Genomic DNA, 230,686 nt, shown 5'->3' with positions numbered 1-230,686 from the left:
TCCTTGACCGCCGCACCGATCAGCGGACGGTGTGTCTCCAGCTCGTCCAGGTAGTCACGCGCCTTGAAGAGGAACATGCCGCTGTTCCAGTAGTAACCGCCCTGCTGCAGGAAGCCCGTGGCCGTGGCCAGGTCCGGCTTCTCGACGAATCGCTCGACCAGGAAGTTGCCGCTTCCGGTGCTATCGGCAGCACCGCGCAGGATATAGCCGTAGCCGGTCTCGGGCTGGTTCGGCTCGATACCGAAAGTGGCCAGCGCACCTTTTTCCACAGAGGCCAGCGCACGACGCACCGCTGCATGGAAAGACAACACATCGGTGATGACGTGATCGGCAGGCAACACCAGCATCACCGCTTCCGGATCCAGTCGTTGCAGGTGCAAGGCAGCAGCGGCCACGGCGGGCGCGGTATTGCGCCCTTGGGGTTCGAGCATGATGCCCAGCGGGCGCACACCGATCTCGCGCATCTGCTCGGCGATCATGAAGCGGTGCTCATTGCCGCACACCACCAGCGGTGCCTGCACTTCCGGCCAAGTGCTCACCCGCGCAACGGTTTCCTGCAGCATGGTCTGCTCGCTGACCAGCGGCAGAAACTGCTTCGGATAGGCCGCACGCGAAAGCGGCCACAAGCGGGTACCCGAACCACCGGAGAGGATGACGGGATAGATTTTGGGACTAGACATTAAGCACTCCTGGTTTACTGAATCGCACTGCGCGGTTTGAGACGGCGATCCCGTGCATCGTTCCATTGCTCGTCCGGCTGATCGGACGTATGTTTCATTTCACCCTCATGGGTGACGCTGTAGGCGCCATAGACAACACTGTTTTCAAAGGTCGTCCCACCGGCCACGCGAGTATATTCGAATAGTACGCTGCGAATCACCTTTGCACCGCTGCAGATATGGCTGCCATGGCCAATCCAGGCCGGGCCAACGATGGTGGAGCCTGCTGCCACGTGGGAGCCGGCGCCGATATAGACCGGACCTTCGATGGTGGTACCTTCCCATTCGATGCGGGTATTCAGGCCCACCCATACGCCCTCCTGGATCTGGGTGCCCGGCACGTACATCTGTGCCACTTCGCCCTTGAGCACGCTTTGCAGTACCGACCAGAAATCGGTGACATTGCCGATGTCGATCCAGTTGAAGAAGCGCTTCTGGGCATAGAACGGCAATTGTTTTTCCACCAGCAACGGGAACAGGTCGGCACCGATGTCGAAGAATTTGTCCTTGGGAATCAGCTCCAGTGCCGCCGGCTCCATGATGTAGATGCCGGTACTGGCGAGGTTGGAGAGTGCTTCTTCCTGCTTGGGTTTTTCCTGGAAGGACTTCACCTTGCCATCCTTCTCGGCGACCACGATGCCGTAGCTGGAGACCTGCTCCATCGGCACTTCCTTGGTGATCACGCTCACCAGCGCGCCCTTGCGACGATGTTCGAACAAGGCCGAATGAATGTCCAGATCAATCAGGGCATCACCGCAGATGACCAGCGTGGTCTCATCGAAGAAGCCGCCGAATTCCTGGATCTTCTTCATGCCGCCGGCCGAGCCGATCGGGTCGGGGAAGACCTGTCCATCATCATCCACGTAGCCTTCGAAGGAATAACCGATGCGCGCGCCGAAGCGCTGACCTTCGCCGAAGTAATTCTCGATGCGATCGTGCAGATAGCTGACGTTGACCATGATGTCCTGAATGCCGAACTTGACCAGGTGTTCGATCAGGTACTCCATCACCGGCTTGCCCAGGATGGGAATCATCGGCTTGGGCAGCGCATAAGTCAGGGGCCGTACGCGGGTCCCCTTGCCCGCTGCCAGAATCATTGCTTTCATGAGTACCTCTTCTATCGTCGATGTTTGAACGGAAATTGCTTCCCCTGAAGATCAGGTCACTGCCGCATTCAAGCCAGGGGGTCAAGCAAATATTGTGCGCAGTGCAGCTCGAACTGCCGGCGCAGCGCAGCCGAGACACCCAGCATCGCCCACGGGCGACCGGCGGCGTGACATGCGCCGTACAACAGCATCAGGGATGCCAGAGCCGCGCTGTCGATATGAACCAATCCGGAGCAGTCCACCAACAATGAATGTGGCGAACTGGCCGCCGCCGGCAGGCGCGTACGCAGAAGCCCGATATTGGGCAATCCAATGGCCCCGGTGAGAGTCAGGATGCAGTCACCCTCCTGCTCCCGGACATCCATGATCGCCTTGTCGAACTCGATTGCAGCAGGTCCGGCCCGCCGCTGCGCCAGCACAAGTGGCATGACCCGATGGAGCAGCAAATCCAGCAGGCCGATACCGTCCTGCCAATAGCGCCGCCAAAGCTTGGGCTCCTCCTTGATGCGCCACAGCCATTCCATACCAGTCTTCTGGGCCCACACGGGCGCACGCGACACGGTTCCCGCCACGAAATTGACGACGGCGCCAAGGTGGCTGACCAACGGCACACGCAGGCGTGGCAGGTTATGCTGGATCCATGCCTGGCCCTTCTTGGCGCCCAGCGCCACCACCAGGAAGTCGGCGCCACTGGCATTGATGCGTTCCAGGGTGGACTCCTCGCTCATTTCTTCGATGCTGCCAAAGCCCGGGCTATCGAAACCCACTGCACACATGCCCGATGGCGAAGCATTGAGCTGTTCGCTGGCGCGTTGTGCCACACCCGGAGGACCACCAAAAAAATACACGCGCAAAGGCTTGCTGTGAGTCGGCTGGACAGCCTGGCGCAAGGCCTGGAAGAGGCTGGAGCCGGCCACACGCTCGTTGACTGGCAGGCCCGTCGCCCGCGCAACCCAAATCAGCGGCATACCATCGGCAATGGAAAGGTCACTCTGGATCACCGACAAGCGGAACTGCGGGTCGTCAAGGCAGGCGATGGCAAAGTTCAGGTTGGGCGTGGAAAGAAAGCAGCGTTGACCCTGAGCGGCGGCGTGCCGTGTACGTTGGACAGCCTCGGCCAGGCTGACCCGGTCGAACGGCAAACCGAGAATGCAGAATACCTCGCGGCTGAAGTCGGGAAGCATGGATACCGTTGGCTCCTGCGCGACGGCAAGGGCTGCCGAAGAGAGTTGGTGAGCGTTATTCTGAATCACGTTTTGACCTTACCCACGCCACTTGGCGATTGAACAGGAATTTGAAATACAGCGGCAGCTTGCGTGCAACATAGCCGAAGGCGCCCATCAGCTCACCCAATGTGATGACCTCGCGACCATATCCGCTCCATGCCAGCAACACCGCGCCTGCGATACACGCCACCAGCACGCTGGCGACCAGCACTGGCAGCACCGTGCCCAGCCCTACCCAGAACAGGGCCGTGAGCAACCATGCCGAGGCCACCAACATCACCAGCAATGCCAGCGGGGGTACGCTCAGGTCCAGTGCCAATCCGGCCAGCGCCGCACTGCCACGGCGGAGGGCGCCACCAAGCAAACGCGGCACGTAAGACTGGATGACACTCAAATGGCCATGCTCCCAACGCGTTCTCTGTGTCTCGATTCCGCTATCGCTGGAAGGAAAGTAACTGTAGACCATCGCTTGCGGACAAAACAGCGCGGGCTCCCCTGCTTCGGCAAGATCCACACCCAGCTTCATGTCTTCGACGATGTGCCCGGTGGCCAGATCGGCACGGCCGATCTGCTGCCAGGTAAAGGCCATGCCGGTACCCATCAACTGACAGGGCAAACCGAGTTGATGAAATCCCAGCGGTCGTACCCAGTTCTTCACCAGCCAGGCGAACTCGGCGATCTTGCGCATCGGACCGGCACCCTCAGGCGTGTGCATCAGATAGAGCGCCTGTACCGGACGGCCGGTCCGGACACACCGCCGCGCCAAGGTGTCGAGTGCCTGTTCACCGAGATAGCAATCGGCATCTACAATGATGACCACTTCCGGCGCATCGGCGGCCAGATGGGCTACTCCGTGGTCGAGTGCATAGCCTTTGCCACGCAATTCATCATGAAAGCGTTCTGTGACCTCTGCACCGGCAGCCCGTGCGATCTGGGCCGTCTCGTCTGAACAATTGTCTGCCACCACCAACACCCGGTCGGCACTGCCCAACTGCCGGACAATGCCTTGAACGACTTCGCTGATGCCGCCCGCTTCGTTATGAGCCGGCACTAGCACCGCGATTCTGGGCCGTTGCGGGCTCAGGTCAATCACGCTGGAAACACGCCGACGTGCCGAAACCACCTGCACCAGAAGCACCAGCACCGGTACCGCCAGCAGCGCCAGACCCAGCAGCAATACCACTTGCACAACCGAGATGATCATCGCCATATTCATTTCCTTTTGACTGCCACCGCAGCCAGACTCCACTCCACTACTCGCATTTAATAATGCCCTGTCGCAAGATTTCTGTCCGGCACTCGCGCCACCAAGGCTAACGCTGCCGCCTCCTTTGATGAGTATGCGGGAGCGCAGCATACATACCGCTTGCCGTGCACTACGCCCTGCCATCCTCCATTATGCGACAGTCCCAATGCCAGATGCTGCGTCGCATCAACAATATTTCTCACCCCACAGCTCGCCTCTATGAACAAGCTTGACGGAGACGAGCGTCCCTATTTGATCCATGAGACCCGTACCAGCGCACAATGATCGATATACTTTCCGCAAGCTCAAAAAAATTACTTACATTCTCGGTGATGCGTAGAACTTAATCCGTCTGCCCCGATCATCGCTAATCCACACCAACAGGAGTTGCTCATGCTACGGCCCCCCACCACACTACGACGCTTTCAACTGACCCTGGGATTGACCGCACTGCTTTCTGCGGCGCCCGGCTGGGCCCAGGAATGGGGTACGTATCTCAAGCCCTTTGCTGCCGATTCGCTCTGGAACAGTCGCCCGGTCAATCCGGTGTTTGATTCCTTCGTCATCCCTACCGACAGCTATTTCCCGACGGTGACCAACAACACCTATTCAACCGGTATCTTCCTGGCCTCGCCAGATGATCCGCCGGTGACCATCACCGGACTGACTGGGAGCAAGGGCCTGTTCCACACCGATGACGAGAATTACCACGACATCACCATCCCTCACTGGCCCGCAGCAGCACACGCAGCGCCCGGTACGGACGGCCACGCCGACATCGTCGATCCGACCACCGGCATCGTTCACTCGCTCTTCAAGCTCAAGCAGGAAGGCACGAAGTGGACCGCCGCCATGTATGCCTGGACCAAGATCGATGGCCGCGGCTGGCCAGACCCGGGCCACTACTATCAGGGCGCACGCGCTACCGGCGTACCGGCGGCAGCGGGCATCATCCGAATCCATGAGGCTGCACAGAAGCCCCAGTACTATCCGCACGCGCTGGCGATGTCACTGACCTATTCCGGCTTGAGTCCCAACCCGGCCTACGTGTTCCCCGCTACCTCTGCAGATACCGAAGCCGCCATTCGCAACAAGGGCCGCATTCCCGAAGGAAGCCTGGTGATGCTGCCTCCGGACTTCGATACCAGCAAGATCACCAATGCAGAGGTTCGCCGCATTGCCGAGACACTCAAGCGCTATGGCGCATATATCGTCGATGCCAATATCGGCACGCCCTTCGTCATCTATGCCGAGATCGGTGCAGATGCCAACCCTTCACCCGGCGGATGGAACAATACGGTCGCCAACGAAATGCAGTCGATCCGCGCAGCACTGCGCCGGGTTGTCAGCGCGCAAAGCTGGATTGACGGCAATGGCAAGACCTTTACGCCCAACCAGAACCTGAACCTGCTCTCCATGCGGGGCAACTGGACCCAGCAATCCGGCAGCGTGCTGGGCCAGTTCAGCTCGTGGGACCAGGCCGTCGTGTTCCCCGCGACCAGCTCGACTTCCGAAGTGGTCAATTACAGCAACCGCGGCATGAACGCGGTGACCTGGGCCAAGCCGGTCAACGGTGCCACCTACAAACTGACCGCCCGCACCACCAACGGCGGCAAACTACGCATGAGCATCTACGACCAGTTGGTCGGCAAGGTAGTGTTCGACAGCGGCTACCTGGGCAATGGCGAAAGCAAGACTTTTACCTGGAGCGCCAGTTCGCCTCGCCTTGTGCTCTACGCCCAAAGTGGCGTGGGCAGCAAGTCTGCAGTTGGCGGAGAATTGCTCAAGGCTGACTGACACCGTCGGGCCGCGAACAAGCCGCAGTCTCGGACTGCGGCTTTTTTATTGCCCCGGACGGAACGGCAGCAATCCGTCTCGCTGCATCGACTGCAAGAGGTATTTCGAAGCCGCCAGGCTAATGTGCTGATCGTCGTTGTACAGATATGCACCGTCGATCTTGGCCTGGCACTGAGTTGCCGAACAAAACAGCTCAACCGGATCAAATACCGTCGCCTTCGGATGCAGCTGACGCAGTTCATTCACGGCGGCATCATAGGCTTTACGAATCTCATCATGCTCTGCCCGACTGAAGGCACACTCTCGCATCGGACCTGCGCCGAAGCGATTGACACAGGCATGCGGATCCAGCTTCAAGAACGGTACATCGGCGACGAACACCACCTGCTTGCCTTGTGCAAGAAAACTCTCGATCAGGGCCCCATAGCCCGACAAGAATGCCTCGCGCTGACTCAAGGCATGGTCGTTGACCTTGTACTGGGAAGGCAGATCGAGATTGCCCCGTGGATACGCACCGCTAATCACTACGGTACGGATAGACGGGAACTGCTGGCCGACAGCAATCGCCTGTTGGGCAATCGCGGTACAGTTGTTCGACCAGCGCCGCACATTGGCCGGCTTGTAGGGTAGATTGGGATAGACACGGCAGGCATGACCAGCCACCATGATGGAAGGCAGTGCCAGCTGCCGGCTGAAGATTGCCGAATGCAGCGCCATCACATGGCTATCGCCCACGAACAGAATCTGCGGTGTCGCCGAATTGGAAAGGCAGACCTCTTCGTTGACCGGATCGAGATGGTTGAGACGAGTGCAGCTGCCATCGGAATTGCGTGAGCCATTGAATACATCAGAACGGGCCAGGTAATCCAGCTTCTCGTTGATGGGACGTTGCGGGAATCCTCCGTTGTGATAGATGACACCACCGGCCAGTCCCACGACGACATTGACCACCAGCAGCGTCCACACGATGCGTACGCCACGGGCGTGACGCAGGGGGCGCTCGATGAACAGAAAGGTGCCCCACGCCAGCAACACTGCCACCACGACCGCCAGCAGACGCCATTGCTGGGGTGCAGTCTGCCCGGCAATGATGGTCGCAAATGACAGTAGCGGCCAGTGCCAAAGATACAGCGGATAGCTGATCAGCCCGATGCCGACCATGGGCTTGCTGGCCAGCACCTTGCGATTGAACCAGGCACCCGGCCCTGCAGACAACAGCAGAAATGTCCCGACACACGGCAGCAGTGCCCACCATCCGGGGAAACTGCGGTCGCCGTTGAGCAGTACGAACCCGGTCACCAGCAAGGCCAAGCCCATCCAGGACTGCAACTGCTTGCCGCGCGCATTGAGATCAGGACGGTGCAGATTGATGTAGGCCAGCGTCCCGCCCACCATCAGCTCCCAGAATCGTGCGAAAGGGGAATAGAAAGCAGCGGTCTGGTCGTGGTCGACCAAGTGCAGATTGATGACGAAGGACACCAGCGCAATCATGCCGACAATGCGCAGGAAGCCCCACTTGCGCTTCCACACGAAGGCCAGCAGCAGCGGCCAAAAAAGATAGAACTGCTCTTCGATGGCCAGGCTCCAGAGATGCAGCAAGGGCTTGGTCTCGGCGGAGTTATCGAAGTAACCGCTTTCACGCCAGAACAGGATATTGGAAATGAACGTAGAACCACCCAGCAAATGCTTGCCCAGCTGCCCATACTCATCGGCAAAGAGAATGACGCCACCAGCCACGGCGCATACGATCATCACCGTCATCAGGGCAGGGAAAATACGCTTGACCCGGCGAACATAGAAATCGAGGATACTGAACCGCTCATGCTCGAGGTTGTTGAAAATGATCAGCGAAATCAGAAACCCAGAGATGACAAAAAAGATGTCGACGCCGATGAAGCCGCCTTTGAACCACTCCGGGAAGGCATGAAAAATCACCACCGAACCGACTGCGATCGAGCGCAGGCCATCAATATCGGGACGATATTTTGGATGCAGCTGGGGAACGTCCGGGCCGGCCGCAGGTGCAAGCGGCGAAACACCAGGTGCGCCGTTCGGAGGGAGGATATGTTTCTGGATTGGGGCCATTTTCAGAATTTCTCGAGCAAGCGCCTTACTAGCGGAGTCGCGCCCTGACCACCCGCAACGGCGTATCAATGAGTCGATCCACCAACACGGCAAAGCACCAGGAAACGACCAGTGCCATCAGGATATTGAGCGGCGCATACGGGGTTAGCCCATCCACATTGTTCAGCATCACGTAGTGGGCGAGATAAATGGAATAGGAATAAATGCCGATGCGCCTGATCCAGGCTACATTGAGCCAACGAAATGGCCAGAGTTCCGGATTGGTCACGGAGTAATAGAACAGCGGCATGAGTGCGACGCCTTGCAGCGAATAACGCACGGTCTCGCGGAATATCTCGCCGCGCACGACCAGGGTACTCAACAACAGCAGCCCGCCTGCCAAGATCGCGATAATACGCAAGCTTGGGCTTTGCAGCTTCCGATGCCATTGCGACGTCTGCGGCAAGGTCGCCAGAATACATCCATAGAGCATGGAATCGATGCGTGTATCAGTGGCATAGTAAGTACGCTCTGTGCCCACGCCGACGCTCAGCACCAGATAACAGCGCCATGCCAGAAACACCAGGCATGCCAGGCCCAGGTACAACGGCAAGCGCTGCCGCTGCGCCTTGCGCAGTGACAGCAGCAGCAAGGCCGGGAAGAAGAAGTAGAAATGCTCCTCTACCGCCAGCGACCAAAATACACCAGTCCCCTGCGGCACCGTGTGGGCGGCGTCGAAGAACAGTCCATAGTAATTGGCAAAATAAAATAGCTGCGCGAGGAAACCTGTCCAAGTGGCATAGCCTTTGAAGATGCCGAGATGGGTCAACCCATAGGTGGCAACCAACACAAGCAACAACGGCGGCGTCAAGCGCAGCAGGCGACGCAGATAGAAGTGCCTGATGTTGATGGTGGAGGTACTGGCATATTCGCGCAGCAGCAAGGTGGTGATGAGATAGCCGCTCAGGAAGAAAAAGATGGTCACGCCCAGGCCACCCGGCACGAGCTTGCCCATCCCCGCGTGGCTGGCTGCTACGATCAGGATCGCGACTGCCCGCCAGCCATCCAGGGAGGCGATGTCCTGGTGCTTGGTATGCACCATGCTCATACTGCGGTCTCCGATGCGGGGCAATGCGCGCTCGTCGGAACTGAGAATAGTTGAGCCAGCTTGGTCGCCTCGGTATCAATGGAGTGTCTTGCTACCGCTCGCACATGTGCGTTCTCTCCCATACGCTGCAGTTGTTCAGGCGTGGCGCTCAGGCAGGCTTGCATTGACTCCACCAGACGCCCGATGTCGCCGGCGGGAAAGAGCCAGCCATTCTGCCCATCCAGAACCAGTTCAGGGATGCCGGCGATGAAGGTGGTCAATACCGGACGGCGCAGCGCCATGGCCTCCATCACAACCACCGGCAGACCTTCTGCAAAGCTGGGCAAGACCATGGCACGTGCCGCCAGCAATTCCTCCCGGACCTGGCGACTGCTGATCCAACCTGTGATGCGGATCTTGCCCTGCAAACCGTAATGCGCAATACGCTCTTCGATCTGCGCGCGCATCTCACCGTCGCCGGCCAGCACCAGTTCAAATTCGATACCCTTGCGTGACAACTCGGCTGCTGCCTCTACCAGCAGCAGCTGTCCTTTCTGCTCGCAGAGGCGGCCCACGCAGACCAGACGCGCTGCCGACTGTGGCTGCAGCGGCGCATCCGCATAGAAGCCGCGATCCAGGCCGCAATGCACGATCGCCACCTTGGACCAGGCGCTCTGTTCCACCCAGCGATACAACTGGCTTTGACAGAAGGAGGTAATGGCAACCGTAAATGCGGAACGGCGGATCTTTTCATCCAGCCCCAAGGCCAACGGCTTGTCAAACTCCTCGGGACCGTGCACCGTAAAACTGTAGGGAGCCCCCCCCAGGCAGTGGGCCAGCATGACGATCTCGGTGGAATTGGTTCCGAAGTGCGCGTGAATATGGGTAGCGCCAAATGCACGTGTCCATTCCACCACCTGTGCGGCCTCCATGAGGTAGACCAGGTGATAGATCAGGCCGCGTTCACCGCGCCGAGCCATCTTGAAGGCCAACCCCAAGGCGGAGAGAAAGCCCTTGGGATTGATCACCATCTGGCGGATCAGGGGTGCCAGCAAGCCGCCAACGCCCTTCTTGAGGATGTAGCGGGTGCGGTCGCGTTCGCTGCGGTCGTCGTCATCGACAATCTCGGCATCCCATCCGCGCAGCGCGATGCGATCAATGTCAAAGCCTTGCGCTTCGACCGCCGCGATTTCGCGGCGGATGAAGCTATGACTGACTTTCGGATACTGATTGATGAAGTAGGCGATTTTTTTTGTCATGGCTGCGTTGGGTGAGCAATATCCTTCCCGCCTTGTCTGCGGGAAGAAGACGATGGAGCTATCCTCGATACGGCCGTTTCAGGCTGACGTCGAGCGGGAAAGTGACGACGATTCCCGACGCTGATTCTTTTTCACGATAGATTCCTGTCGACCCTCTTCACTATTGAGATAGAGCGACCAGCCCATCCCCATCACCAGCCAGAAATACCAGTTGAAGGCCAGATAGGACAGCATGTTGTCAGAGGCTGAAACGACGAGATATTCGATCAGGGTACAGATGAGAATGACGCCGCCCAGAGAGTCATGTTTCTGATAGCGGATCAATACCCGCAACACCTGGTAGAAGATGGCAAGGTAGGCCACCATGCCTACCACCCCGGTATCAAAGAACCACTGAACGAACACGCTGTGTGCGCCCCAATTGACCCCGCCAGCCAGCGGGAAGAATAACGGCGAATAGAAAGGAAATGCTTCAACACCGTAGCCGAACAGATAGCGTGAGGGGCTCATCCAGTTCAGCCCGGAACTCCAGAGATAGGTCCGCCATGCAAAGGAATTGAGCTTGGCATAAGTGGTTACGGTATTACCGCTGTCGAGCTGCAGGATACGCTCCTGCACGCTGGGGACCAACATCGCGAGCGTCGCCAGTACCAGCATGTAGACCAGATAGCGCCGTTCATACTTGATCCCATACAGCAGGAAGATCAGGAAACAGGCCACCCAAGCACTACGCGTCTGGGTCAGCAGGAGCAATACAAATAAAACGCCAAGATAACCCGCCAGCGTAAAGCGCTGGAATTGGTCCAACTTAAATTGAGCACTCTTGATGATATAGAGTCCAAGCGCGATGACCAGCGTCAGATAGAACGCGAAGATGTTTGGATGACCAAATGTACTTTGCAGTCGGAAACCGCTGAGGCCACCGCGCGCATTCAAGACTGTGCTTATGATTCCGTAGGTGGCAGGAATGAGTGACGATGCAACCACCAGCAGAATCATGGAGCGGAATTGCTCTGGTGTGCGTACCACATAGAAAGCACACACAAAGACTGCGAAATACGAGCACAGGCCCAGGACGATCTTCAGTGCCGCGCCTCTGTCAGGTGAGACCACCATTCCAATTGTTGCGATGCCCAGCAATATCAGCCAAGGCATCCACGCCTTGCGAGGAAGAAGTTTGGGCTTTTCAACCACGAAGAGAAAGGCGATCAGTATGATCAAGGCGTTGATCGCACCGCCCAGGCCCAGGGAAAATCCACCGCCAGATCCTACCCGTGTGGACTCGAGAACAATATCACCAGAGGCGCGCAACAACAGTACGCACAGCAGCAACAAGCGTTTGTTGAACAGGAACAGTCCTCCCAGCAGCAGCAATACCGGCAACGCCGCCAACTTGGCAAAGCTGCCATCGAGCGCAGCTGCCAGTACCGGGAGCACCAAACCGAATACCACCGCGATTGCGCAGGCGACGAGCAAAAGCACGATCTGTGAAGATTGCAGGTTGATTCTTCTCATCATTTTTCCTCGGTCAGTATGACCGCAATTTTCACCTTTCAAACAGCCGCAATATCCCTGCTCGGTGAGCACGGCGTAGCTTGGGCGATCAAGACAGACGGTGTTTCGCCCCTGTCCATTCGATACAAGCCCATCCCGCACCACCGCGAATCATCGATATACGCTGGCTTGGGCTTACGTGGGAGTCAGTAATCCCGGATGCGTGTCGTGCATGACGCGGTCCAGATCCTTCAAGAATTGTTCTTGCAACGCAAAGGCATGCGCCTGGTCGTCCGGATCCTGCAAGAGGCTTGATGCACGGACCAGAATGCCATCCGATACGCGTCCACTCATGCCGTCCTTGAATATCTTCCACCGTGCGGCCAGTCCACCGCTGGGAAAACCATCACCAATGCGCACCCAGTAACTGACCGCCTCTTGCCGCCCCTTGTTGCTGGCAACAAAACGTGAACCGACGATCTGCGGCCCGTCAGCGCGTGTCTGCATGGTCATCGGACGCCCATCTGTCAGGGTGAAACCCTGGGCCACGTAGCACACCTCCGGCAGGTGGATTTTGACGTCCTGACTCTGCTCGGCGGCATAGGCCAGTGCCAGCATGACCATTTCGCCTTGCCGGTTGACGTAGGTCCGACCAAGCACATCATCGTAGGGCTGATCCGCATTGCGTCCAGTTCCATCGTCCAACCCGACATTGACCTGCAAGAACGGGGACGGCACCTCGCGCCACTGGCCGAACTGCGTAGGCACGATCGACGAGAACTTGGCAGTCTTCACTGCCGGCGTCATATGCGGAACCAGCATCCCTGCCACCACCACAGACAAAGCCATGACAATTGCTACCGGAATGGACAGCCGGATATTCATGGTGAATTTTTCGCGGCCGCTGTTGTGCGTGGCCGAGCGGGCTCGCTGTACCGCAACCGGGACTGCATGCCCTCGGAAGTTGGCATAACGTACCGCGATCCAGCGGAGCAATCCATCCAGCGCGATGATCAGGCCCAGCGCTACCAGAAACAGCAGCATGCCGGCAAAACCGTGGAGGAATCCCTGTCCGGCGGCATCGCCCATGTAGAAGGTAATGAGCGCGAGCACCATCACTCGCACCGTGTTGGCGGTAAAGGAAATGGGAACGATCAGCACTGCCAGCAGCACATTGCGCAGCAGTGATTGATGGCGCACCAGATTCATGTAAAGCAGGCCCAGCGCCTCCAGGGTGAATAGTGAATTCAGCCCAGCACAAGCATCGGCAACCAGCAGCTGATACGGCCCGATGTAGAGAATGACGCCACTGCGGGCGACCGGGTATCCCAGCAGGCGCAACACATGCTCCGACACGTAGGACACGCCAATCTTGAGTGGCTGCGTGAGCAGGTCCACGACCGATGCCGGCAGAGGCACCATGAAGAGCATGAAGAAGAATGCAAACCACAGACGACGGCAGGTACGGACCCCGAACTGCAGCAGCACGATCCCCATCAGGATCGGAATGAGCGAACCGGCCTCCATGAACAGCACGGTCTGAGAGCGACCCAGCACAAAGCACAGCAGGCCCAGCGCCAAGAAGAAAATCCCGGGCACCGGCGCCGGTCGGCGCTCGATGAGCCCCTCCTCCAGCAATTGCCTGACGCGCACGAACATGTAGCAGCAGGCCACGGCCAGGACAATAGGACCGTGCGCGTTACGTTCGGTCCCCCACGCACCATGAAAAAGGTCGATGAAACTGGGGATGTACATCGCCGCCAGGCCCGCCGCCATGACGATCCAGGGTATGCCGGAGAAACGTTGCTCAGGCATCGGACGGAAGGTATCGGCGGTCATCGGACTCTTTCTGGCGGTTCACGAAGGCTCAGAACTCGTTGACGACACTGCCGACAACTGCGACATGCGCACTGGTCATATGTTCGGCCAGGGTACGTACTGCCGAAATATGGGTGACGTGAGTACGCACTACCATCAGGCTGGCGCCAGCGCGTGCCGAAATCATGTTGCCGTCGGCGTATTGGGTGCCGGACGGGGTATCTATCAGGATGACATCGAAATCCTGAGCGAAGTCCGTGAGCATCTGCGTAAAATTGGGGCGCCCCAGCAGTTCTTGTGGGTTGGGCGGCGTCGGGCCAGCGGGCAAGACCGTCAGGTCGAGCAGGTCCGGCACACGCTGCAAGGCATCGGCCACGGTGCAACGACCGGCAATTACGCCGGACAATCCGTTGCGATTATCCAGACCGAACAGCTCATGCTGGCAAGGCTTGCGCATATCGGCATCGATCAGCAGGGTACGCTCACCGAGCTGCGAGAACACTACCGCCAGGTTGGAAGCGATGAAGCTGCGCCCTTCCCCGCTCTCCGGGCTGACGATAGCCAATGCCTTGTGCTTGGCATCGACATCGAACCAGCGCACCATCAACTGGCTGCGCAGCGCACGCAGTGCCTCAACCTGCTTGCTGAAGGGATTGTAGGCAGCGACCACCTTCTCACTGACCTTGCTTTCCCCCTTGAGCAGGTAGGGATAGTCGAATTGGCGTGACAGTGCCTGGTCAATATCGGACTGGCTCAGCAAGCCCAACTGGATTGCAGCATCTCCGAAGCGCAGACCACGCTCGCGCTGCAAGCGCAGAATGCGCTCGGCGTTCTCGGGGGAGAGCTTGCCGCTATCCACCAGAATCGCACCGATGGAACGGTTCGGCAGGGATGCACCTTCATTGAAGGTCAACGTTGCAGTAGTCATGTTATTCCCGGGAAATCATATTTTTATTGACGGTAGAAGCTGAGTGGCATCAGGCCGGCTTGGAGCGTCCGAAACCGAAGCGTCGACGACTGCTTGCTGTGGCAGGCCCGGAAATGGCACCCAGTACCGGCAGTCCCAGCTCCTCCACCAGATCATGTTCGGAACGCACGCGACGATTGGTCAGCTCCAGACCCAGTGCCGCCATCACACCCAGAATGGTGCCGACGAAGATCGCCAAAACCAGATTGACCAGGATGCGCGGGCTGGAGGGATATGGCGGCGGCACGGCAGCCGACAGCAGTGAAATGTCCGACTGGTTCGACTGTCCTTCCAGGTTGGTCTGGGCGAAACGCTGGCTAGTGAGCTCGTAGGCGCGCTGGGCACTCTCCAGCTCACGGCTCAGCACCGCGAGTTCATCGCGCGTACGATTCATCTCCAGCACTTTGCGCTTTTGCGCTTCAAATTCAGCACGGATCTCTGCTTCGCGTTTTGCCAGAATCGTTGCATTGCTGCCCACTGACGCCGAAATGGAACTGGTCGCAGCGGCCAGTTGCGCACGCAAGCCATCTCGCTCGGCCTTGGCTGCCTGATAATCCGGGTGGTTCACGCCCAAACGCTTGGCGGCTTGTTCGAAGCGAGCTTCAGAGGCTGCCAGATTGGACTTGAGCGTCTGAATGAGCGCATTGGCATTGACATCGGGCGACTCGCCCGCTCCGCCACCAGCGGCCTGACGGCGACGAGATTCGGCTTCAGACAGCGCCGCTTGGGCCATCACCAGTTGCGTCGACAGATCGTTGAGGCGATTGGTCTCCACATCGGTACGATTATCGATGTTGGTGATGCCATGCTCTTCCTGATACTTCGACAGCTTGACCTGTGCCTGCTCATAGGCGTCGCGCAAGACCTTTACCTGATCATTGAAGTAGGAAGATGCCTTGCGCGTGGGATCGAGCTTGAGCTGCATGCTCACCTTCTGGTAAGCCGCTGCAAAGGCGTTGGCAACCAGTGCGGCAAATTGCGGATCTTCGGCCTTGAAGGTGATATCGATGACACTGCTTTCCTTGGATGCAACGGCATCGAGCTTGTGCAGCAAAATTCCGGCGAGCCAGTTGCGAATATCGAGGTCGCCATGATTATCGGCATTGTAGGCATCCTTGACTTCTTGCTGGTCAGCCAGTTTGAGGCTGTCGACGACGGCCAGAGCCACCGACGGGCTATTGATGATGGCTACCTGCGTCGGCATGAATCCGGGCAATGCCTGCGGTGAAACGACCAGGCCGGTGACCGGATCCGATGCCTTGTAGTTGAGCACGACGGAGGACGTTGCCCGGTATTGCTTGGGCAACACCAGACTGACCACGAGCGCCACTGCCACCGTAATCGAGAGAATGAGCAAGATGATCTTGCGATGCGCCTGAAGGATCAGAATAAATTGAGATAGATTCATGGGGTCACGCCTCCTGGTTGGCGTTGTACGCTAGCTAAAATAAAAATCACGGGGCCGCCGTTACCGCGGCCGACAATGTCAGAACCAGCTTTCCTTGACGTAGACGATGTCATCGGCCTGCAGCAGATCATCTTTCTTGACCGGGATTTCCTGCAGGTTGCCATCCGCATCGCGGCGCTTGACCGTGAGGCCGCGCTCGGTACCACGCTGCGTCAGACCACCGCCCACCGACAATGCCTGCAGAACGGTCGTACCGCGTTCCAGCTTGTAGACACCGGGACGCTGCACTTCGCCGTAAATGTAAAAACGCAGGGCGCGCTCAACATAGACAACGTCGTTGGCGACGACTTCGGGCAGGGTCGTGGTATCGCCGTTGTGCGTGATGGCATAGATGTCGACCAGTTGCTTGGTCACGCCACCCTTGCCATCGTTGTGCACGATGGTGACGGCGTCACCACCATCGGGGGTGACGCCTCCCGCCAGGGCAATGACATCGGCGACATTGCGCCGTCCGTCCAGCGAATAGCGTCCAGGCTTGGTCACCTGCCCCAGCACCGAGACCATCTGACTTTGCGGAACAGTAACCAGAATGTTGACCTGCGGATTGTTCAGGTAACCGCCATTCTTGAGCAGACCTGCGATCTTGCTCTCCGCCTGGGCAGTAGAGAGCCCGCCGATCTTGACCTCGCCCACCAGCGGATAACTGATCACACCCGCCTCACTGATACGGGTTTCCAGAGTCAAGTCATCGCTGCCATACACCTTGACGCGAATCACGTCACCGGCGCCCAGCAGGATGTCATCGGCCTTGGCATACAAACTCCAGCTGGCAAGCATCAGGCCAATCAACAGGAACACAATTTTTCTCGTCATTGTCATTACTCCGCATCACATCAGGTTCTTGGTTCAGGCGTGAAGACGCCCGTTGTTCGTTCAGACTTGTTTATTTGAATCCAGCTACACCACGCGAGATCACGTCCTTGTTCACACTCTCGGGATCCTTGGCCTGGTCTTTCCCAGTAGAGGCCTCTGCGCCATTGGTCGGTGCAGAAAGATCCGCGAAGGACTTGGCCTGCTCCGAGTATTCGATCTTGGCCTCACCCTTGAGACGCTCCACCAGCTGCTCAGATGCCTGATTCTGCTTCTGGGTCACCAGGTACTGGATGATCTGGGGCGTTGCCACCGCCAGAGACAAGGGAGCATTCTTCACATCCTGCAGGGACGTCAGGATCGCCGTCTGACCTTCCAGCACGACGAACAGGGCACCACGGTCCATCGTCTTGAGACTGGTATTCATCTGCGGCGGCAGATCGGCCGAAGTCTTGACCACCTGTTGCCGCGCGTACTGGATGCGATGCGAATCCAGCCACGCTGCGACCTCATCCATGCGCTTGCCTGGTTGATTCATCAGCGCATTGAGCTCGGGCGTCAGATTGTTGCGCGCGATGACAAGTTGACCAAATTCATATTGCTTGCGCTGCGCAAACCAGTCCGGGTTCTTGCGGTAGAGATCCTCGATCTCCTGATCCAGCGGCCGAGTGGGCGCCTTCACCTTGCTCGCCACATAGCTCTGCGCCAGTACCAAGTTACGTGCTCGCTCCATATCGGCCAGCACTGCCGGATCGGTATCCAGCTTGTCCTTCTTTGCAGCATTGACCAGCAATTGTCGTGCCACCAGGCCCTCGAGCAACTGCTTGGTGACCTGGCTGCCACCTGTCTTCGCCAGTTCGTTGTTGACCTGGTGAATGGTAATTTCCTGCCCGTCCACATTGGCCACCACCTGGCTGGAGGAGGCCGACTTCTTCTCGCCACACGCCACCAGCGTCAGCAGCAGCATGGCCGATACGAGCGCCTTTGTTGCCATTGGATGATGCCGCCGAACTGCTTCCTTCCCGATTTTCATTTGTGCAAGCTTTCTTTTTCTGTGTCCCTTGTTGCCAGCGGCAATGGCTGGTTCGCGTGGCCTTTACCCTGGTGCAGGGCAGAACCGTCAGTAAGCGTTGTCGCGCTTGATCACCATGCGCACGGTCTGGAAGATGATCCACAGATCAAAGACCAGCGACCAGCGGCGCAGATATTCCAGGTCGAATTCGATACGGGCTTTCATCTTGTCGAGCGTCTCGGTCTCGCCACGCAGACCATTGACCTGCGCCCAACCAGTAATGCCCGGCTTGACCTTGTGACGCAGCATGTAACCCTTGATCTGCTTGCGATAGAGCTCGTTGTGAGCCACCGCGTGCGGACGCGGGCCGACGATGCTCATGCGTCCCTGCAGCACATTGAAGAACTGTGGCAATTCATCCAGGGAACTGGATCGCAGGAAACCACCGATCTTGGTCAGCCGCATATCGCCCTTGGTAGCCTGAGTGACCTTGCCACCGTCTTCCATGACAGTCATCGAGCGGAATTTGTAGACCACGATCTCTTCGCCATCCAGACCGTAGCGGCGCTGCTTGAAGATGATCGGACCAGGAGAGGTCAGCTTGACGCAGATGGCAATGACCATCATCACCGGCAGCAACATCAGGAGGATGCAGGACGCCAGAATCAGGTCACTGACGCGCTTGACGACATTGTTGGTCCCGGTAAAGGGGGTCTCGCAGATGGCCATCACGGCCATACCGCCAACGTAATCAAAGCGGGCCTGGATCAGATTGAAGATGTAGATGTCCGGGATGAAGTAGATCGAGGCAGTGGTGTCCTGCAACTCGTCGATCATCTGCAGCACGCGAGGCTGCGCGGAGATCGGCATGCTGATGTAGACCATGTTGATGTTGTTCTCACGCACGTAGGCCGCCACTTCCGACATCTTGCCGTGCAAGGGCGTGTAGGTGCCAGGCGGTTGACGATTGAGCTCGCGGTCATCGAAGAACCCCATCAGCTTGATCATCAGGGAGGGATACTTCTCCATGCGATCGGCCAGTTTCAATGCGGCCGGGTTGACACCGATGATGATGGCCTTGCGCACTTCACCCTTGGTATGCAGGTCACGCATCACGCGCGACTGCACATGCTGGGAAATGATCAGGCCAACAGGCGTGGTGACGACCCAGAAAAAAATCGCACGCAGGGAAAAGTGCTGGTAGAACTCGCAGATGTAGGCCACCACCACCAGCACCGCGGCCACGGCAATCCAGTCCAGTACCGGCGCGAAAGCCGATACGCCTTTCGGATTGCGGCGCAGACGACGCTCGTGGAATTCCGTAAAGAAATAGGAAGACAGGAAAAAGGCCATGATGGCCAGCACCCAGTAGTCTCCACTGAAGAAATGACCACTCAACCGGACCAGCACCCATAAATAAGCCACGATCAACGCCGGCTCGACAAAGCGCTTGAATACCATGGTCATGGCATTGGGCTTGACGTTGGCCAATGGCAAGCCATCATGCAGGTCGCTCATTTTCGGTGCCTCAGAATTCATAGCGCGATGTCAGAGAAATGCCGTTGGACAAATAACTAAAGCTGTTCAGATTGGACTGCAGATTCTCGCGATAGACCGCCAGCATCAGAGACAAGGAGGTCGTAGGCGAATAGGTCAAGCTCAGGCTGGCCTTTTCGTAGGTATCGCGACGATTGGAAGGCGTCACGCCAGTGATGATCGCTGCACCGTTGTAGTTGCGACGCTCGTAGTCCACCAGCCCGTCTACGCGTAGCTTCGCCGTCGGCAAATAAGTGGCGGCCAGACTGGCGCCAGTGGTCAACGCAAAATTGGCATCGACATCATTGACGCCACCGATTTCACGCCAAAGGTTCGCTTTGAAACCAGTCTTGGCGGTTGCCGCCCAGTCACCGATGAGGCGAGCATTGAACCCGCGATAACCAGACCCGCTCGCCGCCGAATTGCGTTCACGCTGGGTGACACCACCGAGAAATTGCAACTTGGTCTTGGCGCTGTACAACCAGACTATCTTGGCCTTGTAGTCCTCCTGGGTGAAGGAGTTGTTGATCGTACTGGTGCCGATCACGGAATCAAACGGATAGTTGCCCGTCGTCCTGCGCACCTGTACGCCAGCAATACTGCCGCTGCGGGGGGTGTAATCGAGACCAAGCTCCGCGATGTTCTGCGTGAAGTTATTGGACTGCTGCGTCTGCAAGTCATACCCGAGCCCGAATCTCGATGCCTGTGCGCGCACCGTCCAGTCAGGATGCAGTTGCCAGGCCAGGTTGAAATACTTGGTACTCATCGTTCGGATGTTGGGCTCAAGCGACCGGAAATTCTGGAAGGGCGTCAGCGATCTCGAATAGACATAACCGAGATTGCCGGAGAGGCGCTCTCCAAGCACCCAGCCCCAATCGGCTTTCAGATCACGCGAGTCATTGTTGAACTGACTGAAATGATCAAAGGTATTCTTGGTCGCGCTTGCATCCAACTGGATATGCTGCTGACTGAGCATTTTGTCGATACGAATTCCGCCCTGCCGACTCTGCACGTTGTCCGACAGCTGGGGCGATCCCAACGCCGTGCGCGCAGCATCCGGACCACTCAAGCGCAACAAATTATCGTCATGCAAATACGAATACTGCACATACGGAACAACCACCTGACCGGGGTCTGCCGCGTATGCAAGAGGGCAAGCTGCCGACACCATCAGAGCGCACATTCGCACCCGGGCCTTGCGCTTGCTGCTATTGCGAAACTGCCGTGGCATCACGAATCAGAGCCCTTTCTTTTTTAGTTTTACTTTTGAAACAATGGCAATGTTTGGCGTCTGTATTGCTGCACCGCAACACACGAAAATTTACTAGTAATCATGCAGCATTTTTGAAATTTAGGCAAAAAAATATGTACAACATTGCCACCCAGAAAAGAATGCGACAAGGATACGCGCCCCTGAATTCGCGGCAATCAGACAAGCGAGCATGGCCTTGTAGGACAAACGGCAAATTTGTAATTTGACAACAAAATCGCAAAATCACATATACTATTTATATCGCATCGCAACAAAAACTGAACGTTTATCTTGCGACAAGAGTCACAGCGCTTTCTCCCCGCCTCCCGAGCCGCTAATATGGCCTGCCGGGATCTCTTGCGCCCCTCTCTCCTCTTTCATCTGATTCAATGAACTGGCACACCCTCACCTTCCTCGGCGACAGTACCATGACCATTCCGGGTGCCTGCATCCTGACACTCTGGCTGGGGGTCAACCGCATGTGGCGTCAGATGTTCGCCTGGCTGCTCGCTTTCGTCACCGCGATGATGATCGTGGTCATCAGCAAGCTGCTTTTCATGGGCTGGGATATCAGCTTGCCGATGCTCAACTTCACCGGCTTGAGCGGCCATACCGCCTCTTCCAGCGCTCTTTATCTGTCGATTGCCCTGCTGCTCACCCAGGACACCACTGGCCTGCGTCGCGCCCTGGTACTGACACTGACCGCGCTCCTGGTCACCTCGGTGGGACTGTCACGTCTGATGATCAAGGTCCACTCCGAATCCGAAGTCCTGCTTGGCCTGCTGGTCGGCGCCGGCGCAGCCTGGGCCTTTGGCCTGTCACTACGGCAGTCGGCGCCACCCTTGCGTCATCTGCTGTTGCCCTTGGGCCTGGCGGCGGCCCTGATGATGACCGGCTTCAACAAGCCGGCGCCGACCCAGAGCTTCCTGCAGGAACTGGCCAAGCAGCTCTCCGGCCGCGCCGAGGTCTACATGCGCCATGAGGCGCTCTGATTCCCTTTCCCGCTTCCATGAAAAATGCCGTTCAGCGGCGCTGAACGGCATTCTCGGTCACGCCCGCGCGAGCGCTCCCTGGCTCAAGCGGCCAGCATTGCCGGCGCAGCAAGGCGACGACGGCGCAACGCGGCTACTCCCACCACCACGATCAGGCCGGCCACCATCAATAGATACTCTTCTGGCTCGGGCACGGGAGCCACGGCAGAGAGGTTGCCGGTGAAGGACTGCAGGTGCAGTTCGCCATTCTGGGTGAGGCTATTGACGAAGACGCCGCCTTCGATGTTCTGGTTGTTGGTCAGGCTGGCGTGGGTCGCGAGAATGGAGCCGCCAAACTGGTTGTTGATGGTCAGGCTGGTCGCGTTGTAGAAGTTCCAGAGGATGGAGCTGCCCAGCGACTGTGCCTGTCCGCCCAGGAAGTTGGCACCGATGACCGCAGAACTGACGCTGGAATTGATGATGATGGTGCTGGCACCGTTGGCGGCAAAAGAAAACTCGCCCGCCGAAAACACCGAGGCGCTGGTGGTGTTATCCAGATTGAATACCGCTACCCCGCTGCTGTTGGCCACAGCCGTGAAGGTGGCCTTGTTGCCGGTGATCGACACCGTGCTGTTGGCGACGGCACTCTTGAGCGTATTGGACAAGGTACCGAGCGTGCTGCCGAAATTGGTCGACGTCGCGGCATCCGCATTGGTCTGCATCAGCGTGCTGGGCGTGGAGGGGCGGCCACCGTTGAAGTTGGTCCCGCTGGTGCTGCCCGTCACATAGGCCGATCCATTGAGATTGCTGTTGCTCACCGCACCGACGATATAGCTCGATCCGCTGTTGACGGTCGAATTAGTGAAGGAGCCACCGATATAGGAACCCAGTCCGTTCACATGCACGTTGCTCGCACTGCCCATCACGGTCAGGCCGGCATAGCTCGAGGCCGGCGTACTGCCGACATGCTGCACGTAATCCCCGCCCGTGAGCGATCCTCCGATCCAGGCCCGACCATCCACGTGGGAGTTGGAGCTGGCGTCGCCCAGCACCACCAGATTGAACTGCTGCAGCGCCTCGGCACCGGTGAGCGACACCGTCGCCGCCTGAGCGGCAGCGCTGACACCGAGCGACAGGAAAGGCAGGACCGCAAAACCAGCCAGGACCGACTTCGAAAGACGTGACATGGAATGTTACCCCTATAACGGATGCCGCCTGTACGTCGGGTCAGGGGGCAGCAGTGAATTGATGGCGCCAACAGACGCAAATCGACACAAATTGTTGTAAAGTTTTTATTAATTTTATGCTAACAGTTGTCGATTGATCAAGTAAAAATCTCGTCAATTCACGAACGTCATTTTTTTGCCACATTGATAATAATCAAGCTTCTGTCCACGCGCGTTGCGATCACGGCAGTCGCCTGGACATGTAGCGTGCATCCCCGCCATAGCTCGCCAGGCTGTCCTGCCCGTGCAGCAGCGCCTGGGTGTCCTCGACAAATCCGGCCGACTGCCAATAGGTGCTGGAGGCATGCACCGCGACCAGGGTAGCCCTGGGCAATCCTGCCCGTCTGCACAGTTGCAGCAATTGTTCCACCAGCGTACGCCCCAAGCCCGAGCCGCGCGCAGAGGGCAGCAGCGCAACGTCGTGCAGATGCAGACAATCAGCGGCCGGATCCAGGGCTTGCAACAGGGTGTTGAGCGCGGGAGGAACGCCATGACGGCCAGGGTGCATGAAGGTATAGCCGATGACTTCCTCGCCCTCGCCCGCCAGGGCGCTACGCACGGCAATCAGACAGCCGGGCGCAAACAGGGCCAGCCGTTCCGCAAAAACTTCTTCTGCTTCGAAGTAGCCGACGTGAACATCGGCGGCAATCGCCATCACGCGAGGCAGATCAGTCGCGCGCATGGGGCGCCATTGGTAATGACTCATGGAGTTCTCCTTGCCGATGGGACTCTGAAATGAAAACGCCACACGGCGACCCATGAGGGCCAGCGTGTGGCGCGTAGATAATGAAACAGCGGGATCGATGCCAGACTGGCAGCCTTGGTGAGCCCGGTGAGATCCAGCGACCCGGTCCCGGCAACTATCCGTGCATGTCGATCAGGCGGTCGCCCCCGGCTTCAGGGTTTCCAGTACCGCCTGCAACTCCGCACGCAGTGCATCGATGGCCGCCTCATCCAGGCTGATGAGGGGACGCTGCGGCTCCTGCGGTTGTTCAGCTTCATGCGTGCCATCGAGCTTGTTGCGGGCACCGCTGATGGTGAAACCCTGCTCATACAGCAGCTCGCGGATGCGGCGGATCAGCAGGACTTCGTGGTGCTGATAATAGCGCCGGTTACCGCGTCGCTTGACCGGTTTGAGCTGGGTGAATTCCTGCTCCCAGTAGCGCAGCACATGCGGCTTCACGCCACACAGTTCACTGACCTCACCGATGGTGAAATAACGCTTGGCCGGGATGGGCGGCAAGACGATGGCCGCCGGTTTGTTGACACGATCGTTCATAAATTAGACGGACATTTCAACGGGGCTGCCGCTGGAGAGTTCCACCATTTCCTTCAATTTCTGGCTGGCATGGAAGGTCACGACGCGCCGCGCGGTGATCGGGATCTCCTCGCCAGTCTTGGGATTGCGACCAGGCCGTTGCGGCTTGTCGCGCAGCTGGAAGTTACCGAAGCCGGACAGCTTGACGGCCTCGCCACGTTCGAGCGCGTTGCGAATCTCGTCGAAGAAGGTTTCTACCATGTCCTTGGCTTCGCGCTTGTTCAGACCGACCTGCTCGAACAAAAGTTCGGCCAGCTCGGCCTTGGTCAGCGTCGGCAGGTTCTTGTCGGCCTGCGAACGTGCCTGGGATTCCAGTACGGCACGATGCAGGTCGGCGTCCAGCACGGATTGAAATTCGTTCGAATTCACGTTGTTCATGGCGATGAATGACTGGGCCTCAACCGATTCCGGTCTGTAATTATTTTCGCTCTCGGACATCACATCAGGCACGCAGTCTGGCGCCGAGCTTGGCGCTCGCAGCGGCCACCAGTGCATTCACCGCAAGGTCAACCTTGTCATCCTGAAGGGTGTTTTGAGTATCTTGCAAGGTGCAGCGGAACGCAAGGCTTTTTTCGTCCGCTTCCAATCCCTTGCCTTGATATTCATCAAATAAAACAAGGGCTTGCAAGATGGTGCAGTCCGGATTGGCCTGCTTTTCAGCCGCGAAAACGTCCAGCAATTGCTGGGCGCCGACCGACTGCTTCACCACCAGCGCGATATCACGGCTGACTGCCGGGAACTTGGAGATTTCCATGTAGGACGGCAGGTCACGCTGCTGCAATGCCTCGGCGTCCACCTCGAAGACCACGGGAGCCAGCGGCAGGTCGTACTTCTGCTGCCACTTGGGATGCAGTTCACCAATCACGCCGACGATCTTCTCGCCCAGCAGTACGTGCGCAGTGCGTCCCGGATGCAGGGCCGGATGTTCGGCCTTGACAAAACGCAGCGCCCGCGGGGCGAACAGGGCTTCCAGATCGGCCTTGACGTCGAAGTAATCGACATTGCGGGTGGTCTGGCCCCACTGTTCTTCGGCCACCGGGCCGTAGGCCAGCGCGGCGATGCGCTTGGGTTGTTCGAAACCGGCCACGGCCAGCGGGCCATCGGCGATGGCAGCGTTCTTGCTGAACACGGCACCCACCTCGAAGACGCGAATGCGCGCCGCCTTGCGGTTGACGTTGTAGCGGGCATTGGCCACCAGGCCGGCGATCAGCGAGGAGCGCATCACGCTCATCTGGCTGGCGATGGGGTTCAACAGCTTGATGGGATCGGCATTGCCAGCGAAGTCGGCTTCCCAGGCGCTCTCCACGAAGCTGAAGTTGACCACTTCCTGGTAGTCCTGATCAGCCAGCAGGCGGCGGATGGCGAACAGCGAACGAGTATTCTCGGGCGCGATGCGCATCGCATTGGCGGCCACCGGGGGCAGCGCCGGGATGTTTTCGAAACCGTAGACGCGCGCAACTTCCTCGATCAGGTCTTCCTCGATCTCGATGTCGAAGCGATAAGACGGAGGGGTCACCGAGAACAGGCCAGGCTGATAGTCGAAGGACAGGCCGAGACGCTTGAAGATGTCCGACACCATCTCGTCGGTGATCTCCACACCAATCACCTTGGCTGCACGGGCTGTGCGCAGCGAGACCGGTTCGCGCTTGGGCAGGTTGACGATCTGGTCGTCCACGGGACCGACACGGGTCTCGGGCGTGCCGCAGATTTCCAGCAGCAGCGCGGTGATGCGTTCGATGTGATCGACCACGGTGGCGAAGTCCACACCACGTTCGAAACGATGCGCGGCATCGGTCGAGAAGTTGTAGCGGCGCGCACGTCCCTGGATCGCCTGCGGGAACCAGAAAGCGGCTTCCAGGTAGATGTTGGTGGTCTCCAGCGAGACCGCAGTCGCGTCACCGCCCATGATGCCGGCCAGGGATTCGATTTCCTTGTCGTCGGAGATCACGCCGACCCATTCATCGACTTCCACGGTGTTGCCGTTGAGGAGCTTCAGCGATTCACCCTTGCGGCCCCAGCGCACGTCGAGGCCACCATGGATCTTGTCGAGGTCGAACACGTGCGAGGGACGGCCCAGCTCCAGCATCACGTAATTGGAGATGTCCACCAAGGCCGAGATCGAGCGCTGGCCGCTGCGCTCCAGGCGCTGCTTCATCCATTGCGGGGTGGCGGCCTTGGCGTTGAGGCCACGGATGACGCGGCCGGCAAAACGGCCGCACAGCTCGGGCGCGGAAATGCGTACCGGCAGTTTCTCGTCCAGATTGACGACAGCAGCCTGATAGGCCGGCGCCTTCAGGGGTGTACCGGTCAGTGCCGAGACTTCACGCGCCACGCCCAGCACCGACAGGCAATCCGCCTTGTTGGGGGTGAGCTTGATGGTGAACTTCAGGTCATTCAATTGCAGGTAGTCGCGGAAATTCTGGCCTACCGGTGCATCATCGGGCAGTTCCAGCAGGCCGCCGTGATCTTCCGACAGCTTCAGTTCGCGTGCCGAGCACAGCATGCCCTGCGATTCCACACCACGCAGCTTGCCGACCTTGATCTCGAAAGGCTTGCCATCGGCCCCCGGCGGCAGCACCGCACCGACCATGGCGCAAGGCACCTTCAGGCCCGCGCGCACATTGGGCGCGCCGCAGACGATGTTGAGAATGGTGCCGGTATGAACATTCACGCGGCAGACGTTCAGGCGGTCCGCATCCGGATGCTTGGTCACTTCCAGCACCTCACCCACGACCACGTTGGTGAAGGGAGGCGCGACCGGTTCGACTTCCTCGACTTCCAGGCCGGACATGGTCAGCAGGTGCGACAGTTCATCCGAGGTCATGGTCGGATTGACCATGGTACGCAGCCAGTTTTCAGAGAATTGCATGATTCAGACTTTCAGCTATCGGCGATGAGCCAGAGGCGCGCCGCGACGGCGCGGCGCCCCGCGTGATCGAATTAATTGAATTGCTTCAGGAAGCGCAGGTCGCCTTCGTAGAACAGGCGCAGGTCATTGATGCCATAGCGCAGCATGGTCAGGCGCTCCAGGCCCGAGCCGAAGGCGAAACCGATGTACTGCTCGGGGTCCAGGCCCATGTTGCGCACCACGGTCGGATGCACCTGGCCGGCGCCGGAGACTTCCAGCCAGCGGCCCTTGAGCGGACCGCTACCGAAGGCGATGTCGATCTCGGCCGAAGGTTCGGTGAAGGGGAAATACGAGGGACGGAAGCGCACCTGCAGATCGTCGGTCTCGAAGAAGGCCTTGACGAAGTTGAGGTACACGCCCTTCAGGTCGGCGAAGCTGATGTCCTCGGCGATCCACAGGCCTTCGACCTGATGGAACATCGGCGAGTGGGTGGCATCGCTGTCGACGCGATAGGTGCGGCCCGGGGCGATGACCTTGATGGGCGGCTTGTTCATGCGGGCGTAGCGCACCTGCATCGGACTGGTGTGGGTACGCAGCAGCAGGGGCTTGCCCTGGGTGTCGTTGCCTTCGATGTAGAAGGTGTCCTGCATGGAGCGCGCCGGGTGGTTCTCGGGGCTGTTCAATGCAGTGAAATTGGTCCAGTCGGTCTCGATCTCGGGACCGTCGGCGACATCAAAGCCGATGGAGCGGAAGATTTCCTCGACGCGCTGCCACGAGCGCATCACGGGATGGATGCCGCCCACGCCACGGCCACGGCCCGGCAAGGTGACATCGATGGCTTCCGCATTCAGGCGCGCCTGCATCTGGGCGTGGGCCAAAGCATCGCGACGGGCGGTCAGCGCGGTTTCGATCTGTTCCTTGGCGACGTTGATGATCGCCCCTTGTACCTTGCGCTCTTCCGGCGCCAGCTTGCCCAGTCCCTTCATCTGCTCGGTGATCTGACCGGTCTTGCCGAGGTACTTGGCCTTGGCGTTTTCCAGTGCGGCGGCGTCGGGCGCGGCGGCGAAATCAGCCTGCGCCTGCGTGACCAGTTGGCCCAGGAGTTGGTCTAGGGGATTCATGCGGTAAGTCTCGCTCCAATCGAAAATCCGACGACGAAGTCGAAAAGAAGGGATTCACGGAAGGTGAACCAAAAAAATCCACGAAACCGTGGATCAAAAACATACGGGGCATCGGTGTATCACCTCTGCCCCGCAGGATTTTGCAGCGCCGGCTGCTCGTCTGACTTGCGTCGGATGTTGCGGCCGGCTACCGCAAACACGCTGTCGATTTAGGCGGCAGCGATGTTGGCCTTCACCTGGTTGACGATGGCAGCGAAAGCAGCCTTGTCGGTGACAGCCATATCGGCCAGGACCTTACGATCCAGTTCGATCGCAGCCTTCTTCAGGCCGTTCATGAACACGCTGTAGGTCACGCCGTGCGAACGCGCAGCGGCGTTGATACGGGCGATCCACAGTGCGCGGAACACGCGCTTCTTGTTACGACGGTCACGGTACGCGTACTGACCAGCGCGCATGACTGCTTGCTTGGCAATACGGTAGACGTTTTTACGACGGCCGCGGTAACCCTTGGCGAGTGCGAGGACTTTCTTGTGGCGGGCACGTGCTGTTACCCCACGTTTGACTCTAGGCATAGTAGCTCCTTAGTGTATTGGTGAGGTTAAGCGAACGGCAGCATCGCGCGAACGGAATTCAGGTTCGTCTCATGGACGCCCTCGGTACCGCGCAGTTGACGCTTGTTCTTGGTGGTCTTCTTGGTCAGGATGTGACGCTTGAAGGCTTGACCGCGCTTGACGGTACCGCCCGGGCGGACGCGAAAACGCTTCTTCGCGCTGCTCTTCGATTTCATCTTAGGCATAGCAACTCTGTCCTTTCGGACAGCTCCATTTTTTGATGATTGCAGGTGGCAGCACGCTCGCTGCTCTTGGATGCCTGCTCTCACTTATTTGACAGCGGGTGAACCCGCTGCTTTTGCCTGGCACAGTCGCCTGCACCCTGCAAATCCTTTGTCGGCCCTACGCTGCCGCAATCACTGCGGCATGGACGACACCGGGGAGATGTCGTCCCGATACGGCTAACTGCTTGAAACCAGGAAAACCGAAAAAGATATAAACGATTTATTTCTTTTTCTTGGGCGCCAGCACCATGATCATCTGGCGACCTTCCATCTTGGGAAACTGCTCGACCTGGCCATACGGTTCCAGATCAGCCTTCAGGCGCTCCAGCACGCGCATGCCGATTTCCTGGTGAGCCATTTCACGACCGCGGAAACGCAACGTGATCTTGGTCTTGTCACCCTCTTCCAGGAACTTCGTCAGGTTACGCAGCTTGATGTTGTAATCGCCATCATCGGTACCCGGGCGGAACTTGACTTCCTTGACCTGGATGACCTTCTGCTTGAGCTTGGCCTCGTGCGCCTTCTTCTGCTCCTGGTACTTGAACTTGCCGTAATCCATCAGACGGCAGACAGGAGGTTGCGCGGTGGGCGCAATCTCGACCAGATCGACTTCAGCCTCTTCAGAAAGACGTAAGGCTTCAGCCAGGCTGACGATGCCCAGAGGCTCGTTTTCAACACCCGAAAGGCGCACTTCCGGCGCAGTGATCTCGCGGTTGAGGCGATGCGACTTGTCAGTAGCTATTGCAGTTTCCTTTTAAAATCCAATGAATTAAGCCGTGCTCTTGCGCTGGGAGGAAGCCCCAGGCTTCCCCATCTCAGGCTTTGGCAGCCACCTCATCCTTGAGGCGTTCCACCAAGGTGTCGATGGACATGACGCCCAGATCGACATTGCCCCGCGCACGCACGGCCACAGTGTTGGCATCCCGTTCTTTATCGCCGACAACCAGGATATAGGGCGGCTTCTGAATGGAATGCTGCCGTATTTTATAGGTAATCTTCTCGTTGCGCAAATCGGTCTCGACCCTAAACCCTTGTTTTTTCAGCGTTTGTGCAACGTTCTGCACATAATCCGCCTGTGCGTCGGAAATATTCAGGATGACAACTTGCGTTGGCGCCAACCAAAGCGGCATCGCGCCGGCGTGGTTTTCGATCAGGATGGCGATGAAGCGCTCCAGCGAGCCGACGATGGCCCGGTGCAACATCACGGGCACCTTGCGGTTGTTGTCTTCCGTGACATATTCCGCGCCCAGGCGCGCCGGCATGGAGAAGTCCACCTGCATGGTGCCGCACTGCCAGGAACGGCCGATGGAATCCTTCAGGTGGTATTCGATCTTCGGGCCATAGAAGGCGCCCTCGCCCGGCAGCTCTTCCCATTCCGAACCGGAGGCGCGGATGGCTTCGCGCAGGGCATTCTCGGCCTTGTCCCAGACTTCCTCGGCGCCGATGCGTTTTTCCGGACGCAGGGCCAGCTTCACGGCCACGTCCTTGAAGCCGAAGCAGTCATAGACTTCACGCACCACTCGGTTGAAGGCGGCGACTTCTTCCTGGATCTGGTCTTCGGTACAGAAGATGTGGCCATCATCCTGGGTAAAGCCGCGTACGCGCATCATTCCGTGCAGCGCACCGGAGGGCTCGTTGCGGTGGCACTGGCCGAATTCGCCGTAGCGCAGCGGCAGGTCGCGGTAGCTGTGCAGGCCGGAATTGAAGATCTGGATGTGGCCGGGGCAGTTCATGGGCTTCAACGCATAGGCGCGGCTTTCCGACTCGGTCGTGAACATGTTTTCACGATAGTTTTCCCAGTGGCCGGTCTTTTCCCACAGCGAGCGATCCAGGATCTGCGGCGCCTTCACTTCCTGATAACCGTTGTCCTGATAGACGCGGCGCATGTACTGCTCCACTTGCTGCCAGATGGTCCAGCCCTTGGGATGCCAGAAGATCAGACCCGGCGCCTCGTCCTGGAAGTGGAACAAGTCCAGCGCGCGACCCAGCTTGCGGTGGTCACGCTTTTCGGCCTCTTCCAGCATGTGCAGGTAGGCTTCCTGGTCTTCCTTCCTGGCCCAGGCAGTGCCGTAGACACGCTGCAGCATCTCGTTGTTGGAATCGCCACGCCAGTAGGCGCCAGCCAGCTTCATCAGCTTGAACACCTTCAGCTTGCCGGTCGAGGGCACGTGCGGGCCACGGCAGAGGTCGGTGAAGTTTCCTTCAGTGTAGAGCGAGACGTCCTCGTTCTGCGGAATGGAGGCGATGATCTCGGCCTTGTAGTCTTCGCCGATGGACTTGAAGTACGCCACGGCTTCGTCACGCGGCAGTACCTTGCGGGTGACCGGCTCATCCTTCTTGGCCAGCTCGGCCATCTTCTTCTCGATGGCTTGCAGGTCTTCGGGGGTGAAGGGGCGCTTGTACGAGAAGTCGTAATAAAAACCGTTGTCGATGACCGGACCGATGGTGACCTGGGCTTCGGGGAACAGCTCTTTGACCGCGTAGGCCAGCAAGTGGGCGGTGGAGTGACGGATCACCTCCAGACCATCCGCATCCTTGTCGGTGATGATGGCCAGTTCCGCATCCTTGTCGATCAGGTAGGAAGTATCGACCAGCTTGCCATCGACGCGGCCAGCCAGTGCAGCCTTGGCCAGGCCGGTGCCGATGTTGGCGGCAACCTGCGCCACGGTGACCGGGTTGTCGAACTGGCGTTGCGAACCATCGGGAAGACGAACTGAAACCATTGTGCACTCCATGTCGGCAGCCTTGCTGCCTTGCCTGTTGAGGGTAATGTCGAAAAGACGGACGAAAAAAAACGCGGACCAGCCGCGCTTTTTCAAAGGACGAAAAAGAACCCGACTAGCGTCGCGTGAAAACCTCGGTGGTAGTTCGCGGTGTCATAACCGGTTTGCCTTTCTCGCTCTTACAGATGAGGGGTATGCAGTCTCGGGATCGCTGCCAGCAAGGACAGACCAGACCGAAGGCCCGCATTATAGCAAACTTTGCCCGAACATCGGCAGGCGTCCCGTACAGCATCATCCTGCATCCCGGACTACGCGGCGCTGTCAGGCCAACGTGCCAGGCGCAAACAGCGATGATCAGCAAGCTTTTTCACTTCGAGCAACATCGAGATGAAGTCCAACGCCAAAAACCGAAACGGCATCCGGGCATGCCGCAGCCAAGCTCAAGCAAGCGGACTCGCCCGCTCCTCAGGCATTTGCCATCGAGGCACGCCGTGCCAGGATCTTCTCGATCTTTTCCTTCAGGGTAGCGGCCGTAAAGGGCTTGACGATATAGCCATCAGCACCCGACTGTGCGGCCACGACGATGTTTTCCTTCTTGGCCTCGGCCGTGATCATCAACACCGGCAGATGCGCCAGCGAGGGCGTGGCGCGGATCTTCTTGAGCAGGGTCAAGCCATCCATGCCCGGCATGTTCCAGTCGGTCAGCACGAAGGTCACCGGCAAGGCGCCCGCCTCCAGGATTTTCAGTGCCGAAGAGCCATCATCGGCTTCCACCATCTTGGTGTATTCAAGCTCCTTCAGCAGGCCACTGACAATGCGACGCATCGTCGAAAAGTCGTCAACCACGAGGAAATACTGATCATCTGCTGCCATAGGAAAATTCGCTGAACCGTAAAAATGAGGATTGGAGATGTTGCTGCCGAAAAAATTCGACGCAAGTGTAAAGCATTTTAAGATGCTTCCGCGAAACATCTGCCCCATTGCTTCAGTCAGGGCGCATTTTTGCGGCGGCATTTGACCCGCAGCAACGCCATGGGGCGGCGGCAAGAGCGACGGAAGGAACGGGAAGAAATGAAACAATGAAAAAGCCGGCGCAGAAAAACAAAAAGGAAGCCGCCAATGCGCTTCCTTTTGTGAATTTCTGCGGTTTGCTTCACCCAACCCTCTTGCTCCATCAGGAAGCAAACGAATTGGTAGGCACGATTGGACTCGAACCAACGACCCCTACCATGTCAAGGTAGTGCTCTAACCAGCTGAGCTACGCGCCTATCGAAGATTACAGAACTTGATAAAACAAAAAAGGAAGCCGAGAACGCGCCTCCTTTTCTTTGCTTCGCCCAACCCCACCATCCCGAACGGAACCGGAAGAATTGGTAGGCACGATTGGACTCGAACCAACGACCCCTACCATGTCAAGGTAGTGCTCTAACCAGCTGAGCTACGCGCCTAACGAAGAAGCGAGAGTATAGGAGGCTTTTCAAAATTTGCCAAGGGGTAAATGATGAAAATGATAAAAAATTAAAAATAGTCCGCCTGTTTCACCAAGCATCCGGCCACCCTCCCCGCCATCCTCTCGCCATTCCTGCTGCCCGGCGAACTACTGCCGCTTGGCCTCGATCACGCCCTTGACCTCGCGAATGACCGTCAAGGCCTTCTGCAACTGCTCGGTCGACCCGATCTCGGCGGTGAAGGCCATGCGTGCATGGCCCTTCACGCTTTGCGTGCTGACCCCGATCACATTGATCTTGTCGCGCAGGAAGATATCCGAGATATCCCGCAGCAGACCCTGGCGATCACTGGCCAGCACGAAGATATCGACCGGATACACCGTATCGCGCGCCGGTGCCCCCCAGGTGGTCTGGATGACGCGCTCGGGCGCATGCAGGCTCATCTCGGCGAAATTCTTGCAATTGACCCGATGGATGGAAACGCCCTTGCCACGTGTGACGAAACCAGCGATCACATCCGGCGGGGCCGGCTTGCAGCAGCGTGCCAGCTGGGTCAGCAGACCATCGGTTCCCACCACCAGCACCCCCGACTTGGCGCCCTGGACGATGCTGGAGGCGCGGCTCTTGCGGGTGATCAGGGCTTCGTCGTCGATCTCCGGCTTCTTTTCCTCGCCTTCGTGCAGCGCCTGCTCGACGTGGCGCAGGCTGAATTCTTCCTTGGCCAACGCCAGACAGAGATCATCGACCTTGTCGAAACCCAGCTTCTGCGCCAGCTCTTCGAGATTGACGGCGGTCTTGCCTTCGCGCTGCAAGGTCTTTTCCAGCAGGCCACGGCCTACCGACAAGGTTTCCTGCTGCTCGATGGCATTGAACCAGGCGCGGATCTTGGAGCGCGTACGCGAACTGGCGGCATAGCCGGCACCCAGCCAGTCGCGCGAAGGACCCACGCCAGCGCCACTCTTGGCGGTGATGATTTCCACCGTCTGGCCGTTCTTGAGGGGGGTGTTCAGCGGCACCATCACACCATCCACCCGCGCGCCACGGCAGCGGTGGCCGACGTCGCTGTGCAGGTGGTAGGCAAAGTCGATGGGCGTGGCGCCGCTGGGCAGTTCGATCACCCGCGCCTGCGGCGTGAGCACGTAGATGCGCTCGTCCAGCGTGGCCGACTTGAGCTTCTGCACCCAGTCGCGACGGACTTCTTCCTGATCCACCACGGCATCGGTGACTTCATTCTTCCAGGCCAGCAGCTGACGCAGCCAGGCGATTTTCTCGTCATATTTCTGCGCCGAGAAATTCGAGCCACCGCTTTCCTTGTAGCGCCAGTGCGCCGCCACGCCGTATTCGGCGAAGTGGTGCATCTCGTGCGTACGGATCTGCACTTCCAGCGCCCGACCATCCTCGGCCATGACTACCGTGTGCAGCGACTGGTAGCCGTTCTGCTTGGGACGCGAGATGTAGTCATCGAACTCTTCCGGAATCGGCGTCCAGATGTTGTGCACGATGCCCAGCACCGAATAGCAAGTCTTCACATCGTCGACGATGACACGGAAGGCGCGCACATCGTAGAGCTCGGAAAAATCGATGGACTTGCCGCGCATCTTGTTCCAGATGCTGTAGATGTGCTTGGGTCGCCCGCTGACTTCGGCGCGAATGTCCTGCGCCGCCATCTCGGCGCGCAGGCGCTCAATCGCGTTGGCGACGAAGGCTTCGCGCTCCAGGCGCTTTTCTTCCAGCATCCTGGCGATGCGCTTGTAGGTCGCCGGCTCCAGGAAGCGGAATGACAGGTCTTCCAGCTCCCACTTCAACTGCCAGATGCCCAGCCGGTTGGCCAGCGGCGCGTAGAGGTCAAAGGTCTGGCGTGCGTACTGCGCGCTGGCTTCATTCTCTTGCTTGGTCTCGGCAAAGTAGCGCAAGGTCGCCACGCGCGAGGCCAGGCGCACCAGCACCGCGCGCATGTCGGTGGCCATGGCCAGCAGCATCTTGCGCAAGGTTTCGACCTGGGCGGCGGCCTGCTGGGCGGCGTTCTTGCCGCGCAGGACTTCCTGGTGCTGGGGCTGGAAGCTCAGGCTGTGAAAGCGCATCAACTGGCGCACATTGCCCACCAGCTCGGCAATTTCCTTGCCGAAGCGTTCTTCCAGCTTTTCGTCCAGCTCGGGATGCAGCATCTGCGCCTCGAAAGCCAGGCCGGCGATGCGGGTGGCGGCATCGACGTTGAGCGCAGTGAGCACGGTGGCTACCGAGACGGCGAACTGCAGCGCATTCTGCCCGGACAGGATCTGCCTGTCGGCATAGAGCGGCTCGAGTTCGGCCAGTGCCTGCTCGACCCGCGCGACATCGTCAGGGCCGAGACCGGCGGTAATGGCTGCCAGGCCCTCGCCCTGGGTACTTGCTACCGAAACCATACCTGCTTACTTCTGGGCCGCGACGATGATGATTTCCACCAGCAGTTCGGGACGGGCCAGCTTGGCTTCAACAGTGGCGCGCGGCGGCGCGTTGCCGGGCGCGACCCACTCATCCCAGACCGCGTTCATGCCGGCAAAATCCTTCACATCGGACAGGAAGATCTGGCACGACAGGATCTTGGTCTTGTCGCTGCCGGCCTCGGCCAGCAGACGATCGATATGGCCCAGCACTTCGCGGGTCTGGCCTTCGATGTTCTGGGTGGCGTCTTCGGCGATCTGGCCGGCCAGGTAGACGGTACCGTTGTGGATGGCGACTTCGGAGAGACGCTTGCCGACGTGCAGACGTTGTACGGACATGAAATTTCCTTCGTAGTAAAACCCGGCGCCCGACGGCGCCGGCAATGACAAAAATGGATGCGATGCGTGCGGGGCGACGGCTCAGCCCAGCAGGAACTGCCGCGCCACCTCGATCTGCGGGGCGTGCATGAAGGTCGGTGCGTGGCCCACATCGGGCAACTCCACCAGCTTGGCCTTGGGGCCGCGACGCGTCATCTCCTGCGCCACTTCCGGCAGCAGCAGGTCGGACTGGGCGCCCCGTACCAGCAGGGTCGGACAGGCGATGGCGTCATAGGCCGCCCACAGCATCTGCTCGGCCGCCGTGGCGGCTTGCGGCGTGGTCAGCTTGAAGGGGACCGCCAGACCCAGGTCGTAGTGGCGCACCCACTTGCCCTCTTCATTCTGGCGCAGCACGTCCTTGGCCAGCTTGTGCCATTCTTCATCACTGTGCTGACCGAAGCTGGCCGAAATGGTCCGAATATACTGGGCGGCTTCCTCGAAGGTATCGAAGCGCACGTCCTGGCCGATGTAGTCGCCGATACGCGCCAGCGCGGCACCGTTGATGGACGGACCGATGTCGTTGAGCACCAGGCGGCGGATGGGGTTGCCCGGCAGCGAGGCCAGGCCCATGCCGATCAGACCGCCCATGGAGGTGCCGAACCAGTCGACGATCTCGGCGTCGGCGCGCGCCAGCAGGGTCACCATGTCGCTCACGTACTGCGGCACGGTATAGAACTGCGGATTGGCCAGCCGCCCGGAACGACCGCGTCCGACCACATCGGGGCAGATCACCCGGTAGGTATCGCACAGCTCGCGCGCCATGCGGTCGAAATCGTCGGAGACCCGGGTGACGCCATGCACGCACACCAGTACATTGGGATTGCGCGCATCGCCCCACTCCTTGTAGGCCATGGTGTGCAGGCCGGCGGGAGAAATGCACTGCACTGTCTTGACTACGGCTTCAGTCATGGTGAGGGCTTTCCAGATGAACGAAGCCGTCATTCTACCCTTTCAGGACAGCTTGTCGGCTGGAAATGGCAAGCCGGAACAGGAGGGAATGCTGTCTGGCCAGTGCAAACAGGCGATCGGACATCGCTGTTGCCGCTTCAAGAAAAATTCAGAATTTTCCGCAGGAAAAAACAAATGATGCAGCACAAGTCGCTGCTATAATGCGTCCCTTTTCCGGCGGCCCTCGCCGGCATCCCTCATGCCTGAGTGGTGAAATTGGTAGACACAGCGGACTTAAAATCCGCCGCTTACCCGGAAGGGGGCGTGCCGGTTCGACCCCGGCCTCAGGCACCAGACACCGCCAATCATTCTTCTTCAGGCTCAGACCACCGCAGGCGGGTTTCCTGGACGAGCCGAGTGACTCAGCGCTTGAGCAACTCCAAGGCATCCTCGGCCACACTGCGCAGATTGGTAATGGTGGCGTTGAGCGCGGCCAGTTCGGCCGGTGTGGGCGGCTGGTCCATGCCGTTCTTGACCAGCGAAGCCTTGATGATGGTCGCGGCCATCTGCCACGCAGCCTTATTGTGTGCGTCCACCAACTCTCGCTGGATGCGCTCCAATTCCGCTTTCTGATTTTTATCCATGTTCCTTGACGAGGCCGGTTGCGAATTTGCCAGGCATCCCCGGCAGATTCATGATCGTCCCGATGGAAGACCACTCCCTTTGTTGGCCTAACATTACTTTCAGTCAGGCAATTCGACAAGTGATTTTACCTTCCTGATGATGACCTGCGCGTGTCTTCGTTTGCTGTTCTCATCAGGTGATAGGTCATCTGTTACCGATCTTTACCATCCGTCCAAACCCTGCGCTTCGTGAATCCTTTACAATTGACGCCACCCTTCACCGTTGCTGGAGATCCGCCGCATGCCGCGCCTGCGCTTTTCTATCCCGTTTCTCGTCATCACCACCGCCACTCTGGGCCTGACCGCCTGCACCACTGGCAAGACCGCCTTCTATCATCAGGAGGAATTCAGCGATACCAGCGCCTTCTCGCGCAGCTTCCCCGGCAGCGAGAAAGCGGTCTGCGAAGCGGCCCGGCGCGCACTGCTGGGCCAGGGCTATGTGATCAGCAAGTCTTCCGACAACACTCTGGATGGCAACAAGAGCTTCCAACCGGCCAGCGACAAGCACATGGAAATCGCCTTCCACGTGGTCTGCGCCTCCAATGGCAACGGCAAGAGCTCGACCATGTTCGCCAGCGCCACCCAGGATGGCTACGGTATCAAGAAGAGCAACAGCTCGGCCAGCCTGGGTGTGAGCGTACTGGGCTCGGTCTCGATGCCCTTTGCCGCCAGCGATGATTCGATGGTGCGCGTCTCCAGCGAAACCATCCGCTCGCCGGATTTCTATGACCGCTTCTTTGGGGCGGCCGAACGCTATCTGCTGGTGGACGTCGATGACGACACCGCGCCCGCCAAGAAATAAGGCATCAGCCGCTCCGGCACGCCATCGGCGCCGGGATGAACGCAAAAATGGCGGCCGAAGCCGCCATTTTTCTTGCCTGCTGCCCGGGAATCAACGCCCCCAGTAGCCGTAGCCCGGGGGCGGCGGCGGACGGTGCCAGTGGCGGTGATGGCCACGAGGATAGCCACGCTCCACATACACCGGCGCCGGTGCGTAATAAACCGGTGCCGGACGCACGTAGACCGGTGCCGGGCGCACATACACCGGCGGTGGCGCATACACGGGCGCCGGCTGCACGTACACAGGCTGCGGAGCCACGTAAGCGGGCACGCCGATATTGACGCCGATGGACACATGTCCGGCCATGGCCGGTGCTGCGGACAGACCGGCAACCGCAGCAAACACAGCCATGCCGGCCATCAGGGAAATCGACTTTTTCACGATAGCTCCTCGTTGTTCTGAATGACGTAGCGTGACTATATCCGCCGATTCCTGACAACTCTAGGCGAAAGCCGTAAGGGTTGTAAGCAAATGCTTCACAAACGTTAAGCGCAATGTGAAGAATGCTTAGATCCCCTGCCCTACCGAGTCCAGCATGCCTCGCGCGATCTCGCGCTCGCCCATGATGACGTGCTGGGCGCCATGCTTTTCCAGGTGTTCGATCTCGGCATCGGAGTGGGCGCGCGCGACCACCTTCAGTGCGGCATTGAGTTCCAGTGCATTCTCGATCACCTGGCCGGCTTCGAAGACTTCGGGAATCGCCACCAGCAGCCAGCGCGCCCGCTCCACGGCGGCGGCCTGCAACAGTTCGCTCTGGGCGGCATTGCCGTACAGCGCCGGCACGCCATCCTGGCGCAGTGCATCGAGATGCTCACGCTGCGCCTCGATCACCACGAAGGGCTTGCCCTGCGCACGCAACTGCTCACCGATCCCCCGACCGACGCGGCCATAACCGACCAGCACCACGTGATCTTGCAGATCGACCGTAGGCGGCACGTCCTGCACGTCGGCGGGCTCGGCCTGGCGCGCCTCGTAGCGGTCCAGCAGCGAGAACAGCAGCGGATTGATCAGGATCGACAGGATGGCGCCCCCGAGGATCAGATCGCGCGCCATCGGCGAGAGCAGGTCCAGCGACAGGCCGAGTGTGGCCAGGATGAAAGAAAATTCACCAATCTGCGCCAGGCTGGCCGAAATGGTCAGCGCCGTCGAATTCGGGTGACCGAATGCGCGCACGATCAGCCAGGCGGCGGCCGACTTGCCGACCACGATGATGAGCACCGTCGCCAGCACCAGCAGGGGCTCGCGCACCAGGATCGAGGGATCGAACAGCATGCCCACGGAGACGAAAAACAGCACCGAGAAGGCATCACGCAGGGGCAGCGATTCTTCGGCGGCGCGGTGGCTCAGTTCGGATTCGGAGAGGATCATGCCGGCAAAGAAGGCGCCCAGTGCAAAGGACACGCCAAACACGTAAGCCGATCCCAGCGCAAAGCCCAGTGCAATGGCCAGCACGGCCAGGCGGAACAGTTCACGCGAGCCGGTATCGGCGATGCGTTCCAGAATCCACGGAATGACGCGACGTCCGACGATGAGCATCACCGCCACGAAGGCCACCACCTTGCCCAGCGTCAGCCCCAGGGTCAGCAGCACGGCGTTGCCGGAAAGCGCCTCGCCCTTGCCCCCCAGGATGCCGGAGAGCGCAGGAATGAGCACCAGCGCCAGCACCATGGCGATATCCTCGACGATCAGCCAGCCCACGGCAATGCGGCCGCGCTGGGTTTCGACCAGGCGACGTTCCTGCAGCGCCTTCAACAGCACCACGGTACTGGCCACCGACAGCGCCAGGCCAAATAGGAAGCCCTCACCGAACGGCCAGCCCAGCAGCCAGCCCAGGCCCATGCCGAGCAAGGTGGCGATGGCGATCTGCGCCACTGCACCTGGAATGGCGATGTTCTTGACCGACAGCAGGTCCTTCAGGGAAAAGTGCAGACCGACGCCGAACATCAGCAGGATCACCCCGATCTCGGCCAGTTCCTGGGCCAGGTCGGCGTCGCCCACGAAGCCTGGCGTGAAGGGGCCGATGGCGATACCGGCTACCAGATAGCCGATCAGGGGCGGCATCTTCAGACGATGGGCCAGGGTCCCGAAGATGAAGGCCAGGACCAGGCCGGCGACAATGGTGGCGATCAGGGGAGTGTGATGGGGCATCAGTCAGGATTCCTTTCTAAGGTGGATGAATTTGTTGGAGATGACTGTGTCACTGGCTGCGGGACGGCTTCCTGCCTGCGCGCAAACTCAGGCAGGAAGCTTCACAAAGACTAACACGCGCATGAATACGCGGGCATGACAGCCACGCTGGCGCCGCCGCTGGCGGGCCGCACTTGGCGCGGTGCGGTCCGCCAGCATGGCATCAACGTGCAGCCTGCAGGGCGGCGATGCGCGACTCCAGCGGCGGGTGGCTGGAGAACAGGCCCAGCCACGACTCACGGCCGGAAATGCCGGAGGCCTGCAAGTTCTGCGGCAGGCCATCGGACTGCAGGCCACCCAGGCGGCGCAGCGCGTTCATCATCGGCACCTTGCTGCCCATCAGGGCTGCGGCACCGGCGTCGGCGCGGTATTCGCGCTGGCGCGAGAAGTACATGACGATGATGCTGGCCAGGATGCCGAAGACAATTTCACAGACGAACACGGTCACCATGTAGCCGATGCCGGGGCCGCTGTTCTCTTCGTTGTTGCGGCGCAAAAAAGAGTCGACGAAGTAGCCGACGATGCGCGCGAAGAACATCACGAAGGTATTGACCACGCCCTGGATCAGGGTCAGCGTGACCATGTCGCCGTTGGCGATATGGGCCACTTCATGGGCCAGCACGGCTTCCACTTCTTCCTTGGTCATGCCTTGCAGCAGGCCGGTGGACACCGCCACCAGCGAATTGCTCTTGCTGGCGCCGGTGGCAAAGGCATTGGGCGGGCCGTCATAGACCGCCACTTCCGGCATGGGCAGCTGGGCGCGGGTGGCCAGGGTCTGGACGGTCTGCAGCAGCCACAGCTCGGTGGAATTCTGCGGCTGCTCGATCACGCGCGCGCCGGTGGACCACTTGGCGATGGTCTTGGACATGAACAGCGAAATGAAGGAACCGCCAAACCCCATCAGGCCGCAAAACACCAGCAGCATGCCGAAGTTGAGACCGTTGGCTGTGAGGTAGCGGTTCACGCCGAGCAGACTGGCGGTGAAGCTCAAGACCAGCATCACGGCCAGGTTGGTGACGAGGAACAGAACAATGCGTTTCATGGTTTTTCCTGGTGAACGAAAAGGTGCCGTGCACGTCCGGCGGCACGGCGGGTCAGACAATGGGAAGCAATGATGGGAATGGCGCGATGGCGTACAAGGGTGCCGCCGCGTCTGCGTCCTGCCCTGCGGCAGTGGCGCACCAGGGAAGGCTCAGGCCAATGGAGGAGGACGCAACTGGTCGTGCAGGTAGGACGACCAGTTCAGGCTTGCCGCAAAGGCGTGGGGAAACGGAAACCAGTGCAGTCCGGGCGTGGCGATGGGCGCCGGCAAGGCCGGATCTTCCAGCTCGCCCTGAGCGGTGGGCTGGTCATCGTCGTCGGTACCGGACGGAAGTTCATCGGCCGGTGCGATAGCGGTACCAAGGAGATCTGCCGCAGCGTGCCAGGAACTGGCAGCCGCCGCCGGACAGACCTGTTCGCCGACATGTCCGCCCCCCTGCGATGCTGCGGAAAGCGATACCTGCAACTGCTCGCGCAACTGTTCACGCAGCTGTGGCTCTCCCGTGGCTGCCAGCAATTGCAGCGGGATCAGCAGAGTCAGCAGCAGGAGCAGCAGTCGGCGCATCAAACCCATCGTGAAGGAAAAAGTAAAAACAAGGTGCATCGCCCGGCAGCATCCGCCCCCCCGTTCGCCAGGCTCTTGTCAGCATGAACGGATGCGCATTATACGCAAAATCGCCGCCCCGCCCTGCCAGCCGGTTCCCCCCGGAAACCAAGCCATACGGCAAGTTATCCACAAAAGCTGTGAACAAGCCTGTTGATAAGCACGCCGACTGTTTCTGACATGCTTGCTCAGCAAGGGTTTCCTATAAATTGCTCTTGTTTTACACAAAAGTGAAGAAATTTCCTCAGTACCTGCCCGCCGGCGGGCTCAATCGGTGGCCACTACCTTGTTGCGGCCACCCAGCTTGGCGCGGTAGAGCGCCGCATCGGCGGCCGCCATGAGCAGGCGTCCATCCGCGTCGCTTTGTACCAGACGGGTGCACACCCCGATGCTGATGGTTACACGGTGCGCCACCAGAGACTTGGCATGCGGCTCGGCCAGCGCATGCACGGTCTGGCGCAGCGATTCGCCCACCTCGGCCGCCTGGCCGGGCGACAGGCCTTCCATGAGCAGGATGAATTCTTCCCCTCCGTAACGCGCCAGCAGATCGCCCGGGCGCTGCAACTGCCCCTGCAAGGCGGCCGCCACGCGCTTGAGCACCTGGTCGCCAGGTCCATGACCGTAATGATCGTTGTACTGTTTGAAGAAATCGACATCCACCATGAACAGCGACAAGGTCCCGCCCGCCTGCCCCATGCGCTGCAAGGTCCGGGCGTAGTGTTCATCAAAATGGCGGCGGTTGTGAATGCCCGTCAGACCGTCGGTGCCAACTTGGCGCTTGAGCACGTCGGAGTGCGACTGCAGCATCTTCTCGCGGCGCACGGAGTTGCTGGCGTCGCTGATCTGGACCAGGCACAGGCGTTCTCCTCGTGCGTTATCCAGCGCAGTGAGCACCACTGATTGCACCATGCGCGCCGGTGTGGCGGTGGTGACATGATCCGGGTACAGCGGCAGCGGTGCCCGATGCAGGGCGCTGGAGAGCACCGCCGGCAAGCCATAGCCCAGGGTGCTGTCGACGGCCCGCAGCAGCGCTGGCGAGATGCGCTCCTCGAACACCTGGTCCAGACGCGCACCCAGTGCCTGTTGCGTCGGTACGCGGCTATGGCGCGCCACCCAGGCGTTCCAGAGCAGGATGTGCAGTCCGGCATCGAGCATGATCAAGCCGCCGTGGAGCTGATCGAGCACCTCCTCGGCGCTGAAGCGCGGTACCACGGCAGTGCTCATGCCAGACCGATCTTGCCCAGGTAGCGCTGCACGTGCCCCACCAATGCGTGCAGCGAGGTGGAACTGAGCAGGAAGATGAGGTGACCATCGGTCTGGTGCTTCTCGATCACCAGATCGATGTGCAGCACCAGCACGAAGCTGTCCTCGCCCTGCGCGCTGGCCAGACGCATCGAGATATCCTCGGAGGACGACACCAGGTATTGCGGCAAGGCGCTGTTGAGCGTGATCTCCAGCATGTCGGCCATGGCCGAGAGGCAGGCATTGAGGATGATGTTGCCCAGCTCGCACATGGCTTCGCGCTCGAACTCGGCCAGATCCTCCAGGCTCATCTGCGAGCCCATCATGTCGCGCACGATGGACAGCGCACGATCCTCGGTAAAGAGCAGTACCGCCTCCGCATCGAAGGGGCCATCGAAGTTCTGGCTCACCGTGGCAAAGCGTCCGCGCGAGCGCGGCAGCACCCGTTCGTCGATGGCTCCGGTACGCAGCACTTCCACCGAGGGGACCGACAGCCGCACCTCGTCGCCGACGATTTCGGACAGGCTCTGTGCCGCCCGCCCGGCACCGACGTTGAAGATCTCGGTGAGAGCGTCGCGCTCGATTTCGTTGAGAATGCTCACGACTGGCCCCGGAAATGCTGCAGCGCCTGGCCGATCGATTTTTCCGTGACCGGCTTGGCCACGAACAGGGCGCCCAGCTGCTGGGCGCGGGTCTGCACCGCTTCCTGGATATTGGCCGAGAAGATCGCGATGCGCACCGCCGGATGCGCTTGCAGGATATGGGCAGCCGCATCGGTGCCGAGCATGCCGGGCATGTTGATGTCCATCGTGCAGTAGTCGGGTACCCGTTGCTGCACCAGGGCGATGGCCTCCTCGCCCGTTCCCGCTTCCATCACCTGCCAGTCAGGATGCACGGCCAGGACATTGGCCTTGATCACCATGCGCGACACCTTGCTGTCATCGACGATGAGGAGGGTCTTGCCGCTGTCATTGCTTGCCATCTTGATTCACCTTGAACATCAAAAATCTGAAAAATGCTGACATGTTGTCATTTGTTAAAAATGATAAATCAAAAGCAACATGCTTCGTATGAGGGAATTCCTGATACGAAGCAATCTGCATCATGGAAAGCATGAAAAAAAGACCTGGAGGCCTCTGCCTCGTGGACCCTAGCGGGTGGAGGTGGAGGTGGCGCAGGCGTCCAGCGCAAGCAGGCGGGCATGGGCAATCTCGCCGCGATGGGCTGCGGCGTGCAGGGCGATGTCCCGGAAAGCGTCTGCATCGGGCCGGGCAGCCGCACCCTGCTCTGCACGCCATGCGACACAGGCGTGCAGCATGCGGACGGTGCCGGCGTGACAGACCACAACGGCGCCGTCGGCCGATGTCGCCAGCAGGTCATTGAAGGCTGCCCACATGCGCTGCGCAACGTCGGTCAGGGTCTCGCCACCGCCGGGCGGGTAGCCGGCAAGGTCGGCATTCCATGCCTCCACTTCAGCCCAGGGAATATCGTCCCAGAGGCGCAGCTCCCACTGGCCGAAATCCATTTCCTGCAGGCGCGAATCCAGCCTCGGGGCAGGCTGCCCGACTGCCGTAGCCAGGGCCTGTGCCAGGCGCGCACAGCGCTGCAGCGGGCTGCTGACCCAAGGCCAGTCGCGCGGCAGGGCCCGCACCTGAGGCAGCAGTTGTGCCACACTTTGCGCCAGCGCGTCGGGAGCGACGGCGATGTCGCTGCGCCCATAGCAGGTGCGCTTGTCCAGCTGAGGCTGAGGGTGGCGAATCAAATGCAGCTGCATGGATCAGGCACGCCACCAGGACGGCAGCGTGGCCAGCGCGCCCAGATAAAAGGCCGTTTCACTCAATTGCTGGACCGCGCCCAGGCCGTCTCCGGTATAGCCCCCCAGGCGCCGCTGGAACCGCCAGGCCAGCCAGGCTGCCGCCACCGCCGCCAGCAGCACACCGGCAACGATGCGTTGCCAGGACATCATGCCCAGCACGATCACGCCCATCACCGGCAGCACCGCAAACACGGTCGCCAGCAGAAATTCGCCATGACGCATCTGCTGCGCCAGTGGCTTGACCTTGCCCTCTTCCCGCACGTAATCCATACGCCAGATCAGGCAGGTGGCCAACCAGCGTGACAGCGGATGCGCCATGCCCAATGCCGCCACCACCTGCAACGGGAGCAGCGCCTGCAAGGCCGCCAGCTTGGTCAGCAACAGCGCGATGATGCCGATCACGCCATAACTGCCCAGGCGCGAATCACGCATGATCTCCAGCGCACGCTCACGGCTGACCGCACCGCCGAGGCCATCGCAGACATCGGCGAAGCCGTCCTCATGGAACGCCCCGGTGAGCCAGATACCGGCGACGGTGGACAGCAGCACTGCCACCGGCTGCGGCCAGAGCTGCGCCGCCAGCAGATACACCAGGGCGCAGGCCCAGGCCACGATCCAGCCGACCAGCGGGAAGTAGCGCGTGGCATGCTGCAGCCAGTGCGGCTCAAAGCCCACCCAGCGCGGGATAGGGAGCCGTGTGAAGAATTGCAGCGCCGTGAAGAACAGACGCAACTGGTACAGCAGCCCTGTGCTGTGCGGTGGTGGCGATGAGGTGAACTCTTTTTCAGACATGCTTTTCGCTGACGCTGGCCGAGGAAAAGGTCGCCATGCGTTCCAGGAAATTGACCGCAGCACGCAGCAGCGGCAAGGCCAGGGCGGCACCGGTGCCCTCGCCCAGGCGCAGGTCCAGCTGCATGAGCGGCGTGGCGCCCAGGTGCTGCAGCATGCGGCGGTGGCCGGCTTCGTCGGAGCAATGCGAGAACACGCAGTACTCCAACACCGCCGGCTGCAAGGCGGCCGCCACCAGCAGCGCCGAGCTCACGATGAAGCCGTCGATGAGCAACACCTTGCGCCGCCGTGCAGCAGCGAGCATGGCGCCGGTCATGAAGGCGATCTCGAAACCGCCCAGTGCCGCCAGACGTTCCAGCGGTGCGCTCGCCCGGCCATGCAGGTGCAGCGCACGGGTGACGGCATCGGCCTTGCGGGCGATACCCCGGGCATCCAGGCCGGTACCGGCCCCTACGCATTCTTGCACCGGCACACCGGTAAAGGCAGCCATCAGCGCGGCCGCCGCGGTGGTATTGCCGATCCCCATTTCCCCGAAGCCCAGCACATCCGTTTGCAGCGTCTCGGCAAACTGCATCCCGGCCTGCAGCGCAGAGGCGCATTGCTGCGCCGTCATGGCGGGGGCCTGGCAGAAGTTGGCGGTACCGGGCGCGATCTTGCGATCAAGCAGGCCGTCGCGCACGCCGAAATCGTGATTGACGCCGGTATCGACGATGTAGAGCGCGCATTCGTTCTGACGTGCAAAGACATTGATCGCCGCGCCACCGGCAAGGAAGTTCTCGACCATCTGCCAGGTCACGCTTTGCGGATAGGCCGAGATACCCTCCGCAGTCACGCCGTGGTCGCCGGCGCACACCACGATGGCGCTCTGGCGCAGCACGGGATGATCGCTACCCTGGATCAGGCCGATCTGGCGCGCCAGGCGTTCCAGCGTACCGAGGCTGCCCAGGGGCTTGGTCTTGTCATTGATGCGCGCCTCCAGACGGCACGCCAGGGTGGCATCGAAGGGAGAGGCAATGGCGGGAATCTGCATGTAAGGACGCTCGGCGCGCGGGGCGCGGCAGGATCAAGGGAGCGTCAGTATACGAGATCGCCGCTGCCTGCGGCACGGCGGCCACAAGAAAGGGAGCCCGCAGGCTCCCTTGGCTCCCTTTCTTGCCGGTGATCGCAGCCGCCCCGCTTCAGGCCCTGGCAGCAGCCTTGTCGAGTACGCCGAAGATGGTCGAGGCCAGTTCGTTGGCTTCGAACTTGGCGACATAGGCATCGCCCCCCACGCTCTTGACGTGGTCCTCGTTGGCCGAACCGGAGAGCGAGGAGTGGATGATGACGGGGATGTTCTTCAGGAAATCCTCGCGCTTGATGTTGCGCGTGAGCGTGAAACCATCCATTTCCGGCATTTCCAGGTCGGTCAGTACGAAGGAGATCTTGTCGGCAATCGGCTTGCCCTCGGCGCGTGCTTCCCTGGCCAGCTTTTGTATCTTTTCCCAGGCGTCCTTGCCGGTGACGTGCATCTCGAACGGGATTTCCATGGCCCGCAGGCCCTGCTCGATGAGCGAACGCGCCACCTTGGAGTCATCGGCAGCGATGGCCACAGCACCGGGGCGCAGGCCGTGGCCGGTGCTCTTTGCCAACTGCTCCATCTTCATGTCGCGGTCGCTTGGCATGATCTCATGCAGGATCTGCTCCACATCCAGCACCTGGGCCAGGCGACTGGTGTCCTTGTCCTGATCCAGGCGCGCGATGCTGGTGACGAAGGCACCACCGCTACTGGTTTCGGCTGACAGGACCTGACTCCATTCCAGGCGCACGATCTCGTCCACCGATTCGACTGCAAAGGCCTGGGTACTGCGCGCATATTCGGTGACCAGCAGGATGTTCAGTCCGGTCTTGGGCACACAGCCCACCACCGCCGGCAGGTCGATCACCGAAATGATCTGGCCGCGGATGTTGACCATGCCCAGCATCGGCGATTGCGTGCCCGCCGCCTTGGTCACCGGCGGCATGGGAACGATTTCACGGATCTTGAAAACGTTGATGCCGAACAGCTCGGAACGCTCGCCGTGAGGATCCGCCCCCAGACGGAACAACAACAGCTCGAATTTGTTGGATGCGGTGAGATTGGTTCTTTCATCAATCTCTTTTTGAAAATTGTCCATGCCCCTTCCCCCCCGGATACAAATAATTTAGACAGGCAAACCCTGCCTCAGCAATGTAGTGGGGAAAGATGGCCGTGGCAATCAGGCAATCACTGATAGCCGACATTTTTGACCTTGGGCAATGGAGCACATGCCGAAATACCACGCTTGCCCGCCGCAGGGAAGACGCTGCGTTCCGCCTGATCGAGGCAGTGCCCGGATGGTGCGCTCAAGGCTGTGCAAGAGTACGGGGCAATGACAGGGGTACAGCACAATGAAATGGGGTGCCGAAATGAAAAGAGGAAGCCCGAAGGCTTCCTCTTTCAATTTGGAGCGGGAGAAGAGTCTCGAACTCTCGACCTATACCTTGGCAAGGTATCGCTCTACCAACTGAGCTACTCCCGCATGGGACTTTTACATCTACTGCAACAGACTGCCGAAACGGTCTGGTTTGAAACTGGAGCGGGAGAAGAGTCTCGAACTCTCGACCTATACCTTGGCAAGGTATCGCTCTACCAACTGAGCTACTCCCGCATGGGAACTTACACTTTACTGCTGCAGGAAGCCGAAGCTGCCTGCCTTGAATCTGGAGCGGGAGAAGAGTCTCGAACTCTCGACCTATACCTTGGCAAGGTATCGCTCTACCAACTGAGCTACTCCCGCATGGAGCGTTTTGGAGGCGGGGGTCGGGATCGAACCGGCGTAGACGGCTTTGCAGGCCGCTGCATAACCACTTTGCTACCCCGCCTTGGGGACACGCATACTACCTAAAACACGTGTTGTTTGCAAACATCTTTTTTGACTTTTATCGACTTGCGTCGCCGCCAAATTTTCAATGCTCGCTCACCTATCACAATAAAAAAAGGAAGCTTTGTTAGGCTTCCTTTTTTCCAAGTAACCTGGAGCGGGAGAAGAGTCTCGAACTCTCGACCTATACCTTGGCAAGGTATCGCTCTACCAACTGAGCTACTCCCGCATCGAAAACAGAACGCTATTATAAGGCGGCGTTGGTATTTGTCAACTATCGATCTTAATTATTTAATTATTTTTTTCCTGTGGCTGGCATCGGCTTCCTTGATCATGGGCATGGCGCGACGCAGGTAGTACAGCATCGACCACACCGTCAGCACCGCCGCCACCAGCAGCAGCAGGCCACCCCACAGACGGGTATCGATGAAGCCGAACAGGCTGTCGTAGTACAGCAGCATGGGGATGGCGATCATTTGCGCAGTGGTCTTGATCTTGCCCAGCGAACTGACCGCCACCGACTTGGAGGCGCCGATCTGCGCCATCCATTCGCGCAGTGCCGAGATGGCAATCTCGCGACCGATGATGATGAAGGCGATCACCGGATGCACGCGGTCCAGATGGACCAGCACCAGCAAGGCGCCAGTGACCATGAGCTTGTCGGCCACCGGATCGAGGAAGGCGCCGAAGGCGGAGGTCTGGTTCCAGCGGCGCGCCAGGAAACCATCGAACCAGTCGGTCGCGGCGGCCACCACGAAGATGGCCGTGGCGGCAATGCCCTGTTCGTAGCGGTTCAGGCCGATCTCGGGCAGGTAGTAGACCCCGACGACCAGAGGAATGAGTGCCACCCGCAACCAGGTCAGCAGAATCGGAATATTGAAAGGCATACGTCTAGGAGGGTTGGAGCGGCGTACACGAAAAAAAATTTACCGAATAGTAGCAGAGTCATCCCCTGCTGCGCCCGCCTTTACGTCAGCGCGCGCATCGACGCAGTGACGGATGCACGTCATTCAATGCAGTTGCCGGTAGATTTCCTCGGCCAGCTGGCGCGAGATACCTTCTACCGAAGCCAGGTCATCCACGCTGGCATCGACCACCCCGCGCAGACCGCCAAAGCGCACCAGCAGGCGCTGGCGGCGCTTGGCACCGATGCCCTCGATCTCTTCCAGACGCGACGTCTGGCGCGCCTTGGCGCGCTTGGCACGCATGCCGGTGATGGCAAAGCGGTGCGCCTCGTCGCGGATCTGTGCGATCAGCATCAGCGCGGCAGATTCCTTGCCCAGCTCCTTGGGAGCGCGACCATCGGCGAAGACCAGGGTTTCCAGTCCCACCTTGCGCCCCTCCCCCTTGGCCACGCCGACGATGAGGCTGATGTCCAGGCCCAGCTCGGTCAGCACCTGGCGCGCCATCTCCACCTGCCCTTTGCCACCGTCGATGAGCACGATGTCCGGCATCACGCCCTCCCCATTGGCGACCTTTTCATAGCGCCGCGTGAGCACCTGACGCATGGCAGCGTAGTCATCGCCGGGCGTGATGTCGTTGATGTTGTAGCGACGGTATTCGCCGTTCTGCATCGCATGGTGATGGAACACCACGCACGAGGCTTGCGTGGCTTCACCTTGGGTGTGGCTGATGTCGAAGCATTCGGCGCGCAGTTCGTCCAGGTCTTCGCGTTCCAGCTCCAGCACCTCGGCCAGTGCGCGGGTGCGTGCCTGTTGCGAGCCCTGTTCGGAGAGCAGCCGCGCCAGTGCGATCCCGGCGCCTTTGGTGGCCATCTCCAGCCACTGGCGACGCTGGCCCTGTGGCTGGAAGGTCAGCGTGATGCGATGGCCGCACTGCTCCATCAGGGCCATCATCAGCGCCGGATCATCGAATTCGGTGCCGACGATGAGCGAGCCGGGAATGAACTTGTCGATGTAGTGCTGGGCCAGGAAGGCTTTCAGGACTTCGACCTCGATGCTGTCCTCGGCGGTGTCCATCGCATCGTCCACATGCGTGGGGAAATAGGCGCGGTCGCCCAGATGTCGGCCGCCGCGTACCATCGCCAGGTTCACACAGGCACGCCCCCCCTGCACCACCACGGCGATGATGTCGATGTCGGCGTCGCTCACCGTCTCCATGCTCTGCTGGTGCAGCACGCTGGAGAGCGAGCCGATCTGGTCGCGCACGGCGGCGGCCTGCTCGAACTTGAGGTCGGCGGCGAAGGCGTGCATCTTCTGCTCCAGCGCTTCCATGACTTCGCTCTGGCGGCCACGCAGGAACTTGGAGGCGTTCTCCACATCGAGCGCGTAATCCTCGCGGCTGACCAGGTTCACGCAAGGGCCGCTGCAGCGATGGATCTGGTGCAGCAGGCAGGGCCGCGTACGATTGGTGAAGACAGTGTCTTCGCAGGTGCGCAGCAGGAATACCTTCTGCAGGATCTGGATCGATTCCTTCACCGCCCCGGCATTGGGGAAAGGACCGAAGTACTGGTTGCGCTTGTCCACCGCACCACGATAGTAGGCCATGCGCGGGAAGGCATGGCCGGTGATCTTCAGGTAGGGGTAGGACTTGTCGTCGCGAAAGAGGATGTTGAAGCGCGGACGCAGCGTCTTGATGAGATTGTTTTCCAGCAGCAGCGCTTCGGCTTCGCTGCGGGTGACCGTGGTTTCCAGCCGGGCGATGCGCTCGACCATCATGGCGATGCGCGGGCTGGTCAGGGTCTTCTGGAAATAGCTGGAAACACGCTTCTTGAGGTCGCGCGCCTTGCCCACGTAGAGCACGTTGTCTTCGGCGTCGAAATAGCGATACACGCCCGGCAGGTGTGGCAGCCGGGCGACCGTCTCCAGCACGACCTCGCGCGGATCGGGGAGCGGGGAAGCAGGAATGTCGGACATGAACGAATGCGAAAGACTTACAGCGACTGTACTAGCGCGCGCGCCGCCAGATAGCGCGGCTCAGCCTGCAGCGCCTCCCACGTCAGCGCCTCGCCGCAGGGCAGCAAGGTAGCGCGACGCGCAGCAGACGCCGCATCCGTGCCGCCCTTGAGGCCGGCCAGAATGGCATCGGCCTTCTCGGGTGAATTGCAGATCAGGGCCACGTCGCAGCCAGCATCCAGTGCTGCTTGCGCCGCCTCCAGCGGACCACCGGCGACACTGGCGCCGTGCATGCTGAGGTCGTCGCTGAAAATCACGCCCTGGAAGGCGAAGCGCTCGCGCAGCATGGACAGCCACACCTTGGAGAAACCGGCCGGCTGGGCATCCACCTTGGGATAGATGACGTGGGCCGGCATCACGGCCGCCAGACTCATGCCCAGCCAGTCATACGGGGTGGCATCGTCACCCAGGATATCGTCCAGCGGACGTTCATCCACCGGAATGGCCACGTGCGAATCTGCCGTGACGAAACCATGGCCGGGGAAATGCTTGCCGCAATTGGCCATGCCCGCCAGCGCCAGACCGTGATTGAGGCTCTTGGCCATGAGCGTGACCACGCGCGGATCGCGATGGAAGGAACGGTCGCCGATCACGGTCGAGACCCCATAATCCAGATCGAGCACCGGCGTGAACGACAGGTCAATGCCACAGGCGCGCAGTTCAGCGGCCAGCACGAAGCCGGTGGCCGTGGCCACCTTGGTGGCTTGCAGCACGTCGCGATCCCACAACTGGCCGAGCTGGCCCATGGCCGGCAGACGCGTAAAACCGTCGGTGCGGAAGCGCTGCACGCGGCCGCCTTCGTGGTCGACCGCGATCAGAATGCCGGGGCGAGCCTGGCGGATCGCGCTGGTCAACGCGACCAGTTGCGCACGGTTTTCGTAATTGCGGGCAAACAGGATCACCCCGCCGGTCAGCGGGTGCTGGATACGTGCGATGTCGGCCGCATCCAGCCGGGTGCCGACCACATCCAGCATCACCGGACCGAGCGGCTTGACGGTTTGATTCATGACTTCTCCACGATGACAAAGGCGACGGCGTATTCCACCTCGTCGGTGACGGAGACCTGGGCGCTCAGGCCCTGCTCTTCCATCCATTGTTGCAAGGCGCCGCTGCACACCACCACCGGTTTGCCGCTGGGCGCATTGAGAACCTGCATGGCGCGCCAGGTCATGGGCATGCGCATGCCCATGCCGATGGCCTTGGAAAAAGCTTCCTTGGCGGCGAAACGGGTGGCCAGGAAGCGGATGCCACGGGCCTCCACCTTGGCCTTGCGGCGCAGGTATTTTTCCATTTCCTGCGGGCCCAGGATCCTGGCGGCGAAGCGGTCGCCGTGGCGTTGCAGGGTTGCCTGCAGGCGGGAAATCTGAAGGATGTCGGTACCGATGCCGTAGATCATGCAGCGCGCCTCAGCCCCTGGCCTTGAGCGCGTCCAGGCGCGCCTTGACCATGATGGCCTTCATCTCGGAGACCGCATTGCGCCAGCCGGCGAAGACCGCATGGGCGACCACGGCATGGCCAATGTTGAGTTCGGCAATCTCGGGGATGGCGGCGATGGCCTGGACGTTGGTGTAGTGCAGACCGTGACCGGCATTGACCTTCAGGCCCAGCTTCACGCCCGCCTGCACGGCGATGCGGATGCGTTCCAGCTCTTCCTGCTGCTCGCGCTCGCTGGTGGCGTCCGCATAACGGCCTGTATGAAGTTCGATGACAGGTGCGCCCGATTCTGCGGCGGCCTGGATCTGCTCGACATCCGGATCGATGAACAAAGAGACCCGAATGCGCTCCTGCTGCAACTGGACGATCGCCGCCTGCACATCGGCAAAATGGCCGCGCACGTCGAGGCCGCCTTCGGTGGTGACTTCGGTGCGCTTTTCCGGCACCAGGCAGACATCCTGCGGCTGGATGCCACAGGCGAAATCGATCATCTCTTTCGTGACAGCGGCTTCCAGGTTCATGCGCGTCTGCAGCAGCGGGCGGATGGCCTTGACGTCTTCATCGCGGATGTGGCGGCGGTCTTCACGCAGGTGCAGGGTGATGGCATCGGCCCCGGCTTCCTCGGCTTCCAGCGCCGCGCGGATGGGGTCGGGATAACGCGTGCCGCGGGCATTGCGCAGGGTGGCGACGTGATCGATGTTGATGCCCAGGTCGATGGCCGGGCCGGCAGGCTGCAGGAAACTCATGGTGTCAGAAGCTTCGGTTCAATGATGTTTGGATGGGCCAGGGACTGCACGTCGAATCGGGGACGGTGCAGCAAGATCTGGATTGTAGCGGCTCAGGATCGAACGCGGGAGCAGATGGCAGCACCGACGGCCAGCAGACCGCCGCGCCCTTAAAGCTGCATGAGGTCGATCAGGATCTGGCGCGTGTTCAGCTGCGCGCCGCCCAGGTGGTGCGACAGCAGGTAGCGCATCAGGAACTTGCTCTGCAATTGCGTGGTGGGGTCGCTGTAGTCCTCGCGCTCCATGTCCAGCAAGGTCTTGCCGGAGACCTTGGGCGCGCGGTCGGAAATGCGCTCCGGACGGGTACCCTGCTCGGGATCGACGACGTAGATGCCGTCAGGCTGGACGGCCTTGCCGCTGACCACGCAATGGCTCCAGTTGCCGGCCACCCCGGTCTGCTTCAGGAGGAGGCGTTCGAACTGACGCAGCACGATGGGGGCATTCTCGCCGTGGGCCAGCTTGTTGAGGGTGGCCACGTAATGGTCGAACAGGGCCGGATGCGCATCTTCGCGCGCCAGCAGCTTGACCAGCAGTTCATTGAGATAGAAGCCGCACAGCAGTGCCGATTTCTCCAGTGGCAGCAGGCCCCCGACCCATTCGGCATCGGTCAGCGTACGCACCTCGGACTTGCCGCTCCACGACAGCGAGAGCGGCTGGAAGGTCTGCAAGGCCCCGCGCAGCTTGGAGTGCGGACGCTTGGCCCCCTTGGCCACCAGCGCCACGCGACCATGGTCGCGCGAGAAGACGTCGATGATGAGACTGGTTTCCTTGTAGGGATAGCTGTGCAGCACGAAGCCCGGCTGCGCCAGCACCTTGTGCTCCTTCTCCGGCACGGCGCGGCTGCGCGCACGCGGTGCCGCCGGTTTGCGTGCCGGTGCCCTGGCAGGCGCCTGCGGCACTGCCGGATCAACAACCTGGCTGGCCAGCGGGGATTCGTTGAGCATGGTGGTCATGGATATCCGTCCTGAAAGCGTGAAGCCACGTCGTTGAGGCGCGGCGTAATGCCATGATGATGCAGGAATTCAGCGCAGCCTGCAGAGGGCCGCACGCCGGCTCATTCGTAGCCGTAGGCGCGCAGGCCGGCTTCGTTGTCAGCCCAGCCCGATTTGACCTTGACCCAGATCTCCAGATAGACCGGGCCGCCGAAGAGGCGCTCCATGTCCAGCCGCGACTGGGTGGAGATTTCCTTGAGACGCGCGCCCTTCTGGCCGATCACCATGGCCTTGTGGGTGTCGCGCTCGACCAGGATGGCGGCGAAGATGCGGCGCAGGTTGCCTTCCTGTTCGAATTTCTCGATGAGCACCGTGCTGGTGTAGGGCAATTCTTCGCCGACGAAGCGGAACACCTTCTCGCGCACGATTTCGGAGGCCAGGAATTTCTCGCTGCGGTCGGTGATGTCGTCTTCATCGAACATCGGCGGATTCTGCGGCAGCAGTCTGCGCACCTCTTCCTGCAGGCGGTCCAGCTGGAAACGCTGCTTGGCCGAGACCGGCACCACGGCGGCAAAATCATGGTGCGAAGCCACTTCGCGGGCGAAGGGCATGAGCGTGGTCTTGTCCTTGTTGCGGTCAGCCTTGTTCAACACCAGGATGCAGGGCACGTTGGCCGGCAGGAGATCGAGCACCTGCTTGTCGGCCGGGCCGAAGGTACCGGCTTCGATCACGAACAGGATCACGTCGGCTGCCGTCAGGGTATTGGTGACGGTGCGGTTCAGGGTCTTGTTGAGCGCGTTGCTGTGGCGGGTCTGGAAGCCCGGCGTATCCACATAGACATACTGGGTATTCTCGATGGTCTGGATGCCGGTGATGCGGTGGCGCGTGGTCTGGGCCTTGCGCGAGGTGATGCTGACCTTGGCGCCGACCAGTACGTTCATCAGGGTCGACTTGCCGACGTTGGGACGACCGACGATGGCGATGTAGCCGCAACGGTAATCGTCATCAGGGGTCTGCGCCGACGCGTCGTCGGCCATGGGGGAGTCTGTCATGCTGTTCTGGATTGCGAGGCGGATGAAGCCGCCGAAATGGGTTCTGCTGCGACCGTTTCAGTGCGGTCGCCGGTATTCTTGCCGTCGTTGCGGGCCGTGACCGGCGCGCCCTTCTGCTCCTTGGTTTCCTTCGGCTCCTTCACCGGCTTGGCCGGCTTGCTGCCATTGACCGTCGAGGCCTCGGACCGATTGCCCTTGCCGCTGTCGTGCTCCGGCGCATCCGGCTGAATGGTGGCAATGCCGGCCAGCTTCAACTGGGTGGTGCGGGTACGCGGCTTGCGGCCGGCCGAAGGGGTCTTGGCCAGCGCCAGTTGCACCGCTTCCAGGGCCAGCTTGGCGGCGGCCTGTTCACCAGCACGGCGGCTGCCGCCGGTACCGAAGACCTGAATGTCCAGCTTGGGGACCAGGCATTCGATCTCGAATTCCTGGCTGTGGGCGGCGCCGTGCGTGGCGATGACGTTGTACTGCGGCAGCGGAATCTTTTTGCCCTGAAGAAATTCCTGCAACAGGGTCTTGGCATCCTTGCCCAGGGTCTTGGGATCCACGTGTTCCAGCACGGGGACGTAGAGCGAGCGGATCACCGCCCGCGCGGCCTCGAAGCCGGAATCGAGGAAGATGGCGCCAAAGAGCGCTTCCAGGGTATCGGCGAGGATGGAGGGACGGCGGAAACCGCCCGACTTCAGCTCGCCCTCGCCCAGGCGCAGGAACTGCGACAGCTCCAGCCGCTGGGCGATTTCATACAGGGATTGCTGCTTGACCAGATTGGCACGCAGGCGCGAGAGATCGCCTTCGTCGATCTTGTCGTAACGTTCGAAGAGCAGCGAGGCCACCACGCAGTTCAGCACCGAATCGCCGAGGAATTCCAGCCGCTCGTTATGCAAGGCGCTATGGCTACGGTGGGTCAAGGCCTGCTGCAGGAGCGAAGCATCCTTGAAATTGTGGCCTAGCCGTTGTTGCAAGAGTTGAGGATCCATTTTTTCATCCGTCATTCAGTCTGCCGCCCCGATACGCGCAGCGGCGCGTGGATCGGGGATTACCAGCCTGACCAGTCAGCGGGATCGGTTCAAAGCAAAGCTGAAAACTGCTCCGGGTCTGCCTCCACAATGCGAAATTGCCAGTTGGAAACCGCGAAAACTACGAAAGCTGCTGGACCAGGATGCGGCGCACTTTTAGTGGAAGCTGCCGATCCGCTTGATATCGCCCAGGTTCATCCAGACAAAGAAGGCCTTGCCGACGATGTTCTGGTCCGGTACGAAGCCCCAGTAACGACTGTCGAGGCTGTTGTCCCGGTTGTCTCCCATCATGAAATACTCGCCGGGCGGCACCGTGCAGGCGAAACCTTCGGCGTTGTAGGTGCACAGCTCGTGATGCGGGAAGGCATCGGGATTGGGCACGAAGTTGGGAGCACGCTCATCGGTCAGAATCTTGTGTTCCACGCCGGTCAGGTTTTCCTGCCACTGCTTATAGTACGTCAGATTTTCGTCGTCCAGATAATCCGGCAGCGCTTTATAAGAAATTTGTTCACCATTCACCGTTAAGCGCTTGTTTTCATAGACTATTTTATCACCGGGCACGCCCACCACGCGCTTGATGTAGTCCACCGACGGATCCTTGGGGTACTTGAAGACCATGACATCGCCGCGCTGCGGCTGGCCCACGTCGATGATCTTCTTGTTGATGATGGGCAGGCGGATACCGTAGGTGAATTTGTTCACCAGGATCAGGTCGCCCACCTGCAGGGTCGGCACCATCGAGCTGGACGGGATCTTGAACGGCTCATACAGGAAAGAGCGCAGGCAGAACACCAGCGCGATCACCGGGAAGAAGCTGCCCGAATACTCGATCCAGGCCGGCTGCTTCAGATGATGGGCCTGCAAGTCGGCACGGCTGGCGGCGACGCTGCCATCGCGCTTGATGCCTTGCGCCTCATCGCGCGCCACGCGGGCGTCGAACTCGGCCAGGGCGGCATCGGCACGGGCGCGGCGCTGCTTGGCAAGGAAGAAGGTGTCTGCGAACCAGATGACGCCGGTCACCAGCATCAGGACGAACAGAATGAGTGCGAAGTTGCCCAACAAAGCCTGCATGTTATTTATCTTCCACTTGTAAGATTGCCAGGAATGCTTCCTGCGGGATTTCGACCGAGCCCACCTGCTTCATGCGCTTCTTGCCGGCCTTCTGCTTTTCGAGCAGCTTGCGCTTGCGCGAGATGTCACCGCCATAGCACTTGGCCAGCACGTTCTTGCGCATGGCCTTGACGTTTTCACGCGAGATGATGGTCGCACCGATGGCCGCTTGAATGGCCACGTCGAACATCTGGCGCGGGATCAGTTCACGCATCTTGGCCGCCACCTGGCGACCACGAATCTGCGCCGCGGCACGGTGCACGATGATGGCCAGCGCATCGACCTTCTCGCTGTTGATCAGCATGTCGACCTTGACCACGTCTGCCGCGCGGTATTCCTTGAACTCGTAGTCCATGGAGGCGTAGCCGCGCGAGGTGGACTTGAGGCGATCGAAGAAGTCCAGCACGATTTCGGCCATCGGCATTTCGTAGGTCAGCTGCACCTGCTTGCCGTGGTAGCTCATGTTCATCTGGATGCCGCGTTTCTGCGTGCACAGGGTGATGACCGAGCCCACGTATTCCTGCGGCATGTACAGGTTGACGGTGACGATGGGTTCGCGAATCTCTTCGATCTTGGAGACTTCCGGCATCTTCGACGGGTTGTCCACCATCAGCATGGTGCCGTCGCGTTGCTGCACTTCATACACCACCGTCGGCGCGGTAGTGATGAGGTCCATGTCGAACTCGCGCTCCAGGCGTTCCTGCACGATTTCCATGTGCAACAGGCCCAGGAAGCCGCAGCGGAAACCGAAGCCCAGCGCCTGCGAGACTTCCGGTTCATACATCAGCGCAGCGTCGTTGAGTTTGAGCTTTTCCAGCGAGTCGCGCAGGGCGTCGTACTGGTTGGCTTCCACCGGGAACAGACCCGCAAACACCTGCGGCTGCACTTCCTTGAAGCCCGGCAGCGGTGCCGCGGCCGGCTTGCCGGCCAGGGTGATGGTGTCGCCCACGCGCGCGGACTTCAATTCCTTGATGCCGGCGATGACGAAACCGACCTGCCCTGCCGTCAAGGCTTCACGCGATTGCGACTTGGGCGTGAACACGCCAATGCTTTCGGTCAGGTACTGGGTTTCGGTGGCCATCAACAGGATCTTGTCCTTGGGACGCAGGGTGCCATTGACGATGCGCACCAGCATGACCACCCCGACGTAGTTGTCGAACCAGGAATCGATGATCAGCGCCTGCAACGGCGCATCCGGATCGCCCTTGGGCGCCGGCACCTTGGCCACGATGGCTTCCAGCACCTCTTCCACACCCAGGCCGGTCTTGGCCGAGCAGGGGGTGGCGTCGGCCGCATCGATGCCGATGACGTCCTCGATCTCGCTCTTGGCGTTGTCCGGATCAGCGGAGGGCAGGTCGATCTTGTTCAAGACCGGCACCACTTCCACGCCCAGGTCCAGGGCGGTGTAGCAGTTGGCCACGGTCTGCGCTTCCACGCCTTGCGAAGCGTCCACCACCAGCAGTGCGCCTTCGCAGGCCGACAGCGAACGCGAGACTTCATAGCTGAAGTCGACGTGACCCGGGGTATCGATCAGATTGAGGTTGTAGATCTGGCCATCCTTGGCCTTGTAGGACAGGGCTGCGGTCTGGGCCTTGATGGTGATCCCGCGCTCGCGCTCGATATCCATCGAATCCAGCACCTGGGCTTCCATCTCGCGGTTGGACAAGCCCCCGCACAACTGGATGATGCGGTCGGCGAGCGTGGACTTGCCGTGATCGATGTGGGCGATGATCGAGAAATTACGGATATTGTTCATTAACAGACTGGAAACGATGAAAAAAGGCGCTCTGTAGCGGGCTTTGCCCAGCCGAGCGCCTTTGCAACAGCTTATTCGACCCGGCATTTTACCGGAATTCACCGGGACAAGCCCGACTTTCCGGTGGCGGGCCGCGCGCCCTGAGACCGGGACTTATTTCATTTCGACAACAAATGCCTGAAGCCGGGCCAGATCGAGATGGTAATGACACAACTCCACCCACTGGCCATCGCCACCCTGCCCCATCAGCACCGGCACCAGTTCGTCATAGCGGGCGACCAGCGCCTCGTCGGCATCGACATCGATCATCTCGATACTGGCGGGCGTCGCTCCCAGGGCCTGGCGCAGGGCATCGCGCAGGTCTTCGCACAGATGGCAGTAGCTGCGCGAATAGATGATGAAGTGCAAGGGATGAGGGGTGGTCATAGGCTCATATGAAAGTTTTTTCCTCGGCACGGCGGATCACCAAGGAAAAAGGCTGCGGTCCCGAGGAACCGCAGCCTTCATGCTGAAGTTTCTGGCAATTTTTCGGGAAGACTTCCCGCCTCAGTTGCCGCCGTTCGGACGCAGCGGCACGAACTGCGAGGCGTCGCCACGGCGCACCAGCACGGCCGCGCGCTTCTTGGCATCGAGCTTGGTCACCAGTTGGGCGAACTGCTTGCTGTCGTTGATATCGACTTCGTTGAGACGCTGGATCACGTCGCCCGGACGGATGCCGGCTGCGGCAGCAGCACCGCTGACGGCTTCCACCAGCACGCCATTATCGACCTTCAGGTCCTTCTTCTGCGCGTCGCTCAGATCGCTCACCACCAGGCCCAGGGCATTGGGGGCATTGTCGGGCTTGGCCTTCTTTTCCTCGGCCTGCTTGGGCTTGTCGGCTTCCAGCTCGACCACGGTCACGGTGACATCGCGGGCACTGCCCTTGCGCCAGATATTGACGGTCGCCTTGGCACCCGGCTTGGTGGAGCCGACCATGCGCGGCAGGTCGCTGGGGCGCTCGATGGTCGCACCGTTGTACTTCAGGATGATGTCACCCGCTTCCAGGCCGGCCTTCTCTGCCGGGCCACCGGCTTCCACCCGCTGCACCAGGGCGCCCTGGGCGCGCGCCAGGCCCAGCGATTCGGCCACATCCTTGGTCACTTCGCCGATCTGCACGCCGATACGGCCACGTGTCACGCGCCCGCTGGTCTTCAACTGGTCGGCCACGCGCAAGGCTTCATCGATGGGCACCGCAAAGGAGATGCCCATGAAACCACCGGAACGGCTGTAGATCTGCGAATTGATGCCGATCACTTCGCCCTTCAGGTTGATCAGCGGACCACCCGAGTTGCCGGGATTGACCGCCACGTCGGTCTGGATCAGCGGCAGGTAGTCGCCGGTATCGCGCGCCTTGGCCGAGACGATGCCGGCCGTGACGGTATTTTCCAGGCCGAAGGGCGAGCCGATGGCCAGCACCCATTCACCCACGCGGATCTTGTCGGAGTCCCCCATGTTCAGGCGCGGCAGATTGCTGCCATCGATCTTGAGCACGGCGACATCGGTACGCGCATCCGAGCCGACGATCCTGGCCTTGAATTCACGTTTGTCGGTCAGGGTCACATAGACCTCGCTGGCACCATCGACCACGTGCGCATTGGTCATGATGAAACCGTCGGCCGAGATGATGAAGCCGGAACCCACGCCACGCGGCACTTCTTCCTGCTGGCCCTGACCGCCCTGCTTGCCGTTGCCGCGCGGGGTGCCCGGCTGCTGCTGGCGCGGAATGGGGATGCCGAAGAAGCGGCGGAAGAATTCCTGCATTTCCGGATCATCCATGCCACCCTGCCCCTGCGCATTCTGGCGCACGCGCTCGGTGGTACGGATGTTCACCACGGCCGGGCCGGTGCGCTCGACGATGTCGGCGAAATCAGGCAGCGCCGCCACCGCAGGCGAGGCCACCGGGGGCGCCGCCTGCACGGCCGGGGCAGCAGCAAGGACGGAAGCGGCCAGCATGGTGCTGACCAGGGTGTTCTTCATGGAAATCATTGCAACGGTCTCTTTTATTTGGATTTCAGTTCAATGGAATTGGCCACCTGGCTGATCGCAGCGGCGGGGACTTCTCCCACGACGGTCAGCCAGTAATCGCCCTGGCGACGTCCCAGGATATTCATGGCGCCCTGCTGCATCGTACCCTCTTCACGGCCCTGACTGCCCGGCTCGATGAAGACCGAAATGGCGGCCAGCCCGTCAGAAAACACGATCTGCAAGACCTCGCGCTCGGACGGACGATTCTGGGCCGGTGCCGCACCAGGCTCACCGCTATCGGAAATCATGCGCCGTACCTGCTGGATCTTGCGAAAGCCGGGCGGCGGCGCGACCTGCCAGGCCGACAAATCGGCCGGGACCATGGCCTCTTTCTCGATGCGCCAACCGCGCGTGTCCTTGTAAGTGGGGTTGACCCGGGCGCGATCAATGGCCCCGATGTCGATCTGGGTGAAGGCAATCTGTTCGATCACCTCGCCCCGGCCATCCAGCGTCTGCGCGCGCAACAGCAGGCCGGTGGCCTGGTCGGCGCAGAATCGATAACCGTAGCGCAGCTTGTCGCGCGGGGCCAGCACGATGGCCCGGCAACTGCGCCCGGCCACGCGCTCGTCGCCATCGGAGGCAAGCCGGTAAAAGCGCGCCAACTCTTCCGGGCGGGCATCGATGATGGCCGGGAAGGTGTCGCGCGTGACCCGCCGCTCCCTGCGCACGATGCGCTGGTCGGGATCGTAACTGGCCACCTGCTCGTTGTCGCGCACGAATTCGCGCGGCTTGCCGTCGAGCAATTCGAGTTTTTCCAGCTCACTCTTGCCGACCACCACGTGAGTGACGCGCGAACTGCGCATCTGCGCGGCCTGCTGGTAGACGAAACTGCCGGAATAATTGAGTCGCCGGGCGGCAGACTGCATTTTTTGCAGTTGCGCCAGCAATTCGGAAGAAGTGGAGGCTTCGCTGACCACAGTTGCTGAAACGCCATCCGCCGCTTCAGCGGATGGCGCCAAGGAGAACCCCAACAACGTGGTCAGCAAGCACAGTACGCCGTACAGACGCCCCGTCAGAGACATCTTACTTGTCTGCGTCCGAGGAGAAGGCTGCGGAACGGGCGTATTGCGCCGAACTGTAGGAAGGCGAGAAACGCTGATGGGCAAACAGGTAGTCGTCGATGCGCGGATCGCGCTTGACTTCACCCTGCTGCGCCAGCGAGCTCAGCTGGTTCACGTTCTGCGGATTGCCATTGGTCTCGGCGACGGTGGCAATGGCCGAGGGCACGTTGACCGGCACCGAAGCCACCTGCGCCACCGGAGCGGCCATCTTGGCATCGGCCGTCACCACCGCCTGCTGCGGCATGGCCACGAACACCGCTGCCACGGCCGCTGCCGCCGCGGCAGCACTGGGCATGAGCAAACGCACCAGGCGACCGGGACGGCTCGCACGGTGGTCACCATTGGCGGCAACCTTGGCCGTGGCCACCGGCTGGACGGCTGGCGCAGCCACGGACGGCTGGGCCGCCGCAGCCTGAGGCGCGACGATGGTCGGCTCGGCGTCGAGCAAGGCGCTCATCCTGGCCGAGAAGCCGGCACTCAGGGAGACATCCATCTCCTCCGAACGCAGCACCTCGCCGATGCGATGGTAATCCTCCCAAGCGTCCTGGGCGTCCTTGGAAGAACGCAGGGCCGCGAAGGCAAGGGTCATTTCTTCAGAGCCCAGCTCACCATCGGCGAGGGCTGAGATCTGTTCTTTGGTCGTTACTTTGGTATCCATGTGCAGTCACCCGGCAAATATCTTAGTTCCATACCCGCTTTATTATTTTCTTTTTAACAACAGGCTTGTGGCCTCATCACCAGCGCTTGTCCGCCGCCGTATCCAGCAGTGGACGCAACTTCTCGGCAATTGCTTCCCGCGCGCGGAAAATACGGCTGCGCACGGTGCCGATCGGACAATTCATCGCATCTGCAATCTCGTCGTAGCTCAACCCCTCGATCTCGCGCAACGTGATGGCAGTACGTAATTCTTCCGGCAATGCCTCCATTGCCACATTGACCGTCTGAGCAATCTGCTTGGTGGCCAACATCGACTCTGGAGTGTTGATGTCCCTCAGATGGTCTGCATCGTCAAAAGTTTCAGCTTCTTCTGCATCTGCTTCTGTCGAAGTTGGCGCCCTGCGCCCCATGGTGACCAAATAGTTCTTTGCAGTGTTGATACCGATACGGTAAAGCCAGGTATAGAAGGCAGAATCCCCACGGAATTGCGGCAGCGCACGATAGGCCTTGATGAAGGCTTCCTGCACCACGTCCTCGGCTTCGGCCTGGTCACGCACCAGGCGCGACACCAGGCGCATCAGCTTGCGTTGATACTTGACTACCAATAGCTCGAACGCCTTCTTGTCGCCACGCTGGACGCGCTCAACAAGCTGTTGGTCAATTTCGCGTTCTGTCGTCAAACCGGGTTCCTTGTTTTTTATGGCCGTGTTGTTTTATCGTCATTGCCTCGTGCAGATGCTTCCAGCTCGGCAATTTTCAAGCCCGTCAGCCTTATTTTTCCAGCAGCCTTGCCTTGGCGGTATTGTGACTGATCAGCCAACGACATGCCACGGAAAGTGCACGGAATGTATCTTCGGAGACCGAATCCGTCAGGATGGGGATGGTGCGCGTCCTGCCGTTTTCCAGGCGCAGGCGCAGAAACAGCATTCCTGGCCAGATGGTACTGCCGGCCAGCAGCTGGGCCAGGCCGGCTTTCATGACTTGCGGCTTGGCGCGCGCCGAGGGAAGCAGGTGCTCCACCACACGGATCTGCCCGGTGCCGGAGATATGCAGCCAGATGACCTTGCGGTCCCGCAACACCAGCACCAGCGCGAGGGCGGCGGCCAGTACGCAGGCCACGGCCAGGGCGATGCGCAACACCCAGGAGAGCGAACCCGGCATCCCGAAGGCCAGCGCGACACCAGTGAGCGCCACGCACACACAGGCGAGGACGGTGACCAACAAAAGCAGGCGGGAAGGTTTGATATCCGCGGAAACTGCGATCGACATGAGATACCCGGAGCAAGGAGCGCCATCCATACAATGAGCGCCGTTAAAACGACAAACCCGGCTTCCGAAGAAGCCGGGTCTTGCATTTTACATCTTGCCGATGACCAGGGTACCGTTGGTGCCGCCGAACCCGAAGGAGTTCTTGACGGCAATATCGATCTTCATGTCCCGCGCCTGGTTGGCGCAGTAATCCAGATCGCACTCCGGATCCTGGTTGAAGATGTTCATCGTCGGCGGCGACACCTGATTGTGCACTGCCAGCACGGTCAACACCGTTTCCAGGCCACCGGCACCACCCAGCAGGTGACCGGTCATGGACTTGGTCGAATTGACAACCATCTTGTAGGCATGGTCGCCGAATGCGGCCTTGATCGCGTCGGATTCGTTCTTGTCGCCCAGGGGCGTCGACGTACCGTGCGCGTTCAGGTACTGCACTTCGTCCGGATTGACGCCGGCGTCACGCAGTGCATTGAGCACGCAGCGGCGCGGACCATCCAGGTTGGGCGCAGTCATGTGGTAGGCATCGCCGCTCATGCCGAAGCCGAGCAGTTCTGCATAGATCTTGGCACCACGGGCCTTGGCGTGTTCGTACTCTTCGAGCACCATCACGCCGGCACCCTCGCCCAGCACGAAACCGTCGCGATCCTTGTCCCAGGGGCGGGACGCGGTCGCAGGATCATCGTTGCGGGTCGACAGTGCGCGCGCCGAAGCAAAACCACCGATGCCCAGCGGCGAAACGCTGGATTCGGCGCCGCCGGCCACCATTACGTCCGCATCACCGTACATGATCATGCGTGCGGCAGAGCCGATGCAATGCAGGCCGGTGGTGCAGGCGGTGACGATGGCCAGGTTGGGGCCCTTCAGACCGAACTTGATGGACAAGTTGCCCGAGATCATGTTGATGATCGAGGCCGGAATGAAGAAGGGACTGATGCGGCGCGGACCACGGTTGGTCAGTTCGGCGTGGGTTTCTTCGATCAGCGGCAAGCCGCCAATGCCCGAACCGATCATGACGCCAATGCGCTCGGCATTCTCATCGGTCACCGTCAATCCACTGTCCTGCATGGCCTGGATACCGGCGGCCATGCCATAGTGAATGAAGGTATCCATATGACGCGCTTCCTTGGCGGGGATGTAATCCTCGATATTGAAGCCCTTGACTTCACCGGCGAAGTGCGTGGTGAAGGGGGTTGCGTCGAACTTGGTGACGGTAGCGATGCCGGACTTGCCTTCCTTGATGGCACTCCACGTATCGGCGACGTTGTTGCCGACAGGCGAGATACATCCCAGGCCGGTAATGACTACACGACGTTCACGAGTACGGCTCAAGCAATTCTCCTGAAACTTTGACCAAAACCCTTATCAGGCCTTGACTTGCGACTTTGCGTAGTCGATCGCCTGTTGCACGGTGGTGATCTTTTCAGCTTGTTCGTCGGGGATTTCCATTTCGAACTCATCTTCCAGTGCCATGACCAGCTCGACGGTGTCCAGCGAGTCGGCGCCCAGGTCGTCCACGAACGACGATTCGTTCTTGATGTCGGCTTCGGCGACGCCCAGTTGCTCAGCGACGATCTTCTTCACGCGTTGTTCGATATCGGACATAGTGTTCCTCCAGAGGGATGATAGGTTACAAAAGTGCGCGCATTTTAGCAGGTTTGCGCGCGGAAAATTTACTTTTAACTATTCCTGGCAAGATTGTGCCAAGTCCAGCTTAACTGCAAACAAAAGTCGTCAAAAGGACTTGAATCAAGCCCTCAAGACTTACTTAACCCATGTACATGCCGCCATTGACATTGAGCGTCGTACCGGTGATGTAGGCCGCTTGCGGGGAGGCCAGGAAGGCCACGGCATAGGCGATTTCCTCGGCCGCCCCCAGCCGGCCCAGCGGGATCTGCTGCAGGATGGCGGCAGACTGCTGTTCGTTCAGGGCCTTGGTCATGTCGGTATCGATGAAGCCGGGCGCGACGCAGTTCACGGTGATGTTGCGGCTGCCGATCTCGCGGGCCAGTGCCCGGCTCATGCCAGCCACGCCGGCCTTGGCTGCAGCATAGTTCATCTGGCCGGGATTGCCGGCCTCGCCCACCACGGAAGTGATGTTGATGATGCGGCCGGTACGGGCCTTCATCATGCCGCGCAGCACGGCGCGCGAGAGGCGACCGACGGCGGTCAGGTTGGTGGCGATGACGCTGTCCCACTCCTCGTCCTTCATGCGCATGGCCAGTTGGTCCTGGGTGATGCCGGCATTGTTGACCAGGATGGAGAGTGCGCCAAATTCCTTCTGCACCTGCTCCACGAGGGCCACGCTGGCTTCTGCGTCGTTGACGTTCAAGACCGCACCATGACCGGCTTCCGGTCCCAATGTTGCCAGGTACTCGCTGATGGCGGCCGCACCCGATTCCGAGGTGGCCGTACCGACCACCTTGGCGCCCTGCTTCGCCAGCTCGGTAGCGATGGCTCGGCCGATACCGCGCGACGCGCCGGTCACCAGGGCAACCTGGCCTTGCAGATTCTGTGCACTCATTTCAGCAACTCCAATACTTTGTTCAGGGATTCCTGGTCGACGATGGCCTCGCCCAGCAGTTCGCCATTGATGCGCTTGGTCAGGCCGGTCAACACCTTGCCCGGACCGCATTCGATCAGGTGCGTGACACCATCGGCGGCCATCTTCTGCACCGTCTCGACCCAGCGCACGGGCGCGGCCGCCTGGCGCACCAGGGCATCCTTGATGGCAGCCGGATCATTGACCACGGCCACGTCGACGTTGTTGATCAGCGGGATCTGCGGAGCGGAAAACGCCACGTTGGCCAGATAGGCTTGCAGGCGATCCGAAGCGGGCTTCAAGAGCGAGGAGTGGAACGGTGCCGACACCGGCAGCGGCAATGCGCGCTTGGCACCCTTGGCCTTGGCGATGTCGCAGGCACGACCGACAGCAGCCTTGTGGCCGGCAATCACGACTTGTGCGGGGGCGTTGAAATTGACGGCCTCGACCACTTCACCTTGCGCCGCTTCGGCGCAGGCCGCACGCACATCCTCATCGGACAGGCCGAGAATGGCCGCCATGCCGCCCTGCCCGACCGGCACAGCTTCCTGCATGGCTTGCGCGCGGAAGCGCACCAGCGGCACCGCATCCTTGAAGGCGATCACGCCAGCGGCGACCAGCGCCGAGTATTCGCCCAGGCTGTGGCCGGCGACCAGCGCCGGCGCCTTGCCGCCTGCGGCCAGCCAGGCGCGATAGAAGGCCACGGCAGCCGTCAGCATGACGGGCTGGGTGTTGGTAGTCAGGTCCAGGTCTTCCTTGGGACCTTCAGCGATGAGCTTGCCCAGGTCGAATTGCAGTGCGTCGGAAGCTTCAGCGACGGTCTGGCGAACGACTTCATTGTCGGCGAAGCCATTGAGCATCCCGATGGCCTGCGAACCCTGGCCCGGGAAAACGAAAGCAAATGTTGTCATGCTTGGATGTAGGTAAATTGGATGAAAATGCAGGAAATCGATGAAGCCAGTGAACGAAAGGACTACATCAGCAGCCCCTCCCTGCCCGCTTTACATGCGCACCAGCACGGCGCCCCAGGTGAAGCCGCCGCCGACGCCTTCCATCATGACGGTGTGGCCCGGCTGGATGCGACCATCGCGCACCGCCTGGTCCAGCGCCAAGGGAATCGAGGCCGCCGAGGTATTGCCGTGTTCGGCCACGGTGACCACCATCTTTTCCAGCGGCAGGCCCATCTTTTTGGCCGTGCCCTGCATGATGCGGATATTGGCCTGGTGCGGCACCAGCCAGTCGACCTCGGTGGATTGCATCCGGGCCGCTTCCAGCGCTTCGCGCGCCACCTTGTCCAGCAGGGAAACGGCCAGCTTGAAGACCGCCGGGCCGTCCATGTACAGGTAGGCGCTGCCAGCGACGGCGCCGTTGTTGACACTGCCCGGCACGCACAGGATGTGGCCATGGCTGCCATCGGCGTGCAGCTTGGTCGCCAGCACGCCTGGCTCCTGCGAGGCGCTCATGACGATGGCGCCGGCGCCGTCGCCGAAGAGCACGCAGGTGGTGCGATCCTTGAAATCCAGAATGCGCGAGAACACTTCGGCACCAATGACCAGAACGTTCTTGTGCGCACCCGATTTGATGAAGCTGTCTGCCACCGACATGGCGTAGACGAAACCGCTGCAGACGGCCTGCACATCCATGGCCGGCGCGCCATTGGTGATGCCCAGCTTGCGCTGGACCACACAGGCGGTGCTCGGGAAGCCACCCAGGTGATCCGGGGTGGAGGTGGCCATGATGATCAGGTCGATGTCATTGGGCTGCATGCCGGCCGCTTCCAGGGCGCGCTGCGCTGCCTGCAGGGCGAGGTCGCTGGAGAGCTGGTCCGGTTCGGCATAGTGGCGCGCGGAAATGCCGCTGCGCGTGACGATCCATTCGTCCGAGGTCTCGATGCCCTGCTCGGCCAGCTGCGCGGCCAGCTCATGGTTGGTGACGCGCTTGGCCGGCAGGTAGCTGCCGGTGCCGACGATTTTGCTGTAAGTGGTCATGCCGTCTTCTTGCTCTGTTAGTTCGGTTGATCCAGGGAGACCGGCGCCGGCTCGAAAGCCTTGGCAGCGGCCTCGGCCGTGCGCCCCTGCTCCTGGGGCATCAGCTCCGCCATGCTGGCGGCAATACGGGCGAGCACATCATACTTGGCCGCGTCATAGGCGCGGCGGATGGCCCATTCGAAAGCATAGACATCGGCCCCGCCGTGGCTCTTGAAGACCAGGCCCTTCAGGCCCAGCAAACTGGCGCCATTGTAGCGGGAAGGGTTGAGGCGGCGCGACAGTGCCTTGATGGCGCCATAGGCGATCAGGGCGCCGAGCTTGTTGATCAAGCCCTTCTTGAACTCGCTGGTGAGCACCTGCTTGACGAAGCGCCCCAGCCCTTCGGAGGCTTTCAGGGTCACGTTGCCCACGAAACCATCGCACACCACCAGATCGGTCGTGCCTTCGAAGATGTCATTGCCTTCCACGTTGCCGTAGAAGTTGAGAATACCCTTCTCATGATCGGCGCGCAGCAGGCCGGCGGTCGCCTTGACCAGCTCGTTGCCCTTCATGTCTTCCTCACCCACGTTCAGCAGGCCCACGGTCGGCTTGGCCTTGCCTTCCATGACCGCCACCAGGGCCGAGCCCATGAGTGCAAATTGATGTAAATGCTGTGGCTCGCAGTCGACGTTGGCGCCGAGGTCGAGCATATAGGTGGGGCCATCCTTCTGGTTGGGCAGGATGGTGCAGATGGCCGGACGGTCCACGCCCGGCAGGGTTTTCAATACGTAGCGCGAGACCGCCATGAGGGCGCCGGTGTTACCGGCCGAGACGGCGGCGTGGGCCTGCCCTTCCTTGACCAGGGTCACGGCCACGCGCAGGGAAGAATCCTTCTTGCGGCGCAGGGCGACCTCGATCGGGTCGTCCATGGTCACCACTTCGGTGGCGTTGTGAATGCGGATGCGGGTTTCGCCGGCCAGCTTGTATTTCTTCAGCAGCGGCTGCAGCACGGCTTCCTGGCCGACCAGGATCAGCTCTGCATCAGGTTGGCGCTTGAGGAAGGAGGCAGCGGCCGGGAGCGTGACTGACGGGCCATGATCGCCACCCATGCAGTCGATTGAAATTTTGATGGTCATCGATTTGATTCTGAGCCTTGCCAGCCCACATTATGAGGCAGATTGGAGAGCCTTCAAAATCGCACACTAGGTCAGCGCGCCAGATGAAGCTTCACGCAAGCAGGCAGGCGGGTCCGCTGACAGATGCCGCGGACATAAAAAAGCGGCGCAAAATGAACCTCCTGAAACAGAAGCTCATTGCGCCGCTTTTCTCCAAAAACAGCAAGCTCAATGAATGAGATTACTCGTCGTTCTTGGTCTTCAGCACCTTGCGACCACGGTAGAAACCGTTGGGGCTGATGTGGTGACGCAGGTGGGTTTCACCAGTCGTCGGCTCCACAGCCAGCGGGGGTGCAGTCAGAAAGTCGTGTGCACGGTGCATACCGCGCTTGGACGGGGTCTTTTTGTTCTGTTGAACGGCCATGATTACTCCTAAACCTTACTTAAGATTGAAAATTTTAACACATAGGATTCCCGTTTTAGGTAAACCCGCTGTGCCGCTGCCCGGCCTTTGCCAGACATTCCCCAACAATACTTGTTACTGCTTTAACTTCTTCAGTACCTCAAACGGGGAAGCCCGTTCAGCACCTTTGGCCTCGGCCGCCACGCTACCATCAGGACAGACGTCATGCTTGGGCGCCACCGGCAAGGCCAGCAACGCTTCGTCTTCGATCAGGTAGTTCACGTCGAAGGCGGCTGATCCGACGATGACATCGATCTCGTCATCGTCCAGCAGTTCTTCGATGGTGTCGGCTTGCGCCTCATCTTTTGCCAATACCAGCAGCGACTTCGAATCAATCTCGAAATTCAATGCCGTCAGGCAACGCTGACAGATCAGATTAACTGCACCCGACACTGCCAGACTGAGTTGAGCATGCCCCAGCTTGTCGATATCGCCGGACAGAGCCCAGTGAATCGTGCCGGAACGGTCAACCGTCTCTTGCGCCAGACGACCTAATTCAGCAACCGGAATCTCACCCTGCGCCTGCTGTTTCAGCCTGCAGAATTCGAACGCGTCGATAACAAATGCATTCATAGCCAAAGCAGAATCCGGAAAACCTGCGATCATAACAGAAAATTTCCTTACCAGTCAAAGCCTTAGCGCGCCACCTGCGTTCGACGCGCAAAAAAATCCGCCTCGGGAGGCAATAAAGCCGCTTGGGCGAGGTTTTTCGGCCAAAATCCGGGTTTTACTTGCCAACAACATCACACTCACTGCTGCCGATATGTCGCAAAATCACACCAACCTCTCGCCACTACGGCTCATCCTCGGCTCCAGTTCGGTCTATCGCAAAGAACTGCTGAGCCGCCTCGGCCTGCCCTTCGAGAGCATGGCACCGGACATCGACGAAACCCCGCAACCTGGCGAAACACCCGAAGCCACCGCCCTGCGCCTGGCACGCGACAAGGCCGCCGCCATTGCTGCGCGCGTCGGCCCGGCCCTGGTGATCGGCTCGGACCAGGTCGCCACGCTGGACGGCCTGCAAATCGGCAAGCCCGGCAACCACGCCAATGCCTTAAAACAATTACAACTGATGCGCGGGCGCGAAGTCATTTTTCACACGGCGCTGTGCCTGTGGGATAGCCGCCAGCGTGATGCTGCTGCGGCGGCGCAAGTAGTTAATGTGCAGACGCTGGTACGCTTCCGCGATCTGGATGACACCGAGCTGGATGCCTATCTGAAGATCGAGCAACCCTACGACTGTGCCGGCAGCGCCAAGAACGAAGGCTTGGGCATTGCCATTCTGGAGAGCATCCGCAGCGACGATCCCACCGCCCTCACCGGGCTGCCCTTGATCACCCTGACCAGCATGCTGCGACGGGCCGGCGTGAGCTTCTTCGGCGCCGCTGACGCGGCTCAGTGATTGCAGCTCAGTAATTGCGGCGCGGGTAACCTTCGGCCAGGATGCGCTGCCAGACCACTTCGCGCTGCTCCTTGTCCATGAACACCCATTGCGCCACCTCATCGACGGTACGGCCGCAGCCGCGGCAGACATCGTCGAAGGTGGTGGAGCACACGGCCACGCAAGGCGTGTCGGGGCGCTCGGGCGCGGATGAGACGGCGGACGGCGAAAGAGAGCTGGAAGACATTGAGCGAATCTGAATAGGGAAGATGAAGCATGGGACAAGCGAATTGCCCGGTATCCGGAAAAAACCTTCACTTGCAAAGGCTGCGAGTCCCCCATCTTACCAAGAACCGGTGACGGCCTCCCCCTGCTGATCGAAGGGATAGGCAAAGCCGCCCCCCCCTCCTTGAGCTCCACGCCCGAATCAAAAGACAAAAAAAAGCCCGCGACCATGAGGTGCGGGCTTGAATCCAATTTCTTAAGGAGGAGATTGGAGGAGACAGGTGCAACTATAGCGATGCACCCCGACGGAGTCTGCTTTATTGTGGCAATAGCAGATATTCACGCCCCTCATATCTCACCGCCGAACTGTGCCACAACGGCACCACCCCTGCGCCCCTTCGCCCCTTCACGCTGCGAACCAGACACCTTGCGCAGCAGAGGTCACCGGCCTGGGCGGATTACCGCCCTTGCGGTCACAGGCTTGCAGCAACAGCAGAGCGGATACCAGCAAAATCAGCGCATTCGTTCTCATCACAGCCTCCCGGAATGAATTCTCTTGCACAGAATGCCACCTTCCGCCTGCCCTGCCCGCCTGTCAAGCCGATCAGGCGGCGCTGCGCAGGCTGCCCAGTACGCCAGATGACGGTACGGCACGCGCGGCATCCAGGTTTTTCTCGTAGAGCGCGGCGATCATGTCCGACTGGGTCAGCATGCCGGCCAGCTTGCCGTCGGCCTGCACGACCGGAATCTGATGCAGCCCATCGGCCATGCGCGGCACCAGCTCCAGCAAGGGCGTATCGACCCGGGCGGTGATGACCGGGCGACTCATGATCTGACCCACGACTTCAGGCTTGTCCGAATGGGAGAACGGCACCCGGTGCAACAAGCGGCGCAATTGCGCCGCCAGCCCGGTGTGCACTTCCACACCGGCATGGTCGAGGAAGTCGGTACGACTGACGATGCCGATCACATGCCGGCCGCGATCGAGTACGGGCAAGGCGCGCAGTCGGTGCTGCTGCAACAGGCGCCAGGCCTCGTCCAGACCGGTGGCGAACTCCACCGCCACCACGTCGCGCGACATCACGGCCGCACACAGGGTCTGACCGAAGCGGCGGTGATAGACCCGCATCTCGGTTTGCAGGAAGATCTCTTCCAGGTCGTCGCGGCCAATGTCGAGCACCTGATTGAAATTCTTCAATACCTCGTCCAGATCGTCAGGCGAGAACCCCAGCCGTGTCATCGGCAATTCATCCCGCGTCTGGTGCGGATGGGGTGCAGCGCTGTGCTGGGCATGCGGATAGCGGCGCCCGCTGGCATTGTTGTAGAACAGGGCCGCAGCCAGCAGCAGCGCCGAATTGAGCAGCACCGGCGAAAGCACGAAGGCATAGCCCATGTCATGCACTACCGGCCCGCCCAGCACCGCGGTCAAGGCGACCGCCCCGCTGGGCGGGTGGATGCAGCGCAGCACGAACATGCCGCCGATGGCCAAGGCAATGGCCAGCGCCGCCGCCAAGGCCGGTTCCTGCACCAGCTTCGCGCAGGTCACGCCGATGAGCGCCGCCCACAGGTTGCCGCCCATGATCGACCAGGGCTGCGCCAGAGGACTGGAGGGGACCGCAAAGAGCAGCACCGCCGACGCCCCCATCGGCGCGATCAGCCAGATGGTGTGTGCTTCGTGCGGCAGCAGCGCATAGCTGATCAGGCCGACCAGCAGAATGCCGAACAGACTGCCGGCACACGCACGCATGCGCTCGAAGCGATCGACATTGGACTTGGCAGGAATAAAACTTTTCAACCACAGCAAGATAGAATCGGGCATATCCGTTCCGTGACGACGGTTCTCAACACGGCGCGTGGCGTGACAGCGCCCGCACCAACACCGCAATTACATCACAAGATGATATATATGTCCTGCTTACCGCTCTCCGTTTCCCCTCACTGCCCAGGCTTGTTCCGATGAGCGCCGCGCCCCGCCTGCAAAAGGATGATTTCGAGGCCTTGTCGGAATTTCGCTACCAATTGCGCCGTTTCCTGCGCTTTTCGGAAGATGCCGCCCAAAGCGAAGGGCTCACGCCGCTGCAATACCTGTTGCTGCTGCACATCAAGGGTTATCCCGGACGCGACTGGGCCAGCATCAGCGAACTGGCCGAGCGCCTGCAGGCCCAGCATCATGGCGTGGTGGCGCTGGTAACGCGCTGCGTGAAAGCCGGACTGGTCACGCGCACCCCGGACGACCGCGACAAGCGCCTGGTTCAGGTGCGCCTGACCGCGCTGGGCGAGCAATACCTGCATCGCCTGGCGCAGTTGCACCGCGATGAATTGCAGTCGCTGTCAGGCGTGTTCCAGGTCTCGTACATCTCGGCCTTCAACGACCGCGACTGACCCGGTGGCCGAGTCGGCGCAAGCGGGCTTGTGGATGTCCGCAGTCCGATCGGGGCAAGCTGCTGTTATGCTGGCGACAATTTCTCATCTCGCGCTCCAATGATCCGCAAAACTGCCCCCGCCGCCGCGCCCGTTCGCGCCATCACCAAGGAAGACGTGGCGCGCGCCGCCGGGGTGTCGCACATCACGGTTTCGCGGGTCATCAATACGCCTGAAAAGGTCTCCCCCGCTACGCGCGAACGGGTCGAAGCCTTCATCAGCAGCATGGGCTACATTCCCAACATGCTGGCCGGCGGGCTGGCCTCGCGCCGCACGCGCATCGTGGCGGCCATCGTGCCGACCATCAGCCATTCGATCTTTGCCGAGACCGTGCGCGGCCTGTCCGAGCAACTGAGCCTGCAGGGCTACCAGTTGCTGCTGGGACAGACCAATTATTCGGAAGAAGCGGAAACCGGCCTGGTGGAAGCCTTCATCGGCCGCCGCGTCGATGGCGTGGTGCTGACCGGCGTGCAGCATTCGCTGCGCACGCGCCAGCGCCTCAAGGCGGCCGGCATTCCGGTGGTGGAAACCTGGGACTGGAGCACGCAGCCCATCGACATGCTGGTGGGCTTTGACAACCACGCCGCCGGGCAGGCCATGGGCGAGTATCTGGTCCGCAAGGGCTATCGCCGCATGGCCTTCGTGGGCGGCGACGATCCCCGCGGCCTGGCGCGTTTTGCCGGCATGCGTGCTGCCCTGCTGGCGCAGGGCACGCCCGAGCCGGTGCACCTGGTGGTGCCGATGGGCAGCTTCCTGCAGGCCGGGCGCGAAACCCTCGGTCGCCTCCTGGCCTTGCAACCTGACATCGAGGCCGCTTTCTTCAGCAACGACGTCATGGCCGCCGGCGCCGCGCTGGAATGCGCGCGACGCGGCATCGCGGTACCGCAGCGCATGGCGCTGGCCGGTTTTGCCAATCTGGAGATCGCAACCGAAGTCCTGCCCGCGCTCACCACGGTGCAGATCAGTGCGCACCAGATTGGCCTGACGGCGGCCGAGATGCTGCTCACCCGCTTCGACGGCCAGCCAGTCCCGCAGCCCGTCTGCGACCTCGGCTATTGCATCCTGGAACGCGACAGCGCCTGAGGCTCAGGGCTCTTCCAGCTCTTCGCCCGCCAGTTCGACCCGATTGCGCCCCAGACGCTTGGCCCGATAGAGGGCGATATCGGCACGCTTGGTCAGCCGGTCCAGCGCCTCGTCAGCGGTCAGGGCCGCCACACCGAAACTGGCCGTGACCGTGATCCGCCGCTCCTGCTCGACCTCGAACACGCGCTCCTGCAGCGCCGCGCGCAGCTTCTCGGCCACGGCGGCGGCCTGCGCCAGGTCGGATTCGGGCAGCAGGATGATGAATTCCTCGCCGCCGTAGCGCGCCAGCACATCGACCTTGCGCAGCGACTGCGCCACGCACTGGCTCACCCCGATCAGGATGGCATCGCCGGCCTGGTGGCCGTAGGTATCGTTGATACGCTTGAAGTGGTCGATATCGAACAGCACCACCGACACCGCCCGTCCGTAACGCCGCGCCACACCCAACTGCTGGTCGGCATGGGTATAGAAGGCGCGCCGGTTCAGCACGCCAGTCAGGAAATCGGTGTTGGAAGAAGCCTGCAATTGCGTGATCAGAGCCTCACGCTCCCTGGCCAGGCTGTTGCGCTCACCCATGCGCTGCTTGAGCACGTGCAAGGCGCGCATCATGGCGCCGATTTCATCCTGATGGCGCGCCTGCGGAATCTCCTGCTCCAGCTTGCCCTCCACCAGGCCCGCGACCAGATCGGTGGCCTGCACCAGCGGACGCACCACGCGTCGCGCGATAAGCACCATGAGCATCTGGAAGAACAGGCAGGCCAGCAAGGTCAGGCTTACCACCAGGATCAGCAGGTCGCGGGCGCGGGTGCTGTGGCGCTCGGCCTGCTTCAGCAGATCACTCATGAGCAGGTCGCGCAGATCGGTGATGGATGCCATCTGGGGGACGTAGAACTTGAGAAGATCGTCGGGCGTGACGCCATATTCACCGGCCTTGAGCCCGATCTGCAGCAAAAAATCGAGGAACTGGAAGCCGCTGTCGAAATATTCCTTTTCCACCCTGTCCACGGCCGAGGCGAATGCGGGATCGCGACTGTAACTGGCCACCTGCCCGGCAATGAAGGTCCGCAGCAACTCGATGCGCCCGTAGAGACGCCCGATCTCGATGACTTCATCCTGGGTCAGCTGGCGATGCGCGATCAGGGGTGCGACGAAACGGGATCCCACCTGACCGGCATATTCGCGCAGGCTGGCGACCGCGCGCACGGCCGAGAGGCCATCGCGCAGCAAGGGATCGGCCCGGTCAGCCTCGTTGCTCAGATCGCTGACCACGCGCACCATCAGCGGCAGCAGATCGACCATGCTGCTCACGGCGGCCACCACCAGCACGTCGCTGCGATCTTGCGGCGCCAGATGCGCCACCCGGTCGACATTGGCGCGCGCCGGGCCCAGCCCCTGCTGGACCAGGCGCACCTTGTCCAAGGCCCATGACTGGCGCAGCCGCGGATCGGCCTCTAGCGCCGTGCGCAACTGACTGAGAGCCGCATCGCTCTGGGTGCGGGCATTGGCCAGCCTGGCCTGCAGTGGCGCCGCAAGGGGCACTCCCGCTCCCATGGCGGCATTGGCCGGGCCGCGCTCGGCGGAAATCTTTTCCATGGCCAGCAGAGCCAGGCGCAGCTTGCGCAGGGCCGGCACACTGTTGGCACCGCTGCGATAGGTATTCCACTCCATCCAGACCAGCGCTAGCGCGAACGCCAGAAACAGCGTCAGCAAGGCAATCGAGATCAGACGGAACAGACGATTCAGGGACATGATGAGCCCGCCATGAAAAGCAAACGCAGATACATGAGACGAATATATCAAGCTGCAGCCAAGGACGGCGCGGCCAGGTCGCGAGCGGGAAGAAATGTTGACCAGACTATCGCGGCGACGCCACGAAACCGGGAAAACCCTCCCGGCAGATGGGACGAGCCTGGTGCGCACACGATGTTCTCCCCCTCGAAAAACATCCACTACGCAGGAAATGACAGTCGCGGCAACGCAATGCGCCCCGCGCGGAACCGACGGACAAAAAAATAAGGCCCTGAAAAAATCAGAGCCTTATCTCTACAACTGCTACAACCTGCAAGCCAACTGGCGGAGAGGGTGGGATTCGAACCCACGGTACGGGAAACCGTACGCCTGATTTCGAGTCAGGTACATTCGACCACTCTGCCACCTCTCCGGTCAACTTCGGTCGTTTCACTGCGTGGTGCAGCGAAGACAGCGACTATAGCAGAACTATTTTCAGAGTGAAACTATTTTTTAAAAAATATTCAAAAGAATTATCTTCCCGTCATTGCTTCTGCCGCCGGACAGACTAAAGGAGGCAAAGTTCACACATAAAAGCATAAAGCTGAATTGCTTATCATCATCTTGTCATAAATCACTTCTAGCATCCGTAAACTATTTCGCCTTGCTTTGTCGTTCTTTGACTCTTTCGAACCCGGATTCAGCCAGATGGCTCCCCTTTCCAGCCCAATCTTTCCGCTCGGCGCCGAAGTCGTCGACCTGATCGCCGGCGCCTCCGGCGCGGCCCTGCGCGGCGCCGATGACCCGATGTTGTCGCTGCTGCACGAGATCATCGCGCAACGCAAGCTGTCAGCCTTGTTCCAGCCCATCGTACGCATGCGCAACGGCGAAATCCTGGGCTATGAAGGTTTGATCCGCGGCCCCTCCAATACCCCGCTGCATTCGCCCCTGGCGCTGTTCAAGGTAGCGCGCGCACACAATCTGTCGGTACAGATGGAGTACCTGTGTCGCCACATCGTGATGACCCGCTTCGCGCAACTGGGTCTTCCGGGCAACCTGTTTCTCAACGTCTCGCCGGGTGCACTCATGCAGCCCGAGGCGATCCAGGGCGAAACCCTGCGCTACCTGGAAAAGCTGGGCGTCAATCCGCAGCGCATCATCATTGAGCTCACCGAGAACGAGCCGACCTACGACTATGCCCTGCTGCGCAATGCCGCCATGCACTACCGCGACATGGGTTTCCAGATTGCCATCGACGATCTGGGTGAAGGTTTCTCCAGCCTGCGCCTGTGGTCGGAGCTGCAGCCGGAATACGTCAAGGTGGACATGCACTTCGTGCAGGGCATCAACCACGATCCCATGAAGCTGCAGTTCGTGCGCTCGATCCAGGAGATCGCCGAGAAGTCCGGTTCCATCGTCATCGCCGAAGGCATCGAATCGCAGGCCGAGCTGCTGACCATCCGCGATCTGGGCATCGCCTGCGGCCAGGGCTATCACATCTCGCGTCCGCTACCGGAGCCGCCGGTGTCGATCTCGGACGACGTCACCAAGACCCTGCGGCGCGACAAGGTACCGCTGGCGGCCAACAAGTATGGCCCCGGCAAGCGCAGCGCCACGGTCGCCAAGCTGCTGCGCGAGACCCAGTACGTGAGCCCGGAGGTCACCAATGACACGGCTTACGACATGTTCGTCAACGATCCGCAGTTGCAGGCCCTGCCGGTGGTCAGCAACGGCCTGCCGATCGGGCTCATCAACCGCTACAGCATGGTCGAGCGTTTCGCCCGCCTGTACGGGCGCGAACTGTATGGCAAGAAGTCCTGCGCCTTCTTCATGGACCCCAACCCCATCCTGACCGAGCAGGACACCAGCCTGCAAGAGCTCTCCAACCTGCTGGTGCATGCCGAATCGCACCACCTCTCCAACGGCTTCATCATCACCGACCGCGGCCAGTATGTGGGACTGGGCACCGGCCACGACCTGCTGCGCGAAATCACGCAGATGCAGATCGACGCCGCGCGTCACGCCAATCCCCTCACACAATTGCCGGGCAACGTGCCCATCAACGATCACATCGAATACCTGCTGCAGAGCGGCGTGGAGTTCTGCATCTGCTACTGTGACCTGGACCACTTCAAGCCTTTCAACGACGTCTACGGCTACCGCAAGGGCGACGACATGATCCAGACCACCGGCCGCGTGCTGCAGCAGGCCTGCGATCCCAACCTGGACTTCATCGGCCACATCGGCGGGGACGATTTCCTGATCCTGTTCCAGAGCGAAGACTGGGAAAAACGCTGCCGCGCCATCCTCGACGGCTTCGAGGTTCAGGCGCGCGCCTTCTACTATGACGAAGACGTACAGCGCAACGGCTACTACACCGAGGACCGCCAGGGCAATCGCGTCTTCCATCCGCTGGTGTCGCTGTCGCTGGGGGCGGTCAAGATCGAGCCTTCGCAATACTCCTCGCCGCACCAGATCGCTTCAGCCGCCACCCGCGCCAAGAAGGAAGCCAAGAAAATCCAGGGCAACAGCCTGTTCATCGAGCGCCGCATCCCCACCACCTTCTCCTGGGCACTCAAGGACGCCTAGCCAGCGCCGTCAAGAAAACGTTTTCGCAAACCTTGCGACGATAAAAAAACGGCTGCCTCTCGCGAGACAGCCGTCTTCATTTCCTGCACCGTCAAACTGAATCAGGCGCCCGGTACCAGCTTGGTCACGCCGCCCATGTAGGGCTGCAACACCTCGGGGATATCCACGCTGCCATCGGCCTGCTGGTAGTTTTCCAGCACCGCCACCAGGGTACGGCCTACGGCCAGGCCCGAACCGTTCAGGGTGTGCAGCAGTTCCGGCTTGCCCTGGGCATTGCGGAAGCGGGCCTGCATGCGGCGTGCCTGGAAGGCTTCGCAATTGGAGACCGAGGAGATTTCACGATAGGTGTTCTGCGCCGGCAGCCAGACTTCGATGTCATAGGTCTTGGCCGCACCAAAGCCCATGTCGCCGGTGCACAGGGTGATGACGCGATACGGCAGGCCGAGCTTCTTCAGAATCGTTTCGGCATGGCCCAGCATCTCGTCCAGGGCTTCGTAGGACTTCTCGGGATGCACGATCTGCACCATTTCCACCTTGTCGAACTGGTGCTGGCGGATCATCCCGCGCGTGTCGCGGCCGTAGGAACCGGCTTCCGAGCGGAAGCAAGGCGAGTGGGCAGTGAACTTCATCGGCAGCGCATCCCCGGCGACGATTTCATCCCGCACGAAGTTGGTCAGCGGCACTTCAGCGGTCGGGATCAGGTACAGCGCGGCATTCTCGGCCTCACCTTCCTGACCGCCCTTCTTGGCCGCGAACAGGTCGGCCTCGAACTTGGGCAACTGGCCGGTACCGCGCAGGCTGTCGGCGTTGACGATGTAGGGGGTGTAGCACTCGGTATAGCCATGCTCCATGGTGTGGGTGTTGAGCATGAACTGCGCCAGCGCGCGATGCAGGCGGGCGATGCCGCCCTTCAAGACGGCAAAGCGCGAACCGGTCAGCTTGGTCGCGGTATCGAAGTCCAGGCCCAGCGGTGCGCCGACGTCGACGTGATCCTTGATCTCGAAATCGAAGTTGCGGGGCGTACCGACCTTGCGCAGCTCGACGTTGCCGCTTTCGTCATTGCCGGCGGGCACCGATTCATGCGGCAGGTTGGGCAGGGCCTGCAGGAACAGGTTCATCTGCTGCTGCACTTCTTCCAGACGGGTGGCGGAGGCTTTCAACTCGTCGCCGATACCGTTGACCTCGGCCATCACGGCGGAGGCGTCCTCGCCCTTGCCCTTGAGCATGCCGATCTGCTTGGACAGCGTATTGCGCTTGCCCTGCAGTTCTTCGGTACGGGTCTGGATCTGCTTGCGCTCGGCTTCCAGCGCATTGAAGCCGGCCACGTCCAGGACGAACTTGCGGGCCGCCAGGCGGGCTGCGACGTTCTCGATGTCTTTACGGAGGAGTTGAATGTCGATCATGGGAAGAAATTACGATAGATTTGGTGCTCGAAACCGCGATTGTACCAAGTCGCGCGCCCGCTACGGGCTTCCCGTGCACCCCCGCCACAATAAAATGCGCCGGCCCCGGTAGCCGCCAGCGCCCATGCGGGTTACCATGCGGCCCATTGCAGCCCTCTTCAGCCTTCTTCAGCCTTCTTGAGACCCGATTGCCCATGTCCGTCCAGCCCGAATCCCGTCCGCCACGCGAAGTTCCTGTCCTGTTCTCCCTGCTGGGCCTGGTGGCCGCCTTTGCCCTGGGCTTGTGGGCCGGCATCCATTACATGTCCAACGAGGCCAGCCTGTTCTATGGGCTGATCGCGGGCCTGTCCTTCGGCGCCGCCTTCGCCTTCGGCCAGCAGATCAAGAACCGCTTGGTGCCGCCCAAGGTCCGCAAGACCGACTGGAAGGTGCAGGCACCGGGTGCGGCCGAGCTCTCGCCGACACGACTGGCCGCGCAGCAGGCACGCAAGATCAGCGTGGAATTCGACGACGAAGAAATCCGCACCATGGTGCGCGGGACCAAGCGCGAAGGCATAGCCTGGCGCGAAGTGGATGACGTCACGATCCGCATCAGCGAGGATGCCCTGCCGCAACCGCAATGGATCCTGGCGGGCAAGAGTGCCGAGGGCATCAAGGGGGTGCTGATCCCCAACGATGCCGATGGCCTGGAAGCGCTCATGGATGCCATGAAGACCCGCCTGCCCGGCTATGACGACGACAAGAATTACGAGACCGTGATCGCCGCCATGTCGGCCATGGAAGGCAGCTTCCACGTCTGGCACCGTCCTGCGGCCTGACGGGCTTCAAGGCACAGGCTTGGCACCCGGCGCCAGGGCCGGTTCCTGCGCCAGGCGCTGCGCCAGGAACTGCACGAAGGCGCTCAGGCGCGGTGGCAGGTGGCGCGTGGCCGGATACAGCGCCCACAGCTCGCCGCAATAGCGCGTCCTGAAACTCCACTGCGGCAGCACCTGCACCAGACTCCCCTCCTCCAGCCGTGGCCTGGCGATGAAATACGGCAGGCTGGCAATCCCCAGATGGCGCAAGGTGGCATCGAGACGCACGCCCGTGTGGTTGGCCGCATACCTCCCCCGTACCTCGACATTGACTGATTTGCCCTGGCGGCGAAAGCGCCAGCGCGCGTCTGCCGGCGACTCACCCAGGTAGATGCAGTCATGCTCCTTCAAGGCCCGGGGATGGTCCGGCATCCCGTGGCGCTGCAGGTACTGCGGCGTGGCGCACAGCAGATGATCGATGCGCATCAGGCGCCGCCCCATCAGGCCCGGCGGCGGCTGGTCGGTGATGCGGATGACCAGGTCGACCTGGTCGTCGATGAGATCCATGTAGCGGTCTTCCAGCCTGAGCAGCACGTCCACCTTGGGATGGGCCGCCAGGAAATCCGGCATGTGCGGGTGAATCAGTGCATGCCCGACCGCCTTGGGCACACTCACCCTCACCTGCCCCTGCGGCTCAGCGTCGAAGGCACCGGACACCGACAGCACGGCCTGCGCGGCGTTGAGCATGTCGCGGCAACGGGCGTGGATCTCCTCGCCGCTTTCGCTCAGGCGCAGCTTGCGGGTGGTCCGTTGCAACAATTGCGTGCCGAGGGCTTTTTCCAGGCGGGCGATGGCGCGGCTGGTGGCCGACGGTGTTGCGCCCAGCTGGCGGGCCGCTTCCGAGAAGCTGCCGGTCTCCACTACCTTGGCGAAGATGGCCATTTCGTTGAGCAGGGCGATGCTTTTATTTGTGCTCATGGAGCAAAGATCCTTTGCAGTGTTGCTGGATTATCGCAAGTTCATCCTGTCGATACAATGCACGACACTCGCCGCAGTTTCATTGAAAGCCTCGTCATGACCGAACGTCTCTACCTCACCGACCCCGCCTTGCGCGCCGACATCCAAGTGCTGGACTGCACTGCGCAGGACGATGGCCGCTACGCCGTGCGGCTGTCGGCCACACCCTTTCATCCGCAGGGTGGCGGACAGCCCAGTGATACCGGTCGGATCGGTGCGGTGGAAGTACTGCGCGTGAACAGCGAAAGTGAAGGCATCGTCCACTACACCACCGCCCCCGTGGCGCCTGGCCCGGCGCTGGCCTGCGTGGATGCGCAGCCGCGCCAGTTGCACGCCCGGCTGCATTCAGCGGGCCACGTGATCGGGCAGGTACTGGCCGAACTGGGATGGAAGCCCACCAAGGCGCATCACTGGCCGGGGGAAGCGCGCGTGGTGGGCGTGGCTGCCGCCGCAGATGGCACAGCCCAGGAACTGGTGCCGGCAGAGCTGGAGCGCCGCTGCAATGACTTGCTGGCGCAGGATTTACCCTGCGTGATGGCCATGGAGAATGGCTTGCGGCAGATCGGTTTTGGCGAGCTGCCCGCCTACCCCTGCGGCGGAACGCACGTGGCGTCGCTGGGAGAGATCGGGCGAATTCGTATTGACTCCGTACGGGTCAAGAAGGGGGAAGCGTCGGTGCGTTATGACGTTACTCCCTGAGCGACTATCTGCCCTCAAAAAACACTGGTTTGATTCGCGCTCATGGCGGTGAAAAAAACCGTCTCAAAAGACGGCTACTCCCCAAGAATTGACTTACTCTTTTTGCGCATCTTCATCCCACTGCCGCAAGATCGCCAGCTTTTCGCCTATCTTGATTTCCAACCCCCTTGGAACCGGCTGGTACCAGCCCGGCTCAGCGATCCCCTCCGGCAAATAAGTCTCCCCCGCCGCATAGGCATTGGGCTCATCATGGGCATACCGGTATTCATGCCCGTAGCCCAATTCCTTCATCAACTTGGTCGGCGCATTGCGCAGATGCACCGGCACTTCCCGGCTCTTGTCCTGCTTCACGAAAGCGCGCGCAGCGTTGTAGGCGTTGTAGCCGGCATTGCTCTTGGCCGCCACCGCCAGGTAGATCACCGCCTGCCCCAGTGCCAGTTCGCCCTCGGGGCTGCCCAGGCGCTCATAGGTCAGCGCGGCATCGTTGGCGATCTGCATGGCGCGCGGGTCGGCCAGGCCGATGTCTTCCCAGGCCATGCGCACGATGCGCCGCGACAGGTAGCGCGGATCGGCGCCACCATCGAGCATACGGGTCAGCCAGTACAACGCCGCATCCGGATGTGAGCCGCGTACCGACTTGTGCAAGGCCGATATCTGATCGTAGAAATTGTCTCCACCCTTGTCGAAACGACGGCTGTTGAGCGTCAGCGCATTCTGCAGGAACTCGGCCGTCACCAGCTGCGTGCCGGTCGTGCGGGCGGCCGTCTGGGTCTGCTCCAGCAGATTGAGGAAGCGACGAGCATCGCCATCGGCGTAGCCGATGATGGTGTCGGTGGCCTGTCCGTCGAATTGCAGATCCCCCAGCGCCTTGTCCTGCGCACGCTTGAGCAACTGCTTCAGTTCCTCATCGGTGAGCGACTTGAGCACGTAGACCTGCGCCCGCGACAACAGCGCCGAATTGACCTCGAAGGAAGGATTCTCGGTGGTGGCGCCGATGAAGGTCACCAGGCCGCTTTCCGCATAGGGCAGCAAGGCATCCTGCTGCGACTTGTTGAACCGGTGAATTTCATCCACGAACAGAATCGTGTGCTTGCCCATCGCCAGATTCTGCTCGGCCTGCTCCATGGCCGCACGAATATCCTTGACCCCCGAAAACACCGCCGACAGCGCAATGAATTCACACGCAAAGGCGGTGGCGGTCAGCCGCGCCAGCGTGGTCTTGCCCACACCCGGCGGCCCCCAGAAGATCATCGAATGCGGCTTGCCGGACTGGAAGGCCAGCCGCAAGGGCTTGCCTTCGCCCAAGAGATGCGACTGCCCGATCACCTCATCAAGCGTCTTGGGGCGCAGCGCTTCAGCCAGCGGCGCAGCGGGTTCTTGCGCGAACAGGTCAGCCATGCACCGCCCCGCGCAAACTCGGAAGATCGGAGAAGAAGAACCGCAGCAGGGCGGTCAGGGAAATAAAGTTCATAGTCATCAGGATGCGGGCGCGGCGCCGGATTGCAAGGCGCATTCACCAAAGGCCGTAGTCTAACGCAGCAGGCCGCTACAGGGGCGATGGCGCAGTCATGCCCGCGCCTGCAACCATCCGGCCCAGCGGGTAGAATGCAGCCTGCGCTTTTTTCTTCATATCGCCCTTTTTCCTGCCTCTCCCTGCGTCTCCATGCCCTTCGTCGTCACCGATTCCTGTATCCAGTGCAAGTACACCGATTGCGTCAGCGTCTGCCCCATGGATTGCTTCCTGGAAGGCCCCAATTTCCTGGTCATCGACCCGGACGGCTGCATCGACTGCTCCATGTGCGTGCCGGAATGCCCGGTCGGTGCCATCTACAACGCCACCGACCTGCCCGCCGCCCTCTCCCACTTTGAGGACCTCAACGCCCGTCTGGCCAAGCTGCCCGGCTGGAAGCCCATCACCCAGGCCAAAGCGCCCCTGCCCGACCACGAGCAATGGAAGGACCTGCCCGACAAGCTGCCCCAGCTGAAGATGCCCGACCTCTGAAGCACCAGCAAAACAGCCCCGCAAGCGCAAGCCTGCGGGGCTGTTTCGCTACGGGCGGACAAGCTCAGTTGTTGAATACGTCCGCACCCTTGGGAATGGTGAAGCTGAAACTGTTGCTCTTGAGCGGCGGATTCTTCTCGAAGCTGTCGAAGCTCAACAAAGAAACCTGGCCGAAGGAATCATGCAGCTCCATCGCCACCGGGGTGCCGTTCTTCAAGCCAATGCCGATGGTGTCGAAGGTCGTGTCCTTGCTCTTGGGGATGGCTTGCAGCCATTCCAGGCCATCCTTGGTGCCGGCTTCCTTCAGTGTGAAGTTTTTTTCCAGATCATTGCTGCCGAAGAGGATGGCGGCCGGCGAAGAGCCCAGCGCATTGCCCAGTTTCTTGGTGGTGACCTGGTTGAGGTCCTTGTCGTAGATGAAGAGTTTTTCCCCATCGGCCTGGATCACCTGTTCATACGGCTTCTGGTAGGTCCAGATGAACTTGCCGGGACGCGAAAACACGAAGCTGCCGCTGGAGGTGTTGACCACCTTGGACGTGCCATTCTCCACCCGCACCATGCGCTGGGTGAACGCACCCTTGGCCGACTGCGTGCTGCTGACGAATTGCTTGAACTGGTCCAGCGCGGCAGCCGAGGCACGGTTTGGTGTCAGCGCGGTGATGGCGATGGCCCCGGCCACGGCCAGCGCGGAAAGACCGGCCGCCATCATCAGGCGGCGCAGGTTGAAGGTACGGGCTTGCGCAGGGCGCGAGCGGAAAGCGTTTCTGGAATTGTCCATGTTGTTTGATTCCTTCTTGACTAGGCGCCACCGGCAAGGTGGCGGCCGGCGCGATGGTGGCCGGCCTTCAGGGCAGCTTGATGTGGAGGGAAGACCGCTTATTCAGCCGCATCGCCAGCACCCGCCGGCACCAGGATTTCACGGTTGCCATTGGACTGCATGGTGGAGACCAGACCGCTTTGCTCCATCTGCTCCAGCAAGCGCGCCGCACGGTTGTAGCCGATGCGCAGGTGACGCTGCACCAGCGAGATCGAGGCCCGGCGATGTTTCAGGACCACGGCCACGGCCTGGTCGTACATCTCGTCGCCTTCGCCACCGCCTCCGGCGCCAGCTGCGGCACCGCCGCCAGCACCGCCGTCAGCGTCCTCCAGCACGCCTCCCTCTAGGATGCCCTCGATGTAATTCGGTTCCCCCTGGGATTTCAAGTGCTCCACCACGCGGTGCACTTCATCATCCGACACGAAGGCGCCGTGCACTCGCACCGGCAAGGCCGTACCCGGCGGGTTGTAGAGCATGTCGCCCATGCCCAGCAGGGTTTCAGCGCCCATCTGGTCGAGAATGGTGCGGGAGTCGATCTTGGAAGAGACCTGGAAGGCAATGCGCGTCGGCACGTTGGCCTTGATCAGGCCGGTAATGACGTCCACCGACGGACGCTGCGTGGCCAAAATCAGGTGGATGCCAGCCGCGCGCGCCTTCTGGGCGATGCGGGCGATCAGTTCTTCCACCTTCTTGCCCACCACCATCATCAGGTCGGCCAGTTCATCGATGATGATGACGATGGTTTCCAGCTGCTCCAGTGGTTCGGGGGCATCGGGCGTGAGGCTGAAGGGATTCGGAATTTTCTCGCCGCGCTTCTCGGCATCGATGATCTTCTGGTTGTAACCAGCCAGGTTGCGCACGCCCAGCTTGGACATCTTCTTGTAGCGGCGCTCCATCTCTTCCACCGCCCAGTTCAGCGCGTGGCCGGCCTGGCGCATGTCGGTCACCACCGGCGCCAGCAGGTGCGGAATGCCCTCGTAGATCGACAGTTCCAGCATCTTGGGATCGATCAGGATCAGGCGCACTTGGCGCGGTGAAGATTTGTACAGCAGCGAGAGGATGGTGGCATTGATGCCCACCGACTTGCCCGAGCCGGTGGTACCGGCCACCAGCAAGTGCGGCATCTTGGCCAGGTCGGCCACCACCGGATTGCCGGCGATGTCCTTGCCCAGCGCCACGGTCAGGCTGGAATGGCTGTCGTTGTAGACCTTGGAGCCCAGGATTTCCGTCAGGCGCACGATCTGGCGCTTGGGATTGGGCAATTCCAGACCCATGAAATTCTTGCCCTGGATGACTTCCACTACGCGAATCGAGGTCAGCGACAGCGAACGCGCCAGGTCACGCGCCAGATTGACGATCTGACTGCCCTTCACACCGGTGGCCGGTTCGATCTCGTAGCGGGTGATCACCGGGCCGGGATAAGCCGCCACCACCTTGACCTCGACGCCGAAGTCGGCCAGCTTCTTTTCGATCAGGCGGCTGGTGAATTCCAGCGTTTCCACCGACACCGTCTGCTGCGCAGGCGGGGCCTCATCGAGCAGCGACAGTGGCGGCAGTTCGCTGTTCAAGTCATCGAAGAGGCTGGTCTGCTTTTCCTTCTGGACACGGTCGGACTTCTGCACCTCCACGATCTGCGGTTCGATGCGGATCGGCGGGGCTTCCACGATCTTGGCGCGCTCCTGCACCACGGTTTCCTCACGCTTGACGGCCGCTTCCTGGCCGGCGCGGCGGTCGGCGCGGGCGGCGAAGAAGTCGCGCACCCAGAACAGGCCATCCTCGATCATGCCACCGATGCGTTCCACCGCCGCCAGCCAGGACACCTGGAACAGCAGCGAGAAGCCCAGCCCGAACAGCAGCAACAGCAGCAGCGTGGCGCCGGTGAAACCGAAAGTGGGCTGCATGGCCGAACCGATCATCTCGCCCAGCACGCCACCGGAGGAATGCGGCAACTTGGGGGCGAAACGCTGCATGCGGGTGAACTCGATCCCCATGCTGCCGGTGAGCATGAAGACAAAGCCGACGGCGCGGATGAGCGGTTCCTGTCGATGTTCCGGCTCCACCGGCTGGGACACCAGGAAGCGGTTGGACAGGCGCCGATAACCGGTCCACACCGAGCGCGCCAACAGCACGCACCACCACCAGGCCGACAGCCCGAAGATGTACAGCATCAGATCGGCCATCCAGGCACCGACCCGGCCGCCCCAGTTGCCCACGCGGGGCACCGAGCTGGCCACCGACCAGCCGGGGTCGGTCTTGGCATAGCTCAGCAGGATCAGCACCAGATAGGCCAGCAGGGCCGCCAGCGCCAGCCAGCGCGCTTCCGATAACAGCCTGACCAGGCGGCTGGGCATCGGGGGCGCCGGCGTCTTGGTGGTGCGGATGTGGGCTTGACTCGTCTTGGACATAACTTCCGTACAAAAAAAACACGCCGTCATTGTAACGGCATTGAATTGGCGCTTCGCGGTTTTGCGCAGGCCAGCGGGAAACCCGCTGCACTGACCGTCACTGGCCGCTATCGTTCTGGCTGTGCTGTCTTTTTGTTCATATTCTGGACAGTAGCCCTGCCACTGCCCCCGCAGCCGCCGACTATTGCCGACATAGCGTAATTCCATGAGCCCCGCAGAGGACATGGACTATAATCTTACCCGTTTTGCAGCGCGGCAAACCGCAAACTTGTGCGCTGGCAAGCACCCGCTTGTGCCGGACGGCCTGGCTGATGTGCCTGGCCGTCCGGAATTGAAATCTCCGGGAGTCGCCTCATTTGCAGAAGCGATCCCACAACATTTGATGAGTAGCTTATGAGCACGCCCAAACATGCCAAGGTCCTGATTCTCGGCTCCGGCCCCGCCGGCTATAGCGCCGCCGTCTATGCCGCGCGCGCCAACCTGAACCCGGTGCTCATCACCGGGGTGGAACAAGGTGGCCAGCTGATGACCACCACCGACGTCGAAAACTGGCCGGGCGACCCGCTGGGCGTGCAAGGACCGGAACTGATGCAGCGCCTGCTGCAGCACGCCGAACGCTTCAAGACCGAAATCATCTTCGATCACATCCACACCACCAAGCTCTCCGAACGCCCCTTCCGCCTCATCGGCGACAGCGGCGAATACACGGCCGATGCCCTGATCATCGCCACCGGCGCCTCGGCCCAGTACCTCGGCCTGCCCTCGGAACAAGCCTTCATGGGCCGCGGCGTATCGGCCTGCGCCACCTGTGACGGTTTCTTCTACCGTGGCCGCGAAGTGGCCGTGGTCGGCGGCGGCAACACTGCCGTGGAAGAAGCGCTGTATCTCTCCAACATCGCCAGCAAGGTCACCATCGTGCACCGCCGCGACAAGTTCCGTGCCGAGCCCATCCTGATCGACCGCCTGCTGCACAAGGTCAGCGAAGGCAAGATTGCCATTCAGTGGCACGCCACCCTGGATGAGGTGGTCGGCGACGACAGCGGCGTGACCGGCATCAAGATCAAGTCGACCCAGGACGGCGCCATCACCGAAATCCCGGTGCACGGCCTGTTCATCGCCATCGGCCACAAGCCCAACACCAGCATCTTCGAAGGCCAGCTGGAGATGCACAACGGCTACCTGAAGACCCGCACCGGCACCGAAGGCTTTGCCACCGCCACCAGCATCGACGGTGTCTTTGCCGCCGGTGACGTGCAGGACCACGTCTACCGCCAGGCCATCACCAGCGCCGGCACGGGCTGCATGGCAGCACTGGATGCACAGCGCTATCTGGAAGGCCTCGAATAAGGTAAATCAATGTAAAATGCTGCGCTGCGAGAACTCGCAACGCGACAGGCACTCAAAAGGCCGGTGACGAGTTGTCGTCCCGGCTTTTTTGTTTCACTCGAGCAATCAAACACAAGAATCATCAAGACCGAGGAAAGCATCGTGCCCTATCACTCATCTCCCTCCCGTTCCGGGCGCAGCTCGCCGGCATTGAAGGCGGTATTGGTCACGCTGGGCCTGGGTGCCGTGCTGGTCGCCTGCAGCGCTTCGCGCGACACCCCGGTGGCCGATGCCACGGCCGGCCAATGCGATGCCTCCCGCGCCGATCACCTGATCGGCGAGAACTACAGCGGCTACGTGGAACGCCAGGCGCTGGCCGAATCGGGTGCCGCCGAGATCCGCGTGCTCAAGCCGGACGATGCCGCCACCCTGGATTTCAACCCGCGCCGCCTGAATCTGCAGGTCGATCCGGGCATGGTGATCATCAAGGTCGCCTGCGGCTGAAGAGCGCGTCCGCTTCTGCTAAAGTAGCCACTCGGGGAACAATACGCTACAGGGTTAGGTGGCTGTCATGGCGACAATGAAAGATTTCTCGGCGCTCCAGGGATTGCGCCGCGATCTGCAGGAACAGGAAAAAGCGCGCGCACTGGCCCTGGCCGAGCGCCAGCGCCAGGAAGCGGCAGCCCGCGAGGAAGCCAACATCTTCCGCAACAGCATCGGGCAGGTGGCGCCCTTGCGCCCCAAGGTGGTCGACAAGGCCCTGTGTCTTCCGGAACCTCCCCTCCCCATTCCGCGCCAGCATTTGGCCGATGAACAGGCCGCACTGCTGGAGTCGCTCTCGGATGAGTTCACCATCGAGACCCTGATGGACAGCGACGAAAATCTCAGTTTCGCCCGCCCCGGTGTGGGCATGGATGTATTGAGCAAGCTGCGTCGTGGCAACTGGGTGATCCAGGCCCAGTTGGACCTGCACGGCTACCGCCGCGACCAGGCGCGCGAGGCCCTGGGTGAATTCCTGCGCCAATCGCGCCGCCGCGGCCTGCGCTGCGTGCGGGTGATCCACGGCAAGGGGCTCGGTTCGGTGAACAAGGAACCCGTACTCAAGCACAAGGTACGCAACTGGCTGGCGCAGAAGGATGAAGTGATGGCCTTTTGCCAGGCGCGCGCGGCCGATGGCGGCGCGGGAGCACTGGTGGTGCTGCTGCGCTCCAGCGAGCGGGCCTGACTACCGCGCCTGCGGCATCAGCCCGCAGACAAATGGTCCAGCATGGCCACGATGGCCTCGAAATGCGGCCGTGCGGCGGCGTCAGGGCTCAGACAAGCCTGGCGCACACCGGCCAGCGCGGCTCGCTGCTTCTGGCCCGCTTCATCTTCCGGCTGGCCATGCGCCAGCAACTCTTCCAGCAGACAGCCATAGGCCCGTACTTCCATGGCCTGCACACCCCAGGCATGGGGCTGTTCGACATCGTAGAACCAGGCCGCACCGAAATCGCCGAGCAGGGCTTCACCCTCCCGATGCAGGATGTTGTGACCGTAGAGGTCGCCATGCACGATGCCCTGCGCATGCAGGTGAGCTGCTGCCGAGGCGATATCGCGTGCAATGACGAGCACCTGGCTCCAGGTCAGCATGAAGCCTTGCGCATAGACATCGCGCGTACAGGATTGCAGGTCAGGCGGGCCGGCCAATACCTTGAAATCGCGATCAATCAGCGGCATGACCAGTCCCTGCACCGCTTGCGGATGACCTTGCAATCGCCCCAGCACGGGAATCAGCCCGCGATGGCGGCCGGCCATGATGCAGGCCGCCATCTCGCGCTCGGGCAGGCCGTCGCTGGTGACGGCACCCTTGAAGAGCTTCAGCGCCACCGGCTGCGTCTTGTTGGCGTCCTTCCAGCGGGCGGCGTAGATCACGCCGGAAGCACCCTCGCCCAGCTTGTCGGCCAGTTGCAGATCCTGCCAGTGGATTGCCGCCACCTGAGCATGGCGGTCTGCCGCTTCTTCCACCGCCGCGCACCAGGCATTGCCGGCCATGGCCAGCCAGCTCAGACGCGGCAGGGTCAGCAGCCAGTGTGGAAACGCCTCCAGCGTATTGGCCGACAGGCGCAACAGTTCCAGATGGCGGCAGGCCGCCAGTTCCGATGGCAAGGTGAGCAGGCGGTTCCCGGCCAGCATCAGCTTTTGCAGGCGACTGCATTGCCCGATGCTGGCGGGCAGCCGGGTGATGCGATTGTCGGTCAGCACCAGCCAGCGCAGCGAAGGCGGCAGCGATTCGGCGGGGACGTGTTCGATGCGGTTGGCCTTGAACCCGATCATTTCCAGCGCAGGACAGCGCCCCAGCACGGTTGGCAATACGGTAAAGGCATTGTCGGAACAGAACACGATGCGCAAGCGACGCAAGCGCGGCAGGTCGTCGGGCAAGGCAGCCAGCGCGTTGCCGCTCAGGTCCAGAATCTCCAGGGTTTCAGCCAGTGTGAAGATTTCTGGCGGGAATTCGCGCAGGCCGCACGACAGAGACAGGCGGGTAATGCCTTTCAGGGCGCCGCTGCGCAATTGTTCCAGGGTGTGCATGCAAAGAGGTGAAGAAAAACGTCAGAAAGCGCGGAGTTTACCAGTGCCCGCCCGACCCTTCAGAACAGATCCAGCTGGGCATCGCCTGGTGATCTGCCGGACCTCGCCTGCGGTCGCCGAAAACGGCTGGCATCCAGCGTGGCAAAGGCCCGGTTGCGGTGATCGATGCCGAGCCGCCGGCTGGCCTTCTCGAAACGCTGGTGCAGCAGGTCGGCCCAGACGCCGGTGCCACGCATGCGGGTGGCGAAGTCGGCGTCGTAATCCTTGCCGCCGCGCATGTCCTGGATGCGGTTCATCACCCGCGCCGCCCGGTCGGGGAAATGCGCCTGCAGCCACTGCCGAAACAGCGGGCTGACTTCCCACGGCAGGCGCAGCACGATGTAGCCCGCTTGCCGCGCACCGGCGTCGACGGCGGCTTCCATCACACGCTCCAGGTCTGGTTCGGTCACGAAGGGAATCACCGGGGCAATCGATACGCTGACCGGAATACCCGCCTCGGCCAGGGTACGAATCACCCGCAGCCGCCGCGCCGGGCTGGCCGCGCGCGGCTCCAGCGTGCGTGCAATGGCGGCATCGAGCGTGGTGATGGTGACCGCGACGATGGCCTGCCCCTTGGCGGCCATCGGGGCCAGCAGGTCGATGTCGCGCTCGATCAGGGAGGACTTGGTAATCATCGCCACCGGGTTCTCGCAATCGTGCAGGATCTGCAGGATGCGCCGGGTCAGCTGGTGCTCGCGCTCGATGGGCTGGTAGGCATCGGTATTGATGCCCACCGTGATGGTGTCGGGTTCATAGGACGGCTTTGCCAGTTCGCGCAGCAGCAGGTCGGGCGCATTGCGCTTGGCGACCAGCCGGCTTTCGAAATCCAGACCGGGCGAGAGGCCCAGATAGCTGTGCGAGGGCCGTGCAAAGCAGTAGATGCAGCCATGCTCACAACCCCGGTAGGGATTGAGCGAGAGCGAGAACGGCAGGTCCGGCGAGCTGTTGCGACTGATGATGGAGCGCGCGTCTTCCTCGGTGACGATGGTCTTCAGGCGCGGCGGCTCGTCATCCTCCATCACCTCGGCTGCAAGCGGCTCGACGGCGGCAAAACTGACCGCCTGCCAGCCATCATCGAACTCTTCCCGTGCCACCGATTCGTAGCGCCCGCGCAGATTGGTGACGGCTCCCCGGCCCTTGCGCGCGACCTGGTTGCGATGGACGAAGGTTTCCGGCGTGAGGGTGGCGTCATCCTCGCCAGGAGGCGCAGGCTGGTCAGGAAAAGGCCGGGCAATGCCCTGCGGGAATTTGGGGAAGGAAGCCAAGGCAAGCTCAACGATACTGTATATATGAACAGTATTTTGCCTTCACTTGGGGCGCACTGCAAATGCTGTTTCAATTTGTCCGGGTGCCGCATTAATCGGTTATGCTTGTTCACCCTCAGCTTCCCATCAGCGAAGAAAGCGACCACAAAGGGGGAACAAGGACCACCCGAGGTCCCAAGGAGACAAGGATGCAATACCAGGCAAACCGGCGCGCTGCCGGTACATTGCTGGGCGCCTCGCCCCTGGTGCAGTCCGGCGCCGATGCGCTGCTGGATCTGCAGGCTATCGAGCGCTCGCACCAGCGCAGCTCGTCCTACGGCATCACGCGCGGCCAGCGCCCCGATCTGGACGCGCTCTCGCGCGCCGACCTGGCACAGACGCTGGAAGCCAACCAGGCCCTCTCCGGCCACGCCCGCCCGGTCATGGAAACCCTCTACGACCAGATCCGCAATACCCACAGCATGGTGATCCTGTCGGACGCCGAAGGTACCATCCTGCACACCCTGGGCGACAGCGATTTCCTGGCCAAGGCCGACCGCGTGGCGCTGGGTCCGGGTGGATGCTGGTCGGAACAATTGCGTGGCACCAATGCTATCGGTACGGCCCTGTTCGAGCAGAAGCCGACCACCGTACATGCCCAGCAGCACTATCTGGATGCCAACCGTTTCCTGACCTGTTCAGCCGCCCCCATCTTCGACCATCGCGGCCAGGTGCTGGGGGTGCTGGACGTCTCCGGCGAATGCGGCAGCTTCCACAAGCACACCATGGCGCTGGTACGCATGTCGGCGCAGATGATAGAAAACCACCTGCTGGCCGGCAGCTTCCCCGATTGCATCACCCTGCACTTCCACAGCCGTGCCGAATTCGTCGGCACGCTGGTCGAAGGCATCGTCAGCTTCACCCCGGGCGGACGCTTCCTGGCGGCCAACCGCAGTGCGCAGTTCCAGTTGGGGCTGACGCTGGCGGCGCTGCAATCGCATACCTTCGCATCGCTCTTCGGGGTACCGCTGTCGCTGCTGTTCGAGCACCATCGCAAGGCCGCCCCGGGCTTGCTGGAGCTGTGCCTGCACAACGGCATCCGCATCCATGGACGGGCCGAACTGCGGCTGCGCGACCAGCATTTTCAGAATGCGCGCGAAGCCATCATCGATACGCCGCACACGATCCCCGCCGACCGCCCGGCGCCCGTTGCACGGCCTCATGCAGGCCCGCCGCGTCCCGGCCTGCAGGCACTCGATACCGGCGACGCCCGCATGAGCGCCCTCATCGCCAAGTTGCGCAAGGTCATCGACCGCGATATTCCCATCCTCATCACCGGCGAGACCGGTACCGGCAAGGAATGGCTGGCCCAGGCCATCCACCGCGAGAGCGCGCGCTTGCGGGCCACGCAAACCCGGACAGGCGCAGCGCCTTTCGTGGCCGTGAATTGCTCGGCCATTCCGGAGAATCTGATCGAGGCCGAACTGTTCGGCTATGAAGACGGCGCTTTCACCGGTGCGCGTCGCAAGGGAGCGCTGGGCAAGATCGCCCAGGCCCAGGGCGGCACCCTCTTCCTCGATGAGATCGGCGACATGCCGCTGGCCCTGCAAGGCCGCCTGCTGCGGGTCTTGCAGGAACGCGCGGTGACGCCCCTGGGCAGCCAGCGCGTCATCCCGGTGGACTTCGCGCTGGTGTGCGCCACCAACCAGCCACTGCGCGAGATGGCCGCGCGTCATGCCTTCCGCGAAGACCTGTACTACCGTATCAACGGCTTGCAGGTGAAGCTGCCAGCTCTGCGCGAACGCAGCGACCTGGTCGGCCTGATCGAGCGCATTCTGGAGCAGGAAGGCGGCGCCGACGCGCCGCGCTTCGATACCCAGGCCCTGGCCCTGCTGCAGGCCAGCCGCTGGCCGGGCAATCTGCGGCAGCTCTCCAACCTGATCCGCACCGCCCTGGCCATGGCCGAGGGCCAGGCCTGGATAGGGGTGGAACACCTGCCAGATGACTTTCTGGAAGAGGCGGCGCCCGTGCAGGCGGCTTGCGAGATGCCGGTACACATGGCATATGAAGAAAAACGCGAAAAATCGCTCTCCATGCACGACAGCGAATGGGCTGCCATCGAGCGCGCCCTGCGCACCCATGACGGCAACGTCAGCGCCGCTGCCAAGGCGCTGGGCGTGTCGCGCAATACGCTCTACCGGCGCTTCAAGTCACGCGGGCACTGAGCGGCGCCAGCGGCGCCAGCGCCTCGTACTCCTCATCGGTAAACAGCCGCGAGCGCGTCAGGAAGCGCTTGCCGCTGCCGTTCTCCAGCGAGAACATGCCGCCGTTGCCATTGACCACGTCAATGATCAGTTGCGTATGCTTCCAGTATTCGAACTGGTCGGCGCCGATGTAGAACGGCACGCCATCGATCTCTCCCAGATGCACATCGGTATCGCCCAGCGTGAAGTCGCCGGCGGGATAGCACATCGGCGCGCTGCCATCGCAGCAACCGCCGGACTGGAAGAAGATCAATTCACCATGCCGCCTCTTCAACTGACGCAGCAAGTCCACCGTGGCCTCGGTGGCCGTTACCCTGGGCAATGCCTTCATCGCCATTCTCCTGTCGGATCTACCATAAAAGCGGCGCCGGCCGCGGGGAGGCGGACCGGCGCCGAAGCTGCCTTGCTGCAAGGAGTCAAACGAAGATCACGCGATCAGAAGAAGCCCAGCGCCTTGGGGCTGTAGCTGACCAGCAGGTTCTTGGTCTGCTGGTAGTGGTCCAGCATCATCTTGTGGTTTTCACGGCCGATGCCGGATTGCTTGTAGCCACCGAAGGCCGCATGCGCCGGATACAGGTGATAGCAATTGGTCCATACGCGACCAGCCTGGATCTCGCGACCCATGCGGAAGGCACGGGTGCCATCGCGGGTCCACAGACCCGCGCCCAGGCCGTACAGGGTGTCATTGGCGATGGACAGGGCTTCTTCCTCATCCTTGAAGGTGGTCACCGAGACGACGGGGCCGAAGATTTCTTCCTGGAAGATGCGCATCTTGTTGTTGCCCTGGAACACCGTCGGCTTGACGTAATAGCCCGAGGCCAGGTCGCCACCCAGTTCTTCACGTCCGCCGCCGGCCAGCACCTTGGCGCCTTCCTGCTTGCCGATGTCGATGTAGGAGAGGATCTTTTCCAGCTGCTCCTGCGAGGCTTGCGCGCCGATCATGGTGCTCTTGTCCAGCGGATTGCCCTGCTTGATGGCGGCCACGCGCTTCAAGGCACGTTCGATGAAGCGCTCGTAGATCGATTCCTGCACCAGCACGCGCGAGGGGCAGGTGCAGACTTCGCCCTGGTTCAGCGCGAACATGGCGAAGCCTTCCAGGGCCTTGTCGAAGAATTCGTCATCCTTGTCCAGCACGTCGGCAAAGAAGATGTTGGGCGACTTGCCGCCCAGCTCCAAGGTCACCGGGATCAGGTTCTGCGAGGCGTACTGCATGATCAGGCGGCCGGTGGTGGTCTCGCCGGTGAAGGCGATCTTGGCGATACGCTTGTTGGAGGCCAGCGGCTTGCCCGCTTCCACACCGAAGCCCTGCACGATGTTGACCACGCCGGGCGGGATCAGGTCAGCGATCAGTTCGATCAGGACCATGATGGAAGCCGGGGTCTGCTCGGCCGGCTTTAAGACCACGCAGTTACCGGCGGCCAGCGCCGGGGCCAGCTTCCACACCGCCATCAGGATGGGGAAGTTCCAGGGGATGATCTGGCCGACCACGCCCAGCGGCTCATGGAAGTGGTAGGCATAGGTGTCGTTGTCGATGGGGCAGATGCTGCCTTCCTGGGTGCGCACGGCGGCGGCGAAATAACGGAAGTGGTCGATGGCCAGCGGGATGTCGGCGGCCATGGTTTCGCGGATGGGCTTGCCGTTGTCCAGGGTTTCGGCGGTGGCCAGCAGCTCCAGGTTGGCTTCCATGCGGTCGGCGATCTTGAGCAGCATGTTGGCGCGCTCGGTGGGGGACGTCTTGCCCCAGCTCTTCTTGGCCGCGTGGGCGGCGTCCAGCGCCAGCTCCACGTCTTCGGCGCTGGAGCGGGCCACTTCACAGAAGGCGCGTCCGATCACCGGGCTGATGTTCTCGAAGTATTCGCCCTTGACCGGGGGCACGAATTTGCCACCGATGAAGTTGTCGTAGCGTTGCTTGAAGGGGTCGCGTACGCCGAGTTTGCTGATGTCTGCCAGGTTCATGTCGTCTCCGTTCGGGTTATGGTTGAAATCCCGCCGCGATCATGGCCGCGGCGGAGGTTCATCCCTCTGGATGGCAAATCGCATGCCAGCCTGCAAACCCGCTCTGGACGGGCCTTGCGCGCCAGCATCATTGTCACGCTGTGTCAATCTGGCGCAGCCCGGGACAGCGCAGAGGGACAGCCTGACACACTCTTTTTCTTGCACTGCGGACGTAAAAAAACCGGCCAGCGGCCGGTCTCTCGTGATGCTTGCGCTGTCCTGAATCAGACGGCATCCGGGCCGGTTTCGCCGGTACGGATACGGATCACCTGTTCCACTTCCTGCACGAAGATCTTGCCGTCGCCGATCTTGCCGGTGCGGGCGGCCTTGATTATGGCGTCCACGGCCTGCTCGACCACCTTGTCGTCCACCACGACCTCGATCTTGACCTTGGGCAGGAAATCGACCACGTATTCGGCACCGCGATAGAGTTCGGTGTGGCCCTTCTGGCGTCCGAAGCCTTTCACTTCGGTGACCGTCAGGCCCGTGACGCCGACTTCGGCGAGGGATTCACGCACCTCGTCCAGCTTGAACGGTTTGATGATGGCGGTCACTTGTTTCATGGCAATTCCTCTCTTGGTATGTCGTAAAGAAACGATCTCAACGATCTATTGAATAGCGGATACAGCATTTATTATTATTTTACTGGCAAGACCATGGCGTCCTGCCCACTTGCACATTGTCAATCAGGCGTGCCCAGCTTTCAACCTTCTTGCACAAGCCGGGCCATAAAAAGCCGGATTCAGTCCTCCAGATCGGGAATACGTTCCAGATCCCGGAGCCAGACGGTGGCCTCGCCATCGCTGGGTGCGCGCCAATCCCCACGCGGCGAGAGCGAGCCGCCCGAGCCGACCTTGGGCGCATTGGGCACGCAGGAGCGCTTGAACTGGCTGGTCTTGAAGAAGCGATAGACGAAGATACCCAGGTTTTTCTTGATCTGCGGCAAGCTGTACTGGTTGCGCGCACCATGCAGGCCATCCGGCCAATGGCCGATGCTGCGGTCTTGCCAGGCGCTGTGCGCCAGGAAAGCCACCTTGGCCGGCGTGAAGCCATAGCGCAGGATGTAATAGAGATTGAAGTCCTGCAACTCGTAGGGACCGATGAAATCCTGCGTGCGCTGGCCCGGCTCGCCGTCCGAGGCGCCCGGCACCAGTTCCGGGCTGATTTCGGTTTCGAGGACGTGGATCAGCACTTCCGGCTGTTTCAGTTCCAGCGAACCGGATTCCGCCACCCAGCGCACCAGGTGGGTGATCAAGGTCTTGGGCACGCTGGCGTTGACGTTGTAGTGCGACATGTGGTCGCCCACGCCATAGGTACACCAGCCCAGCGCCAGTTCGGACAGGTCGCCGGTGCCGATGACGATGGCACCGTGATGATTGGCCAGGCGGAACAGGTGATTGGTGCGCTCGCCCGCCTGCACGTTTTCGAAGGTGATGTCATAGACCGGCTCACCGCGTGAATACGGATGATCCAGGTCCTTCAACATCTGTTCGCAGCTGGGGCGGATATCGATCTCCTGCGCCGAGCAGCCGACCTGCGCCATCAGCTGATGCGCCTGCACCAGCGTGCGGCTGCTGGTGGCAAAGCCGGGCATGGTATAGGCCAGGATGTTGGAACGCGGCAGGCCCAGCTTGTCCATGGCCTTGGCGCAGACCAGCAGCGCATGGGTCGAATCGAGACCACCGGACACACCGATGACGACCTTCTTGATGTTCGAGGAAGACAGGCGCTGCACCAGTGCCTGCACCTGGATGTTGTAGACCTCGCGGCAGCGCAGTTCGCGCTGTTCGGCATTGGCCGGCACATAGGGGAAGCGCGCCACCCGGCGTTGCAGCGGCAAGGGCTGCTCCTGCGGGATCTGCACATCGAAGCGCACGACCTCGAATCGGCGTACTTCTTCTGCATGACGGCGTACCGACTGGCCGAAGGTGGTCTGGTGAAAGCGCTCACGCGAGAGGCGTTCCAGGTCGATGTCGGCATAGATCACGTGACCGCCTTCGGCAAAGCGCTCGGACTCGGCCAGCAGTTCACCGTTCTCGCAGATGAGCGCCTGACCATCCCAGGCCAGGTCGGTGGTGGATTCGCCATTGCCGGCCGAGGAATAGAGATAGGCCGCCAGACAGCGCGCCGATTGCTGCGACACCAGCTGATGCCGATAGCCCGACTTGCCGACCACGATGTTGGAGGCCGACAGGTTCACCAGCACGGTAGCCCCGGCCAGTGCGGCAAAGGAGGACGGCGGGATCGGCACCCAGACGTCTTCGCAGATCTCGATATGGAAGCGGAAGTCGGGGATGTTGCCGATCTCGAACAGCAGATGGCTGCCGAAGTCCACGTCCTGCCCCAAGAGGCGGGTACGGCGGGTGACGGCGCAATCGGCGCTGCTGAACTGGCGCGCTTCGTAGAATTCGCTGTAGTTGGGCAGGTAGCTCTTGGGCACCACGCCCAGGATGCGGCCGTTGTGGACCACCACGGCACAGTTGTAGAGCTGGTGATCGACCTTCAGCGGCATGCCCACGATGAGAGCGACGGAGATGCGCATGGACGCTTCCAGCACCGATTGCAGAGCCTGCAGGGAGGCGTCCAGCAAGGCGCGCTGCTGGAACAGATCTTCGCAGCTGTAGGCCGACAGGCCCAGTTCGGGGAAGGACACCAGGGCCGCACCACGGGCGGCGGCCTGTTCGGCCAGGGCGATGGTAGCTTGCGCGTTGAAGCCGGGATCGGCCACCTTGCAGTCCGGCACTGCCACGGCGACGCGGGCGAAACCGTGGTTGTAGAGATTGAAGAAGGGGCTTTGCATAGCGTGTGTTGGACTCCGTGCACTTCGCCAGGGCGGCGACGCGTTCTGTTCATTTTGCGTAGAATGCCTGTTCGAGCGGGCCGTGGGCCGCGCCATCTTTCGCAGGTCACTTGCAGTCCATGGATTATCGCACGCGAATCGTTTCTTCTCTGGCCGAGATCGGCCCGTCCCGCTGGGATGCGCTGGTGACAGCCCAGGCCGAGGGCAATCCCTTCCTGTCGTACGCCTTCCTGCATGCGCTGCACGAGAGCGGCAGCGCCAGTCCGGAATCCGGCTGGGAGCCGCATTATCTGACGCTGTGGCAGGCCGATGGCGAGCAGGAGCAACTGGTGGCCGCCCTGCCCCTGTATCGCAAGTTTCACTCGTATGGCGAATACGTCTTCGACTGGGCCTGGGCCGAGGCTTACCAGCGGCATGGCGTGGACTACTACCCCAAGCTGCTCTCGGCCATCCCCTTCACGCCGGTACGCGGCGCGCGCCTGCTGGCCATCGACGAGACTGCCCGCGCGGCGCTGGTGACCGCATTACGGGCGCTGCAGGAGCGAAGTGAAGTTTCCTCCACGCATATCCTGTATCCCCCGCCGGAACAGGCGCAGTTGCTGGCGGACGACGGGTTCCTGCTGCGCAGCGGGGTGCAGTTCCACTGGCACAATGAAGGGTATGGCAATTTTGCGCAATTCGTCGATACGCTGGACCGCAAGAAGCGCAAGAACATCCTGGCCGAGCGCCGCAAGGTAGCCGAGCAAGGGGTGCGTTTCGTCTGGCTGCGCGGGGCCGAGATCACCGAGGCGCACTGGCGCTTCTTCAATCGCTGCTATCGGCACACCTATGCAGCGCACTACTCCACGCCTTACCTGAACCTGGATTTCTTCCGCCGCATCGGTGAGACCATGCCGCAGCATTTGCTGCTGACGGTGGCACTGCGGGACGATGAGCCAATCGCCTCTTCGCTGACGGTGCATGACGCCGATACGCTCTATGGTCGCTACTGGGGCGCGCTGGAACACGTGCCCTGCCTGCATTTCGAGACCGCGTATTACCAGCCGCTGGAATTCTGCATCGCCGAGAAGATCACCTGGTTCGAAGGCGGCGCCCAGGGCGAGCACAAGATGGCGCGCGGTTTCCTGCCGCAGAAAACCTGGTCGGCGCACTGGCTGGCGCATCCGGGGTTCTATGATGCGGTGGAGCACTTCCTGTCGCGGGAAAGCAATGGCATCGATGGCTATATTTCCGAGCTGAACGAACATAATCCCTTCCGGGATACGCCGCGCTGATTCGTCCTTCTCCCTCTGACATGAAAAAACCGGCCCGCGCATCACACGGACCGGTTTTCATCAAAACACCCAAACGATTTAAATCGTTTAAATCCTTTTAATTATTTATAGCCAACGCGATCCAGCATCTGCAACACCTTCTGCTGGTTGGCTCCCACCGCGCCCACATTGATGACTTCGGCCTTGAACGGCCCCATCTTCACCAGTGCCGGGTTCTCGGTCTTCACGCTCTTGACGGCAGGCCATTCGTTATTGCCTTCGGCGAAGTAACGCTGGGCCGAATCGCTGGCCAGGTATTCCAGGAACTGCACGGCTTCAGCCTTGTGCGGCGCGTTCTTGGCCACACCGCCACCGGCGATGTTGACGTGCGCACCGTAGCTCTTCTGGTTGGGCCAGACGATGCCGACCTTTTCCATCAGCGCCACGTCTTCCGGCTTGGTCGAACGCAGCAGGCGCGCCACATAGTAGGAGTTGGAAATGGCCACGCCGCACTCACCCGAACCGACCGCCTTGATCTGGTCAGTATCGCCACCGACCGGCTGGCGCGCCTGATTGGCGACCATGCCCTTCAACACGGCTTCGGTCTTGGCCGCGCCGTCATGCTCCAGCAGCGCGCCGAACAGCGACACGTTGTAGGGGTGCGAACCACTGCGGGTGCACAGCTTGCCCTTGTTCTTCGGGTCGCCCAGGGCTTCATAGGTATCGACGTCTTCCGGCTTGACGCTGGCCTTGTTGTAGACGATCACGCGGGCGCGGGTGGAGAAGCCGAACCACTGCGTACCCTCGCTGCCTTCCTTGCTGTGCAGGTTGGCGGGAATGCGCTCATCGAGCAGCTTGGACTTGACCGGCTGGAACAGCCCTTCGCTCTGCGCCTTCCACAGACGAGCCGCATCCACCAGCAGGATCACATCGGCCGGGCTGGAGGCACCTTCGCTCTTCAGGCGCGCCAGGATGCCGGCATCGTCGCCATCGACACGGTTGATCTTGATGCCGGTGGCCTTGGTGAAATCGGCGTAGAGGGCTTCGTCAGTCTGGTAGTGGCGCGCCGAATAGAGATTGATGACCTTCTCCTGCGCGAAGCTGGAAGCGGCAATGGCAGCCAGCACGGCGCCGACGGCGAGTTGACGGTGGAACATGGACCATCCTTTTCAAAAAGAGTGAACGACCGCCGTCATTGAAACGGCGTTTTCTTTTGGCGCGGAAGGCGGTCCGGGAAGGTGGGACTGGGCTGTCGCAGTGGGCAATCTCGGGATCGCCTCGTTGTGGACTCAAGGCGTAATGCCTGAGCGGTTCATGGACCGCTGACGACTATATCACAAACAAGAAGCATTATCATCTGCGCAAATCCATCCGGCGCAGCACGATACAAAACGCCCTTGCCGGCAGCCGCGCGGCAAGGGCGTGTTGGAGGCGATATGAAGCAATCAGATGAGCTTGACCGCAAAGTCCACACCGATGCCGGCCCACCATTCCTGCTCCTTCTGGAACCAGAAGGAAATGCTCGGATGTTCCCTGATGTAGTCGCGGCGGATCTCCAGGTCGATACGGCTCTTGAGCTTGACCCGCACCTTCTCCAGATCCAGCGTGATGTGTGCATGGCGGAACATCACCGCCAGCCGCAAGGCCAGCACCGCCTTGGCGAAATCGACATCGGCCAGCATCTCGCTGATCTTCTTGAGGTTGCCCTTCTGCCCGAGGATCAAGGTACTCATCAGACGCTGTTCGCGCGTGGTGAAACCGGGCAAGTCGGCATTGGCGATCATGTAGGCCGAATGCTTGTGGTAACCGGTGGGCGAAACGACCAGCCCGGTCTCGTGCAGCAATGCGCTCCAGTAGAGATAGCGCGCGTAGGAATCGGTAGCGGGCTTGAGCAGCTGGAAGAAACCCAGCGCGGTATCGGCCACACCATGCGCACGGGCGGCATCGACGTGGAAGCGGCGGGCGAACTCTTCCACCGAACGGTCACGACGGTCGGCCTTGGTGGCGCGCAATTGCAGGTCCCACATCACGCCCATGCGCAGGCCGGCTTCCACCGGCGTGATCAGCGCAATGCCGAACTCCTGCATGAAGCCGATCAGTACCGCCAGCCCGCCCATGATCACGCCGGCGCGATCAGCCTTCATGCCATCGAGCGCGATCTGGCTGACGTGGCCAAAATCGATCAGGCGCTGCATCAGGTCGGCCAGGCTGGGCAGCGTGATACGGCCATCACCCATGTTGTTGCGACGGATGGTATCGGCGATGGCGCGCATGGTGCCGGAAGATCCGTAGACGTTGACACTGGTCGCATCAAAGCTGAAGAGATGCACCGCATCTTCCACATGCGAACGCGCCGAAATGATGGCGCGCTCGAAAGCGGCCGCCGTAATGGCGCCGTCGGGGAAGAAGGCCAGGCTCTGGTTGACGGTGCCGATGCCGAAGGATTCGACGTGACGGATATGTTCGCCCAGACCACGGATGACTTCAGTGGAACCGCCGCCAATGTCGATGACCATGCGTTCCTCGCCGCCATCGGCCAGCACCCCGGCCACGCCCATGTAGATCAGGCGCCCTTCTTCCTCACCGGAAATGATCTCGACCGGATAACCGATGGCACGCTCCAGTTCGGGCAACAGTTCGGTGGCATTCCTGGCTACGCGCAAGGTATTGGTGGCCACTACCCGCACGGCCGTGAGCGGATAGTCGCGCAGAATGGAGCGGAAACGGGTGAGCGAATCAATGGCACTCTGGCAGGCCTGCGGCGTCAGATTGCCGGTCTTGTCGATGCCCGCCGCCAGGCGGATGGGGTCACGGGCGCTCTTGATGACGCGTATGCCGTCGTCCTCGTACTTGCCGATATGCAAGCGAAAACTGTTGGAACCGAGATCTACCGCAGCAAACATTCATTTCCTTTCGCAAGGGCTGTACGCCGAACGGCACACAGCAATTGCTAAATAATTTAAACCGCATCCTGTCTCCCAGCCGACAAGATAATGGGCGCGCATTACACTTTGATGACAGCCTGCACCCTGTAAAATGGCGGGTCGGCGAAGTCGTGCTGCGTTGCAAATATTATTTTATACAATTTATCCCATTTCCCTTCCATGCCCGGCATTCTTTACCTGGTTCCCAACACGCTGGGAAGTACCGAACTCCTCACCGACGCTGGCGCCATGCACCCGCTGGAAGCCATCATCCCGCGCCAGGTGCAGGCCATCGCGGCGCGCCTGGATTATTTCGTGGCCGAAAACGCCAAGACCACGCGCGCCTTCCTCAAACTATTGGGGAGCAATACCCCGCTGGCCCAGCCCATCCAGGCAATCCAGATCAGCGAGCTCAACGTCAACACGCCCCCTGCCGCCCTGCCCGCGCTGCTGGCACCGCTACTGGCGGGCCGTGACGGCGGCCTGATCTCGGAAGCGGGCGTGCCGGCCGTGGCCGACCCCGGCGCCAACCTGGTGCGACTGGCGCATCAGCATGGCATCCTGGTGCGACCGCTGGTCGGTCCGTCTTCGCTCTTGCTGGCGGTGATGGCCAGCGGATTGAATGGCCAGAGCTTCGCCTTCAACGGCTATCTGCCCACCGATGCGGCAGCACGCACCAAGCGCATCGGCCAGCTGGAAGACCGTTCCCGCAAGGAGAAGCAGACCCAGCTGCTGATCGAAACGCCCTATCGCAACGGCGCCATGCTGGAGGCACTGGCGCAGTCCTGCCAGCCGGGCACGCTGATCTGCGTGGCCACCGATCTGTCGCTGCCTACCGAAGCGGTGCGCACGCAGACCGCCGCGCAATGGAAGGCGGCGCTGGCGGCGAACAAGGCACCGGACTTCCACAAGAAGCCCACGGTATTCCTGCTGCTGGCCGAATAAGCCCTCGCCCCGCCACAAAGACAAAGGCCGATTGCGTCAGCAACCGGCCTTTGTCATGGGGGCTGTGCAATGGCTTATCGCAAATGCGACAGCGGTGCCGACATCAGTGTCTTGGCAAACCCGGCACCGAAGGCCACGCCGAACTTCTTCAACACGCGTTCGGAGAGGTTCTCGGTCTGGGTGTAGTCCACCACGTCCTCGGCCTTGATGACGTCACGCGCCACGCTGTCGACCGTGCCATAGCCATCGGCCAGACCCAGCTCGACTGCCTTGGCACCGGTCCAGACCAGACCGGAGAAGGTGTCCGGGGTTTCCTTGAGGCGCGTGCCACGCCCCTGGCGCACCACGTCGATGAACTGCTGGTGGATCTCCTGCAGCATCGACAGCGCATAGTCACGCTGCTTCGGGCTTTGCGGGCTGAAGGGATCGAGGAAGCTCTTGTTCTCGCCCGCCGTGAGCAGGCGACGTTCCACGCCCAGCTTGTCCATCAGCCCGGTGAAGCCGAAACCGTCCATCAACACGCCCACCGAACCGATCAGGCTGGCCTTGTTGACGAAGATCTTGTCGGCGGCCACGGCGATGTAATAGCCACCGGAGGCGCACATCTCCTCGACCACCACGTAGATCGGCTTCTTGGGGTACTCCTTGCGCAGGCGGGTGATCTCGTCGTTGATCATGCCGGCCTGTACGGGGCTGCCACCGGGGCTGTTGATCTTCAGGATCACGCCCACCGAATCGCTGGCGGCGAAGGCCTTGTCCAGCGCCGGAATGACCACCGCCGCCGAACCCTGGCCTTCGGACTCGATGGTGCCGCGGATTTCCACCAGCGCAGTATGCGGACCCAGCGGCTCGCTCTCGATCTTGTTGTAGGTAAAGGCCATCCAGCCGCCCAGCACGATCACCGCCAGGATGGCGATGCGGAAGAAAATGCCCCAGCGGCGGCGGGCGCGCTGTTCCTTGACGGCGAACAGGGCCAGCTTTTCCAGGACATCACGTTCCCAGCCGCTCTTCTTGTCCTCGCGCACGCTGGCGGGAATGGAGGAAGACGGCGACGGGGAAGACTGGGGAGGACGGTCTTGCGGGTTGTCAGATTGGTTGTTGCTCATAGGCTCACTCTAGGCAGCGCAGCCGCGCTGCACTGGTTTTCCGCGAAGCTCATGCCTCGACGGGCTGGACGATGTCATCCGGACGCCAGAACACCTGGCCGTCCCGTTCCACCGCCATGATCTTACGCAAATGCGCGCCGGTACAAGGTCCGCCTTCGCATTTTCCGGTATCGGGCGCATAAACCGCGCCATGTGTTGCGCACATGAGATACAGGCCGCTGGATTCGAAGAATTCGCCCTCGGCCCAGTCCAGTTCGATGGGTACATGCGCACAGCGATTCAAATAGCCATAGACCACTCCGCCGTAACGCACCACGAAGCCGGTGGTCTCGTCCCCATGCAGCTGCACCGGGAAACGCTTGCCCAAACCGCCCTCCTGAAGGGCGCTGGAGGGGCAGATGAAGATTTCTTCTGGTGTCGTCACGGCCATGCGCCTCAGGCGTGCTCATTGAGCCACTGATGCAGCTCGCGGATGGAAGGGGCTGAATAAAGTGGCGACAACGCCTGCAACTGCTGCGGCGGATGCGCGCCAAACTCCACCGCCACGCCCCTGGCACCGGCATTGATGGCCATCTGCAGGTCATGGGTGGTGTCACCGATCATCAGGGTGCGGTGCATGTCCTGGCCCAGTTCGCGGGTCAGTTCCTGCAACATGGCCGGATGCGGCTTGGAGAAGGTCTCATCGGCGCAGCGGGTGGCGTCGAACTTGGAGAGCAGGCCGGTGGTATTCATGGCCCGGTTCAGCCCGACGCGGCTCTTGCCGGTGGCCACCGCCAGGAAGTAGCCCTGCTGTGACAGGTCGGCCAGCATCTCCGGCACGCCCTCAAAGAGCGTCAGATCCTTGTCCTGTCCAAGATAATGATGGCGATAACGCTCCACGATGCGCGGATAGTACTTCGGATCCACATCCGGAATGGCCGCCTGCATCGCATCCTGCAATCCCAGGCCGATCACGTAGGAGGCCGCGCTCTTGTCGGGAATGGGCAGACCCAGGTCGCGCGCAGCCGCCTGGATGCAGCGCACGATGGTGGAGGTGCTGTCCATCAGGGTGCCGTCCCAGTCGAAGACGATCAGGTCGAATTGCTTTCTTGCCATGTGTCGAGTTCTTTCTGCTGGCATGTCCTGGCGCTGCTTGCCGGATCGGCAATTGGCAGAGGGACATGCGATTGTGTCAATGCCGGGCAGAAAGTATCACATCCCGGACCGCTGCGTGCACCCCTTCACTGTTCTGTCCCGGCCAGCATGTTGTGGGGCAGCAGATCGCCCTCGGCACCGCCTTCGAGGCTGCGCAGGAAACGCGCGCATTCTTCGGGCAGCCCAGCCTTGAGAGTGACGGTCTCGCCGCTTTCCGGATGGCGGAAGCTGATGCGCCAGGCGTGCAGGAACATGCGCTTGAAGGCCACGCGGCTGCCCTCGGCCTTTTGCAGCGACTTGTTGAGGGTGAAGTCCCCGTACTTGTCGTCGCCCACGATGGGAAAACCGCTGGAAGAGAGGTGCACCCGAATCTGATGGGTGCGGCCGGTCTTCAGTTCAGCTTCCAGCAGGGCAAATTCACCGAAGCGGCGCAACAGCGAAAAGATCGTGTGCGAAGGCTGGCCGTCGGCCTGCACCCGCACGCGGCGCTCGCCATCGGGCGTGCTGTACTTGAACAGTGGCAACTTCACGTGCTGGCGGGCGTTCTTCCAGTCCCCCTGCACCAGCGTGAAATAACGCTTGTCGGTGGTGCCTTCGCGCATCTGGTCGTGCAGGTTGGTCAGGGCCGAACGCTTCTTGGCGATCAGCAGCACGCCCGAGGTATCGCGGTCCAGGCGGTGCACCAGCTCGAGGAACTTGGCCTGGGGGCGCGCCGCGCGCAACTGCTCGATCACGCCATAGCTCACGCCGGAGCCGCCGTGCACGGCCACCCCGGCCGGCTTGTCGATGACCAGCATGTGGCTGTCTTCCAGCAGGATGCGGAATTCGGCACCCGGCACGACCTGCTCTTGCTTTTCTGCAACTCGTATTGGCGGCACGCGCACCACGTCGCCTTCGGCCAGGCGGTAGGTCTGGTCGATGCGGCCCTTGTTGACGCGCACCTCGCCCGAACGCAGGACACGGTAGATATGGCTCTTGGGAACGCCCTTGCAGATGCGCAGCAGGAAATTGTCGATCCGCTGCCCCGCTTCCTCGTCGGAAATGGTCAGCAACTGCACCTGGGGAAGGTTCTGCGAGGCTGCTTCGCTCCGGGAGGCGGGCGCGGCTGCGGCGCTTTCAGAAGCCCCCCTAGAAAATCTCGCTAAGTCCTTCATTTTGAATATATAATCGATTGACGCCGATCAAAAAACGGCGTCAGTAGAATAAAAAAGGAACATTCTACACAAGAGGAGTCTTCGTCAGCCTCGCTCATTTGCAAAATAGACGAAGGGGGCCCCGAAAACCACGACGCGCGGCATCGCAGACGCAATAAAAGCGCTGCAACGGTTGACAATACAGCCGATCATGTCGCTTGCCTGGTCCACGTAAAGGCCTCGAAACGAGTACGCACCTTCCTTGCGCGATTCCAGTTTGCACCGCAGTTGCAATCGGACAGCGCGCCTGGAAGTGGAACAGAATTGTTTGGATCATCAGGATAAAAGTCTGGCAAGACTCGCATCCGGTGTTCCGGTTCAGGTCCGCAGCGCACAGCCCCCGGCAATATGCTGCAACATGCAGCATCATGCAGCGCAACCGGTGGCAGGCTCATCCGCCCGCCCCTCTTGCAGCGCATTGCCCGGGCCCTGCCGCAGTCCTGACCGAAGCACCGCGAGGCTTGCCGGTTGATGCAGCAGAACCCGATCGCCGTCGCCAACCCATCACCATGTTACGTTTGGCTCCACAGACCAGCTTACCGTCCGCAGTTGCCTGCGCGACCGCCTATGGCGGAGCGCGCGGCGCGGATACGGTGCTGCCCGGCGTTCCCGTCTGCCGCATCCGCGCCCCCTTGTGCTGGAGCGCCCGCTAAGGCGCACTGACACAATCAAGGCAATTGCCTCCCCAATCACTTCGTTCTCGCGTACATCCCCTGTACTTTTGGCCCGCTACCACATACGGACGGGCCATTTGAAGGATCTTCGGATCCCGGAGTGAAAACATGAAACGTATGTTGTTCAACGCCACGCAGCAGGAAGAACTGCGCGTAGCGATCGTTGACGGTCAGAAACTGATCGACATCGACATCGAAACCACCGGACGCGAGCAGCGCAAGTCCAACATCTACAAGGGCGTCATCACCCGCATCGAGCCCTCGCTGGAAGCCTGCTTCGTCAACTACGGCGAAGAACGCCACGGCTTCCTGCCCTTCAAGGAAGTGGCCCGTTCCTACTTCAAGGAAGGCATCGACGTCCGTAACGCCAGCATCAAGGAAGCGCTGCGCGAAGGCCAGGAAATCATCGTCCAGGTCGAGAAGGAAGAGCGCGGCAACAAGGGCGCGGCCCTCACCTCGTTCATCTCCCTGGCCGGCCGCTACCTGGTGCTCATGCCCAACAACCCGCGCGGTGGTGGCGTGTCGCGCCGTGTCGAAGGCGAAGACCGCCAGGAACTGCGCGAAACCATGGACAAGCTGGACCTGCCCAATGGCATGTCCGTCATCGCCCGCACCGCCGGCATCGGCCGCAACGTCGATGAACTGCAGTGGGACCTGAACTACCTGATGCAGCTCTGGCGCGCCATCGAAGGCGCCGGCCAGACCGCCTCGGGCGCCTTCCTGATCTACCAGGAATCCTCGCTGGTCATCCGCGCCATCCGCGACTACTTCCAGCCCGACATCGGCGAAATCCTCATCGACACCGACGACATCCACGACCAGGCCCAGCAGTTCATGGCCCACGTGATGCCGGACATGGTCCACCGCGTCAAGCGCTACCGCGACGACGTCCCCCTGTTCTCGCGCTTCCAGATCGAACACCAGATCGAGACCGCCTACTCGCGTACGGTCCCGCTGCCCTCGGGCGGCGCCATCGTGATCGACCACACCGAAGCCCTGGTGTCGGTGGACGTGAACTCGGCGCGCGCCACCCGTGGCAGCGACATCGAGACCACCGCCTTCAACACCAACCTCGAAGCCGCCGATGAAGTGGCCCGCCAGTTGCGCCTGCGCGACCTGGGCGGCCTGATCGTGATCGACTTCATCGACATGGAGAACTCCAAGAACCAGCGCGAGGTGGAAGGCCGTCTCAAGGACGCCCTGCACCACGACCGCGCCCGCGTTCAGATGGGCAAGATCTCCCGCTTTGGCCTGATGGAACTGTCGCGCCAGCGCCTGCGTCCGTCGCTCTCCGAAGGCAGCCACGTGACCTGCCCGCGTTGCAACGGCACCGGCCACATCCGCGATACCGAATCCTCGGCCCTGCAGGTGCTGCGCATCATCCAGGAAGAGGCCATGAAGGAAAATTCAGCTGCCATCCACGTGCAAGCGCCCGTGGACGTGGCTGCCTTCCTGCTCAATGAAAAACGGGGCGAAATCCTGAAGATCGAGACGCGCCATCGCGTCACCGTCATCATGATCCCCAACAAGCACCTGGAAACCCCGCACTACAAGATGGAACGGATCAAGCACGACGATCCGCGCCTGGACGACGCCCAAGCCAGCTATACCATGGCCGAGCAAGCCGATACCGACATCGGCTACAGCCAGCGCCAGAAGGAAGAAGTGCGTCCGCGCCAGGAAGCCGTGGTCAAGGGCATCACCCCCGACCAGCCGGCCCCCATCGTCGAGCGCAAGGCCCCGGAACCGGTGGCCGCTGTCGTACCGCCGCCGACCCTGGCACCGGAGTCCGGTCTGCTGGGCAAGATCTTTGCCTTCTTCCGCAAGAAGCCGGTTGCACCGGTGGAAGCACCTGCTGCCGTCGAAGCCAAGACCCCGGCCAAGCGTGAGGGTGAGCGCAATGGCCGCGGTGGTGATCGCAATGGCCGCAACCGCAACCGTGGTGAACGCGGTGAACGTGGCGAGCGCGTTGAACGTGGCGAGCGTGGCGAACGCAACGCAGAACAGCGCGCAGCACGTGGCCCGGCCGCCGTCGAACTGAAGGCCGGCGAAACGGCCGAAGCCAAGCAGGCCCGTCCGCCGCGTGGTCCGCGCGAACCGAGGGAAGGCCGCGAGCCGCGTGAAGCCCGCGAAGGCCGTGAGCCGCGCGAGGCCCGCGAAGGCCAGGAACCGAAGGAAGCCCGTCGCAACGAAGCGCGTGAAGTCCGCGAACCGCGCGAAGGCCGCGAGCCGCGTGAAGGCCGTGAACCGCGTGCCCCGCGTGAACCGCGCGCACCGCGTGGTGAACGCAAGGACCCCAAGGCCGAGGAAGGTCTGCCGCTGGAAGCCGCACTGGCTGCCGGCGCAGCCACCACCGCAGGCGTGGCCGTGGCCCTGTCCGGTGACGAGCAGGCTGCCCAGGTGGATGCCGCACAAGTCGAAGGATCCGAAGGCGCTGAAGGCGTCGAGGGTACGCAAGCCGCTGAAGGCGCTACCGAGCCGCGTCGTCGTCGCCGTCGTGGTGGCCGCAACCGTCATCGTCGCGAACGCGATGAAAACGGCAACGTCATCGACAATGGCGAAGGTGAAGCCAACGAGACCGCCGAAGGCGTCGAAGCTGTCGAAGGCGTCGACACGGCGGTCGTGGCCAGTGCCGCCGCCGTCAGCATGAACGTCGAGACCGTCGCTGCTGACACCCCGGCTGCACCGGTGGAAGTCGCCCAGGCGGCAGTGGCGCAAGCCTCCTTCGCCGCCTCGCCAGTGCCGGAACAAGCCCAACCCGAAGTGGCTGCCCAGGTCGAAAGCGGTGTGAATTCCGTGGAAGCCGTGGCCGCTGCCGCTGCTGAAGCGACCCAGGCCGTGTTCGCGAACCAGCCGGTCATCGAACCGGCAGCGCCATCCATCGATGCCAGCTTCGCCCCGGCCCCGGCCTTCGAGCCGGTCCAGGCCCCCGTTGCGGCTCCGGCCGCATCGGAAGCCCCGGTCGAGGTGGTGCAAGCCGCTCCGGCTGCCCCGGCAGCTCCTGCGGTGCCGCAACAGATCAGCCTGCTCGATAGCGTCGAGGCCGTGGAAGCCAGCCCGGCCCCGGCGGTCATCGAACCGGCACCGGTGGCAGCCCCCCCTGCTGCCGCGCCTGCCGCCCATGCCAGTTCCACCGGCAACGGCGCACAGTGGGACTCGCTGCAGCAGATGCTGTCGCAAGCCGGCCTGACCCTGGCCACGACCGATCCGGTCAAGCTGCGCGCCGCCCAGGAAGCCGCCGCCTCGTTCGTCCCGGCACCGCACGTGCCGCGCGAGCGCAAGCCGCTGCCGCCGCAATCGACCGAACCGTTGGTGCAGGTCGAAACCCGCCGCTGAGACAGGATGACAGGCGATGCGCCGCAAGGCCCCGCCTGACACTGAAATAGCGGCAGTGAACAAGGGAGCTTCGGCTCCCTTTTTCATGTCTATTGCACCTGATGTGAAGTCTCAAGCACAAGGCCGCATCGGCAAACCAGAACCTATTTGGGAACAGTTGCCCGCTTCCGGCAACGATACAGTCGGCGCCCCCCGAAATGGCCGCACAAGCCGGATGCCAGCGGGGCCGCACGGGTGGCGGCCTTGCGCATGGAATTCAGTTGCAGCGATATACTATATGTACGATTGTGCATCTACGCGGCGACCTCAGGCGTGCTATCGTTACACACCTCTTATCGTCAGATCGTATGAACAAGCGCGTCATTCCCATCGTCGATGTCCGGCAAGCCCCGTCCGCCAGCCCCTCGGGACCTGGCGTGCCGGTTGCCGTGCAGCCCGTCGGCTGGCTGGCCGACAGCCTGGGGCGTCCACTGCATGATCTGCGCATCTCGGTAACCGACCGCTGCAATTTCCGCTGCGTGTACTGCATGCCCAAGGATGTCTTCGACAAGCAGTACCAGTTCCTGCCGCATTCCGACCTGTTGACCTTCGAGGAACTGACCCGCGTGGCGGCCCAGTTCGTGGCCCACGGCGTGCGCAAGATCCGCCTGACCGGTGGCGAGCCGCTGCTGCGCAAGAACATCGAGACCCTCATCGCCATGCTGGCCGCCCTGCGCACGCCGGACGGCGAGGAAATCGACCTCACCCTCACCACCAACGGCACCCTGTTGAAGCAAAAGGCCCAGGCGCTCAAGGCCGCCGGGCTCAAGCGCGTGACCGTGTCGCTGGATTCGCTGGATGACCAGAGCTTCCGCCGCATGAATGACGTCGATTTCCCGGTGGCGCGCGTGCTGGAGGGCATCGAAGCGGCGCACGCCGCCGGTCTCGGTCCGGTCAAGATCAACATGGTGGTCAAGAAGGGGGTCAACGACGACCAGATTTTGCCCATGGCGCGCCATTTCAAGGGAACACCGGCCATCCTGCGCTTCATCGAATACATGGACGTGGGCTCCTCCAACGGCTGGCGCATGGACGAGGTCCTGCCTTCGCACGACGTGGTGCGGCGCATCTCTGCCGAGATGCCGCTGGAAGTGGCCGACCCCAACTATACCGGCGAGACCGCCGAGCGCTGGCGCTATGTCGATGGCAGCGGCGAGATCGGCGTCATCTCCAGCGTGACCCAGGCCTTCTGCCAGGACTGCTCGCGGGCGCGCCTGTCCACCGAGGGCAAGGTCTACACCTGCCTGTTCGCCAGCCAGGGCCACGACCTGCGCAGCCTGGTGCGCAACGGCAGCAGCGATGCCGAGCTGGCCGGCGCCATCGCCGCCCTCTGGGGCCAGCGCGGCGATCGTTATTCCGAACTGCGCAGCGCCCTGCAGGCCGCACCGCTGCGCAAGGTCGAGATGTCCTACATCGGCGGCTGAGGTCGCGCCCTGCCTGCCCCATCTGCATCATGTCTTCCCGTACCGATCTCTTCTCCGCCAGCCACATCACCGGCCTGGTGCTGGCCGGTGGCCGGGGCACGCGCATGGGCGGGGTAGACAAGGGCCTGCAAGTCCTGCACGGCAAGCCGCTGGTCCAGCACGTGCTGGAACGCCTGGCCCCGCAGGTCGGCTCCCTGGCGATCAACGCCAATCGCTCCCAGCTGGAGTACGCCCGTTTCGGCTATCCGGTCTGGCATGACCTGCAAGGGGGTTTCCCCGGTCCGCTGGCCGGCCTGCAATGCGGCCTGGCCCATTGCCACACGCCGCTGCTGGCGACCGTCCCGTGCGACTCGCCGCTGATCCCCTATGATCTGGTGGCGCACCTCTACGACGCCCTCACCGCCAGCGGTGCACAGGCCGCCATCGCGGTCACTGACGGCGTACACGGACGGCAGCGCCATCCGGTATGCTCGCTGCTTCAGACGACTACGCGCGCTTCGCTGGACGCCTTCCTGGCCGCCGGTGAACGCAAGATGGACCACTGGTTTGCCAGCCTGGATTGCATCGAAGTGGATTTCCCCGACGAGCGCGCCTTCAGCAACATCAATACCGGGCTGGATTTGCAACAGCTCGAAGCAGAACAATGACCGAGACCCACACCGCCACACTCCACGACATCGTCAGCTGCATCAGCGGCTATGATCCCAACGCCATGACGGTAGCGCGCGCGCAAGCCGTGATCCAGGAATTCATCACGCCCATCGAGGCCGTCGAAAAGCTGGCCATCCGCAGCGCCCTCTCGCGCGTACTGGCACGCGACATCGTTTCCCGCATCGACGTGCCGGCCCACGACAACTCGGCCATGGATGGCTATGCCCTGCGCGGCGAGGACGTGGCCGAGGGCAAGCAAGTGCGTCTGCAAATCATCGGTGCGGTGCATGCCGGCGAGCGCTTCACTGGCCACGTCGGTCCCGGCCAGTGCGTGCGCATCATGACCGGAGCGCCCATGCCGCCCGGCTGCGACACCGTGATCCCGCAGGAACTGACCACCGACGCCGACGAGCAAGGCGTGACCCTGCCCGCCGGTCGCGTGCGTCCCGGCGACAATCGCCGCCTGCGCGGTGAAGATCTGGCTCTGGGCAGCGTGGCGCTGCCGCGCGGCCGCGTGCTGCGGCCCTCCGACATCGGCCTGCTGGCCTCGCTGGGCCTGGCCGAAGTGCCGGTGCAGCGTCGTCTGCGCGTGGCCTTCTTTTCCACCGGCGACGAATTGCGCTCGGTGGGCGAGCCGCTCGATGCCGGCTGCGTCTATGACTCCAACCGCTACACCCTGCACGGCATGTTGACGCACCTGGGTTGCGAGGTGCTGGATCTGGGCGTGGTGCCGGATGACCCGGCCGCGCTGGAAGCCGCCTTCCGCAGCGCCTGCGAAGAAGCCGATGCCGTCATCACCTCCGGGGGTGTCTCCGTGGGCGCGGCCGATTACACCAAGCAGATCATGGCCAGCCTGGGCGAGATGACGTTCTGGAAGATCGCCATGCGCCCCGGCCGCCCGCTGGCCTTCGGCCGCATCAGCTCGCGCGGGCGCAATGCCTATCTGTTCGGCCTGCCGGGCAATCCGGTGGCGGTACAGGTGAGTTTTTCCTTCTTCGTGCGCGATGCCCTGCTGCGCCTGGCCGGTGCCGAAGCCAATCCGCTGCCGCGTCTGCGCGTCAAGTCCGCCACGGCCATCCGCAAGAAGGCCGGCCGCACCGAATACCAGCGCGGCATCCTGGCCCCTGATGAAGAGGGCCGATGGAACGTGCGCCTGACCGGCATGCAGGGCTCCGGCATCCTGCGCTCGATGTCGGATGCCAACTGCATCATCGAGCTGGAACATGCGCGCGGGGACGTGGCCGCAGGCGAAGAGGTGGCGGTGGTGCTGTTCGACGGGCTGGTGTGAGGGGTTTCAGGCCGATATGAAGAAAAAGGGACGGCAAGCCGTCCCTTCACCGCCCCCTCCTCCGGGGTGACTTCCGGGGATGAAGAATCAGACGCTTTCACCCTCCTCGCCCAGATCCAGCTCCCCCGTCCCCAACAGCTTCTGCGCATTCTCCACCGGCAAGGCTTCCACCGACTTCAACTTGCGCGTCATCTGGCGGGTGCGGGTCTCGGCCTGGTCGATGTTCTTGGCCACGCGTTCCAGTGCGCTCTTGGTCGAAGCCAGCACTTCACCGAACTTGCCGAACTCGGTCTTGACCGCGCCCAGCACCTGCCACACTTCCGAGGAGCGTTTTTCCAGCGCCAGCGTACGGAAGCCCATCTGCAGGCTGTTGAGCAAGGCCGACAAGGTCGACGGACCGGCAATGGTGACCCGGCAGGTCCGTTGCAATTCATCCGACAATCCCGGTCGACGCATCACCTCGGCATACAACCCTTCGGTCGGCAAAAAGAGGATGGCGAAGTCCGTCGTCAGCGGCGGTGACAGGTATTTCTCGGCAATCGTTCTGGCCTCGCCGCGCACCGCGCGCTCCAGTTCGCGGCCGGCCGTGGCCACGCCCTCGGCATCGGCGCGCTCGGCTGCATCGACCAGGCGCTCGTACTGTTCCTTGGGGAATTTGGCATCGATGGGCATCCAGACCTGGCCCGCGTCTTCCTTGGCACCCGGCAGACGGATGGCGAATTCCACGCGCTCGCCACTGGCCGGGACGGTCTCCACGTTCTTGGCGTACTGGTCGGGTGTCAGCATCTGTTCCAGCAGGATTTCCAGCTGCACTTCACCCCAGGTGCCGCGTGTCTTGACGTTGGTCAGCACGCGCTTCAGGTCGCCCACGCCGGTGGCCAGTTGCTGCATTTCGCCCAGACCCTGATGCACCTTGTCCAGCCGGTCCGAGACCAGCTTGAAGGATTCACCGAGTCGCTGCTCCAGCGTGGCATGCAGTTTTTCGTCCACGGTCTTGCGCATCTCTTCCAGCTTTTGCGCATTGTCGTTCTGCAGGTCCTTGATCTTGGCTTCGAGCGTAGCGCGCACCTCGGCCATGCGCTGGGCGTTCGATTCGGTCAGCGCCGACAGTTGCTGGTTCAGCGTATCGCCGAAGCGCTTGAGCGAGACCGCCTGCTCTTCGCGGTTCACCTGCGCCTGCAGGGTGATGGACTGGCGCATGCTTTCCAGTTGCTGCGCATTGCTTTCGTTGAGCTTGACCAGTTGCTGCGCGAACCCATCGATCTGCTGGTTCTGCAAACCCGCCACGCTCGTCAGTTGTGTCGCCAGCGTCTGCTGCAACTGGGCGAAGTTGGCGCCCAGTTCCTGGCGCGTGCTCTGGGCGCTGGCCTGCACCTGGCTGCGCAGCTCGCGCTCGATGCGTTCACCGGTGTCCTGCTGATGGCGCTGCAGGTCCTGCTTGACCTGCAGCAGCGCATCTTCGATCACCAGTGCGGTGTCATCGTCATGACGCTGGCCGGACCGCAGCAGGATCAACAATTGCAGGACGAGGCCGACCACGACCAGCCCGGCAAGGATCATTTCGAAAAGAGACATGTCACCAGTCCAGTGCGATTTACTCGGGCTTGTTGCGCATCCAGTCGGCCGTCTGGTAGAGCGCCGCCAGCAGGCGTTTCATCAGGTCTTCCGGCAGGCCCACGTCCTGCATGGCCCAGGTCATGCAGCGCAGCCACTGGTCACGCTCCGAGATGCCGATGGGGAAAGGCAGGTGGCGCGCGCGCAGGCGCGGATGGCCGAATTTTTCCATGTACAGGCTGGGACCACCGGTCCAGCCGGAGAGGAACATGTAGGTCTTGTCGCGCGAGCCATCCAGCGAGGGCGGATGCAGCGCGCGGATGCCGGCGAACTCCGGCTCCAGGTCCATCAGGTCATAGAAACGGTCGACCATCTCGCGCAGCTTCTCAGCGCCGCCGATGAGTTCGAACGTGGTCGGTTGGTTGGGATCTTCGATTTGCATAAGACCGCCATGATACCGCAGCCGGACTGCCGCGTCGGTGCAGTCCGGCGGCCCTCGCCGGCTTTCTTGATCTGCGTCGTATCCGGCCGGGATCAGGCTTCGCGCAAGGTCTGCAGCGGTGGACGGCGCAGCACGTGACGCAATCCGGCCCAGCCGCCCAAGGCCGAACAGCCCGCCCCCAGGCCCATGCCGGCCACCCACACCAGCGGACTGAAGCTCCACTCGAAATTGAAGATGTAATGCGCCAGCGCCCAACCGATACCCGCCGCACCGCTGGCCGCCAGCAGCCCGGCCAGCGAACCCACCAGCAGCACCTCGATGCGCTGGGCGCGTGAAAGCTCCTGGCGGGTCGCACCGAGGGCACGCAACAGGCCAGCTTCCCGTACACGTTCATCCTGGGACCCTGCCAGTGCAGCGTACAGTACCAGTACACCTGAGCACAAAGTGAACAGGAACAGGAACTCTACAGCAGCAATCACTTGACCGACCACTTCCTGGATCTGTCTCAGTACACTTCCTATGTCGACCACGGTCAGATTGGGGAAATCGCGGGCCAGTGTATTGCCCAGCGCTTCCTGCTGCGCTCTCAGGTGGACGGCGGTGATCCAGCTTTGCGGCGTATCGCGCATCAATGTCGGGTTGAGGATGACGAAGAAGTTAACCCGCAGCGAGCCCCACTCCAGCTTGCGCAGGCTGGTCACCGGCGCCTCCACCAGCTGGCCGGCGATATCGAATTGCAGGCGGTCCCCCAGCTTGATGCCCAGGGTCTGGGCCAGTCCGCGTTCCACCGAGGCTTCGGGATGGCTGTCGTCGTACCAGCGACCAGCCACGATGCCATTGCCCGGCGGGATGTTGGCCATGGTCGAGAGATTGAACTCCCGGTCCACCAGGCGCTTGGCCCGATCTTCCTGATAATCCGCCGCATTGACGGCATGACCATTGATCTGCACCAGGCGCCCGCGAATCATCGGATACAGCGCCACATCCTGTACCCCGCCCTGGCGCAGCGCCTGTTGCACGGCCTCGCGCTGGTCCGGCTGGATGTTGATGATGAAGCGGTTGGGGGCATCCGCAGGCGTGGCCTGGCGCCATGCGCCCACCAGATCGCCACGGATCACGGTCAGCAACAGCAAGGCCATGAGCCCCAGCCCCAGTGCCACCACCTGCATGACCGCCGCCGCCGGACGGCGTTGCAGGCCGTCGATGGCAAAGCGCCAGCTCTGGCGATCCACCAGGCCGCGCAGCGAACGCAGGGCGCGCAGGCACAGCCAGGCCACCAGTGCGAACAGCGCGAAGCCGCCGAGGAAACCCGCGATGGTCAGCAAGCCCAGCTTGAGATCGCCCGCCTGCCACAGCAGCAATCCCGAGAACACCAGCGTGCCCAGCACATAGCTGGCCACGGTCAGCGCCTGCGGTGCGCCCTGGTCGCGGCGGATCACCCGGTTGTGCGGCACGTTGCGCAATTGCAGGATGGGCGGCAAGGCAAACCCGACCAGCAACAGCAGCCCGGTGGCCACGCCCTGCAAGGCAGGTGCCCAGCCCGGCGGTGGCAAGGCGGTCGGCAGGAAACTGCCCAGCCATTGCAGCAACGCAAAGTGCGCGGCAAAGCCGACCAGCATGCCGATGATGCTGGCCGCCAGCCCGATGAGAACGAATTCGGTGAGATACAGCCGGGTCACCTGGGCCTGGGTCAGGCCGAAACAGCGCAGCATCGCGCAGGCATCCAGATGGCGCAGCATGAAGCGACGCGCCGCCATGGCCACGGCCAGCGCCGCCAGCATGGCTGACAGCAGGCCGACCAGGGAGAGGAATTGTTCGGCGCGGTCCAGCGTGGCGCGCATTTCGGGGCGGCCGTTTTCCAGCGACTCCACGCGTACGCCGCGCAGCTTGTCGGCCTCGATCTGGCCTTCGATCTGCTGCTGGTAACGCTGCACGGCCTCGACGGGTCCGGCGATCAACAAGCGATATGTCACGCGCGAACCGACCTGCACCAGGTGCGTGGCGGCCAGATCGGCCTCATTGACCATCACGCGCGGCGCGAAGTTGACGAAGGCGCTGCCGCGATCCGGCTCGACCGAGATGACGGCGGCGATCTTCAACGGCAAATCACCCAGTTTCAAGGTATCGCCGAGCTTCACGTCGAGCTGCGACAGGATCTGCGGATCCACCCATACCGTACCGGCCTGCGGGATGCCATCGGCGGGCCGGTCGTGTCCGTCCTTGCCTTCCAGTCGCAGCTGGCCGCGCAAGGGATAGCCCGCCGTGACGGCCTTGATGGAGGACAGCACCGAGCGCGCCGCATCGCCCTCCCCGGCCTGGGCCATGCTGGGAAAGACCTGGGTCTGCGCCTGCAGCAGGCGCTGCCCGCTGGCCTGCTGCAGCCAGGAGGATGGCAGTGGCTGGTCGGCCGCGATCAGCAGATCGGCCCCCAGCAGCTGGTGGGCATCGCGCGTCATCCCGGCGCGCATGCGATCGACGAAGAAACCGACCGAGGACAGCGCGGCCACCGCCACGATCAGGGCGATCAGCAGGAAGCGCAGCTCACCGGTGCGCCAGTCGCGCAGGGTCATGCGCAGTGCTTGTTGGAACATGCAGGGCCAGTCGTAAGAAATCAGGAATCGGGAATCAGGAGTCGTGAAGCAGGAACGGCGAGTCCGCCATCACGAAAGACGCAGGCCGCCATCAGCGCAGCCACACCGCCACCACGCCCACGGCCAGCAGTACGCAGGCCGCACCCAGCATGCGCAGGCGGCGCCGCATGCCATCCATGATGGCCACCAGTTGCGCATTCTGCTCGGCCAGGGTGTTGATCAGCTGGCTGGCGTCGAGCTGCTCGGCTTCCAGCTGGGCGATGCGCTGGGCCAACTGGCCGAGCTCGCCGCCCACCGGTGCGGCCGGTGCGGCATCGACTGCCGTCTTGGCCTTGCGCGTGCGCGACCACAGCTCACGCGCGCCCTTGACGATACCCGGGGTGGCCTGGACCACATCCCCCCAGGGAATCAATTTGATGGCCGATAGCCAGCTCAATCCCATCTGCACTACTCCTGAAAAAGGGTTGGACAGGGAAAATCAGATACGACTTGTTGCAATTTCGTCGCAAAAACGGCCGAACCGCACTGCCCTGTCTTCTTCTAAGACAGGCAAAATGTCATTTTATCCCGACAAGCTGCAAGCACCCCGCCGGCCCTGCGATCTCTGGCCCGCGGCACCGCCTGTGCAGTCTCGCCGCCTGAGAAACTGGAGTTCCCACCGATGAAAGCCCCCCTGTCCCTGCTGGCCGCCGCCCTGTTGCTGTGTGCCGGCAGCGCCTTTGCCGCTGATTGCACCCAGGCCGCCACCCAGGCCGAGATGAACGCTTGTGCCTCGGAGACTTTGACCCATAACGACGCGGACCTCAATGCCACTTATATGGCCTATCGCGACAAACTCAACAAGGCACAGCAAAACAAGCTGCGCGAGGTGCAACTGGCCTGGCTGAAGTACCGCGACCTGTCCTGCCGCTTTGAAAGTTCGGCCAGTGCGGGCGGGTCCGCTGCCGCACTGGCCCTGCAAACCTGCCTGGCCGAGAAGACCCGTCACCGTACCGATGAACTGAAGGCGCTGGCAGGCTGCAAGGAAGGCGATCTCAACTGCGTGCGCTAGTCAGGACATAAACTTTCATGCTGTAATGCTCCCGTCTGAAGAATCATACCGATCAGACCCACGAATCCACCTTGCCCCAGGGAGTCTTCCATGAAAAAAATGCTCTTCGCCATGACCTCGTTCGCGCTGGCTGCCCCGCTGCTGCTCAGTTCTCCCGCCATGGCGCAGAATGCCCAGCAGAACAAGATGAAGCAATGTAACGCCGATGCTGCCGGCAAGAAGGGCGACGAGCGCAAGGCTTTCATGTCCTCCTGCCTGAAGAAGGAACAGCCCAAGCCGGCCACCCAGCAGGACAAGATGAAGCAATGTAACGCCGACGCTGCCGGCAAGAAGGGCGATGAGCGCAAGGCTTTCATGTCGTCCTGCCTGAAGAAGAAGTAAGGCGTCCACCGTCATCCGGCCCGGCCCGATCGGGCCGATCAAGCCGATCAACAAAAAACCCGCAAGGCAGCTTGCGGGTTTTTTGTTGTCTGCGCGGCGCCGCGATCAGTGCTGGGCGCGCTTGAAGAAGAACAGGCCGGCGCCCACCAGCATGAGCACCCCGCCGAAGAAACGGTTCTGCGCCTTGATCGCCTTCTGGCTGCGGAAGAAGCGCTGCAGACGGCTGGCCGCGAAGGCATAGCCGTGCATGACCACCAGATCCACCGCCACCATGGTCACGGCCAGCACCAGCAATTGCAGCCACAGCGGGCGCTCGTGGTCGATGAACTGCGGCAGCACCGCCACCATGAAGACAATGCCCTTGGGGTTGGTGGCGTTGGTGAGAAAGCCCGTCATGCAGCGCTGCCACCAGTGCTGGCCGCGCTGGGCGCGGGCCACGGCATTGGCGGCGTCGATGGCTTCGCCTTCCTGCTCGGACGGCACGGGCGCGCGCCACTGCGAGAAACCGAGATAGATCAGGTACAGGGCACCGGCAATCTTGACCACGTTGAAGGCGGTTTCGGAGGCCACCAGCAGCGAGCCCACACCGGCACCGGCGATGATGAGAACCACCACCAGCGCGATTTCCAGTCCGAGAATGGTGGCCGTGGTGCGGCGCAGGCCGTAATTGAGACCGTGGCTCATCGACAGCACGGCGCCCGAACCGGGCGAGATGGCAATGAGGCAGGCAGCGAAGAAAAAGGTGATCCAGGTTTGATAAGCCATGAAGAACTCGGTCGGAGGGCGCAGCGTGGAATGGGGAGTCGACCATTATAAGCAAAGCTGCAACGAATGCTTACAAATACACGATGAATTGAAACACTTTCACGTCGTCCTTCAGGTCGACGGCTCGTTATAGGAAGCAAGGCGACACGAAACGATGAAGCGATTACGCAAAATCAAGCGCCGAGCGTAACAACCACTTTCTAAAGGACATTGCCATGAAAACCAAATCCGTCATCGTCGCTTCCCTGCTGACCGCACTGGCCCTGCCGGTGTTCGCCCAGACCGGCAGCACTGCGCCGGCCGCGCCAGCAGCAGCCACGGCCAAGGCGGAAGCCGGCAAGACCGACACCGCACACAAGGCCAAGACCAGCCATCACGCCAAGCACAAGAAGTCGGCCAAGAAGTCCGAAGCCAAGACTGAAAAGAAGGACGCCGCCGATACGGCAGCCAAGACCAAGTAAGACTGTACCGGGCCACTCCCGGTACACCTGACAGACACGCAGCACACACCGTACACACAGTACTACTGACGCAAACAGACACTTGTCTCTGAAAGGACATCACCATGAAAACCAAGACCATCATCCTCGCTTCCCTGCTGTCGGCCCTGACCCTGCCGGTGTTCGCCCAGACCGGCGCAGCAGCGCCCGCCGCTGCCCCGGCCAAGGCCGAAGCCGCCAAGACCGAGACCGCACCGAAGGCCAAGGCGGAACATCACGCCAAGCACAAGAAGTCGGAAAAGAAGGCTGAAGGCAAGACTGCGAAGAAGGCAGAGAAAAAGGCCGAGAAGAAGGAAGCCGCCGGTACTGAAGCCAAGCCGGCAGCTGACGGCGCCGCCAAGTAAGCCGTCCGCAAGGAGCACCACCCCGGGCGCCAGTGTTCTCTGATGCCCGGACATGTCAGGGATGACAGGAGTATCGCCCCCGCACCATGAGGTACGGGGGCGATATTTTTTATATCATTTGGCGTTGTTGATCCAGGCAGCGTTTCGCATCGCCGGCTCGATTCAGTCCTGCTGCCAGCGCAAGGCGATGCGCTCCGATGCGGCAGCGGCGGCAATGTCGGCGAAATGCTCGCAGTCCATGCCCACCCCGGCCGCAAACAGCAAGGCTTCACCCGCCCATACCAGCGGCAGATAAGGGCGTTCCCAGGCGGGCACATCGGCGCTCTGGTACTGCTGCTTGAGGCTGCGCGCCGGGCGGTTGGCGGCCAGCCTGATGCGTTCGCCACCGCTGCGCCCGCACACCAGCAAGGATTGGGCACGCAGCCAGTGCGCATCGAAACCGGGCCGCGCATCCCCTGGCGCAATCGGGTCGAAGTGCAGCGTGCCGTAGAAGGCCGGCACCTGCACCTGCGCCTGCCCGCTCCAGCGCAGCGACAAGGCCGCGCCCTCATCGGGCAGACGGCGGCGCGGTGCCAGGAACACGCGTTCGCGATAGCGATGCACTTCGCCATCGGGGTGGGAGACGCACAACTGGGCCTCCACATCGGCCTGCAGCAATTGCGTGCGCATCTCCTGCATCCACGCCGCCGAGGGCATGCGCATGCCGCGCAGCCCGAACCAGTGACGCATCAGATTGAGAAAGCGCTGCTCGCTCAAGGCGCGCAGTGCTGGCATGCGCAGATGATCGTCCTGGCGACATTGCGCCAGATCCTCTTGGGCCACTTCGCGCAGCAATACCTGCGCGCCCTGCGCGTGTCCGGCGGCGCGTGCCAGACGTTGCTGATATCCGGGGAAGACCTGAGCGAGCGCGGGCATGACCTGATGACGCAAGGCATTGCGGGTGTAGCGCGGATCGCTGTTGGACTCATCCTCGATCCAGCTCAGCGACCAGGCACGAGCACACGCTTCCAGCTGCGCGCGCGCAAGTGCCAGGAAGGGCCGCGCAATCATGGTCTGCGGATCGCCCAGCAGCGCCGCAGCGGTACTGCATTGATCCATGCCCGACATCCCCGCCAGGCCACTGCCGCGCAGCAGTTGCAGCAGCACGGTTTCGGCCTGGTCGTCGAGATGATGGGCGGTGAGCAGCAGACGTGCGCCGTGCGCCCGGCACAGCCGCCCCAATGCAGCGTAACGCGCCAGCCGCGCCGCTTCTTCCACGCCGCTGTCGGCTACCCGCTCCAGCTGCACACGCTCATGCGCGCAGGTGATGCCATGCCGCGCACAACGATCTTCGACATGGGCCAGCCAGGCATCCGCATGGGGCGAGAGCCCATGATGCACATGCAGCGCCACCAGTGATGCACCCTGCTCACGTTGCCACTGCGCGGCCACTTCCAGCAAGACCGTGGAATCGAGCCCGCCGCTGAAGGCCACGGCCAGCGTGTCCCGCGCGGGATCGAAACCGGCGGCAGCCAGCGTGGCCTGCAATGCCTGCAATACCTGTGGCAGCTTGCCCGGGGAGGAAGAAAGAGAGGGATGATCGGACATGAGAAAAAGCGGTGCCGGAAAAGACAAACGCCAGCGAAGCAATCGCTGGCGCCTGCAATGACGTGAACGGAACGCGGACGATTACTCGGCCGAATTGAGTTCCTTGAACTTGCCATAGGCCATCAGCTTTTCGTGACGCGCAGCCAGCAGGTCCTTGGTCTTCATGCCCTGGAACTGGCGCAGCGAATCCGACAGCGCGCGCTTGAGCAGTCCGGCCATCTGCTTGGGATCGCGATGGGCGCCGCCCAGCGGCTCGTTGACGATCTTGTCGATGAGGCCAATGGCCTTCAGGCGATGCGCGGTCAGGCCCAGCGCTTCGGCCGCATCGGCGGCGCGGTCGGCGGTCTTCCAGAGGATGGAAGCGCAGCCTTCCGGCGAGATCACCGAATAGGTCGCATATTGCAGCATCAGCACCGAGTCGCCCACGGCGATGGCCAGCGCACCGCCGGAACCGCCTTCACCGATGATGGTGGCAATGAGCGGCACCTTCAGTTCGGCCATCACGTAGAGATTGTGGCCGATGGCTTCGGACTGGCCGCGCTCTTCAGCATCGATGCCGGGGAAGGCACCGGGGGTGTCAACGAAGGTAAAAATCGGTAAACCGAACTTTTCGGCGACCTTCATCAGGCGCATGGCCTTGCGATAGCCTTCCGGCTTGGGCATGCCGAAGTTGCGCATGGCGCGTTCCTTGGTGTCGCGCCCCTTCTGGTGGCCGATCACCATGCAGGCCTGGCCGTTGAACCGGGCCAGACCGCCGACGATGGACTGGTCGTCCGCAAAGGTGCGGTCGCCGTGCAGTTCGTGGAAGTCGGTGAAGATCTCGCGCACGTAGTCCATGGTGTAGGGACGCTGCGGATGGCGCGCAATCTGGGAAACCTGCCAGGGCGTGAGCTTGGCGTAGATGTCCTTGGTCAGCTGCTGGCTCTTCTTGACCAGGCGCTCGATCTCTTCGGAGATGTCGACGGCCGAATCGTCCTGTACAAAACGCAACTCTTCAATCTTGGCATCCAGCTCGGCGATGGCCTGCTCGAAGCCCAGAAAAGTCGTTGTCGATTTACTCATTGTGTTCCTTTTTCAACAAGTCCGATCATGCGGCGAGAATCGCTGAAAACGCCGGCCCGGTGCGGGTTGCGGCTCGATGATCCCCGGATGTATCGGTTTGCCTTCAAATCTTGGGAGGTGCGGAGTATACACCAGCGCAGACCCTGCACGGCAGGTCTGCCCGCGCCCTCTTCCCCTTGGTTCAATAATCGGAGGGCACCGGATCGAGGCTGCGCCACAGATACCAGGTGGCCACGGTGCGCCACGGTTCCCAGTTCGCAGCGACCTCCCGCGCATCGCTGCGCGAGACCGGTTCTCCCGAGAAATAACTGACGCTGATGCCCTTGAGCAATCCCAGGTCATCCAGCGGCAGCACGTTCGGGCGCAGCAGATTAAATATCAAAAACATCTCGGCTGTCCAGCGGCCGATCCCGCGGATCTGGATCATCTCGGCAATGACGGCTTCGTCTTCCATCTCCGCCCATTTGTCGGGATGCACCGTCTTGGCCTTGAAATGCGCTGCCAGGTCGAGGATGTATTCGGCCTTGCGCTTGGACAGACCGCAAGTGGCCAGTCCGTCGGCTCCGGTACGCATCACCTGGGCCGGCGTGCAGCGCGGACAGGCTTCCAGGAAGCGCTGCCAGACCGCATTGGCGGCCTTGGTCGAGATCTGCTGGCCGATCACCGAGCGCGCCAGCGTGGTGAAGGCGTCGCCGCGCACCGTCAGTTGCAGATCCCCGAACTGCGGGATGATCTTGCGCATGATGCGGTCACGCTTCATCAGCTCGGCCTTGGCCTCTTCCCAGTAGGCCGGCACGATCAGGCTGGGATCGGCTTCGCTGGCTTTTCGGTTGGTATTCAAATCAAGCTCTCCGCCATTCGGTCAGGCCGCCCGGTTTGTCTTCCAGAATGATGCCGGCCTCAGTCAGCACGGCGCGAAGTCGGTCGGCTTCGGCGAAGTCCTTGCCTGCCTTGGCTGCCTTGCGCGCTTCAATCAAGGCTTCGATCTCGGCCTGGCCCAGACCGTCGGCCGCCGCCACGCCACCCTTGAGGTACTCGTCCGGTGCGCGCTGCAACAGGCCGAGGATACCGGCCAGCGCCTTCAACTGGCGCGCCTGCACCGGCGAACGGTCACGGTTGACTTCATTGGCCAGCTCGAAGAGCACCGACACCGCCATTGGCGTGTTGAAGTCATCGTTCAGGGCCTCTGTGAACCTTTGTGCATGGGACTCGTCGGCCAGCAGGCCGCCCGCTTCCGGCGGCACATCCTTCAAGGCCGTGTACAGGCGGGTGAGCGCCTGGCGGGCATCGTCCAGATGCGCATCCGAGTAGTTCAGCGGGCTGCGGTAGTGGGCGCGCAAGATGAAGAAACGTAACACTTCCGGGTCGTACTTCTTGAGCACGTCGCGGATGGTAAAGAAGTTGCCCAGGGACTTGGACATCTTCTCGTTGTCGATGCGCACGAAGCCGTTGTGCATCCAGTAGTTCACGAAGGTGTGCTGGTGCGCCCCCTCGGACTGGGCGATCTCGTTTTCGTGATGCGGGAACTGGAGGTCCTGGCCGCCGCCGTGGATGTCGAAGTGGTCGCCCAGCAGATCGCTGGACATGGCCGAGCATTCGATGTGCCAGCCCGGACGGCCGCAACCCCAGGGCGAATCCCACTTGGCCTCGTCCGGCTCGCTGGGCTTGGCGGCTTTCCAGAGCACGAAGTCCAGCGGATCGCGCTTGCCGGTGTTCACATCGACCCGTTCGCCGGCGCGCAGGTCGTCCAGCGACTTGCCGGAGAGCTTGCCGTAGCCGGGGAAGTCACGCACCGAATAGTTCACATCGCCATCGCTGGCCTTGTAGGCCAGGCCGTTCTTTTCCAGCTTGCCGATCAGGTCCAGCATCTTCGGCACGTATTTGGTCGCACGCGGCTCATGGTCGGGACGCTGCACGCCCAGGGCGGCGGCATCCTCGTTCATGGCATCGATGAAGCGATTGGTCAGCTGGGCGATGGTTTCGCCGTTCTCGGCGGCACGATGAATGATCTTGTCGTCGATATCGGTGATGTTGCGCACGTAGGTCACGGCATAGCCGCAGGCGCGCAGCCAGCGCTGCACCATGTCGAACACCACCAGCACGCGCGCATGGCCGATATGGCAATAGTCATACACGGTCATGCCGCACACGTACAAGCGCACCTTGCCGGGTTCGATCGGGGAAAAGGTCTGCTTGTCACGCGCCAGCGTGTTGTAAATCTTGAGCTCGCTCATGGGATGGGAATTCTGGGGTTGGCGTTGCCGCAACGGGCGACGGGTTCATGCAGTTTGCGTAGGGCTGACACCGGCATGAAGCGCGGCGCTGGCAGGCCCCTGCCTGGGATTCATTGTTCTAGCAGCAATTGCAACATGAACGGATCACGGTAGCCAAACCTCTTTTTGTATTACTTGTTTGATATAAAATGCCAGCTTTCTTCGAATTTCTTCGAGTATAGCATCGATAAAACCATGGCCCCAGAATCACAAGAACAGACATCCATTCATGGTTTGCGCGGTTTGATCAGCAAGACTGCCCACAAGACGGCAGTGTTGTCCAGCCTGGTGGCTGCCCTCTTCGGGGTGCCCGCCACGCTTGCGCATGCCAGTGAAATGTCTGACATCAACAAGCTGATGCGGGCCGGACAGTATGCCGAAGCACTGACCAAGACCGATGCCGTACTGGCCAAACACCCGCGCGATGCGCAACTGCGTTTCACGAAGGGACTGATCTTAGCAGAACAAAACCGTTCTGCCGAGGCCATTGCCGTGTTCACCAAGCTGACCGAGGACTTCCCCGATCTGCCCGAACCGTACAACAACCTGGCCGTGCTGTACGCGGCCGATGGCCAGTACGACAAGGCGCGGGCTGCGCTGGACATGGCCATGCGCACCAACCCGACCTATGCGACGGCACTGGAGAACCTGGGCGACGTCTACGCCAAGATGGCCAGCCAGGCCTATGACAAGGCCTTGCAGATCGATCCGGGTGCCAACGTCCCGCAGCCCAAGCTGACGCTGTTGCGCTCGCTCAACGGCAACACCACCGGTGGCACGGTACCGCGCCTGGCCTCGGCCGCCTCCGCCCAGCGCGATGCCAAGGCCAAGGCCGACGCCAACGCCGCCGAGCAGCAGCAGCGCGCCAAGGCCCTGGCGGCCGAGAAGCTGGCCCAGCAGGCCGCAGCCGACCGCGCCGAGGCCGAGAAGACCGCCATCGCCAAGGCCACCAGCGAAAAGGAAAAGGCCGCAGCCGACAAGGCGGCAGCGGAAAGAGCCGCAGCCGAAAAGGCCGCGGCCGACAAGGCTGCTGCGGAAAAGGCTGCTGCGGAAAAGGCGGCCGCCGAGAAGGCCGCCGCCGAGCGCGCCAAGGCCGAGAAAGCCCGTGCCGAGCAACTGGCCGCCGAACAGGCGCGGGCTCAGAAGGCCGCGGCCGACAAGGCTGCCGCCGAACAGAAGCAGAAGGAACTGCAAGCCCGCAAGGACAAGGAACAAGCCGACAAGCTGGCCCGCGAGCAAGCCGCCCGCGCCGAGAAGGAAAAGGCCGCCCAGGCTGCCGCCGAAAAAGCCAGGGCGGACAAGCTGGCTGCGGCCGAGAAGGCAAAAGCCGAGAAGCAGGCCGCGGCCGACAAGGCCAAGGCGGAGAAACTGGCCGCCGCCGACAAGGCGCGTGCCGACAAGGCCCACGCCGACAAGGAAAAGGCCAGCGCCGAACAGGACAAGGCTGCCGTGCTGGCCGCCCTGAGTGGCTGGGCCAAGGCCTGGAGCGACAAGGACGTGCGCGGCTATCTGGGCCATTATGCCGGCGACTTCGATACGCCCCGTGGCGCCTCCCGCAAGGAATGGGCCGAAGAGCGCCGCGCCCGCATCGAGGACAAGGGCCACATCAGCGTCAAGGTCAGCAATGCCTCGGTCACCATCAATGGCAACACCGCGACCGTGCGCTATCGCCAGATATATAATTCGGATCGGCTGACGGTGGACAGCCGCAAGACCCTGATCTTCGTCAAACAGGGCAATCGATGGCTGATCAAACAGGAACGATCGGGAGGGTAATTGGTGGCTAGCGCTTTGCAAGGGCGTCCCGCGCGCATGCTGGGACGCCTGTTGATGTTGTGCCTGGCAGGTCTGCCTGCCATGGGCAGCGTGGCATCCTCGTCGGCCCTTGCGCCGCCCGCCAATACGGTGGGCGCAGCGGCCATCAAGCCGGATCCGGAAGCCCTGCTCATCGATATCTACAAGGATCTTGGCGCCGACCGCCTGCACCAGGCGCAGGCCAAGGCCGACGCCTTGGTCGCGGCCTATCCGACCTTTCGACTGGGCCACCTGGTGCGCGGCGATCTGCTGCTCATGCACGCGCGTCCGGTGCGCAATTTCGGCGCCATGGCCGATGGCCCCAGCGACAAGCTCAAGGAACTGCGCGATGAAGCCATGGTGCGCATCCGCTCGCTGCAGGAAAAACCGGATCCCGCGCTCATTCCCAAGCCCGTGCTGCAGCTGGGCGAGGACCAGAAGAACGTGCTGGTCGTCGACACCACCCGCTCGCGCCTGTATGTGTACGAGAACCAGGGTGGCGACCTGAAGTATGTGAGCGACTACTACATTTCGCAGGGTCGCCTGGGGGCCAACAAGACCAAGTCCGGCGACCAGCGCACCCCTATCGGGGTGTATTACATCAACAACCGCATCCCCGGCCCCAAGCTGCCGGACTTCTATGGCACGGGTGCGCTGCCGCTGTCCTATCCCAATGAGTGGGACAAGCGCAATGGCCGCAGCGGCTACGGCATCTGGCTGCATGGCACGCCCTCGGACAACTTCAGCCGCCCGCCGCTGTCTTCGGACGGTTGCGTGGTACTGGCCAACCCGGACCTGCAGAGCCTGTATTCCACCGCCGAGGTCGGCAAGACGGTGGTGGTCATCAGTCAGCACGTGCAATTCGTCAACAAGGATGCGCTGATCAAGGAACGTGACGCCGCCTCGGCCATGCTGGAACAATGGAGCCAGTCGCTGGAGGATGCCGATGCCGAGAAGGTGCTGTCGTATTACTCGCCGGAATTCCGCTCGGCCCAGGGCGAGAACCTGGCCACCTGGTTCGGTCGCCAGCAGAAGAGTCTGAACGGCGCGCGCTATACCAGTGTCAAACTGCGCGATGTCAGCCTGTTCCGCTATCCCGGCGCACCGGAAGACATGATCGTCAGCACTTTCACCCAGGAAAGTGCGGTCGGCAAGAGCAAGAACGCGATCCGCAAGCGCCAGTACTGGGTGCGTGAAGGATCGCAATGGAAAATCATTTACGAAGGCAACGCATGATCCTCTCCCGTCGTCATCTGCTGCGCATGGCAGCAGCGTTTTCCCTGTCGGCCACGCTGGCCGCGCCGGTCCTGGCCGCCAATGCCCCGCGCGTGCTGCTCAAGACCAGCATGGGTGACATCACCCTGGAACTCAATCCCGAAAAGGCCCCGGTCTCGGTCGACAATTTCATCAAGTACGTCAAGAAGGGCCAGTACAACGGCACCGTGTTCCACCGCGTCATCAACGGCTTCATGATCCAGGGCGGCGGCTACGACCAGAACATGCGTGAGAAGCCCACCGAGGCCCCCATCAAGAACGAGGCCAATAACGGTTTGAAGAACGAGGTTTATACTGTGGCGATGGCGCGCACGTCGGCACCGCATTCGGCCACGGCCCAGTTCTTCATCAATGTGGCGGACAACCGCTTCCTGAACTACCCCGGCCAGGACGGCTGGGGCTATGCCGTCTTCGGCAAGGTCATCGCCGGCACTGACGTGGTCGACAAGATCAAGCAGGTGCGCACCGGCGCCGGCGATGTGCCGGCCACTCCCGTGGTGATCGAGTCGGCCACCCTGCTCAAGTAAGGCCGGCGTCTCGTCGCGCAGCCAAGGCGGGCCCAAGTCGCCCGCCGGTTTTTTTATTTCCCCCACCAGCAAAGGAATTCATCATGGCAGTTCTGCTCACCACCAACCACGGCGCAATCAAGATCGAACTGGATGCGGAAAAAGCCCCCAAGACCGTTGAGAACTTCCTGGCCTACGTCAACGCCGGTCACTACAATGGCACCATCTTCCACCGCGTCATCGACGGTTTCATGATCCAGGGCGGCGGCTTCGAACCCGGCATGAAGCAGAAGGAAACCCGCGAGCCGATCGAGAACGAAGCCAAGAACGGCTTGAAGAACGAGCCCTACACCCTGGCCATGGCACGCACTGCCGCCCCGCACTCGGCCTCGGCGCAGTTCTTCATCAACGTCAAGAACAACAGCTTCCTGGACTACCCGGGCCAGGACGGCTGGGGCTACTGCGTCTTCGGCAAGGTCGTCGAAGGCACTGAAGTGGTCGACAAGATCAAGGGCGTCAAGACCACCCGCGCCGGCATGTTCGCCGACGTCCCGGCGGAAGATGTGGTGATCGAGAAGGCAGAAGTGCTCTGAGCCTGACCCCGACCGCTGACTTCATCGACCATGACTGATTTCCAGTTCATGCAGAAAGCGCAACCGACGGTTGCGCTTTTTGTTTCCGACCTCCATTTGCAGGCCGCCCTGCCCCGCACCACCGAGGCTTTCCTGGCCTTCCTGCAAAGCCATGCGGTACAGACGCAGCAACTGTACTTGTTAGGTGACGTGTTCGAGTACTGGGCCGGTGACGACGACCGTACTACTCCCTACAACCAACTGATTGCTGATGCACTGAGAACTGTACAGGGCCACGGCGTGCAACTGTACTGGATGGCGGGGAACCGCGATTTCCTGGTCGGACAGGATTTTGCCGATGCCGCCGGGCTGACGCTGCTGGCGGACCCGCACGTCATCACCGTGGCAGGCCGCACCCTGGCGCTGGCACACGGCGACGCGCAATGCACCGATGACCAGGCCTACATGGCCTTTCGCGCGCAGGTGCGCCAGCCGGCCTACCAGCAGCAGTTCCTGTCCATGCCGCTGGCGCAGCGCAAGGCCATCATCGAAGGCATCCGCAAGAACAGCCAGGACGCCAACCAGAGCAAGGACATGGCGATCATGGATGTGAACGCCGGCGCCATCGATGCGCTCTTCGCGCAGACCGGCACCGACGTGCTGATCCACGGGCACACGCACCGCCCTGCCCTGCATCGACTCGGTGATGGCAAGCTGCGCTATGTCTTGCCGGATTGGGAATATGACGTGGAGACGCCGCGTGGCGGCTGGATCAGCATGACAGCCGATGGCGTACTGCATCGGCATGGCGTGGACGGACGCGAGATCGTCTGATCCCGCGTTGCACTTCATCGCAGCCGGATTGTACCGGCTGCGCTTTCCTCATCAATCGACCAGCCGGTTCAGTTGCGCGGCGTCGAATTGCCCAGCCTCTTCCAGGCGTCGACAGCCTATCCCCGCGCCCTGCAAGGCGGCCAGCACGGCTTCCAGTTGCTGCTCCTGGGCGGCGACTTGATTGATGAGTCCGTGCAATGCCTTGGAAAGCGGATCATCGCCATTGGGCATCACCCCGTAGGCTGCGAACAGGCGGGCGGCCGCCTGTTCACGCGCGGTCGGCGTGGCATTGCGCTCGACGATGCGCGCCGGGTTGCCTACCGCCGTCGCTCCCGCCGGCACTTCCTTGGTGACCACCGCATTGGAGCCGACCTTGGCGCCATCCCCCACCGTAAAGCCGCCCAGCACCTTGGCTCCGGCACCGATGATGACGCCGCGTCCCAAGGTGGGATGACGCTTGGCGCCCTTGGCCAGCGACGTCCCGCCCAGGGTCACACCCTGGTAGATGGTGGAATCGTCGCCGACAATGGCGGTCTCGCCGATCACCACGCCCATGCCATGGTCGATGAAGACGCGGCGGCCGATGGTTGCGCCCGGATGGATCTCGATGCCGGTGAGCGTGCGGCCGATCTGCGAAATGAAGCGACCCAGCCATTTCAGATCGGCCTGCCAGCAAGCCTGGGCCCAGCGATGCAGGATCACCGCGTGCAGACCGGGATAACAGGTCAGCACCTCCCAGCTGTTGCGCGCGGCGGGATCGCGCTCGCGGATGCTGGCGATGTCTTCTCTGAGTCGGCTGAACATGGTGTGTTTCCTGAAACGTTGAAAGAAAAAGTGCTGCAAAAAAAATCGCCGGACGCAAAGTCCGGCGATGGTGTCATGCGGGGATGACCGGACTTACCTGGGCAAGCGCTGGCGTCGCGCCTCGTACAGACAGACGCCGGAAGCCACGGAGACGTTGAGGCTCTCGACCGAACCGAACATGGGGATGTTGACCAGCACGTCGCAGGTCTCACGGGTCAGACGGCGCATGCCTTCGCCTTCGGAGCCCATCACCAGTGCGGTGGGGCCGGTGAAGTCGCCTTCGTACAGCCCCTTCTCGGCATCATCCGTGGTACCGATGATCCACACGCCGCGCTCCTTCAGGTCGCGCATGGTGCGCGCCAGGTTGGTGACGGTGATGTAGGGCACGGTGTCGGAGGCACCGCTGGAGACCTTCATGGCCGTGGCATTGAGCCCCACGGCGCGGTCCTTGGGAGCGATCACGGCATGCGCACCGGCACCGTCGGCCACGCGCAGGCAGGCACCCAGGTTGTGCGGATCGGTGATGCCGTCGAGGATCAGCAGCAGCGGCGGACCGACCACGGCGTCCAGCAGTTCATCGAGGGTGCGCGCCAGCGACAGCGCGGCGGCCTTGGCCACCACGCCCTGGTGACGGCGCGTGCCGACCATGGCGGCCAGGCGCTGGTCGTCGGCCTGGATGATGCGCACATTGGCTTCCTTGGCGGCATGCAGCAAATCCAGCATGCGGCGGTCGCGGCGCTCGGCATCCACGTAGATCTCTTCCACCGAGGAAGCCTCGTGGCGGATGCGGGAGGTCACGGCATGGAAGCCGAAAATCATTTTGCTCTTCATAGATCCTGCTTGTGTCTTTCGTCTTGCTTGGGGCATCTGCCCATCGTTCCATCAAACCCGGCCTGTGCGGTACCCAAGACCGGGGACATGCTCATCGCTTCTTCTTGCCCTTGCTGTAAGCCTTGGCGGCCGCGCGCTTGCGGTCAGCGTCGCCAGGACGTGCCGCGCTGGTGCGCGCCGCACCGGCCTTGGCCTTGGCACCGCCCTTGGGCTTGCTGCCGGCGGCGGCTGCGGCCGGCTTGGCCGCTGCGCCCTTCTTGCCGCGCGCGGCGGGCTGTGCGGCGTCCTGGGCCTGCCTGCTGCCACCGGACTTGCCACGCGCAGCGTTTTCGGCGCGCTTGGCTTCGTTCTTGATCAGCGTGCGGATACCCGGTTCGTTGACCAGGGCCAGATCGATCTTGCGCGCATCCAGATCCACCCGGCTGACCTGCACGGTGACGCGGTCGGTCAACTGGTAGCGGATGCCGGTACGTTCGCCGCGCAGTTCGTGGCGCGCCTCGTCGTACTGGAAGTAATCGGCGCCCAGTTCGGTGACGTGCACCAGACCCTCGATATACAGCGCATCGAGCTGCACGAAGATACCGAAGGTGGCCACACCGGCGATGGTGCCGGTGAACTCCTCGCCCAGCTTGTCGCGGATGAAGTAGCACTTGAGCCAGGCTTCCACGTCCCGCGAGGCCTCGTCGGCACGGCGCTCGTTGGCCGAGCAGTGCAAGCCCAGCGCTTCCCAGATCGCCAGCGCGCTTTCGCCGCGCGGCTTCTTGCCGGCCGCCTTGTCGGTGGCGCGCTGCAGTGCCTGCGCCTTGCGCGCCGCCGGTGAGATCGAGGTGTTGAGCGCACTGCTGTCGATGCCCTTGGGCTCGTAGCGCTTGCCTTGCAGCACGGCCTTGATGGCACGGTGCGTCAGCAGATCGGGGTAGCGGCGGATCGGACTGGTGAAGTGCGCATAGGACTCATAGGACAGGCCGAAGTGACCGATGTTGTCGGGGCTGTAGACCGCCTGCTGCATCGAGCGCAGCAGCATGGTCTGGATCAGCACTGCATCCGGACGCGCCTTGACCTTGGGCATGAGCTCGGCATAGTCCGACGCGCTGGGGGTGTCGCCACCGCCCAGAGTCAGGCCGACCTGCTTGAGGAAGGTACGCAACTGGGTCAGCTTTTCCTTGGTCGGGCCGGCGTGGATGCGATAGAGCGCCGGGTGATCGTGGCGCTTGAGGAGGTCGGCCGCACAGACGTTGGCGGCCAGCATGCACTCTTCGATCAGGCGGTGTGCATCGTTGCGGGTGCGCGGCAGGATCTTCTCGATCTTGCCGGCGGCGTTGCAGACGATGTAGGTCTCGGTGGTCTCGAAGTCAATGGCACCGCGCGCCTGGCGGGACGTCAGCAGCGCCTGGAAGACTTCGTAGAGGTGCGTCAGGTGCGGTACCAGACCGATGCGGCGCGCCGCTTCAGGGCCCTTGGTGTTGGCCAGGATGGAAGCCACTTCGGTATAGGTCAGGCGCGCTGCAGAGTGGATCACGGCCGGGTAGAACTGATAGGCCTTGATCTCGCCCTTGGCGGTGATGACGGCATCGCACACCAGGGTCAGGCGGTCGACGTCCGGGTTCAGCGAGCACAGGCCGTTGGAGAGTTTTTCCGGCAGCATCGGGATGACCCGGCGCGGGAAATACACCGAGGTGCTGCGCTCCAGCGCATCCGCGTCGAGGGCGTCATTGGGCTTGACGTAGTGGCTCACGTCGGCAATCGCGACGATCAGGCGATAGCCCTTGGTGCGGCCGATCTTGACCGGTTCGCAGTAGACTGCATCGTCGAAGTCACGCGCGTCTTCGCCATCGATGGTGACCAGCGGCACGTCGCGCAGGTCGACGCGATCCTTGAGGTCGGCGGCCTTGACTTCGCTGGGCAGCTTGGAAGACAGCTTCTTGGCGGCTTCCGAGAATTCGTGCGGTACGCCGTACTTGCGCACGGCGATTTCGATTTCCATGCCGGGGTCGTCGATGTCACCGAGGATCTCGACGATCTTGCCCACCGGTTGCGTGTAGCGGGACGGATGCTCGGTCAGCTCCACGCTCACCACCTGCCCGGCCTTGGCCTTGCCCGGGGGGCCGGCCAGCAGCACATCGTGGCCGATGCGCTTGTCTTCGGGGGCGACCACCCAGACGCCGTTCTCATTCAACAGGCGGCCGATCACGTGGGTATTGGCGCGCTCGACCACTTCGACGATGGTGCCTTCGGGACGGCCGCGGCGGTCGGTGCCGGTGATGCGAGCCTGCACGCGGTCGCCGTGCATGACCTTCTGCATTTCCTTCTCGGGAAGGAAGAGGTCATCGGTCCCTTCATCGGGCAGCAGGAAACCGAAGCCATCGCGATGGGCCGAGACGCGGCCCAGGATGAAATCGGGCGAGTGGGTCAGCTTGTAGTTGCCGGCGCGGTCCGGCTTGATCTGGCCGTCGCGTTCCATGGCGTTGAGGCGGCGCGTCAGGCCATCCATTTCTTCAGGCTTGACGCCAAGCGCAGCGGCCAGTGCGGCAACGTTTTGCGCGCCCGAGGAAGTACGCAGGATGCCGAGGATCTCTTCCCGGCTGGGAATGGAATAGGGGAATTGGCTCAAAAGTTTCGTTTCGCGCAATTGTTATAAATGCCGAGGCGAAGACTGCCCAGGCGAACGGAAGTCCTTAGTGTAACGGAGTTGCGCCCATTTACCTAACCGCAATACGGGGGTAAAAAGCCGGGTCGGCATCGTATTGCAACGAAATTCGCGTCATGGGGATGAAAATGTTGTTGACAGCAGTTTCAGACCGTCTATAATTACGGTCTTCGCTTTACAGCGCAGCCCACGTGGCGGAATTGGTAGACGCGCATGGTTCAGGTCCATGTGCCGCGAGGTGTGGGGGTTCGAGTCCCTCCGTGGGCACCAAAATAGAAAAGGTCGATTGATGAAAATCAATCGGCCTTTTGTATTTTGGGGACCGCGAGCAAAGCGCCTGCGCGCTTTGCGGGAGGGACGAGAAAGTCCGGCCTTGCAAGGCCGGACGGGGTCGCGGGACGTGACCGAGTGCCTCAGTGCGCACCAAAATAGAAAAGGTCGATTGATGAAAATCAATCGGCCTTTTGTATTTTGGGGACCGCGAGCAAAGGCCCCCGCCCTCCCCACCGCATCTTCATTACGAATCCAAGCAGTCCGCGTCAAAGCAGGTTCATCGCCATCTCAGGCAAATTGGCGGGTGCGAAATCTTTTATCATGCGCAAGGTCTGCCCATGGCAGCGGCACGCTCTTCGCGTCCGCTCATCCTGCGACACACCGCCAACTCTGATCGCCACGCAATGCCCCAATTCGACAAGTCCCTGGTCTGGTTCCGCCGTGACCTGCGCCACACCGATCATGCCGCCCTCTACTATGCGCTCTCGCAGAGCCGCTCCGTGTGGTGCGTGTTCGTCTTCGATACCGACATCCTCGATGCACTCAAGGCCGAGGGCGTGGTGCAGGATCGCCGTGTCGATTTCCTGCTGGCCAGCGTGGCCGAACTGGACCAGGCCCTGCAGAAAGCGGGCGGCGGACTGATCGTGCTGAATGGACCGGCCGCCAGCTGCATCACCAACCTGGCTGCCGAACTGCAGGTGCAGGCAGTCTTCACCAACAGCGACTACGAACCCGCCGCGGTAGAACGCGATGCGGCGGTCGCCCAGGCCCTGAAGAAACAAGGCGCACAACTGCTCAGCTACAAGGATCAGGTGATCTTTGAAAAGGATGAAGTGCTGACGCAGTCGGCCAGGCCCTTCTCCGTCTTCACGCCCTACAAGAACGCGTGGATGGCCAGGCTGGCCGCGGCGGGCGGCGACTTCTACCTCAAGCCCTACCCGGTCGAAAAATACTTCAAGGCACTGGCCAGGCCAGCCGCCAAGACGCCCCACGGGCTGCCCTCGCACGAGGCACTGGGCTTCAGACCCAGCAATCTGGACGAACTGAAGATTCCAACCGGCATGTCCGGTGCCGAGGCCCTGCTGGAGGACTTCCTGGGCCGTATCGGCGCCTATGGGACGGCGCGCGATTTCCCGGCAGTGAAGGGTCCTTCCTATCTGTCGATCCACCTGCGCTTCGGCACCGTCTCCATCCGCACCCTCGCGCGTGCGGCGATGCAGGCGATGCACGCGGGACAGGGTGCCGCCGGCGCCGCCGTGTGGCTCTCGGAACTGACCTGGCGCGACTTCTACTTCATGATCCTGCATCATCATCCGCGCGTGACCGACCAGGCTTTCAAGCCGGAGTACGACGCCATCCGGTGGGAGCAAGGCCAGCACGCCGAGGAACTGTTCGCCGCCTGGTGCGAAGGCCGCACCGGCTATCCGCTGGTCGACGCCGCCATGGCCCAGATCAACCAGACCGGCTACATGCACAACCGTCTGCGCATGGTGGTGGCCAGCTTCCTGACCAAGGACCTGGGCATCGACTGGCGCCGCGGCGAAAAATATTTTGCACGCCACCTCAACGACTTCGACCTGTCCGCCAACAATGGCGGCTGGCAGTGGGCCTCGTCCTCAGGCTGCGATGCCCAGCCCTACTTCCGCATCTTCAATCCGGTCACACAGTCCGAGAAATTCGATCCGGATGGAAAGTTCATCCGTCGCTATCTGCCGCAACTGGCCAGGCTCTCCGACAAGCGCATCCACGCGCCCTGGACGGCCACACCCGATGAACGCCTCTCGGCCGGGGTGACGCTGGGGCAGAACTATCCGCGTCCCATCGTCGATCACGCCGAGGCGCGCGAACGCACGCTGGCACGCTATGCGGTGGTCAAGAAGTCCGAACCGGCAGAGTAAGGGGGATAAAAAAAACGGACTGCACCCAGTGCGTTCCTGACCGCCATCGCAACAGGGCCGCCAGGCAGCCGAGCCGCCGTTCATTCCGACATCACCGGCTCCACCTTCTTGTCCTGGTCGAAGCGGATTGGCGGCACCCGGCGCACCATCCACAGTCCGACCAGCGCGGCCACGATGGCAATGGCGATCCCCATGTGAATGGCGCCCACCAGTGCCTCGCGCGCGGCTTCCAGCAGGGCCGAGCCATCATGTCCGGCCTGCATCAGCCGGGCCAGCAGCACCGACTGGATGTCATGATTGACCAGCACTTCGGGGTCACTGAAGTCCTTGAGCCATTGTGCCGCGTGATCCCCTTCCAATGCCTTCTGCACGCCCGCGCCATACATCTGGCTGACCAGCGTGCCGGTGATGGCCGTACCCAGCATCCCGCCGATCATGCGCAGCGATTGCAGCAAAGCCGTGGCGATGCCCAGATGTTCGCGCGCGGCGGCCTGCTGGGCAAACACGGTGAGGTTGGGCAGCACCAGTCCCAGCCCGAAACCACCGGCCAGCATCACCACCAGCAGGAAGGCATTGCCGGTGTTACGGTCACACAGCACCACGCCCAGACAGGATGCGGCGATGAGCGCAAAGCCGAGATTCATCATCAGGTTGGGATTCGGTATGCGCGTGATGATGCGACCATTGACGATGCTGGCCACGGTGATGCAGGCCACCAGCGGTGTAATGAGCAGGCCCGCCTCGCGCGGACTCAGGCCGAATCCGCCCTGGAACAGCAGCGGTGCGTACATCAGCAAGGAGAACATCGCAAAACCCGCCAGCACCGACAACACGAACAGACTGGCCAGTGCCTTGTCGCGCATCATCTCGAAGGGCAGGATCGGTTGCGCAGCGCGCTGCTCCCACTTCCACAGGGCATAGAAGGCCGCCACCGAGACTGCCAGCAAGACCATCATGCCGCCGGTGATGCCGCGCTTGGGCAGCAGTTCCACCAGCAATTGCAGGCTGCCCAGCGAGAGCGAAATCAACAGCGCACCGGGCCAGTCCAGCCGCATCTTGCCGGCGTGCTGCATGTGGCGGATATGCGGCACAAAGCGCCAGACAAAATACAGCGACAGCACGCCGATGGGCAGGTTGCAGTAGAACACCCAGCGCCAGCCCAGCCCCTGGGTGAGGAAGCCACCGAGCGAAGGACCGACTGCAGTGGCGATGCCGAAGGAGACCGACAGGATGATCTGCCAGCGCAAGCGCACGCGCGGATCGGGGAACAGGTCGGCCACGGAAGCGAAACAGGTCCCCACCAGCATGCCGCCACCGATACCCTGCAAACCGCGCGCGATGACCAGGAAGAGCATGCTGTTGGCCATCCCGCACAAGGCGGAAGCGCCGACGAAGACGATGATGGACGCAATCACGAATGGCTTGCGGCCGAAGTAATCGCCCAGCCGCCCGAAGATGGGCACGGTGATGACCGAGGTCAGCAGATAGGCCGTCGCGACCCAGGCATAGAGTTCGAAGCCCTTCAGTTCGGCCACGATGGTCGGCAGCGCGGTGCCGACGATGGTCTGGTCCAGGGCCACCAGCATGATGACGAAGCAGATGCCCAGAGTGGCCAGCAGGGATTCGCGAAAAGGCAGGACTTGGCCGCTGGAGTGAGCGGCATCGGTGTGTAGGGCCATGTTGCGGGGAGCGGATGTCCGAAGTTGCGCGTATGCGCCAAACCATCATTTTAGCGCTGCCCGGCCGGGCCTGCCGTGTGCCCTACAAGAGCAGTTCGTAACGCTGCTCGTTGAGCTTGACGCCCCAATGCGAGCCGATGCGCTCTTCGGTGAGGACGAAGCCGTGGCGCTGATAGAGCTTGTGGGCCGCGTGCAGCCCCTCGAAGGTCCACAGGTAGATCGAGGGGAAATCACATTGCGCGCAGAAGCGGACCGCTTCGCTCAGCAGGGCATCGCCCACGCCGCGTCCGCGCAGTTTTTCGGAAGCGATGAACCAGCGCAGCCAGGCCCCCTGCTGCTGCGCATGCTGGCCGTCGATGGTCAGCGAACCCTCGACGCGACCATGCACGGTGGCGGTCCAGAATCCGTCGCGACTGTCATCGTAGCGGCTCATGAAGGCCGCCAGTTCAGTGGCGATGCGCGCTTCGAAGTACACCCCGAAGCTCCAGTTCTCGGTGTAGTAGGCCGCGTGCAGTTCGGCTACACGCCCGATGGCGCCTGGCAGATAGCCGCGCCGGATGTGGATGTCGTCCATGGCTTGCCTCCCCGGGTGGGCAGCGCTGGCCGTGGCGCCGCCGGTCTCCCGGCGGCGTGCGGCACGATCAGTCGCCAGCGATGGTCATGTTTTCCAGCAGGATGGAACCCGTTTCCTTGGTGCCGCGAATGAGCGTGTCATTGCCCACGGCCACGATCTGGCGCAGCATGTCCTTCATGTTGCCGGCGATGGTGATTTCTTCCACCGGATACTGGATCACGCCATTCTCGACCCAGTAACCCGAGGCACCACGCGAATAGTCGCCCGTCACGTAGTTCACGCCCTGCCCCATCAGCTCGGTCACCAGGAGGCCGCTGCCCATCTTCTTCAGCATGCCCTTGAAGGTATCGGCCTTGGTGGTCAGGTCCGAGCGCAGCGTGAGGTTGTGCGAGCCACCCGAGTTGCCGGTGGTCTGCATGCCCAGCTTGCGGGCCGAATAGGTCGACAGGAAGTAGCCCTGCACCACGCCATCCTTGATCACCTCACGCTTGACGGTACGCACCCCTTCTTCGTCGAAGGGAGCCGAACCGACACCGCCGACCACGTGCGGATCTTCCAGGATCTGGATGTGCTCGGGGAAGACCTGCTGGCCCAGCGAGTCAAGCAGGAAGGTCGACTTGCGGTACAGCGCACCGCCCGACACCGCCTGCACGAAGGCACCCAGAAGACCCGCCGCCAGCGGGGCTTCGAACAGCACCGGGCACTTGCGGGTCGTGAGCTTGCGCGCGTTCAGGCGCGCCAGCGCGCGCTCGGCGGCGTAGCGGCCGATGGCTTCGGGCTGGGCCAGTTTCTTCGGATCGCGTTTGGAGGAATACCAGTCATCGCGCTGCATGCCCGCGCCCTTGCCGGCGATGGGCGCCACCGAGATGGTGTGGCGCGAGAACGGGTAGCCGCCCATGAAGCCACGACTGTTGGCCGCGATGAAATGCGAGTGCTGCACGTAGACGCCGGCCCCCTCGCTGGTGGTGATGCGCGGGTCGGTCTCGAGGGCTGCGGTTTCGCAGCGTTGGGCCAGTGCAACGGCTTCTTCGGCGGAAATGTTCCATGGCGAAAACAGTTTCAGGTCGCGCGGGGCCATCTCCAGCATCTCGGCGTCGGGCAGGCCGGCGCAGTCATCGATGGCGGTGAAGCGGGCGATGTTGTAGGCCGCCTCGACGGTTTCCTTCAACGCCTGCTGCGAAAAGTCCGAGGTGCTGGCGTTGCCGCGCCGCACCTGGCGGCCTTCTCCGAGGAACACCGTCACGCCGATGCCCTTGTCCTTGTTCTGCTCGATGGTCTCGATCTTGCCCTTGCGCACCGCTACCGACAGACCACTGCCCTCGCTGATGTCGACGGCGGCGTCCGAGGCGCCCTTGTCCCGGGCATAACGCAGGACATCCTGCGCCAACTGCTTCAACTGGTCCTGACTGTGCGTGAATGGGGTATCGCTCATGAGCCTGTTTTCTCTGAAATGCGGGTAAAACGGTTATCATAGCAGCCGTTAAGCTTTATTTCTCGACCTCACGATATGCCCAATGCCAACCGCGGTGCTGTCGGATTCCAATCCAGCGAATTCGAACAGGAATACGACCGCCCCTCCAAGTCCCAGCTCAAGCGCGAGATGGATGCCCTGCAAAAGCTGGGTGAATCGCTGGTCAACGAACCGCGTGACCGCGTCAAGCGCGTGCCCATGCCCGAAGACGTGCGCGACGCCATCCTCGAATGCCAGCAGATCAAGGACCACGAAGGCCGTCGCCGCCAGATGCAGTACGTGGGCAAGAAGATGCGCACCCTGGAACCCGATGAACTGGCCATCATCCAGAAGACCATCGACAGCTGGCACGGTGCCTCCAAGGCGGAAACCGCTGCCATGCACGCCCTCGAACGCCGCCGTGAAAAGCTGCTGGCCGACGACCAGGCGCTGACCGAACTGCTGAACCGCCATCCCGAAGTCGATGTGCAGCACATGCGCACGCTCATCCGCAATGCCCGCAAGGAGCAGGCGGAAAACAAGCCGCCCAAGGCTTACCGCGAAATCTTCCAGATCCTCAAGCAGTTGCAGGCCCAGGCCGCACGCGCCAAGAGCGAAGCCGCCGAGGATGAGGCCCACGAGCAGGATGACGATGAGCGCTGAGGCCGTGACGCCCGTCGCCCGTGAGGTGCTGCGGGTGGGACTGGTCTCCGTCTCCGACCGCGCCTCCGGCGGCGTCTACCAGGACCAGGGCATCCCTGCCCTGCAGGAATGGCTGGGCAAAGCGCTCACCAGCACCTTCGAAGTCGAGACCCGCCTGATCCCCGATGAACGTGCACAGATCGAACAGACCCTGGTGGAACTGGTCGATGTGGCCCGTTGCGACCTGGTGCTGACCACCGGTGGCACCGGCCCGTCGCGCCGCGATGTCACGCCCGAAGCCACGCTGGCCGTCGGTACCAGGGAAATGCCGGGCTTCGGCGAACAGATGCGCCAGATCAGCCTGCAGTTCGTGCCCACGGCCATCCTCTCGCGCCAGGTGGCGGTCATTCGCGAGACCGACGACCATGCCGCGCTGGTGCTGAACCTGCCCGGCCAGCCCAAGTCCATCCGCGAGACGCTGGAAGGCTTGAAGGACGAGGACGGCAAGGTCAAGGTTCCCGGCATCTTCGCCGCCATCCCCTACTGCATCGACCTCATCGGTGGCCCCTACATCGAGACCGATGACACCGTCTGCAAGGCCTTCCGCCCCAAGTCAGCAATCCGGCCCGCCAGCAGGTAAGCCATCTGCGGGCCGCACTGCGATGCGCGCCCGCCCTCCCTCCTTCAGTTCGGACACTTCCCCTCATCCGGTCCGCCGCACAGCGTGGCTGCATTGAGCAGATCCAGGTACTGTTGCAGCCCGGCCGGCGAGATCCGGTAGGGATATTGCCGGAAACTATTTTCGGTCGGCGGACGCCAGCTGAACTGCACCACGAACAGTTGCTGCTTGCCCTGATACACCGCCAGTACAGTTCCCTCGCCATAGGGCGCAACTGGACCGGTACGGTCGCAGAAGCCACCGCTGACAGAGACCGGAATGTTGTTGGTACTGCCGTCCTTCTGCGCCATGGCCACGAAGCGGCCCGGGCAGTTGCGCTGGGCACCCTGCATCACCTCACTCAGGGCCACCTGCGCCACGCTCAGGTTGCGCGCCTGGATGTTGGCCAGCAGGCCGGCTGCAGGAAAGCCGCGGCGCTGTACGCCCATGTAGCCCTCGCGCCAGGAATCGTGGGCTTCGTTGGGCGGCAGGAAATCGACCACGTAATTACCGTCGGGATCGCCATCCATGTAGGCCAGGCGCCAGCCGGGTGGCGGCGAGATCATGAGGTTTTCGCCGCGTGGCTGGAACAGCCGGCCCTCGGCCTCGGCGTGACCGGCCAACGGTGCGAAGGCCAGTGCAGCGGCCAGTAGCGAAGACAATAGCGACGACGCCGACAGGCGGCGCGATGGAATGCGGATCATGGGTTTTCCTTGTACGGCACCGCCATGAGGGCGGCGTTCATCGTATGATGTCAGCCCATTGCAGCACAGACGCTCTGCATGACAAGGGGCAAGGCCGTATTGTGCTCCCGCGCAAGGACAGACACAAATGCCGCGCCCTGCCCTTCCCTACAACGACCGCAACAGGAACCGCACATCCATGTCCGCTCCCCTCGAGACGATACAGATCGATACCGCTCCCAACCCCACCGCCTCCGTCATCTGGCTGCACGGCCTGGGTGCCGATGGCTCGGACTTCGTGCCCATCGTGCGCGAGCTGGACCTGTCCGGCTGTCCGGCGATCCGCTTCATCTTCCCCACTGCGCCGACCATGCCGGTGACCATCAACGGCGGTTACGTCATGCGCGCCTGGTACGACATCTTCGCGCCCGACCTGGTGCGTCGTGAAGACGAACCCGGCCTGCGTGCCTCGCAAGCCGCCATCGAAGCACTGATCGCCCAGGAGCGGGCGCGTGGCATCCCCGCCGAGCGCATCGTGCTGGCCGGTTTCTCGCAAGGCTGCGCCATGACGCTGCAGACCGGCCTGCGCCATCCTGAGCGACTGGCCGGCCTGATGTGCCTGTCCGGCTATCTGCCGCTGGCCTCCACCATCGAGGCCGAGCGTCACGCCGCCAACCACGATACGCCGATCTTCATGGCCCACGGCACCATGGACCCGGTGGTGGTGCTGGAGCGCGCGCTCAAGTCACGCGAGCTGCTCACGCAACTGGGCCACAAGGTGGAGTGGCACGACTATCCGATGCAGCACTCGGTGTGCGGCGAGGAAGTCGAGGATATTGGCGCGTGGCTGACCAAGGTGCTGGCCTGAGTCCGATTACCCGGCGCCTGCAACTACACTGGCAATGACAACGCCCCCGCACGATGCACCGTGCGGGGGCGTTGTCGTTTCTCCTGCATCAATGCTGGCACAGGAAAATCTTGCGATTACTTCAGGTGGAACTTCAGTTCCTCGCCAGCCTGGCGCATCGCGGTCTGCACGGCGGGCACCTTGGCCAGCACGTTCAACAGACCGAAGTCGTGGATCATGCCGTCGTAGCGCACCGTGGTCACGGCCACGCCAGCGGCTTGCAGCTTGCGGCCGTATTCTTCGCCTTCGTCACGCAGCACATCCTTTTCGGCGGTCTGGATCAGGGTCGGCGGCAGGCCGGCCAGTTGGGCCGGGGTGGCGTTGAGCGGCGAGGCGGTGATTTCCTTGCGTTTGGCGGCATCGGTGGTGTAGCTGTCCCAGAACCACTTCATCATGTTCTTGGTGAGGAAGTAGCCATTGGCGAACTGGTTGTAGGAGGCCGTTTCGAAGTTGGCATCGGTCACCGGCCACAGCAGCACTTCCGAACGCAGGGCGGGGCCGCCCTTTTCCTTGGCCATCAGCGCCACGACGGCGGCCATGTTGCCCCCGACGCTGTTGCCGGCCACGGCCAGGCGCTTGCCGTCGACCTTGATTTCACGGCCATGCTCGGCCACCCATTTCGTGGCAGCGTAAGCCTGATTGATGGCCACGCCGTAACCGGCTTCCGGCGAGGGGGTGTAGTTCACGAACACGGCCACCGCACCGGAGTTGGCCACCAGATCACGCACCAGGCGCTCGTGGGTCGGGAAATCGCCCAGCACCCAGCCGCCACCATGGAAGAACATGAAGGCCGGCAAGGTCTTGGTCACACCGGCCGGACGCACGATGGTCAGCTTGATCTGCTGGCCGTCCGCGGTGATGGTCTTTTCCGAGACGTCGGCCTTGGGCAGGTCCAGCTTCACGCTGGCTTGCGCACCGACCAGGACGGCGCGCGCATCCTGTGGCGAGAGCTGCTCCAGGGGCTTGCCACCGCCGGCTTCCAGCGCCTGCAGGAAGGCTTGGGTGGTCGGTTCCACGCCGGCGTCACCGGCAGCGTAGGCGTTGCCAACAACCAGGCCGATGGCGGCGACGGTAGCGAGTTGCTTGAACGAGGTCATGATCTTCTTCCTTTTCTCTGATGATCGGATCGGTGAGGTTCACCGGGTAGGTGCTGCGAGGGAACTGCTTTCGTATTGCGTGGTACTGCGGTACTGTCCTGGCGTACGACGCCAGAAAATCGCGCCTTGCGGCAATAAACATAAAACACTATTAAATAGCAAACTACTTATTTGATGCTATTGGCTCTGCGTATAACGGTGCATTCAGGCGATGCCACCTGACCTGCATGCCGGGAGCGAAGGTTTTCCCGCATCGCTCCAGTCACAATAAACCAATAAACTAATAAACTAATAAACTATTTAATAGCGCACTATATATTAAATTTTCAAAAAGGGACTCGGCTTGGCCACCTCATCCCTTCAAACCACCCTGCTCACTCGCCCGTATTCTTGTGCAGGCGGGCACGCAGGGCCATCAGTTCTTCCTTCATCGCTGTCAGCTCGGCGGCGCTCGACTCGGTGGCGCGCAAGACTTCGCGCGGCAGATCGGCTGCCTGTTCACGCAGCTTGTCGCCCTCGGCGGTGAGCGAGATGACCACCTGCCGCTCATCGCTGGCGGCGCGTTCCCGGCTCACCAGGCCCTGCGCCTGCATGCGCTTGAGCAGCGGCGTGAGCGTGGCCGAATCCAGCACCAGGCGCTCACCGATCTCGGAGACGGTCAACTCATCCTGCTCCCACAACACCATCAGCACCAGGTACTGCGAATAGGTGATGCCCATGTTGCGCAAGAGCTTGCGATAGAGCTTGCTCATCGACAGCGAGGTCGAGTACAGCGCAAAACACAACTGGGCATCCAGCAGCGGGGCCGACTTGCGTTTGTCTGTTTTCGAATTCATGCAGCGCAGTTTAGCGAGGCCAAAATTAAATAGCAAGCGATTTAATTAAAAATGAATGGAAAGCCGTCGCAGCAGCGCCACGTCCCGTCTTGGGGGCAGCCACTCCGCCCGTGTGCACCTTCACTGGGCATGCCTGCCCCGCAAGGTAGGGGCACGCCCACCATCGGGGCAGAAGCAAGGCGTGCACCCCATCCTCAAGGAGGACCCAGTCCATCACTTTCCCAACCGGCGATACACCCTTGCCAACTGACGCGACGCTGACGCGATGGCACGCTTCCTGCATGTCTTCTTTGTTGTATACATTGACGTATCCGTCCTTGCCTTCACCGTTTCCATCGCCTAAGCTGGCCCGATGGCCGCGGCAGGCGGGCTTGCCGCCCAGGCCGGTTGCGCTCCATCCGTGATGACTTCTGAAAGGAAAAACGAATGAACCAGCGTGTCTCCCGTTTCCTGCTGTCCGCGATGTCCTCGGCCGTGCTGGCCACCTGCGCCCTGCCCGCGCTGGCGGTGACGCTCAACATCTCCCTGGATGCCGATCCCGGCAAGCTCGACCCGACGCAGTCATCCATGCTCAACGAGCGTATCGTCTACCAGAGCATCTTCGACAAGCTGCTGGACCTGGATGGGGAAGGCAAGATCGTTCCCATGCTGGCCGAGCGCTGGACCGTCTCCGACGATCAGAAGACCTACACGCTCTACCTGCGCAAAGGCGTCAAGTTCCAGGACGGTACGCCCTTCGATGCCAAGGCGGTGGAGTTCAATCTGCTGCGCGGCCAGGAGAAGACCTCCCTGCGCCGCAACGAGCTCAAGTACATCAGCAAGATCACGGTGGTGGACGAGCACACCATCAAGCTGGATCTGTCCACGCCCTTCGCCCCTTTCCTGTCCGTTCTCACCGACCGTTCGGGCATGATGTCGTCACCGGCCGCCGTGAAGAAATACGGCGAGGACTACGTCAACCATCCGGTCGGCACCGGCCCCTTCATCTATGAAGGCCGGCTCAAAGGCGCCACCATCACCTTGAAGAAGAATCCCGACTACTGGCGCGCCGGCCTGCCCAAGGTCGATGAAGTGGTCTACAAGATCATGCCGGACGTCAATGTGGCCTTCAACAACCTGCGCAGCGGCCAGGTCGACATCAGCAACCGCTTCCCCTACAAGGAAATCACCAACGTCCCGGCCAATGCCAGCTACACGGTACTGAACAAGCCGTCGCTGGGCTTCCGCGGTTTCTACATGAATACCGCCAAGCCCCCGTTCGACAAGAAGGAAGTGCGTGAAGCCGTCGACATCCTGATCAACCGCAACGCCATCGCCAAGGTGGTCTACAACAATGCGGTGGCACCGGGCCACTCCCCCTTCTCCAAAGCGCAGTTCGCCAACGGTCCCAGCGATGTGCCGCCCAAGGTGGATGTGGCACGCGCCAAGGCCCTGCTCAAGGCCGCCGGCAAGGAAGGTGGTTTCAGCTTCAAGCTGACCCTGCCGACCACGCCCGATGAATTGCAGGTCGGCCAGATGATCCAGGGCATGCTGCGCCCGGCCGGCATCACCGTCACACTGGAGAAGACCGAACTGGCGACCCAGATCGAGGCCGGCAAGACCGGCAACTTCGAGGGCCTCTTCGTGGGCTGGAGCGGACGTCCCGATCCGGACCAGAACATCTATGACTTCGTCACCACCAATGGCTCCCTGAACTACTCCCACTTCGGCGCCAAGGAAGTGGACGACCTGCTGCAGCAGGCCCGGGTGGAAGGCGACCAGGCCAAGCGCAAGACGCTCTACGAGCAGGCCATGGCGATCCTGGTCAAGGAAGTGCCCTACATCTACATCGTGCATGACAACGTGCTCTTCGGCATCGCCAAATCGGTCAAGGGCTTCCAGTACGTGCCCGATGGCGTGATCCGGACCGCCACCGTCTCCAAGTAAGTCATGGCCAGCTCGCTCAAGCCGCTGGCGTTGCCGCGCCTGCCCAAGCTGGTCCGGCGACTGCTGCTCTCGGTCCCCACCCTGCTGCTGGTGAGCATGGTGGTGTTTTCCCTGCTGGCGGTGCTGCCGGGCGATCCGGTGGCCGCCATCCTCGGCATGGAAGCCACGCCGGAAGCCGCAGCCGCCCTGCGCCTGAAACTGGGGCTGGATGATCCGCTGCTGGTGCAGTACGGGCACTGGCTGTGGGCGGTGCTGCATGGCGACCTGGGGCGGTCCTTCATCGACAACACCCCGGTGGCCGATGCCCTCTGGCAACGCCTGCCGGTGACCATCGAGCTGGCCATCGGCAGCTTCCTGGTGGCCGTGCTCATTGCGGTGCCGGCCGGCATCCTGTCGGCGGCACGTCCGCGCGGCTGGGCCAATGCCATCGGTACCTTGATTGCATTGTTCGGCATGTCGGTGCCGCACTTCTGGCTGGGCATGCTGTTCATCATTCTGTTTGCGGTCAAGCTGGGCTGGCTGCCCGCCTCGGGCTTCGTGCCGCTGTCGGTGGACTGGCATGCCAACCTGATCGCCATGATCATGCCCATGGTCGTGACCGGCCTGCGCGAATCGGCCATCCTCATGCGCATGGTGCGCAGCAGCCTCCTGGAAGTGCTCAACGAGGATTACATCCGCACCGCCTTCTCCAAGGGCCTGCGCGACTGGCAGGTAGTGCTGGGCCATGCGTTGCGCAATGCCATGATCCCGGTGGTCACCGCCAGCGGGCTGATGGTCTCGGGCATGCTGGGCGGGCTGGTGATCACCGAGAGCATCTTCGGCATTCCCGGCATGGGCAAGATGATCGTCGATGCCATCTTCCAGCGCGACTACGTCACGGTACAGGCCGGTGTACTGGCCGCAACCGTCATGGTGGTCATCGTCAACCTGTGCGTGGATCTGCTCTACAGCGTGATCGACCCGCGCATCGCCCGCTGACTGTCTGCTGCACGCCCCCAACCACGACGTCTCCCGACATGAACCCTCCCTCTCCTGCACAGGCCCTGCCAGCGCTGCCGCGCTGGCGCACCCTGCGCCGCTTCAGCCGCAACCGTCTGGCGGTGATCGGTGCGGTGATCATCACCGTACTGGTCCTGTTGGCGATATGTGCACCGGTACTGGCCCGGTACGATCCGATTTTTGACCAGGACTACGGCAATCTACTGTCTGGTCCCAGTGCCGCGCACTGGCTCGGCACCGATGACCTGGGCCGCGACATCTACACGCGCATGCTATACGGTTCGCGCATCTCGCTGCAGGCAGCGCTGATCTCGGTCGGGCTGGCCTTTTCGCTGGGCGTGCCCATCGGCATCGTCAGCGGTTACTATCGCGGCGCCGTCGATGCCATCGTCATGCGCGTGGTCGATGCCCTGCAAGCCTTTCCCTCGCTGATCCTGGCGCTGGCCCTGGCGGCGGCGCTGGGTGGCGGCTTCTACAATGCCATGGTGGCGGTGGGCATCGGCTTCACCTCTTCCTTCGTGCGCCTGGCGCGCGGCCAGGCCATGACCATCCGCAATCTCGACTACGTGATGGCGGCGCGCTCCATCGGTGCCGGGCACCTGCGCATCATGTGGCGCTACATCCTGCCCAATTCACTGGCGCCATTGGTGATCCAGGCCACCTTCGCCATGGGCACTGCCATCATCGCCGAAGCCGGGCTCTCCTATCTCGGCCTGGGCGCCAAGCCGGAAGACCCGAGCTGGGGGTCCATGCTGCATATCGCCCAGGGCTACCTGAACACCACGCCGATGCTGGCCATGTGGCCGGGGCTGGCGATCTTCCTGGTGGTGCTGGGGTTCAACCTGCTGGGCGACGGCATCCGCGAAGTGTTCGACCCCAAACTGAGCCGCTGAGGAACACCCATGCTCACCATCGAGAATCTCAAGATCGAATTTCTCAGCCACGGCCGCCGCGTTGCGCCGGTTGACGGCGTGTCCTTTTCTCTGGGCCAGGATGAAACCGTGGGTCTGCTGGGGGAATCCGGCTGCGGCAAGAGCGTCACCGCGCTGTCCATCCTGCGCCTGTTCCCCATGGCCAGCCAGGCCAGGTTGTCGGGGGCCATCCGCTTCGGCGAGCGCGATCTGCTGCAGGCCGATGAGGCCACCCTGCGCGGCATCCGTGGCAAGGAGATCGCCATGATCTTCCAGGAGCCGATGACCTCGCTGAACCCGCTGCATCGCATCGGCAACCAGCTGGGTGAAATGCTGCGCATCCACACCCAGTTGCCGCGCCAGGAGATCCACGCCAAGGTCATTGGCATGCTCGAACGTGTGGGCCTGTCCCGTGCCGCGCAGCTGGTGGACGAATATCCGCACAGCCTCTCGGGCGGCATGCGTCAGCGCGTCATGATCGCCATGGCCCTGCTGTGCCAGCCCCGGCTGCTGGTCTGCGACGAACCCACCACGGCGCTGGATGTGACCATCCAGGCGCAGATCCTGGACCTGATGCGCGACCTCAAGCGCGAGCAGAAAACCTCCATCCTGATGATCACCCACGACCTCGGCGTGGTGGCCGAGATGTGCCAGCGCGTGGTGGTGATGTATGCCGGCCAGGTGGTCGAACAGAGCAGCGTGGAGGACCTGTTCGACCGTCCCGCCCACCCTTACACGCACGCCTTGATGCGCGCCCGCCCCGCCCTGGACGCCACGCCCGGCGCGCCGCTGACGGCCATTCCCGGCAGCGTGCCGCCGCCCGGCACCGTCACGCAAGGCTGCCGCTTCGCCGCCCGCTGTAGCCGCGCCCAGGACATCTGCCGCCAGGAGATGCCAGTGCTGGAAGATCTGGGCAATGGTCACAACGTGCGCTGCTGGTATCCGCATTGAAGGCGAGAACATGACCCCACTTCCTCCCCTGCTCGAAGTCCACGGACTGAAAAAACATTTCGCCGCCGGTGGCAGCATCGTCAAGGCAGTCGACGACGTCTCCTTCAGCATCGCCGAAGGCCGGACCCTGGGCCTGGTCGGCGAATCCGGCTGCGGCAAGTCCACCACCGGGCGCAGCGTGCTGCGCCTGATCGAACCCAGCGAAGGCAGCGTGCGCTTCATGGGCCAGGAACTGACCCTGCTGCCCGAAGGCCAGCTGCGCGCCATGCGGCGGCATATGCAGATGGTGTTCCAGGACCCGTACGCCTCGCTGAACCCGCGCATGACCATCGGCGAAGTGCTGGAAGAACCGCTGATCGTGCACAAGCTGCACGACCGCGCCACCCGCAAGCGCAAGGTGGCCGAGGCGCTGGAGATGGTCGGCCTGAACCCGGCCTACGCGGCGCGCCATCCGCATGAATTCTCCGGCGGCCAGCGCCAGCGCGTGGGCATCGCCCGCGCCATCATCACGCGGCCCAAGCTGGTGGTGGCCGATGAAGCCGTGTCGGCACTGGACGTATCGATCCAGGCGCAGATTCTCAATCTGCTGCGCGAGCTGCAACAGGAACTGGGTCTGACTTACCTGTTCGTCTCGCACGACCTGGCCGTGATCCGCCACGTCAGCGACAGCATCGGCGTGATGTACCTCGGTCGCATGGTGGAATCGGGCACATGTGAAGAGGTCTACACCCAGCCGCGCCATCCCTACACCCAGGCGCTGCTCTCGGCCATTCCACGTGAACATCCGCGCGAAAAACGCGAACGCATCGTCCTGCAGGGCAGCATTCCCAATCCGGCAGCGCCGCCCACAGGCTGTCATTTCCATCCGCGCTGCCCGTCCTGCATGGAGGTATGCAGGACCGAGACGCCACCGGCAGTGAAGATCAGTCCCACCCATACCGTGGCCTGCCATCTGAGCCGGCCTGAGTTGACGCTGCGCCCGACATGAGGCGCGAGCGCCCCGCTAAAATACGCCCCTGAACCAAGAACGAGAGACTGCCATGCCCGCCTTCCCCGACTTCAGCAGCAACCACTATCCCTATTTCTCGCGCCGCAGCGCCGTCTATGCCCGTCGTGGCATGGTGGCGACCTCGCAGCCGCTGGCCGCGCAAGCGGGCCTGGAAGTCCTGCAGCGCGGTGGCAATGCCATCGATGCGGCCATCGCCGCCGCGGCTGCGCTGACGGTGGTGGAACCTACCGCCAACGGCATCGGCGGCGATGCCTTTGCGCTGGTCTGGCATGGCGGCAAGCTGCATGGACTCAACGCCAGCGGCCCGGCGCCACAGTCGATTTGCGCCGACAAGCTCACCGGTGCCGGCCTGAAGGACGTCCCGAAATATGGTGCCCTGCCCGTCACGGTGCCCGGTACGCCCAGCGCCTGGGCTGCCATGGCCAGGCGCTTCGGCAAGCTGGCCCTGACCGATTCCATGGCCGGTGCCGTCACGCTGGCGCGTGAGGGCTTCCCGGTCTCGCCGATGGTGGCGCATGCGTGGCAGGTGGCGCAGCAGAACTTCAGGCGCGAATTCAAGGTAGCGCATTTCCAGCCCTGGTTCGACACCTTCTGCATCGATGGGCAAGCCCCGCAAGCCGGCCAGCTATGGCGCTCGGCGGGTCATGCCGCCACCCTGCAGGCGATTGCCGAAGACAACGCCGAGAGCTTCTATCGCGGTGCCCTGGCAGAACAGATTGCCGGCTTCGTGCAGCAGGCCGGAGGATATATGCAGGCCTCCGACCTGGCGGCCTTCCAGCCGGAGTGGGTGGACCCCATCGGGGTGAACTATCGCGGCTATGACGTCTGGGAAATTCCGCCCAACGGCCACGGCATGGTGGCCCTGATGGCGCTGAACCTGCTGAAGGCCTACGACTTCAGCGAACGCGACACCCTGACCACTTATCACCGCCAGATCGAAGCCATCAAGCTGGCCTATGCCGATGGCCTGGCCCACATCGCCGATCCGGCCCACATGAAGGTGACGGTGGAGCAATTGCTGTCGGATGCCTATGCCGACGAGCGCCGCAAGCTGATCGGTCCGCGCGCCACGCTGCCGGTGGCGGGCGACCCTTCGCGCGGCGGTACGGTGTACCTGTGCACGGCCGATGCCGAGGGCAACATGGTGTCCTTCATCCAGAGCAACTACATGGGCTTCGGCTCGGGCCTGGTAGTGCCAGGCACGGGCATCGCGCTCCACAATCGCGGCAACAATTTCACGCTGGAAGCCGGGCATCCCAATGTGCTGGCACCGGGCAAGCGACCGTATCACACCATCATTCCCGGCTTCATGACACGCAATGGCCAGGCCGTCGGCCCCTTCGGCGTGATGGGCGGCTTCATGCAGCCGCAGGGCCATGTGCAGATGGTGATGAACACCGTCGACTTCGGCCTCAATCCACAAGCCGCGCTGGACGCACCGCGCTGGGAATGGGAGAAAGGAAACAAGGTCAGCATCGAGCACACCACGGCCGAACATCTCTTCCGTGGCCTGGGCGGGCTGGGACACGAAGTGTCGTGGTCGGGCAACCAGCTCGGTTTCGGTCGCGGCCAGATCATCTGGCGCAATGACGAAGGCGTGCTCTGCGGCGGGACCGAACCGCGTACCGATGGCAGTGTGGCGGCATGGTAAGAAAGTCTCCATCGTGAAAAGCCTGGCTGCCTCCACCACCGAACCCGCTGCTGCCGCCCTCGTCCCCGACGCCGAGGGCGAGGAGGCACAGGTGCGCAATGGTTCCCTGCCCGAATATGTCTATGCGCAACTGCGCCAGGACATCTTCGACATGCGCCTCTTGCCCGGTGACCAGATCACCGAGACCGAGATTGCGGCGTATTTCAAGGTCTCGCGTACGCCGGTGCGGCAGGCGCTGCAACGCCTGCAGAACGATGGCCTGATGCAGGGCTACGTGCGCGGTGGCTGGGAGGTGGTGCCGATCGACTTCAAGCGCTTTGCCGATCTCTACGAAATGCGCAAGCTCATCGAGACCCACGCCGTGCGCCGCCTGTGCACGCAGGCAGGTGACCAGAGCGTGCTGGCCGGTCTGCGCAGCACCTGGTGCGTGGCCGCCGGCTTGCGCGAACTGGATGGCCCCAAGGCCGCGCAGCTCGATGAGGTCTTTCACCAGACACTGGTGCGGGCCGCCGGCAACCAGGAGATGGCCGAAACCTTCGACCGTCTCACCGACCGCATCCGCATCGTGCGGCGGCTGGATTTTCTCTATGGCGATTGCCTGCATTCGACCTACGAGGAACATGCCGCCATCCTCGACTGCATCGCCGCAGCAGACGCCGATGCAGCGATGCGTCTGATGGGTGAGCACATCGATGGCAGCCATGCCGATGTCAATCAGATCACCCTGCACCGCCTGCACAGTGCGCGGGCCACGGCCACTACCAAGCCGCCTGCGTATGTGTCGGTGCGGGTGCGGCGGTCTTTCTAGAACCCATTTCATAAATAGGCGTGAGATGCGTTCTGTCCAGAAAGGGCGCTGGCAAGGCGCGCGACGCGTCGTGTGGCGGTGCCACACGCAAGGAGCGCAACGCGGCCAGCGCCCTTTCTGGACAGAACCCGGAGGGAGCGGCCCGTTTGGGCGAATTGCTGCGTTACGAATTTGGGTCAAGACGCCCAGTCTTGACCCAAATTCGCGCCTTGCACTTCATCCCAAACGGGACTCGCTCGCACTCACGCCTATTTATGAAATGGGTTCTAACTTCAAAGTGCGACTACCAAGCGGCGTCGCACGTCTTCTGCATCGGCGCAGTATCGCCTCGTGGTAGCTGACTACAAGCGGCTACTAGGGCCTGTTCACATTAAATCTGCGAGATGCGTTGCCTGCCGTTGTTGCAGCTCCTTGCCGTGGCACCACCACGGCGCGTCGCCGCGCCTAGGCAGTCAACGCTTGGCGACCTCTCGCACTCGCAGATTTAATGTGAACAGGCCCTAGGGTGACATACAAAATTTTCGACTTCCTCCCGTGTATTTGCTCCTCGATCGTGAACGGCCCTTGAGACAGTAGTAAGGTCACCAAGCTCGCCGGCCTGTGGCGAGGGTTGGGCACAAAGCGGTCCCGCGAACACGAGAGGTCAAGATCATGTCTGCAGATGAAAAGAGCAAGAGCATCAATGACGAATTATTCGGGCTCTGCGAGAAGCTGTATTTCCACGAAGTGGATATTCGGGACAAGGTAAATGCACGGCTCCAAATGCCATTCGCCATCGGGGTTGCGATGGTCGGCATCCTGGGCTTCATGCTGCAAAATCTTGATCGGACCGCCTCTGGAACCTGGCTCCATGTTTTTTACGGATGTTATTTTTTCTCAGGCTCTTTCATCTTTCTTGGCACCTCGTATTTCATCAAGGCTGCATGGGGAACCGAGTATCAATTCGTAGCGCCTGGCGTGTTCTGGACTCGCTACAAATCAGAATGTTACGGCTTCTATCAGCATCTCGAAAACGCTGACGAGCTTGCCAGAGACGCGTTTCGCTCCATGTTATCCGAACAATACGGTCGCACATCGTCAGCCAATGCGATCGCCAACGATACGAGGGCTTATCATCTGCACCTCACGCTGAAATTTCTCATTCATGCCGGAATGTATGCCACGTTTGCCCTGATGGTGTTTTACTCTTCCGGATTGAACAAGCAGGAAAAAGACTCACCCGTACGTGTATTGATCACCGCACCCATCAAACTGGAGAAGTCAATGAGCGAAACAAAGAAGATTCCACCGCCCCCGCCCCCGCCGCCCATTCGATACGTTCAAGATAATCGACCACCTGCTCCACTCAAACCGGTGCCGTCCGAGCCTTCTTCGTCGGGACGATAGACCTTCGTCGGGTGCGTCCTCGGTCTGCTCACGTGAAGATCGGCCCGAGCTTTATCGATGCAACGACAGCTGTCTGACTCCCGGCACGCCCCTCTCCCCTGTCCAATGCTGACCCGCCGCTGAAAGCGCGCCGGTGCTGTGTTAGGCTTCCCGCCTGACTTCAATTTTCCAGGCAGGGAGACACACATGAAAGTAGCCGTGATGGGCGCAGGTGCCGTGGGATGTTATTTCGCCGGGATGCTGGCGCGGGCGGGACACGAAGTGGTCCTGATCGGCCGGCCACAGCACGTGGAAGCCTTCAACACCAAGGGCTTGCGACTGGAAGCCAGGACCTTCGACGAGACCATCCCCGTCAAGGCCAGCACCGATCCGGCCATCGCAGCCGGGGCCGATCTGGTCCTGTTCTGCGTCAAATCCCCCGATACCGAAACGGCCGGCGCGCAGCTGCGAGCGCACCTCGCGCCCGACACGCTGGTGCTGACATTGCAGAACGGCACCGACAATGCCGAGCGCCTGCGCACCGTGATCCCGCAACCGGTGTCGGCCGCCGTGGTCTACGTTGCCACCGAGATGGCCGGCCCTGGCCACGTCAAGCACCATGGCCGTGGCGAACTGGTGATCGAACCCGCTGCACGCAGCCAGCAGGCAGCCGATGCGTTCATCGCCGCCGGTGTGCCCACCGAGATTTCCGACAACGTGCGTGGTGCGCTGTGGCTGAAGCTCATCATCAACTGCGCCTACAACGCCCTCTCGGCCATCACCCAGCTGCCTTACGGCAAGCTGGTCGAAGGCGTGGGCGTGCTGGAGGTGATGGGCTACCTGGTGGCCGAATGCAAGGCCGTGGCGGCGGCTGAAGGCGTGACCCTGACGGGCGATGTGGACGTGGCCGTACGCAAGATCATCGAGACCATGCCCGCGCAGTTTTCTTCAACGGCTCAGGACGTGGCGCGCGGCAAGCCCAGCGAGATTGATCACCTCAACGGCTACATCGTACGGCGCGCGCAGGCGCATGGCATCGCTACCCCCGTCAACCTGACCGTGCATGCGCTGGTCAAGCTCATCGAGAGCAAGGCGCGCTGACGACAGAAACGGGAAGACCGCTCAGCCGAACAGCCGGGCGTCAAACCGGAACGGCTTCTTTTCCAGCACCTTGACGCTCGCCATCTGTGGATGCAAGGGATTGAGCAAGAGATTGAAATCGGTCGGGCTGACCACCGAAGGCAGCTTCATCACCAGGTGCTTGCCCTGTTCGATCCAGTGCTGGCCGAGGGCGGCCGTACTGGCCGGATCGCGCGCGATATCGGCCCAGTCCGGCGGCAGGCCTGGCACGTAGGCCTTGCGCACCTCGGCATCCGGGACTTCCAGCACGACCAGGCAGTAATGCGCCCGAGGCATCAGCCCGGCCATGTGCACCAGCGATTCCAGCAAGGCCGTCGACGCGCTGCAGCAGGTGTAGAGCACGCGCGATCCACGCGGATTCCAGCGCCCGCCGCTCAAGGCAGCGCCATTGCCGGACAAGTCATCGGCGGCATAATGCCCCGGCTTCTCCTTGGCCAGGCGATAGACTTTCAAGCGGCGATCCCGAAGGCAATGCGCGACAGAATGTCACGCACCCGGTCATAACCCGGCTGGGTATCGAGCACTTCCAGCGGCGTCAAGCCACCGAGCGCGGCATTGGCGCGGCGCATCCACTCTGCAGCCAGGCCCTCATCCTCGAACACATCGGCCGCCTGCTCGCGGATGTAGAGCACGCGGGCGATACGGTCCGATTCCGAACCGGACAACCGTTCCTTGCGGGAAATCTTGCGCAGGATGGTGGAACTGGGCAGGCCCAGGCCAGCCAGCAGGGTCTGCAAAGGAATCTGCAACAGCTCCCGCGCCACGCGCTCGGCGATGATGGCGTCCATGCCGTCGCGGATGATGCGGCCCTGGCTGATCGGGTCCATCCGGGCGAAACGCTCGAAGTCGCGCGGCTTGGCCCCCAGGCCGGCAGAACGCTTGCTGGCAGCAGATGCGACAGCGGCGCGTGTTGCCATGGTCAACCTCTCATTTGGTCAGGTTCGGACTCTCATCTTAGAATCTTCCCAAATGAGCGTCAACGTCCCATCAAATGAGAGTTGAACGTGATCAGCGCAGCATGGCCGACATCGCCGACAAACTGTTGAGCACACGCACCGCATATTCCGCAGTCGGGGCATCGAATTCGACGGTGACGTTATCGCTGCGCTCCAGGATCGGCAACTGACTGAAGAGATCGGCCTGCGCCACCGTCTGCGTCTGCAGGCGGCAGCGCAGCGGGCCGCGCAGGGGCAACACCGGCATGGCAGCCGGGTTGGCAACCAGTGCGGCCACCGCCTGGCGGGCTCGCTCTTCCAGCAGCACGCAGGATTGCTGCGGCGTGAGCGAGTCGCCACTGTTGGCGCCGTAGGCCTTCTTGGTCTCGGCAAACACCGCATGCGGGAACAGGGGCTGGTTCTCTTCGATGAAGGCATCATCGCCGCTGCCAAAGATCACCGGCACGCCATGCTCGGCGGCCAGCGCACCGTAGAGCCCGGCCTCGCCCAGCTCCTGCCCGTCCAGCCAGACGCGGGCAAAGGCGAAGCTGTTGGTGGTGTGCGCCAAAATGCCGCGCCCCTGGGCGCGCGAATGGTAGCCCACCAGCATGACGGCATCGATCTCCTGATCCACACCACCCATCATGCCCAGCACGCGCGGCTTGCCCAGCACCATGCGCGCCTGCGGGTGCAGCAGATCGGGCAAGAGATTGCGATAGCCGCCGTGCGCGTCGTTGACCTTGATGGCCGTGGCACCGGCAGCCAGCGCACCACGGATGACGGCATTGGCTTCCTCGGTCATCCAGCGGCGCGCACGTTCATATTCGCCATTGCCGGCGCGGGTCTGCTCGGGATGGAAGACCCCCGCCACGCCTTCGATGTCGACGGAGACCAGGATGTTGGCGCGTTTGTTCATAGAGAGGTTTTTCCAGGTAAATCGGGGTGCTCAGCCAGCCGATCACGCAGGCTGATCCGCACGTTGCCATCGCGCCCGCGCACCGTCTCGGCCGCGAAGAGCGCATGCACGATGGCTTGCTCCACGCTGTCGGCGGCGGCATGGAACAGCGGGTCCAGCAGGTGATCGGCCAGCAGGGTCATTTGCAGGCAGTCGGCATCTGCCTCGATGCGTTGGGCGGTCGAGAAGGCCAGTGCGATATCGCCGCTGCCATGTCCATAGGCCGATCCGGTCCGCGCCAGTCCGGCACCGGCGCGGGTGGCCAGGCGCTTCAGCTGCCGTGCATCCAGCGGCGCATCGGTCGCCAGGACCATGATGATGGAGCCCTTCTCGGGCGCCGCATCGGGCGTTTCGGCAGCGGCCAGTCGCGCGCCGAGCGGATCACCGGCCAGGATCAGTTCTGACAGGCGGCCGAAGTTGGACAAGACCATTGCCCCGACGGTATAGGTCTGCGACGAAGCACCGGGACTGGCCACGCGTGAAGCCGTCCCGATGCCGCCCTTGAGACCGAAGCTGGACATGCCCCGCCCTGCCCCGACCGAGCCTTGCATCACTTCAGTCGACAAAGCCTGCAGGGCCGCCTCGAAGTGCGCGGGCTGTACCGCCATGGCCTGCAAGTCATTCAGATAGCCGTCATTGCATTCCAGCACCAGCGCATTGACCGTAGGCAGGCTGCGCCCGCATTCAGGATTGGCCCGCAGCGCATGCGCGATCTGCGCATTGAGCAGCGCACCGACAGCAAAGGTATTGGAGAGCGCAATGGGCGTTTCCAGCAAACCCAGCTCCTCCAGCTGCACCAGCCCGGCGCTCTTGCCGAAGCCATTGATGACGGCCGCAGCAGCGGGCAGCTTGTGGGTGAAGAGATTGCCGCCATGCGGGGCGATCACGGTCACACCGGTCTGCACTGCACCGGCCGCCAGCGTGCAATGACCGACCGTGACGCCGGCCACATCGCAGATGCTGTTGCGTGGACCGGCCGGCAGTGGGCCGATATGCGGGACCTGCAAGTTCATCATCAACGCTGGTCGATCTTGGGATCAAGCGCGTCGCGCAAGCCGTCCCCCAGCAGGTTGAAGGCCAGCACGGTGAGGAAGATGGCGATGCTGGGCACCAGCGCCACGTGCGGCGAGGTGACCATGTCGGCACGGGCTTCGTTCAACATCAACCCCCATTCCGGCGTCGGCGACTGCGCCCCCAGGCCCAGGAAGGACAGGCCGGCAGCGGTGATGATGGAGGTACCGATGCGCATGGTGAAATACACCACGATGGCCGAGATGGTGCCGGGGAAGATGTGCTTCCACATGATGGTCATGTCGGACGCGCCGATGCTGCGGGTCGCCTCGATGTAGGTGAGGTTCTTCAGTTGCAGGGTATTGCCGCGCACCAGGCGCGCAAAGGCCGGGATGCTGAACACCGACACCGAAATGATGACGTTGATCATGCCGCCGCCCAGAATGGCGACGATGCCGATGGCCAGCAGGATACCGGGGAAGGCGAACAGCACGTCGCAGATACGCATGGTGATGCGGTCCCACCAACCTTCGTAGTACCCGGCCAGCAAACCGAAGACGGTACCGATCACCGCGCCGATGGCCACCGAGAAGAAGCCCGAGGCCAGCGAGATGCGGGCCCCCATCAGGATGCGACTGAAGATGTCACGGCCCAGCGAATCGACGCCGAACCAGTGGACCCAGGTGGGCGGCGAGTTCAGTGCATCGTAGTCGAAGAAATTCTCGGGATCGAAGGGAACGATCCAGGGCGCGATGATGGCGACGAGGATCAGCAGCAGGATGAACACGCCCGCATAGACAGCCAGGCGCTGCTTCTTGAACTTGCGCCAGAACTCGCGCCAGGGGGTGCGAATCTTCTGGCCGGAGGCCGCAACGGCGGCCGGATCGGGCGGCGGCAGGGGCGCACCGGTTTCGGATGTGGCGGCCAGAGGCGAATTGGAGAGCGACATGATTCCCCTCACTTGAAACGAATGCTGGGGTTGATCACGGCATAGAGCACGTCCACCACCAGGTTGATGAAAATGAATTCCAGCGAGAACAGCAGGATCTCGGCCTGGATGATGGGGTAGTCACGCATCTCGACGGCATCTACCAGCAGGCGTCCCATGCCCGGCCAGTTGAACACCACCTCGACCAGGATCGAGCCGCCCAGCAGGAAGCCGAACTGCAGACCCATCATGGTCACCACCGGGATGAGTGCATTGCGCAGACAGTGCTTGATGACCACCACGGTTTCGGTCAGGCCCTTGGCGCGCGCGGTACGCACGAAGTCTTCCTGCAGGATCTCGATGAAGGAGGAACGGGTGAAGCGCGCCATCACCGCCGCCACCGCCGCCCCCAGGGTGAGCGAAGGCAGGATGTAGTGGCGCCAGGTATCGTCGCCCACGGTGGGCAGCCAGCCCAGCTTGACCGAGAAGATCTGCATGAGCAGGATGCCCAGCGAAAATGCCGGGAAGGAAATGCCGGATACCGCCAGCGTCATGCCCAGGCGGTCCGGCCACTTGTTGCGCCAGACGGCCGAGGAAATGCCGATGATGAGACCGAACAGCACCGCCCAGATCATCGCCACGATGGTCAGCCACAATGTGGGCCAGAAGCGCGCGGCGATCTCTTCGGAGACCGGGCGCTTGCTGCGGATGGAGCGGCCAAAGTCGCCCTGGGCGGCCTTGACGAAGAAATTCACGAATTGTTCAGGCAGGGGCTTGTCCAGGCCGAGGTCGGCGCGCACCAGCGCCACCGTCTTGTCGTCGGCTTCGGGACCGGCCGCCAGCCGCGCCGGATCACCGGGCAGCAGGTGCACGAACAGGAAAACCAGGACCGCCACCAGCAACAGCGTGGGGATCAGGCCTAACAGGCGTTTGATGACGAAGGAAAACATGATGCTCTCTGAAGAAGGCCGCTGCCACGGTGGATCGAAGCCTTGCTTGTTGCGGCAACGGGCGCAGGCCCGTCGCAGGAATGCTGCCGGCGGCGCGCATGAGCACGCCGCCAGCCGGGTACTGCCGTCTTACTTGGTCAGCTCGATGTTCTCGAAGTCGATCGCCTGGTCAGGCATCACGTAGACACCCTTGAGGTTCTTGTTGCGGGCATAGAGCAGCTTTTCGGTGACAAGGAAGGCCCATGGCGCATCTTTCCAGACTTGCTGCTGGGCGTCCTTGTAGAGCGCTTCCTTTTCCTTGCGGTCGGTCAGGGTCAGGGCCTTGGCGATGTCGGCATCCACCTTGTCGTTCTTGTAGTAGGCGGTGTTGTACAGACGCGGCGGCATGGACTCGGAGGCCAGCAGCGGACGCAGTGCCCAGTCGGCTTCGCCGGTGGAAGAGGACCAGCCGATGTAGAGCAGACGCACCGGTGCGGTGGCCGGGTCCTGCCAGCTTTCCACACGCTCCACGCGCTGGCCGGCTTCCAGGGCCTGGATCTTGGCCTTGATGCCCACCTGCGCCAGTTGCTGCTGCAGGAACTGGATGATCTTCACGGCAGTGCTGTGGGTATAGGCCGACCACAGTTCGGTTTCGAAACCGTTGGGATAGCCCGCTTCGGCCAGCAGGGCCTTGGCCTTCTTCACATCGTACGGCCACGGACCGGTCTTGAAGGCGTAGTCCACACCCTGCGGCACCACCCCTTCCATCGGCGTGGCATAGCCATTGAAGGCCACCTTCACCAGTGCCTGCTTGTTGATGGCGTAGTTGATGGCTTCGCGTACCTTGGGGTTGTCGAAGGGCTTCTGCTTGGTGTTCATCGACATGTAGCGCTGGATGATCGAGGGCGCCGAGATCACGTCCAGGTTGGACTTGCTCTTCAACAGGTCAGCCTGTTCGTAGGGCAGCGGATAGGTGAACTGCGCCTCGCCGGTCTGCATCATGGCCGAGCGGGCGTTGTTGTCGACCACCGGTTTCCAGATGATTTCATCGACCTTGGGATAGCCCTTCTTCCAGTAACCGTCAAACTTCTCGACCTTGACGTAATCGGTCTGCTTCCATTCCACGAACTTGAAGGGGCCGGTACCGACCGGGTGGAAGGCGATGTCCTTGTTGCCGTATTGCTTCAGTGCGGTGGGCGAGATCATCACGGCCGAGGGGTGGGCCAGCACGTTGATGAAGGCCGAGAACGGTTCCTTCAGGACGATCTTGACGGTGTAGTCGTTGAGGATCTCGGTCTTGGCGATGCGGTTGAAGAGGTTGTAGCGCTTCAACTTGTTGTCCGGGTTGGTCACGCGGTCGAAGACGGCCTTGACCGCATCGGCCTTGAAATCGGTGCCATCCTGGAACTTCACGCCTTGCTTCAGGCGGATGGTGTATTCCAGGCCATCCTTGCTGACCAGGTAGCCTTCGGCCAGTACCGGCACCAGCTTCATGTCCTTGTCGAAACCGAACAGGCCCTGATAGAAGGACTTGGCCATGGACAGCGAGAGCGTGTCGTTGGCGTCATAAGGATCCATGGTGGTGAAGGTCGAATACACCGCCAGCGTCACGGTCTTGGCCGCAAACGCGTGCGCTGCGGCGAACTGCAGCGTGGTCCCGAGGGCCGCGACTGCCAGCCATTTGGCCGCCGATACACCCTTTTGAGTTGCTGTTGTAGACATGTGGTCTCTCCTGATCAGTAAAGCGAGGTTGGTACGACGTAGTTGGGTTTTACTGCGCTGACTGCATTTTGGTACAACAAGAACACGGACCGCCGCTCAAAAAGCGCCGGCAATACGGTGCTGGGCCACGAAGTGCCCGGGAGCCACTTCCCGCAAAGGCTCCACTTTGGGCTCATCGCCCACCAGCCGGATCGGGCTGGGAATTTCATCGGTCATCAGTTTCTTGCCCGGCTGGCGCAGGGTCGGATCGGCCACCGGCACGGCCGCCATCAGCTTGCGCGTATAGGGGTGCTGCGGATTCTCGAAAATCGCCCGGCGCGGACCGATCTCCACGATCTGCCCCAGGTACATCACCGCCACGCGGTGGCTGATGCGTTCCACCACCGCCATGTCGTGCGAGATGAAGATGAAGGAGATGCCCAGCTCGGCCTGCAGGTCCAGCATCAGGTTGACGATCTGGGCCTGGATCGACACGTCCAGCGCCGATACCGATTCATCGGCGATGACGATCTTGGGGTTCAGCGCCAGGGCGCGCGCAATGCAAATGCGCTGGCGCTGGCCGCCGGAGAATTCGTGCGGATAGCGCTGGCCGTGCTCGGGCGTGAGTCCCACGCGGGTGAGCAAGGCATCCACGCGTTGCTGCGCGCCCTCCTTCATGCCGTGCACCAGCATCGGCTCCATGATGGAATAGCCGACCGTCATGCGCGGATCCAGCGAGGCGAACGGGTCCTGGAAGATGAACTGGATGTCGCGGCGCAGCTGGCGCAATTCCGAACGCGGCAGTTGCGCCAGGTCACGACCACCGAACTCGACCTTGCCACCGGCGATGTCGACCAGACGCAGCAGCGAACGGCCGGTGGTGGACTTGCCGCAGCCGGATTCACCGACGATGGCCAGGGTCTCGCCGGAGTAGAGATCGAAGCTGACCTTCTCCACCGCATGCACGCGCTGTCTGACGCGCCCGAAGATGCCGCTCTTGACATCGAAACGCGTGGTCAGGTCGCGCACCTTGAGGATGGGCTGGCGCTGGGCGGCAATCTCCGCCTGGGCCTGCAGTTCGCTGGCGATCAGGTCGGGGCGCACCTCGGCCTGGGGGGCGATGCCAAAGCGCAGCGGTTTGTCGGTGCCGCGCATGGAGCCCAGGCGCGGCACCGCGGCCAGCAGGGATTGGGTATAGGGATGGGCAGGGGCGGCAAAGAGTTGCCGGACTTCGTTCTCTTCCACCTTCTCGCCACGGCACATGACCACCACACGGTCGGCCACTTCGGCCACCACGCCCATGTCGTGGGTGATGAAGATCACGCCCATCTGCATCTCCTGCTGCAGCGAGCGGATCAGTTGCAGGATCTGCGCCTGGATGGTCACATCCAGAGCGGTGGTCGGTTCATCGGCGATCAACAAGGAGGGCTTGCAGGACAGTGCCATGGCGATCATCACGCGCTGGCGCATGCCGCCCGACAATTGGTGCGGATGGCGACCCAGCACACGCTTGGCTTCGGGGATGCGCACCATCTCCAGCATGCGCAACGCCTCGGCCTGGGCGGCAGCGCGGCTCATGCCCTGGTGCAGGCGGATCGATTCGGCAATCTGCTCGCCGACGGTGAAGACCGGATTGAGCGAGGTCATCGGTTCCTGGAAGATCATGGCGATCTCCGCGCCCCGGATGCTGCGCATGGTGGCGTTGTCTGCCTGCGCCAGGTCCAGCGACTGGCCGCTGCGGCGCAGGAACTGCAGGCTGCCGCTGGCGATCTTGCCACCGCCGTGTTCGATCAGGCGCATGATGGCCAGCGACGACACCGACTTGCCCGAGCCCGATTCACCAACGATGGCCAGGGTCTCGCCCTGATCGACGTGGAAGGACAGGTCACGCACCGCATCGACGGTGCGCTCGGAAGTGGCAAAGCGCACGTTGAGGTGACTGACGTCGAGCACGCGTTGGGACTGTTGCATCTTGATTCTCTCCTGCTCGGCCGTTCAGGCCGGTGCTGCGTAAATGGCGGTGACCGGAGCCAGTTCACCACGACCATAGGCGCGGTACATGCCTTCGGTATTGAAGGGCAAGGCCAGGTTGCCTTGGGCATCGATGGCGATCACGCCACCGCGTCCGCCCACCTTGGGCAAGGTCTCGAAGACCACGGCACGGCTGGCCTCTTCCAGCGACTGGCCGGCGTAGGCCATGCGCGCACCGATGTCATAACAGGCGGCAGTGCGCATGAAGGCTTCGCCGGTACCGGTGGCCGACACGGCTACGGTGGCATTGTTGGCATAGCAGCCAGCGCCGATGATGGGCGAATCGCCCACGCGGCCAGGTTGCTTGTTGGTGATGCCACCGGTCGAAGTCGCCGCTGCCAGATTGCCGAACTGATCCAGCGCGACAGCGCCGACGGTGCCGAACTTGTGGTCAGGGTCGATGGGCTCCTTGGGCGCGGCGGCTTTTTCAGCGAAGGCGAACGAGGAAGCATCATGATCCAGCATGGCGCGCGACTGGCCGCGTACGCGCAGCCATTGCTCATGGCGGGCATCGGTATGGAAGTAAGCGGGTTCGACCGTGACCGCACCGTGGCGCGCCGCAAAGGCTTCGGCGGCAGGGCCCACCAGCAGGACGTGTTCGCTGTTTTCCATCACCGTGCGTGCAGCCAGGATGGGGTTGCGCAGATTGGTCACGCAGGCCACCGCACCCGAGGCGAGGTCGGCACCGTTCATGACACAGGCGTCCAGCTCATGCTTGCCTTCGCTGGTGTAGACGGCACCATGGCCGGCGTTGAAGAGCGGGCAGTCTTCCAGCAGGCGCACCGCTTCGGTGACGGCTTCCAGGGCCGAACCACCGGCATTGAGTACGGCCTGGCCGGCGGCCACGATGTCGGAGAGCGCCTGGTGATAGCGGGCCTCGTCTTCGGCCGTGAGCGATGCGCGCGTGATGGTGCCTGCGCCGCCGTGGATGACAATTACCGGAGTGGTCATGCGTTGGTCTTTCCTTTGATTGGAGCGCGCCTGGCAGTCGCCCGCACGGGCTTGGCGACCGGCGTGGAACCACCGCGCTGTTGCTGCTGGGCCAGGTACAGCCAGGGCAGCACGAATTCAGTCATTTGCGTAGCCGCCTGCACAGAGCGGCGCGCACGGTGCGCCACGGCATCGCACAGCGCCTGGATCAGGATCAGTGCAGCCGCATCCGAGGTCGGCGAGAGGCGGCCATCGGTCTGGGCATACAAGGTGACATCGGCCAGCGGCACCAGAGGAGAACCGGGCGTATCGGTCAGGGCCAGCACGCGCGCGCCCTTCTCCACCGCGCGCTGGGTCAGCCAGACGGTGTCGGCGGCATAGCGCGGAAACACCATCGAGATCACCAGGTCATCGCTGTCGAGCTTGAAGAACTGCCGCGCCGCCTGCGACGGCCCGCCCGCCATGGCCACCGAACTGACGGTGCGCACATAGGGTTCCAGCGTATGGGCCATCAACCCGGACAGGTAGGCCGAGGCGCCGAAGCCGGTGATGAAGACGCGCTGCGCCGAGAGGATCATGTCGACCGCCTGCTCGCAATGCTCGGCGGTGAGCATGCGGCGCGTGGCTTCGATGTTGGCGATGTCGCTGTCGAAGGCCGCGGCCATGATCTCGGCGCTGGTGGCGCTGCGCTGTACCTGCTCGCGCAGCTTTTCCACCGGTGCCAGGGTGGTGGCGAAATCCGACACCAGCGCGGCACGGAAAGAGGCATAGCCATCGAAGCCCAGCGCATGGGCGAAGCGGTTGGCGGTGGCCACCGAGATCCCGGCTGCTTCCGACAGTTCGTCGATGGTCATGGTGGCGGCGCGGAAGGGATTGCCCAGCACATAATCGGCTGTCTTGCGGTGCGACTTGGACAGTTGCGGATACAGCTTGCCCACGGCCTGTGCTACCGCACCGGCGCCCTGCAAACTGATGTTCTTCGGCTGATGTGTCACCGTCCGCTACCCCGTTGTCATTGAACTCACCGCCCTCCGCAAACAAAACACAAAAGAAATAAATCGTTTAAATCATTTATTTCGTTTGCAGAGAGCCCTGCCACCACTATTCTTGTCCTGTTGCGCCCGCTGATGCGGACGTCTTTATCATCGTGCAGGACATGTCATTTGCTTCAGTCCCGCCGAAAAAATGTAAATATATTTTCATTTTCCCCGAGAGTAAAGAAAAAATACTTTCAAAATTCGAATATCGATATAACGCACCAGAAGCACGCGATTGAGCGCATGAAATGCAGCAGATGTGCACCAGATGAAGGAAGATTCATGGCGCGGCGCACCAAAAATGACGCGGCGCGCGCCCTGGCGAAGACGATAAAATACGCTTCTTCATACCGTCCTGCCCGCCCATGAATATCCGTTTTCTTGAAACCTTCGTCTGGCTGGCCCGGCTGCGCAATTTCAGGCTCACCGCCGAGCGCCTGCACACCACGCAGGCTGCCGTTTCCAGCCGCATCGCCTCGCTCGAACAGGATTTCGGCGTACGGCTGTTCGACCGCAGCGCGCGCGAGGTGGCGCTCACTGCCGATGGCAGCAAGGCACTGGTCCACGCCGAGCGCATGGTCAAGCTCATGCGCGAGATGAAGGACGACATGTCCGACCGCGAAGTCTTTGCCGGCGTCATTCGCATTGGCGTCATCGAATCCATCGTGCACAGCTGGTTTCCGGATTTTCTCGGGCGCCTGCACCGGGCCTTTCCACGTCTGCAGATCGAGATCGTCAGCGACACCACCATCCACCTGCACGAGCAGTTCAGCAAGAGCAACCTGGACCTGGTGCTGCAGGCCGAACCGGTGATCGGTCCGCAGGTCAGCAACATTGCGCTGTGTGAATTCCCCATGCGCTGGGTCGGCAGCCCCAAGCTCGACATCGGCAGCGAGACGCTCTCGCTGAGCGACCTGGCGGCCTTCCCCATCATCAGCTTCGCCCGCAATTCCGGTCCGCACGCGGTGATCGAACGACTGTTCTCGGGCAGTGAGCGCGCAGAGCGCACCTTGCACATCAACTGCATCGCCTCGGTGGCCACCATGATCCGGCTGGCCACCGATGGCTTCGGCATCACCGCCGTGCCGCCGGCCATCATCCAGCGCGAACTCAACGAAGAGAGCCTGCATCTGCTGCGGGTCGATACCGAGTTCCCGGCGCTGGCGCTGATCGCCTGCTTCCGCTCGGACCATGAGAATCCGCTGACCGAAACGGTGGCGCGCATCGCCCAGGAAACGGCTTCCGACTTCGCACTCAATTGGGGCCAGGAGATTGCGCGACTGCCCGCCCCGCTTGGCTGACATGGCCCGTCCTCCCGCCTGCAGGCTGCGCTGCGCGCCGATCTGCACCGGCGTGCGGGCAGCACCATGCTGAAGCAAAACGCGCCCTGCTTTTGCTCATAAGATTTTTCAATCAATCCTGTTCAGATTTTCTTGTTGGACAGCGGCCGCCCTGCCTCTCCATACTGAATTGAGACCGGCGCCTTTGCCTTTGGGCGGCAACCGGCACCTGACCGGTCCTGCCGTACCGGCACCGACACCCTACCCGTCCATCCATGCAGAACACAACACGGCGCCGCACAGCGGACGCCGGCCACACTTGAGGAGGTTTTCCATGTCGTATTCCCCATCCGCTGCGGCCACCGCAGCGCCCTCTGCCAGCGCTGCAGCCAGCCTGGAAGCCACCTACGGCAAGATCGCCTGGCGCCTGATTCCCTTCCTGGTTTTCCTGTTCGTGCTGGCCTGGATCGATCGCGTCAACGTCGGCTTCGCCAAGCTGCAGATGCTGCAGGACCTGCAGTTCTCGGAAGCGGTGTACGGGCTGGGCGCGGGCATCTTCTTCATCGGCTATTTCCTCTTCGAGGTGCCCAGCAATCTGCTGCTGGAAAAGATCGGCGCGCGCAAGACGCTGGCGCGCATCACCATCCTCTGGGGCCTGGCCTCGATGGCCATGGCCTACGTCACCACGCCGACAAGCTTCTACGTCCTGCGCTTTTTGCTCGGCATCTTCGAGGCCGGCTTCTTCCCGGGCGTGGTGCTGTATCTCACTTACTGGTTCCCGGCACAGCGCCGCGCCCGCGTCAATGGTCTGTTCATGACCTCGTTCGCCATCGCCGGTGCGGTCGGCGGCCCCATTGCCGGCTTCATCATGAGCAGCATGGAAGGCGTGGGCCATCTGGCCAACTGGCAGTGGCTCTTCATCATCGAAGGCATTCCTTCCATCCTGGCCGGTTTTGCCGTGCTGGCCTGGCTGCCGGAAAAGCCGGCCAATGCCAAATGGCTGACCGAAGCCGAGAAGAGCGCCGTCACCCAGGTGCTGGCCGCCGAGAACAGCGCACCGGGCAAGCATTTCTCCTTCAAGGATGCCTGTAGCAATTACCGTGTCTGGATCTGCGCGGCCGTGTATTTCTGCGTGGTCAGCGGCAATGCCACCATCGCCTTCTGGGCCCCCTCGATCATCAAGGAAATCGGCATCAAGGGTAACCTGCACATCGGTCTGATCTCCGCCATCCCCTTCGTGGCCGGCACACTGGCGATGATCTGGAACGGCTTCCACTCCGACAAGACCGGCGAGCGCCGCCTGCACAGCGCCATCGCCACGCTCATCGCCTGCCTCGGCCTGATCGCCACCGGCATGACACTGGGCAACGCCACCCTGGCCCTGTGCTCGCTGACCCTGGCAGCCATCGGCATCCTGGCGGCCTTCCCGGTGTTCTGGTCGATCCCCGGCGCCTTCCTGGCCGGCACCGCAGCGGCCGGCGGCATCGCCCTCATCAACTCCATCGGCAACCTGGCCGGCTTCGTGGCCCCCTACATGATCGGCGCATTGAAGACCAGCACCGGATCGCTGTCCTCGGGCCTGTACTTCGTGGCGGCATTGGAGTTCCTCGCCAGTTTCCTGGTGGTGGTGTGCGTCAAGAAGCACTGATTTCCCCTGGCTGGCCGCCTCCCCCGGCCAGCCTCTCCTGATTCACCCTGTTGGAATGAAACCTCATGAAGCTGACTTTTACCCTCCCCGACCAATCCACCCTCGAGACCGACATCGACACCCTGGTCATCGCCGGCTGGGCCGGCCGCGACATGGCGGCCATCGAGCATCACATCGAAGAACTGGAAGCGCTGGGCATTTCACGTCCCAGTGCGGTGCCCCTGTTCTACCGCGTCTCGGCCAACCAGCTCTCGCAGGCGGCCCGGGTGCAGGTGCTGGGCGAAGCGTCCTCAGGCGAAGTGGAGACCTTCGTCTTCAACAGCGGCGGCGAGCTCTATGTCTCGATCGCCTCCGACCACACCGACCGCAAGCTGGAAGCGCACAGCGTGGCCTTCTCCAAGCAGGCCTGCGTCAAGCCCGTGGGCAGCAGCGCGTGGAAGCTCTCGGAGGTGGCCGACTACTGGGATGAACTGGTGATCCGCTCCTGGATCGAGGAAGACGGCACCACCCGGCTCTATCAGGAAGGCACACTGGCCTCGCTGCGCACGCCGGCCGACCTGATCGCGCGCTTCACCGACGGCAGGGCCACCCTGCCCGAGGGTTGCGGCATGACCTGCGGCACCGTGGGTGCCATCGGCGGCATCCGTCCTGCGGCGGCCTTCACGATGGAATTGTTCGACCCGCGCCGCGAGCGTGCGCTGCGGCACCACTACGTGTCCGAGTCGCTGGCCGAAGTGGCCTGATCCGCTTGGTGGGATGCGCTTGGCAATGCGATACTTGCGCATCCTTCTGCCTGTCTTCGTCCGACCTCACCGAATTGCCTCATCATGCCCAGCACACTGTCCCAACTGGCCGCCGACCTCGATGCCGGCCGCATCACTTCCCTGCAACTGACCGAACAAGCCCTGGCCCGCATCGCCGATCCGGCGGGCGAAGGCGCCCGTGTCTTCACCAGCGTCTACGCCGAACAGGCGCGCGCTGCCGCCCGCGCCTCCGATACCCTGCGCGCGGCCAAGCTGTGCCGCTCGCCGCTGGAAGGTGTACCGGTCTCGGTCAAGGATCTGTTTGACGTCGCCGGCGAGACCACGCTGGCCGGTTCGGTCGTCTTGCGCGGCAAGCCCGCTGCCGCCGCGCATGCGGTCGTGGTGCAGAATCTGCTCAAGGCCGGTGCCATCGTCATCGGCAAGACCAACATGACCGAGTTCGCCTACTCCGGCCTGGGCATCAACCCGCATTACGGCACCCCGCAAAATGCCTGGGAGCGCAACGTGGAAGGTGGCCGCATTCCCGGCGGCTCCTCTTCCGGTGCGGCCATCTCGGTCACCGATGGCATGGCCTTCGCCGCCGTCGGTTCGGATACTGGCGGCTCGGTGCGCATCCCCTCGGCGCTGAACGGCCTGACCGGTTTCAAACCCACGGCAGCGCGGGTGTCCATGCAGGGTGTACTGCCACTGTCCGCTTACCTGGACTCGATTGGCCCGCTGGCTGTATCGGTAGAATGCTGTGCCATCATGGATGCTGTACTGGCCGGTGAAGCGTATGTGTCTGTGGTGGCTCACCCGCTGCGCGGCCTGCGTCTGCTGGCCCCGACCAACATCGTGCTGGACGGCATGGATGAGACCGTCGGCAAGGCCTACCGCGCGGCCCTGGACAAGCTCGCCGCTGCGGGTGCCGTCATCGTCCAAGCCGAAGTCCCCGCCTTCAATGCCCTGGCCGCCATCAATGCCAAGGGCGGCTTCACGGCAGCCGAAGCCTATGCCTGGCACCGCGCGCTGATCGCCGAGAACGCGGCCGGCTACGACCAGCGCGTGGTCTCGCGCATCCTGCGCGGCAAGGACATGAGTGCGGCCGACCTGCTGGACGTGCTGCATGCCCGCCCGCGCTGGATCGCCGAGGTGCAGGCGCAACTGGCCGGCTACGATGCGCTGGTCATGCCGACCGTGCCCATCGTGGCGCCACGCATTGCCGAACTGCAAGCCAGCGACGATGCCTACTATGCCGCCAACGGCAAGATGCTGCGCAATCCCACGCTGATCAACTTCCTCGATGGCTGTGCGGTCTCCCTGCCCTGCCATGCCGCAGGCAGCGCCCCGGTTGGTTTGTCACTGGCTGCCGCCGGTGGCGCGGACAAGCGCCTGCTCTCGATGGCCCTGGCGGTGGAAGGACTGCTGGCTGCCTGAGCCCCGCATGGGCCCCTCTGATTGCCCCTCTGACAAGGCTTGCGTGCGCGCAAGCCTTTTTTGTGCGCGTTTTTAACAGGATTTACGGGCTGTTACCGACAAGTATTGCCCCGTAGGGAACATTCCGCCGCGCCGGACGCCGCATCCCCGGAATTTTCATTAGAATGCGCTTTTGCAGCGCACGATGGCCCTCTGCCGGGCCGGCGCTGAATGAACAGACAACAACCCTCCGGCATCAGCCACGACCACTCATCTGCATGGCAACCAAAAAAACCACCCCATCCGATTACAGTGAATCATCGATCCGCGTCCTCAAGGGACTGGAGCCGGTCAAGCAGCGTCCGGGCATGTACACCCGCACCGAGAACCCGCTGCACATCCTCCAGGAAGTGATCGACAACGCCTCCGACGAAGCGCTGGGCGGCTACGGCAAGAGCATCATCGTCACCATCAATGCCGACGGCAGCGTCAGCGTGGAAGACGATGGACGCGGCATCCCGGTCGGCCTGCACCCGGAAGAAAAGGTCCCGACCGTCGAGATCGTCTTCACCCGCCTGCACGCGGGCGGCAAGTTCGACAAGGGCTCGGGCGGCGCCTATGCCTTCTCCGGCGGCCTGCACGGCGTGGGCGTGTCGGTCACCAATGCCCTGGCCACGCGCCTGGAAATCACGGTCTGGCGCGAAGGTGGCGTGCATACCCTGGCCTTCTCGGGCGGCGACGTCATCGAGAAACTACAGTCGCGCCCCGCCACCCGCGACGACAAGAAATCCGGCACGCGCGTGACCGTCTGGCCCGACGCCAAATATTTCGACTCGGCCACCATTCCGCTGGGCGAGCTGCAACGCCTGCTGCGCTCCAAGGCGGTGCTGCTGCCGGGCGTGAAGGTCACGCTCATCAACGCCAAAACCGGCGACACCCAGAACTGGCAGTACGACCAGGGCCTGCGCGGCTATCTGATGGAGCAGTTGGCCCAGACCGGCAGCGGTGAAACCCTGATCCCGCTGTTCGAAGGCGAACAGTTTGCCGGCAAGGATGCCGAAGGCTTCGCCGAGGGCGAAGGCGCCTCCTGGGTGGTGGCCTGGACCGAGGAAGGCGCGGTGGTGCGCGAATCCTACGTCAACCTGATCCCCACCTCCAACGGCGGCACCCACGAATCGGGCCTGCGCGAGGGCCTGTTCTCGGCGGTCAAGAGCTTTGCGGAAATGCACTCGCTGCTGCCCAAGGGCGTGAAACTGCTGGCCGAGGACGTCTTTGCGCGCGTCTCCTTCGTGCTCTCGGCCAAGGTGCTGGACCCGCAATTCCAGGGCCAGATCAAGGAGCGCCTGAACTCCAGAGATGCCGTGCGACTGGTCGCCGGTTACTCGCGTCCGGCGCTGGAACTGTGGCTGAACCAGCACGTGGAATACGGCAAGAAGCTGGCCGAACTGGTCATCAAGCAAGCCCAGAGCCGCCTGCGCTCGGCGCAAAAGGTCGAAAAGAAGAAATCTTCAGGTGTGGCCGTGCTGCCGGGCAAGCTGACCGATTGCGAATCCTCGGATGTGACGCGTAATGAAATTTTCCTGGTCGAAGGCGACTCTGCCGGTGGCTCCGCCAAGATGGGCCGCGACAAGGAATTCCAGGCCATCCTGCCCTTGCGCGGCAAGGTCTTGAACGCCTGGGAAACCGAGCGCGACCGCCTCTTCGCCAACAACGAAATCCACGATATCGCGGTGGCCATCGGCGTCGATCCGCATGGCATCAACGATACGCCTGATCTCTCCGGCCTGCGCTACGGCAAGATCTGCATCCTGTCCGACGCCGACGTGGACGGCTCGCACATCCAGGTACTGCTCTTGACGCTGTTCTTCCGTCACTTCCCCAAGCTGATCGAGAACGGCAACATCTGCGTGGCGCGCCCGCCGCTCTATCGCGTGGATGCGCCCGCACGTGGCAAGAAGCCGGTGCAGAAGCTGTATGCGCTGGACGATGGCGAACTCGAAGCCATCGAAGACAAGCTGCGCAAGGATGGCCTCAAGGAAGGGGCGTGGAGCATTTCCCGCTTCAAGGGCCTGGGCGAGATGAATGCCGAGCAGTTGTGGGAAACCACCATGAACCCCGACACCCGGCGCCTGTTGCCGATCAGCTTCGGCGAGCCTGGCGTGCAGACTTCCGAAGAGCGCTTCAACATGCTCATGGGCAAGGGTGAAGCGGCCTCCCGCCGCGCCTGGATCGAAGAGCACGGCAACGAAGCCGAAGCGGACATCTGACATGCCCCGCGCCGCGTTCCTGTCCACCAGCGTGTTCGCCACCACCCTCCTGGGCGGGGCGACACTGCTGTGCACTGGACCGGTACAGTCGCAACAACTGGTCCGGTACACTGATGCCGATGGTGTATCGCACATGCGGGTGGAAGCGGCGGACAGTGGCAAGGATGGCAGTAGCAAGGACAGCGGCAGCAAGAAGCCCAGGACCATTGTGTACCGGTACACCGATGCCGATGGCGCAGTCCACTTCTACGCGCAGAACCTGGACGACCCGGACAAGCTCATGGCCAGCAGCGCCGCGCTGCTCAATCATCCGGGCAGCAAGGAAGCGGTGACCCCGGCCGATCCGCCCTTCGTGCGCACCATGCTGGCCCATCGCGATGCCCGCAAGTACGACAGCCTCTTGAGCGAGGCGGCCAGCGAATTCGGACTGGATGCGGCGCTGCTCAAGGCCGTGATGACGGCCGAATCCGGCTTCAATGCCACGGCCGTCTCCAGCAAGGGCGCGGTGGGCCTGATGCAGATCCTGCCTGACACGGCCGAACGCTATGGCCTGCAAGGCGACCGCCGCAAGACCCTGCACCAGAAGCTGACCGATCCGAAGATCAACATCCGCCTGGCCGCGCGCTACCTGCGCGACCTGATGGCGATGTTCCCGCAGCACGTGGAACTGGCCATTGCCTCCTACAACGCGGGCGAAGGCACGGTACAGAAATACGGCAACAAGATTCCGCCCTATCCCGAGACCCAGGGCTATGTGCGGCTGGTGTCGCGCTTCTATGAGCTGTATCGCCCGGCCGGTGCGCTGCGCCTGGCTTCCGGTGAGCGCGCCGCCGCTGCCGGCAACGGCGGCAATGCGCGCCTGAAGGTGACGCTGCCCCCGCGCGAGTCGGCCATCAACGATTAACCCAGTCAATACGAACACAACAAGACAAGCTCCATGACCGATCAACCGACCCTGTTTGACCAAGCTCCGGCGGCGCCCGATGGCGAATCGCTGACGCTCTCCACCTTCGCCGAACGCGCCTATCTCGATTACGCGATCTCGGTGGTCAAGGGCCGCGCCCTGCCCGACGTGGCCGATGGCCAGAAGCCGGTGCAGCGCCGCATCCTCTACGCGATGAATGAACTGGCGCTCAACGCCGCAGCCAAGCCGCGCAAGTCCGCCGCCGTGGTCGGCGACGTGCTGGGCAAGCTGCACCCGCACGGCGACCAGTCGGTGTATGACGCGCTGGTGCGCATGGCGCAGGACTTTTCGCTGCGCTATCCCCTAATCGATGGCCACGGCAACTTCGGTTCGCGCGATGGCGACGGTGCAGCGGCGATGCGTTACACCGAAGCGCGCCTGACGCCCATCAGCAAGTTGCTGCTCGATGAAATCGACATGGGCACGGTGGAGTTCCAGCCCAACTACGATGGCTCCACGCAAGAGCCGCGCCTGCTGCCGGCGCGCCTGCCCTTCCTGCTCTTGAACGGCGCCTCCGGCATTGCCGTGGGCATGGCCACCGAGATTCCTTCGCACAATCTCACCGAAGTGGCCAGGGCGGCCGTGGCGATGATCCGCAATCCCAAGATCACGCATGCCGAGCTGATGGAACTGATCCCCGGCCCGGACTTCCCCGGTGGCGGCCAGATCATCACGCCGCAATCGACCATCGCCGAGATGTACCAGAGCGGCCGTGGCAGCCTGAAGGTGCGCGCCCGCTGGAAGATCGAAGACCTGGCGCGCGGCCAGTGGCAGGCGGTCATTACCGAACTGCCGCCGGGCGTGTCCTCACAGCGCGTGCTGGAAGAAATCGAAGAACTGACCAACCCCAAGCTCAAACTCGGCAAGAAGTCGCTCACGCCCGAACAGCAAAACCAGAAGGCCACCATCCTCGGCCTGCTCGACGCCGTGCGTGACGAGTCCGGCCGCGAAGCGCCGGTGCGCCTGGTGTTTGAGCCCAAGTCCAAGAACCAGGACCAGACCGAGTTCATGAACACGCTCCTGGCACAGACCTCACTGGAGACCAGCGCCTCGCTGAACCTGGTGATGATTGGCGGCGATGGTCGTCCACGCCAGAAGAGCCTGAGCGACATCCTGACCGAGTGGATCAGTTTCCGCTTCGAGACGGTGACCCGCCGCACGCAGTTCCGCATGCAGAAGGTCAACGACCGCATCCACATCCTCGAAGGCCGGGAAGCGGTGCTGTTGAACATCGACAAGGTCATCCGGATCATCCGCGAATCGGACGAACCGAAGCCGGCCCTGATGGATGCCTTCAAGCTCTCCGACCGTCAGGCCGAAGACATCCTGGAAATCCGCCTGCGCCAGCTGGCGCGACTGGAAGCCATCAAGATCCAGCAGGAACTGGCCGAGCTGCGCAGCGAGAAGACCACCCTGCAGGATCTGCTGGACAATCCTTCCTCGATGAAGCGTCTGGTCATCAAGGAAATCGAAGGCGACGCCAAGACCTATGGCGATGCCCGCCGCACCATCATCAAGGAAGCCGAGCGCGCCACCTTCGAGCAGAAGGTGATTGATGAACCGGTGACGGTGATCATTTCGCAGAAGGGCTGGGTGCGTGCGCGCACCGGCCATGGCCACGATGCGACGCAGTTCACCTTCAAGGCCGGCGACAGCCTGTATGGCGCCTTCGAGTGCCGCACCGTGGACAACCTGCTGGCCTTTGGCTCCAATGGCCGGGTCTACACGATTGCAGTCAATGCGCTGCCCAATGCGCGTGGTGATGGTGTGCCTGTGACGACCCTCATCGAGCTGGCCAGCGGCAGCAGCATCCAGCATTACTTTGCTGGTCCGGCTGATACCACACTGTTGCTGGCGTCTGACGCGGCGGCTGGTTTCATCGCCAAGGCGGCCGACATGTTTGGCCGGGTCAAGGGTGGCAAGAGCTTCTTCACGCTGGACGAAGGCGCCCTGCCGCTGGCACCCAGCGTGGTGGCCGCTGACGCCAGCGCCGTGGCCTGCGTCTCGGCCAATGGCCGCCTGCTGGTGTTTGGCCTGGACGAGATGAAGACGCTGTCTTCCGGTGGCCGTGGCGTGAACCTGATGGAGCTGGAAAAGAACGAGAAGCTGGTCGCCGCCCAGGCCATCAGCCAGAAGGGTGTGGTGGTCCATGGTACCGGCAACATGAGCAAGCCCAAGGAGATTGCCTTGAGCGGCGAGAAACTGCTGGCGCACGTGGGCAAGCGTGCACGCAAGGGCCGCGTGCTGGAATCGCGGATCAAGGCGACGGGGTTGCGTTCGCAGGGTTGATGCCCGGTTTCTTTTTGCGATGAAGTCGCCCCCTGTGCAGTTTGGCAGGGGGCGATTTTTTTGATGGCTTGCATAACTGATTGCTTCGCGGGCAAGGGGCGTTCGAAGCATTTCGAATGCGGGTTGGAGTTTTGGGTGTTGGCGTGGAAGCGCCAACACCCGCTGGGGAGAATGCGCGCTCATTGTTGAAAGCGAGGAGCGTGCAAGATGAAAATCATCGGATGGATTCGTGAAGGCGACCGGGCCGCTTGCGGCGCAACGGTTATCGAGGGCGACCCGACCTGTCGCAGTCATGGACGCGCTTATGCGTTCGTCGGTGCGCGAATGGCTTGCCCCAAGAATTGCGTCATTGCGCAAGGGTTCGTGCGCTCGACGCTGACCAATGGACGTGCGCAGGTTATTCATGGCATGAAAACCAGTGGCGGCTGCCCCTGCCTGTCCACGCTAAACGACATTGATGGTGTAGGGAATAGCGGTGACGAACCGATTGCAGAACACTACTTCGTCAATGCCGACGGCCAATGGACCAGCATTCCAGCCCCTTCTACTATAGCAACGCTTTACGACGAACAGATCCATCTCACAACTCCACAGATTGAAGGAGTCCCGTACTACGCCGAAACTGCAGATGGACGCAGATTTTCCGGCCGCATTGAAGTTGATGGACTGCTACCTCGGATCGCTACTTATGACGAAGATGAATACGCAGTTTATTGGGGGGATGAAGCCCTCGCCAAGATGCAAAAGGTCGCATCATGACGACCAAAAAGCTGATGCAGCAGGCCAGGGTGCGCACAAACACGATCAAGGACTCGGTGTGCCGGATTGAGGTCCCTTCCGTAAGCTTCTCCGATCTGTGGAACGCCTACCCCGGAGGCAATCCCTGCGATGGAAAAAACAAGAACGGAGAGCCAGCCTTTAGCGATCAGTGTGCTATTCGGGTTGGCGTCGCGTTAAAGAACGCCGGAGTGACCTTCAAATCCTACCCAAGTAAAGGAAAGTGCTGGTTCAAAGGGCATACTGATCACGTCTTGAGGGCCAAGGAGCTTGCCGAATGGCTCAAGCTTCAACCCTTTGTAGGCTGCACAAAGCCCATCGACATAAAAGGCACTGGTTGGCAAGGCCGAATCAAGGGCAAAACGGGGATCGTCTATTTCGCAGATTACTGGCGCCGAACAAATAGCAATGGTGCTGCAGAACGTCAACCCACTGGCGATCATATTGATCTCTGGAATGGCAGCAGGTTGACGACAGGTAGCGGTAGCTTGCGAGCAAGACTTACGACATTCAGCAGATTTACGCTAGGTTTCGATAACGGCCTCATCTATTCGGATCTCGGCCAGGCGACCCAGATTCTCTTTTGGGAGATCAAATGAAAGGCTGCTTTGCACTGCCATTGCTAAGCATATGGGGCCTTGCGTGCGGCAGCGTCGTGGGAACTCTCAGCGCCGCGTTCGTCGCCAATTGTGGAGAAAGCTGTCCCGATGATCCTCTTCTGTGGGCGCTGGGATGCTTTCTCGCTTTTCCCGCTATCGCCCACATTATCCGCAGCAAGACGCGGCACACGTTAGCCAATACAGCGTTGATCGCCATGGGCCTTGCAGCAATCGTTCTGTTGCCGGCCCTCTCGATCTACGGCTACAAGCTTCACAACGGATATTGGAAACTGTACGCGAAGCAGGTGCATCCAGATATCGAATACAGCCTCATGGTAATTTCTGAAGTGCCGCTCCCCTCTCTTGGCATCGCTGAGGCTGAACGGTGCGTCATCAGTAACGACCTGCGTTGCGGCGAGAACCCGGAAGTGATTCCAGCCCTTTGCCAAAGCGGATTCGTGTCACTACCACGAAAGCATTGGCCCTCTTTCAAGCGACTGCCGAAAGAAGATCTGCAAGGTCTCGTACCTGACGATGATGGCCAAAAATATTTTTTAAATGATTTATGCCGACAATAACAGGCATCAGTGACTCAAACATGAATAACATCACGGCTGCGGTTTCTCATCATGAGCCTGAAATCACCGAACTGCGCGCCGACCCCGCGTTGGCAGCCGAATACCTGAAAACGGCCGCAGAATTGCTCGACAAGCCAGATGACCGCCCTGCCGCATTGCCGGCATTGCGCGCAGTGTGCGAAGCGTATGGTGGCACCGGCGTCCGAAGCCGCCCTCACCCAATCGCCACCGACACCCGATACACCAACACCCCCAGCAATCCAAACGCCCCCGCCAGCATGCAGTACGGCCCCCACGCGCGGGCGCGCATGCCATAGCCGATCAGGAGCAGCGCAATGCTGATGACGGGTATCCAGGTGGATGGGCTGTTGAAATCCATGATGCTTGCTCCTTGTCGATGACGTCGCTAATCAACCATCTCCGTACACGGGCGCTGCCGCTGCACGCCCGCTTCTCCATCACGCCATCTGGCTGATGGTCTTCCTGAACCGGCCCAGTGCAGCTACAAACAGGACCAGGCCAATTGCCAGGATAGCCAGTAGCTGCGGCCAGATCACTTCCAGGCCAGCGCCCCGGTACAGTATGGCTTTCCCCGCCGCTACAAAATGCGTGGTCGGGGCGGCCAGCATGATGTCCTGTACCGGTACAGGCATGCTCTCGCGCGGCGTGGAGCCACCCGACAGCAATTGCAGCGGCAGCAGCACCAGTACAGTCAACATCCCGAACTGCGGCATCGAGCGTGCCAGCGTGGCCATGAAGATGCCCATCGAGGTGGTGGCAAACAGATGCAGCACCGTCACCAGCATGAACAGCGCCAGCGAACCCTCAATCGGTACCTGCAACGCCATGCGTACGATCAGCAGCAGCGAAGCCAGCGCCGCCAGGGCCACGACCGAGCCCATCGCCCACACCTTGGCCAGCATGATCTCGGCCGGACTGACCGGCATGACCAGCAGGTGTTCGATGGTGCCGTGCTCGCGCTCGCGGATGAGCGCAGCACCGGTCAGGATGATGGAGAGCATGGTGACGTTGTTGATGATCTCCATGAGCGAACCAAACCAGGATTGCTCCAGGTTGGGATTGAAGCGCATGCGCAAGGCCAGCCCCACCGGCGTCGCGCCGGTGGTCTCGCTACGCCGCACGAATTGCGTCACCTCGCTGGTCACCATCTGCTGGATGTAGCTGTTGCCGGTGAAGGCCTGGCTCATGCGCGTGGCATCCACGTTCAACTGCACCGCCGGGGCGCGCCCGGCCAGCACATCGCGCTGGAAGTCAGCCGGGATGTCCAATACGAAGGTGTAGTCGCCCGCATCCAGCCCGGCATCGGCCTGGCGCGCCGTCACCAGCCGTGCCACCTTGAAATGCGGCGGATAAAACAATGACGCAATGCGCGCCGACAGCGGCGAACCATCATTGTCGACGATGGCGATGGCCGCGTTGTGCAGACTCTCCGGCATGGCCGTGGCGGCCACATAGATCGAGAGCGTGAAGGTATAGGCGATCAACACCAGCATGGCCGGATCGCGCAGCAGGCTCCACAGCTCCTTGATGCCTAGGCGAAAAATATTGGACAGGCTGGCCGGCGCGCGTCGCATCTCATTGCTCCTGCTTCTTCAACAGCAGCACCGACAAACCCAGGATCACGGGCGCGGCCACCACCAGCGGCCAGAACGAATCGCCCAGGTCCCCCACCGCGAGCGCCTTGCTGAACACGCCTCGGCTGATGGTAAGGAAATGCGTGGCCGGATAGACCTGCCCGATCAGGGCGCCCATGCCTTCGAGCGAGGAAACCGGATTCAACAGGCCGGCAAACTGCACGCAGGGAATGATGGTGCCGATCATGGTCACGAACACGGCCGCAATCTGGCTGCGGGTGAAGGTCGAGGCCAACAGCCCAAAACCGGTGGAGCAGATCACGAAGACCAGCGCCGCCAGCGTCAGCGTGAAGAGACTGCCCTTGACCGGCACCCCGAACACGGTCACCGCCAGCAACGTCAGCATGGCGAAATTGAGCATGCCCAGGAGCAGATAGGGCAACTGCTTGCCGAGCAGGAATTCGATGCGCGTGACCGGCGTGACGTAGAGATTGAGGATAGAGCCCAGCTCCTTCTCGCGCACCACCGACAGCGCCGTCAGCATGGCCGGGATCATCATCAGCAGCAGCGGGATGATGGCCGGCACCATGGCCGGCAGGCTCTTCACATCCGGGTTGTAGCGATAGCGCGTCTCGATGGCGGCGGCCTGCGCCAGTGGCTGGCCCAGGCGGTGTGTGGCCATGTCGGCCAGCCACAGTTGATGGATGCCCTGCACGTAGCCGCGCACGGTCTCGGCACGGGTGGGCATGGCGCCGTCAACCCAGGCCCCGATTTCCACCGGCTTGCCACGGGCAATGTCGCGGGCAAAGCCTGAGGGGATCTCGATGGCCAGCGAAATCTCGCCGCTGCGCATGCGGCGGTCCAGGTCCGGGTAATCGCTGATGGGCGGCCGTTCGATGAAATAGCGCGACCCCGAGAGATTGAGCGCATAGTTCTGGCTCAGGCCGGTCTGGTCGCGGTCGAGCACGGCGTAGCTGAGGTTTTCCACATCGAGGTTGATGCCATAGCCGATGATGAACATCAGGATCACCGACCCCAGCAAGGCCAGCGTGGCACGCACCGGGTCACGCCGCAGTTCCAGGCTCTCGCGCTGGCTGTAGCTCAGCGCCCGGCCCAGGCGGGTTCGCAGGCTTGCGCGACGCAAGGCGGGCTGCATGGAGGGGCGGTTTGAGGCCGATGTGAACTTTGCTTCAGGTGCCGACGTCGCCGCGCCCTTCCCCGCCGCCTCTTCCAGATAGGCGATGAAGGCTTGTTCCAGATTGGCAGCACCGCGCTGGCGGATCAGTTCGTCGGGGGTGGCGCTGACCAGCACGCGGCCGGCGTGCATGAGCGAGATGCGATCGCAGCGCTGGGCCTCGTTCATGAAATGGGTGGAAATGAAAATGGTCACCTGGTCGCGGCGTGCCAGATCGATCATCAGCTGCCAGAACAGGTCGCGCGCAATCGGGTCCACGCCCGAGGTGGGCTCATCCAGGATCAGCAGTTCCGGCTTGTGCACCATCGCCACGGCCAGCGACAGGCGCTGGCGAATACCCAGGGGCAGGCTCTCGGGCAGGCTGTCCATCACCTCCAGCAGGCCGAAGCGCTGCGCCATCTCCTCGGTACGCGCATCGATCTGCTCGGGCGGTACGCGGTACAGGCGCGCATGCAGGATCAGGTTCTGGCGCACGCTCAGTTCGCCATACAGCGAAAAGGCCTGCGACATGTAGCCCACGCGCGCACGCGTGGCCATGTCGCGCGGATCGACGGCCTGGCCGAACAGCCAGGCCTGGCCTTCGCTGGCGGGCAAGAGGCCGGTCAGCATCTTCATGGTGGTGGACTTGCCGCAACCGTTGGAGCCCAGAAATCCGAAGATCTCGCCGCGCCGGATGCGAAAGTCCACATGATCCACCGCCATGAAGTCGCCAAAGCGCATGGTCAGGCCGCGCGCTTGGATGGCGATGTCGGCCTCGCGCGCCGGGTCCGGCGGTGTCACCTGCACCGGCTGATGGCCGCGCCGCTGGTCGGGCGGCAGCAAGGCGATGAAGGCCTCTTCCAGCGCGGCGGTGCCGGTGCGGGCGTGCAGTTCAGCGGGGGTGCCGGTGGCCAGCACCTGGCCGGCGTTCATGGCGACCAGGAAATCGAAGCGGTCAGCCTCCTCCATGTAGGCGGTGGCGACGATGACGCTCATGCCTGGACGTTGCTGGCGGATATGTCCGATCAGGGACCAGAACTGCGCGCGCGAAAGCGGATCGACGCCGGTAGTGGGCTCGTCCAAGATCAGCAGATCGGGATCATGGATCAGCGCGCAGCACAGTCCCAGCTTCTGCTTCATGCCGCCGGAGAGCTTGCCCGCCGGCCGTGCCAGGAAAGGCGCCAGGCCGGTGCCGGTAGTGAGCGTATCGATGCGGCTGCGGCGCTCCTGTGCGGACTGGCCGAACAGGCGTCCGAAGAATTGCAGGTTTTCTTCGACGGAAAGCGTGGGATAGAGATTCTTGCCCAGCCCTTGCGGCATGTAGGCGATGCGCGGGCAGACCTGCTCACGATGGGCGGCGCGGCGCATGTCGCCGCCCAGCACCTCCACGCTGCCCTGTTGCAAGGCGCGCGCACCGGCCACCAGTGACAGGAGGCTGGATTTGCCCACGCCATCGGGCCCGATCAGGCCGACCATGCAGCCAGCCGGAATCTCCAGCGATACCGCCTGCAAGGCCGACTTGCTGCCATAGTGCAGCGACACGCCCGACAGGCGCGCCACCGGGCCCTGGCCGTGCGACTCCTTCATCGCGGGACCTGCACCGCCAGCGTGGCCGGCCAGTCGCGCGCCTCATCGGTGCGCACCCAGGCCACGCCTGGCAAACCGGTCTTGACCAGCGTCAGGTGCTGGCGCAGCAGCGCCGGATCGATCTGCGCCTTGACGCGAAACATCAGCTTCTGCCGCTCGCTGGCCGTTTCCACCGTCTTGGGGGTGAACTGGGCAGTGCTGGCGACAAAGGAAATCCGGGCCGGGATCACATACTGCGGCGCTGCATCGAGCACGATGCGGGCCTCGCCGCCCAGCGCCAGCCGGCCGGCCACCGCCTCTGGCACGAAGAAGGTCATGTAGACGTCGCTCAGGTCCACCAGGTTGAGCAGCTTGCCGCCACTGCCCAGCACTTCGCCGGGCTGGGCGATGCGATATTGCACACGGCCGGCGCGCGGCGCGGTGAGCGTGCTGTCATCGATGTCGACCTTGATGCGCTGAACCGTGGCCACGGCCGCAGTCACCGTGGCGCGCGCACCGCTGACCTGGGTGCGGGCGGCGGCCACGGCAGCCCGGGCGGCGGTCACCTGAGCACGGGCGGCGGTCACGGCGGCCTGCATGCCCACCACGCGGGCGCGGTCATCGTCCACTTCCTGCAAGGACGATGCGCCCTCCTTGACCAGCACCTCGGAGCGTGCCAGCCGACGCCGGGCTGCATCGAGCTCGCTCTCGCGCTGGGCGAGCTGGGCCAGTGCGGCCTGGTGGTCGCTCTCGCGCACGGCCACCTGGGCTTCGGCACTGGCCACGGCCTCAACCGATTGCTGCTGACGCGCCTGGGCTTCGTCGCGCTGGGCTTGCAGCGACAGCACCTGCATGCGCGCCAGCGGCTGGCCGGCACTGACGAAATCGCCCTCATTGACGAGCATGGCATCGACCCGTCCAGCCAGCTTGGTGGCCACGTCCACCTCGGTGGCTTCGATACGGCCATTGCCGCTGGCAAAGCCCTCGCCCGGGCCGCTCTGATGCAGGCGCAGCCAGGCATAGGCGGCACCGCCTGCAAGGATGACGGCCAGGGCAGCGGCCAGCAGGGGTTTCTTGGCGTGAGGGAGCGTCATGGTCGAGGTCCGGAAGAAAGGGGGAAAGCCGTGGGCGCATTGCTGTCGCCGCCCAGCGCCGCATACAGCGCCACGGCCGAGGACAGCAGGGCGCGCCGGATCTGCACCCGTTGCTGGCGCGCGCTCAGCAGCTCACGCTGGGCGTCCAGCACGTCGAGGAAAGGTGCGGCGCCGTTGTCATAGCGCAGCGTGGACAGGCGCGCGCGCTCGGCCTGGACCTGCTCGGCCGTCTCGGCGATGGCCAGCTGGCGGGCCAGCCACTGGCGCGCGGCCAGGGCATCGGCGACGTCCCGGAAGGCGGCTTGTACGGTCTTCTCGTAATTGGCCACGGCCAGATCGCGGCGTACTTCGGTCAGGTCCAGGTTGTTGCGCAAGCGGCCTGCCGTGAAGATCGGCACCGAGATGCCGGGCGAGAAGCTCCAGGCATGGCTGCCATCGCGGAACAGCCCGCTCAGTTCGGCACTGGCCGTGCCGAGCGTGCCGGTCAGCGAGATGCTGGGGAAGAAGGCGGCACGTGCGGCGCCGATGTTGGCGTTGGCGGCCTGCAGGCGATGCTCGGCGGCGGCCACATCCGGGCGTCGCGTGAGCAATAGCGACGGCGTGCCCGGAGCCATCTCGGGGAAAACCGTCTCCAGCGCAGTGCGCGCCTGGCCGACTGGCAGATCCACCGGAGCACCGACCAGCAGCGTCAAGGCATTCAGGCGCTGCGCGCGCTGCTGTTCCAGCTGTGCGCCCAACGCCTGGGCCTGGGTCAGCAGGGTTTCGATCTGGGTCAGGTTCAGGCGCGAGGTGGCACCAACCTCGACCCGGCGCGCAAAGATGCGATAGCTCTCCTGGCGGCTGGCGATGGTGTCGCGGGCGATGGCCAGGCGCTCGTCGATCTCGGCCAGTTCCAGCCAGGCGTCGGCCACCTGCGCCACCAGGCTCAGGGCGGCGGCGCGGCGCGTGGCTTCGCTGGCCAGGGCGTTTTGCAGGGCAGCGTCATCGAGGCTGCGCAGGCGACCCCACAGGTCCAGCTCCCAGGTGCTCAAGCCCAGCCCGGCCTGATAGGCGCTGCCGACCAGCGGACGGCCGGTCAGGTTCAGATCAGCCGGGGTGCGCGAGCGATCCAGTCCCGCTTGCGCGCCGATGGCCGGAAACAGGTCGGCGCGCTGGATGCCGTAGAGCGCCCTCGCCTCTTCTACCCGCAATGCCGCCACGCGCAGGTCGCGGTTGTTGACCAGGGCCTGCGCAATGAGCGCTTGCAGTTGCCGGTCGCGGAAGAAATCCTCCCAGCGCAGCGCCACCGTCAGTGCGTCCGTGGCGTCTTCATGCCGGGGATAGTGCGCGGCCACGGGAGCTGCGGGACGCTGGTAGTGCGGTGCCATCGACTGACAGGCGGCCAGCAGGAGCGGCAAGACGGCCAGCAAGGGACGGATTCGCAGGGAGGGCTCGCACATCGTGATTCTCGACATCGGCAGGAAATGTGGCGACAAGATGCTGCATCCGAAGCTTTGTTTAAAGCTTCGTCTTTCGTGTCCACATTATGAAGAGACCTGCTGAAAAGCCGATTGATGTACGTCAGGTTACTGACTGATGAGTCGGTAATTCATGAAGGAATTGACGGAGCACTCCCGGCCCTGCGCGCCTTGCGGGGGGATGCCCGACCGGTGCGGGAGGAGGCGTGTGCAATGCGGCCTTGGCCTTACTGGGCCACGCCGATCTGGTCGACGTAGTGACGCACTTCGGCGGCGACGGCAGCGAACAGGCTCTGCAATTCGGGCAGGCGCGGCTGGGCGCTTTGCGGCGGTTCGGCGCGGGACTGGCTTTCCACGCTCTTGAGCAGGTCGGTCAGAACGCCCGCGCCGACCAGGGCGGTCATGCTCTTGAGGCTGTGCGCCTCGCGTTTGACCTGGGGCGCATCATCGGCGCGGATGGCCTGTTCGAGCCGGGCAAAAGTGGCGGGGGCGCTCTGGGCGAAGGTACCGAACATGTGGCGGCAGGCGGCGACATCCCCCCCCATGGCATCGAGCAGAGGTTCGGGATTGATGTGCTGGTATCGGTGGTCGTTCACGCGTTTCTCCCTGTGGCCGACGCAATATACGCAAGATATTGCTCCTGTGCCAATCTCTTTTGAGCAGTTGGTCCGGCCTTGGAGCACGTGCCGGGTCGTGAGCGGTGAAGTTGAAGTGCAAGCTGTAACGTAACCAAGCCGCCAGGTGGCGTCAATCACAAGCGTCGTGAAGCATGCAAAAAACCGCCCGGTGAGACGGGCGGTGCAGACCGGGGCGATCCTGCGCGAGGATCGCCGTTGGGCGGGGGGCTGCGATCAGGCGGCGCGTTCCAGGCGCTGGACGTTGCCGTCTTCGGCGGCGCCGATCTCGATCTTGCGCGGCTTGAGCGCTTCGGGAATTTCACGGACCAGCTCGATATTGAGCAGGCCGTTTTCCAGGTTGGCGCCGACCACCTTGATGTGATTGGCCAGCTGGAAGCGCTGTTCGAAGTCACGGGCAGCGATGCCGCGGTGCAGGAAGTTGACCTGCTTGTCTTCCTTCTGCTTGCGGCCGGTAATTTTGAGGGTTTCGTTTTCGGTCTCGATATCGATTTCGCTGCGGGCGAAACCGGCCACGGCCATGGTGATCCGGTATTTGTCCTCGGCCACCAGTTCGATGTTGTAGGGCGGATAGCTGGGCTGATCAGTGCGCTGGGCGTTGTCGAACATCTGGGCCAGGCGATCGAAGCCGATAGCGGTACGGTACAGGGGGGAGAGATCAAAAGTACGCATAAAAATATCCTTTCAGTTAAGCGATGTTTTCGTCGCAGACCTCAACATCGAGCATCTGCTGGTACCGATCTAGGGATGGGGATTTTGGTTTTCAAGGGATTTTTTTCGAAAAAATGTGAGGATCACGTTGGCGATAGCGCGCGGGGTCTCGCCACGAAATTCTTCGAGGAAAGTCCAGCGATTCTGTGAGGACGGCATGTCCTGAGCGTCCCCCCACCCTCTGCCAAGCCGTCAGCATGGGCGCTATGCGATGCGGTCGGTCACGTAACGATCGGCGTGGTTGCGCAAGCGACGGCAAAAAACGCGCCCAGTCGCTCAACCCGCCTTCAACGCCGCTACCAGCGTACGCAACGCCGCTTGCGTACGCGCCTGCTTGACCCGGGAATGCAGGCGCACCTGCGCCAGCGGCAATGACGGCAGTCCCAGCCGCTGGCCAACCTCCACCGATCCAGGCGGTGCGCAGCGATGCAGCAGGGCCGACACCGCCAATCCTGCACTGACCGCCGCCCCCACGGCCAGGATGCCGCCGCCGACGAACACTTCCACCCACGCGATACCGGCGGCGTCGAGCCTGCGCAAGGACAATTCGCGAATCCGGCAGGCCGAGGAAAAGGTCGCCACGCGCAGGGCTGCGCCCGACCAGCATTGCGCATCGGGATGGGCAAACCAGCCGATGCGTTCTTCCATCACCAATTTGCCGCCCCGATCCTGCGGTTCACGGCGCACGATGACGGCATCGAGCTCGCCGCGTTCATAGGCCGGCATCAGCTCATGCGAGGAGCCCACGCGCACCTCCACCACCACGCCGGGATCAACCGCATGCAGCTGCGCCAGCGCACGCGGCAGGGTGGCACCGGCCACGTGGTCGCTGATGCCTACCGAAAAGCGTACCGGCCCCTGGTCCAGTTGCTCCAGCGCACGTTCATGTGCGGCCAGCAGGTTGCGCGCAGCCGGCAGGAACTGCTGGCCTTCGGTCGACAGCCGCACCTGACGCGGCGTGCGCTCCAGCAGGCGACGGCCCAGACGATGCTCCAGCTTCTTGAGTTTGAAACTGATGGCCGATTGCGTACTGTCCAGCGCTTCGGCCGCGCGCGTGAAGCTTTGCAGGTCGGCGGCCAGGACGAAGGCTTGAACGGTGTCCAGATCCAGCGGTTTTTCCATGACGTGTGGCCTCTTGTGGTCAGATATCCATGATGATGAATTTCAATCATTGAAATCATCCATCAGTGGTTTTTGAAATCATCGCACCAGCATAGCATGCAAGGCATGGAGACCACCCGCTCCAGCTTTTCATCAACCTGCAAGGAGAACGTCATGCCCCTGGTCCGCATTTCCCTGTTGCGCGGCAAGTCCCGCGCCTATCGCAGCGCCATCGCCGACAATGTCTATGAGGCGCTGCGCGAGAGCTTCAATGTACCGGAGGACGACCGCTTCATGGTCATCACCGAGCATGACCCGGAAGAGCTGGTCTTCAGCCGCAGCTACATGGGCATGGCCCGCACGGATGACTTCGTGCTGATCCAGCTTACAGTCAGCAATACGCGTACCCAGGCGCAGAAGAATGCACTCTATGCACGCATCGTGGAACGCCTCCAACAGAACCCCGGGATCGGTCCGGATGACGTGATGATCAGCCTGGTCGAGGGCGACAAGGGCAACTGGTCATTCGGGCGCGGGCTGGCGCAATACGTGATGTAGGCACATCGTCTGCAGGCTGCGCTGCGGCCTGCTAGGATGTCGCTCACCGTCATCACTGCGCGGCTGCCGCGCCTCCTCCATGCCCCCTGCGACATCCTGCCTGCGGCAGCCCCTGCGACACCTCACCCGTGGCCTGGCGGTCCTGCTGCTGGCCGCCGGACTGACTGCCTGCTCTTCCTCCAGCAAGTACTACGACCCCAACAAGAGCAATCGCACCGAGACGGGATTTCGCAACAACTACCCGCAACCCGAGCGGGGCTCCTTCTGGAAATGGCAGTGGGAGCGCCTGACCCAGGGCCTGCCCAAGCCGCCCGAGAACAATTACCAGTTTCCCGTCGTCAAGCCCGACCTGGCCTGGCTCAAGTCCAACCACGGCAGACCCAGCGTGACCTGGATCGGTCATGCCACGGCGCTGGTGCAACTGGGCGGCAAGAACGTGCTGACCGATCCGATGTTCTCGCAGCGGGCCTCGCCCTTCTCCTTCATCGGGCCGTCGCGCAAGGTACCGCTGCCGATGCAGATCAGCGAGCTGCCGCATGTCGACGTGGTGGTGATCTCGCACAACCATTACGACCACCTGGACCAGGCGAGCGTGCAGCAACTGAATCTGCAGGCTGGCGGGCCGCCGCTGTTCCTGGTGCCGCTGGGGGTGCGTGACTGGTTCCTGGCGCTGGGCATCACCAACGTGAAAGAAATGGACTGGTGGGACAAGACCGTTTTGGACAACCTGGACATCTACTTCGTCCCTGCCACGCATTGGTCGGCGCGTGGCGTGTTCGACCGTTCAGAGACCTTGTGGGGTGGCTGGGTGATCCAGGCGGCGGCGCAGCAAGCAGGCGCCGAGCCCTTCTCCGTCTATTTTGCGGGCGATACCGGATATTCGAAGGACTTCCGCGACATCGGCGAACGCTTCGGCCACTTCGACCTGGCGCTCATCCCCATCGGTGCCTATGCGCCACGCTGGTTCATGCAGAACCAGCATGTGGACCCGGCCCAGGCCGTCCTGATCCACGAGGACGTGCGGGCCAAGCGTTCGGTGGCCATTCATTGGGGGACCTTCGAACTGGCCGACGACGCGCTCGACGAGCCGCCCAGGGAGCTGGCCAAGGCCCTGCGCGAGGCGGGCTTGCCACAGGAACAGTTCCTCACGCTCAAGCATGGGGAGACGCTCAAGCTGGATCAGTGAATCAGGAGTACATCAACAACAAGGCCCGCATCGTTTCCGATGCGGGCCTTGGCGAGCATGCGATAGCGCAAGCTGCGCTACGTCTGCCAATCAATCCACGATGAACAACTTCGCCCCCACCGCCGTCGACGACCGGTGCGGTTCAGCCCCGTCGGCGACCTGGTAGCTCATTCCCGGCTTGAGGACAAAAGTGCGACCGTCCTCCAGCTCGGTATGCAGCTCCCCTTCCAGGCAGAGCAGCACATGTCCTTTCACGCACCAGTGGTCGGCCAGGTAACCGGGCGTGTATTCGACCATGCGCACGCGCAGGTCGCCGAACTGGCAGGTACGCCACCAGGCGGTGCCGGTGACGCCGGCATGCTCGGTGGCGGGGATCTGGCTCCAGTCCGTAGTGCCGAAGGGCAAATGGGCGATCTTCATCCGTGAAGCGCTCGGCCCTGATTACAGCTTGGACGCAATCAGCTTGCCCAGGCGCTCCACACCGGCGCGGATCTGCTCCGGCGGCACGGTCACGAAGGACAGGCGCAGCGTGTTCTTCTGCGCCACGTTGGCGTAGAACGGTGCGCCCGGAACGAAGGCGACCTTCTCCTGTTCCACGGCTTCATTCAACAGCGCGCTGGCGTCCAGGTGCTCGGGCAGGGTCACCCAGATGAACATGCCGCCCTCTGGTTTGCTCCAGCTGCAGCTGGCCGGGAAGTACTGTTGCAGCGCGTCCAGCATGGCCTGGCACTGGTCGCCGTAGAGCTTGCGGATGGTCGGCACGTGCTGGTCCAGGAAGCCGTCCTTGATGGCTTCGTACACCACCATCTGGGTCAGCTGCGCAGTGTGCAGGTCGGTGGCCTGCTTGGCCTGCTCCATCTTCAGGATCAGCGGGCGCGGTGCGACCACGTAACCCAGGCGGATGCCGGGGGTCAGCACCTTGGAGAAGGAACCCATGTAGATCACGCCCGACGGGTTCATCGACAGCATCTTGGGCAGCGGTGCATTCTGGTAGCTCAGGGCACCGTAGGGATCATCTTCGATCAGCGGCAGACCCAGGCGGGCACAGGTTTCCACCAGCTTGAAACGGCGCTCGGTGGGCAGGGTGCGGCCGGTCGGGTTCTGGAAATTGGGCAGCGAATACAGCATGCGCGCACCAGCGGCGATGGCGTCGATGGTCTCGGGTTGCAGGCCGAACTCGTCACTCGGCACCGATTCGAACTTGGCACCGTACAGCGAGAAGGCTTGCAGCGCGCCCAGGTAGCTGGGGGTCTCGACCAGCACCTTGCTGCCTTCGTCGATCATCACCTTGCCCAGCAGGTCCAGGCCCTGCTGGGAACCGGAAACCATCAGCACCTGCTCGGCGGTGATCTGAGCGCCGTTGGTGGACAGCGACGCCGCGATCCATTCACGCAGCGGCAGGTAGCCATCGGTCGGGCCGTATTGCAGAGCCATCTTGCCCTGCTGGCTCAACACGCGGTCGAAGGCGGTCTTCATGTGCTCGACCGGGAAGGTCAGCGGCGAGGGCAGGCCACCGGCGAAGGAGGTGATGTCGGGACGCATCGTCACCTTCAGGATTTCGCGGATGGCCGAGCTCTTCATGGCTTCGGCGCGCTGGGAGAACTGCCACTGCAGCGGTGCGGGATTTTCGAGTTTCATACGGTTCGTAGAGTCTGTGTCGGTGTGAGAGTGCTTCGGGCCGTGCGGCTTCTGCGGCCGCAACAGCCGGGCAGTGCATGGGATCGGCGATCAGGCGATCTCGGCGATCATTTCGATTTCCACGCAGGCGCCCATGGGCAGTTGCGCCACGCCAAAGGCGGAACGGGCATGCTTGCCGACTTCGCCAAAGACTTCACCGATCAGCTCGGAGGCACCGTTGGTCACCAGATGATGTTCGGTGAATTCGCCGGTCGAATTGACCAGGCTCATCAGCTTGACGATGCGCTTGACGCGGGTCAGGTCGCCACCACAGGCGGCCTGCAGGGTGGCGATCAGGTCCACGGCCACGGCGCGCGCAGCCAGTTTGGCGTCGTCGGTGCCGATGTCGCGTCCCAGCTGACCGACCCAGACCTTGCCATCCTTCTTGGCCAGGTGGCCGGAGAGGAAGACGGTATTGCCGGTTTGTGCATACATCACATAGGCTGCTGCCGGGGTGGCCACGGCGGGCAGTTCGATGTTCAGTGCTTTCAGCTTTTCATAGACGGACATGCGGTACTCCCAGTTGGACAGCGCCCGCTTGCGGCCAAAAGACAGTTGGCTCGCGCGTTGCGCGTTGACAAAATGTGAAAAAACAAGTGCTCGATTATCTCAAAAAACGGCAGCTTTAGCCCGTACCGGCTGAACTATTTCGGCTCGCAAACCCGGTCAGCACCGTGTCAGCGGCGCACCGCCATGCGACGGCCGATGGCTACCACCACGATCACGGCCAGGGCGAAGAGCATGTTGCTCGCATCCAGCGCCTCATGGGCGATCACCGCCGCGCCCAGCAGGCTCATGAAAGGTTGCAACAATTGCACCTGCCCGACACGGGCAATACCGCCCAGGGCCAGGCCCTTGTACCAGAAGAAGAAACCGATGAACATCGAGAACAGCGATACATAGGCAAAGGCCAGCCAGGCCGGTGCCGACGCCCTCACTCCGTACTGCCAGCCCAGCCACACCGAGACCGGCAACATCACCGGCAGGGCCACCACCAGCGCCCAGGCGATCACGTTCTGTCCGCCCATGCTCTGAGCCAGGCGTCCGCCTTCGGCATATCCCATGGCGGCAGTCACCACGGCGGCGAACAGAGCGAAGTCGGCCAGATGGAAACTGCCGCCGCCCTCGCGCAAGGCAAACGCGATCACGATGCCGGAGCCCGCCAGCGCCGCCAGCCAGAAACCCTTCGAGGGCCGCTCGCCGAAGCGCAGCGCACCGAACAGGGCGGTCGCCAGCGGCAGCAGGCCCACTACCACGGCGCCGTGGGCGGCCGGGACATAGCGCATGGCGATCGAGGAAAACAACGGAAAACCCACCACCACGCCCAGCGCCGTGATGATGAGACCGCGCAGTTGCTGGCGCGTCGGACGCGGGGCCTTGATCCAGGCCAGCAGCGCGAGCGCACAGACGCCGGCCACCACCGCGCGGCCAAAGGCGATGAAGGCCGGATTGAGCTCGGCCACGGCGACCCGGGTAAAGGGCAGCGTGAGGCTGAAGATGGCCACGCCGATCAGGCCCAGCCACATGCCGCGACTTTCGTGACGGATGACGCCGGAAGTTCTTGCTGCGGGGTGGCGGGTCTTGCTGCTGGCTTGCATGAGGGTCCCCTGTCGTCAAAACGCGTTATTGCACCAAATCATTTTTCATTTGCTACTGCTACAACCAGATTGCCAGCGCCGAATAGAGTGTCAGCGAGACCATGATGCCCGCAAAGATCGCGCGCCACCGGGGCTGTTCGAGATAGCGCCGCAAGACCGCACCGGCGCCGGCCCACACCGACACGCAAGGCAGGTTGACCGCGCAGAACACCGTACAGTAGATCAGGATGGCCAGCCAGCCGGCGCGTTCATGCAGTAACGGCATGAAGGCCGAGGCACCGGTAATGGCCATCACCCACCCCTTGGGATTGGCGAACTGGAACATCGCCGCCCCCAGGAACGACATCGGCTGCACCGCCCGCTCACCCGCACCGGCAATGCCCATGCGGCGCAATTGCCAGGCCAGATGAAGCAGATAGGCGCATCCCAGCGCCTTCAACAACAGCACCACTTGCGGCAGCGCCACCACCAGTTGACCTATACCGAATGCGCATACGGCCAGCAGCACACCGAAGCCGAAGGTGATGCCCAGCATGTGCGGCAGGGATCGCCGGAAGCCGAACCAGATACCCGAGGAGGTCAGCATGATGTTGTTCGGCCCCGGCGTGATGGAGGAGACGAAGGCAAACGACATCAGCGGCAACAAGGCTTCGATCATGCGTTTCTCCTGTGCGCAGCCTGCGCCAGCGACACCACCTGCGCCGGTGCCAGAAGCGCATCGGCCGCAGCGCTCGGGCGTGCCAGCACACGGGCGAAGACGTCGTGATCGACGTTGCCGCCGGAGAGCGTGACACCGATCTTCTGGCCGCGCAGACGCGCGCGCAGTTGCAGGGCGGCGGCCAGCGCACAGGCACCCGCGCCTTCGGCCACATTGTGGGTGGCGATGAAGGCCAGCTTCATGGCATCCATCACTTCGTCATCAGTGACGGCGACGACCTCGTCAACGTCGCGGAGCATCACGTCCAGCGAAGCCTGGTCCGGCACACGACAGGCCACGCCATCGGCGATGCAGGTCGAGACCGGCGCTTCGATCTTGCGGCCCGCCTCGAAAGAGAGCTTGTAGGCCAGCGCATGGGCCGAGACCACGCCGATGATGCGCGTCTTCAAACCCAGCGCATTGCGGGCCGCAACCGCACCACACATACCGGAACCTTGCCCGATGGGCACCAGCACCACATCCAGCCCGGGCTGGGCGGCGAAGAGCTCCATCCAGTAGGTCGACACGCCCGCCACCAGGTCACGGTGGAAGGAAGGGATCATGTGCAGTTGCTGCTCGCCGGCCAGACGCTGGGCATGTTCGCGGCTGTCCTGGAATTCGTGGCCATGCTCGATCAGGTCCACGCCCAGGGCGCGCATGGCGGCATTCTTTTCGCGGCTGTTGCCTTCGGGGACCACGATGGTGGCGGCGATGCCAAAGCGCCGCGCCGACAAACCGACCGACTGGCCATGATTGCCGCGTGTAGCGGAAATGACGCCGGACAGTTGCGGCTGCTGCCGGGCCAGGTGATGCAGATAGACCATGCCACCGCGCACCTTGAAGGCACCGGTCGGAGCGTGGTTCTCATGCTTGACCCACACCTCGGCAGCCAGCGCCTGGTTCAGCAACGGCCAGCACAGTTGCGGGGTCGGAGCCATGCCGGCGTAGACGATGCCGGACGCCTGTTCGATCTCTTCCAGGCCGGGCAGCAGTTCGCTGGCAGTCCGGGTGGCTTGGCTGGCTTGGATGGACAGGCTGGTCATGACGATGGTCTCCTCGAAAAGATGCGAAACAAGAGCACTGATCACAGCCCGGTCCGGCGCATTCCCGCCAGGCCGCTTACTCTTGCATTGGCTGACATCCTAGCCGACAATACCAGTACAGTACCTGTACACTTTTCCAAATAGTTTCAAACATTGTCACGGTAAAATGACCAATACAGTCAAGCATCTGCGCAGTATTCCCTCCAAGACACTGTCCAGTGAAAGCGCCCTGCCCGGCTGGCCGCTGCTCATTCGCGAGAGTGGCGAGTCGCTGGTGGACCAGATCGTGCGCGGCGTACGCGCCCGCATCGATGACAAGCTGCTGCGTGGCGGCGCGCGCATGCCCTCGATCCGGCAGTTTGCCGATGCCCACGAGATCTCGCGCTTTACCGTGGTGGAAGCCTTTGACCGGCTGGTCGCCCAGGGCTATCTGGAGTCACGCCGGGGCTCGGGATTCTTCGTCAAGGAACGGGTTGCCGTCGCCAACGGCTACGGCAACCTGGCCGCGCAGGCTGAGGCGGTGGCCGAGGCCGAACGCGGGCTGGATGTGGTCTGGCTGGTCCGCAACATGTTCCGCCAGATGCCGCCGCACAAGATGCCCGGGGGCGGCCTGCTGCCGCCGGACTGGCTCGATGGCGAACTGATCGCCAACGCCCTGCGCGCCATCAGCCGTGACAATCCTTCCCTGCTGCTGGGCTATGGCACACCGCTGGGTTTCCTGCCGCTGCGCCAGCAATTGCAGTTGAAGCTGGCCGAGCTGGAAATCGCGGCCGCGCCCGAGCAGTTCGTGCTGACCACCGGCGTGACCCAGGCCATCGATACGGTGGCGCGCCACTTCCTGCGGCCGGGCGACGTGATCTTCGTGGATGATCCGGCCTGGTTCCTGATGTTCGGTTCCTTTGCCGCGCTGGGGGCCAGGATCGTCGGTATCCCGCGCCTGGCCGATGGCCCGGACATCGCCCAGTTGCGCGAGCTGGCGGCCATCCACAAACCCAAGCTGTACGTGATCAACTCGGTGCTGCACAACCCGACCTCGACCTCGCTGTCAGCTGCCAAGGCGTTCCAGGTGCTGCGTATCGCCGAGGAGCATGACTTCATCATCGTCGAGGACGACATCTATTGCGACATGCACCCCGGCTCGGCCGTGCAGGCCGCCACGCGCATTGCGGCGCTGGACCAGTTGCAGCGGGTGATCTATCTCGGCGGGTTTTCCAAGACCCTCTCGGCCAACCTGCGCGTGGGCTTCATCGCCACCTCGGCCGAACTGGCGCGCAGCCTGGCCGACCGCAAGCTGCTCTCCACACTCACCACCGGCGAGATCGGTGAACGGGTGGCCTACCGGGTGCTTTCCGAAGGGCATTACCGCAAGCATGCGGAACGACTGCGGGCGCGTCTGAACGGTGCGCGCGACAAGGTGATGCGCCAGCTGGAGAGGATGGGCATGGAGGTGGAGGATCCGCCGCCCTGCGGCATGTTCCTGTGGGTCGATACCGGGCGCGATACCAACGTGCTGACCGAAGAGGCGATGGAACAGGGATTCCTGCTGGCGCCGGGTAGCCTGTTCTCGCCCTCGCAACTGCCCTCCACCCGCATGCGCATCAACGTCGCCGGGATGTCGGACCCCGGCATCTGGCGCTTCCTGGAAAAGGCGATGGACCGCTGACCATCGCCCTCTTCCCGCACGGCAGGCCGGCCCCGGCTCATCGTTCCATCAGGCCGTCACCAGATGGATGCGGGCAATCTCCTGATTGCTGGCGTTGTAGAAGGCATAGTCGGTCGAACCGGGGAAGTAGACGTAGTGGTCAGAACCATTGGCCATGATCTGCAAGCTCTCCGAGGAACTCATCTTGACGGTCAGCACCTTGGAGATGCCGCTGCCGTCCATGCCCATCTGACGCACGTCATCGGCCGTGATGATGACGTTGGTACCGCTGCCGGCACTCACGTCCAGCGTGGTGATGCCGGTGACCTTGCTGGAGAAGTTGCTCAGATTGAGCGTTGAACCCAGATCGGCGAAATGCAGCGTGGTCACGCCGGCGCCACCGCTGATGCTGTGGATGTTGGCGCTGCCGGTGGTCTGGTTGACCATGTCGCTCTGCGCCCCCGCCGAACTGTGCGAGCCGGCACTCACGTTGATCAGGTTGCTGCCGCTGCCCACCGTGACCGAATTGCTGCCGCCATCGACCACGTTGAAGATGTCGGTGCCCGAACTGGCGCCGCCGCCATCGAGTACGTTGGTGGTGGTGGTGCCACGCGCAGAGAGCACGTTGGCCGCACTGTTGCCGGTCAGGGTGCTATCGACGTTGGCACTCCCTTCCAGGTTGGCAATGCCGATGTAGCTGTCGCCGCTGGCATCGCCGCCGCTACCGCCCGACACCAGGCTGGCGGAGATCGTACTGCCGGTCGAATACAGGTAGCTGACCGTATCGCTCCCCCCTGCCCCGCCGTTGAAGATGTTGGCCGCACTGCTGGCATAGAAGGTATCGCTGCCGGAACTGCCGGTAGCGTTCTGGATGTTGGCGTAGGTGTCCCCGGCTGCATAACCGCCACTGCCGGTGCCATGGAACAGATCCACCACCACCGCCGAGCTGCCCGAGCGTGCATAGTTGACGGTGTTGTTGCCCGCCCCGCCGTCGAAGAAATTGGCGACGCCGCTGGCATAGAAAGTATCGTTGCCAGCGCCGCCGGTGAGGTTGTCGATGTTGGTGAAGGTGTCCCCCGCCGCATAGGTGCCGGTGGCCGCCAGGGTGTTGGTCAGGTCCACGGTCACGCCGCCGGTATCGTATTCGTAGCTGACGGTGTCCACGCCATTGCTGCCGCCGTCGAATTTGTTGGCCTGGGTACTGGCCTTGAAGAGGTCGTTGAAGGCGCTGCCGATGACGTTGTCGATGTTGACCAGGATATCGCCCTGGGCATCTCCTCCCGTGCCGGATCCGTTCTTGAGGTCGATGGTCACGGCCGAGCCGGAACCGGCATACGAGGCATAGGTCGACGCACGATTGCCGTTGACTGCGGTGATGGTGTCCGCACCTGCACCGCCCTCCAGCACCGACTGCGTACCCGCCGTGGCGAAGCCGGTCAGGGTGTCGTTGAAGGCACTGCCGACTGCATTTTCGATGCTGACATAGGTGTCGCCCTGCGCATAGTTGCCGCTGCCGGTGCCCGTGGACAGGTCCACGGTCACGCCGGTAGTACCGTCACCGCTGGTGGAGAGCGAGTAGTTGACCGTATCGGAGCCCCCCGCGCCACCACTGAGCTTGTTGGCATTGGCACTGGCGAAGAAGGTGTCGTTCTGGCTGCTGCCGATGAGGTTGTCGATGTTGAACAGCGTATCGCCCTGGGCATCGCCGCCGCTGCCGGTGCCGGCCTGCAGGTTGATGCTCACGCCCGCTGACGAGCCGGCATAGGACGCATAGGTATCGGCACGGTTGGCGAGCACGGCAGTGAGGCTGTCAGCGCCCTTGCCGCCGGTCAGCACCGAGCTCACACCCGCCGTGGCGAAGCCGGTCAGGGTATCGGCCCAGTCGCTGCCGATCACGTTCTGGATGTTGGCGTAGGTATCGCCCTGGGCGTAGTTGCCGCTGCCGACACCGGTTGAGAGATTCACCGTCACGCCGGTGGAACTGTTGCTGCTGGCCGAGCCGGCATAGCTGACGGTATTGGACCCGGCACCGCCATCCATGAAGTTCACCGCCAGGCTGGCCACGATGGTGTCATTGCCGCTGCCGCCGGTGGCATCCTGGATGTTGGCGTAAGTATCGCCATTGGCCAGGCTGCCCGTGCCGCCGCTGCCACTGCCGGTGAGCAGGTTGATGGTTTCATCGGCGCTGGAATTGACGTAGCTCACGCGGTTGTGCAGCGAGCCGGTGCCGCCATCGAGAGCGTTGGCCGCTGCGCTGGCGATGAAGACGTCATCGGCGGTGCCGCCGGTGGCGTCCTGGATGTTGGTGTAGGTATCGCCGTTGGACAGGCTGCCCGTGCCGCCGCTGCCGCTGCCGTTGAACAGGTCGATGGTCTCCGAGACGCTCGAGGTACTGTAGTTGACGCGGTTGTGGCTGCCACCACCGCCATCGAATTTGTTGGCCGCGCTGTTGCCGTAGAAAGTGTCGTTGCCGCCGCCACCGGTGACGTCCTGAATGTTGATGTAGGTATCGCCATTGGCCAGGCTGCCCGTGCCGCCACTGCCGGTGCCGGTGACCAGGTTGACGGTTTCGTCGGCACTGGAATTGGCGTAGCTGACCAGGTTGTGCGAACTGGCCGTACTGGTGCCGCCGTCGAAGAAGTTGGCCGCGCTGTTGGCGATGAAGACATCATCGGCCGAGCCGCCTGTGACGTCCTGGATGTTGGTATAGGTATCGCCATTGGCCAGGCTGTTCGCGCCACCGCTGCCGGTGCCGTTGAACAGGTTGACCGTTTCGGCCACGGTGGAACTGCTGTAGTTGACGCGGTTGTGACTGCCGCCACCGCCATCGAAGAAGTTGGCGGCACTGGTGCCGTAGAAGGTGTCATTACCGCTGCCACCGGTCACGTCCTGGATGTTGGTGTAGGTATCGCCATTGGCCAGGCTGTTCGTACCGCCGCTGCCCGTGCCTGCGATCAGGTTGACGGTTTCATCGACCGTGGAGTTGGAATAATTGACCCGGTTGTGCGTACCGCCACCGCCATCGAAACTGTTGGCGGCGCTGTTGCCGTAGAAGGTGTCATTACCGCTGCCACCGGTGGCATCCTGGATGTTGGTGTAGGTGTCGCCGGCTGCCAGCGTGCCGCTGCCCAGTCCGGTGACAAGGTTGATGGTCTCATTGGCCGTGGAGTTGGCATAGCTGACACGGTTGTGCGAACTGGCCGTGCTGGTGCCGCCATCGAAGTTGTTGGCCGCCGCGCTGGCTACGAAGAGATCATCGGCCACACCGCCGGTAGCGTCCTGGATGTTGGTGTAGGTATCGCCATTGGCCAGACTGCCGGTGCTGCCACTGCCATTGCCGGTGAACAGGTCGACCGTTTCGGAGACCGTGGAGCTGCTGTAGTTGACCCGGTTATGGCTGCCCCCACCACCATCGAAGTTGTTGGCCGCCGTGTTGCCGTAGAAGGTGTCATTGCCGCCCCCGCCGGTGACGTCCTGGATGTTGATGTAGGTGTCGCCGTTGGCCAGACTGCCGGTGCCGCCCGTGCCCTGGCCGGTGACCAGGTTGACGGTTTCATCCACGGTGGAATTGGTGTAACTCACACGGTTGTGCAGCGAGCCGCTGCCACCGTCGAAGGCGTTGGCAGCCGCGCTGGCGATGAAGACGTCATCGGCCGTACCACCGGTCACATCCTGGATGTTCGTGTAAGTGTCGCCATTGGCCAGACTGCCCGTGCCACCCGACCCGGTACCGGCGAACAGGTTCACGGTCTCGGCCACGGTGGAGCTGGCGTAGTTGACCCGGTTGTGACTGCCGCCGCCGCCATCGAAGCGGTTGGCCACCGTGTTGCCATAGAAGGTGTCGTTGCCGCTGCCACCGGTGGCATCCTGGATGTTGGTGTAGGTGTCGCCTGCTGCCAGGCTGCCGGTGCCGCCGCTGCCCTGGCCGGCGAGCAGGTCGATCGTCTCGTCGACACTGGAGTTGGCGTAGCTGACCTGGTTGTGCGTGCCGCCGCTGCCGTCGAAATGATTGGCCGCAGCACTGGCGATGAAGGTGTCATCGGCGCTGCCACCGGTGGCGTCCTGGATGTTGACGTAGGTATCGCCATTGGCCAGGCTGCCGGTACCGCCTGTGCCCACGCCATTGAACAGGTCCACCGTCTCGGCCACGCTCGAGTTGACGTAGCTCACGCGATTGTGCGAGCTGGCCGTGCTGCTGCCGCCATCGATGAAGTTGGCGGCAGCGTTGGCGATGATGAGGTCGTCGCCCGAACCACCGGTCACGTCCTGGATGTTGGTGTAGGTATCGCCCGCAGCGTAGGTGCCGCTGCCGCTGCTGGTGAAGAGGTTGATGGTCTCGCTGGTGGTCGAGTGCGCATAGCTGACCCGGTTGTGCAGCGACCCGCTACCGCCGTCGAAATTGTTGGCCGCCAGACTGGCCACGAAGGTGTCATCGTAGATGCTGCCGGTGAGGTCCTGCACATTCACCAGCTTGTCGCCCGCCGCATAGCCGCCGGAGGTGCCGCTACCATTGGTGAAGCTCAGGTCCACCGTGACGGCGGCGTCGGAACCGGCATAGCTGACGCGATTGTGCGAACTGGCCGTGCTGGTGCCACCATCGATGCTGTTGGCCTCGCTGCTGGCGATGATAACGTCGTCGAGCGAGGAGCCGACCACGTTCTGGATGCCGGTGTAGGTATCGCCCGCGGCAAAGCCGCCACTGCCGCTGCCGGTCACCAGGTTGACGGTGACTGCCGCCGTCGAGAAGGCATAGCTGACCGTATTGGAACCCAGCCCGCCGGCAAGGACATTGCTGTTGCTGTCGGCGATGAAGGTATCGTCGTAGGCCGAACCGATCACGTTCTGGATGCCGCTGTAGGTGTCGCCCCCGGCGAAGCCGTTGCTGCCGGTCCCATGGAACAGGTCGACGGTGACGCCGTTGCCGTCGCTGGCCTTGGCATAGCTCACCGTATTGGTGCCGGCCCCGCCGACGAAATCATTGGCAGCCAGGCTGGCGATGAAGGTGTCGTCGGAGGCGCTGCCGGTGACGTTCTGGATGTTGACGTAGGTATCGTTGTCGGCATAGCCGCCGCTGCCGCTGCCCAATACCAGGTCCACGGTGACGCCGGCGTTCGATGCGGCATAGCTGACGCGGTTCGAGCCGGCTCCGCCGTCGAAGTTGTTGGCCGCGGCACTGGCCACGAAGCTGTCATTGCCAACACCGCCGGTGAGGTCCTGGATGTTGGAGAGCTTGTCGCCCTGGGCGTAGCCGCCTGAGGTGCCGGTGCCGTCGGTGTAGTTCAGGTCCACCGTGACCGCCGTGGTGGAGGCGGCATAGCTGACGCGGTTGTGATTGGAACCGGCACCATCGAAGGTATTGGCATCGGCGCTGGCTACGAAGGTATCGTCGTAGGCACTGCCGATCAGGTTCTGGATGTTGCTGAAGGAGTCGCCCGCCGCATAGTAGCCGCCGGTACCGGTGCCGATGGCATTGGTGAGATCGACCGTCACGCCACCTGTCGAGTAGATGTAGCTGACCGTATTGGAGCCAGCGCCGCCGTCGAAGTTGTTGACGTCGGCGCTGGCGATGAAGGTATCGTTGAAGCTGCTGCCGACCAGGTTCTGGATGTGCGCCAGCACGTCACCCTGGGCATAACCGCCAGAGGTACCGGTGCCATCCGAGTGCGTCAGGTCGACCGTGACGGCGGCATTGGAATTGGCATAGCTGACCGTATCCGAACCGCCCAGCCCACCGTTGAAGTTGTTGGCGGCAGCACTGGCGATGAAGGTATCGGAATATGAACTGCCGACGATGTTCTGGATGTTGGTATAGGTATTGTTCTGCGCATAGCCGCCGCTGCCGCTCAGGGTGATCATGTTCACCGTGACCGCGCCGGTCGATGCCCCGTAGTTCACCGTATCGGACCCGCCGCTGCCGCCATCGAAGTGCACGCTGTCCACCCCGGCGATGAAGACGTCATCGAAGGCCGAGCCGATGGCATTCTGGATGTGGTTGTAGCTGTCGCCCTCGGCATAGCCGCCGGTGCCGCGTCCGGAGACGAAGTTGATCGATACCCCCGTCGTCGACCCGGCATAGCTGACCGTATCGCTGCCGCCGCTGCCGCCATCGAAACTGTTGGCGTCGGCGCTGCCCACGAAGGTATCGTTGTAGGCGGTACCGATGACGTTCTGGATGCGCACGTAGCTATCGCCCGCCGCCGCCCCGCCGCTGCCCACCCCGCTTTGCAGGTTGACGTTCACCCCGGCATTGGAGTTGACATAGGACACCGTATTGGAACCCAGCCCGCCATCGAAGCGGTTGGCGTCGCCACTGGCGATGAAGATGTCGTTGTAGTCGCTGCCGATGGCGTTCTGGATATGTGTATAGGTGTCGCCCTGCGCGTATCCGCCCGACCCGGTGCCGGTGACCAGGTTGACTGTCACGGCACTGTTCGATGAAGCGTACGACACTGTATCGGACCCGCCGCTGCCACCGTCGAGTCGGTTGACCGCTGCACTGGCCACGAAGGTATCGTCGAAGGCACTGCCGCGCAGGTTCTGGATATTGCTCAGCTGGTCGCCCTGGGCATCCCCGCCCGTGCCCGCCCCGGTGACCAGGTTGACTGTCACGCCGGCGGAGGACCCCGCATAGCTGGCCGTGTTGACGTTGGTGCCGGTGCTGTTGAGGCCGCCCACGATCTGGTCGGCGCCGGCGCCCCCTTCGAAGAAGGTATTGCCACTGCCGCCGATCAGCACGTCGTTGCCGGTGCCGCCATAGAGCAAGTCATTGGCGTTGCTGCCATAGACGGTCACGCCACCGTTGCCGGCATGGATCTCGTGCGGCAGGCCCTGGGCCGGCAGCACCAGCACCGGGTCGCCGGTGGCCGGGTCGAGATAGCTCAGGTCACCATAGGCACTGGCATCCTTGATGGCCACGTGGCGAGTGTCGTTCAGGGTGAGCTGGCCATTGGAGGTAGCCACCACGGTGGTGAAGCTCAGGTCGAAAGCCTGGTGTACCGGTGAGGCTGAATTGGCTTCCACCGTACTGTACTGGAACTGTAATGGGAAGTCGGTTTGACCGGCCGCCACCGACACCTGGAAACGTCCGCCACCGAGGTCGGTACCGTTGACGATGGACATGCCCGCCGGTACGCCCGAGACCGTCACCGACACCACCGTGCCACTGCCGGTGATGGTCACGTCGAACACCTTGATGAAGGTGCCGGCATTGTTGCCCGCCGCGTAAATCGTATGCACGCTGTCGGGGGCATTGATGACCTGGGTACTGAACTGCAGCGGCAGCCCGGCATCGGTGGCCGAAGCGGCCACGCCACCGCTCCCCCGGAGAACATCGCCGCTCTGCGTGGTCGTGGCGAGGTTGACCAGCTTGATCGCCATCGATGGCTGCGAAGGATCGACCACGATGGTGGAGGGCTGGCTGCCGGGGCGTTCCGGCGGCAGCTGCAGATCGCTCGGCTTGACGGGGGCGTCGTTGGAATTGGGATTGATCTGGGGCGAAAACACCGGGGGAGTGTTGGACACCAGATCCTGCGCCGCCGCTGCCGTGGCCCCCACGGTGGTGTGGGTGGTATCGCCGCCGACGACAGGACCTGCCGAGGTGGCCGACTTGGAGCTGGCGCTGCTGCTGGTCAGGGACGCCGCATTGTCACTGATGATCTGGGCGAACTGGGTGGCCCCCTCGCCGCCGATGCTGGCCGAGTTGCGATCCACCGTCACCGTCTGGGCCGGGGCCACGTTGGGCGCCGAGCTCACGGGATCGGAATTGAGCACGCGCGACTGGTCGTTGGGCTTGAGCGCGATCTTGCCCACGGTATCGAGCAGCTTGCCGGTATCGGCGCTGGTGTCGGTGAACTTGACCTTGGACTTGTCGTCCATCGCCTCCATGGCGCCGCCGGCCAGCACCACCTTGGTGCCGTCGGCCATGTGCAGCACCATGTCCACGTCGACCACCTGCACGTGCTGCACGGCCGCGCGGGTGGCGCTGACCTGGAAGCTGCCGGCCTGGTCGGGCATGACCACCTTGACGGGGCCTGCCACCTTGTCCGCGGAGTTCGCTTGTGATGAGCTTGCGGTTGCCATGTTTCCTCGCTATCGAAGATCGTTCGAGTTTCGAATCTGGTTCGGTGTGATCCTGCCTGGCAGAGTCACTGCAAAATCTGGTCGCGCGGTCCGTCTGCCACGATGCGCCCGCCCTCGATGACGATGATGCGGTCCACGTGGCGCAACAGCGCCGGACTATGGGTGGCCACCACCAGCGTGCGGGAGCCGGCATAGGCCGCCAGCCGCTCGATGATGCGGGCCTCGGTCTGCTGGTCCACGCCGGTCGTCGGTTCGTCCAGCAGCAGGATGCGCGGGGTGCAGGCGATCACGCGGGCCAATGCCACCATCTGACGCTGGCCGCCGGAGAGATTGCCGGGCGCCTTGATGGCCTGATCCAGGCGCAGCTCGCCGCGCGCGATCAGGTCATCCAGTGACGATACCGCCAGCGCAGCTTCATAAACCTGGCCCGGCACGCGGTCGCCCACGAAGATGTTGGCCGCGACCGTGCCATCGAAAAGGAAGGGTTCCTGCGGCTTGAAGCCGATGCAGCGCATGCGCACTTCGGGGGCATAGGCCGTCACGGCCACGCCATCGATGAGGACGTGGCCTTCGTCGGGCTTGTGCAATCCGGCCAGCGCCCGCAGCAGCGTGGACTTGCCGGAGCCGGAACGTCCTACCAGGCCGACCTTCTCGCCGGGCTGGATGGTCAGCGAAATATTCTTCAGGGTCGCATTTTCTTTCTGGTCCAGGTGCAGCAGCAGATTGCCGACCTGGATCAGGCCGCGCATTTCCTGGCGTAGCACGTCGGCGGTCGGGGTTTCTTCCTGCTCTTCGAACAACTGGTCGAATTCGGCACGGGCACGGCGGAACATCTCGATGCGCCCCAACAGCGCAGCCAGCGAGGACAGCACCGTGGTGGCGCGACTGATCAGCAGCGAACAGGCGATGAGCGCACCGACGGTCAGCAGGTTGTCTTCCACCAGATAGACACCGACCACCAGCGTGGCCACCGAGATGAAGGTGTAGCCGACGGTGGAGATGGCGTAGCTGGTGTTCATCCAGAAACGGCTCTTGGCCTGGGCCACGGCATTGGCGCCGGCATCGGCCAGGAAGGCGCGCATGAGGCGGTCCTGCAGGGGCGTGGTCTTGAGCGTTTCCATGCCGTAGACGATGCTGGCCAGCTTGTCGACCTTGCCGGTGCCGGCCTTCATGGCGGCATGGGCGTAATCGTTGGCCGGCACCTTCAGCAGCAGTTGCAGCCCCACCAGCAAGGCACCGCCCACCAGCAGCACCCACACCATGTGGCCGCCGATCAGGCCCAGCACCACCAGATACAGCGCCAGGAACGGCAGGTCCACCAGCAGCAGCATGTAGTTGGAGGACAGCAGGTCGCGTGCGGCCGACAGATCGCGGTAGCGCGCCAGCACCACGCCCACCGGGGCCTGTACCTTGGCTGTCAGCAGGCGGCGTGCCGAGACTTCGTCGAATTCGCCATCCAGGCGACCGGCCAGTTGCTCGGTGTAATACACGCGGATGATGCGCAACACCAGCTCCAGCCCGATGAAGAGCAGCATGCCCAGCGTCAGCGCCCAGAGCGTTTCCGGGATGTGATTGCCCAGCACCTTGTCGTAGATCAGCCGCGAATAGAGCGGCATGAGCAAACCCAGCAGGTTGACCAGGATGCCGGCGACGATGATTTCGACGAAGCGGCTGCCATAGGCGCGCAGCAGCGTCAGGTAAGTGGGATCGGCGCGCAGGTCCGTGCGGACTTGCGGCTGATCGATGTGGACCTGTTCGCTGGCGTTCATGGTGTGCGGTGATCGTCGTCAGGCCGGCATCAGGCCTGGCCGCCGCGATTGGTCGCGGTGAGTTCGCGGATCGCTTCGCGCAGCTCCAGACGCAGGTCCTTGACCATGGTCTGGCGGCCGCTGCGCATTTCTTCGATGACGGTCTGCCAGTTGATGTTCTGGCGCATCAGCGCTTCGGTGATGGAGGTCAGCGATTGCGGGATGGCCCCCAGGTTCTTGACGCGGTCGTTCTGGGTCGCCATGTGCTTGGCCAGGTCGATCTGCAGCTGGCGTGCGGAGAGCGCATCGCGCGCCATGTTGCTGGAGTTCTCGCCGATGGTGTTGCCCAGTTCGTTCAGACGAGCCGCCACGGTGGCCTGCAGTTCGCCCTGGTACTGGATGGCACCCATCTCGTCGGCCAGGCGTACCGAGATCTGGTTCAGCAGCGCCGGCAGTTGCGCAATATTCTGCGCGTTCTTCTCGTTCATGCTGGAGATTTCGCCCTGCTGCGCCTGCAAGGAATTGAGCGCCGTGGACAACGCCAGTTGGCCGGTCTGGATGGTAGTGACGATCTGCGGCAGCACTTCGAAGGTGCGATTGGCGATATCGCCATTGACGGAGAGGCGCTCTTCCAGCGAGGACAGGCTGTCGGAAAGATCGCGCGCCGAGGTGATCTTGGTGTTGATCAGCTGGCCGACGTTGCGGATTTCTTCCAGCGTCTGCTGCGCGGTTTCGTGCATGCGCGGGCCGAAGGCCACCAGTTGGCGCAGGCTGCGCGACTCTTCCATGCTGTCGTTGAAGAGCTGGACGATGTTGTTCAAGCGATCGTTCAGACCTTCCAGCTTGATGCCGGCCTGCAGTGAGGCTTCCGAACTGTTGCGCGCAGCCATGATCGATTCACGCTGCAACACCATGAGGTCCTGCAGGAATTCGGCGAGGAAGGTTTCGGAGACGCCCTGGCGCTGGGTGGCGGCCGGGCCGCTCATGTCGTGCACCACGTGCTGCACCATGTCGCTGATACATTCACGGGCCCGGGTGACCAGCTTCTTGCTGGCCGCGCGCAGGGGCGTCAACGTCAGGCCCAGGGCCAGCGAACCGATCAGGCCGAACATCGACGCCGAGAAGGCCGTCCCCATCGACGCCAGCGGCTTTTGCAGGTCGGCCACCAGGTGCATGAAGGAGGCATCCATGTCGCCGCCGGCACTGGCCTTGCCGAAGCCGTCGATGAGCGCCGCCGTGCTGACCAGCGTTTCCAGCAGACCGATGAAGGTGCCCAGCAGGCCCAGCGCGATCATGAAACCGGTCAGGAATTGCGGGAACTCGGTCTTGGCATCGAGATGGGCGCGCAAGTCATGCAGCGAGCCCTCGATGGTTTCCTGTTCGATACGCGAGGTCAGGCGACCCTTGGTGCTGGCCACCGAGACCAGCACCTGGCCGATCTCCGTGCCCTCGAACTCGGGCGCCTTGACCAGGCTGTCCATCGATTCGCCGGCCTTGGTGCGGTCGTAGAACTGCATCAGCTTGTCGTATTCCCAGTTGACGCGATAGAGATTGTAGAAGATCAGGCTCACCCCGAACACCGCCACGGCGATGATGAAGAGGTTGAGGAAGGGATTGATCTGGATCGCATGCCCCACGAAGGCCCGGAACAGGAAGGCCCCGAACAGCAGCAGGAGCGTCGGGATGGCGGCAAGTGCGTAGAACTGGCGAAGATTTTTCATACGTGCGAGGTTCCGGAGAAAAGAACGCAGGGAAAATGGCTGGTGCAGAAAACGTCAACCGCCGCAAAGCCTTGGTGGATAAGGCTTTGCGGCGAGGCATAAGTCAATGCGGGGATGGCGGCGCAGTTCATCGCGGCTCCCGCAGGGCACCCTGGCCGAAGCGCGACAGCGGCGACATCAGGTATTGCCACACCGTGCGGCGGCCGACAATGATGTCGGCGCTGGCGGTCATGCCGGGCATCAGGGCCAGCTTGCGCTGCAGTTCGTTGTCGCCGCGCTGCACGGCGATCTTGATGCGGTAGCTGCGCTCGCCGCGCGGATTGTTGTCATCGGGGACGGTGTCGGCGCTGATCTCGGTGACCACGCCTTCCATGGCGCCATAGACGCCATAGTCATAGGCCGATACCTTCACGCGCGCCTTGGCACCGGTGACCAGTTCGGCGCGGTCGGTGGGGGAGATGCGGGCTTCGATCACCAGCTTGTCGTCGCTGGGGGTCATCTCGATGATGGGGTCGCCCGGGCGGACCACACCGCCGACGGTATTGATCAGCACGCGGTTGACCACACCATCCATGGGCGCCTTCACCTCCGAGCGCGAGACGCGGTCATTGCGCGACTTGATCTCTTCCTGCAGGCGGGCCAGTTCGTTTTCGGCAGCGGTCAGCTCGGTGCGGGCGTCCGATCGGAAGCGCGACGACGCTTCTCCCATCTTGGCCTGGGACTCGGCGATGGCGGCCTTCAGGCGCGGGATCATGGCTTCGTTGGCGGAGAGCTTGCTCTGCGCATCCTGCACGCGGGCAGCGGCCTGGATGTCTTCCAGCTGCGAGGCGGCATTGCGTTCGAGCATGTTGTGGATCAGCTTGTACTGGCGCTGTGCCAGATCCAGTTCGCTGGTCTGGCTCTTCTGGCGACTGATGGCTTCACCCAGTTCGGCCTGGCGTTGCGCGGACTGTTCGCGCAATACCGACATTTCCTGCGTGAGCTTGGCCGAGCGCGCAGCGAAGGCGGCCTGTTCGCTTTGCACGGCGGGGTCGTCGTGTTCCAGGTCGGCCGGCATCTGCAGGCTGGCGGCTCCGGCGGCTTCGGCCGAGAGGCGTGCGATCTTGGCGCGCAGGCCGAGAATCTTCACACGGCCTTCGCCGAGGTCGGCATTGGCGCGCACGTCGGCAATCGAGACCAGGGTCTGGCCCTTCCTGACCACCGCACCCTCGCGCACCAAGATGGCCGAGACGATGCCGCCTTCCAGGTGCTGGATGATCTGGTTGTGTTCGGAGGCGACGATGCGCCCGTTGCCCCGCACCACCATGTCGATGGGGGCCAGCATCGACCAGATCACCAGCAAGACCAGCAACAACGCACAGGCCAGCACCGCCAGGCGCGGTCGCGGCATGCTCTGCAACTGGCCCAGGCGACGGTCCAGCCGCGGCGCCACGCGGCGCATGAAGCCCTTGCTGCGGGAACTGATCCCGTGGCCGGTGCCGGGCTTGAGCGAGAGCGTCATTTTGGCTGGGCCTGGTATTGCACGATCACACGAGCATCGTTGCCGTTGCCGTTTTCATCGGTAGCCACGCGACTGGTGACGCGCGCCTTGTCCACGCCGGCGTCGATGAGGTAGTTGCGTACCGCCACCGTACGGTAGTAGGCGCGGCGCCGGCTCTCGCTGTAGGCGCCGCTGCCGATGACGCCCGTGACCACGATCTTGCCCTGGCTGGACTTGGCGCGGCGCACCCAGTCGCCGATGCTCTTGTCGAGGGCACGGCTACCCTCCTCGTTCAACTGGGTGGAGTCGGCATCGAAGTTCAGGGTCACGGCCTTTTCGTTGGCATCGATGCGCAGGCCGGGTGCAACTTCCTTGTCATTGGGTTCGGTCTTGACCTGGATGGCGTTGGGGCTGGACGGCGCGGCGGCGCTGCGCAGGCTGCCATTGTCGGATTGCAGCGGCGGCGCCGCCAGCCTGGCTTTGAGGCTGGCCACTTCGCGCTTCAACTGTTCGATCTCCTGCGCCTTCTCGCGCTCGCCCGGGGTCTCGGCACTGTTGGTGCTGTTGCTGTCGGCGGTGGCGATGGTATCGGTCTTGGTTGCCTTGGATTGGCCCACAACCTGCACCTGGCCCTGCGAGATCAGCTTGCTGATCTTCATCTGCGCCAGCTTCTGGGAGTAGTAGAACAGCGTCACCACGAACACCACCACCACGAAGATCATCACCAGCACCACGTTGGACAGTGCGTCCACGAAGCCTGGCCAGAAGTTCTGCTCACGTCCGCCCTCCATGGTTCCCCCGTCCTATTTGGCTGCCCGCGCGGGCAGAGTTTCCAGCGCCGATGCGCGACCGGTGTTGCGCAGGATCTGGTAGCTGATATCGGCCTGCTGGAACAACAGGTTGGCAAAATCCATGCGCGCCTGGTAGGCCTGCTGGTAGGCGTCCAGCACGTCCAGCAATTGCTTGCTGCCGGTGGAGAGCTGCTCCAGGAAGACGTCGGCCACGTTGGCGTTGGTGAGATAGGCCTGGCGCGAGATCTCCATGCGCTTTCGCACCGCGCCCAGGGTGCGGTAGTTGATCTCGATCTGCTCACGCAATTTGCGTTCCAGGTCGAGCGCGGTATTGCTCTTTTCCACGTACTTGGCGCCGGCCTGCTTGCTGTAATACAGGTCGGACCCGCCATTGAGCAGGTTCATGGTCACCACCATCATCAGGCGACGATCGGTGGTCAGCTGCAGGCTGTTGTCGGTGGTGTCGATGGCGCCACCGGCACCCCGGGTCTTGGTCTGGGTCCATTCCAGCGCCAGCGTGGGCGAGAACCTGGCGCGCGCCGACTTCAGTTCCTGATTGGCGGCATCGACATCACGCCGCGCCGCGCGCACGCCGGGGTTGGTGTCGTAGACATCCTGCAGGGCCAGCTTGGAGGTGTCGGGCACGACCGGCATCATGTGGTCCGGCACCTCGATCTGCTCGATCTTGCGGCCGGTGATCTGGTTCAGCGTCACCATGGCGCTTTCCAGCGCGCCTTCGGCCTCGGCCACGGCCGACTGGGCCGTGAGCGAGCGCCCGCGCACCCGTTCAAAATCGATGCGGCTGGCGCCGCCGCCCTGGAGGCGCTTGTTCATGTAGTCCAGCAAGGCGGCCATACGTTGCGCATAACTGCGCGAGAACGACAGCGTGGCATAGGCGCGCATGACGTCGTAATACGCCTTGATGGCGTTGTAATACAGGGTCTCGCGGGCATCGTCGCGGCGCAGGTCGGCGGCATCGGCCAGCGCGCTGCTCTTGCGGTAGTCGTAATACGAACCGGGTGCGAAGATGGGCTGGCGACCGATCACGGTCACGTCCCAGCGCTTGTTATAGGAGGCGCGCTGGATCAGGCCGGTATTGGGATCGATCACCGAGGACGGCGAGGAATATTCATTGCCCTTCTGCGCCCGCACATCCAGAGTCGGCCCCAACTGGCCGGCCGTGGCCTTGGAAGCATAGCGCGCCTGGTCGGCCTGGGCCGCCGTGGCGGCGTAGCTGTAGCTGTTGTTGAGGGCAAGGTCCAGCACGCTGCGCAGACTCAGGTCCGGTACGGTCTCGCCTTCGGTGACGATGCTGATCTGCGGCAGGGCGATCCGGTTGCCGGCAAAGTCCGGATCGGACTGGCGCAGCAACAGCAGGATTTCATCCTGCGGCGAGCCCGGCGGGGTGTCGGCCGGCAAACCCGGCAGGCGGTAATCGGCGGCGGACGGCCCGGCAGGATCGGCACCCAGACGGATCTGGGGCGGCGTATCGAGCTTGTTGTCGGCCGTGGACGGTGTGGCCTGCATGGCTGTGGCGGCGGCCAGCGGCGGCTTGTCCGCCGCCAGCAGCGCATGATGCGCGGCCAAGCCAAGTGAAACGCCCAGTATGAAACGCTTGCTTTTAAGAACTCTCATCAACACGATCAGCCGGTATCCCACCGGCCTCCCCTACCCAACCCGCATCCCAGGAAAGAATCGGCAGCCCTCGCCGCGATTCCCGTCATCAAGCCGGGGAACTCCTGTTCTTTTTCTTGTGAAGCACCGGCCTGCACATCCGTTCGATCAGCCTGATCGAATTTGTTACTATTTTGTTAAAACAATTCTATCACCGGCGAATTGCAGCTCAATTACAAAAAGACGGGAAAAATCGTTTAATTTCAATTGACTTGATAAAAGTTAACTTGCGCAATTATGGTCAGCTTGTTGCCGTCATGCCATCGGGAAATGCCGGAGAGGCAACAAAGAGAACAAAAACAACAAAAATGCGGTTGAAAAACCACAAGTCTCTCCCTATATCCTGCCCACAGACGATTAGCTCTGCCTATTTCACTCATCCATTTCTTCAATAAGGACAACCACATGGCAACCGAAAAACAGACCATGGGCTTCCAGGCCGAAGTCAAGCAACTGCTGCAATTGATGATCCACTCGCTGTATTCGAACAAGGAAATCTTCCTGCGCGAGCTGGTCTCCAATGCCTCGGATGCGGCTGACAAGCTGCGCTTTGAGGCCATCAACAATGGCAGCCTGTTCGAGGACGATCCGGAACTGAAGATCAAGATCAGCTTCGACAAGGCGGCGCGCACCATCACCATCTCCGACAACGGCATCGGCATGAACCGTGACGAGGCCATCTCGCACCTGGGCACCATCGCCAAGTCGGGCACCAAGGAATTCTTCTCGCGCCTGTCGGGCGACCAGCAGAAGGACGCCGCCCTGATCGGCCAGTTTGGCGTGGGCTTCTATTCGGGCTTCATCATCGCCGATCGCATCACGGTCGAGACGCGCCGTGCCGGCACGCCCGCTTCCGAAGGCGTGCGCTGGGAATCCGAAGGTGCGGGCGACTTCAGCATCGAGCAGATCGACAAGCCGGGTCGCGGGACCGACATCATCCTGCACCTGCGTGAGGGCGAAGATGAATTCCTTTCCGCATGGCAACTGAAGTCCATCATCCGCAAGTATTCCGACCACATCTCCCTGCCCATCCTGATGCACAAGGAAGAATGGGATGAGGAAAAGAAGGAAACCGTGCAGAAGGACGAGCTGGAAACGGTCAACCAGGCCAGCGCCCTGTGGACCCGCAGCAAGTCGGACATCACGCCCGAGCAGTATGAAGAGTTCTACAAGCACGTCTCGCACGACTTCGGCGCGCCGCTGGCCTACACCCACAACCGCGTGGAAGGCCGCAGCGAATACACCCAGCTGCTCTACATCCCGGCGCGCGCCCCCTTCGACCTGTGGGACCGCAACAAGCGCGGCGGCATCAAGCTGTATGTCAAGCGCGTGTTCATCATGGATGATGCCGAGCAGCTGATGCCGGTGTATCTGCGCTTCGTCAAGGGCGTGATCGATTCGGCCGATCTGCCGCTGAACGTCTCGCGCGAGATCCTGCAGGAGTCACGCGACGTGCGCGCCATCCGCGACGGTTCGGCCAAGCGCGTACTGAGCCTGCTGGAAGAACTGGCCAACAGCGAAGAGCAGGCGCAGAAGGACAAGTACACCACCTTCTGGACCGAGTTCGGCCAGGTGTTGAAGGAAGGCATCGGCGAGGATGCGGCCAACAAGGAACGCATCGCCAAGCTGCTGCGCTTTGCTTCCACCCACAACGACAGCGAGGTGCAGAATGTGTCGCTGGCCGATTACGTGGGCCGCATGAAGGAAGGACAGGACAAGATCTACTACGTCACCGCTGAGACGTTCCAGGCCGCCAAGAACAGCCCGCACCTGGAAATCTTCCGCAAGAAGGGCGTGGAAGTGCTGCTGCTGACCGATCGCGTGGACGAGTGGATGCTGTCCTTCCTGACCGAGTTCGAGGGCAAGGAACTGGCGTCGGTGGCCAAGGGTGGCCTGGACCTGGGCAAGCTGGAAAACGAAGACGAGAAGAAGCAGCACGAAGAAACGCAAGCCGAGTACAAGGATCTGGTCGAGAAGATGAAGACCGCCCTGGGCGACAAGGCCAAGGAGGTACGCGTGACCTTCCGCCTGACCGACTCCCCGGCTTGCCTGGTGGCCGACGAGAACGAGCTCTCGGGCAATCTGGTGCGCATGTTGAAGGCGGCCGGCCAGGCTGCGCCGGAGTCCAAGCCGACCCTGGAAATCAACCCGGACCACCCGCTGGTGCAACGCCTGAAGTACGAAGAGGCGCGCTTCGACGACTGGTCGCACATCCTGTACGACCAGGCCCTGCTGGCCGAAGGCGGTGCGCTGGCCGACCCGGCCAGCTTCGTCAAGCGCCTGAACGACATGCTGCTGGCCATGGCCGCGAAGTAAGTCTGTTCATCTGTTGCCGCATGCCCGCCGCCCTCGCTGGCCTGGCGGGCAGGAACGCCGCCTGGGGGACTATCCGGGCGGCGTTTTCTTTCATATCGGCGTTTAGCCACCCGGTTGGCGGCAGGTGGGTGCCCAAGGCAGGCAAGACGGCCCAGGGAGACCGGACGGCGGACTCCTCATCGCAGCAAGAACCTGCTGATCATTGGGCACGGAACTGAATGAATGGGCGAAATCGGCGAAAAAAAAGCAGGACCGCAGTCCTGCTTCTTCATACGCTTCGCAACGATCAGTGCGTCACGCGGGTAGTACGCCCGTTGGACAGCAGGCGAACACGCTCGCCGACGCGGAAAGGTTCATCTGCATCCTGGGTGATGGCGCGCAGTTCGCCGTTGTCCAGGCGCACGGTAATTTCCAGGCCCGGACGGTTGTTCAGGTGGGCTTCGGCCTGGTTGCCCAGGACGCCACCGGCCAGCGCACCGACGATGCCGGCCGCCAGCGCGCCGTTGCCGCCGCCGATGTTGGAGCCGGCAGCGATGCCACCCAGCGCGGCGCCACCGAGGGTGCCGATGCCGCTTGAACCCTTGTCGATGGTGACGTTGCGGATCGACTCGACCACGCCCATGCGCACGGTCTGCTCGCCCTGGGCCTGGCGGGTGTTGTAGACGCTGGCCGAGTTGGGTGTCACTGCGCAGCCGGCTACCAGGGAGCCCAAGGCTGCGATCAAAATCAATTTCTTCATACTGAAAACTCCGACTGAGAACTGTTTGGCCCGTCTCCGGGCGGCGGGGGAATTCGGGCGTCCGCGCGAACGCAACATGATCGCGCATCCGGCGCGGATGCACACATTCCTTTACATCTTAATACAAAGATGTCCCGCGCCGACAATCTGTCCTCTGTGGCGCGCCTCAATACGTGATGTGCCAGCGGCGGTACAGGAAGGCCAGCACGAACAAGGGCCCAATCAGCAAAAACCGCAGGTCCTCGAAGAAGGATGGCTTCTTGCCCTCGATGCGGTGGCCGATGAACTGGCCGATCCAGGCCAGCACGAAGACCGTCGCCGACACCGGCAGCACGGCCCCCAGCGGCAATCGCGCCAGCACCACCAGCATCACCGCCGACATGGCCAGCATGCCCACGGCAAAGGGCGGCGACAGGCGCAGGTAGTAGGCCAGCGCAGCGGCGGCCACCACTAGGGCCACGGCGGGCGACACGATCCAGCACAGGCCGAGCAGCGAAAATACGATGACCGGCACACAGATGCAGTGGATCAGTTCATTCATCGGATGGCGATGGCTCTCGGCATAGCGGGCCAGCAGCACATCGATGCGGCGCGGGGAGACGGTGCTGGTGCTGTCCATGGGAGCTCCTCGTTCAATGAGCGGGCGTAGCTTCAGCGGCCGCCGGAGACGTCAATGAAGGTGCCGGTGGCATAGGAAGACTCTTCCGACAGCAGCCACAGGATGGCGTTGGCCACTTCCTCGGCGGTGCCGCCGCGCTTCATGGGGACGGCATCCTTGAGCCGGTCGACACGGCCCGCTTCGCCACCACTGGCGTGGATGTCGGTATAGATCAGGCCGGGACGCACGGCGTTCACGCGAATGCCCTCGGCAGCCACTTCCTTGGCCAGGCCGATGGTGAAGGCATCGATGGCGCCCTTGGAGGCGGCATAGTCGACGTATTCCCCCGGACCACCCAACTTGGCCGCCATCGACGAGAGGTTGACGATGGCCCCGCCCTGCCCGCCGTGACGGGTGGACATGCGCTTGACCGCCTCGCGCGCGCACAGCAGGCTGCCGGTGACATTGGCCACCAGCACGCGGGTGATGCGTTCGGCGCTCATGGCGTCCAGGCGGGACTGGTGCTCCAGGATGCCGGCATTGTTGACCAGGGCGGTGACGCGGCCCAGCTCCTGGTCTGTGGTGGTGAACAGGCGCAGCACGTCCTCCTCTTTGGAGACATCGCCCGCGACGGTGATGGCGCGGCCGCCGCCGGCGCGGATCTGCCCGGCCACCGATTCGGCAGCCTCACGGTTGGAGACGTAGTTGACGCAGACCGCGTAGCCACGTTGAGCTGCCAGCAGCGCGGTGGCCGCGCCGATGCCACGGCTGCCGCCGGTGACGATGATGACTTTATCTGTCATGTTCAGTTTCCCTTGAATGAATGGCCCGGCGCCTGACGCCAAGGCAGCTTACGCTAAGATGTGAATTCTTGTGCATTTTGCCGCAAGCCTGACGCCTCTGCAGCCGCGCCATTGTGCACGCACTGCGATGCGGGTAGCGCTTGCTGAAATTCTTTTCATCCCAGCCGTTTCCATGCCTGCTCGCCCTTCCTCCGCCGCTGATGCTGACCACGATGCAGATACATCTGCAACTGATCCCTTGCTGGCCAGCTTTGCGCCGGTGGTGGCACCCGATACGCGCATCCTGATCCTGGGCAGCCTGCCGGGAGCGGCTTCGCTGGCGATCCGGCAGTATTACGGGCATCCGCGCAATGCGTTCTGGCGGCTGGTCGGCGAAGTGATCGGGGTCGACCTTTACGCAATGGACTATGCCGCCAGGCTGGCCAGCTTGCTGCAGCATCGCATCGGCTTGTGGGATGTGATCGCCCAGGCCAGGCGCATCGGCAGTCTGGACAGCGAAATCAGGGATCACAGCGGCAATGACTTGCTGACGCTGATCGCCAGGCTGCCGGCACTGGAAACCATCGCCTTCAATGGTGGGACCGCCGGCAAGATCGGGATCAAGGCGCTGGGCGCCAAGGCACAGGACTATCGGGTGGTGGTGCTGCCGTCGAGCAGTCCGGCGCATGCGGCGTTGGGGTATGAAGACAAGCGGGCGCGCTGGCGGGCTGCATTGCGCTGATCGTCAGTGGCTTCGCATACCGGCATCCCGCCGGGTGATCAAGGTCACATCGGCATCTTCGACAACAAGCATTCTTTAAATCACTTCCTGAGGAACAGGTAGTCATAAAACTCCCCCGAAAACCCGCCATTGAAGATCAAATACTGCAACGCCTTCGCGAAAAACACGATGGCGCAGAAGACGATGGCCAGCTTCAGGCAGAGGATGAGGTTCTTGAACATGGTCGAAGTGTAATGGAGGCCGAGCAGACTGAGCAGTATCGATGCGCAAAATGGAGGCAAAAACTGCCTGGATCACTTTTCCCGGCCGCCGGATGGCCATGCGCTGGATGATGGCCGTCTCGGACAAGTCGCCAAGGCAAGGTATCATTCGGCATCCGCAGGCGGCCTCCCCGGCTGCCGCGCCGTTTCATTCATATCATGCTCATCCGAAGAAAATCCATCGAAGCCCAGGCCAACACCAAGGCTGGCCCCAATCGTCGCCGCCAACAGCTGGAAGCTGACGCCAGCAAACCGCGCAAACCCAAATATGCCCCCGTGACGCTGTCCGAACTGGAAGGCGTACGCTACCTGCATTTCGGGACCGAGTGGGTGCAGGGTGCGATGCGCATCCGCAAACCCGATTGGATCGAACTGGAATACGCCCAGCAGATGATGGCGTGGATGCTCTTCAACCGCGCACCGCGCCACATCGTGCAGCTCGGCCTGGGCACGGGTGCACTGACCAAGTTCAGCTACCGTCAATTCCCGCAGGCACAGGTGACGGCCGTGGAGCTGAACCCGGCCGTCATTGCGATCTGTCACAGCATGTTCAAATTGCCGGAGCCGGACGAGCGCCTGATGATCATCGAAAGCGATGCCATGGACTTCATCGTCCACGCTGCCAGCCACGGGATCATCGACGCCCTGCAGGTCGATCTCTATGACGCCACCGCGCGCGGACCGGTGCTCGACAGCGCCGAGTTCTACCAGGCCTGCCATGACAGCCTGGCACCGGGCGGGGTGATGACGGTCAACCTCTTTGGCGATCATCCCAGCTACGCCAAGAACCTGCGGGCCATGGAATATGCTTTCGATACCGTGGTCTCGCTGCCCGAAGTCCATGACGGCAACGTCGTGGCACTGGCCTTCAAGGGCGCGGTGACATTCGATTTCCCCGAACTGTATGCGCGTGCGGCACTCATCGAGAGCCAGACCAGGTTGCCGGCCAAATCCTGGGTCAACGGGATCAAGGCCGGCTTCTAGGGCGAAAAATGCGGCGCGGCGTGGTGTCGATGCGCAAGAGATAAAATATTTTCATCTTTTTCGAGAAAAGACTTGCGCCACCCCGACCTCCCTCCTATAATGCGCTCTCTCTTGCAGCACTGAAGCAACAAGGAAGTGCAGCAACGGGGCGTTAGCTCAGCTGGTAGAGCAGCGGACTCTTAATCCGTAGGTCCACAGTTCGAATCTGTGACGCCCCACCAAAATTTCAAAGGCCTCTTGCACCGAGGCCTTTTTCACTTCCCGGTCGACCTGATGGTTTCAGGCGCACCACGGGGCGTTAGCTCAGCTGGTAGAGCAGCGGACTCTTAATCCGTAGGTCCACAGTTCGAATCTGTGACGCCCCACCAACAACAAAAAGCACCACGAGCAATCGTGGTGCTTTTTTTGTTTCTGTGGACTGGTTGAATGTGGACCGCGGCCCCTCGCGATCACCGTTGCGACGACAATCTTGCCCCCTCCCTGCTGCTGAACGTCTTATTTATCGCCAGGCCACTGCCGCATGCGCCCGGTATGGTCAGCAGACCCTGCCTCCGGCGAATCAGCCCCCTCCACCACCGGCTGTGCGACGGTCACCTTGCGTTGTCGTCCGGGCCGGATACGTCGGGTCTCGGTCGCCGTCGGGAAATCGCGCTTCTTCTTCCCCTTCGACATCTTCGACAGCCCCGACAAGAGCTGAACCAACGCACTGCGGGTGGTGGCATCCACCGCGCGGTAACAGGACAGCAATTCACTCTCTTCGGCACTGGGCGTGGCGCCACGCACACCGGTCAGCACATAGGTGATATCGACGCCGATCTCCCCCAGGCCATGCAGATAGTAGGCGTCCGGTGCGGTTTCACCGATCTCGTACTTGATCTGCGTACGCGCCGTGATCTCGAGCTGGTCGGCTACCGATTTCTGGGTATGACCGCAGCGGCCGCGCTCTTGTGCAAGACGATCACCAAGTATTGTCAAAAATTCAGTTTTATTCGATGACATATGAAAAGGACCTCTCCTAGAATATTGCTTTCAGTCCAACAGCGAGGAGACATCTTATGGCACCCAAGCAACAAAACGAACGCAAGCCCGCAAAAGGGGCGACGCGTCTGGTGAATTTTCGATTAAATGAGGCGGAATTCGAGGAAGCTGACCTCTTGGCACGACAAACCTACCGTTCCCGCGCACTGTTTGTCCGCACGATGTATTTGTTGGGACTGCAGGCATATCGTCGGCAGCATCCGCTCGACTGAGGGCGCGCGCACTACAACTAGCGGCAACGTGAAGAATAAAGGGGGTTGCTCACGGGTTCAGTGCAGGCCGTGCAGCAGCAGGAATTCTTTCACCGCCCGCAGCACCTGATCCGTCTGCTCGCGGTGCGGGACATGACCACACTGCGCCAGCACCTGATACCGCCCCTGCCCCGGGAACGCCGATGGCAGGCTTGCCATCATGCGCGGATGCGCCAGACTTCCAAACTCATCCAGATCGCCATGCAGCGCCAGTAACGGACATGCCAGCCGCGCCAGCATCGGCGCCAGCGACCAGTCGGCAAAGTCCGCCGAGAGCCAGGTGTCAGTCCACGCCGAAAGCACCCAGCGCGCCTGCTGCAGGTCGTTGCCATGATATTTCGCCAGGCGCGCCAGTTGCGCCGGGTCGGCAAAGCTGGCGCGCGCGTCCTCGATGCCCTGCCGGGTCCGATCCTCAACGAAGGCTTGCGCCGATTCGGTGATGACGGCCACCACCCGCCGCGGCCACTGCGCCGCAGCCGACACCGCCATGCCACCCCCCACGCTGTGGCCGAACAAGATGACCTCGTCCACGCCAAAATGGCGCAACACGGCCGCTAGCGACGTGTGCGCTTCAGCAGCAATGAAGTCCAGGGTGAGAGCATCGCTGCGCGCCGTGGACCGGCCGAAACCCGGACGGTCGTAGGCGATCACGGGGTGGCCCGTGTACGCCGCCAGGCGGGCCGGGAAGTCCCGCCACAAGGCGACCGCGCCCAGCGAATCGTGCAACAGCACGATGGGTACGCGCCCGGCCAGCGGCCCGCCCCACAGGCTGGCAAACAAGACCGCGCCCGGCATCTCGACAGTCGTCTGCTCCCCTGCGGACATGCTTGCTCCTCTGACTGCACAGTTTGTACAGCTTGTCTTTCTGCCGGACCGCCCTGTCTGAGAAGGTTCGATGACCAGCACCAATAAAAAGGCGCACCGGGGGGTGCGCCTGAATCAGCCTTCAAGGGGGTATGGCTCCCCCTCAATATACCGGACACGCTATCAGCTTGCGCGACGTGCGAGCCCAAGTATTACGCCAGGCGCATGGCTGATGCTGCCGACAACCGCAGCCGGTCAGTGATGCGCGCCGCCGCCCAGATAGGCGGCCTTGACCGCCGGGTCGTTCTGCAGCTTGTCGGCGGGTCCGTGAACGGAGATCTTGCCATTCTCCAACACATAGCCGTAGTCCGCAACATTGAGTGCGGCCGCCGCGAACTGTTCCACCAGCAGCATGGTCACGCCCTGCTCCTTGAGCCGCGAAATGATGCGAAACACCTCGTCCACCAGGATCGGTGCCAGCCCCATCGAGGGCTCGTCCAGCAGGATGACCTCCGGATTCAACATCACAGCGCGTGCCATGGCCAGCATCTGCTGCTCGCCGCCAGAGAGCGTGCCGGCCAGTTGGGTCTGCCTTTCCTTCAGGCGCGGGAACAGCTCCAGCGCCCGCTCGAGGTCATGCGCGATATCGCCCTTGGGACGCGCGCGCGTGAAGCGCGGGAAGGCGCCCAGCAGCAGGTTGTCGGTCACGCTCATGGTGGCGAAGACGCGCCGGCCCTCCGGCGAGTGCGCCAGCCCGTAGCGGGCAATGCGGTGCGAATCCAGCCCGGTGATGTTCTTGCCGCCGAGCGTGACTTCCCCGCCCTTCGGTTTGATCATGCCGGAGATGGCGCGCATGGTCGTGGTCTTGCCGGCGCCGTTGGAACCGATCAGGGTGACTACCTTGCCCTTGGGGACGTCCATCGAGATGCCATGCAGCACCTCGACCTTGCCGTAAGCGGCGTGCAAATTGGAAATGGTCAGCATGTTCAGGCTCCCGCGGGGCTGGATGTGTTGTCGTGGGCATCGCCTGCGCCACTGCCGAGGTAGGCTTCGATGACCTTGGGGTCGGCCTGGACCTGGGCCGGCTTGCCTTCGGCGATCTTCTGGCCAAAGTCAAGCACGGTGACGGTATCGCAGATCGACATGACCACGTCCATGTGGTGTTCGATCAGGATGATGGTGATGCCGGCTTCGCGGATCTTGCGGATGATGGCGACGAGCTCCTTGATGTCCGGTGCGGTCAAGCCTGCGGCCGGTTCATCCAGCAGCAGCAGGCTGGGGTTCAGGCCCAGTGCGCGGCCGATCTCCAGCAGGCGCTGCTTGCCGTAAGGCAGGTTGCGCGCCTCTTCATTGGCCAGGTTGGCCAGCCCCACGAACTCCAGGATGGCAGCAGCCCGTTCGCGTGCGGCCTGTTCTTCACGGGCGTAGCGCGGGGTGTTGACCATGACGTCAACGACGTTGCTGTTGAAGGTGTGATGCAGACCCACCAGAACGTTTTCGGTCGCAGTCATTTCACCGAAGAGTTGCACGTTCTGGAAAGTCCGTGCCACGCCACCCAGGGCGATGGCCGAGGGCGCACTGCCGGAAATCGGGCGGCCATCGTATTCCACCACACCATCGGTGGGACGATAGATGCCGGTCAAGACGTTCATCATGGTGCTCTTGCCGGAACCGTTGGGACCGATCAAGCCGTGCACACTCCCCTTGCGCACATCCAGATCCACGCGGTTCAAGGCTTTGAGGCCACCGAACTGCATCAGGATCTGGTTCACCTTCAGCAGCGTGGCGCCTGCTTCCTCCACCGAGTCGGTGGTGATGACGGCACGCTCCTTGTCACCGGCGAGCTGCTGCGCCACGGGCATGTGCTTGCTCCACATGCGACCGAAGAGGTTGCGCACGAAGCCAACGATGCCATCCTGCAGGTAATACACCACGAACAGCGTCATCAGACCGAAGATGGTCAGACGCCAGTCGGTGATGTTTTCCAGCTTGTACGAGAAGGCCGCCATGGCGATGGTCGCCACCACCGGCACGGCCACGCCGCGAACGGTGGCGGTCTTTTTCGACAGTTGCACGGCCGCACCGCCCACCACGATCACGGCCAGCGCGGTGGCGATCTGACGGAACAGGGCAATGTCGGACAGCAGGCTGGGCAGCATCACCACGATCATCGCGCCGATCAGCGAGCCGATACGCGACTTGCGCCCGCCCATGATCACCGCCAGCAGGAACAGGATCGTCAGCTCGAAGTTGTAGGTATTGGGCGAGATGTACTCTTCCGAATACGCATACAGGGCGCCTGACAGACCGGCCAGCGCGGCGCTGATGATGAAGGCATACACCTTGTAGCGATACACCGACACGCCCATGCAGTCCGAGGCGATGGGACTGTCGCGCAGCGCCTGGAAGGCGCGGCCCAGGTTGGACTTGAGGATGCGATGCACCACCAGCATGGAGATCACCATCAGGATCGCCACCAGATAGAAGAACTGCACTTCATCCATCTTCTCGCCGCCCAGCATGGGCTTGTGCAGCTTGATGCCCATCGGACCTTCGGTGAGGAAGGTCATCTCGTTGATCAGGATCTGGATGATGGTGCCGAAGGCCAGTGTCACCATGGCCAGGTAAGGACCGGTCACACGCAGTGCAGGCAGCGCCAGGATGGCACCGAACACGGCGGTCACGGCAATGGCCGCCGGCACGGTCACGAAGATCGGCATGCCCAGCTTGAAGAACAGCACGCCGGCCGCATAGGAGCCGATACCGAAGAGGCCCGCATGACCCAGCGAGACCTGGCCGGTATAACCGACCACGATGTCCAGCCCGAACAGCAGGATGGCGTAGATGAGGATGGTTTCGATCAGGTGCAGGTAATACGGATTGTGCACCACCATGGGAATGCCGCCCAACGCGACAATGCCCAGCAAGGACAGCAGCAGGATTTTCTTGTTCATGGCATCAGACCTTCTTGATCGCAGTTTTGCCGAACAGGCCTGCAGGTTTCACCGCCAGGACCAGCAGCAGCAGCAGCAGTCCCGGGACTTCCTTGTAGCCGGTGGAGATGTAGAAGCCGGTCAAGGTCTCGGCCACGCCCAGAATCAGGCCACCGACAATGGCGCCCATGCCCGAGGTCAGGCCACCGATGATGGCGACCGCAAAGGCCTTCAGGCCCAGTGCCGCGCCCATGGTGGCACCCGTCAGCGTCAGCGGAGCCACCAGTACGCCGGCGAAGGCGGCAGTGGCGGAAGACAGGGCATATGAAAAAGTGATCACCATGCTGGTATTGATGCCCATCAGCCCGGCCGCATCGCGGTCATTGGAGGTGGCCACCACGGCCTTGCCGTAGATCGACTTGCGGTTGAACAATTCGACCGCCGCCATCATCAGCAGGGCGCCGATCACCACCAGCACCTGCATGGGCTGCACGTTGGCGCCCAGGACCTGGAAAGGCTTGTCGGAAATCGGTGACGGGAACGGCAGATCGTCCTTGCCCCAGATGTTTTCGGCGACATTCTTGAAGATGATGGCCAGCGCGATGGTGGACATGATCCAGCCGAATTCGGACTTGATCTTGATGGCCGGCCGCACGCCGATCCATTCGACGAACATGCCCTGCAGGGCACCGAATACCAGCACGACGGGGATCATCAGCCAGTAGTTGAGATAAGGCCCGCCGTGAATGTTGCCAACCACGGAGAGTCCGACCAGCGCGCCCAGCATCAGGGCTTCACCCTGGCCGAAGTTGAGCGTGCCGGACGTGGCAAAGGTCAATTGGTAACCGAAGGCGATCACGGCGTAAATCATGCCGAGCGCGATCCCGGAGAAGACCAGTTGTAAGAGGATGTCCATTGTGATTTCCAAGAAGCGGCTACCGCCGGGTGGCGGCGTAGAGCTGCAACGACCCTGCGGCAGCCGTGACCGGCACCGTTAAAAGATCGTCAACAGATCGTGTAAAAAAGGCCAGCCCCCGGATCGCAAGGACTGGCCTCTTCGACTACTGTGCGTGAAGCGAGTCGATTCTTATTTGCCGAGGATGACGCGGCCGTTCTTGACCTCGCCCATCACGACCATGGAAGGCTTGATGGCTTCGTGATCGGTGTGGGTGAACGGCTTGTCATAGGTGGTGACCACGCCTTCGACCTTGGTGTTGAGGTTTTCCAGCGCAGCGCGGACCTTGTCGCCATCGGTGCTGCCAGCCTGCTTGATGGCAGCGGCCAGCAGCAGGACGGAGTCGTAGCCTTGGGCAGCCGAGACGGCCGAGGGCATGCGGTCAACCTTGTAGGCCTTCTGGTAGGCCTCGATGAAGGCCTTGCGCTTGGGGGTGCTGCCGTCCTGGATGAAGGTCTGCGGCATGCGGGCGCCATTGCCGTTCTTGCCGGAGTTGTCGATGAAGTTGCCCATCGACAGCGGCCAGCTGCCGATGATGGGCACGTGCCAGTTCAGCTTTTCCATGCCGTTGGCGATCTGAGCCAGTTCCGGGCCGATGCCGTAGGTCAGCACGGCCTGAGCACCACCTTGCTTGGACTTGAGCAGCTGAGCCGTCATGTCCACGTCCTTGATGTTGTACTTCTCCACGGCCACCGGAGTGATCTTCTTTTCGGCGAGCACCTTTTCCAGGTCTTCGCGACCGAGCTGGCCG

The 230,686-nt window shown here is 62.4% G+C and carries 203 protein-coding genes and 12 tRNA genes (2 of these 215 cut by a window edge); 64 read left to right on the top strand and 151 right to left on the bottom strand.

Features of this window, described 5'->3' with window-relative positions; all coding sequences use genetic code 11:
* From GWL_RS06900 to GWL_RS06885, 4 genes are all read right to left on the bottom strand, one after another.
* Positions 1-680, bottom strand: the 5' portion of a protein-coding gene (locus tag GWL_RS06900; protein WP_008328070.1) for a mannose-1-phosphate guanylyltransferase/mannose-6-phosphate isomerase. 748 nt of this gene lie to the left of the window's left edge; 680 of the gene's 1,428 nt are visible here — the first part of the coding sequence; its start codon is at positions 678-680; its stop codon lies beyond the left edge, outside the window.
* A gap of 14 nt (positions 681-694) precedes the next feature.
* A complete protein-coding gene (locus tag GWL_RS06895; protein WP_008328068.1) occupies positions 695-1,816 on the bottom strand; it encodes a sugar phosphate nucleotidyltransferase in 1,122 nt (373 codons plus the stop codon).
* 77 nt (positions 1,817-1,893) lie between these two features.
* Positions 1,894-3,009 (bottom strand): WecB/TagA/CpsF family glycosyltransferase, encoded by a 1,116-nt coding sequence (locus GWL_RS06890; RefSeq protein ID WP_008328066.1) that lies wholly within the window; start codon positions 3,007-3,009, stop codon positions 1,894-1,896.
* A gap of 55 nt (positions 3,010-3,064) precedes the next feature.
* The gene (locus GWL_RS06885) at positions 3,065-4,255 is read right to left on the bottom strand and encodes a glycosyltransferase family 2 protein (RefSeq protein WP_034350569.1); all 1,191 of its coding nucleotides are present in this window, start codon (positions 4,253-4,255) and stop codon (positions 3,065-3,067) included.
* A 435-nt stretch (positions 4,256-4,690) separates the two neighbouring features.
* Between GWL_RS06885 and GWL_RS06880 the strand changes: the two genes are divergently transcribed.
* Positions 4,691-6,094 carry a hypothetical protein gene (locus tag GWL_RS06880; protein ID WP_008328059.1) on the top strand — a complete coding sequence of 468 codons (1,404 nt, stop codon included), beginning with the start codon at positions 4,691-4,693 and terminating at the stop codon, positions 6,092-6,094.
* Between the two features lie 45 nt (positions 6,095-6,139).
* Here the strand turns inward: GWL_RS06880 and GWL_RS06875 are convergent, their stop codons facing one another.
* The 11 genes from GWL_RS06875 to epsL all read right to left on the bottom strand — a co-directional run bounded on the left by GWL_RS06875 (position 6,140) and on the right by epsL (position 20,780).
* Positions 6,140-8,179, bottom strand: coding sequence for an acyltransferase family protein (locus GWL_RS06875; RefSeq protein WP_034350213.1), 2,040 nt, complete (start codon positions 8,177-8,179; stop codon positions 6,140-6,142).
* A 28-nt stretch (positions 8,180-8,207) separates the two neighbouring features.
* A complete protein-coding gene (locus GWL_RS06870) occupies positions 8,208-9,260 on the bottom strand; it encodes an acyltransferase (protein WP_237713531.1) in 1,053 nt (350 codons plus the stop codon).
* A gap of 2 nt (positions 9,261-9,262) precedes the next feature.
* Positions 9,263-10,504 carry a glycosyltransferase family 4 protein gene (locus GWL_RS06865; protein ID WP_008328056.1) on the bottom strand — a complete coding sequence of 414 codons (1,242 nt, stop codon included), beginning with the start codon at positions 10,502-10,504 and terminating at the stop codon, positions 9,263-9,265.
* A gap of 78 nt (positions 10,505-10,582) precedes the next feature.
* Positions 10,583-12,091: an O-antigen ligase gene (locus GWL_RS06860; RefSeq protein ID WP_237713530.1), complete on the bottom strand. Its 1,509-nt coding sequence runs from the start codon at positions 12,089-12,091 to the stop codon at positions 10,583-10,585.
* Positions 12,092-12,193: 102 nt separating this feature from the next.
* Entirely contained in the window at positions 12,194-13,837 is a 1,644-nt protein-coding gene (gene xrtB, locus GWL_RS06855) for an exosortase B (protein WP_008328053.1), read from the bottom strand.
* Between the two features lie 28 nt (positions 13,838-13,865).
* Positions 13,866-14,744, bottom strand: coding sequence for a chain length determinant protein tyrosine kinase EpsG (gene epsG, locus GWL_RS06850; protein WP_008328052.1), 879 nt, complete (start codon positions 14,742-14,744; stop codon positions 13,866-13,868).
* A gap of 49 nt (positions 14,745-14,793) precedes the next feature.
* The gene (epsF, locus tag GWL_RS06845; protein ID WP_008328051.1) at positions 14,794-16,191 is read right to left on the bottom strand and encodes a chain length determinant protein EpsF; all 1,398 of its coding nucleotides are present in this window, start codon (positions 16,189-16,191) and stop codon (positions 14,794-14,796) included.
* A gap of 78 nt (positions 16,192-16,269) precedes the next feature.
* Entirely contained in the window at positions 16,270-17,064 is a 795-nt protein-coding gene (gene epsE, locus GWL_RS06840; protein ID WP_008328050.1) for a polysaccharide export protein EpsE, read from the bottom strand.
* 70 nt (positions 17,065-17,134) lie between these two features.
* On the bottom strand, positions 17,135-18,055 hold the full coding sequence (locus GWL_RS06835) for an EpsD family peptidyl-prolyl cis-trans isomerase (protein WP_237713529.1): 921 nt from the start codon (positions 18,053-18,055) through the stop codon (positions 17,135-17,137).
* A 126-nt stretch (positions 18,056-18,181) separates the two neighbouring features.
* Complete coding sequence (locus GWL_RS06830) at positions 18,182-19,591, bottom strand: undecaprenyl-phosphate glucose phosphotransferase (protein ID WP_008328048.1); 1,410 nt, start codon at positions 19,589-19,591, stop codon at positions 18,182-18,184.
* 10 nt (positions 19,592-19,601) lie between these two features.
* Positions 19,602-20,780 (bottom strand): XrtB/PEP-CTERM-associated polysaccharide biosynthesis outer membrane protein EpsL, encoded by a 1,179-nt coding sequence (gene epsL / locus GWL_RS06825; protein WP_237713528.1) that lies wholly within the window; start codon positions 20,778-20,780, stop codon positions 19,602-19,604.
* A gap of 470 nt (positions 20,781-21,250) precedes the next feature.
* On the opposite strand from epsL, the gene GWL_RS06820 reads away from it, so the two are divergent.
* Positions 21,251-21,853, top strand: coding sequence for a phosphatase PAP2 family protein (locus tag GWL_RS06820; protein WP_008328044.1), 603 nt, complete (start codon positions 21,251-21,253; stop codon positions 21,851-21,853).
* Between the two features lie 83 nt (positions 21,854-21,936).
* Here the strand turns inward: GWL_RS06820 and GWL_RS06815 are convergent, their stop codons facing one another.
* The 16 genes from GWL_RS06815 to GWL_RS06740 all read right to left on the bottom strand — a co-directional run bounded on the left by GWL_RS06815 (position 21,937) and on the right by GWL_RS06740 (position 37,058).
* Entirely contained in the window at positions 21,937-23,019 is a 1,083-nt protein-coding gene (locus tag GWL_RS06815) for a choice-of-anchor A family protein (RefSeq protein WP_008328042.1), read from the bottom strand.
* 220 nt (positions 23,020-23,239) lie between these two features.
* Positions 23,240-23,764, bottom strand: coding sequence for a GNAT family N-acetyltransferase (locus GWL_RS06810; RefSeq protein WP_008328039.1), 525 nt, complete (start codon positions 23,762-23,764; stop codon positions 23,240-23,242).
* 171 nt (positions 23,765-23,935) lie between these two features.
* The gene (locus GWL_RS06805; RefSeq protein ID WP_008328037.1) at positions 23,936-24,337 is read right to left on the bottom strand and encodes a MerR family transcriptional regulator; all 402 of its coding nucleotides are present in this window, start codon (positions 24,335-24,337) and stop codon (positions 23,936-23,938) included.
* Between the two features lie 3 nt (positions 24,338-24,340).
* Positions 24,341-24,754: an integration host factor subunit alpha gene (locus tag GWL_RS06800; RefSeq protein ID WP_026051953.1), complete on the bottom strand. Its 414-nt coding sequence runs from the start codon at positions 24,752-24,754 to the stop codon at positions 24,341-24,343.
* A gap of 64 nt (positions 24,755-24,818) precedes the next feature.
* Positions 24,819-27,245 (bottom strand): phenylalanine--tRNA ligase subunit beta, encoded by a 2,427-nt coding sequence (gene pheT / locus GWL_RS06795; RefSeq protein ID WP_008328032.1) that lies wholly within the window; start codon positions 27,243-27,245, stop codon positions 24,819-24,821.
* 71 nt (positions 27,246-27,316) lie between these two features.
* Positions 27,317-28,345 (bottom strand): phenylalanine--tRNA ligase subunit alpha, encoded by a 1,029-nt coding sequence (gene pheS / locus GWL_RS06790; RefSeq protein WP_008328031.1) that lies wholly within the window; start codon positions 28,343-28,345, stop codon positions 27,317-27,319.
* A 209-nt stretch (positions 28,346-28,554) separates the two neighbouring features.
* On the bottom strand, positions 28,555-28,917 hold the full coding sequence (gene rplT / locus GWL_RS06785) for a 50S ribosomal protein L20 (protein WP_006712690.1): 363 nt from the start codon (positions 28,915-28,917) through the stop codon (positions 28,555-28,557).
* Between the two features lie 26 nt (positions 28,918-28,943).
* Positions 28,944-29,141: a 50S ribosomal protein L35 gene (rpmI, locus tag GWL_RS06780; RefSeq protein ID WP_006712688.1), complete on the bottom strand. Its 198-nt coding sequence runs from the start codon at positions 29,139-29,141 to the stop codon at positions 28,944-28,946.
* Positions 29,142-29,400: 259 nt separating this feature from the next.
* Complete coding sequence (infC, locus tag GWL_RS06775) at positions 29,401-29,922, bottom strand: translation initiation factor IF-3 (RefSeq protein ID WP_075258054.1); 522 nt, start codon at positions 29,920-29,922, stop codon at positions 29,401-29,403.
* 73 nt (positions 29,923-29,995) lie between these two features.
* Positions 29,996-31,903 (bottom strand): threonine--tRNA ligase, encoded by a 1,908-nt coding sequence (thrS, locus tag GWL_RS06770; protein ID WP_008328028.1) that lies wholly within the window; start codon positions 31,901-31,903, stop codon positions 29,996-29,998.
* A 465-nt stretch (positions 31,904-32,368) separates the two neighbouring features.
* The gene (locus GWL_RS06765) at positions 32,369-32,776 is read right to left on the bottom strand and encodes a response regulator (RefSeq protein WP_008328027.1); all 408 of its coding nucleotides are present in this window, start codon (positions 32,774-32,776) and stop codon (positions 32,369-32,371) included.
* 318 nt (positions 32,777-33,094) lie between these two features.
* A tRNA-Val gene (locus tag GWL_RS06760) sits at positions 33,095-33,171 on the bottom strand.
* A gap of 103 nt (positions 33,172-33,274) precedes the next feature.
* Positions 33,275-33,351: transfer RNA gene (locus GWL_RS06755), tRNA-Val, on the bottom strand.
* A gap of 149 nt (positions 33,352-33,500) precedes the next feature.
* A complete protein-coding gene (locus GWL_RS06750; protein WP_008328026.1) occupies positions 33,501-35,753 on the bottom strand; it encodes a bifunctional (p)ppGpp synthetase/guanosine-3',5'-bis(diphosphate) 3'-pyrophosphohydrolase in 2,253 nt (750 codons plus the stop codon).
* A gap of 6 nt (positions 35,754-35,759) precedes the next feature.
* Positions 35,760-36,110, bottom strand: coding sequence for a RidA family protein (locus GWL_RS06745; RefSeq protein ID WP_008328017.1), 351 nt, complete (start codon positions 36,108-36,110; stop codon positions 35,760-35,762).
* A gap of 81 nt (positions 36,111-36,191) precedes the next feature.
* The gene (locus GWL_RS06740) at positions 36,192-37,058 is read right to left on the bottom strand and encodes an alpha/beta fold hydrolase (protein ID WP_008328013.1); all 867 of its coding nucleotides are present in this window, start codon (positions 37,056-37,058) and stop codon (positions 36,192-36,194) included.
* 16 nt (positions 37,059-37,074) lie between these two features.
* Here GWL_RS06740 and GWL_RS23305 point away from each other — a divergent pair, with 16 nt between their 5' ends.
* Both GWL_RS23305 and GWL_RS06735 read left to right on the top strand, forming a co-directional pair.
* Positions 37,075-37,236 carry a hypothetical protein gene (locus GWL_RS23305; RefSeq protein WP_157174202.1) on the top strand — a complete coding sequence of 54 codons (162 nt, stop codon included), beginning with the start codon at positions 37,075-37,077 and terminating at the stop codon, positions 37,234-37,236.
* A gap of 62 nt (positions 37,237-37,298) precedes the next feature.
* A tRNA-Leu gene (locus GWL_RS06735) sits at positions 37,299-37,391 on the top strand.
* Positions 37,392-37,459: 68 nt separating this feature from the next.
* Here GWL_RS06735 and GWL_RS06730 read toward each other — a convergent pair.
* Entirely contained in the window at positions 37,460-37,633 is a 174-nt protein-coding gene (locus GWL_RS06730) for a hypothetical protein (RefSeq protein ID WP_237713527.1), read from the bottom strand.
* A 328-nt stretch (positions 37,634-37,961) separates the two neighbouring features.
* Here GWL_RS06730 and GWL_RS06725 point away from each other — a divergent pair, with 328 nt between their 5' ends.
* Positions 37,962-38,522 carry a DUF2242 domain-containing protein gene (locus tag GWL_RS06725; protein ID WP_034350206.1) on the top strand — a complete coding sequence of 187 codons (561 nt, stop codon included), beginning with the start codon at positions 37,962-37,964 and terminating at the stop codon, positions 38,520-38,522.
* A 90-nt stretch (positions 38,523-38,612) separates the two neighbouring features.
* Here GWL_RS06725 and GWL_RS06720 read toward each other — a convergent pair whose 3' ends face one another.
* The 40 genes from GWL_RS06720 to GWL_RS06525 form a co-directional block, all read right to left on the bottom strand.
* Positions 38,613-38,942: a hypothetical protein gene (locus GWL_RS06720; protein ID WP_008328010.1), complete on the bottom strand. Its 330-nt coding sequence runs from the start codon at positions 38,940-38,942 to the stop codon at positions 38,613-38,615.
* A gap of 126 nt (positions 38,943-39,068) precedes the next feature.
* Positions 39,069-40,709, bottom strand: coding sequence for a YbaL family putative K(+) efflux transporter (gene ybaL, locus GWL_RS06715; RefSeq protein WP_008328008.1), 1,641 nt, complete (start codon positions 40,707-40,709; stop codon positions 39,069-39,071).
* A 202-nt stretch (positions 40,710-40,911) separates the two neighbouring features.
* Positions 40,912-41,790 (bottom strand): protease HtpX, encoded by an 879-nt coding sequence (gene htpX, locus GWL_RS06710; protein ID WP_008328006.1) that lies wholly within the window; start codon positions 41,788-41,790, stop codon positions 40,912-40,914.
* Positions 41,791-41,940: 150 nt separating this feature from the next.
* Positions 41,941-42,354 carry a hypothetical protein gene (locus GWL_RS06705; RefSeq protein ID WP_034350561.1) on the bottom strand — a complete coding sequence of 138 codons (414 nt, stop codon included), beginning with the start codon at positions 42,352-42,354 and terminating at the stop codon, positions 41,941-41,943.
* Positions 42,355-42,660: 306 nt separating this feature from the next.
* The gene (locus GWL_RS06700; protein ID WP_008328001.1) at positions 42,661-43,617 is read right to left on the bottom strand and encodes a GGDEF domain-containing protein; all 957 of its coding nucleotides are present in this window, start codon (positions 43,615-43,617) and stop codon (positions 42,661-42,663) included.
* Positions 43,614-44,237: a chemotaxis protein CheC gene (locus tag GWL_RS06695; RefSeq protein WP_008328000.1), complete on the bottom strand. Its 624-nt coding sequence runs from the start codon at positions 44,235-44,237 to the stop codon at positions 43,614-43,616. Before GWL_RS06695 ends, GWL_RS06700 begins: the two co-directional genes overlap by 4 nt.
* A complete protein-coding gene (locus GWL_RS06690) occupies positions 44,234-44,617 on the bottom strand; it encodes a response regulator (protein WP_008327999.1) in 384 nt (127 codons plus the stop codon). Before GWL_RS06690 ends, GWL_RS06695 begins: the two co-directional genes overlap by 4 nt.
* A 168-nt stretch (positions 44,618-44,785) precedes the next feature.
* Complete coding sequence (locus GWL_RS06685; protein ID WP_008327997.1) at positions 44,786-45,409, bottom strand: histidine phosphatase family protein; 624 nt, start codon at positions 45,407-45,409, stop codon at positions 44,786-44,788.
* Between the two features lie 3 nt (positions 45,410-45,412).
* The gene (locus GWL_RS06680; RefSeq protein WP_008327996.1) at positions 45,413-46,243 is read right to left on the bottom strand and encodes an adenosylcobinamide-GDP ribazoletransferase; all 831 of its coding nucleotides are present in this window, start codon (positions 46,241-46,243) and stop codon (positions 45,413-45,415) included.
* Positions 46,236-47,270 (bottom strand): nicotinate-nucleotide--dimethylbenzimidazole phosphoribosyltransferase, encoded by a 1,035-nt coding sequence (gene cobT, locus GWL_RS06675; RefSeq protein WP_008327995.1) that lies wholly within the window; start codon positions 47,268-47,270, stop codon positions 46,236-46,238. Before cobT ends, GWL_RS06680 begins: the two co-directional genes overlap by 8 nt.
* Positions 47,271-47,418: 148 nt before the next feature.
* Complete coding sequence (locus tag GWL_RS06670; protein WP_008327994.1) at positions 47,419-48,393, bottom strand: chemotaxis protein; 975 nt, start codon at positions 48,391-48,393, stop codon at positions 47,419-47,421.
* Between the two features lie 308 nt (positions 48,394-48,701).
* Positions 48,702-48,777 (bottom strand) — tRNA-Gly (locus GWL_RS06665).
* Between the two features lie 53 nt (positions 48,778-48,830).
* A tRNA-Gly gene (locus tag GWL_RS06660) sits at positions 48,831-48,906 on the bottom strand.
* 53 nt (positions 48,907-48,959) lie between these two features.
* A tRNA-Gly gene (locus tag GWL_RS06655) sits at positions 48,960-49,035 on the bottom strand.
* An 11-nt stretch (positions 49,036-49,046) separates the two neighbouring features.
* Positions 49,047-49,120: transfer RNA gene (locus tag GWL_RS06650), tRNA-Cys, on the bottom strand.
* A gap of 152 nt (positions 49,121-49,272) precedes the next feature.
* A tRNA-Gly gene (locus GWL_RS06645) sits at positions 49,273-49,348 on the bottom strand.
* A 58-nt stretch (positions 49,349-49,406) separates the two neighbouring features.
* Complete coding sequence (pgsA, locus tag GWL_RS06640; protein WP_008327992.1) at positions 49,407-50,006, bottom strand: CDP-diacylglycerol--glycerol-3-phosphate 3-phosphatidyltransferase; 600 nt, start codon at positions 50,004-50,006, stop codon at positions 49,407-49,409.
* A gap of 123 nt (positions 50,007-50,129) precedes the next feature.
* Positions 50,130-51,995, bottom strand: coding sequence for an excinuclease ABC subunit UvrC (gene uvrC / locus GWL_RS06635; RefSeq protein ID WP_008327990.1), 1,866 nt, complete (start codon positions 51,993-51,995; stop codon positions 50,130-50,132).
* Between the two features lie 17 nt (positions 51,996-52,012).
* Positions 52,013-53,041, bottom strand: coding sequence for a beta-N-acetylhexosaminidase (nagZ, locus tag GWL_RS06630; protein ID WP_008327989.1), 1,029 nt, complete (start codon positions 53,039-53,041; stop codon positions 52,013-52,015).
* Entirely contained in the window at positions 53,038-53,430 is a 393-nt protein-coding gene (gene acpS, locus GWL_RS06625; RefSeq protein WP_008327987.1) for a holo-ACP synthase, read from the bottom strand. Before acpS ends, nagZ begins: the two co-directional genes overlap by 4 nt.
* Before the next feature lie 10 nt (positions 53,431-53,440).
* Positions 53,441-54,214, bottom strand: coding sequence for a pyridoxine 5'-phosphate synthase (gene pdxJ, locus GWL_RS06620; RefSeq protein WP_008327986.1), 774 nt, complete (start codon positions 54,212-54,214; stop codon positions 53,441-53,443).
* A 149-nt stretch (positions 54,215-54,363) separates the two neighbouring features.
* Positions 54,364-55,206: a DNA repair protein RecO gene (recO, locus tag GWL_RS06615; protein WP_008327985.1), complete on the bottom strand. Its 843-nt coding sequence runs from the start codon at positions 55,204-55,206 to the stop codon at positions 54,364-54,366.
* A gap of 101 nt (positions 55,207-55,307) precedes the next feature.
* Entirely contained in the window at positions 55,308-56,237 is a 930-nt protein-coding gene (era, locus tag GWL_RS06610) for a GTPase Era (RefSeq protein WP_034350203.1), read from the bottom strand.
* Positions 56,234-57,211, bottom strand: coding sequence for a ribonuclease III (rnc, locus tag GWL_RS06605; protein ID WP_034350201.1), 978 nt, complete (start codon positions 57,209-57,211; stop codon positions 56,234-56,236). The genes era and rnc overlap by 4 nt, the downstream gene beginning before the upstream one ends.
* A 195-nt stretch (positions 57,212-57,406) precedes the next feature.
* Positions 57,407-58,321: a signal peptidase I gene (gene lepB, locus GWL_RS06600; RefSeq protein WP_008327982.1), complete on the bottom strand. Its 915-nt coding sequence runs from the start codon at positions 58,319-58,321 to the stop codon at positions 57,407-57,409.
* Between the two features lies 1 nt (position 58,322).
* Positions 58,323-60,116 carry a translation elongation factor 4 gene (gene lepA / locus GWL_RS06595; RefSeq protein ID WP_008327981.1) on the bottom strand — a complete coding sequence of 598 codons (1,794 nt, stop codon included), beginning with the start codon at positions 60,114-60,116 and terminating at the stop codon, positions 58,323-58,325.
* A 153-nt stretch (positions 60,117-60,269) separates the two neighbouring features.
* The gene (locus GWL_RS06590; protein WP_008327979.1) at positions 60,270-60,542 is read right to left on the bottom strand and encodes a glutaredoxin family protein; all 273 of its coding nucleotides are present in this window, start codon (positions 60,540-60,542) and stop codon (positions 60,270-60,272) included.
* 120 nt (positions 60,543-60,662) lie between these two features.
* Positions 60,663-62,141 carry a DegQ family serine endoprotease gene (locus GWL_RS06585; RefSeq protein ID WP_008327978.1) on the bottom strand — a complete coding sequence of 493 codons (1,479 nt, stop codon included), beginning with the start codon at positions 62,139-62,141 and terminating at the stop codon, positions 60,663-60,665.
* Positions 62,142-62,155: 14 nt separating this feature from the next.
* Positions 62,156-63,202 (bottom strand): MucB/RseB C-terminal domain-containing protein, encoded by a 1,047-nt coding sequence (locus GWL_RS06580; protein ID WP_034350198.1) that lies wholly within the window; start codon positions 63,200-63,202, stop codon positions 62,156-62,158.
* Between the two features lies 1 nt (position 63,203).
* Positions 63,204-63,899 carry a sigma-E factor negative regulatory protein gene (locus GWL_RS06575; protein WP_008327976.1) on the bottom strand — a complete coding sequence of 232 codons (696 nt, stop codon included), beginning with the start codon at positions 63,897-63,899 and terminating at the stop codon, positions 63,204-63,206.
* A gap of 76 nt (positions 63,900-63,975) precedes the next feature.
* Entirely contained in the window at positions 63,976-64,578 is a 603-nt protein-coding gene (rpoE, locus tag GWL_RS06570) for an RNA polymerase sigma factor RpoE (RefSeq protein ID WP_006463502.1), read from the bottom strand.
* Between the two features lie 91 nt (positions 64,579-64,669).
* Complete coding sequence (locus GWL_RS06565; RefSeq protein ID WP_034350197.1) at positions 64,670-65,167, bottom strand: protein YgfX; 498 nt, start codon at positions 65,165-65,167, stop codon at positions 64,670-64,672.
* Between the two features lie 87 nt (positions 65,168-65,254).
* Entirely contained in the window at positions 65,255-66,496 is a 1,242-nt protein-coding gene (gene fabF, locus GWL_RS06560) for a beta-ketoacyl-ACP synthase II (protein WP_008327974.1), read from the bottom strand.
* 33 nt (positions 66,497-66,529) lie between these two features.
* A complete protein-coding gene (gene acpP, locus GWL_RS06555) occupies positions 66,530-66,769 on the bottom strand; it encodes an acyl carrier protein (protein ID WP_006463505.1) in 240 nt (79 codons plus the stop codon).
* 163 nt (positions 66,770-66,932) lie between these two features.
* On the bottom strand, positions 66,933-67,688 hold the full coding sequence (gene fabG, locus GWL_RS06550; RefSeq protein ID WP_008327972.1) for a 3-oxoacyl-ACP reductase FabG: 756 nt from the start codon (positions 67,686-67,688) through the stop codon (positions 66,933-66,935).
* Complete coding sequence (gene fabD / locus GWL_RS06545) at positions 67,685-68,617, bottom strand: ACP S-malonyltransferase (protein ID WP_008327970.1); 933 nt, start codon at positions 68,615-68,617, stop codon at positions 67,685-67,687. Before fabD ends, fabG begins: the two co-directional genes overlap by 4 nt.
* A gap of 90 nt (positions 68,618-68,707) precedes the next feature.
* Positions 68,708-69,694: a beta-ketoacyl-ACP synthase III gene (locus tag GWL_RS06540; protein WP_008327968.1), complete on the bottom strand. Its 987-nt coding sequence runs from the start codon at positions 69,692-69,694 to the stop codon at positions 68,708-68,710.
* A 17-nt stretch (positions 69,695-69,711) separates the two neighbouring features.
* Positions 69,712-70,809 carry a phosphate acyltransferase PlsX gene (plsX, locus tag GWL_RS06535; protein WP_008327966.1) on the bottom strand — a complete coding sequence of 366 codons (1,098 nt, stop codon included), beginning with the start codon at positions 70,807-70,809 and terminating at the stop codon, positions 69,712-69,714.
* Positions 70,810-71,029: 220 nt separating this feature from the next.
* On the bottom strand, positions 71,030-71,212 hold the full coding sequence (rpmF, locus tag GWL_RS06530) for a 50S ribosomal protein L32 (protein ID WP_006463510.1): 183 nt from the start codon (positions 71,210-71,212) through the stop codon (positions 71,030-71,032).
* 114 nt (positions 71,213-71,326) lie between these two features.
* The gene (locus GWL_RS06525; RefSeq protein ID WP_008327964.1) at positions 71,327-71,857 is read right to left on the bottom strand and encodes a DUF177 domain-containing protein; all 531 of its coding nucleotides are present in this window, start codon (positions 71,855-71,857) and stop codon (positions 71,327-71,329) included.
* Between the two features lie 157 nt (positions 71,858-72,014).
* Between GWL_RS06525 and GWL_RS06520 the strand changes: the two genes are divergently transcribed.
* Positions 72,015-72,653, top strand: a complete 639-nt coding sequence (locus GWL_RS06520; RefSeq protein WP_008327962.1) for a Maf-like protein — start codon at positions 72,015-72,017, stop codon at positions 72,651-72,653.
* Positions 72,654-72,660: 7 nt separating this feature from the next.
* On the opposite strand, the gene GWL_RS06515 is transcribed toward GWL_RS06520, so the two are convergent.
* Both GWL_RS06515 and GWL_RS06510 read right to left on the bottom strand, forming a co-directional pair.
* A complete protein-coding gene (locus GWL_RS06515; protein ID WP_034350195.1) occupies positions 72,661-72,879 on the bottom strand; it encodes a DUF1289 domain-containing protein in 219 nt (72 codons plus the stop codon).
* 582 nt (positions 72,880-73,461) lie between these two features.
* Positions 73,462-74,676, bottom strand: a complete 1,215-nt coding sequence (locus GWL_RS06510) for an HPP family protein (RefSeq protein WP_008327950.1) — start codon at positions 74,674-74,676, stop codon at positions 73,462-73,464.
* Positions 74,677-74,813: 137 nt separating this feature from the next.
* On the opposite strand from GWL_RS06510, the gene GWL_RS06505 reads away from it, so the two are divergent.
* Both GWL_RS06505 and GWL_RS06500 read left to right on the top strand, forming a co-directional pair.
* Entirely contained in the window at positions 74,814-75,239 is a 426-nt protein-coding gene (locus tag GWL_RS06505; RefSeq protein WP_008327948.1) for a MarR family winged helix-turn-helix transcriptional regulator, read from the top strand.
* Positions 75,240-75,338: 99 nt separating this feature from the next.
* On the top strand, positions 75,339-76,361 hold the full coding sequence (locus tag GWL_RS06500; RefSeq protein WP_008327947.1) for a LacI family DNA-binding transcriptional regulator: 1,023 nt from the start codon (positions 75,339-75,341) through the stop codon (positions 76,359-76,361).
* 3 nt (positions 76,362-76,364) lie between these two features.
* Here GWL_RS06500 and GWL_RS06495 read toward each other — a convergent pair whose 3' ends face one another.
* Together GWL_RS06495 and GWL_RS06490 are read right to left on the bottom strand one after the other, a co-directional pair.
* Positions 76,365-78,110 (bottom strand): diguanylate cyclase, encoded by a 1,746-nt coding sequence (locus GWL_RS06495; protein ID WP_008327946.1) that lies wholly within the window; start codon positions 78,108-78,110, stop codon positions 76,365-76,367.
* 322 nt (positions 78,111-78,432) lie between these two features.
* Positions 78,433-78,522 (bottom strand) — tRNA-Ser (locus tag GWL_RS06490).
* Positions 78,523-78,797: 275 nt separating this feature from the next.
* Here GWL_RS06490 and GWL_RS06485 point away from each other — a divergent pair.
* Positions 78,798-80,678: a GGDEF domain-containing protein gene (locus GWL_RS06485; protein ID WP_008327944.1), complete on the top strand. Its 1,881-nt coding sequence runs from the start codon at positions 78,798-78,800 to the stop codon at positions 80,676-80,678.
* A gap of 101 nt (positions 80,679-80,779) precedes the next feature.
* Here GWL_RS06485 and serS read toward each other — a convergent pair whose 3' ends face one another.
* Positions 80,780-82,081 carry a serine--tRNA ligase gene (gene serS / locus GWL_RS06480; protein WP_008327943.1) on the bottom strand — a complete coding sequence of 434 codons (1,302 nt, stop codon included), beginning with the start codon at positions 82,079-82,081 and terminating at the stop codon, positions 80,780-80,782.
* A 194-nt stretch (positions 82,082-82,275) separates the two neighbouring features.
* Here serS and GWL_RS06475 point away from each other — a divergent pair, with 194 nt between their 5' ends.
* On the top strand, positions 82,276-82,899 hold the full coding sequence (locus tag GWL_RS06475) for a hypothetical protein (RefSeq protein ID WP_008327940.1): 624 nt from the start codon (positions 82,276-82,278) through the stop codon (positions 82,897-82,899).
* Positions 82,900-82,905: 6 nt separating this feature from the next.
* Here GWL_RS06475 and GWL_RS06470 read toward each other — a convergent pair whose 3' ends face one another.
* The gene (locus GWL_RS06470) at positions 82,906-83,853 is read right to left on the bottom strand and encodes a LysR family transcriptional regulator (protein WP_008327936.1); all 948 of its coding nucleotides are present in this window, start codon (positions 83,851-83,853) and stop codon (positions 82,906-82,908) included.
* A gap of 96 nt (positions 83,854-83,949) precedes the next feature.
* Here GWL_RS06470 and GWL_RS06465 point away from each other — a divergent pair, with 96 nt between their 5' ends.
* Positions 83,950-84,591, top strand: a complete 642-nt coding sequence (locus tag GWL_RS06465; protein WP_008327934.1) for a hypothetical protein — start codon at positions 83,950-83,952, stop codon at positions 84,589-84,591.
* A 93-nt stretch (positions 84,592-84,684) separates the two neighbouring features.
* Here the strand turns inward: GWL_RS06465 and GWL_RS06460 are convergent, their stop codons facing one another.
* Positions 84,685-85,989 carry a replication-associated recombination protein A gene (locus GWL_RS06460; RefSeq protein WP_008327932.1) on the bottom strand — a complete coding sequence of 435 codons (1,305 nt, stop codon included), beginning with the start codon at positions 85,987-85,989 and terminating at the stop codon, positions 84,685-84,687.
* A gap of 265 nt (positions 85,990-86,254) precedes the next feature.
* On the opposite strand from GWL_RS06460, the gene fdxA reads away from it, so the two are divergent.
* Entirely contained in the window at positions 86,255-86,593 is a 339-nt protein-coding gene (gene fdxA / locus GWL_RS06455; RefSeq protein WP_008327929.1) for a ferredoxin FdxA, read from the top strand.
* Between the two features lie 64 nt (positions 86,594-86,657).
* Here the strand turns inward: fdxA and lolA are convergent, their stop codons facing one another.
* Together lolA and GWL_RS06445 are read right to left on the bottom strand one after the other, a co-directional pair.
* The gene (lolA, locus tag GWL_RS06450) at positions 86,658-87,371 is read right to left on the bottom strand and encodes an outer membrane lipoprotein chaperone LolA (protein ID WP_008327926.1); all 714 of its coding nucleotides are present in this window, start codon (positions 87,369-87,371) and stop codon (positions 86,658-86,660) included.
* Between the two features lie 98 nt (positions 87,372-87,469).
* Positions 87,470-89,815: a DNA translocase FtsK gene (locus GWL_RS06445; protein ID WP_008327922.1), complete on the bottom strand. Its 2,346-nt coding sequence runs from the start codon at positions 89,813-89,815 to the stop codon at positions 87,470-87,472.
* A 393-nt stretch (positions 89,816-90,208) separates the two neighbouring features.
* Between GWL_RS06445 and trxB the strand changes: the two genes are divergently transcribed.
* From trxB to GWL_RS06430, 3 genes are all read left to right on the top strand, one after another.
* Positions 90,209-91,162, top strand: a complete 954-nt coding sequence (gene trxB / locus GWL_RS06440) for a thioredoxin-disulfide reductase (protein WP_008327920.1) — start codon at positions 90,209-90,211, stop codon at positions 91,160-91,162.
* A gap of 141 nt (positions 91,163-91,303) precedes the next feature.
* Positions 91,304-91,645, top strand: coding sequence for an I78 family peptidase inhibitor (locus tag GWL_RS06435; protein WP_008327914.1), 342 nt, complete (start codon positions 91,304-91,306; stop codon positions 91,643-91,645).
* A 67-nt stretch (positions 91,646-91,712) separates the two neighbouring features.
* Positions 91,713-92,366, top strand: coding sequence for a Smr/MutS family protein (locus GWL_RS06430; protein WP_175342387.1), 654 nt, complete (start codon positions 91,713-91,715; stop codon positions 92,364-92,366).
* Between the two features lie 17 nt (positions 92,367-92,383).
* Here the strand turns inward: GWL_RS06430 and GWL_RS06425 are convergent, their stop codons facing one another.
* Together GWL_RS06425 and GWL_RS06420 are read right to left on the bottom strand one after the other, a co-directional pair.
* On the bottom strand, positions 92,384-93,709 hold the full coding sequence (locus GWL_RS06425; protein ID WP_008327910.1) for a leucine-rich repeat-containing protein kinase family protein: 1,326 nt from the start codon (positions 93,707-93,709) through the stop codon (positions 92,384-92,386).
* Between the two features lie 59 nt (positions 93,710-93,768).
* Positions 93,769-95,013, bottom strand: coding sequence for a PA0069 family radical SAM protein (locus GWL_RS06420; protein WP_008327909.1), 1,245 nt, complete (start codon positions 95,011-95,013; stop codon positions 93,769-93,771).
* A 188-nt stretch (positions 95,014-95,201) separates the two neighbouring features.
* Here GWL_RS06420 and GWL_RS06415 point away from each other — a divergent pair, with 188 nt between their 5' ends.
* Entirely contained in the window at positions 95,202-97,217 is a 2,016-nt protein-coding gene (locus GWL_RS06415) for a sigma-54-dependent Fis family transcriptional regulator (RefSeq protein WP_008327908.1), read from the top strand.
* Here GWL_RS06415 and GWL_RS06410 read toward each other — a convergent pair.
* The 4 genes from GWL_RS06410 to GWL_RS06395 all read right to left on the bottom strand — a co-directional run bounded on the left by GWL_RS06410 (position 97,198) and on the right by GWL_RS06395 (position 102,051).
* Positions 97,198-97,587: a DUF779 domain-containing protein gene (locus GWL_RS06410; RefSeq protein WP_008327907.1), complete on the bottom strand. Its 390-nt coding sequence runs from the start codon at positions 97,585-97,587 to the stop codon at positions 97,198-97,200. The two genes, GWL_RS06415 and GWL_RS06410, sit on opposite strands and share 20 nt — an antisense overlap.
* A 104-nt stretch (positions 97,588-97,691) precedes the next feature.
* The gene (gene adh, locus GWL_RS06405; protein ID WP_008327906.1) at positions 97,692-99,212 is read right to left on the bottom strand and encodes an aldehyde dehydrogenase; all 1,521 of its coding nucleotides are present in this window, start codon (positions 99,210-99,212) and stop codon (positions 97,692-97,694) included.
* Between the two features lie 263 nt (positions 99,213-99,475).
* Complete coding sequence (locus GWL_RS06400; protein WP_006463535.1) at positions 99,476-99,814, bottom strand: P-II family nitrogen regulator; 339 nt, start codon at positions 99,812-99,814, stop codon at positions 99,476-99,478.
* A 179-nt stretch (positions 99,815-99,993) separates the two neighbouring features.
* A complete protein-coding gene (locus GWL_RS06395) occupies positions 99,994-102,051 on the bottom strand; it encodes an NAD(+) synthase (RefSeq protein ID WP_008327905.1) in 2,058 nt (685 codons plus the stop codon).
* A gap of 119 nt (positions 102,052-102,170) precedes the next feature.
* Between GWL_RS06395 and GWL_RS06390 the strand changes: the two genes are divergently transcribed.
* Positions 102,171-103,325, top strand: a complete 1,155-nt coding sequence (locus GWL_RS06390) for a GNAT family N-acetyltransferase (RefSeq protein WP_008327902.1) — start codon at positions 102,171-102,173, stop codon at positions 103,323-103,325.
* A gap of 101 nt (positions 103,326-103,426) precedes the next feature.
* Here GWL_RS06390 and GWL_RS06385 read toward each other — a convergent pair whose 3' ends face one another.
* Positions 103,427-104,461, bottom strand: a complete 1,035-nt coding sequence (locus tag GWL_RS06385) for a Fe(3+) ABC transporter substrate-binding protein (RefSeq protein ID WP_008327901.1) — start codon at positions 104,459-104,461, stop codon at positions 103,427-103,429.
* A 288-nt stretch (positions 104,462-104,749) separates the two neighbouring features.
* Complete coding sequence (locus GWL_RS06380; protein WP_008327900.1) at positions 104,750-106,207, bottom strand: Ppx/GppA phosphatase family protein; 1,458 nt, start codon at positions 106,205-106,207, stop codon at positions 104,750-104,752.
* Between the two features lie 201 nt (positions 106,208-106,408).
* On the opposite strand from GWL_RS06380, the gene GWL_RS06375 reads away from it, so the two are divergent.
* A complete protein-coding gene (locus GWL_RS06375) occupies positions 106,409-107,173 on the top strand; it encodes an SAM-dependent methyltransferase (RefSeq protein WP_008327899.1) in 765 nt (254 codons plus the stop codon).
* A 74-nt stretch (positions 107,174-107,247) separates the two neighbouring features.
* Here GWL_RS06375 and GWL_RS06370 read toward each other — a convergent pair whose 3' ends face one another.
* The 4 genes from GWL_RS06370 to rluC all read right to left on the bottom strand — a co-directional run bounded on the left by GWL_RS06370 (position 107,248) and on the right by rluC (position 110,567).
* A complete protein-coding gene (locus tag GWL_RS06370; protein WP_008327898.1) occupies positions 107,248-108,279 on the bottom strand; it encodes a S49 family peptidase in 1,032 nt (343 codons plus the stop codon).
* Between the two features lie 49 nt (positions 108,280-108,328).
* Entirely contained in the window at positions 108,329-108,709 is a 381-nt protein-coding gene (locus GWL_RS06365) for a Rieske (2Fe-2S) protein (RefSeq protein WP_008327897.1), read from the bottom strand.
* 5 nt (positions 108,710-108,714) lie between these two features.
* Positions 108,715-109,374 carry an HAD-IIIA family hydrolase gene (locus tag GWL_RS06360; RefSeq protein ID WP_008327891.1) on the bottom strand — a complete coding sequence of 220 codons (660 nt, stop codon included), beginning with the start codon at positions 109,372-109,374 and terminating at the stop codon, positions 108,715-108,717.
* Positions 109,375-109,499: 125 nt separating this feature from the next.
* Positions 109,500-110,567 carry a 23S rRNA pseudouridine(955/2504/2580) synthase RluC gene (gene rluC, locus GWL_RS06355; protein ID WP_034350188.1) on the bottom strand — a complete coding sequence of 356 codons (1,068 nt, stop codon included), beginning with the start codon at positions 110,565-110,567 and terminating at the stop codon, positions 109,500-109,502.
* A gap of 821 nt (positions 110,568-111,388) precedes the next feature.
* Here rluC and GWL_RS06350 point away from each other — a divergent pair.
* The 4 genes from GWL_RS06350 to glp all read left to right on the top strand — a co-directional run bounded on the left by GWL_RS06350 (position 111,389) and on the right by glp (position 118,018).
* Positions 111,389-114,616, top strand: a complete 3,228-nt coding sequence (locus tag GWL_RS06350; RefSeq protein WP_034350187.1) for an Rne/Rng family ribonuclease — start codon at positions 111,389-111,391, stop codon at positions 114,614-114,616.
* A 347-nt stretch (positions 114,617-114,963) separates the two neighbouring features.
* A complete protein-coding gene (moaA, locus tag GWL_RS06345; protein WP_008327885.1) occupies positions 114,964-116,079 on the top strand; it encodes a GTP 3',8-cyclase MoaA in 1,116 nt (371 codons plus the stop codon).
* 29 nt (positions 116,080-116,108) lie between these two features.
* On the top strand, positions 116,109-116,726 hold the full coding sequence (gene mobA, locus GWL_RS06340; protein ID WP_008327883.1) for a molybdenum cofactor guanylyltransferase MobA: 618 nt from the start codon (positions 116,109-116,111) through the stop codon (positions 116,724-116,726).
* A complete protein-coding gene (gene glp, locus GWL_RS06335; protein WP_008327882.1) occupies positions 116,723-118,018 on the top strand; it encodes a gephyrin-like molybdotransferase Glp in 1,296 nt (431 codons plus the stop codon). The genes mobA and glp overlap by 4 nt, the downstream gene beginning before the upstream one ends.
* 87 nt (positions 118,019-118,105) lie before the next feature.
* On the opposite strand, the gene rmuC is transcribed toward glp, so the two are convergent.
* The 4 genes from rmuC to GWL_RS06315 form a co-directional block, all read right to left on the bottom strand.
* The gene (rmuC, locus tag GWL_RS06330) at positions 118,106-119,593 is read right to left on the bottom strand and encodes a DNA recombination protein RmuC (RefSeq protein WP_008327881.1); all 1,488 of its coding nucleotides are present in this window, start codon (positions 119,591-119,593) and stop codon (positions 118,106-118,108) included.
* Positions 119,594-119,612: 19 nt separating this feature from the next.
* Positions 119,613-120,014 (bottom strand): group II truncated hemoglobin, encoded by a 402-nt coding sequence (locus tag GWL_RS06325; protein WP_008327879.1) that lies wholly within the window; start codon positions 120,012-120,014, stop codon positions 119,613-119,615.
* A gap of 92 nt (positions 120,015-120,106) precedes the next feature.
* Positions 120,107-122,605: an ABC transporter permease gene (locus tag GWL_RS06320; protein WP_008327869.1), complete on the bottom strand. Its 2,499-nt coding sequence runs from the start codon at positions 122,603-122,605 to the stop codon at positions 120,107-120,109.
* 91 nt (positions 122,606-122,696) lie between these two features.
* Positions 122,697-123,047 (bottom strand): hypothetical protein, encoded by a 351-nt coding sequence (locus tag GWL_RS06315; RefSeq protein WP_008327868.1) that lies wholly within the window; start codon positions 123,045-123,047, stop codon positions 122,697-122,699.
* A 219-nt stretch (positions 123,048-123,266) separates the two neighbouring features.
* Here GWL_RS06315 and GWL_RS06310 point away from each other — a divergent pair, with 219 nt between their 5' ends.
* Entirely contained in the window at positions 123,267-123,656 is a 390-nt protein-coding gene (locus GWL_RS06310) for a lysozyme inhibitor LprI family protein (RefSeq protein WP_008327867.1), read from the top strand.
* A 90-nt stretch (positions 123,657-123,746) separates the two neighbouring features.
* On the top strand, positions 123,747-124,037 hold the full coding sequence (locus tag GWL_RS06305; protein WP_008327861.1) for a PsiF family protein: 291 nt from the start codon (positions 123,747-123,749) through the stop codon (positions 124,035-124,037).
* Positions 124,038-124,142: 105 nt separating this feature from the next.
* Here the strand turns inward: GWL_RS06305 and GWL_RS06300 are convergent, their stop codons facing one another.
* A complete protein-coding gene (locus GWL_RS06300; RefSeq protein ID WP_008327852.1) occupies positions 124,143-124,802 on the bottom strand; it encodes a LysE family transporter in 660 nt (219 codons plus the stop codon).
* A 215-nt stretch (positions 124,803-125,017) separates the two neighbouring features.
* Between GWL_RS06300 and GWL_RS06295 the strand changes: the two genes are divergently transcribed.
* Together GWL_RS06295 and GWL_RS06290 are read left to right on the top strand one after the other, a co-directional pair.
* Positions 125,018-125,263 (top strand): hypothetical protein, encoded by a 246-nt coding sequence (locus GWL_RS06295; RefSeq protein WP_008327851.1) that lies wholly within the window; start codon positions 125,018-125,020, stop codon positions 125,261-125,263.
* Positions 125,264-125,367: 104 nt separating this feature from the next.
* Entirely contained in the window at positions 125,368-125,646 is a 279-nt protein-coding gene (locus GWL_RS06290; protein WP_008327850.1) for a hypothetical protein, read from the top strand.
* Positions 125,647-125,808: 162 nt separating this feature from the next.
* On the opposite strand, the gene tilS is transcribed toward GWL_RS06290, so the two are convergent.
* The 4 genes from tilS to cysS form a co-directional block, all read right to left on the bottom strand.
* Positions 125,809-127,233, bottom strand: coding sequence for a tRNA lysidine(34) synthetase TilS (tilS, locus tag GWL_RS06285; RefSeq protein WP_008327849.1), 1,425 nt, complete (start codon positions 127,231-127,233; stop codon positions 125,809-125,811).
* 81 nt (positions 127,234-127,314) lie between these two features.
* A complete protein-coding gene (locus GWL_RS06280; protein ID WP_008327848.1) occupies positions 127,315-128,295 on the bottom strand; it encodes an acetyl-CoA carboxylase carboxyltransferase subunit alpha in 981 nt (326 codons plus the stop codon).
* A 181-nt stretch (positions 128,296-128,476) separates the two neighbouring features.
* Positions 128,477-129,136 (bottom strand): DNA-3-methyladenine glycosylase, encoded by a 660-nt coding sequence (locus GWL_RS06275; protein ID WP_008327845.1) that lies wholly within the window; start codon positions 129,134-129,136, stop codon positions 128,477-128,479.
* A 1-nt stretch (position 129,137) separates the two neighbouring features.
* A complete protein-coding gene (cysS, locus tag GWL_RS06270) occupies positions 129,138-130,529 on the bottom strand; it encodes a cysteine--tRNA ligase (protein WP_008327831.1) in 1,392 nt (463 codons plus the stop codon).
* Between the two features lie 234 nt (positions 130,530-130,763).
* Between cysS and GWL_RS06265 the strand changes: the two genes are divergently transcribed.
* The 5 genes from GWL_RS06265 (at position 130,764) to GWL_RS06245 (ending at position 135,549) form a co-directional block, all read left to right on the top strand.
* Positions 130,764-132,344, top strand: coding sequence for a tetratricopeptide repeat protein (locus tag GWL_RS06265; protein ID WP_008327829.1), 1,581 nt, complete (start codon positions 130,764-130,766; stop codon positions 132,342-132,344).
* A 36-nt stretch (positions 132,345-132,380) separates the two neighbouring features.
* Positions 132,381-133,598: a murein L,D-transpeptidase family protein gene (locus tag GWL_RS06260; protein WP_008327828.1), complete on the top strand. Its 1,218-nt coding sequence runs from the start codon at positions 132,381-132,383 to the stop codon at positions 133,596-133,598.
* Positions 133,595-134,164, top strand: a complete 570-nt coding sequence (locus GWL_RS06255; RefSeq protein WP_008327827.1) for a peptidylprolyl isomerase — start codon at positions 133,595-133,597, stop codon at positions 134,162-134,164. The genes GWL_RS06260 and GWL_RS06255 overlap by 4 nt, the downstream gene beginning before the upstream one ends.
* Positions 134,165-134,247: 83 nt before the next feature.
* A complete protein-coding gene (locus GWL_RS06250) occupies positions 134,248-134,736 on the top strand; it encodes a peptidylprolyl isomerase (protein ID WP_008327825.1) in 489 nt (162 codons plus the stop codon).
* Between the two features lie 30 nt (positions 134,737-134,766).
* Positions 134,767-135,549, top strand: coding sequence for a UDP-2,3-diacylglucosamine diphosphatase (locus GWL_RS06245; protein WP_008327823.1), 783 nt, complete (start codon positions 134,767-134,769; stop codon positions 135,547-135,549).
* Between the two features lie 51 nt (positions 135,550-135,600).
* Here GWL_RS06245 and cysE read toward each other — a convergent pair whose 3' ends face one another.
* The 3 genes from cysE to rnr form a co-directional block, all read right to left on the bottom strand.
* Positions 135,601-136,353, bottom strand: a complete 753-nt coding sequence (gene cysE, locus GWL_RS06240; RefSeq protein WP_008327821.1) for a serine O-acetyltransferase — start codon at positions 136,351-136,353, stop codon at positions 135,601-135,603.
* Positions 136,354-136,446: 93 nt separating this feature from the next.
* The gene (gene rlmB / locus GWL_RS06235) at positions 136,447-137,184 is read right to left on the bottom strand and encodes a 23S rRNA (guanosine(2251)-2'-O)-methyltransferase RlmB (RefSeq protein WP_008327819.1); all 738 of its coding nucleotides are present in this window, start codon (positions 137,182-137,184) and stop codon (positions 136,447-136,449) included.
* Between the two features lie 91 nt (positions 137,185-137,275).
* A complete protein-coding gene (rnr, locus tag GWL_RS06230; protein ID WP_008327817.1) occupies positions 137,276-139,795 on the bottom strand; it encodes a ribonuclease R in 2,520 nt (839 codons plus the stop codon).
* Between the two features lie 221 nt (positions 139,796-140,016).
* On the opposite strand from rnr, the gene GWL_RS06225 reads away from it, so the two are divergent.
* Positions 140,017-140,101: transfer RNA gene (locus GWL_RS06225), tRNA-Leu, on the top strand.
* A gap of 407 nt (positions 140,102-140,508) precedes the next feature.
* Positions 140,509-142,002, top strand: a complete 1,494-nt coding sequence (locus tag GWL_RS06220; RefSeq protein ID WP_008327803.1) for a deoxyribodipyrimidine photo-lyase — start codon at positions 140,509-140,511, stop codon at positions 142,000-142,002.
* Between the two features lie 80 nt (positions 142,003-142,082).
* On the opposite strand, the gene GWL_RS06215 is transcribed toward GWL_RS06220, so the two are convergent.
* The 3 genes from GWL_RS06215 to pmbA form a co-directional block, all read right to left on the bottom strand.
* On the bottom strand, positions 142,083-143,681 hold the full coding sequence (locus GWL_RS06215) for an MDR family MFS transporter (RefSeq protein ID WP_008327801.1): 1,599 nt from the start codon (positions 143,679-143,681) through the stop codon (positions 142,083-142,085).
* 82 nt (positions 143,682-143,763) lie between these two features.
* Positions 143,764-144,255 carry a GNAT family N-acetyltransferase gene (locus GWL_RS06210; RefSeq protein WP_008327800.1) on the bottom strand — a complete coding sequence of 164 codons (492 nt, stop codon included), beginning with the start codon at positions 144,253-144,255 and terminating at the stop codon, positions 143,764-143,766.
* A 67-nt stretch (positions 144,256-144,322) separates the two neighbouring features.
* Positions 144,323-145,687: a metalloprotease PmbA gene (pmbA, locus tag GWL_RS06205; RefSeq protein WP_008327799.1), complete on the bottom strand. Its 1,365-nt coding sequence runs from the start codon at positions 145,685-145,687 to the stop codon at positions 144,323-144,325.
* A 75-nt stretch (positions 145,688-145,762) separates the two neighbouring features.
* Between pmbA and yjgA the strand changes: the two genes are divergently transcribed.
* A complete protein-coding gene (gene yjgA / locus GWL_RS06200) occupies positions 145,763-146,368 on the top strand; it encodes a ribosome biogenesis factor YjgA (RefSeq protein WP_008327798.1) in 606 nt (201 codons plus the stop codon).
* Positions 146,358-146,987: a molybdopterin adenylyltransferase gene (gene mog / locus GWL_RS06195; protein ID WP_034350180.1), complete on the top strand. Its 630-nt coding sequence runs from the start codon at positions 146,358-146,360 to the stop codon at positions 146,985-146,987. The genes yjgA and mog overlap by 11 nt, the downstream gene beginning before the upstream one ends.
* Positions 146,988-147,031: 44 nt before the next feature.
* On the opposite strand, the gene GWL_RS06190 is transcribed toward mog, so the two are convergent.
* Positions 147,032-147,709, bottom strand: a complete 678-nt coding sequence (locus GWL_RS06190) for a hypothetical protein (RefSeq protein WP_008327796.1) — start codon at positions 147,707-147,709, stop codon at positions 147,032-147,034.
* A gap of 178 nt (positions 147,710-147,887) precedes the next feature.
* Here GWL_RS06190 and GWL_RS06185 point away from each other — a divergent pair, with 178 nt between their 5' ends.
* The gene (locus GWL_RS06185) at positions 147,888-148,556 is read left to right on the top strand and encodes an alpha/beta hydrolase (RefSeq protein WP_008327795.1); all 669 of its coding nucleotides are present in this window, start codon (positions 147,888-147,890) and stop codon (positions 148,554-148,556) included.
* Positions 148,557-148,672: 116 nt separating this feature from the next.
* On the opposite strand, the gene GWL_RS06180 is transcribed toward GWL_RS06185, so the two are convergent.
* Together GWL_RS06180 and GWL_RS06175 are read right to left on the bottom strand one after the other, a co-directional pair.
* Positions 148,673-149,692, bottom strand: coding sequence for an alpha/beta hydrolase (locus GWL_RS06180; RefSeq protein ID WP_008327794.1), 1,020 nt, complete (start codon positions 149,690-149,692; stop codon positions 148,673-148,675).
* Between the two features lie 374 nt (positions 149,693-150,066).
* Entirely contained in the window at positions 150,067-150,528 is a 462-nt protein-coding gene (locus GWL_RS06175; RefSeq protein ID WP_008327793.1) for a MarR family winged helix-turn-helix transcriptional regulator, read from the bottom strand.
* 426 nt (positions 150,529-150,954) lie between these two features.
* Here GWL_RS06175 and GWL_RS06170 point away from each other — a divergent pair, with 426 nt between their 5' ends.
* The 9 genes from GWL_RS06170 to GWL_RS06130 all read left to right on the top strand — a co-directional run bounded on the left by GWL_RS06170 (position 150,955) and on the right by GWL_RS06130 (position 161,249).
* On the top strand, positions 150,955-152,454 hold the full coding sequence (locus GWL_RS06170) for an ABC transporter substrate-binding protein (protein ID WP_008327792.1): 1,500 nt from the start codon (positions 150,955-150,957) through the stop codon (positions 152,452-152,454).
* Between the two features lie 3 nt (positions 152,455-152,457).
* Positions 152,458-153,432: an ABC transporter permease gene (locus GWL_RS06165; RefSeq protein WP_008327791.1), complete on the top strand. Its 975-nt coding sequence runs from the start codon at positions 152,458-152,460 to the stop codon at positions 153,430-153,432.
* A gap of 38 nt (positions 153,433-153,470) precedes the next feature.
* The gene (locus GWL_RS06160; RefSeq protein ID WP_008327790.1) at positions 153,471-154,346 is read left to right on the top strand and encodes an ABC transporter permease; all 876 of its coding nucleotides are present in this window, start codon (positions 153,471-153,473) and stop codon (positions 154,344-154,346) included.
* Between the two features lie 9 nt (positions 154,347-154,355).
* Positions 154,356-155,315, top strand: coding sequence for an ABC transporter ATP-binding protein (locus tag GWL_RS06155; protein ID WP_008327789.1), 960 nt, complete (start codon positions 154,356-154,358; stop codon positions 155,313-155,315).
* A 10-nt stretch (positions 155,316-155,325) separates the two neighbouring features.
* The gene (locus GWL_RS06150; protein ID WP_008327788.1) at positions 155,326-156,303 is read left to right on the top strand and encodes an ABC transporter ATP-binding protein; all 978 of its coding nucleotides are present in this window, start codon (positions 155,326-155,328) and stop codon (positions 156,301-156,303) included.
* Positions 156,304-156,355: 52 nt separating this feature from the next.
* The gene (locus GWL_RS06145) at positions 156,356-157,975 is read left to right on the top strand and encodes a gamma-glutamyltransferase family protein (protein ID WP_008327787.1); all 1,620 of its coding nucleotides are present in this window, start codon (positions 156,356-156,358) and stop codon (positions 157,973-157,975) included.
* A 13-nt stretch (positions 157,976-157,988) separates the two neighbouring features.
* Positions 157,989-158,783, top strand: coding sequence for a GntR family transcriptional regulator (locus tag GWL_RS06140; RefSeq protein ID WP_008327786.1), 795 nt, complete (start codon positions 157,989-157,991; stop codon positions 158,781-158,783).
* A 651-nt stretch (positions 158,784-159,434) separates the two neighbouring features.
* Positions 159,435-160,169 (top strand): hypothetical protein, encoded by a 735-nt coding sequence (locus GWL_RS06135; RefSeq protein WP_008327785.1) that lies wholly within the window; start codon positions 159,435-159,437, stop codon positions 160,167-160,169.
* Between the two features lie 186 nt (positions 160,170-160,355).
* Positions 160,356-161,249, top strand: a complete 894-nt coding sequence (locus GWL_RS06130; RefSeq protein WP_008327783.1) for a ketopantoate reductase family protein — start codon at positions 160,356-160,358, stop codon at positions 161,247-161,249.
* Positions 161,250-161,270: 21 nt separating this feature from the next.
* On the opposite strand, the gene GWL_RS06125 is transcribed toward GWL_RS06130, so the two are convergent.
* The 10 genes from GWL_RS06125 to GWL_RS06080 all read right to left on the bottom strand — a co-directional run bounded on the left by GWL_RS06125 (position 161,271) and on the right by GWL_RS06080 (position 171,703).
* Entirely contained in the window at positions 161,271-161,741 is a 471-nt protein-coding gene (locus GWL_RS06125) for an RES family NAD+ phosphorylase (RefSeq protein WP_008327769.1), read from the bottom strand.
* Positions 161,738-162,205 (bottom strand): antitoxin Xre/MbcA/ParS toxin-binding domain-containing protein, encoded by a 468-nt coding sequence (locus GWL_RS06120; protein ID WP_008327767.1) that lies wholly within the window; start codon positions 162,203-162,205, stop codon positions 161,738-161,740. Before GWL_RS06120 ends, GWL_RS06125 begins: the two co-directional genes overlap by 4 nt.
* Before the next feature lie 91 nt (positions 162,206-162,296).
* Positions 162,297-163,139: a M55 family metallopeptidase gene (locus GWL_RS06115; protein ID WP_008327765.1), complete on the bottom strand. Its 843-nt coding sequence runs from the start codon at positions 163,137-163,139 to the stop codon at positions 162,297-162,299.
* Positions 163,136-164,194, bottom strand: coding sequence for a P1 family peptidase (locus tag GWL_RS06110; RefSeq protein ID WP_008327764.1), 1,059 nt, complete (start codon positions 164,192-164,194; stop codon positions 163,136-163,138). Before GWL_RS06110 ends, GWL_RS06115 begins: the two co-directional genes overlap by 4 nt.
* On the bottom strand, positions 164,194-165,138 hold the full coding sequence (gene gsiD / locus GWL_RS06105) for a glutathione ABC transporter permease GsiD (RefSeq protein ID WP_008327763.1): 945 nt from the start codon (positions 165,136-165,138) through the stop codon (positions 164,194-164,196). The genes GWL_RS06110 and gsiD overlap by 1 nt, the downstream gene beginning before the upstream one ends.
* Positions 165,139-165,146: 8 nt before the next feature.
* Complete coding sequence (gene gsiC, locus GWL_RS06100; RefSeq protein ID WP_008327762.1) at positions 165,147-166,067, bottom strand: glutathione ABC transporter permease GsiC; 921 nt, start codon at positions 166,065-166,067, stop codon at positions 165,147-165,149.
* Positions 166,068-166,196: 129 nt separating this feature from the next.
* On the bottom strand, positions 166,197-167,768 hold the full coding sequence (gene gsiB / locus GWL_RS06095) for a glutathione ABC transporter substrate-binding protein GsiB (RefSeq protein WP_008327761.1): 1,572 nt from the start codon (positions 167,766-167,768) through the stop codon (positions 166,197-166,199).
* 96 nt (positions 167,769-167,864) lie between these two features.
* A complete protein-coding gene (locus tag GWL_RS06090) occupies positions 167,865-169,718 on the bottom strand; it encodes a dipeptide ABC transporter ATP-binding protein (RefSeq protein WP_008327759.1) in 1,854 nt (617 codons plus the stop codon).
* Between the two features lie 24 nt (positions 169,719-169,742).
* Positions 169,743-170,729: an isoaspartyl peptidase/L-asparaginase family protein gene (locus GWL_RS06085; RefSeq protein ID WP_008327758.1), complete on the bottom strand. Its 987-nt coding sequence runs from the start codon at positions 170,727-170,729 to the stop codon at positions 169,743-169,745.
* Positions 170,726-171,703: a MurR/RpiR family transcriptional regulator gene (locus GWL_RS06080; protein WP_034350173.1), complete on the bottom strand. Its 978-nt coding sequence runs from the start codon at positions 171,701-171,703 to the stop codon at positions 170,726-170,728. Before GWL_RS06080 ends, GWL_RS06085 begins: the two co-directional genes overlap by 4 nt.
* 407 nt (positions 171,704-172,110) lie before the next feature.
* Here GWL_RS06080 and GWL_RS06075 point away from each other — a divergent pair, with 407 nt between their 5' ends.
* The 10 genes from GWL_RS06075 (at position 172,111) to GWL_RS06030 (ending at position 184,306) form a co-directional block, all read left to right on the top strand.
* Entirely contained in the window at positions 172,111-173,046 is a 936-nt protein-coding gene (locus GWL_RS06075) for a LysR family transcriptional regulator (protein WP_008327752.1), read from the top strand.
* 313 nt (positions 173,047-173,359) lie between these two features.
* On the top strand, positions 173,360-174,673 hold the full coding sequence (locus tag GWL_RS06070) for an MFS transporter (RefSeq protein WP_008327747.1): 1,314 nt from the start codon (positions 173,360-173,362) through the stop codon (positions 174,671-174,673).
* 65 nt (positions 174,674-174,738) lie between these two features.
* Positions 174,739-175,416, top strand: a complete 678-nt coding sequence (locus GWL_RS06065) for a DUF2848 domain-containing protein (protein WP_008327745.1) — start codon at positions 174,739-174,741, stop codon at positions 175,414-175,416.
* Between the two features lie 84 nt (positions 175,417-175,500).
* Complete coding sequence (locus tag GWL_RS06060; protein WP_008327743.1) at positions 175,501-176,853, top strand: amidase; 1,353 nt, start codon at positions 175,501-175,503, stop codon at positions 176,851-176,853.
* 257 nt (positions 176,854-177,110) lie between these two features.
* Positions 177,111-179,099, top strand: a complete 1,989-nt coding sequence (locus tag GWL_RS06055; protein WP_008327740.1) for a DNA topoisomerase IV subunit B — start codon at positions 177,111-177,113, stop codon at positions 179,097-179,099.
* A 1-nt stretch (position 179,100) separates the two neighbouring features.
* On the top strand, positions 179,101-180,003 hold the full coding sequence (locus GWL_RS06050) for a lytic transglycosylase domain-containing protein (protein WP_008327737.1): 903 nt from the start codon (positions 179,101-179,103) through the stop codon (positions 180,001-180,003).
* A 33-nt stretch (positions 180,004-180,036) separates the two neighbouring features.
* Positions 180,037-182,352, top strand: coding sequence for a DNA topoisomerase IV subunit A (gene parC / locus GWL_RS06045; protein ID WP_008327735.1), 2,316 nt, complete (start codon positions 180,037-180,039; stop codon positions 182,350-182,352).
* Between the two features lie 207 nt (positions 182,353-182,559).
* On the top strand, positions 182,560-183,111 hold the full coding sequence (locus GWL_RS06040) for a PAAR domain-containing protein (RefSeq protein WP_034350171.1): 552 nt from the start codon (positions 182,560-182,562) through the stop codon (positions 183,109-183,111).
* Positions 183,108-183,728 carry a T6SS effector amidase Tae4 family protein gene (locus GWL_RS06035; protein ID WP_034350169.1) on the top strand — a complete coding sequence of 207 codons (621 nt, stop codon included), beginning with the start codon at positions 183,108-183,110 and terminating at the stop codon, positions 183,726-183,728. The genes GWL_RS06040 and GWL_RS06035 overlap by 4 nt, the downstream gene beginning before the upstream one ends.
* A gap of 56 nt (positions 183,729-183,784) precedes the next feature.
* Positions 183,785-184,306, top strand: coding sequence for a hypothetical protein (locus GWL_RS06030; protein ID WP_157174201.1), 522 nt, complete (start codon positions 183,785-183,787; stop codon positions 184,304-184,306).
* A 214-nt stretch (positions 184,307-184,520) separates the two neighbouring features.
* Here the strand turns inward: GWL_RS06030 and GWL_RS23300 are convergent, their stop codons facing one another.
* The 8 genes from GWL_RS23300 to GWL_RS05995 all read right to left on the bottom strand — a co-directional run bounded on the left by GWL_RS23300 (position 184,521) and on the right by GWL_RS05995 (position 193,660).
* Positions 184,521-184,685, bottom strand: a complete 165-nt coding sequence (locus GWL_RS23300; protein ID WP_008327733.1) for a hypothetical protein — start codon at positions 184,683-184,685, stop codon at positions 184,521-184,523.
* A gap of 79 nt (positions 184,686-184,764) precedes the next feature.
* Positions 184,765-185,901: an ABC transporter permease gene (locus GWL_RS06025; RefSeq protein ID WP_008327731.1), complete on the bottom strand. Its 1,137-nt coding sequence runs from the start codon at positions 185,899-185,901 to the stop codon at positions 184,765-184,767.
* A 1-nt stretch (position 185,902) separates the two neighbouring features.
* Positions 185,903-188,662: a ribosome-associated ATPase/putative transporter RbbA gene (gene rbbA, locus GWL_RS06020; RefSeq protein ID WP_008327730.1), complete on the bottom strand. Its 2,760-nt coding sequence runs from the start codon at positions 188,660-188,662 to the stop codon at positions 185,903-185,905.
* Positions 188,659-189,735 (bottom strand): HlyD family secretion protein, encoded by a 1,077-nt coding sequence (locus tag GWL_RS06015; protein WP_008327729.1) that lies wholly within the window; start codon positions 189,733-189,735, stop codon positions 188,659-188,661. Before GWL_RS06015 ends, rbbA begins: the two co-directional genes overlap by 4 nt.
* The gene (locus tag GWL_RS06010; RefSeq protein ID WP_008327728.1) at positions 189,732-191,174 is read right to left on the bottom strand and encodes an efflux transporter outer membrane subunit; all 1,443 of its coding nucleotides are present in this window, start codon (positions 191,172-191,174) and stop codon (positions 189,732-189,734) included. Before GWL_RS06010 ends, GWL_RS06015 begins: the two co-directional genes overlap by 4 nt.
* A gap of 245 nt (positions 191,175-191,419) precedes the next feature.
* Complete coding sequence (locus GWL_RS06005) at positions 191,420-191,788, bottom strand: Hpt domain-containing protein (RefSeq protein WP_008327727.1); 369 nt, start codon at positions 191,786-191,788, stop codon at positions 191,420-191,422.
* Between the two features lie 255 nt (positions 191,789-192,043).
* Entirely contained in the window at positions 192,044-192,499 is a 456-nt protein-coding gene (locus tag GWL_RS06000; protein WP_008327726.1) for an Hsp20 family protein, read from the bottom strand.
* 315 nt (positions 192,500-192,814) lie between these two features.
* Positions 192,815-193,660, bottom strand: coding sequence for a LysR family transcriptional regulator (locus tag GWL_RS05995; RefSeq protein WP_008327724.1), 846 nt, complete (start codon positions 193,658-193,660; stop codon positions 192,815-192,817).
* A gap of 153 nt (positions 193,661-193,813) precedes the next feature.
* Between GWL_RS05995 and GWL_RS05990 the strand changes: the two genes are divergently transcribed.
* Complete coding sequence (locus GWL_RS05990; RefSeq protein WP_008327723.1) at positions 193,814-194,197, top strand: tautomerase family protein; 384 nt, start codon at positions 193,814-193,816, stop codon at positions 194,195-194,197.
* Positions 194,198-194,276: 79 nt separating this feature from the next.
* Positions 194,277-195,383 carry an MBL fold metallo-hydrolase gene (locus tag GWL_RS05985; protein ID WP_008327715.1) on the top strand — a complete coding sequence of 369 codons (1,107 nt, stop codon included), beginning with the start codon at positions 194,277-194,279 and terminating at the stop codon, positions 195,381-195,383.
* 90 nt (positions 195,384-195,473) lie between these two features.
* On the opposite strand, the gene GWL_RS05980 is transcribed toward GWL_RS05985, so the two are convergent.
* The 6 genes from GWL_RS05980 to GWL_RS05955 all read right to left on the bottom strand — a co-directional run bounded on the left by GWL_RS05980 (position 195,474) and on the right by GWL_RS05955 (position 200,398).
* A complete protein-coding gene (locus GWL_RS05980; RefSeq protein ID WP_008327714.1) occupies positions 195,474-195,803 on the bottom strand; it encodes a DHCW motif cupin fold protein in 330 nt (109 codons plus the stop codon).
* Between the two features lie 21 nt (positions 195,804-195,824).
* A complete protein-coding gene (locus GWL_RS05975; protein ID WP_008327713.1) occupies positions 195,825-197,021 on the bottom strand; it encodes a PLP-dependent aminotransferase family protein in 1,197 nt (398 codons plus the stop codon).
* A 90-nt stretch (positions 197,022-197,111) separates the two neighbouring features.
* Positions 197,112-197,570, bottom strand: coding sequence for a RidA family protein (locus GWL_RS05970; RefSeq protein WP_008327712.1), 459 nt, complete (start codon positions 197,568-197,570; stop codon positions 197,112-197,114).
* Positions 197,571-197,737: 167 nt separating this feature from the next.
* Positions 197,738-198,658, bottom strand: coding sequence for a DMT family transporter (locus GWL_RS05965; RefSeq protein ID WP_008327711.1), 921 nt, complete (start codon positions 198,656-198,658; stop codon positions 197,738-197,740).
* A gap of 58 nt (positions 198,659-198,716) precedes the next feature.
* A complete protein-coding gene (locus GWL_RS05960; protein ID WP_008327710.1) occupies positions 198,717-199,316 on the bottom strand; it encodes a LysE family translocator in 600 nt (199 codons plus the stop codon).
* Positions 199,313-200,398 carry a threonine dehydratase gene (locus GWL_RS05955; RefSeq protein WP_034350164.1) on the bottom strand — a complete coding sequence of 362 codons (1,086 nt, stop codon included), beginning with the start codon at positions 200,396-200,398 and terminating at the stop codon, positions 199,313-199,315. Before GWL_RS05955 ends, GWL_RS05960 begins: the two co-directional genes overlap by 4 nt.
* A gap of 166 nt (positions 200,399-200,564) precedes the next feature.
* Between GWL_RS05955 and GWL_RS05950 the strand changes: the two genes are divergently transcribed.
* Complete coding sequence (locus tag GWL_RS05950; RefSeq protein WP_008327707.1) at positions 200,565-202,061, top strand: PLP-dependent aminotransferase family protein; 1,497 nt, start codon at positions 200,565-200,567, stop codon at positions 202,059-202,061.
* 48 nt (positions 202,062-202,109) lie between these two features.
* Here the strand turns inward: GWL_RS05950 and GWL_RS05945 are convergent, their stop codons facing one another.
* From GWL_RS05945 to GWL_RS05920, 6 genes are all read right to left on the bottom strand, one after another.
* The gene (locus GWL_RS05945) at positions 202,110-210,053 is read right to left on the bottom strand and encodes a calcium-binding protein (RefSeq protein ID WP_008327706.1); all 7,944 of its coding nucleotides are present in this window, start codon (positions 210,051-210,053) and stop codon (positions 202,110-202,112) included.
* 131 nt (positions 210,054-210,184) lie between these two features.
* Positions 210,185-211,888 (bottom strand): peptidase domain-containing ABC transporter, encoded by a 1,704-nt coding sequence (locus GWL_RS05940; RefSeq protein WP_008327705.1) that lies wholly within the window; start codon positions 211,886-211,888, stop codon positions 210,185-210,187.
* A 29-nt stretch (positions 211,889-211,917) separates the two neighbouring features.
* Complete coding sequence (locus GWL_RS05935; RefSeq protein WP_008327704.1) at positions 211,918-213,588, bottom strand: hypothetical protein; 1,671 nt, start codon at positions 213,586-213,588, stop codon at positions 211,918-211,920.
* Between the two features lie 127 nt (positions 213,589-213,715).
* Entirely contained in the window at positions 213,716-215,089 is a 1,374-nt protein-coding gene (locus tag GWL_RS05930) for an HlyD family type I secretion periplasmic adaptor subunit (RefSeq protein WP_008327703.1), read from the bottom strand.
* Complete coding sequence (locus GWL_RS05925; RefSeq protein WP_008327702.1) at positions 215,086-215,859, bottom strand: OmpA family protein; 774 nt, start codon at positions 215,857-215,859, stop codon at positions 215,086-215,088. Before GWL_RS05925 ends, GWL_RS05930 begins: the two co-directional genes overlap by 4 nt.
* Positions 215,860-215,871: 12 nt before the next feature.
* Positions 215,872-217,494: a TolC family protein gene (locus GWL_RS05920; RefSeq protein ID WP_369770087.1), complete on the bottom strand. Its 1,623-nt coding sequence runs from the start codon at positions 217,492-217,494 to the stop codon at positions 215,872-215,874.
* A gap of 444 nt (positions 217,495-217,938) precedes the next feature.
* Here GWL_RS05920 and htpG point away from each other — a divergent pair, with 444 nt between their 5' ends.
* Positions 217,939-219,849, top strand: a complete 1,911-nt coding sequence (gene htpG / locus GWL_RS05915) for a molecular chaperone HtpG (RefSeq protein WP_008327700.1) — start codon at positions 217,939-217,941, stop codon at positions 219,847-219,849.
* A 286-nt stretch (positions 219,850-220,135) separates the two neighbouring features.
* Here htpG and GWL_RS05910 read toward each other — a convergent pair whose 3' ends face one another.
* The 3 genes from GWL_RS05910 to GWL_RS05900 all read right to left on the bottom strand — a co-directional run bounded on the left by GWL_RS05910 (position 220,136) and on the right by GWL_RS05900 (position 221,989).
* The gene (locus tag GWL_RS05910) at positions 220,136-220,588 is read right to left on the bottom strand and encodes a glycine zipper 2TM domain-containing protein (RefSeq protein ID WP_008327699.1); all 453 of its coding nucleotides are present in this window, start codon (positions 220,586-220,588) and stop codon (positions 220,136-220,138) included.
* Between the two features lie 166 nt (positions 220,589-220,754).
* On the bottom strand, positions 220,755-221,207 hold the full coding sequence (locus GWL_RS05905) for a DUF962 domain-containing protein (protein WP_008327698.1): 453 nt from the start codon (positions 221,205-221,207) through the stop codon (positions 220,755-220,757).
* A gap of 32 nt (positions 221,208-221,239) precedes the next feature.
* Entirely contained in the window at positions 221,240-221,989 is a 750-nt protein-coding gene (locus GWL_RS05900) for an SDR family oxidoreductase (RefSeq protein WP_008327697.1), read from the bottom strand.
* 238 nt (positions 221,990-222,227) lie between these two features.
* Between GWL_RS05900 and GWL_RS05895 the strand changes: the two genes are divergently transcribed.
* Positions 222,228-222,710, top strand: a complete 483-nt coding sequence (locus GWL_RS05895) for a DNA-deoxyinosine glycosylase (RefSeq protein ID WP_008327696.1) — start codon at positions 222,228-222,230, stop codon at positions 222,708-222,710.
* 80 nt (positions 222,711-222,790) lie between these two features.
* On the opposite strand, the gene GWL_RS23615 is transcribed toward GWL_RS05895, so the two are convergent.
* Entirely contained in the window at positions 222,791-222,931 is a 141-nt protein-coding gene (locus GWL_RS23615; protein WP_008327695.1) for a hypothetical protein, read from the bottom strand.
* Between the two features lie 198 nt (positions 222,932-223,129).
* Here GWL_RS23615 and GWL_RS05890 point away from each other — a divergent pair, with 198 nt between their 5' ends.
* From GWL_RS05890 to GWL_RS05880, 3 genes are all read left to right on the top strand, one after another.
* Positions 223,130-223,954 (top strand): spermidine synthase, encoded by an 825-nt coding sequence (locus GWL_RS05890; RefSeq protein WP_008327694.1) that lies wholly within the window; start codon positions 223,130-223,132, stop codon positions 223,952-223,954.
* A gap of 145 nt (positions 223,955-224,099) precedes the next feature.
* Positions 224,100-224,175, top strand: a tRNA-Lys gene (locus GWL_RS05885).
* A gap of 71 nt (positions 224,176-224,246) precedes the next feature.
* A tRNA-Lys gene (locus GWL_RS05880) sits at positions 224,247-224,322 on the top strand.
* 127 nt (positions 224,323-224,449) lie between these two features.
* On the opposite strand, the gene GWL_RS05875 is transcribed toward GWL_RS05880, so the two are convergent.
* Positions 224,450-224,929, bottom strand: coding sequence for a helix-turn-helix domain-containing protein (locus tag GWL_RS05875; protein WP_237713525.1), 480 nt, complete (start codon positions 224,927-224,929; stop codon positions 224,450-224,452).
* A gap of 80 nt (positions 224,930-225,009) precedes the next feature.
* On the opposite strand from GWL_RS05875, the gene GWL_RS05870 reads away from it, so the two are divergent.
* On the top strand, positions 225,010-225,204 hold the full coding sequence (locus GWL_RS05870) for a hypothetical protein (protein ID WP_034350158.1): 195 nt from the start codon (positions 225,010-225,012) through the stop codon (positions 225,202-225,204).
* Between the two features lie 57 nt (positions 225,205-225,261).
* On the opposite strand, the gene GWL_RS05865 is transcribed toward GWL_RS05870, so the two are convergent.
* The 5 genes from GWL_RS05865 to GWL_RS05845 all read right to left on the bottom strand — a co-directional run.
* Positions 225,262-226,068: an alpha/beta fold hydrolase gene (locus GWL_RS05865; RefSeq protein ID WP_008327692.1), complete on the bottom strand. Its 807-nt coding sequence runs from the start codon at positions 226,066-226,068 to the stop codon at positions 225,262-225,264.
* A gap of 234 nt (positions 226,069-226,302) precedes the next feature.
* Entirely contained in the window at positions 226,303-227,031 is a 729-nt protein-coding gene (locus GWL_RS05860) for an ABC transporter ATP-binding protein (protein ID WP_008327689.1), read from the bottom strand.
* 2 nt (positions 227,032-227,033) lie between these two features.
* Entirely contained in the window at positions 227,034-229,001 is a 1,968-nt protein-coding gene (locus GWL_RS05855; protein ID WP_008327688.1) for an ATP-binding cassette domain-containing protein, read from the bottom strand.
* A 4-nt stretch (positions 229,002-229,005) separates the two neighbouring features.
* The gene (locus GWL_RS05850) at positions 229,006-229,896 is read right to left on the bottom strand and encodes a branched-chain amino acid ABC transporter permease (protein ID WP_008327687.1); all 891 of its coding nucleotides are present in this window, start codon (positions 229,894-229,896) and stop codon (positions 229,006-229,008) included.
* Between the two features lie 171 nt (positions 229,897-230,067).
* Positions 230,068-230,686 carry the 3' portion of an ABC transporter substrate-binding protein gene (locus GWL_RS05845; protein ID WP_008327686.1) on the bottom strand. 533 nt of this gene lie beyond the right edge of the window, so 619 of the gene's 1,152 nt are visible here — the last part of the coding sequence; its start codon lies off the right edge, out of view; it ends in the stop codon at positions 230,068-230,070.

It is taken from the genome of Herbaspirillum sp. GW103 (assembly GCF_000261365.1).
In the GTDB taxonomy this organism is placed as follows: domain Bacteria; phylum Pseudomonadota; class Gammaproteobacteria; order Burkholderiales; family Burkholderiaceae_D; genus Herbaspirillum.
This window is presented reverse-complemented; position numbering and strand designations above follow the sequence as displayed.

Coding starts and splice junctions, on each gene's coding strand:
- GWL_RS06895 (WP_008328068.1), bottom strand. CDS start 1,816: ATGATTCTGGCAGCGGGCAAGGGGACCCGCGTACGGCCCCTGACTTAT.
- mog (WP_034350180.1), top strand. CDS start 146,358: ATGAGCGCTGAGGCCGTGACGCCCGTCGCCCGTGAGGTGCTGCGGGTG.
- GWL_RS06170 (WP_008327792.1), top strand. CDS start 150,955: ATGAACCAGCGTGTCTCCCGTTTCCTGCTGTCCGCGATGTCCTCGGCC.
- GWL_RS06245 (WP_008327823.1), top strand. CDS start 134,767: ATGACTGATTTCCAGTTCATGCAGAAAGCGCAACCGACGGTTGCGCTT.
- cobT (WP_008327995.1), bottom strand. CDS start 47,270: ATGCAGATTCCCGCCATTGCCTCTCCCTTCGATGCCACCCTGGCGTGC.
- GWL_RS23305 (WP_157174202.1), top strand. CDS start 37,075: ATGAACGAAGCCGTCATTCTACCCTTTCAGGACAGCTTGTCGGCTGGA.
- GWL_RS05970 (WP_008327712.1), bottom strand. CDS start 197,570: ATGTCCGTCTATGAAAAGCTGAAAGCACTGAACATCGAACTGCCCGCC.
- GWL_RS05955 (WP_034350164.1), bottom strand. CDS start 200,398: ATGACCAGCCTGTCCATCCAAGCCAGCCAAGCCACCCGGACTGCCAGC.
- GWL_RS05870 (WP_034350158.1), top strand. CDS start 225,010: ATGGCACCCAAGCAACAAAACGAACGCAAGCCCGCAAAAGGGGCGACG.
- plsX (WP_008327966.1), bottom strand. CDS start 70,809: ATGACCATCAAAATTTCAATCGACTGCATGGGTGGCGATCATGGCCCG.
- GWL_RS06000 (WP_008327726.1), bottom strand. CDS start 192,499: ATGCGTACTTTTGATCTCTCCCCCCTGTACCGTACCGCTATCGGCTTC.
- GWL_RS06165 (WP_008327791.1), top strand. CDS start 152,458: ATGGCCAGCTCGCTCAAGCCGCTGGCGTTGCCGCGCCTGCCCAAGCTG.
- GWL_RS06460 (WP_008327932.1), bottom strand. CDS start 85,989: ATGGCTGACCTGTTCGCGCAAGAACCCGCTGCGCCGCTGGCTGAAGCG.
- GWL_RS06415 (WP_008327908.1), top strand. CDS start 95,202: ATGCAATACCAGGCAAACCGGCGCGCTGCCGGTACATTGCTGGGCGCC.
- GWL_RS06055 (WP_008327740.1), top strand. CDS start 177,111: ATGGCAACCAAAAAAACCACCCCATCCGATTACAGTGAATCATCGATC.
- gsiD (WP_008327763.1), bottom strand. CDS start 165,138: ATGTCGCTCTCCAATTCGCCTCTGGCCGCCACATCCGAAACCGGTGCG.
- GWL_RS05935 (WP_008327704.1), bottom strand. CDS start 213,588: ATGAAAAATCTTCGCCAGTTCTACGCACTTGCCGCCATCCCGACGCTC.
- rpmF (WP_006463510.1), bottom strand. CDS start 71,212: ATGGCCGTTCAACAGAACAAAAAGACCCCGTCCAAGCGCGGTATGCAC.
- GWL_RS05925 (WP_008327702.1), bottom strand. CDS start 215,859: ATGGAGGGCGGACGTGAGCAGAACTTCTGGCCAGGCTTCGTGGACGCA.
- GWL_RS05975 (WP_008327713.1), bottom strand. CDS start 197,021: ATGAAACTCGAAAATCCCGCACCGCTGCAGTGGCAGTTCTCCCAGCGC.
- lepB (WP_008327982.1), bottom strand. CDS start 58,321: ATGCAGGCTTTGTTGGGCAACTTCGCACTCATTCTGTTCGTCCTGATG.
- GWL_RS06495 (WP_008327946.1), bottom strand. CDS start 78,110: ATGTCCCTGAATCGTCTGTTCCGTCTGATCTCGATTGCCTTGCTGACG.
- GWL_RS06700 (WP_008328001.1), bottom strand. CDS start 43,617: ATGAGCACTGCCGTGGTACCGCGCTTCAGCGCCGAGGAGGTGCTCGAT.
- rluC (WP_034350188.1), bottom strand. CDS start 110,567: ATGAAGGACTTAGCGAGATTTTCTAGGGGGGCTTCTGAAAGCGCCGCA.
- GWL_RS06110 (WP_008327764.1), bottom strand. CDS start 164,194: ATGATGAACTTGCAGGTCCCGCATATCGGCCCACTGCCGGCCGGTCCA.
- rmuC (WP_008327881.1), bottom strand. CDS start 119,593: ATGTCTCTTTTCGAAATGATCCTTGCCGGGCTGGTCGTGGTCGGCCTC.
- GWL_RS06310 (WP_008327867.1), top strand. CDS start 123,267: ATGAAAGCCCCCCTGTCCCTGCTGGCCGCCGCCCTGTTGCTGTGTGCC.
- GWL_RS05960 (WP_008327710.1), bottom strand. CDS start 199,316: ATGATCGAAGCCTTGTTGCCGCTGATGTCGTTTGCCTTCGTCTCCTCC.
- rpmI (WP_006712688.1), bottom strand. CDS start 29,141: ATGCCTAAGATGAAATCGAAGAGCAGCGCGAAGAAGCGTTTTCGCGTC.
- GWL_RS06400 (WP_006463535.1), bottom strand. CDS start 99,814: ATGAAACAAGTGACCGCCATCATCAAACCGTTCAAGCTGGACGAGGTG.
- GWL_RS06410 (WP_008327907.1), bottom strand. CDS start 97,587: ATGAAGGCATTGCCCAGGGTAACGGCCACCGAGGCCACGGTGGACTTG.
- pdxJ (WP_008327986.1), bottom strand. CDS start 54,214: ATGAGTTTCCTGCAGCCTGCCGGCCCGGCCATCGACCTGGGCATCAAC.
- GWL_RS05930 (WP_008327703.1), bottom strand. CDS start 215,089: ATGACGCTCTCGCTCAAGCCCGGCACCGGCCACGGGATCAGTTCCCGC.
- GWL_RS06875 (WP_034350213.1), bottom strand. CDS start 8,179: ATGGCCCCAATCCAGAAACATATCCTCCCTCCGAACGGCGCACCTGGT.
- GWL_RS06425 (WP_008327910.1), bottom strand. CDS start 93,709: ATGCACACCCTGGAACAATTGCGCAGCGGCGCCCTGAAAGGCATTACC.
- GWL_RS06070 (WP_008327747.1), top strand. CDS start 173,360: ATGTCGTATTCCCCATCCGCTGCGGCCACCGCAGCGCCCTCTGCCAGC.
- GWL_RS06305 (WP_008327861.1), top strand. CDS start 123,747: ATGAAAAAAATGCTCTTCGCCATGACCTCGTTCGCGCTGGCTGCCCCG.
- GWL_RS06805 (WP_008328037.1), bottom strand. CDS start 24,337: ATGAACGATCGTGTCAACAAACCGGCGGCCATCGTCTTGCCGCCCATC.
- GWL_RS06685 (WP_008327997.1), bottom strand. CDS start 45,409: ATGCAGCTGCATTTGATTCGCCACCCTCAGCCTCAGCTGGACAAGCGC.
- GWL_RS06315 (WP_008327868.1), bottom strand. CDS start 123,047: ATGGGATTGAGCTGGCTATCGGCCATCAAATTGATTCCCTGGGGGGAT.
- GWL_RS06290 (WP_008327850.1), top strand. CDS start 125,368: ATGAAAACCAAGACCATCATCCTCGCTTCCCTGCTGTCGGCCCTGACC.
- GWL_RS06740 (WP_008328013.1), bottom strand. CDS start 37,058: ATGACTGAAGCCGTAGTCAAGACAGTGCAGTGCATTTCTCCCGCCGGC.
- GWL_RS06185 (WP_008327795.1), top strand. CDS start 147,888: ATGTCCGCTCCCCTCGAGACGATACAGATCGATACCGCTCCCAACCCC.
- GWL_RS06745 (WP_008328017.1), bottom strand. CDS start 36,110: ATGTCCGTACAACGTCTGCACGTCGGCAAGCGTCTCTCCGAAGTCGCC.
- GWL_RS06300 (WP_008327852.1), bottom strand. CDS start 124,802: ATGGCTTATCAAACCTGGATCACCTTTTTCTTCGCTGCCTGCCTCATT.
- rplT (WP_006712690.1), bottom strand. CDS start 28,917: ATGCCTAGAGTCAAACGTGGGGTAACAGCACGTGCCCGCCACAAGAAA.
- epsF (WP_008328051.1), bottom strand. CDS start 16,191: ATGAATCTATCTCAATTTATTCTGATCCTTCAGGCGCATCGCAAGATC.
- GWL_RS06360 (WP_008327891.1), bottom strand. CDS start 109,374: ATGGCAAGAAAGCAATTCGACCTGATCGTCTTCGACTGGGACGGCACC.
- GWL_RS06075 (WP_008327752.1), top strand. CDS start 172,111: ATGAATATCCGTTTTCTTGAAACCTTCGTCTGGCTGGCCCGGCTGCGC.
- fdxA (WP_008327929.1), top strand. CDS start 86,255: ATGCCCTTCGTCGTCACCGATTCCTGTATCCAGTGCAAGTACACCGAT.
- GWL_RS06085 (WP_008327758.1), bottom strand. CDS start 170,729: ATGACCACTCCGGTAATTGTCATCCACGGCGGCGCAGGCACCATCACG.
- GWL_RS06510 (WP_008327950.1), bottom strand. CDS start 74,676: ATGCCCGATTCTATCTTGCTGTGGTTGAAAAGTTTTATTCCTGCCAAG.
- GWL_RS06065 (WP_008327745.1), top strand. CDS start 174,739: ATGAAGCTGACTTTTACCCTCCCCGACCAATCCACCCTCGAGACCGAC.
- GWL_RS06385 (WP_008327901.1), bottom strand. CDS start 104,461: ATGTTCCACCGTCAACTCGCCGTCGGCGCCGTGCTGGCTGCCATTGCC.
- GWL_RS06395 (WP_008327905.1), bottom strand. CDS start 102,051: ATGCAAAGCCCCTTCTTCAATCTCTACAACCACGGTTTCGCCCGCGTC.
- GWL_RS06690 (WP_008327999.1), bottom strand. CDS start 44,617: ATGGCAAGCAATGACAGCGGCAAGACCCTCCTCATCGTCGATGACAGC.
- GWL_RS06585 (WP_008327978.1), bottom strand. CDS start 62,141: ATGATTTCCATGAAGAACACCCTGGTCAGCACCATGCTGGCCGCTTCC.
- GWL_RS06120 (WP_008327767.1), bottom strand. CDS start 162,205: ATGGCAACACGCGCCGCTGTCGCATCTGCTGCCAGCAAGCGTTCTGCC.
- GWL_RS06485 (WP_008327944.1), top strand. CDS start 78,798: ATGGCTCCCCTTTCCAGCCCAATCTTTCCGCTCGGCGCCGAAGTCGTC.
- GWL_RS06180 (WP_008327794.1), bottom strand. CDS start 149,692: ATGACCTCGTTCAAGCAACTCGCTACCGTCGCCGCCATCGGCCTGGTT.
- GWL_RS05860 (WP_008327689.1), bottom strand. CDS start 227,031: ATGCTGACCATTTCCAATTTGCACGCCGCTTACGGCAAGGTCGAGGTG.
- ybaL (WP_008328008.1), bottom strand. CDS start 40,709: ATGCCCCATCACACTCCCCTGATCGCCACCATTGTCGCCGGCCTGGTC.
- lepA (WP_008327981.1), bottom strand. CDS start 60,116: ATGAACAATATCCGTAATTTCTCGATCATCGCCCACATCGATCACGGC.
- GWL_RS06575 (WP_008327976.1), bottom strand. CDS start 63,899: ATGGATACCAAAGTAACGACCAAAGAACAGATCTCAGCCCTCGCCGAT.
- GWL_RS06115 (WP_008327765.1), bottom strand. CDS start 163,139: ATGAACAAACGCGCCAACATCCTGGTCTCCGTCGACATCGAAGGCGTG.
- pheS (WP_008328031.1), bottom strand. CDS start 28,345: ATGAATCCCCTAGACCAACTCCTGGGCCAACTGGTCACGCAGGCGCAG.
- GWL_RS06060 (WP_008327743.1), top strand. CDS start 175,501: ATGCCCAGCACACTGTCCCAACTGGCCGCCGACCTCGATGCCGGCCGC.
- serS (WP_008327943.1), bottom strand. CDS start 82,081: ATGATCGACATTCAACTCCTCCGTAAAGACATCGAGAACGTCGCAGCC.
- GWL_RS23615 (WP_008327695.1), bottom strand. CDS start 222,931: ATGTTCAAGAACCTCATCCTCTGCCTGAAGCTGGCCATCGTCTTCTGC.
- GWL_RS05890 (WP_008327694.1), top strand. CDS start 223,130: ATGCTCATCCGAAGAAAATCCATCGAAGCCCAGGCCAACACCAAGGCT.
- GWL_RS06160 (WP_008327790.1), top strand. CDS start 153,471: ATGAACCCTCCCTCTCCTGCACAGGCCCTGCCAGCGCTGCCGCGCTGG.
- rlmB (WP_008327819.1), bottom strand. CDS start 137,184: ATGAAGAGCAAAATGATTTTCGGCTTCCATGCCGTGACCTCCCGCATC.
- GWL_RS06025 (WP_008327731.1), bottom strand. CDS start 185,901: ATGCGACGCGCGCCGGCCAGCCTGTCCAATATTTTTCGCCTAGGCATC.
- epsE (WP_008328050.1), bottom strand. CDS start 17,064: ATGACGAGAAAAATTGTGTTCCTGTTGATTGGCCTGATGCTTGCCAGC.
- GWL_RS06725 (WP_034350206.1), top strand. CDS start 37,962: ATGCCGCGCCTGCGCTTTTCTATCCCGTTTCTCGTCATCACCACCGCC.
- parC (WP_008327735.1), top strand. CDS start 180,037: ATGACCGATCAACCGACCCTGTTTGACCAAGCTCCGGCGGCGCCCGAT.
- uvrC (WP_008327990.1), bottom strand. CDS start 51,995: ATGTCCGACATTCCTGCTTCCCCGCTCCCCGATCCGCGCGAGGTCGTG.
- GWL_RS06155 (WP_008327789.1), top strand. CDS start 154,356: ATGCTCACCATCGAGAATCTCAAGATCGAATTTCTCAGCCACGGCCGC.
- GWL_RS06260 (WP_008327828.1), top strand. CDS start 132,381: ATGCTGGGACGCCTGTTGATGTTGTGCCTGGCAGGTCTGCCTGCCATG.
- GWL_RS06765 (WP_008328027.1), bottom strand. CDS start 32,776: ATGGCAGCAGATGATCAGTATTTCCTCGTGGTTGACGACTTTTCGACG.
- GWL_RS06375 (WP_008327899.1), top strand. CDS start 106,409: ATGCCCGGCATTCTTTACCTGGTTCCCAACACGCTGGGAAGTACCGAA.
- GWL_RS06050 (WP_008327737.1), top strand. CDS start 179,101: ATGCCCCGCGCCGCGTTCCTGTCCACCAGCGTGTTCGCCACCACCCTC.
- rbbA (WP_008327730.1), bottom strand. CDS start 188,662: ATGAAGGAGTCGCACGGCCAGGGCCCGGTGGCGCGCCTGTCGGGCGTG.
- epsG (WP_008328052.1), bottom strand. CDS start 14,744: ATGACTACTGCAACGTTGACCTTCAATGAAGGTGCATCCCTGCCGAAC.
- GWL_RS06220 (WP_008327803.1), top strand. CDS start 140,509: ATGCCCCAATTCGACAAGTCCCTGGTCTGGTTCCGCCGTGACCTGCGC.
- GWL_RS06705 (WP_034350561.1), bottom strand. CDS start 42,354: ATGCGCCGACTGCTGCTCCTGCTGCTGACTCTGCTGATCCCGCTGCAA.
- GWL_RS06365 (WP_008327897.1), bottom strand. CDS start 108,709: ATGGCCGTGACGACACCAGAAGAAATCTTCATCTGCCCCTCCAGCGCC.
- era (WP_034350203.1), bottom strand. CDS start 56,237: ATGACAGACTCCCCCATGGCCGACGACGCGTCGGCGCAGACCCCTGAT.
- GWL_RS06565 (WP_034350197.1), bottom strand. CDS start 65,167: ATGTCGATCGCAGTTTCCGCGGATATCAAACCTTCCCGCCTGCTTTTG.
- GWL_RS05900 (WP_008327697.1), bottom strand. CDS start 221,989: ATGACAGATAAAGTCATCATCGTCACCGGCGGCAGCCGTGGCATCGGC.
- lolA (WP_008327926.1), bottom strand. CDS start 87,371: ATGGACAATTCCAGAAACGCTTTCCGCTCGCGCCCTGCGCAAGCCCGT.
- GWL_RS06525 (WP_008327964.1), bottom strand. CDS start 71,857: ATGATCGCAGGTTTTCCGGATTCTGCTTTGGCTATGAATGCATTTGTT.
- GWL_RS06015 (WP_008327729.1), bottom strand. CDS start 189,735: ATGACGCTCCCTCACGCCAAGAAACCCCTGCTGGCCGCTGCCCTGGCC.
- GWL_RS06465 (WP_008327934.1), top strand. CDS start 83,950: ATGACCGAACGTCTCTACCTCACCGACCCCGCCTTGCGCGCCGACATC.
- pgsA (WP_008327992.1), bottom strand. CDS start 50,006: ATGCCTTTCAATATTCCGATTCTGCTGACCTGGTTGCGGGTGGCACTC.
- tilS (WP_008327849.1), bottom strand. CDS start 127,233: ATGTCCGATCATCCCTCTCTTTCTTCCTCCCCGGGCAAGCTGCCACAG.
- GWL_RS06520 (WP_008327962.1), top strand. CDS start 72,015: ATGTCGCAAAATCACACCAACCTCTCGCCACTACGGCTCATCCTCGGC.
- GWL_RS06350 (WP_034350187.1), top strand. CDS start 111,389: ATGAAACGTATGTTGTTCAACGCCACGCAGCAGGAAGAACTGCGCGTA.
- GWL_RS06380 (WP_008327900.1), bottom strand. CDS start 106,207: ATGTTTGCTGCGGTAGATCTCGGTTCCAACAGTTTTCGCTTGCATATC.
- GWL_RS06145 (WP_008327787.1), top strand. CDS start 156,356: ATGCCCGCCTTCCCCGACTTCAGCAGCAACCACTATCCCTATTTCTCG.
- GWL_RS06580 (WP_034350198.1), bottom strand. CDS start 63,202: ATGTCTCTGACGGGGCGTCTGTACGGCGTACTGTGCTTGCTGACCACG.
- yjgA (WP_008327798.1), top strand. CDS start 145,763: ATGCCCAATGCCAACCGCGGTGCTGTCGGATTCCAATCCAGCGAATTC.
- glp (WP_008327882.1), top strand. CDS start 116,723: ATGACCGAGACCCACACCGCCACACTCCACGACATCGTCAGCTGCATC.
- GWL_RS06750 (WP_008328026.1), bottom strand. CDS start 35,753: ATGGTTTCGGTAGCAAGTACCCAGGGCGAGGGCCTGGCAGCCATTACC.
- nagZ (WP_008327989.1), bottom strand. CDS start 53,041: ATGAATCAAACCGTCAAGCCGCTCGGTCCGGTGATGCTGGATGTGGTC.
- htpX (WP_008328006.1), bottom strand. CDS start 41,790: ATGAAACGCATTGTTCTGTTCCTCGTCACCAACCTGGCCGTGATGCTG.
- GWL_RS05855 (WP_008327688.1), bottom strand. CDS start 229,001: ATGAACAAGAAAATCCTGCTGCTGTCCTTGCTGGGCATTGTCGCGTTG.
- GWL_RS06820 (WP_008328044.1), top strand. CDS start 21,251: ATGAACTGGCACACCCTCACCTTCCTCGGCGACAGTACCATGACCATT.
- GWL_RS06370 (WP_008327898.1), bottom strand. CDS start 108,279: ATGAGCAACAACCAATCTGACAACCCGCAAGACCGTCCTCCCCAGTCT.
- GWL_RS06870 (WP_237713531.1), bottom strand. CDS start 9,260: ATGGTGCATACCAAGCACCAGGACATCGCCTCCCTGGATGGCTGGCGG.
- GWL_RS05965 (WP_008327711.1), bottom strand. CDS start 198,658: ATGCAAGCCAGCAGCAAGACCCGCCACCCCGCAGCAAGAACTTCCGGC.
- GWL_RS06815 (WP_008328042.1), bottom strand. CDS start 23,019: ATGTCACGTCTTTCGAAGTCGGTCCTGGCTGGTTTTGCGGTCCTGCCT.
- GWL_RS06540 (WP_008327968.1), bottom strand. CDS start 69,694: ATGACCACTTACAGCAAAATCGTCGGCACCGGCAGCTACCTGCCGGCC.
- GWL_RS06515 (WP_034350195.1), bottom strand. CDS start 72,879: ATGTCTTCCAGCTCTCTTTCGCCGTCCGCCGTCTCATCCGCGCCCGAG.
- GWL_RS06670 (WP_008327994.1), bottom strand. CDS start 48,393: ATGGACAATTTTCAAAAAGAGATTGATGAAAGAACCAATCTCACCGCA.
- GWL_RS06505 (WP_008327948.1), top strand. CDS start 74,814: ATGAGCGCCGCGCCCCGCCTGCAAAAGGATGATTTCGAGGCCTTGTCG.
- htpG (WP_008327700.1), top strand. CDS start 217,939: ATGGCAACCGAAAAACAGACCATGGGCTTCCAGGCCGAAGTCAAGCAA.
- GWL_RS06320 (WP_008327869.1), bottom strand. CDS start 122,605: ATGTTCCAACAAGCACTGCGCATGACCCTGCGCGACTGGCGCACCGGT.
- GWL_RS05985 (WP_008327715.1), top strand. CDS start 194,277: ATGCCCCCTGCGACATCCTGCCTGCGGCAGCCCCTGCGACACCTCACC.
- GWL_RS05910 (WP_008327699.1), bottom strand. CDS start 220,588: ATGAAGAAATTGATTTTGATCGCAGCCTTGGGCTCCCTGGTAGCCGGC.
- GWL_RS06295 (WP_008327851.1), top strand. CDS start 125,018: ATGAAAACCAAATCCGTCATCGTCGCTTCCCTGCTGACCGCACTGGCC.
- GWL_RS05905 (WP_008327698.1), bottom strand. CDS start 221,207: ATGGACAGCACCAGCACCGTCTCCCCGCGCCGCATCGATGTGCTGCTG.
- GWL_RS06090 (WP_008327759.1), bottom strand. CDS start 169,718: ATGCAACAGTCCCAACGCGTGCTCGACGTCAGTCACCTCAACGTGCGC.
- GWL_RS06885 (WP_034350569.1), bottom strand. CDS start 4,255: ATGATCATCTCGGTTGTGCAAGTGGTATTGCTGCTGGGTCTGGCGCTG.
- GWL_RS05940 (WP_008327705.1), bottom strand. CDS start 211,888: ATGAACGCCAGCGAACAGGTCCACATCGATCAGCCGCAAGTCCGCACG.
- GWL_RS06040 (WP_034350171.1), top strand. CDS start 182,560: ATGAAAATCATCGGATGGATTCGTGAAGGCGACCGGGCCGCTTGCGGC.
- GWL_RS06035 (WP_034350169.1), top strand. CDS start 183,108: ATGACGACCAAAAAGCTGATGCAGCAGGCCAGGGTGCGCACAAACACG.
- GWL_RS06255 (WP_008327827.1), top strand. CDS start 133,595: ATGATCCTCTCCCGTCGTCATCTGCTGCGCATGGCAGCAGCGTTTTCC.
- gsiB (WP_008327761.1), bottom strand. CDS start 167,768: ATGTCTACAACAGCAACTCAAAAGGGTGTATCGGCGGCCAAATGGCTG.
- GWL_RS06265 (WP_008327829.1), top strand. CDS start 130,764: ATGGCCCCAGAATCACAAGAACAGACATCCATTCATGGTTTGCGCGGT.
- GWL_RS06325 (WP_008327879.1), bottom strand. CDS start 120,014: ATGCAAATCGAAGATCCCAACCAACCGACCACGTTCGAACTCATCGGC.
- GWL_RS05950 (WP_008327707.1), top strand. CDS start 200,565: ATGACCAATACAGTCAAGCATCTGCGCAGTATTCCCTCCAAGACACTG.
- GWL_RS06430 (WP_175342387.1), top strand. CDS start 91,713: ATGGCGACAATGAAAGATTTCTCGGCGCTCCAGGGATTGCGCCGCGAT.
- GWL_RS06010 (WP_008327728.1), bottom strand. CDS start 191,174: ATGTGCGAGCCCTCCCTGCGAATCCGTCCCTTGCTGGCCGTCTTGCCG.
- cysE (WP_008327821.1), bottom strand. CDS start 136,353: ATGTTCAGCCGACTCAGAGAAGACATCGCCAGCATCCGCGAGCGCGAT.
- GWL_RS06880 (WP_008328059.1), top strand. CDS start 4,691: ATGCTACGGCCCCCCACCACACTACGACGCTTTCAACTGACCCTGGGA.
- GWL_RS05990 (WP_008327723.1), top strand. CDS start 193,814: ATGCCCCTGGTCCGCATTTCCCTGTTGCGCGGCAAGTCCCGCGCCTAT.
- GWL_RS06590 (WP_008327979.1), bottom strand. CDS start 60,542: ATGACCACCCCTCATCCCTTGCACTTCATCATCTATTCGCGCAGCTAC.
- GWL_RS06835 (WP_237713529.1), bottom strand. CDS start 18,055: ATGGCAACAAAGGCGCTCGTATCGGCCATGCTGCTGCTGACGCTGGTG.
- GWL_RS06445 (WP_008327922.1), bottom strand. CDS start 89,815: ATGTCCAAGACGAGTCAAGCCCACATCCGCACCACCAAGACGCCGGCG.
- acpP (WP_006463505.1), bottom strand. CDS start 66,769: ATGTCCGATATCGAACAACGCGTGAAGAAGATCGTCGCTGAGCAACTG.
- GWL_RS06150 (WP_008327788.1), top strand. CDS start 155,326: ATGACCCCACTTCCTCCCCTGCTCGAAGTCCACGGACTGAAAAAACAT.
- GWL_RS06190 (WP_008327796.1), bottom strand. CDS start 147,709: ATGATCCGCATTCCATCGCGCCGCCTGTCGGCGTCGTCGCTATTGTCT.
- adh (WP_008327906.1), bottom strand. CDS start 99,212: ATGAACCTGGCAGACATCAGCAAACTCGGCGTACGCGACCCCTTCAAG.
- gsiC (WP_008327762.1), bottom strand. CDS start 166,067: ATGTTTTCCTTCGTCATCAAACGCCTGTTAGGCCTGATCCCCACGCTG.
- GWL_RS06830 (WP_008328048.1), bottom strand. CDS start 19,591: ATGAGCGACCTGCATGATGGCTTGCCATTGGCCAACGTCAAGCCCAAT.
- cysS (WP_008327831.1), bottom strand. CDS start 130,529: ATGAGCGAGCTCAAGATTTACAACACGCTGGCGCGTGACAAGCAGACC.
- GWL_RS06865 (WP_008328056.1), bottom strand. CDS start 10,504: ATGACAAAAAAAATCGCCTACTTCATCAATCAGTATCCGAAAGTCAGT.
- fabD (WP_008327970.1), bottom strand. CDS start 68,617: ATGACAACATTTGCTTTCGTTTTCCCGGGCCAGGGTTCGCAGGCCATC.
- GWL_RS06280 (WP_008327848.1), bottom strand. CDS start 128,295: ATGAGTAAATCGACAACGACTTTTCTGGGCTTCGAGCAGGCCATCGCC.
- GWL_RS23300 (WP_008327733.1), bottom strand. CDS start 184,685: ATGGATTTCAACAGCCCATCCACCTGGATACCCGTCATCAGCATTGCG.
- GWL_RS06215 (WP_008327801.1), bottom strand. CDS start 143,681: ATGGCCCTACACACCGATGCCGCTCACTCCAGCGGCCAAGTCCTGCCT.
- fabG (WP_008327972.1), bottom strand. CDS start 67,688: ATGAGTGCACAGAATCTGCAAGGCCAGGTTGCCCTGGTGACCGGCGCG.
- GWL_RS06130 (WP_008327783.1), top strand. CDS start 160,356: ATGAAAGTAGCCGTGATGGGCGCAGGTGCCGTGGGATGTTATTTCGCC.
- moaA (WP_008327885.1), top strand. CDS start 114,964: ATGAACAAGCGCGTCATTCCCATCGTCGATGTCCGGCAAGCCCCGTCC.
- GWL_RS05995 (WP_008327724.1), bottom strand. CDS start 193,660: ATGGAAAAACCGCTGGATCTGGACACCGTTCAAGCCTTCGTCCTGGCC.
- GWL_RS05865 (WP_008327692.1), bottom strand. CDS start 226,068: ATGTCCGCAGGGGAGCAGACGACTGTCGAGATGCCGGGCGCGGTCTTG.
- thrS (WP_008328028.1), bottom strand. CDS start 31,903: ATGGTTTCAGTTCGTCTTCCCGATGGTTCGCAACGCCAGTTCGACAAC.
- GWL_RS06250 (WP_008327825.1), top strand. CDS start 134,248: ATGGCAGTTCTGCTCACCACCAACCACGGCGCAATCAAGATCGAACTG.
- GWL_RS06500 (WP_008327947.1), top strand. CDS start 75,339: ATGATCCGCAAAACTGCCCCCGCCGCCGCGCCCGTTCGCGCCATCACC.
- GWL_RS06475 (WP_008327940.1), top strand. CDS start 82,276: ATGTCCGTCCAGCCCGAATCCCGTCCGCCACGCGAAGTTCCTGTCCTG.
- recO (WP_008327985.1), bottom strand. CDS start 55,206: ATGACCACCATGCTCAACGAATCCCCGCTGGCCAGCCAGGTTGTTGAT.
- mobA (WP_008327883.1), top strand. CDS start 116,109: ATGTCTTCCCGTACCGATCTCTTCTCCGCCAGCCACATCACCGGCCTG.
- GWL_RS05980 (WP_008327714.1), bottom strand. CDS start 195,803: ATGAAGATCGCCCATTTGCCCTTCGGCACTACGGACTGGAGCCAGATC.
- GWL_RS06390 (WP_008327902.1), top strand. CDS start 102,171: ATGGATTATCGCACGCGAATCGTTTCTTCTCTGGCCGAGATCGGCCCG.
- GWL_RS06135 (WP_008327785.1), top strand. CDS start 159,435: ATGTCTGCAGATGAAAAGAGCAAGAGCATCAATGACGAATTATTCGGG.
- epsL (WP_237713528.1), bottom strand. CDS start 20,780: ATGGTGTCGGCAGCTTGCCCTCTTGCATACGCGGCAGACCCCGGTCAG.
- pheT (WP_008328032.1), bottom strand. CDS start 27,245: ATGCAATTCTCTGAAAACTGGCTGCGTACCATGGTCAATCCGACCATG.
- GWL_RS06810 (WP_008328039.1), bottom strand. CDS start 23,764: ATGAGTCATTACCAATGGCGCCCCATGCGCGCGACTGATCTGCCTCGC.
- GWL_RS06680 (WP_008327996.1), bottom strand. CDS start 46,243: ATGTCTGAAAAAGAGTTCACCTCATCGCCACCACCGCACAGCACAGGG.
- GWL_RS05850 (WP_008327687.1), bottom strand. CDS start 229,896: ATGGACATCCTCTTACAACTGGTCTTCTCCGGGATCGCGCTCGGCATG.
- GWL_RS06470 (WP_008327936.1), bottom strand. CDS start 83,853: ATGAGCACAAATAAAAGCATCGCCCTGCTCAACGAAATGGCCATCTTC.
- acpS (WP_008327987.1), bottom strand. CDS start 53,430: ATGATCTACGGCATCGGTACCGACATCCTTCAGATTTCCCGCCTGCAG.
- trxB (WP_008327920.1), top strand. CDS start 90,209: ATGAGCACGCCCAAACATGCCAAGGTCCTGATTCTCGGCTCCGGCCCC.
- GWL_RS06210 (WP_008327800.1), bottom strand. CDS start 144,255: ATGGACGACATCCACATCCGGCGCGGCTATCTGCCAGGCGCCATCGGG.
- GWL_RS06175 (WP_008327793.1), bottom strand. CDS start 150,528: ATGAATTCGAAAACAGACAAACGCAAGTCGGCCCCGCTGCTGGATGCC.
- rnc (WP_034350201.1), bottom strand. CDS start 57,211: ATGGATCCTCAACTCTTGCAACAACGGCTAGGCCACAATTTCAAGGAT.
- GWL_RS06890 (WP_008328066.1), bottom strand. CDS start 3,009: ATGCTTCCCGACTTCAGCCGCGAGGTATTCTGCATTCTCGGTTTGCCG.
- pmbA (WP_008327799.1), bottom strand. CDS start 145,687: ATGAGCGATACCCCATTCACGCACAGTCAGGACCAGTTGAAGCAGTTG.
- GWL_RS06800 (WP_026051953.1), bottom strand. CDS start 24,754: ATGAACAACGTGAATTCGAACGAATTTCAATCCGTGCTGGACGCCGAC.
- GWL_RS05945 (WP_008327706.1), bottom strand. CDS start 210,053: ATGCCCGACCAGGCCGGCAGCTTCCAGGTCAGCGCCACCCGCGCGGCC.
- xrtB (WP_008328053.1), bottom strand. CDS start 13,837: ATGACCGCCGATACCTTCCGTCCGATGCCTGAGCAACGTTTCTCCGGC.
- GWL_RS05920 (WP_369770087.1), bottom strand. CDS start 217,494: ATGAGAGTTCTTAAAAGCAAGCGTTTCATACTGGGCGTTTCACTTGGC.